Source organism: Acinetobacter sp. HY1485 (assembly GCF_027568475.1).
Lineage (GTDB): Bacteria > Pseudomonadota > Gammaproteobacteria > Pseudomonadales > Moraxellaceae > Acinetobacter.
Genome location: NZ_JANKZG010000005.1, coordinates 1 through 230,686 on the forward strand (window position 1 = coordinate 1; position 230,686 = coordinate 230,686).

236 protein-coding genes, 1 tRNA gene and 4 pseudogenes (1 of these 241 cut by a window edge) are annotated in these 230,686 nt (G+C 37.4%); 80 read left to right on the forward strand and 161 right to left on the reverse strand.

Going from position 1 to position 230,686, the window contains the following annotated elements:
* Window positions 1-309, forward strand: a 309-nt coding sequence (locus tag PCI70_RS06730; protein WP_269914565.1) for a glycoside hydrolase family protein, incomplete at its 5' end; no start/stop codon positions are given.
* Window positions 306-755 carry a hypothetical protein gene (locus tag PCI70_RS06735; protein ID WP_269914566.1) on the forward strand — a complete coding sequence of 150 codons (450 nt, stop codon included), beginning with the start codon at window positions 306-308 and terminating at the stop codon, window positions 753-755. The genes PCI70_RS06730 and PCI70_RS06735, both read left to right, overlap by 4 nt.
* A gap of 161 nt (window positions 756-916) precedes the next feature.
* Here the strand turns inward: PCI70_RS06735 and PCI70_RS06740 are convergent, their stop codons facing one another.
* Together PCI70_RS06740 and PCI70_RS06745 are read right to left on the reverse strand one after the other, a co-directional pair.
* Complete coding sequence (locus PCI70_RS06740) at window positions 917-1,747, reverse strand: hypothetical protein (RefSeq protein WP_269914567.1); 831 nt, start codon at window positions 1,745-1,747, stop codon at window positions 917-919.
* A complete protein-coding gene (locus PCI70_RS06745) occupies window positions 1,747-2,955 on the reverse strand; it encodes a tyrosine-type recombinase/integrase (RefSeq protein WP_269914568.1) in 1,209 nt (402 codons plus the stop codon). The genes PCI70_RS06740 and PCI70_RS06745 overlap by 1 nt, the downstream gene beginning before the upstream one ends.
* A gap of 156 nt (window positions 2,956-3,111) precedes the next feature.
* On the opposite strand from PCI70_RS06745, the gene PCI70_RS06750 reads away from it, so the two are divergent.
* Genes PCI70_RS06750 through PCI70_RS06770 form a run of 5 tightly spaced genes read left to right on the forward strand, consistent with a single transcriptional unit; the run spans window position 3,112 to window position 7,626 of the window.
* Window positions 3,112-3,708 (forward strand): anthranilate synthase component II, encoded by a 597-nt coding sequence (locus PCI70_RS06750; RefSeq protein WP_269914569.1) that lies wholly within the window; start codon window positions 3,112-3,114, stop codon window positions 3,706-3,708.
* Entirely contained in the window at window positions 3,708-4,160 is a 453-nt protein-coding gene (locus tag PCI70_RS06755) for a carboxymuconolactone decarboxylase family protein (protein ID WP_269914570.1), read from the forward strand. The genes PCI70_RS06750 and PCI70_RS06755 overlap by 1 nt, the downstream gene beginning before the upstream one ends.
* Window position 4,161: 1 nt before the next feature.
* Window positions 4,162-5,649, forward strand: coding sequence for a class I adenylate-forming enzyme family protein (locus tag PCI70_RS06760; RefSeq protein WP_269914571.1), 1,488 nt, complete (start codon window positions 4,162-4,164; stop codon window positions 5,647-5,649).
* A 13-nt stretch (window positions 5,650-5,662) separates the two neighbouring features.
* A complete protein-coding gene (locus PCI70_RS06765; RefSeq protein ID WP_269914572.1) occupies window positions 5,663-6,358 on the forward strand; it encodes an SDR family NAD(P)-dependent oxidoreductase in 696 nt (231 codons plus the stop codon).
* Window positions 6,359-6,363: 5 nt separating this feature from the next.
* Window positions 6,364-7,626 carry an aldehyde dehydrogenase family protein gene (locus PCI70_RS06770; RefSeq protein WP_269914573.1) on the forward strand — a complete coding sequence of 421 codons (1,263 nt, stop codon included), beginning with the start codon at window positions 6,364-6,366 and terminating at the stop codon, window positions 7,624-7,626.
* Here PCI70_RS06770 and PCI70_RS06775 read toward each other — a convergent pair.
* Window positions 7,612-8,040, reverse strand: a complete 429-nt coding sequence (locus tag PCI70_RS06775; RefSeq protein ID WP_269914574.1) for a GNAT family N-acetyltransferase — start codon at window positions 8,038-8,040, stop codon at window positions 7,612-7,614. The genes PCI70_RS06770 and PCI70_RS06775 overlap by 15 nt on opposite strands.
* 77 nt (window positions 8,041-8,117) lie before the next feature.
* Here PCI70_RS06775 and PCI70_RS06780 point away from each other — a divergent pair, with 77 nt between their 5' ends.
* The gene (locus PCI70_RS06780) at window positions 8,118-10,295 is read left to right on the forward strand and encodes an OsmC domain/YcaO domain-containing protein (RefSeq protein WP_269914575.1); all 2,178 of its coding nucleotides are present in this window, start codon (window positions 8,118-8,120) and stop codon (window positions 10,293-10,295) included.
* Between the two features lie 73 nt (window positions 10,296-10,368).
* On the opposite strand, the gene PCI70_RS06785 is transcribed toward PCI70_RS06780, so the two are convergent.
* From PCI70_RS06785 to PCI70_RS06795, 3 genes and pseudogenes are all read right to left on the reverse strand, one after another.
* Window positions 10,369-11,145 (reverse strand): sulfite exporter TauE/SafE family protein, encoded by a 777-nt coding sequence (locus tag PCI70_RS06785; RefSeq protein WP_269914576.1) that lies wholly within the window; start codon window positions 11,143-11,145, stop codon window positions 10,369-10,371.
* Window positions 11,145-12,353: pseudogene (locus PCI70_RS06790) on the reverse strand (FAD-dependent oxidoreductase); the annotation flags it as partial. The gene PCI70_RS06785 and the pseudogene PCI70_RS06790, both read right to left, overlap by 1 nt.
* Window positions 12,354-12,361: 8 nt before the next feature.
* Window positions 12,362-13,045 carry an MBL fold metallo-hydrolase gene (locus tag PCI70_RS06795; RefSeq protein ID WP_269914577.1) on the reverse strand — a complete coding sequence of 228 codons (684 nt, stop codon included), beginning with the start codon at window positions 13,043-13,045 and terminating at the stop codon, window positions 12,362-12,364.
* A 377-nt stretch (window positions 13,046-13,422) separates the two neighbouring features.
* On the opposite strand from PCI70_RS06795, the pseudogene PCI70_RS06800 reads away from it, so the two are divergent.
* A pseudogene (locus PCI70_RS06800) lies at window positions 13,423-14,280 on the forward strand (sigma-54 interaction domain-containing protein); the annotation flags it as partial.
* On the opposite strand, the gene PCI70_RS06805 reads toward PCI70_RS06800, so the two are convergent.
* The 4 genes from PCI70_RS06805 to PCI70_RS06820 all read right to left on the reverse strand — a co-directional run bounded on the left by PCI70_RS06805 (window position 14,275) and on the right by PCI70_RS06820 (window position 17,125).
* Window positions 14,275-15,648 (reverse strand): NAD-dependent succinate-semialdehyde dehydrogenase, encoded by a 1,374-nt coding sequence (locus tag PCI70_RS06805; protein ID WP_269914578.1) that lies wholly within the window; start codon window positions 15,646-15,648, stop codon window positions 14,275-14,277. The pseudogene PCI70_RS06800 and the gene PCI70_RS06805 overlap by 6 nt on opposite strands.
* A gap of 70 nt (window positions 15,649-15,718) precedes the next feature.
* On the reverse strand, window positions 15,719-15,955 hold the full coding sequence (locus tag PCI70_RS06810) for a DUF2171 domain-containing protein (RefSeq protein ID WP_269914579.1): 237 nt from the start codon (window positions 15,953-15,955) through the stop codon (window positions 15,719-15,721).
* 118 nt (window positions 15,956-16,073) lie between these two features.
* Entirely contained in the window at window positions 16,074-16,763 is a 690-nt protein-coding gene (locus tag PCI70_RS06815; RefSeq protein ID WP_269914580.1) for an LrgB family protein, read from the reverse strand.
* On the reverse strand, window positions 16,760-17,125 hold the full coding sequence (locus tag PCI70_RS06820) for a CidA/LrgA family protein (RefSeq protein ID WP_269914581.1): 366 nt from the start codon (window positions 17,123-17,125) through the stop codon (window positions 16,760-16,762). The genes PCI70_RS06815 and PCI70_RS06820 overlap by 4 nt, the downstream gene beginning before the upstream one ends.
* An 82-nt stretch (window positions 17,126-17,207) precedes the next feature.
* On the opposite strand from PCI70_RS06820, the gene PCI70_RS06825 reads away from it, so the two are divergent.
* From PCI70_RS06825 to PCI70_RS06840, 4 genes are all read left to right on the forward strand, one after another.
* Window positions 17,208-18,086, forward strand: coding sequence for a LysR family transcriptional regulator (locus PCI70_RS06825; RefSeq protein WP_269914582.1), 879 nt, complete (start codon window positions 17,208-17,210; stop codon window positions 18,084-18,086).
* Window positions 18,087-18,174: 88 nt separating this feature from the next.
* Complete coding sequence (locus PCI70_RS06830) at window positions 18,175-19,611, forward strand: SulP family inorganic anion transporter (protein ID WP_269914583.1); 1,437 nt, start codon at window positions 18,175-18,177, stop codon at window positions 19,609-19,611.
* A gap of 68 nt (window positions 19,612-19,679) precedes the next feature.
* Window positions 19,680-21,035 (forward strand): ABC1 kinase family protein, encoded by a 1,356-nt coding sequence (locus PCI70_RS06835; RefSeq protein WP_269914584.1) that lies wholly within the window; start codon window positions 19,680-19,682, stop codon window positions 21,033-21,035.
* A 235-nt stretch (window positions 21,036-21,270) separates the two neighbouring features.
* The gene (locus PCI70_RS06840) at window positions 21,271-22,554 is read left to right on the forward strand and encodes a dicarboxylate/amino acid:cation symporter (RefSeq protein WP_269914585.1); all 1,284 of its coding nucleotides are present in this window, start codon (window positions 21,271-21,273) and stop codon (window positions 22,552-22,554) included.
* Between the two features lie 27 nt (window positions 22,555-22,581).
* Here PCI70_RS06840 and PCI70_RS06845 read toward each other — a convergent pair whose 3' ends face one another.
* Complete coding sequence (locus PCI70_RS06845; RefSeq protein ID WP_269914586.1) at window positions 22,582-23,058, reverse strand: hypothetical protein; 477 nt, start codon at window positions 23,056-23,058, stop codon at window positions 22,582-22,584.
* 46 nt (window positions 23,059-23,104) lie between these two features.
* Window positions 23,105-24,499: a class II fumarate hydratase gene (gene fumC / locus PCI70_RS06850; RefSeq protein WP_269914587.1), complete on the reverse strand. Its 1,395-nt coding sequence runs from the start codon at window positions 24,497-24,499 to the stop codon at window positions 23,105-23,107.
* 90 nt (window positions 24,500-24,589) lie between these two features.
* Here fumC and tusD point away from each other — a divergent pair, with 90 nt between their 5' ends.
* Genes tusD through PCI70_RS06870 form a run of 4 tightly spaced genes read left to right on the forward strand, consistent with a single transcriptional unit; the run spans window position 24,590 to window position 25,871 of the window.
* Window positions 24,590-24,958: a sulfurtransferase complex subunit TusD gene (gene tusD / locus PCI70_RS06855; RefSeq protein ID WP_269914588.1), complete on the forward strand. Its 369-nt coding sequence runs from the start codon at window positions 24,590-24,592 to the stop codon at window positions 24,956-24,958.
* Window positions 24,959-24,969: 11 nt separating this feature from the next.
* The gene (locus PCI70_RS06860) at window positions 24,970-25,320 is read left to right on the forward strand and encodes a hypothetical protein (protein ID WP_269914589.1); all 351 of its coding nucleotides are present in this window, start codon (window positions 24,970-24,972) and stop codon (window positions 25,318-25,320) included.
* Window position 25,321: 1 nt separating this feature from the next.
* Window positions 25,322-25,558 (forward strand): hypothetical protein, encoded by a 237-nt coding sequence (locus PCI70_RS06865; RefSeq protein WP_269914590.1) that lies wholly within the window; start codon window positions 25,322-25,324, stop codon window positions 25,556-25,558.
* Window positions 25,559-25,565: 7 nt separating this feature from the next.
* Entirely contained in the window at window positions 25,566-25,871 is a 306-nt protein-coding gene (locus tag PCI70_RS06870) for a TusE/DsrC/DsvC family sulfur relay protein (protein ID WP_269914591.1), read from the forward strand.
* Here the strand turns inward: PCI70_RS06870 and PCI70_RS06875 are convergent, their stop codons facing one another.
* The gene (locus tag PCI70_RS06875) at window positions 25,872-26,309 is read right to left on the reverse strand and encodes a hypothetical protein (RefSeq protein ID WP_269914592.1); all 438 of its coding nucleotides are present in this window, start codon (window positions 26,307-26,309) and stop codon (window positions 25,872-25,874) included. It lies immediately after the preceding gene.
* Between the two features lie 317 nt (window positions 26,310-26,626).
* Between PCI70_RS06875 and aroQ the strand changes: the two genes are divergently transcribed.
* The 3 genes from aroQ to accC are packed head-to-tail and all read left to right on the forward strand — an operon-like array spanning window position 26,627 to window position 28,890.
* Window positions 26,627-27,064, forward strand: coding sequence for a type II 3-dehydroquinate dehydratase (gene aroQ, locus PCI70_RS06880; RefSeq protein ID WP_269914593.1), 438 nt, complete (start codon window positions 26,627-26,629; stop codon window positions 27,062-27,064).
* Window positions 27,065-27,085: 21 nt separating this feature from the next.
* Window positions 27,086-27,514: an acetyl-CoA carboxylase biotin carboxyl carrier protein gene (gene accB, locus PCI70_RS06885; RefSeq protein ID WP_269914594.1), complete on the forward strand. Its 429-nt coding sequence runs from the start codon at window positions 27,086-27,088 to the stop codon at window positions 27,512-27,514.
* 14 nt (window positions 27,515-27,528) lie between these two features.
* A complete protein-coding gene (accC, locus tag PCI70_RS06890; protein ID WP_269914595.1) occupies window positions 27,529-28,890 on the forward strand; it encodes an acetyl-CoA carboxylase biotin carboxylase subunit in 1,362 nt (453 codons plus the stop codon).
* A gap of 17 nt (window positions 28,891-28,907) precedes the next feature.
* Here accC and PCI70_RS06895 read toward each other — a convergent pair whose 3' ends face one another.
* The 5 genes from PCI70_RS06895 to prmB form a co-directional block, all read right to left on the reverse strand.
* A complete protein-coding gene (locus tag PCI70_RS06895; RefSeq protein WP_269914596.1) occupies window positions 28,908-30,392 on the reverse strand; it encodes a PepSY-associated TM helix domain-containing protein in 1,485 nt (494 codons plus the stop codon).
* A 231-nt stretch (window positions 30,393-30,623) separates the two neighbouring features.
* Window positions 30,624-30,890 (reverse strand): hypothetical protein, encoded by a 267-nt coding sequence (locus tag PCI70_RS06900; protein ID WP_269914597.1) that lies wholly within the window; start codon window positions 30,888-30,890, stop codon window positions 30,624-30,626.
* Window positions 30,891-30,899: 9 nt separating this feature from the next.
* Window positions 30,900-32,972 (reverse strand): TonB-dependent receptor, encoded by a 2,073-nt coding sequence (locus PCI70_RS06905; protein ID WP_269914598.1) that lies wholly within the window; start codon window positions 32,970-32,972, stop codon window positions 30,900-30,902.
* A gap of 101 nt (window positions 32,973-33,073) precedes the next feature.
* Complete coding sequence (gene aroC / locus PCI70_RS06910) at window positions 33,074-34,159, reverse strand: chorismate synthase (RefSeq protein ID WP_269914599.1); 1,086 nt, start codon at window positions 34,157-34,159, stop codon at window positions 33,074-33,076.
* 11 nt (window positions 34,160-34,170) lie between these two features.
* The gene (gene prmB / locus PCI70_RS06915) at window positions 34,171-35,181 is read right to left on the reverse strand and encodes a 50S ribosomal protein L3 N(5)-glutamine methyltransferase (RefSeq protein ID WP_269914600.1); all 1,011 of its coding nucleotides are present in this window, start codon (window positions 35,179-35,181) and stop codon (window positions 34,171-34,173) included.
* A 130-nt stretch (window positions 35,182-35,311) separates the two neighbouring features.
* On the opposite strand from prmB, the gene PCI70_RS06920 reads away from it, so the two are divergent.
* A complete protein-coding gene (locus tag PCI70_RS06920; RefSeq protein ID WP_269914601.1) occupies window positions 35,312-35,743 on the forward strand; it encodes an OsmC family protein in 432 nt (143 codons plus the stop codon).
* 22 nt (window positions 35,744-35,765) lie between these two features.
* Here the strand turns inward: PCI70_RS06920 and PCI70_RS06925 are convergent, their stop codons facing one another.
* Entirely contained in the window at window positions 35,766-36,074 is a 309-nt protein-coding gene (locus PCI70_RS06925; protein ID WP_269914602.1) for a hypothetical protein, read from the reverse strand.
* Window positions 36,075-36,165: 91 nt separating this feature from the next.
* Here PCI70_RS06925 and PCI70_RS06930 point away from each other — a divergent pair, with 91 nt between their 5' ends.
* Complete coding sequence (locus PCI70_RS06930; RefSeq protein ID WP_269914828.1) at window positions 36,166-37,071, forward strand: LysR substrate-binding domain-containing protein; 906 nt, start codon at window positions 36,166-36,168, stop codon at window positions 37,069-37,071.
* On the opposite strand, the gene PCI70_RS06935 is transcribed toward PCI70_RS06930, so the two are convergent.
* The 28 genes from PCI70_RS06935 to PCI70_RS07070 form a co-directional block, all read right to left on the reverse strand.
* Complete coding sequence (locus tag PCI70_RS06935; RefSeq protein ID WP_269914603.1) at window positions 37,035-38,693, reverse strand: ABC transporter ATP-binding protein/permease; 1,659 nt, start codon at window positions 38,691-38,693, stop codon at window positions 37,035-37,037. The genes PCI70_RS06930 and PCI70_RS06935 overlap by 37 nt on opposite strands.
* Before the next feature lie 2 nt (window positions 38,694-38,695).
* Window positions 38,696-40,774 (reverse strand): TonB-dependent siderophore receptor, encoded by a 2,079-nt coding sequence (locus PCI70_RS06940; RefSeq protein ID WP_269914604.1) that lies wholly within the window; start codon window positions 40,772-40,774, stop codon window positions 38,696-38,698.
* Between the two features lie 43 nt (window positions 40,775-40,817).
* Complete coding sequence (locus PCI70_RS06945; protein ID WP_269914605.1) at window positions 40,818-41,186, reverse strand: DUF2946 family protein; 369 nt, start codon at window positions 41,184-41,186, stop codon at window positions 40,818-40,820.
* Window positions 41,187-41,328: 142 nt separating this feature from the next.
* Complete coding sequence (locus PCI70_RS06950) at window positions 41,329-41,868, reverse strand: hemerythrin domain-containing protein (RefSeq protein ID WP_269914606.1); 540 nt, start codon at window positions 41,866-41,868, stop codon at window positions 41,329-41,331.
* A 162-nt stretch (window positions 41,869-42,030) separates the two neighbouring features.
* Complete coding sequence (gene zapE, locus PCI70_RS06955) at window positions 42,031-43,128, reverse strand: cell division protein ZapE (protein WP_269914607.1); 1,098 nt, start codon at window positions 43,126-43,128, stop codon at window positions 42,031-42,033.
* A 39-nt stretch (window positions 43,129-43,167) separates the two neighbouring features.
* A complete protein-coding gene (gene pyrF, locus PCI70_RS06960) occupies window positions 43,168-43,854 on the reverse strand; it encodes an orotidine-5'-phosphate decarboxylase (protein WP_269914829.1) in 687 nt (228 codons plus the stop codon).
* Between the two features lie 30 nt (window positions 43,855-43,884).
* Entirely contained in the window at window positions 43,885-44,244 is a 360-nt protein-coding gene (locus tag PCI70_RS06965; protein ID WP_269914608.1) for a LapA family protein, read from the reverse strand.
* A gap of 24 nt (window positions 44,245-44,268) precedes the next feature.
* Window positions 44,269-44,574 (reverse strand): integration host factor subunit beta, encoded by a 306-nt coding sequence (locus PCI70_RS06970; protein WP_269914609.1) that lies wholly within the window; start codon window positions 44,572-44,574, stop codon window positions 44,269-44,271.
* Between the two features lie 153 nt (window positions 44,575-44,727).
* Complete coding sequence (gene rpsA, locus PCI70_RS06975; RefSeq protein ID WP_269914610.1) at window positions 44,728-46,401, reverse strand: 30S ribosomal protein S1; 1,674 nt, start codon at window positions 46,399-46,401, stop codon at window positions 44,728-44,730.
* A 103-nt stretch (window positions 46,402-46,504) separates the two neighbouring features.
* A complete protein-coding gene (cmk, locus tag PCI70_RS06980) occupies window positions 46,505-47,185 on the reverse strand; it encodes a (d)CMP kinase (RefSeq protein WP_269914611.1) in 681 nt (226 codons plus the stop codon).
* Between the two features lie 44 nt (window positions 47,186-47,229).
* Window positions 47,230-47,721 carry a tRNA adenosine(34) deaminase TadA gene (gene tadA, locus PCI70_RS06985; protein ID WP_269914612.1) on the reverse strand — a complete coding sequence of 164 codons (492 nt, stop codon included), beginning with the start codon at window positions 47,719-47,721 and terminating at the stop codon, window positions 47,230-47,232.
* Entirely contained in the window at window positions 47,711-48,820 is a 1,110-nt protein-coding gene (locus PCI70_RS06990; RefSeq protein WP_269914613.1) for an enoyl-CoA hydratase/isomerase family protein, read from the reverse strand. Before PCI70_RS06990 ends, tadA begins: the two co-directional genes overlap by 11 nt.
* Window positions 48,817-49,524, reverse strand: a complete 708-nt coding sequence (gene ung / locus PCI70_RS06995) for a uracil-DNA glycosylase (RefSeq protein WP_442865165.1) — start codon at window positions 49,522-49,524, stop codon at window positions 48,817-48,819. The genes PCI70_RS06990 and ung overlap by 4 nt, the downstream gene beginning before the upstream one ends.
* A 9-nt stretch (window positions 49,525-49,533) precedes the next feature.
* Complete coding sequence (locus tag PCI70_RS07000) at window positions 49,534-50,130, reverse strand: 6-pyruvoyl trahydropterin synthase family protein (RefSeq protein ID WP_269914614.1); 597 nt, start codon at window positions 50,128-50,130, stop codon at window positions 49,534-49,536.
* A 30-nt stretch (window positions 50,131-50,160) separates the two neighbouring features.
* On the reverse strand, window positions 50,161-50,709 hold the full coding sequence (locus tag PCI70_RS07005; RefSeq protein WP_269914831.1) for a TetR/AcrR family transcriptional regulator: 549 nt from the start codon (window positions 50,707-50,709) through the stop codon (window positions 50,161-50,163).
* Window positions 50,710-50,750: 41 nt separating this feature from the next.
* Window positions 50,751-51,524 (reverse strand): TatD family hydrolase, encoded by a 774-nt coding sequence (locus PCI70_RS07010; RefSeq protein ID WP_269914615.1) that lies wholly within the window; start codon window positions 51,522-51,524, stop codon window positions 50,751-50,753.
* A gap of 11 nt (window positions 51,525-51,535) precedes the next feature.
* Entirely contained in the window at window positions 51,536-51,877 is a 342-nt protein-coding gene (locus PCI70_RS07015) for a PilZ domain-containing protein (protein ID WP_269914832.1), read from the reverse strand.
* Between the two features lie 3 nt (window positions 51,878-51,880).
* Entirely contained in the window at window positions 51,881-52,855 is a 975-nt protein-coding gene (locus tag PCI70_RS07020) for a DNA polymerase III subunit delta' (RefSeq protein ID WP_269914616.1), read from the reverse strand.
* Window positions 52,852-53,598 (reverse strand): 3-deoxy-manno-octulosonate cytidylyltransferase, encoded by a 747-nt coding sequence (gene kdsB, locus PCI70_RS07025; protein WP_269914617.1) that lies wholly within the window; start codon window positions 53,596-53,598, stop codon window positions 52,852-52,854. Before kdsB ends, PCI70_RS07020 begins: the two co-directional genes overlap by 4 nt.
* Entirely contained in the window at window positions 53,595-54,569 is a 975-nt protein-coding gene (gene lpxK / locus PCI70_RS07030) for a tetraacyldisaccharide 4'-kinase (RefSeq protein WP_269914618.1), read from the reverse strand. The genes kdsB and lpxK overlap by 4 nt, the downstream gene beginning before the upstream one ends.
* Before the next feature lie 2 nt (window positions 54,570-54,571).
* The gene (msbA, locus tag PCI70_RS07035) at window positions 54,572-56,296 is read right to left on the reverse strand and encodes a lipid A export permease/ATP-binding protein MsbA (protein ID WP_269914619.1); all 1,725 of its coding nucleotides are present in this window, start codon (window positions 56,294-56,296) and stop codon (window positions 54,572-54,574) included.
* Window positions 56,293-56,718 (reverse strand): ExbD/TolR family protein, encoded by a 426-nt coding sequence (locus PCI70_RS07040; protein ID WP_269914620.1) that lies wholly within the window; start codon window positions 56,716-56,718, stop codon window positions 56,293-56,295. The genes msbA and PCI70_RS07040 overlap by 4 nt, the downstream gene beginning before the upstream one ends.
* Before the next feature lie 3 nt (window positions 56,719-56,721).
* Window positions 56,722-57,330, reverse strand: a complete 609-nt coding sequence (locus PCI70_RS07045) for a MotA/TolQ/ExbB proton channel family protein (protein WP_269914621.1) — start codon at window positions 57,328-57,330, stop codon at window positions 56,722-56,724.
* Between the two features lie 23 nt (window positions 57,331-57,353).
* Window positions 57,354-58,244, reverse strand: a complete 891-nt coding sequence (locus PCI70_RS07050; RefSeq protein WP_269914622.1) for a ParB/RepB/Spo0J family partition protein — start codon at window positions 58,242-58,244, stop codon at window positions 57,354-57,356.
* 4 nt (window positions 58,245-58,248) lie between these two features.
* Entirely contained in the window at window positions 58,249-59,013 is a 765-nt protein-coding gene (locus PCI70_RS07055; RefSeq protein ID WP_269914623.1) for a ParA family protein, read from the reverse strand.
* A gap of 14 nt (window positions 59,014-59,027) precedes the next feature.
* The gene (rsmG, locus tag PCI70_RS07060) at window positions 59,028-59,657 is read right to left on the reverse strand and encodes a 16S rRNA (guanine(527)-N(7))-methyltransferase RsmG (protein WP_269914624.1); all 630 of its coding nucleotides are present in this window, start codon (window positions 59,655-59,657) and stop codon (window positions 59,028-59,030) included.
* A 73-nt stretch (window positions 59,658-59,730) separates the two neighbouring features.
* A complete protein-coding gene (gene murU / locus PCI70_RS07065; protein ID WP_269914625.1) occupies window positions 59,731-60,405 on the reverse strand; it encodes an N-acetylmuramate alpha-1-phosphate uridylyltransferase MurU in 675 nt (224 codons plus the stop codon).
* Window positions 60,402-61,403, reverse strand: a complete 1,002-nt coding sequence (locus tag PCI70_RS07070) for an aminoglycoside phosphotransferase family protein (RefSeq protein WP_269914626.1) — start codon at window positions 61,401-61,403, stop codon at window positions 60,402-60,404. The genes murU and PCI70_RS07070 overlap by 4 nt, the downstream gene beginning before the upstream one ends.
* 120 nt (window positions 61,404-61,523) lie before the next feature.
* Here PCI70_RS07070 and PCI70_RS07075 point away from each other — a divergent pair, with 120 nt between their 5' ends.
* Both PCI70_RS07075 and PCI70_RS07080 read left to right on the forward strand, forming a co-directional pair.
* Window positions 61,524-63,962, forward strand: coding sequence for an LPS-assembly protein LptD (locus PCI70_RS07075; protein WP_269914627.1), 2,439 nt, complete (start codon window positions 61,524-61,526; stop codon window positions 63,960-63,962).
* Window positions 63,962-65,251 (forward strand): peptidylprolyl isomerase, encoded by a 1,290-nt coding sequence (locus tag PCI70_RS07080; protein WP_269914628.1) that lies wholly within the window; start codon window positions 63,962-63,964, stop codon window positions 65,249-65,251. Before PCI70_RS07075 ends, PCI70_RS07080 begins: the two co-directional genes overlap by 1 nt.
* Before the next feature lie 37 nt (window positions 65,252-65,288).
* Here PCI70_RS07080 and hfq read toward each other — a convergent pair whose 3' ends face one another.
* The 4 genes from hfq to tsaE form a co-directional block, all read right to left on the reverse strand.
* Window positions 65,289-65,801 (reverse strand): RNA chaperone Hfq, encoded by a 513-nt coding sequence (gene hfq, locus PCI70_RS07085; RefSeq protein WP_269914629.1) that lies wholly within the window; start codon window positions 65,799-65,801, stop codon window positions 65,289-65,291.
* A 94-nt stretch (window positions 65,802-65,895) separates the two neighbouring features.
* A complete protein-coding gene (gene miaA, locus PCI70_RS07090; protein WP_269914630.1) occupies window positions 65,896-66,831 on the reverse strand; it encodes a tRNA (adenosine(37)-N6)-dimethylallyltransferase MiaA in 936 nt (311 codons plus the stop codon).
* A 6-nt stretch (window positions 66,832-66,837) separates the two neighbouring features.
* Complete coding sequence (gene mutL / locus PCI70_RS07095; RefSeq protein WP_269914631.1) at window positions 66,838-68,628, reverse strand: DNA mismatch repair endonuclease MutL; 1,791 nt, start codon at window positions 68,626-68,628, stop codon at window positions 66,838-66,840.
* Window positions 68,621-69,091 carry a tRNA (adenosine(37)-N6)-threonylcarbamoyltransferase complex ATPase subunit type 1 TsaE gene (gene tsaE, locus PCI70_RS07100; protein WP_269914632.1) on the reverse strand — a complete coding sequence of 157 codons (471 nt, stop codon included), beginning with the start codon at window positions 69,089-69,091 and terminating at the stop codon, window positions 68,621-68,623. Before tsaE ends, mutL begins: the two co-directional genes overlap by 8 nt.
* Before the next feature lie 59 nt (window positions 69,092-69,150).
* Here tsaE and PCI70_RS07105 point away from each other — a divergent pair, with 59 nt between their 5' ends.
* Window positions 69,151-70,062, forward strand: a complete 912-nt coding sequence (locus tag PCI70_RS07105; RefSeq protein ID WP_269914633.1) for an RluA family pseudouridine synthase — start codon at window positions 69,151-69,153, stop codon at window positions 70,060-70,062.
* On the opposite strand, the gene PCI70_RS07110 is transcribed toward PCI70_RS07105, so the two are convergent.
* Both PCI70_RS07110 and PCI70_RS07115 read right to left on the reverse strand, forming a co-directional pair.
* Window positions 70,038-70,739 carry a pseudouridine synthase gene (locus PCI70_RS07110; RefSeq protein WP_269914634.1) on the reverse strand — a complete coding sequence of 234 codons (702 nt, stop codon included), beginning with the start codon at window positions 70,737-70,739 and terminating at the stop codon, window positions 70,038-70,040. The two genes, PCI70_RS07105 and PCI70_RS07110, sit on opposite strands and share 25 nt — an antisense overlap.
* A gap of 11 nt (window positions 70,740-70,750) precedes the next feature.
* Entirely contained in the window at window positions 70,751-71,287 is a 537-nt protein-coding gene (locus tag PCI70_RS07115) for an FxsA family protein (RefSeq protein WP_269914635.1), read from the reverse strand.
* Between the two features lie 81 nt (window positions 71,288-71,368).
* Between PCI70_RS07115 and ruvC the strand changes: the two genes are divergently transcribed.
* Entirely contained in the window at window positions 71,369-71,908 is a 540-nt protein-coding gene (gene ruvC, locus PCI70_RS07120) for a crossover junction endodeoxyribonuclease RuvC (RefSeq protein ID WP_269914636.1), read from the forward strand.
* On the opposite strand, the gene PCI70_RS07125 is transcribed toward ruvC, so the two are convergent.
* Window positions 71,895-73,346, reverse strand: a complete 1,452-nt coding sequence (locus PCI70_RS07125) for an NAD(P)H-hydrate dehydratase (protein WP_269914637.1) — start codon at window positions 73,344-73,346, stop codon at window positions 71,895-71,897. The two genes, ruvC and PCI70_RS07125, sit on opposite strands and share 14 nt — an antisense overlap.
* 118 nt (window positions 73,347-73,464) lie before the next feature.
* On the opposite strand from PCI70_RS07125, the gene bioB reads away from it, so the two are divergent.
* Window positions 73,465-74,454 carry a biotin synthase BioB gene (gene bioB / locus PCI70_RS07130; RefSeq protein WP_269914638.1) on the forward strand — a complete coding sequence of 330 codons (990 nt, stop codon included), beginning with the start codon at window positions 73,465-73,467 and terminating at the stop codon, window positions 74,452-74,454.
* Window positions 74,455-74,480: 26 nt separating this feature from the next.
* On the opposite strand, the gene PCI70_RS07135 is transcribed toward bioB, so the two are convergent.
* The 3 genes from PCI70_RS07135 to msrB form a co-directional block, all read right to left on the reverse strand.
* Window positions 74,481-74,672, reverse strand: coding sequence for a hypothetical protein (locus PCI70_RS07135; protein WP_269914639.1), 192 nt, complete (start codon window positions 74,670-74,672; stop codon window positions 74,481-74,483).
* Window positions 74,673-74,769: 97 nt separating this feature from the next.
* Window positions 74,770-75,255: a glutathione peroxidase gene (locus tag PCI70_RS07140; protein WP_269914640.1), complete on the reverse strand. Its 486-nt coding sequence runs from the start codon at window positions 75,253-75,255 to the stop codon at window positions 74,770-74,772.
* A complete protein-coding gene (gene msrB, locus PCI70_RS07145) occupies window positions 75,252-75,671 on the reverse strand; it encodes a peptide-methionine (R)-S-oxide reductase MsrB (RefSeq protein ID WP_269914641.1) in 420 nt (139 codons plus the stop codon). Before msrB ends, PCI70_RS07140 begins: the two co-directional genes overlap by 4 nt.
* Window positions 75,672-75,817: 146 nt before the next feature.
* On the opposite strand from msrB, the gene PCI70_RS07150 reads away from it, so the two are divergent.
* The 6 genes from PCI70_RS07150 (at window position 75,818) to PCI70_RS07175 (ending at window position 85,391) form a co-directional block, all read left to right on the forward strand.
* Entirely contained in the window at window positions 75,818-77,050 is a 1,233-nt protein-coding gene (locus PCI70_RS07150) for a pyridoxal phosphate-dependent aminotransferase (RefSeq protein ID WP_269914642.1), read from the forward strand.
* 94 nt (window positions 77,051-77,144) lie between these two features.
* Window positions 77,145-80,696 (forward strand): DNA polymerase III subunit alpha, encoded by a 3,552-nt coding sequence (dnaE, locus tag PCI70_RS07155; protein ID WP_269914643.1) that lies wholly within the window; start codon window positions 77,145-77,147, stop codon window positions 80,694-80,696.
* A gap of 14 nt (window positions 80,697-80,710) precedes the next feature.
* Window positions 80,711-81,508: an RNA methyltransferase gene (locus tag PCI70_RS07160; protein ID WP_269914644.1), complete on the forward strand. Its 798-nt coding sequence runs from the start codon at window positions 80,711-80,713 to the stop codon at window positions 81,506-81,508.
* Window positions 81,501-82,292, forward strand: coding sequence for a serine O-acetyltransferase (cysE, locus tag PCI70_RS07165; protein ID WP_269914833.1), 792 nt, complete (start codon window positions 81,501-81,503; stop codon window positions 82,290-82,292). Before PCI70_RS07160 ends, cysE begins: the two co-directional genes overlap by 8 nt.
* Window positions 82,293-82,373: 81 nt before the next feature.
* Window positions 82,374-83,315, forward strand: coding sequence for an ABUW_2363 family tetratricopeptide repeat lipoprotein (locus PCI70_RS07170; RefSeq protein ID WP_269914645.1), 942 nt, complete (start codon window positions 82,374-82,376; stop codon window positions 83,313-83,315).
* A 51-nt stretch (window positions 83,316-83,366) separates the two neighbouring features.
* Entirely contained in the window at window positions 83,367-85,391 is a 2,025-nt protein-coding gene (locus PCI70_RS07175) for an esterase/lipase family protein (RefSeq protein WP_269914646.1), read from the forward strand.
* Here the strand turns inward: PCI70_RS07175 and PCI70_RS07180 are convergent.
* On the reverse strand, window positions 85,388-85,762 hold the full coding sequence (locus tag PCI70_RS07180) for a hypothetical protein (protein ID WP_269914647.1): 375 nt from the start codon (window positions 85,760-85,762) through the stop codon (window positions 85,388-85,390). The genes PCI70_RS07175 and PCI70_RS07180 overlap by 4 nt on opposite strands.
* 213 nt (window positions 85,763-85,975) lie before the next feature.
* Here PCI70_RS07180 and PCI70_RS07185 point away from each other — a divergent pair.
* Window positions 85,976-86,051: transfer RNA gene (locus PCI70_RS07185), tRNA-Asn, on the forward strand.
* Between the two features lie 59 nt (window positions 86,052-86,110).
* Here the strand turns inward: PCI70_RS07185 and PCI70_RS07190 are convergent.
* The 11 genes from PCI70_RS07190 to PCI70_RS07240 all read right to left on the reverse strand — a co-directional run bounded on the left by PCI70_RS07190 (window position 86,111) and on the right by PCI70_RS07240 (window position 94,106).
* Window positions 86,111-86,755 (reverse strand): tRNA-(ms[2]io[6]A)-hydroxylase, encoded by a 645-nt coding sequence (locus PCI70_RS07190; protein ID WP_269914648.1) that lies wholly within the window; start codon window positions 86,753-86,755, stop codon window positions 86,111-86,113.
* Window positions 86,752-87,480 (reverse strand): pyridoxine 5'-phosphate synthase, encoded by a 729-nt coding sequence (gene pdxJ / locus PCI70_RS07195; protein WP_269914649.1) that lies wholly within the window; start codon window positions 87,478-87,480, stop codon window positions 86,752-86,754. Before pdxJ ends, PCI70_RS07190 begins: the two co-directional genes overlap by 4 nt.
* 8 nt (window positions 87,481-87,488) lie before the next feature.
* The gene (gene recO / locus PCI70_RS07200) at window positions 87,489-88,178 is read right to left on the reverse strand and encodes a DNA repair protein RecO (protein ID WP_269914650.1); all 690 of its coding nucleotides are present in this window, start codon (window positions 88,176-88,178) and stop codon (window positions 87,489-87,491) included.
* Window positions 88,178-88,348 carry an NF038104 family lipoprotein gene (locus PCI70_RS07205; protein ID WP_269914651.1) on the reverse strand — a complete coding sequence of 57 codons (171 nt, stop codon included), beginning with the start codon at window positions 88,346-88,348 and terminating at the stop codon, window positions 88,178-88,180. The genes recO and PCI70_RS07205 overlap by 1 nt, the downstream gene beginning before the upstream one ends.
* 57 nt (window positions 88,349-88,405) lie before the next feature.
* Complete coding sequence (era, locus tag PCI70_RS07210; protein ID WP_269914834.1) at window positions 88,406-89,425, reverse strand: GTPase Era; 1,020 nt, start codon at window positions 89,423-89,425, stop codon at window positions 88,406-88,408.
* Between the two features lie 2 nt (window positions 89,426-89,427).
* Window positions 89,428-90,129, reverse strand: a complete 702-nt coding sequence (gene rnc, locus PCI70_RS07215) for a ribonuclease III (RefSeq protein ID WP_269914652.1) — start codon at window positions 90,127-90,129, stop codon at window positions 89,428-89,430.
* Window positions 90,101-90,448 (reverse strand): DUF4845 domain-containing protein, encoded by a 348-nt coding sequence (locus PCI70_RS07220; protein WP_269914653.1) that lies wholly within the window; start codon window positions 90,446-90,448, stop codon window positions 90,101-90,103. Before PCI70_RS07220 ends, rnc begins: the two co-directional genes overlap by 29 nt.
* Window positions 90,449-90,491: 43 nt before the next feature.
* Window positions 90,492-91,355 (reverse strand): signal peptidase I, encoded by an 864-nt coding sequence (gene lepB, locus PCI70_RS07225; protein WP_269914654.1) that lies wholly within the window; start codon window positions 91,353-91,355, stop codon window positions 90,492-90,494.
* Window positions 91,356-91,372: 17 nt separating this feature from the next.
* Window positions 91,373-93,193, reverse strand: coding sequence for a translation elongation factor 4 (lepA, locus tag PCI70_RS07230; RefSeq protein WP_269914655.1), 1,821 nt, complete (start codon window positions 93,191-93,193; stop codon window positions 91,373-91,375).
* Window positions 93,194-93,492: 299 nt separating this feature from the next.
* Window positions 93,493-93,696, reverse strand: a complete 204-nt coding sequence (locus tag PCI70_RS07235; RefSeq protein ID WP_269914656.1) for a hypothetical protein — start codon at window positions 93,694-93,696, stop codon at window positions 93,493-93,495.
* Window positions 93,693-94,106 carry an acyl-ACP thioesterase domain-containing protein gene (locus tag PCI70_RS07240; RefSeq protein WP_269914657.1) on the reverse strand — a complete coding sequence of 138 codons (414 nt, stop codon included), beginning with the start codon at window positions 94,104-94,106 and terminating at the stop codon, window positions 93,693-93,695. Before PCI70_RS07240 ends, PCI70_RS07235 begins: the two co-directional genes overlap by 4 nt.
* Window positions 94,107-94,183: 77 nt before the next feature.
* On the opposite strand from PCI70_RS07240, the gene PCI70_RS07245 reads away from it, so the two are divergent.
* Window positions 94,184-95,344 (forward strand): DUF1615 family protein, encoded by a 1,161-nt coding sequence (locus PCI70_RS07245; protein WP_269914658.1) that lies wholly within the window; start codon window positions 94,184-94,186, stop codon window positions 95,342-95,344.
* A complete protein-coding gene (locus PCI70_RS07250) occupies window positions 95,329-95,946 on the forward strand; it encodes an HAD-IB family hydrolase (RefSeq protein WP_269914659.1) in 618 nt (205 codons plus the stop codon). The genes PCI70_RS07245 and PCI70_RS07250 overlap by 16 nt, the downstream gene beginning before the upstream one ends.
* Before the next feature lie 28 nt (window positions 95,947-95,974).
* On the opposite strand, the gene proB is transcribed toward PCI70_RS07250, so the two are convergent.
* Both proB and cgtA read right to left on the reverse strand, forming a co-directional pair.
* On the reverse strand, window positions 95,975-97,108 hold the full coding sequence (gene proB / locus PCI70_RS07255) for a glutamate 5-kinase (RefSeq protein WP_269914660.1): 1,134 nt from the start codon (window positions 97,106-97,108) through the stop codon (window positions 95,975-95,977).
* Window positions 97,109-97,122: 14 nt separating this feature from the next.
* Entirely contained in the window at window positions 97,123-98,328 is a 1,206-nt protein-coding gene (gene cgtA / locus PCI70_RS07260; RefSeq protein ID WP_269914661.1) for an Obg family GTPase CgtA, read from the reverse strand.
* Between the two features lie 163 nt (window positions 98,329-98,491).
* Between cgtA and PCI70_RS07265 the strand changes: the two genes are divergently transcribed.
* The 7 genes from PCI70_RS07265 (at window position 98,492) to PCI70_RS07295 (ending at window position 106,047) form a co-directional block, all read left to right on the forward strand.
* A complete protein-coding gene (locus PCI70_RS07265; protein WP_269914662.1) occupies window positions 98,492-100,561 on the forward strand; it encodes a TonB-dependent siderophore receptor in 2,070 nt (689 codons plus the stop codon).
* A complete protein-coding gene (locus PCI70_RS07270) occupies window positions 100,518-100,808 on the forward strand; it encodes a hypothetical protein (RefSeq protein WP_269914663.1) in 291 nt (96 codons plus the stop codon). The genes PCI70_RS07265 and PCI70_RS07270 overlap by 44 nt, the downstream gene beginning before the upstream one ends.
* The gene (locus tag PCI70_RS07275; RefSeq protein WP_269914664.1) at window positions 100,801-102,306 is read left to right on the forward strand and encodes a PepSY-associated TM helix domain-containing protein; all 1,506 of its coding nucleotides are present in this window, start codon (window positions 100,801-100,803) and stop codon (window positions 102,304-102,306) included. The genes PCI70_RS07270 and PCI70_RS07275 overlap by 8 nt, the downstream gene beginning before the upstream one ends.
* Window positions 102,307-103,063: 757 nt before the next feature.
* Entirely contained in the window at window positions 103,064-104,029 is a 966-nt protein-coding gene (gene puuE, locus PCI70_RS07280) for an allantoinase PuuE (protein ID WP_269914665.1), read from the forward strand.
* Window positions 104,010-104,513, forward strand: coding sequence for a 2-oxo-4-hydroxy-4-carboxy-5-ureidoimidazoline decarboxylase (uraD, locus tag PCI70_RS07285; RefSeq protein WP_269914666.1), 504 nt, complete (start codon window positions 104,010-104,012; stop codon window positions 104,511-104,513). The genes puuE and uraD overlap by 20 nt, the downstream gene beginning before the upstream one ends.
* Window positions 104,510-104,824, forward strand: a complete 315-nt coding sequence (gene uraH, locus PCI70_RS07290; RefSeq protein ID WP_269914667.1) for a hydroxyisourate hydrolase — start codon at window positions 104,510-104,512, stop codon at window positions 104,822-104,824. The genes uraD and uraH overlap by 4 nt, the downstream gene beginning before the upstream one ends.
* 5 nt (window positions 104,825-104,829) lie before the next feature.
* Entirely contained in the window at window positions 104,830-106,047 is a 1,218-nt protein-coding gene (locus PCI70_RS07295) for a hypothetical protein (RefSeq protein WP_269914668.1), read from the forward strand.
* A gap of 20 nt (window positions 106,048-106,067) precedes the next feature.
* On the opposite strand, the gene hpxO is transcribed toward PCI70_RS07295, so the two are convergent.
* Window positions 106,068-107,219 carry an FAD-dependent urate hydroxylase HpxO gene (gene hpxO / locus PCI70_RS07300; RefSeq protein ID WP_269914669.1) on the reverse strand — a complete coding sequence of 384 codons (1,152 nt, stop codon included), beginning with the start codon at window positions 107,217-107,219 and terminating at the stop codon, window positions 106,068-106,070.
* Window positions 107,220-107,323: 104 nt separating this feature from the next.
* Here hpxO and alc point away from each other — a divergent pair, with 104 nt between their 5' ends.
* The 3 genes and pseudogenes from alc to PCI70_RS07315 all read left to right on the forward strand — a co-directional run.
* Entirely contained in the window at window positions 107,324-108,322 is a 999-nt protein-coding gene (alc, locus tag PCI70_RS07305; protein WP_269914670.1) for an allantoicase, read from the forward strand.
* Window positions 108,319-108,810 carry an ureidoglycolate lyase gene (locus PCI70_RS07310; protein ID WP_269914671.1) on the forward strand — a complete coding sequence of 164 codons (492 nt, stop codon included), beginning with the start codon at window positions 108,319-108,321 and terminating at the stop codon, window positions 108,808-108,810. Before alc ends, PCI70_RS07310 begins: the two co-directional genes overlap by 4 nt.
* A gap of 31 nt (window positions 108,811-108,841) precedes the next feature.
* Window positions 108,842-110,383: pseudogene (locus PCI70_RS07315) on the forward strand (purine-cytosine permease family protein); the annotation flags it as partial.
* A 17-nt stretch (window positions 110,384-110,400) separates the two neighbouring features.
* On the opposite strand, the gene uca reads toward PCI70_RS07315, so the two are convergent.
* From uca to PCI70_RS07340, 5 genes are all read right to left on the reverse strand, one after another.
* Entirely contained in the window at window positions 110,401-113,937 is a 3,537-nt protein-coding gene (uca, locus tag PCI70_RS07320; protein WP_269914673.1) for an urea carboxylase, read from the reverse strand.
* Window positions 113,930-115,723, reverse strand: coding sequence for an allophanate hydrolase (atzF, locus tag PCI70_RS07325; RefSeq protein ID WP_269914674.1), 1,794 nt, complete (start codon window positions 115,721-115,723; stop codon window positions 113,930-113,932). Before atzF ends, uca begins: the two co-directional genes overlap by 8 nt.
* 195 nt (window positions 115,724-115,918) lie before the next feature.
* Window positions 115,919-117,085, reverse strand: coding sequence for a sensor histidine kinase (locus PCI70_RS07330; protein WP_269914675.1), 1,167 nt, complete (start codon window positions 117,083-117,085; stop codon window positions 115,919-115,921).
* Window positions 117,078-117,656 (reverse strand): winged helix-turn-helix domain-containing protein, encoded by a 579-nt coding sequence (locus PCI70_RS07335; protein WP_269914835.1) that lies wholly within the window; start codon window positions 117,654-117,656, stop codon window positions 117,078-117,080. The genes PCI70_RS07330 and PCI70_RS07335 overlap by 8 nt, the downstream gene beginning before the upstream one ends.
* Window positions 117,657-117,675: 19 nt before the next feature.
* Complete coding sequence (locus PCI70_RS07340; RefSeq protein WP_269914676.1) at window positions 117,676-118,239, reverse strand: recombinase family protein; 564 nt, start codon at window positions 118,237-118,239, stop codon at window positions 117,676-117,678.
* Between the two features lie 216 nt (window positions 118,240-118,455).
* Between PCI70_RS07340 and PCI70_RS07345 the strand changes: the two genes are divergently transcribed.
* The gene (locus PCI70_RS07345) at window positions 118,456-119,847 is read left to right on the forward strand and encodes an NAD-dependent succinate-semialdehyde dehydrogenase (RefSeq protein ID WP_269914677.1); all 1,392 of its coding nucleotides are present in this window, start codon (window positions 118,456-118,458) and stop codon (window positions 119,845-119,847) included.
* Window positions 119,848-119,877: 30 nt separating this feature from the next.
* On the opposite strand, the gene PCI70_RS07350 is transcribed toward PCI70_RS07345, so the two are convergent.
* Genes PCI70_RS07350 through PCI70_RS07360 form a run of 3 tightly spaced genes read right to left on the reverse strand, consistent with a single transcriptional unit; the run spans window position 119,878 to window position 122,937 of the window.
* Window positions 119,878-120,930 carry a Rieske 2Fe-2S domain-containing protein gene (locus PCI70_RS07350; RefSeq protein WP_269914678.1) on the reverse strand — a complete coding sequence of 351 codons (1,053 nt, stop codon included), beginning with the start codon at window positions 120,928-120,930 and terminating at the stop codon, window positions 119,878-119,880.
* Window positions 120,931-120,939: 9 nt separating this feature from the next.
* Entirely contained in the window at window positions 120,940-121,902 is a 963-nt protein-coding gene (locus PCI70_RS07355; RefSeq protein WP_269914679.1) for a PDR/VanB family oxidoreductase, read from the reverse strand.
* Between the two features lie 15 nt (window positions 121,903-121,917).
* Window positions 121,918-122,937 carry an aromatic ring-hydroxylating oxygenase subunit alpha gene (locus PCI70_RS07360; protein WP_269914680.1) on the reverse strand — a complete coding sequence of 340 codons (1,020 nt, stop codon included), beginning with the start codon at window positions 122,935-122,937 and terminating at the stop codon, window positions 121,918-121,920.
* Window positions 122,938-123,033: 96 nt separating this feature from the next.
* Between PCI70_RS07360 and PCI70_RS07365 the strand changes: the two genes are divergently transcribed.
* Window positions 123,034-123,942, forward strand: a complete 909-nt coding sequence (locus tag PCI70_RS07365; RefSeq protein ID WP_269914681.1) for a LysR family transcriptional regulator — start codon at window positions 123,034-123,036, stop codon at window positions 123,940-123,942.
* Here the strand turns inward: PCI70_RS07365 and PCI70_RS07370 are convergent.
* The 4 genes from PCI70_RS07370 to PCI70_RS07385 all read right to left on the reverse strand — a co-directional run bounded on the left by PCI70_RS07370 (window position 123,896) and on the right by PCI70_RS07385 (window position 128,408).
* The gene (locus PCI70_RS07370) at window positions 123,896-125,224 is read right to left on the reverse strand and encodes a nucleobase:cation symporter-2 family protein (protein WP_269914682.1); all 1,329 of its coding nucleotides are present in this window, start codon (window positions 125,222-125,224) and stop codon (window positions 123,896-123,898) included. The genes PCI70_RS07365 and PCI70_RS07370 overlap by 47 nt on opposite strands.
* A 53-nt stretch (window positions 125,225-125,277) precedes the next feature.
* Complete coding sequence (locus PCI70_RS07375) at window positions 125,278-125,823, reverse strand: lipocalin family protein (protein ID WP_442865168.1); 546 nt, start codon at window positions 125,821-125,823, stop codon at window positions 125,278-125,280.
* Window positions 125,824-125,887: 64 nt separating this feature from the next.
* Window positions 125,888-127,897, reverse strand: a complete 2,010-nt coding sequence (gene uvrB / locus PCI70_RS07380) for an excinuclease ABC subunit UvrB (RefSeq protein ID WP_269914683.1) — start codon at window positions 127,895-127,897, stop codon at window positions 125,888-125,890.
* A gap of 343 nt (window positions 127,898-128,240) precedes the next feature.
* The gene (locus tag PCI70_RS07385) at window positions 128,241-128,408 is read right to left on the reverse strand and encodes a hypothetical protein (RefSeq protein ID WP_269914684.1); all 168 of its coding nucleotides are present in this window, start codon (window positions 128,406-128,408) and stop codon (window positions 128,241-128,243) included.
* A 144-nt stretch (window positions 128,409-128,552) separates the two neighbouring features.
* Between PCI70_RS07385 and PCI70_RS07390 the strand changes: the two genes are divergently transcribed.
* A complete protein-coding gene (locus PCI70_RS07390; RefSeq protein ID WP_269914685.1) occupies window positions 128,553-129,746 on the forward strand; it encodes a pyridoxal phosphate-dependent aminotransferase in 1,194 nt (397 codons plus the stop codon).
* A 230-nt stretch (window positions 129,747-129,976) separates the two neighbouring features.
* Window positions 129,977-131,287, forward strand: a complete 1,311-nt coding sequence (locus PCI70_RS07395; RefSeq protein ID WP_269914686.1) for an MFS transporter — start codon at window positions 129,977-129,979, stop codon at window positions 131,285-131,287.
* Window positions 131,288-131,320: 33 nt separating this feature from the next.
* Here the strand turns inward: PCI70_RS07395 and adhP are convergent, their stop codons facing one another.
* The 10 genes from adhP to rpiA form a co-directional block, all read right to left on the reverse strand.
* Entirely contained in the window at window positions 131,321-132,334 is a 1,014-nt protein-coding gene (gene adhP / locus PCI70_RS07400) for an alcohol dehydrogenase AdhP (RefSeq protein ID WP_269914687.1), read from the reverse strand.
* A gap of 68 nt (window positions 132,335-132,402) precedes the next feature.
* Window positions 132,403-133,068, reverse strand: a complete 666-nt coding sequence (locus PCI70_RS07405; RefSeq protein ID WP_269914688.1) for a pseudouridine synthase — start codon at window positions 133,066-133,068, stop codon at window positions 132,403-132,405.
* Window positions 133,069-133,122: 54 nt separating this feature from the next.
* On the reverse strand, window positions 133,123-133,317 hold the full coding sequence (locus PCI70_RS07410; protein WP_269914689.1) for a hypothetical protein: 195 nt from the start codon (window positions 133,315-133,317) through the stop codon (window positions 133,123-133,125).
* A gap of 22 nt (window positions 133,318-133,339) precedes the next feature.
* A complete protein-coding gene (locus PCI70_RS07415) occupies window positions 133,340-133,783 on the reverse strand; it encodes a GNAT family N-acetyltransferase (RefSeq protein ID WP_269914690.1) in 444 nt (147 codons plus the stop codon).
* Between the two features lie 48 nt (window positions 133,784-133,831).
* Window positions 133,832-136,093, reverse strand: a complete 2,262-nt coding sequence (clpA, locus tag PCI70_RS07420) for an ATP-dependent Clp protease ATP-binding subunit ClpA (RefSeq protein WP_269914691.1) — start codon at window positions 136,091-136,093, stop codon at window positions 133,832-133,834.
* A 9-nt stretch (window positions 136,094-136,102) separates the two neighbouring features.
* Window positions 136,103-136,516 carry an ATP-dependent Clp protease adapter ClpS gene (gene clpS / locus PCI70_RS07425; protein ID WP_269914692.1) on the reverse strand — a complete coding sequence of 138 codons (414 nt, stop codon included), beginning with the start codon at window positions 136,514-136,516 and terminating at the stop codon, window positions 136,103-136,105.
* 9 nt (window positions 136,517-136,525) lie between these two features.
* Window positions 136,526-137,257 carry a DUF6776 family protein gene (locus PCI70_RS07430; RefSeq protein ID WP_269914693.1) on the reverse strand — a complete coding sequence of 244 codons (732 nt, stop codon included), beginning with the start codon at window positions 137,255-137,257 and terminating at the stop codon, window positions 136,526-136,528.
* Between the two features lie 15 nt (window positions 137,258-137,272).
* Window positions 137,273-138,316, reverse strand: coding sequence for an N-acetyl-gamma-glutamyl-phosphate reductase (gene argC, locus PCI70_RS07435; RefSeq protein WP_269914694.1), 1,044 nt, complete (start codon window positions 138,314-138,316; stop codon window positions 137,273-137,275).
* Window positions 138,317-138,384: 68 nt separating this feature from the next.
* A complete protein-coding gene (locus tag PCI70_RS07440) occupies window positions 138,385-139,023 on the reverse strand; it encodes a M48 family metallopeptidase (RefSeq protein ID WP_269914695.1) in 639 nt (212 codons plus the stop codon).
* Complete coding sequence (rpiA, locus tag PCI70_RS07445; RefSeq protein WP_269914696.1) at window positions 139,013-139,684, reverse strand: ribose-5-phosphate isomerase RpiA; 672 nt, start codon at window positions 139,682-139,684, stop codon at window positions 139,013-139,015. Before rpiA ends, PCI70_RS07440 begins: the two co-directional genes overlap by 11 nt.
* Before the next feature lie 116 nt (window positions 139,685-139,800).
* On the opposite strand from rpiA, the gene ilvA reads away from it, so the two are divergent.
* The gene (ilvA, locus tag PCI70_RS07450; protein ID WP_269914697.1) at window positions 139,801-141,321 is read left to right on the forward strand and encodes a threonine ammonia-lyase, biosynthetic; all 1,521 of its coding nucleotides are present in this window, start codon (window positions 139,801-139,803) and stop codon (window positions 141,319-141,321) included.
* Window positions 141,322-141,351: 30 nt separating this feature from the next.
* Here ilvA and PCI70_RS07455 read toward each other — a convergent pair whose 3' ends face one another.
* From PCI70_RS07455 to PCI70_RS07470, 4 genes are all read right to left on the reverse strand, one after another.
* A complete protein-coding gene (locus PCI70_RS07455; protein WP_269914698.1) occupies window positions 141,352-141,855 on the reverse strand; it encodes a hypothetical protein in 504 nt (167 codons plus the stop codon).
* Between the two features lie 84 nt (window positions 141,856-141,939).
* The gene (locus PCI70_RS07460; RefSeq protein WP_269914699.1) at window positions 141,940-142,443 is read right to left on the reverse strand and encodes a hypothetical protein; all 504 of its coding nucleotides are present in this window, start codon (window positions 142,441-142,443) and stop codon (window positions 141,940-141,942) included.
* Between the two features lie 160 nt (window positions 142,444-142,603).
* The gene (locus PCI70_RS07465) at window positions 142,604-143,608 is read right to left on the reverse strand and encodes a phospholipase A (RefSeq protein WP_442865175.1); all 1,005 of its coding nucleotides are present in this window, start codon (window positions 143,606-143,608) and stop codon (window positions 142,604-142,606) included.
* A 36-nt stretch (window positions 143,609-143,644) separates the two neighbouring features.
* The gene (locus PCI70_RS07470) at window positions 143,645-146,578 is read right to left on the reverse strand and encodes an insulinase family protein (RefSeq protein WP_269914701.1); all 2,934 of its coding nucleotides are present in this window, start codon (window positions 146,576-146,578) and stop codon (window positions 143,645-143,647) included.
* 217 nt (window positions 146,579-146,795) lie between these two features.
* Between PCI70_RS07470 and PCI70_RS07475 the strand changes: the two genes are divergently transcribed.
* From PCI70_RS07475 to PCI70_RS07485, 3 genes are read left to right on the forward strand one after another with little or no spacing between them, the layout of a single operon-like run.
* On the forward strand, window positions 146,796-147,488 hold the full coding sequence (locus PCI70_RS07475; RefSeq protein ID WP_269914702.1) for an oligogalacturonate-specific porin KdgM family protein: 693 nt from the start codon (window positions 146,796-146,798) through the stop codon (window positions 147,486-147,488).
* 9 nt (window positions 147,489-147,497) lie between these two features.
* The gene (locus PCI70_RS07480) at window positions 147,498-148,712 is read left to right on the forward strand and encodes a histidine-type phosphatase (protein WP_269914703.1); all 1,215 of its coding nucleotides are present in this window, start codon (window positions 147,498-147,500) and stop codon (window positions 148,710-148,712) included.
* 39 nt (window positions 148,713-148,751) lie between these two features.
* Window positions 148,752-149,417: an O-methyltransferase gene (locus PCI70_RS07485; RefSeq protein ID WP_269914704.1), complete on the forward strand. Its 666-nt coding sequence runs from the start codon at window positions 148,752-148,754 to the stop codon at window positions 149,415-149,417.
* 87 nt (window positions 149,418-149,504) lie between these two features.
* Here the strand turns inward: PCI70_RS07485 and PCI70_RS07490 are convergent, their stop codons facing one another.
* The 3 genes from PCI70_RS07490 to PCI70_RS07500 all read right to left on the reverse strand — a co-directional run bounded on the left by PCI70_RS07490 (window position 149,505) and on the right by PCI70_RS07500 (window position 151,656).
* Window positions 149,505-150,350 (reverse strand): universal stress protein, encoded by an 846-nt coding sequence (locus PCI70_RS07490; RefSeq protein ID WP_269914705.1) that lies wholly within the window; start codon window positions 150,348-150,350, stop codon window positions 149,505-149,507.
* Window positions 150,351-150,455: 105 nt separating this feature from the next.
* Entirely contained in the window at window positions 150,456-151,067 is a 612-nt protein-coding gene (locus PCI70_RS07495; protein ID WP_269914706.1) for an acyltransferase, read from the reverse strand.
* Window positions 151,060-151,656 (reverse strand): IMPACT family protein, encoded by a 597-nt coding sequence (locus tag PCI70_RS07500; RefSeq protein ID WP_269914707.1) that lies wholly within the window; start codon window positions 151,654-151,656, stop codon window positions 151,060-151,062. The genes PCI70_RS07495 and PCI70_RS07500 overlap by 8 nt, the downstream gene beginning before the upstream one ends.
* Before the next feature lie 60 nt (window positions 151,657-151,716).
* Here PCI70_RS07500 and PCI70_RS07505 point away from each other — a divergent pair, with 60 nt between their 5' ends.
* Window positions 151,717-151,938: a DUF1653 domain-containing protein gene (locus PCI70_RS07505; RefSeq protein ID WP_269914708.1), complete on the forward strand. Its 222-nt coding sequence runs from the start codon at window positions 151,717-151,719 to the stop codon at window positions 151,936-151,938.
* A 116-nt stretch (window positions 151,939-152,054) separates the two neighbouring features.
* Here the strand turns inward: PCI70_RS07505 and PCI70_RS07510 are convergent, their stop codons facing one another.
* A complete protein-coding gene (locus tag PCI70_RS07510) occupies window positions 152,055-152,837 on the reverse strand; it encodes a sulfite exporter TauE/SafE family protein (protein WP_269914709.1) in 783 nt (260 codons plus the stop codon).
* A 47-nt stretch (window positions 152,838-152,884) separates the two neighbouring features.
* Window positions 152,885-154,468 carry a hypothetical protein gene (locus tag PCI70_RS07515; protein ID WP_269914710.1) on the reverse strand — a complete coding sequence of 528 codons (1,584 nt, stop codon included), beginning with the start codon at window positions 154,466-154,468 and terminating at the stop codon, window positions 152,885-152,887.
* A 235-nt stretch (window positions 154,469-154,703) separates the two neighbouring features.
* Here PCI70_RS07515 and PCI70_RS07520 point away from each other — a divergent pair, with 235 nt between their 5' ends.
* Window positions 154,704-155,708, forward strand: a complete 1,005-nt coding sequence (locus tag PCI70_RS07520; RefSeq protein ID WP_269914711.1) for a hypothetical protein — start codon at window positions 154,704-154,706, stop codon at window positions 155,706-155,708.
* Window positions 155,709-155,741: 33 nt separating this feature from the next.
* On the opposite strand, the gene tsaD is transcribed toward PCI70_RS07520, so the two are convergent.
* On the reverse strand, window positions 155,742-156,749 hold the full coding sequence (gene tsaD, locus PCI70_RS07525; RefSeq protein WP_269914712.1) for a tRNA (adenosine(37)-N6)-threonylcarbamoyltransferase complex transferase subunit TsaD: 1,008 nt from the start codon (window positions 156,747-156,749) through the stop codon (window positions 155,742-155,744).
* A 147-nt stretch (window positions 156,750-156,896) separates the two neighbouring features.
* Here tsaD and rpsU point away from each other — a divergent pair, with 147 nt between their 5' ends.
* The gene (gene rpsU, locus PCI70_RS07530; protein ID WP_004652785.1) at window positions 156,897-157,112 is read left to right on the forward strand and encodes a 30S ribosomal protein S21; all 216 of its coding nucleotides are present in this window, start codon (window positions 156,897-156,899) and stop codon (window positions 157,110-157,112) included.
* A gap of 28 nt (window positions 157,113-157,140) precedes the next feature.
* The gene (locus PCI70_RS07535; RefSeq protein ID WP_269914713.1) at window positions 157,141-157,587 is read left to right on the forward strand and encodes a GatB/YqeY domain-containing protein; all 447 of its coding nucleotides are present in this window, start codon (window positions 157,141-157,143) and stop codon (window positions 157,585-157,587) included.
* Here PCI70_RS07535 and PCI70_RS07540 read toward each other — a convergent pair.
* The 9 genes from PCI70_RS07540 to PCI70_RS07580 all read right to left on the reverse strand — a co-directional run bounded on the left by PCI70_RS07540 (window position 157,584) and on the right by PCI70_RS07580 (window position 166,488).
* Window positions 157,584-158,528, reverse strand: a complete 945-nt coding sequence (locus PCI70_RS07540; RefSeq protein WP_269914714.1) for a 2-hydroxyacid dehydrogenase — start codon at window positions 158,526-158,528, stop codon at window positions 157,584-157,586. The genes PCI70_RS07535 and PCI70_RS07540 overlap by 4 nt on opposite strands.
* Before the next feature lie 2 nt (window positions 158,529-158,530).
* Entirely contained in the window at window positions 158,531-159,178 is a 648-nt protein-coding gene (locus tag PCI70_RS07545) for a hypothetical protein (RefSeq protein ID WP_269914715.1), read from the reverse strand.
* A gap of 50 nt (window positions 159,179-159,228) precedes the next feature.
* Entirely contained in the window at window positions 159,229-161,109 is a 1,881-nt protein-coding gene (locus PCI70_RS07550; RefSeq protein WP_269914837.1) for a peptidase M48, read from the reverse strand.
* 13 nt (window positions 161,110-161,122) lie between these two features.
* The gene (gene purF / locus PCI70_RS07555; RefSeq protein ID WP_269914716.1) at window positions 161,123-162,664 is read right to left on the reverse strand and encodes an amidophosphoribosyltransferase; all 1,542 of its coding nucleotides are present in this window, start codon (window positions 162,662-162,664) and stop codon (window positions 161,123-161,125) included.
* A 14-nt stretch (window positions 162,665-162,678) separates the two neighbouring features.
* Window positions 162,679-163,236, reverse strand: a complete 558-nt coding sequence (locus tag PCI70_RS07560) for a CvpA family protein (protein ID WP_269914717.1) — start codon at window positions 163,234-163,236, stop codon at window positions 162,679-162,681.
* Window positions 163,236-164,240 carry a quinone-dependent dihydroorotate dehydrogenase gene (locus PCI70_RS07565; protein ID WP_269914718.1) on the reverse strand — a complete coding sequence of 335 codons (1,005 nt, stop codon included), beginning with the start codon at window positions 164,238-164,240 and terminating at the stop codon, window positions 163,236-163,238. The genes PCI70_RS07560 and PCI70_RS07565 overlap by 1 nt, the downstream gene beginning before the upstream one ends.
* 111 nt (window positions 164,241-164,351) lie before the next feature.
* Window positions 164,352-164,813: a phosphoglycerate mutase family protein gene (locus tag PCI70_RS07570; protein ID WP_269914719.1), complete on the reverse strand. Its 462-nt coding sequence runs from the start codon at window positions 164,811-164,813 to the stop codon at window positions 164,352-164,354.
* A gap of 18 nt (window positions 164,814-164,831) precedes the next feature.
* Complete coding sequence (locus PCI70_RS07575) at window positions 164,832-165,881, reverse strand: NAD(P)H-dependent glycerol-3-phosphate dehydrogenase (RefSeq protein ID WP_269914838.1); 1,050 nt, start codon at window positions 165,879-165,881, stop codon at window positions 164,832-164,834.
* A 28-nt stretch (window positions 165,882-165,909) separates the two neighbouring features.
* On the reverse strand, window positions 165,910-166,488 hold the full coding sequence (locus PCI70_RS07580) for a nitroreductase family protein (protein WP_269914720.1): 579 nt from the start codon (window positions 166,486-166,488) through the stop codon (window positions 165,910-165,912).
* A gap of 173 nt (window positions 166,489-166,661) precedes the next feature.
* Here PCI70_RS07580 and PCI70_RS07585 point away from each other — a divergent pair, with 173 nt between their 5' ends.
* Window positions 166,662-167,024, forward strand: coding sequence for a hypothetical protein (locus PCI70_RS07585; RefSeq protein ID WP_269914721.1), 363 nt, complete (start codon window positions 166,662-166,664; stop codon window positions 167,022-167,024).
* 21 nt (window positions 167,025-167,045) lie between these two features.
* Here the strand turns inward: PCI70_RS07585 and rhlB are convergent, their stop codons facing one another.
* Both rhlB and PCI70_RS07595 read right to left on the reverse strand, forming a co-directional pair.
* Entirely contained in the window at window positions 167,046-168,197 is a 1,152-nt protein-coding gene (gene rhlB / locus PCI70_RS07590) for an ATP-dependent RNA helicase RhlB (RefSeq protein ID WP_269914722.1), read from the reverse strand.
* Between the two features lie 334 nt (window positions 168,198-168,531).
* Window positions 168,532-168,744 (reverse strand): cold-shock protein, encoded by a 213-nt coding sequence (locus PCI70_RS07595; protein WP_269914723.1) that lies wholly within the window; start codon window positions 168,742-168,744, stop codon window positions 168,532-168,534.
* A gap of 318 nt (window positions 168,745-169,062) precedes the next feature.
* Between PCI70_RS07595 and PCI70_RS07600 the strand changes: the two genes are divergently transcribed.
* From PCI70_RS07600 to PCI70_RS07610, 3 genes are all read left to right on the forward strand, one after another.
* Window positions 169,063-169,299 carry a sulfurtransferase TusA family protein gene (locus PCI70_RS07600; protein WP_269914724.1) on the forward strand — a complete coding sequence of 79 codons (237 nt, stop codon included), beginning with the start codon at window positions 169,063-169,065 and terminating at the stop codon, window positions 169,297-169,299.
* Window positions 169,300-169,396: 97 nt separating this feature from the next.
* Window positions 169,397-170,266, forward strand: coding sequence for an RNA polymerase sigma factor RpoH (rpoH, locus tag PCI70_RS07605; protein WP_269914725.1), 870 nt, complete (start codon window positions 169,397-169,399; stop codon window positions 170,264-170,266).
* The gene (locus tag PCI70_RS07610; protein ID WP_269914726.1) at window positions 170,266-170,622 is read left to right on the forward strand and encodes a DUF423 domain-containing protein; all 357 of its coding nucleotides are present in this window, start codon (window positions 170,266-170,268) and stop codon (window positions 170,620-170,622) included. Before rpoH ends, PCI70_RS07610 begins: the two co-directional genes overlap by 1 nt.
* A gap of 579 nt (window positions 170,623-171,201) precedes the next feature.
* Here the strand turns inward: PCI70_RS07610 and PCI70_RS07615 are convergent.
* The 4 genes from PCI70_RS07615 to PCI70_RS07630 all read right to left on the reverse strand — a co-directional run bounded on the left by PCI70_RS07615 (window position 171,202) and on the right by PCI70_RS07630 (window position 175,030).
* Complete coding sequence (locus PCI70_RS07615) at window positions 171,202-173,841, reverse strand: bifunctional aconitate hydratase 2/2-methylisocitrate dehydratase (RefSeq protein ID WP_269914727.1); 2,640 nt, start codon at window positions 173,839-173,841, stop codon at window positions 171,202-171,204.
* Window positions 173,842-173,968: 127 nt separating this feature from the next.
* On the reverse strand, window positions 173,969-174,295 hold the full coding sequence (locus PCI70_RS07620; protein WP_269914728.1) for a hypothetical protein: 327 nt from the start codon (window positions 174,293-174,295) through the stop codon (window positions 173,969-173,971).
* A 117-nt stretch (window positions 174,296-174,412) separates the two neighbouring features.
* Complete coding sequence (locus PCI70_RS07625) at window positions 174,413-174,622, reverse strand: cold-shock protein (protein WP_269914729.1); 210 nt, start codon at window positions 174,620-174,622, stop codon at window positions 174,413-174,415.
* Window positions 174,623-174,817: 195 nt separating this feature from the next.
* Window positions 174,818-175,030 carry a hypothetical protein gene (locus PCI70_RS07630; RefSeq protein ID WP_269914730.1) on the reverse strand — a complete coding sequence of 71 codons (213 nt, stop codon included), beginning with the start codon at window positions 175,028-175,030 and terminating at the stop codon, window positions 174,818-174,820.
* A gap of 98 nt (window positions 175,031-175,128) precedes the next feature.
* Between PCI70_RS07630 and PCI70_RS12125 the strand changes: the two genes are divergently transcribed.
* Genes PCI70_RS12125 through PCI70_RS12135 form a run of 3 tightly spaced genes read left to right on the forward strand, consistent with a single transcriptional unit; the run spans window position 175,129 to window position 175,634 of the window.
* Window positions 175,129-175,239, forward strand: coding sequence for an RNA 2'-phosphotransferase (locus tag PCI70_RS12125; RefSeq protein ID WP_333473560.1), 111 nt, complete (start codon window positions 175,129-175,131; stop codon window positions 175,237-175,239).
* On the forward strand, window positions 175,205-175,480 hold the full coding sequence (locus PCI70_RS12130; RefSeq protein WP_333473561.1) for an RNA 2'-phosphotransferase: 276 nt from the start codon (window positions 175,205-175,207) through the stop codon (window positions 175,478-175,480). Before PCI70_RS12125 ends, PCI70_RS12130 begins: the two co-directional genes overlap by 35 nt.
* Window positions 175,470-175,634 carry an RNA 2'-phosphotransferase gene (locus tag PCI70_RS12135; RefSeq protein WP_333473562.1) on the forward strand — a complete coding sequence of 55 codons (165 nt, stop codon included), beginning with the start codon at window positions 175,470-175,472 and terminating at the stop codon, window positions 175,632-175,634. The genes PCI70_RS12130 and PCI70_RS12135 overlap by 11 nt, the downstream gene beginning before the upstream one ends.
* Before the next feature lie 214 nt (window positions 175,635-175,848).
* On the opposite strand, the gene PCI70_RS07640 is transcribed toward PCI70_RS12135, so the two are convergent.
* Together PCI70_RS07640 and PCI70_RS07645 are read right to left on the reverse strand one after the other, a co-directional pair.
* Window positions 175,849-180,288: a translocation/assembly module TamB domain-containing protein gene (locus PCI70_RS07640; RefSeq protein WP_269914731.1), complete on the reverse strand. Its 4,440-nt coding sequence runs from the start codon at window positions 180,286-180,288 to the stop codon at window positions 175,849-175,851.
* 14 nt (window positions 180,289-180,302) lie between these two features.
* Window positions 180,303-182,768, reverse strand: a pseudogene (locus PCI70_RS07645) (autotransporter assembly complex protein TamA); the annotation flags it as partial.
* Window positions 182,769-182,985: 217 nt separating this feature from the next.
* Between PCI70_RS07645 and PCI70_RS07650 the strand changes: the two are divergent.
* Together PCI70_RS07650 and coq7 are read left to right on the forward strand one after the other, a co-directional pair.
* Window positions 182,986-184,299 carry an MFS transporter gene (locus PCI70_RS07650; RefSeq protein WP_269914733.1) on the forward strand — a complete coding sequence of 438 codons (1,314 nt, stop codon included), beginning with the start codon at window positions 182,986-182,988 and terminating at the stop codon, window positions 184,297-184,299.
* 4 nt (window positions 184,300-184,303) lie between these two features.
* Complete coding sequence (gene coq7, locus PCI70_RS07655) at window positions 184,304-184,939, forward strand: 2-polyprenyl-3-methyl-6-methoxy-1,4-benzoquinone monooxygenase (RefSeq protein WP_269914734.1); 636 nt, start codon at window positions 184,304-184,306, stop codon at window positions 184,937-184,939.
* Here coq7 and PCI70_RS07660 read toward each other — a convergent pair.
* From PCI70_RS07660 to cysD, 10 genes are all read right to left on the reverse strand, one after another.
* On the reverse strand, window positions 184,936-185,499 hold the full coding sequence (locus tag PCI70_RS07660; RefSeq protein ID WP_269914735.1) for a superoxide dismutase family protein: 564 nt from the start codon (window positions 185,497-185,499) through the stop codon (window positions 184,936-184,938). The two genes, coq7 and PCI70_RS07660, sit on opposite strands and share 4 nt — an antisense overlap.
* A gap of 38 nt (window positions 185,500-185,537) precedes the next feature.
* Window positions 185,538-186,683 carry a DUF389 domain-containing protein gene (locus PCI70_RS07665; protein ID WP_269914736.1) on the reverse strand — a complete coding sequence of 382 codons (1,146 nt, stop codon included), beginning with the start codon at window positions 186,681-186,683 and terminating at the stop codon, window positions 185,538-185,540.
* Entirely contained in the window at window positions 186,676-187,206 is a 531-nt protein-coding gene (locus PCI70_RS07670; protein WP_269914737.1) for a DUF2799 domain-containing protein, read from the reverse strand. The genes PCI70_RS07665 and PCI70_RS07670 overlap by 8 nt, the downstream gene beginning before the upstream one ends.
* On the reverse strand, window positions 187,200-187,634 hold the full coding sequence (locus PCI70_RS07675) for a 2-amino-4-hydroxy-6-hydroxymethyldihydropteridine diphosphokinase (RefSeq protein WP_269914738.1): 435 nt from the start codon (window positions 187,632-187,634) through the stop codon (window positions 187,200-187,202). Before PCI70_RS07675 ends, PCI70_RS07670 begins: the two co-directional genes overlap by 7 nt.
* On the reverse strand, window positions 187,591-187,971 hold the full coding sequence (gene folB, locus PCI70_RS07680; protein ID WP_269914739.1) for a dihydroneopterin aldolase: 381 nt from the start codon (window positions 187,969-187,971) through the stop codon (window positions 187,591-187,593). The genes PCI70_RS07675 and folB overlap by 44 nt, the downstream gene beginning before the upstream one ends.
* Window positions 187,962-189,248, reverse strand: a complete 1,287-nt coding sequence (locus tag PCI70_RS07685) for an ABC1 kinase family protein (RefSeq protein ID WP_269914740.1) — start codon at window positions 189,246-189,248, stop codon at window positions 187,962-187,964. Before PCI70_RS07685 ends, folB begins: the two co-directional genes overlap by 10 nt.
* Before the next feature lie 86 nt (window positions 189,249-189,334).
* Window positions 189,335-189,592, reverse strand: coding sequence for a holin (locus PCI70_RS07690; protein WP_269914741.1), 258 nt, complete (start codon window positions 189,590-189,592; stop codon window positions 189,335-189,337).
* Between the two features lie 73 nt (window positions 189,593-189,665).
* Complete coding sequence (locus PCI70_RS07695; RefSeq protein WP_269914742.1) at window positions 189,666-190,016, reverse strand: 5-carboxymethyl-2-hydroxymuconate Delta-isomerase; 351 nt, start codon at window positions 190,014-190,016, stop codon at window positions 189,666-189,668.
* A 44-nt stretch (window positions 190,017-190,060) separates the two neighbouring features.
* Window positions 190,061-191,656: a sulfate adenylyltransferase subunit CysN gene (gene cysN / locus PCI70_RS07700; protein WP_269914743.1), complete on the reverse strand. Its 1,596-nt coding sequence runs from the start codon at window positions 191,654-191,656 to the stop codon at window positions 190,061-190,063.
* Between the two features lie 17 nt (window positions 191,657-191,673).
* A complete protein-coding gene (gene cysD, locus PCI70_RS07705) occupies window positions 191,674-192,582 on the reverse strand; it encodes a sulfate adenylyltransferase subunit CysD (RefSeq protein ID WP_269914744.1) in 909 nt (302 codons plus the stop codon).
* A 174-nt stretch (window positions 192,583-192,756) separates the two neighbouring features.
* Between cysD and nfsB the strand changes: the two genes are divergently transcribed.
* Window positions 192,757-193,404 carry an oxygen-insensitive NAD(P)H nitroreductase gene (gene nfsB, locus PCI70_RS07710; RefSeq protein WP_269914745.1) on the forward strand — a complete coding sequence of 216 codons (648 nt, stop codon included), beginning with the start codon at window positions 192,757-192,759 and terminating at the stop codon, window positions 193,402-193,404.
* Here nfsB and PCI70_RS07715 read toward each other — a convergent pair.
* The 9 genes from PCI70_RS07715 to PCI70_RS07755 form a co-directional block, all read right to left on the reverse strand.
* A complete protein-coding gene (locus tag PCI70_RS07715) occupies window positions 193,401-194,213 on the reverse strand; it encodes an EamA family transporter (protein ID WP_269914746.1) in 813 nt (270 codons plus the stop codon). The genes nfsB and PCI70_RS07715 overlap by 4 nt on opposite strands.
* A complete protein-coding gene (locus tag PCI70_RS07720) occupies window positions 194,214-195,218 on the reverse strand; it encodes a dipeptidase (RefSeq protein ID WP_269914747.1) in 1,005 nt (334 codons plus the stop codon).
* Entirely contained in the window at window positions 195,215-196,339 is a 1,125-nt protein-coding gene (gene pqqE / locus PCI70_RS07725; RefSeq protein WP_269914748.1) for a pyrroloquinoline quinone biosynthesis protein PqqE, read from the reverse strand. Before pqqE ends, PCI70_RS07720 begins: the two co-directional genes overlap by 4 nt.
* On the reverse strand, window positions 196,332-196,601 hold the full coding sequence (pqqD, locus tag PCI70_RS07730; protein WP_269914749.1) for a pyrroloquinoline quinone biosynthesis peptide chaperone PqqD: 270 nt from the start codon (window positions 196,599-196,601) through the stop codon (window positions 196,332-196,334). The genes pqqE and pqqD overlap by 8 nt, the downstream gene beginning before the upstream one ends.
* Window positions 196,598-197,326, reverse strand: a complete 729-nt coding sequence (pqqC, locus tag PCI70_RS07735) for a pyrroloquinoline-quinone synthase PqqC (RefSeq protein WP_269914750.1) — start codon at window positions 197,324-197,326, stop codon at window positions 196,598-196,600. Before pqqC ends, pqqD begins: the two co-directional genes overlap by 4 nt.
* 9 nt (window positions 197,327-197,335) lie before the next feature.
* On the reverse strand, window positions 197,336-198,247 hold the full coding sequence (gene pqqB, locus PCI70_RS07740; RefSeq protein ID WP_269914751.1) for a pyrroloquinoline quinone biosynthesis protein PqqB: 912 nt from the start codon (window positions 198,245-198,247) through the stop codon (window positions 197,336-197,338).
* Window positions 198,248-198,313: 66 nt separating this feature from the next.
* Entirely contained in the window at window positions 198,314-198,388 is a 75-nt protein-coding gene (gene pqqA, locus PCI70_RS07745) for a pyrroloquinoline quinone precursor peptide PqqA (RefSeq protein WP_081401732.1), read from the reverse strand.
* Window positions 198,389-198,497: 109 nt separating this feature from the next.
* Complete coding sequence (locus PCI70_RS07750) at window positions 198,498-199,436, reverse strand: nucleoside hydrolase (RefSeq protein WP_269914752.1); 939 nt, start codon at window positions 199,434-199,436, stop codon at window positions 198,498-198,500.
* Window positions 199,437-199,531: 95 nt separating this feature from the next.
* Window positions 199,532-200,782 (reverse strand): NupC/NupG family nucleoside CNT transporter, encoded by a 1,251-nt coding sequence (locus PCI70_RS07755; protein ID WP_269914753.1) that lies wholly within the window; start codon window positions 200,780-200,782, stop codon window positions 199,532-199,534.
* Between the two features lie 353 nt (window positions 200,783-201,135).
* Between PCI70_RS07755 and rbsK the strand changes: the two genes are divergently transcribed.
* A complete protein-coding gene (gene rbsK / locus PCI70_RS07760) occupies window positions 201,136-202,062 on the forward strand; it encodes a ribokinase (RefSeq protein WP_269914754.1) in 927 nt (308 codons plus the stop codon).
* 87 nt (window positions 202,063-202,149) lie between these two features.
* On the opposite strand, the gene PCI70_RS07765 is transcribed toward rbsK, so the two are convergent.
* Genes PCI70_RS07765 through cysS form a run of 5 tightly spaced genes read right to left on the reverse strand, consistent with a single transcriptional unit; the run spans window position 202,150 to window position 206,157 of the window.
* Window positions 202,150-203,070: a phosphatidate cytidylyltransferase gene (locus tag PCI70_RS07765; protein WP_269914755.1), complete on the reverse strand. Its 921-nt coding sequence runs from the start codon at window positions 203,068-203,070 to the stop codon at window positions 202,150-202,152.
* Window positions 203,067-203,696: a lysophospholipid acyltransferase family protein gene (locus tag PCI70_RS07770; RefSeq protein ID WP_269914756.1), complete on the reverse strand. Its 630-nt coding sequence runs from the start codon at window positions 203,694-203,696 to the stop codon at window positions 203,067-203,069. The genes PCI70_RS07765 and PCI70_RS07770 overlap by 4 nt, the downstream gene beginning before the upstream one ends.
* A gap of 1 nt (window position 203,697) precedes the next feature.
* Entirely contained in the window at window positions 203,698-204,339 is a 642-nt protein-coding gene (locus PCI70_RS07775; protein ID WP_269914757.1) for a CDP-alcohol phosphatidyltransferase family protein, read from the reverse strand.
* Window positions 204,329-204,685 (reverse strand): hypothetical protein, encoded by a 357-nt coding sequence (locus PCI70_RS07780; RefSeq protein ID WP_269914758.1) that lies wholly within the window; start codon window positions 204,683-204,685, stop codon window positions 204,329-204,331. The genes PCI70_RS07775 and PCI70_RS07780 overlap by 11 nt, the downstream gene beginning before the upstream one ends.
* 50 nt (window positions 204,686-204,735) lie before the next feature.
* The gene (gene cysS / locus PCI70_RS07785) at window positions 204,736-206,157 is read right to left on the reverse strand and encodes a cysteine--tRNA ligase (protein ID WP_269914839.1); all 1,422 of its coding nucleotides are present in this window, start codon (window positions 206,155-206,157) and stop codon (window positions 204,736-204,738) included.
* A 175-nt stretch (window positions 206,158-206,332) separates the two neighbouring features.
* On the opposite strand from cysS, the gene PCI70_RS07790 reads away from it, so the two are divergent.
* From PCI70_RS07790 to PCI70_RS07815, 6 genes are all read left to right on the forward strand, one after another.
* Window positions 206,333-207,325, forward strand: coding sequence for a KpsF/GutQ family sugar-phosphate isomerase (locus PCI70_RS07790; RefSeq protein WP_269914759.1), 993 nt, complete (start codon window positions 206,333-206,335; stop codon window positions 207,323-207,325).
* A complete protein-coding gene (locus PCI70_RS07795; protein WP_269914760.1) occupies window positions 207,325-207,858 on the forward strand; it encodes a KdsC family phosphatase in 534 nt (177 codons plus the stop codon). Before PCI70_RS07790 ends, PCI70_RS07795 begins: the two co-directional genes overlap by 1 nt.
* A 27-nt stretch (window positions 207,859-207,885) precedes the next feature.
* Window positions 207,886-208,434 carry an LPS export ABC transporter periplasmic protein LptC gene (gene lptC / locus PCI70_RS07800; RefSeq protein WP_269914761.1) on the forward strand — a complete coding sequence of 183 codons (549 nt, stop codon included), beginning with the start codon at window positions 207,886-207,888 and terminating at the stop codon, window positions 208,432-208,434.
* Window positions 208,418-208,993 (forward strand): lipopolysaccharide transport periplasmic protein LptA, encoded by a 576-nt coding sequence (gene lptA / locus PCI70_RS07805; RefSeq protein ID WP_269914762.1) that lies wholly within the window; start codon window positions 208,418-208,420, stop codon window positions 208,991-208,993. The genes lptC and lptA overlap by 17 nt, the downstream gene beginning before the upstream one ends.
* The gene (gene lptB / locus PCI70_RS07810; protein WP_269914763.1) at window positions 208,990-209,727 is read left to right on the forward strand and encodes an LPS export ABC transporter ATP-binding protein; all 738 of its coding nucleotides are present in this window, start codon (window positions 208,990-208,992) and stop codon (window positions 209,725-209,727) included. The genes lptA and lptB overlap by 4 nt, the downstream gene beginning before the upstream one ends.
* 75 nt (window positions 209,728-209,802) lie before the next feature.
* Window positions 209,803-210,456: an epoxyqueuosine reductase QueH gene (locus PCI70_RS07815; RefSeq protein ID WP_442865172.1), complete on the forward strand. Its 654-nt coding sequence runs from the start codon at window positions 209,803-209,805 to the stop codon at window positions 210,454-210,456.
* A 35-nt stretch (window positions 210,457-210,491) separates the two neighbouring features.
* On the opposite strand, the gene fba is transcribed toward PCI70_RS07815, so the two are convergent.
* The 3 genes from fba to PCI70_RS07830 all read right to left on the reverse strand — a co-directional run bounded on the left by fba (window position 210,492) and on the right by PCI70_RS07830 (window position 213,011).
* The gene (gene fba, locus PCI70_RS07820; RefSeq protein WP_269914764.1) at window positions 210,492-211,532 is read right to left on the reverse strand and encodes a class II fructose-bisphosphate aldolase; all 1,041 of its coding nucleotides are present in this window, start codon (window positions 211,530-211,532) and stop codon (window positions 210,492-210,494) included.
* Between the two features lie 84 nt (window positions 211,533-211,616).
* Window positions 211,617-211,814 (reverse strand): hypothetical protein, encoded by a 198-nt coding sequence (locus PCI70_RS07825; RefSeq protein WP_269914765.1) that lies wholly within the window; start codon window positions 211,812-211,814, stop codon window positions 211,617-211,619.
* 9 nt (window positions 211,815-211,823) lie between these two features.
* Window positions 211,824-213,011: a phosphoglycerate kinase gene (locus PCI70_RS07830; protein ID WP_269914766.1), complete on the reverse strand. Its 1,188-nt coding sequence runs from the start codon at window positions 213,009-213,011 to the stop codon at window positions 211,824-211,826.
* A 113-nt stretch (window positions 213,012-213,124) separates the two neighbouring features.
* On the opposite strand from PCI70_RS07830, the gene PCI70_RS07835 reads away from it, so the two are divergent.
* From PCI70_RS07835 to PCI70_RS07845, 3 genes are read left to right on the forward strand one after another with little or no spacing between them, the layout of a single operon-like run.
* Complete coding sequence (locus PCI70_RS07835) at window positions 213,125-213,511, forward strand: DUF2237 family protein (protein WP_269914841.1); 387 nt, start codon at window positions 213,125-213,127, stop codon at window positions 213,509-213,511.
* Window positions 213,508-214,095 (forward strand): Maf family protein, encoded by a 588-nt coding sequence (locus tag PCI70_RS07840; RefSeq protein WP_269914767.1) that lies wholly within the window; start codon window positions 213,508-213,510, stop codon window positions 214,093-214,095. Before PCI70_RS07835 ends, PCI70_RS07840 begins: the two co-directional genes overlap by 4 nt.
* A 14-nt stretch (window positions 214,096-214,109) precedes the next feature.
* Window positions 214,110-215,270: a ribosomal protein uL16 3-hydroxylase gene (locus tag PCI70_RS07845; protein ID WP_269914768.1), complete on the forward strand. Its 1,161-nt coding sequence runs from the start codon at window positions 214,110-214,112 to the stop codon at window positions 215,268-215,270.
* Here the strand turns inward: PCI70_RS07845 and PCI70_RS07850 are convergent.
* The 7 genes from PCI70_RS07850 to PCI70_RS07880 form a co-directional block, all read right to left on the reverse strand.
* The gene (locus PCI70_RS07850; protein WP_269914769.1) at window positions 215,261-216,295 is read right to left on the reverse strand and encodes an alpha/beta hydrolase; all 1,035 of its coding nucleotides are present in this window, start codon (window positions 216,293-216,295) and stop codon (window positions 215,261-215,263) included. The two genes, PCI70_RS07845 and PCI70_RS07850, sit on opposite strands and share 10 nt — an antisense overlap.
* A complete protein-coding gene (locus PCI70_RS07855; RefSeq protein WP_269914770.1) occupies window positions 216,296-217,381 on the reverse strand; it encodes a YdcF family protein in 1,086 nt (361 codons plus the stop codon). It abuts the gene before it with no gap.
* A 2-nt stretch (window positions 217,382-217,383) separates the two neighbouring features.
* Complete coding sequence (murB, locus tag PCI70_RS07860) at window positions 217,384-218,415, reverse strand: UDP-N-acetylmuramate dehydrogenase (RefSeq protein ID WP_269914771.1); 1,032 nt, start codon at window positions 218,413-218,415, stop codon at window positions 217,384-217,386.
* Window positions 218,412-218,879, reverse strand: a complete 468-nt coding sequence (locus tag PCI70_RS07865) for a low molecular weight protein-tyrosine-phosphatase (protein WP_269914842.1) — start codon at window positions 218,877-218,879, stop codon at window positions 218,412-218,414. Before PCI70_RS07865 ends, murB begins: the two co-directional genes overlap by 4 nt.
* Before the next feature lie 52 nt (window positions 218,880-218,931).
* Window positions 218,932-220,785, reverse strand: coding sequence for a DNA polymerase III subunit gamma/tau (gene dnaX / locus PCI70_RS07870; protein WP_269914772.1), 1,854 nt, complete (start codon window positions 220,783-220,785; stop codon window positions 218,932-218,934).
* 72 nt (window positions 220,786-220,857) lie between these two features.
* Complete coding sequence (locus PCI70_RS07875; RefSeq protein ID WP_269914773.1) at window positions 220,858-221,475, reverse strand: HAD-IB family phosphatase; 618 nt, start codon at window positions 221,473-221,475, stop codon at window positions 220,858-220,860.
* The gene (locus PCI70_RS07880) at window positions 221,472-222,311 is read right to left on the reverse strand and encodes a MaoC/PaaZ C-terminal domain-containing protein (protein ID WP_269914774.1); all 840 of its coding nucleotides are present in this window, start codon (window positions 222,309-222,311) and stop codon (window positions 221,472-221,474) included. The genes PCI70_RS07875 and PCI70_RS07880 overlap by 4 nt, the downstream gene beginning before the upstream one ends.
* 86 nt (window positions 222,312-222,397) lie before the next feature.
* Between PCI70_RS07880 and PCI70_RS07885 the strand changes: the two genes are divergently transcribed.
* Window positions 222,398-222,565 (forward strand): hypothetical protein, encoded by a 168-nt coding sequence (locus PCI70_RS07885; protein ID WP_269914775.1) that lies wholly within the window; start codon window positions 222,398-222,400, stop codon window positions 222,563-222,565.
* Here PCI70_RS07885 and dusB read toward each other — a convergent pair.
* Window positions 222,562-223,554, reverse strand: coding sequence for a tRNA dihydrouridine synthase DusB (gene dusB, locus PCI70_RS07890; protein ID WP_269914843.1), 993 nt, complete (start codon window positions 223,552-223,554; stop codon window positions 222,562-222,564). The two genes, PCI70_RS07885 and dusB, sit on opposite strands and share 4 nt — an antisense overlap.
* Before the next feature lie 131 nt (window positions 223,555-223,685).
* Here dusB and PCI70_RS07895 point away from each other — a divergent pair, with 131 nt between their 5' ends.
* Window positions 223,686-225,293, forward strand: a complete 1,608-nt coding sequence (locus PCI70_RS07895) for a site-specific integrase (protein WP_269914776.1) — start codon at window positions 223,686-223,688, stop codon at window positions 225,291-225,293.
* Window positions 225,294-225,345: 52 nt separating this feature from the next.
* Here PCI70_RS07895 and PCI70_RS07900 read toward each other — a convergent pair whose 3' ends face one another.
* The 5 genes from PCI70_RS07900 to PCI70_RS07920 all read right to left on the reverse strand — a co-directional run.
* Window positions 225,346-226,608, reverse strand: a complete 1,263-nt coding sequence (locus PCI70_RS07900; RefSeq protein ID WP_269914777.1) for a putative phage abortive infection protein — start codon at window positions 226,606-226,608, stop codon at window positions 225,346-225,348.
* Between the two features lie 67 nt (window positions 226,609-226,675).
* Window positions 226,676-227,128 (reverse strand): hypothetical protein, encoded by a 453-nt coding sequence (locus PCI70_RS07905; RefSeq protein ID WP_269914778.1) that lies wholly within the window; start codon window positions 227,126-227,128, stop codon window positions 226,676-226,678.
* The gene (locus PCI70_RS07910; protein WP_269914779.1) at window positions 227,125-227,637 is read right to left on the reverse strand and encodes a glycoside hydrolase family protein; all 513 of its coding nucleotides are present in this window, start codon (window positions 227,635-227,637) and stop codon (window positions 227,125-227,127) included. Before PCI70_RS07910 ends, PCI70_RS07905 begins: the two co-directional genes overlap by 4 nt.
* On the reverse strand, window positions 227,621-227,899 hold the full coding sequence (locus PCI70_RS07915; RefSeq protein WP_269914780.1) for a holin: 279 nt from the start codon (window positions 227,897-227,899) through the stop codon (window positions 227,621-227,623). Before PCI70_RS07915 ends, PCI70_RS07910 begins: the two co-directional genes overlap by 17 nt.
* A gap of 105 nt (window positions 227,900-228,004) precedes the next feature.
* A protein-coding gene (locus PCI70_RS07920; protein WP_269914781.1) for a hypothetical protein crosses the window boundary here: on the reverse strand, window positions 228,005-230,686 show its 3' portion. 315 nt of this gene lie beyond the right edge of the window; 2,682 of the gene's 2,997 nt are visible here — the last part of the coding sequence; the start codon falls outside the window, past its right edge; the stop codon is at window positions 228,005-228,007.

Consider the following 230,686-nt stretch of genomic DNA (forward strand, 5'->3'; position numbering starts at 1 on the left):
GATCATTACTTACGTCAGCATGTGGGTAAAACAGAACGTCAGCTTAAAAACTCAATTCCAAAAGTTGCATTGTCACAAACTGAATATGACGTGTATCTCGACTTTGTCTACCAATACGGTATTGGTGCATTTAACAAGTCGTCTATGCGTACCAATCTGTTAAATGGTCAATATGCACAGGCTTGTCGCTCACTCCTGCAATACCGCTACGTGGCGAAGCGTGACTGTAAGGTTCGCTCAAACAATTGCTATGGCGTGTATACGCGTCAATTAGAACGCTATCAGAAATGTATCGGAGAGAACCCATGAGCTTAGCACTACTCATCAAATTTTGGCGTGAGGGCATTATCGGGGTACTGGTGTTTGTGCTGATGGGCATGATCACCTTGGTCACCAATAAAGCCCACACTATTGATAACTTAAAGCAACAACATACGCTTTATGTCAAAGAGCAAAACGAGATCCAACTTAAAGCGCAAGTCGAAGCACAACAACAACTCATTCAAGCGGAGAAAACCTACAATGCTAAACTTAAACAAATCTCGCATGATGCTGATCTTGCTCACACTCGGGCTGACAGCTTGTCAAAGCAACTTACCCAAGCCAACAGTCGTATTAAAACCGCAAGACGAGAAGCGGTCGAAGAATACTCAAGAGTCCAAAGTAACGTACTCTCAAGTTGCATCACAGAATATCGAAATATGGCAAAAGTTGCTGATGAGTACCGAGCTGATGCAAGGCGAGTAAATCAATAAAATAGCCCTTTTGCTACGTAAAAAAGAGGTTAAAAAATAGTCTTTTTGTCAAAAAGATAGTAAAATATTTTGTATCATGTATATAAAATTAATTTTGTTAAAAATATTTTGACTACAAAAAAATTTAAATAAAAGAAAAATTTAATTAGAAATTTTTCTTTTTAACTTAACGTGTTTTTAATAATACTTTCATTACTTTCTAACAAATTCTCTATATCAATACGTTCTTGTTTTAAATGCAGTTTTGCATCTTCTAGAATTTGAGTACAAGACAGTAAGATGTCTTGCATATCAGGATAAGTGTTTAAGCTTGTTTCATTATGGATTAATTCACCCATATTTTTTTGATTGCTTATTACCCCCCATAATTCGATATTTTTATTTTCAAATTCTTTAATCTTATCCATAATATTTTTAGGGGTTAGTTTATGTATCTTAATATTATTTATACATTTTGTAAGTTCATTATGGTTTGCAATATAATCACTATCAATTTTCGCAAGGTCGTTATTATATTGGGTTATAAGTTGATCTCTTAAAAGTTTCGTATTTTCATTTTTGGGTATTTCAAGTACCTTAAATAATTGATAGGCCTTGTGGTGTGCCATTCCAGTTAAATTAATTGCTTTATGAGAATGAAAACCAAAGTTTGATATTTCACTTTGAAAAGTTTTAATATCTTCTTTCCTTAGTTCAATCAAGATTTCCAATTTTTCATAAGAAATTTTATAAAGTAATTCGTTTTTTTGTTGTGTAAGTTGGTTATTTTGCAAATTCTTTTGTGAATCAATCGTACGATTATTATTAGTTAATACTGCAAAAATTGTTACTACAGCTGATAAAGCGGAAATACCAGCTGCAAAAATAGCAGCATTATCGCGGTTATACTTTGGAATAAGATCCCACATAAGTAGGGCTGTATATACTATAAAAATTGCAAGCACTGCCCATAAAAGTAAATATAACACCTGTTTTAAACAACTACCTTTCATTACTGTTTCCACCCATCAACCATATCAGCCCAATCTTGTAACATTTTACGGCGATCATTTAAATACTGTGCATGGTTATAAGAAGCACGTGTTTTATTTTGGTGAGAATGAGCCAATTGTTTTTCTATCCAATCCTCACTATAGCCTTTTTCGTTTAATACTGTAGAAGCAGTTGCACGAAAATCATGAGCTGTTACGCCCTTCAAATCTATATATTCAAGCATTCTATTTAATGTAGTAGCTGACAACATAGCGTTGGATCGTTGTATTGAACAAAATACATAATCTTGATGGCCTGTTATTTCATATTGTTCTTTTAATAATTGATACAGTTGATTAGATATAGGTACAAGGTGTAGGCGGTTTTTCTTGGTTGAACGTTCTTGAGTTTTTCTACGAGACATAACAGGAAAAGTAATTAAACGCTCATCAAAATCAACAAATGACCATTTCATTCTACGAACTTCGACTGTTCTCAACATTGAATAAAGCAAAGCTAACCCAGCATTTTTTACAGTAATAGAACCCTTATAAGAATCAAGAGAAGTTCTAAGTTTAAACATTTCTTGTTTAGTTAAGACACGAGCATGTTCAATTTCAGGACGTTCTACATAATCTTTTACTGCGTACGTTGGATCATAATTTGCTCTCAAAGTTACTATTGCATAACGTATGATTGCACCAATAAACTTTCGATTAAGTATTGCAGCAACTTCACCAGTAAAACTTTTTGAACGACGTATCCGTTTTACAGTTTTTTCCATTATTTCTAAAACATCAGCAGAGGTCACTTCGGAGACTTCTTTGTCACCAATGATAGGAAAAATATCTTTTTGCATAGCTCGATCGTACTGAAGAATATATGTATGTGACTTAGTCTTTAATTTTTTTTCTTTATATTCTTGAGCAACAAATTTAAAAAGCGTTGAAGTTTTTGCTTTATTTTCTGATTTCCTTTTTTCAGCGACAGGATTCAATCCTTGTGAGAGATATTTTTGTTGAAGCTGTCTACGTTCTCTTGCTTCTTTTAATGAAATTAGCGGATATTCACCTAGACTCATCGAGGTTTCTTTGGACTCAAATGAGTATTTAAACCGCCATATTTTCTTACCACTTGGCCTTACTTCAATATATAAACGCTCAGAATCTAAAATTCGGAACATTTTTTCAGCAGGTTTTAAGTTTTTAATTTTAGTATTAGACAACATCGAAACAACATAATCATACTCAATTCGTTACCCGTTACGTTACCCGTTTTTATAGCGAATAGACAGAGACTAATACGGATTGATACGGACTAATAAAAAGAGATTGGATATAAAAAACAATGTGTTACGAACTAAAACGGATGGAAGCGGACACTCATGCACTTAATGATTGATAATTATGACAGTTTTACCTACAACGTTTATCAATACTGCAAAATGCTTAATATTGATTTAAAAGTGGTACGTAATGATGAAATCACCCTAGATGAAATAAAAAAGATGCAACCAGAATCAATTATTATTTCTCCAGGTCCTTGTACACCTCATGAAGCAGGTATATCCGTTCAAATCATTCAACAGCTTGATGTTCCTATTTTTGGAATTTGTTTGGGACATCAATGTATTGCGCATGCTTTTGGCGGTAAAGTAATTCGTGCTAAAACAGCAATACATGGTAAGCGTTCTGAAATTGTCCATCATGCCAACGAATTATTTTATGATTTTCCTGAAAAAATTATAGTAGGGCGATACCACTCTTTAGTCGTTGATGATTTACCTCAGGATTTAGTTGCAACGGCATGGGTAGATGAGCCAAACGGCGAAATTATGGCACTACAACATCGTTATAAACCGATTTGGGGCGTGCAATTTCATCCCGAGTCGATTTTAACGAAAGATGGACTTGGTTTCTTTAATAATTATTTTAAGATGGTGGAGCATTATAACGCACAGACAAATAAAAGGATTTCATAATGTCTGCTCGGCGAATTGAACCTTCATTAGTTTCTAAAACCCTCTACAACACTTTAGTACAATACGATACGCAAATTTCTACTCAAACTTCATTAGATGAGGTTTTAGTTGAGTTGATTAAAGTTAAAATTTCACAACTCAACGGCTGTGCTTATTGTATTGACTACCACGCAAAACAAGCAACAAAAATTGGTATCTCATCACAGCAACTCTTGCTACTGAATGCTTATCAGGAAACAGCATTATTTACACCAAAAGAAAAAGCGGCTTTGACTTGGGCACAAGCACTCACGTTTGTGGCAACGACACATGCTGATGATGAATATTATGAACCTTTAATTCAATACTTTACAGAAAAAGAAGTTGTTGATCTGACTTATCTTGTGGGTTTGGTCAATGTATGGAATCGCTTAGCTATTGGCATGCGTTATAACTTAGAAAAAGAGGCTTAAAATGTTAAATCAAATTTTAAAAGATGAAGCGCTAGGCGCAGGGAATTTCATTTATAAACTGAGTCAATATTTTGATACTCAACAGCCCCTTTTACATTTATTTGAACAAAAATCCCTCAGTATTGCGGATATTATCCAAATTTCGGATCGTTTAGCTTCAGCTTACGATGCACTTGGAGTAAAGCCTAAAGATGTTGTGAGTTTATATTTGCAAGACAGCTTTGATTACTTTTTGCATTTTGTTGCCCTAAATAGCATGGGTGCAATTCCATCATTGATTAATGGTGGGCTCTCAGATGATGTTTTAGCAAAATTTCTAGCCATTATTAAACCTGATTTTTTGGTCGTGAATCGACCTACATCAATCTCGCATCTTCCAGTTTTTAATTTAAATGAGATTGACAGTCATGCAACAGGTGAGCGTCCGCCGTTATTTGAACATCAACCTGATGATGTGATTATGATTGGACATACGTCAGGTACAACGGGTATTCCCAAAGGCGTAATTTTTACCCATGAATCGATGTATTATGGCGTTAAGCAGCAGATTGAAAAGCAAAAAGGTGAACACGTTTTATCTATTTTGCCACATTCACATGGTGCATCAATTTCGGTTCTTATGTCATTTTTGTTGCGTGGCACACCCATGACGCTCTTAAGCGAACGTGAGCCTGATGCAATTATTCACGCTGTTAAGAAAATTAAACCTGATGTTGTGGTAGCATTTCCTAAAGTATTTGTAGATTTATGCCGTGAACAATTTGATCCTGAAGATTTTGAATCAGTAAGTTATTGGATTGCGACAGGTGATGCTAACCATGAACCACATATCCGAAAATTGGTGTCATTGGGGCATCATCAAAAGAAAGGGCAACGTGTTGCAGGTTCTTGTTTTATTGATAACTTAGGTTCGTCTGAATTTGCTTTTGCTATTTTTAGAAATATTCATACGCCAAATACCAATAAATACCAACGCTGTATTGGACAAGCGTTTGATTGGGTAGATGTTGCCGTATTTGATGATGAAGGACAAAAGTTATCTGCAAATCAAATAGGACGCTTAGGTGTTAAGGCTAAATCTGTCACTCAAGGCTATTGGAATAACCACTCTTTAACTGAAAAAAATAAATTACAAGGTTATTGGCTAACAGGTGATTTGGTTTATTTTGATGATCAGGGTGATTTTTACCATGTAGACCGTACGAGTGATGCCATCATGATAGATGGTAAGCAAGTGTATAGCTGTCAAATGGAAGAGTTAATCTTGGCGCATATGCCTGAAATTTTTGAACTCAGCATTGTTGAACATCATAACCAATTGATTGCTTATGTTGAATTAAAAGCCGAAACATCTGATTTGTTGCCACGTATGAACGCCCACATGCAACAGCATGGTTATCCAACATTGAGTACATTGGAATTTCAGTCTGCACATGACTATACGGGTGTAACAGGTAAAAAATTAAAACGTACGCTTAGAACATTATAAAAGGGACAATACAATGAAAAAAATATGTTTAATCACAGGTGGTTCGCGTGGGATTGGTCTAGAAATTGCCAAAGGTTTAGCGGCTCAAGGGCATCAAGTTTATATTACAAGCCGTACACCTGTTGATGTGCCTCATCTAACCCATATGTTATTGGATGTAACACAACAAGTATCTATTGAACAGCTTGCACAAAATTTTCCTGAACAACGTCTTGATGTATTGGTGAATAATGCAGGCATTATGCCTGATTATGATTTAGATATTGAACATACGCCGTTTGATACCATCACACAGTTATTAGAAACCAATGTGCGTGGTCCTTTTGCAGTCACTCAAGCATTACTGCCATTTCTGAAAAAATCAGACGATGCGCGCGTGATTAATATGTCGAGTGATTTGGGCGCAATGGCACAGGTGAGCGATCCGTATTCTAAGTTTGATGCAATTGATGCGCCAAGTTACCGCGTTTCTAAAGCGGCACTGAATATGACGTCACTTGTATTTGCCAAACAATTTAGAAATACAAATATTCAAGTGTGTTCATGTAGCCCGGGTTGGTGCCGAACAGGTTTAAACGAGCATGATGACTTTACCCATAAAGCACCGAATTCTGCAACACAAGGGGCAGATACGCCAATATGGTTAGCTTTAGAAGCTGAACAGATTAATGGACAGTTTTTTTATCAACGTCAACCGATTGCGTGGTGATCAACATGATTGAACTTGCCGTTGAAGCACAAGAAAAATTAGCGCATTTTAGTGATGACCGTTTGGATACTGTTATTACTGAAATTATCAATATATTTGCATCAGACTTAACGTATTGGGCAAGTGAAGAGCTTAAACAAAGCCAAATTGGTAATGTCAAAGATAAAGTTCATAAATTAGAACTTGTGACAGACCGTGTTTACCGTGAATTATTTGGCGTTAAAACATTTGGACGTTTAAATACCCCAACGCCGTTTGTTGAGTATGCTGCACCGATTGGGTTAATTTTTGCTGTAGTGCCTTTAACTAACCCTGTACCCAATGCATTGTTTAAAACGTTGATGTGCTTAAAAACCCGTAATTCGTTGATTTTAAGCTTTCCAAGAAAAGCACAAGCCATTGGTAACTTGATGGTACAAAAAATTCAAGATGTTTTAGCTCACTACGATTTAAAAGATGCGATTCAAGCGGTAGAAACGCCGTCTAGAGAAACTACACAAGCACTCATGCAAGCGCCTGAAGTGGGGCTAATTTTGGCAACGGGTGGTAGTAGTTTAGTTAAATCTGCATATTCATCAGGTACGCCTGCCATTGGTGTTGGACCAGGTAATGTGCCTGTACTGATTGGTTGTACAGCAAATTTACAGCAAGCGGTTGAGCACATTATTCAAAGTAAAACGTATGACAATGGTATTGTGTGCGGTTCTGAAAGCAATATTGTGGTTGATGAGGATGTTTACGATGAATTTATTCGTGTACTGAAGCAAAATCAAGTGTGTGTTTTACAAGAACGTAATGATATAGACGCGTTTGTAGCCTGTAATTTTGATGGAAACACATTAAAACGCGAAAAAATTGGAGTAGAAGCAAGTCAACTTACAGAGACATCATGTTGCTTAGTTGTTGTTGAGCAAACAGAAGGTTTTGAATTTTTGACACAAGAAAAATTAACGCCGTTATTAACCATTGTGAAAGCCAAACATAAGCAAGGTATACAAGTTGCCGAAAGTTTATTGTGGCAATCAGGTACAGGGCATACTGCTGTAATCCATAGTCATGATCAATACGAAATTCAAACCTTTGCAGAACAACTGCCTGCAGGTCGTGTATTGGTTAATTTACCTGCGACACATGGTATGTTGGGCATAGATTCAGATATTCCATTGTCATTTATGCAAGGCTCAGGTACATGGGGAAGCAATGGATCGACTGCCCCTGTGACATGGCGTGATTTTGTGAATATTAAACGCTTATCATACGGGCATTAATCTTTTATGATAGAGCACAATACGATCAACTTCGGTAAAGTTCAGGGCAGTATGTACTGCTTGAGATATTGTGTTTTCCCAATCTGTTGATGAGCATAATTCTTTATAACCAAGCTGAATTAATTCTTGTTCTACTTGGTTTATAAAGAATTTTCCATACTTTTTACCTTGTTCGTTTGGCTTAATATAAAAACCTTCTAAAAAGGGAACAGGTTGAAAAAAACAGCCATTTGAATAAGAGCGTAAAGCTACTTCTGCAAAACCAATCACATTATTGTCTTTAAGTAGTAAAAATGCAGACCGTGAAATTTTTTTATTTAAAATATGATGAATATCTTCTTTATGCTCTTCTTGATTGAGCTGTGCCCAAAATTCATGCCGTAAAGCGAGCCATGGTGTTATTGTTTTAAGCATATGGTAGATCCGTTGTGTAGAAGAAGGGGGCAGAATTCTGTAAGATCAGCATCTTTATTTGACCCTAAGGTGCCAGCATGGAAATCAAAGTCAATTTTTTAGATAATCTTCGGCTTGAGGCTAAGTTTGATGACTTTACCGTAATCGCTGACCAACCCATTCGTTATAAAGGGGATGGTTCTGCACCCGGTCCTTTTGATTATTTTTTAGCATCATCTGCAATGTGTGCTGCATACTTTGTAAAAGTGTATTGTAATGCACGCGATATTCCAACAGAGAATATTCGGTTATCTCAAAATAATATTGTTGACCCTGAAAACCGTTATAACCAAATTTTTAAAATTCAAGTGGAATTACCAAGCGATATTTCAGAGAAGGATCGTAAAGGAATTTTACGTTCTATTGACCGTTGTACCGTTAAAAAAGTGGTACAAACAGGTCCTGAATTTATCATTGAAGAAGTTGAGAGTATTGATGCTGACGCACAAGCGTTGTTAATGCCAAGCTTATCATCAGATACGGCAACCACCATTTTGGGTAAAGATTTACCATTAGAAACTACGATTGCCAATATGTCTAAAATTTTGGCAGATTTAGGTATGAAAATTGAGATTGCATCGTGGCGCAATATTGTACCTAATGTGTGGTCATTGCATATCCGTGATGCCCAGTCGCCAATGTGTTTTACCAATGGTAAAGGTGCAACTAAAGAGAGTGCATTAGCTTCTGCCTTAGGCGAGTTTATTGAGCGTTTAAACTGTAACTTCTTTTATAATGACCAATTTTGGGGTGAGGAAATTGCTAATGCAGAATTTGTACATTACCCAAATGAAAAATGGTTTAAACCAGGTGAAAATGATGAGTTACCGTCTGAAATTTTAGATGAGTATTGCCTAGAAATTTATAATCCTGAAGATGAGTTATGCGGTTCTCATTTATATGACACAAATTCGGGTAATACGGCACGTGGTATTTGCTCTTTACCATTTGTTCGTCAATCTGACGGTGAAACTGTTTATTTCCCATCAAATTTAATTGAAAACTTATTTTTAAGTAATGGCATGAGTGCAGGTAATACACTTGCCGAAGCACAAGTACAATGCTTATCTGAAATTTTTGAACGTGCCGTAAAGCGTGAAATTTTAGAAGGTGAGATCACGCTCCCTGACGTACCACAAGAAGTAATTGCAAAATATCCATCTATTGTAGAAGGTATTAAAGCATTAGAAGAGCAGGGCTTTCCTGTGCTTGTAAAAGACGCATCGTTAGGCGGAAAGTTCCCTGTGATGTGTGTAACATTGATGAACCCACGTACAGGTGGTGTATTTGCATCTTTTGGTGCACATCCAAGTTTTGAAGTTGCCTTAGAGCGTAGCTTAACTGAACTTTTACAAGGTCGTAGCTTTGAAGGCTTAAACGATTTACCACAACCAACTTTTAGTAGTAACGCCGTAACAGAACCAAATAACTTTGTTGAGCATTTTATTGATTCAAGTGGTGTTGTGTCTTGGCATTTCTTTAGTGCTAAATCAGATTTTGAATTTGTGGAATGGGATTTCACAGCAAAAGGCGATAACCAAAAAGAAGCACAAACGTTGTTTGGTATTTTAGAGTCGTTGGGTAAAGAAGTTTACATGGCGGTATATGACCAATTAGGTGCAACGGCGTGTCGTATTTTAGTTCCGGGATATTCGGAAGTTTATTTGGTAGAAGACCTTGTATGGGATAATACCAACAAAGCTTTATTGTTCCGTGAAGACATTTTAAATTTACATCGTTTAGATGATGAGCAGTTACAAGCGTTGCTTGAACGTTTAGAAGACAGTGAACTAGATGACTATACTGAGATTAAAACACTGATTGGTATTGAATTTGATGATAATACCGTGTGGGGACAACTTACATTATTAGAGCTCAAGCTTCTAATTAACTTAGCATTACAAGAGTTTGAAGAAGCAAAAGATCTTGTAGAGGCATTTTTACAATACAACACTAATACCGTTGAGCGTGGCTTGTTTTATCAAGCACTTAACGTGGTACTTGAAGTTGTATTAGATGATGAGCTTGATATAGAAAATTATGTAGTGAATTTCCGCCGTATGTTTGGTAATGAACGTATGGATGCTGCGATGGGTTCAGTTGAAGGCACAGTGCGTTTTTATGGATTAACGCCAACAAGTATGAAGCTTGAGGGGATTGAACCGCATTTACGTTTAATTGAAAGTTATAAAAAACTACATACAGCGCGCCGTTAAAAAAAGCACCTTCGGGTGCTTTTTTATTACTTTATCGACAACATATTTAACATAATATGTATTATACGAAATTTCATACTGCCGTTAAAAACATATTTGTTGCAACACAAACAACGGTTAAAGCAAATATTCGCTGAACAACTTTTGGAGATATAATATTCAGAAGTTGTTTTCCAACTAACAGTCCAACTATGCATGCAATAACAAACATGATTGTAATGGTTTTTGGATAACTAAATCCTTCAAGCAAGTGAAGAATAATTGTAAAAGAACCAATCAAACCAACAATCATTAAAGAAGTTGAAATAATACTTTTCATACCAAGATTAGTAAGACGTTTAAGCACAGGTACAATGATAAAACCACCACCAACACCTAAGAGCCCAGTTAAAAACCCTGAAAAGATGCCAACACATCCTAAAATAACGGCGGTTTTTTTATTCCATAAAAAGCGTCCAGTATTTGGATTAAGTTTACATAATGGATTTGGCTGCTCTATATTTTGTTTAAAAAATAATCTATAAGCCACAAAAAACATGACACAAGAAAATAATAATGTCATATATGCTTTAGGTATAAAGTGGCTAAAAACAACTCCAAAATGAGCAAATGGAATCGCTAAAATTGCAATCCAAATTGCAGCTCGATACCTCACAACATGTTGTACAAAGCCTTGAATCGTACTAATAAATGCAGACATCGTTACGGCGATCAATCCTACAGGTGCAGCTTGGGCAACGCTCCACCCTTGAGATGCCATGAGTGCAGGCACAGCAAGAATGCCGCCCCCTGCACCTGTGAGTCCAAGTAAAGTACCAATTGCAATACCTTCAAGTACTAAAACCCACATTACTGATACTTCTTATTGGGTTTAACAAACCATTCTTGTCCTTTGAGCATACCTTCCCAATAAATATAAGGTAAAAGTTTAGCCTTTAAAAACCAAGCTAACGCTGTAGGTTGACGTCCATCTAAAAACCAAGCAGGAAACGTTGGCATTAATTTGCCACCATACCCAAATTCTGCAAGTACAATCTTGCCACGTTCAACCGTTAATGGACATGAACCATAACCATCGTAAGCATAAAAATCAGCACTTTGATTTAAAAATGCTAAAACATTCACGGCGACAACTGGAGCTTGTTTACGTGCGGCTGCAGCAGTTTTAGCATTGGTCGTATTGACCACATCACCTAAAGCAAAAATATTAGAATAAGTGGTATGTTGTAGTGTTTCAGGATGAACACTCACCCATCCTTTTTCATCAACAAGCGTACTTGTACGGATACATTCTGGTGTTTGTTGTGGTGGTACCACATGCAACATATCAAATGGTTTCTCAATAATCCCAGTTTTAGTTTTAAACCATGCTTTTTTGGCAATACCATCTACTTTGATGAGTTGCTCTTCAAAACATAAGTTTACGCCGTAGCGCTCTATATATTGCATTAACGCAGGTACATAATCCTTCACACCAAACAATGCTGCACCTGCATTACAAAAGTCGATACTAATCTGCTGTAGACATCCTTGTTTTTGCCAATGATCTGCCGATAAATACATTGCTTTTTGGGGTGCACCTGCACATTTAATTGGCATTGGTGGCTGTGTAAAAATTGCTTTACCTTGTTTTAACTGTTGAACCAACTGCCATGTATACGGCGCAAGATCATAACGATAATTTGAAGTAACGCCGTTTTTACCTAACGTGTCTTCTAATCCTTCAATCGCAGACCAATTAAGTTGTATTCCCGGACAAACCACAAGAACATCATAACCAACCTCTTCTTGGTTGCTTAAAACCACTGTATTGTGATCTGGTACAAAACGTACTACAGCGTTTTTTAACCATGTCACATTTTTAGGCATAACCGATGCCATAGGCTTTGCTGTTGAGGGTGCATCAAAAATACCGCCACCCACCATTGTCCAACCGGGTTGATAATAATTGGTATCAGCAGGATCAATAATCGCAATATTTGCTTGAGGGTCACGTTTTAAAATACTAGATGCCGTTGAAATACCAGCAGCCCCACCACCGACAATCACAATCTTAAATTTTTTCATTACTTTTGTTTTCCACATACTTGGTTAACAGGAAGTGCAATATCAATTTGCTTTGGATAAGGTAAGTCTAAATTATTCATTAATTCAATAAAATCTGCTTTTGAACGTCCTGCACCTAAACGAGAATTGGTTGTACGTTCTTTTAAAATGGTAGATGCGGTTCTACCGTTGTAATCGTGTCCTGGATACACAATCGTTTCATCAGGCAGACAAAACAGCTTATTATGAATACTGTCATACAGCATTTCAGCGCTGCCATGTTGAAAGTCTGTACGTCCACAACCATCAATCAACAGCGCATCGCCTGTAAACACCATATTACCAACCAAATAACTGGTACAAGAATTGGTATGCCCTGGGGTATACAATGTTTTTATTTCAAATTTTCCAATGCGCAAAACACACCCATCTGTTACTAGGATGTCACCACACTCCACATCAGAATAACGATTGAGTACAGACTTAGACCCACACTGCTCTCTTAATAAATTAGCTGCCGTAATATGATCTGCATGTACGTGGGTATCTAAAGTATACAATAAGGTGTAACCTTTAAGTGCTTGTAGGTATTTTTCGACTTCGCACGCCACAGGGTCAATTAAGACCGCCTGTTTGGTTGTTTCACATGCCAATAAATAAGTATAAGTTGAACTTTTTTCTTCAAAAAACTGCTTAAACAACATAAACCTATCTCTATTATTTCTTTAATTCATCTCTATTATGCATATTTAATGCCAATTTGTATTTATTGTTTAAAAACAATCGTTTATTTTATTATACTTGTATTTATATGTTTCATGAAACTACAATGAAACATTGCTTGAAACATATAAGACCCATGGAAAAACTCTATTTTAGCTCTGTCGTTAGTTTAAAAGATTTCTTAAAACAACTTCCTGTTTTAGGTCACCCATTTATTGCTTACGATATCTCTCATCAGATCATTGATCAATCGGTGGCACATGGTAAAAAATCAGATGAACCCACCTATTACCTATATGTTCAACAACAACATTACGGCGAACTTTATTTTGTAAATACAACAGTTAAAGAATATAGCTCATCTGCGATTGAAAATATGATGAGTATTATTCAAAAAGTGGCTAAAACGCCTTTTCCTGTATTGGTTAGAGGTGAATCTGGTAGTGGCAAAGAACTTGTTGCTCATGCAATTCATAAAGCAAGCGAAAGAGAACCTTTTGTTGCCGTAAATTGCGCCGCTTTAAATGCAAATCTACTTGAAAGCGAATTATTTGGACACGTTAAAGGTGCATTTACAGGGGCAATACGTGATCATAAAGGGATGTTTGAACGTGCAGCAGGCGGAACACTGTTTTTAGACGAAGTTGCGGAAATTCCCTTAGAACTACAAGCAAAGCTTTTGCGTGTACTAGAAACAGGAGAATTTATGCGTTTAGGAGGTGAACAGGTCATTCAAAGTAATGTCCGTATTATTGCTGCAACCCATCGTGCTTTACGAGAAGAAGCAAAATTAGGGCGCTTCAGGCAAGACCTACTCTATCGTTTGCGTGTTATTCCTATTTTTGTACCGCCTTTACGTGAGCGTAAAGAAGAAATTGAACAGCTCGTGGATAAGCTTTTATTAGAAAACTCTTTTGAAGATACGCCAAACCTGACACTTCGTGCGATGAATGTACTTAAACACTATGATTGGCCAGGGAACATAAGAGAGCTTAAAAATACGTTGTTATACGCTCTTACAATGGCGCAAGGTAAAACCCAAATTGATATAGAAGATTTACCACAAGATATTATTTGTGAAAATCTAACAGGAATTAATTATGAGAGCTATCAAGCACTCATGCAAAAACATCAAAATAACCTCAATGCCGTTGCAAAAGCACTTGGTATTAGCAGAAGCACCTTATGGCGCTACCGCCAAAAGTGGGAATCATGATTTGACAGCAACTAATTTTTGTTGCACAAATTCTTTAAAACCAATATCTGAAAGTTCATGTCCATAACCTGAATTCTTCACACCACCAAATGGAAGTTCAGGTGTACTTTCAGTGTACCAATTAATCCATAACATCCCCGTTTGCACGCGTGATGCCATTTTTTTAGCACGTTCAATATTGGTTGAGTGAATTGCACCACCTAGGCCATAATGTGAGTGATTGGCGATCTCAACAATTTCATCATCATCTTTTGCCACATAGATTTGTGCAACAGGCCCAAAAAATTCTTCAAACCATGCATCATTGTCAGGCGTAATTCCTTCTAAAATAGTCGGCTCAAAAAAGTTTCCTGTCGAATCAATGGCATGTCCACCTAATACAAGATGTGCCCCTGATTCTACGGCGTGTTCTACTTGTTCTTTAAGGTGTTTTACCGCACTTTCAGATGATAATGGCCCCAACGTTGTGGTTTCATCTAAAGGGTCACCTGTCTTGAGTGCTTTAAAAGCATTAATCAGGCCTGATTTAAACTGTTCTGCAATTTTTTCATGCAAAATAAAACGTTTTGCTGCCGTACACACCTGACCTGCATTATTAACACGCGCTTGACAACCAATTTTAATGGCTTTTTCTAAATCAACTTCATCTAGTACAATGAATACATCATTGCCCCCTAATTCAAGCGTTGATTTTTTAAGATATTTTCCTGCTTGGGCAGCCACCGCACGCCCTGCTTTTTCTGATCCTGTTAGTGCAACACCCTGTACGCGCTCATCCGTAATAATTTCGGCAATTTGGTCACTATCCACAAACAGATTTGTCCATACGCCTTTTGGCGCACCTGAATCTAAAATCAGTTGTTCAAAAGCTTCTGCCGATTGAGGTACAATTCCTGCATGTTTTGCCAAAACAGGATTACCAATAGCACAGTTAGGTGCAAATACACGCATTAACTGCGAAAATGGAAAATTCCACGGTTCAACGGCAACAATAATACCCAAAGGATGTTGTTCAATCCACGCTTCACCAATTGGATTTTCATAAGGAATTGGTTCTAAGTATTCATGTGCATGTTCTGCATAATAATCTGCAATTTTGGCACAAGATTCAATCTCACTACGACTTTGCTCAATGAGTTTTCCCATCTCAAGCGTCATAATTTTGGCGTATTTTTCTTCATTTTGACGTAAATTAGTTGCCACATTACGCAATACTTGTGCACGTTGCTCAATGTTTTGGTGCGATGACCATGGCGATTTTAGAAGATGTTCAGCATCATCTAAGCTTTGGTTAATTTTAGTTTGGTCATGCGGCGTATATTCTTTTAATACTTCATTATTAAAAGGATTTTTCGAGATATAAGGCATTGCTTTCTCCTTTATAGATAAAAAGCATGTCTACGACCGCAGACATGCTTTTTTTAGGAACTTTTAAAAATTAGATTGCTGTCCAACCTTGTTCTACTTCTTGTGCATTTTTATTTAAAATTACGTCATCACCTTTAATTTCTGCTACCCATGCTACAGGGATTAAATGGTGGTGACCATCTGCTGCATCATTTTTTGTCAATTTAATTTGGTCTGTCCCTTCTAAGTGATCAACAGTACCCACATGTTTGCCACAAGAAGCGATTACGTTTGCGTGTTTTTTAATTTCTTGAGTATTAATCGTCATTGTTCTTTCCTTTATTGTTGTACGTTGTGATTAACGTATGAAGCTAATGTAGCGAACTAATTTTGGTCTGACTAGCATTTGCAGTAAACAGAAACATCACAGCTGTATGCTGTTACATTTAATTGCACACTGTAATAAATAGCTGAATCAAAAATGGACCGACTACCACCATTAAGATGCCTGCAATGACCATGGTTAAACTGGCAATAACGCCTTCTTCGCTATGACGTTGATGTGCACGTGCCGTACCAAAGGCATGTGCACCGTTACCTAGCGCTGCACCATTGGCAATATTCGATTTAATTTTAGTGATGGCTAAAATCAAATCTCCAAAAATCATGCCGATAAATCCTGTGATTACCGTAAATAAAGACACCAATGCCGCAGAACCATGTAAATCTTCTGCCAAAATCATGGCAAACGGCGTTGAAATTGAACGTGCCATGAGACTGTGTGTAACTTCACTATCAAAATGAAAAAGTTGTGCAAAACCGTAGGCACTCAACACACCCACGCTCATGCCCACAAAAATAGAAACCATTAATACAGTGATATGTTCTTTAATAATGTTTCGATAACGATAAATGGGGACGGCAAATGCCACCGTAGCAGGACCAATTAGTTGGGTTAACCAATGGGTATCTTGATTATAGGTTTGATACGAAATGCCAAAAATCACCATTAACAAAATGGTAATGGTGGGTACAGTAATAGCAGGTGTTAACCAAATTTTAGGATATTTTTTATAAATTTGTTTTGCGCCAATATAAGCTAAAATAGTCCAAACTAAACACAGAAGACTCATCATATTGCACCTCGTTTTTTAAAGCGATACATCAGATGAATCGTAACACTGGTACTGATCATCACAAGCGCCGTTCCAACACCAATACTAATCAAAAGTTTCCATCCTTCTGTGATAAATAATGCTTTATATTGCATCACGGTCATCACAAGCGGTAAAAACAGCAACACTAATTCTTTTAAAACAGCACTTGCACCTTCTTCAACTTGTTCAAGTTTAATCATTTTAAAAAATAGCGCACAAAATAAAAGTAAAATACCCCAAATACTGCCAGGCATGGTGCTATGTAATAACATGGCAAGGGCGTTGCCTGATCCCCAAAATATGGCAATGAGTGCAATCTGCCAAAGAACTTTTAAAAACACGGCGCTAATCTCTTCACTTTCTTTATATTTTTAGTTTAAAGTGCAATAACACCGCAGGTTATGAATTATCACCATCATTATTATGCCAAAACGGAATATTTCGCCTAAATTACTTGAATGCTTTTGTACACTTGTACATACGCAAAGTTTTACTAAAACTGCTGAACTGCTTTGTATTACGCAGCCCACGGTCAGTAAGCACTTACAACAACTTGAAAAACAGTTGGGCGTTTCATTATTCATGTCTGATAAAACGCTGACCGAAATTGGTATGCGGATCTATCAACATGCACAGCAACTTTTACAACAGCAACATAATTTATTTCAAGACATCGAAAATTATCAAAACCTACAAATAGGTACACTCAATATGGGCGTTCCGCCATTAGGCGCGCAACTACTCACCTCGTCCTTATTTGAGTTTCATCAGCAATGTCCCAATATTCAATTGTCATTTTTAGAGGTAGGTTCTAAAGGCATTAAACAAGCCCTGATCAATAATGAACTTGATGTGGGAGTTTTGTTAGAACCGATTGAAGATTCATTCCATCGCATTGAATTGTGTGACTATCCATTAATGGTGGTGTTACGTCATGATGCAATTTGGGCAAAACGTCCAAGTATTGCCTTACAAGAGCTCTCTGAGCAGTCCTTTTTAATGTTTCAAGAAAACTTCTCACTCAACGAAGTGATTTTAAACGCCTGCCAACAACAGGGCTTTACGCCACATATTGTATGCCGAAGTAGTCAATGGAATTTACTTGCTGATATGGTCTATCAACGTATGGGCGTTGCACTGTTACCCAAGTACTATACCGATATGTTAGATCCGCAAAAATTTACCGCCGTTGAATTGGTTGAACCTCAATTACGTTGGCATTTGGCAATGGCTTGGAAAAAAAATAAAGTACCGTCACCTGCATTACAGCAATGGCTTCAAATTATCGTTAAAAACGCTTAATATGCCAAAAATCTCGGGAAAATACCCCATTTTCAAGACATAAAAACGATAACATATGCCATGTTATAATACGTTTATTTGGAAGATTATGTCGTACCAACAACAATGGTTTGGCAACATTCGTGCTGACCTGCTTTCAGGCTTAGTGGTGGGTCTTGCGCTTATTCCTGAAGCCATTGCATTTTCAATTATTGCAGGTGTTGACCCAAGTATTGGCTTATATGCTTCGTTTTCCATGGCGGTGGTGATTGCTTTTGTGGGTGGTCGCCCTGCCATGATCTCGGCAGCCACGGGGGCAATGGCACTGTTAATGGTGACCTTAGTTAAAGAACATGGACTTCAATACTTATTTGCCACCACCATTTTAACAGGTATTTTGCAAATTATTATTGGGCGTATCCAATTGGCAAAACTCATGCGGTTTGTGTCTAAATCTGTGGTCATTGGGTTTGTGAATGCCCTTGCCATTCTTATTTTTATGGCGCAACTGCCTGAACTGACAAATATGCCACTCATGGTATATATTTTTGTCGCATTGGGTTTAGCCATTATTTATTTATTTCCACGTCTTCCTAAAATTGGACAAATTCTTCCCTCGCCGTTGGTGTGTATTGTCACCATTACATTGCTTGCTGTTATATTTGGGGTTGATGTGCGCACTGTAGGCGATATGGGACAACTTCCTAACACCTTGCCTGTGTTTTTAATTCCTCAAATTCCGCTCAATTTGGAAACACTTAGTATTATTGCCCCTTACGCCGTGACAATGGCATTTGTGGGATTACTTGAATCGATGATGACTGCCACCATTATTGATGATATGACGCAAACCAAAAGTAACAAACACCAAGAATGCGTTGGACAAGGCATTGCTAATATCACCACAGGACTGATGGGCGGTATGGCAGGGTGTGCTATGATTGGTCAATCCATGATTAATGTCAAATCAGGTGGACGTGGACGCCTATCAACATGTTTTGCAGGTGTGTTTTTACTTATTTTAGTCTTGTTTTTAAGCGATTGGTTGCGCGTTATTCCAATGGCAGCATTGGTCGCTGTAATGATTATGGTATGTATCAGTACATTTAATTGGAAATCGCTTCAATTTAACCAAAATTCAACCAGTAGTAATACAGTAATGTTAGCAACGGTGGCAGTTGTCCTTGCAACACACAATTTGGCTTTAGGCGTTTTAACAGGTGTTTTACTTTCGGCTGTCTTTTTTGTCAATAAACTTGAAAAAATGCTTAGTATTACGTCAACCCTAAAAGATGGTGTTCAAACCTACTTTGTTACGGGGCAAATTTTCTTTACTTCATCAAGTCGTTTAACACAAGCATTTGATTACAACGTGAATGCTACAAAAGTCATCATTGATTTAACAGATGCCCATATTTGGGATGTAACATCAGTAGAAGCCTTGCAAAGTGTGGTAGAGAAATTTAAAGCACAACAGATTGAGTGCTGTTTAATTGGTCTAAATGAAGCTAGCTTAACCTTAATTCGTAAATACGGGGGCGTTTAATAATTGCCTATGTCCGTTTTTCCGTTACAATAAATTGTTTACTCTCCCTAAATTGAAGGACTTAATTTATGTCGGATCAGAAAGATAAATTAAAAAATCTAAAAACATCTTCTATTGATCGACGTTTATCTATCGCAAAAGCATCTTTTCTTGCAGGTACGCGTTGGGCAACTTCAAACGCAACATCTTTGTTTTCAAGTGAAGAAGAAAAAGAACGAAAACGCAAGAAAGTGCTGATGGAACAGGCGAACTACTTAGTTTCTGAAATTGGCAAACTCAAGGGCTCTATTGTCAAAATAGGGCAAATGATGGCACTGTATGGAGAGCATTTTCTTCCACAAGAAGTGACGAATGCCCTTAATACCTTAAACAACCAAACGGTTGCTTTAGAATGGGATGCGATTTTACCGCATCTTAAACAACAGCTTGGGACACGTCTTGATGATTTAGACGTGGATCCAGAACCCATTGGAACAGCTTCGTTGGCACAAGTCCATCGTGCTACACAAAAATCTGATGGACGCCAATTGGTACTTAAAATTCAGTACCCAGGGGTAGCCTCTGCCATTGATTCAGATATGAGCTTATTTAAGAATATGCTTAAACTCACACACCTTGCCCCGCAAACGCGTGAATTTGACCAATGGTTTGATGAAGTGCGTGAAATGATGCACCGTGAAGTAGATTATGCTTTAGAAGCGCAAACTACTCGCCGTTTTGCAGACTATCTTAAGGGTGATGCCCGTTATGTGGTGCCTGAAATTATAGAAGGTTATTGTACAGACCTTGTACTTTGTATGACCTATGAGCAAGGTATTCCTGTTAATAGCCCCGCTGTACAACAATTGAGTCAAGAACGCCGTAATAAAATTGGTGAAGCTTCACTTGAAATCGCCGTACGTGAGTTGTTTGAATGGGGTGAAATGCAAACAGACCCTAATTTTGGCAATTATTTGGTACGTTTAAACGAAACCCAAGACCAAATTGTACTCCTCGATTTTGGTGCAATCCGTCAGTTTGATCAAAACTTACTACGTGTGGCACATAATCTTATTCAAGCAGGTTTCCATCACAATTTAGACGAAATGGTCAATGCAATGCAGGGTTATCCATTTTTTGAGCAAATTCCTGTGAGTATAAAACCCGATATGGCACGTGTCTTTTTAGTGGCAACAGAACCATTTAGTACGGGCGAAAGTGCGCCGTATGGTGTAGTGGATGAACAGGGACTTTATCACTGGAAAAAGAGCCAACTGCACCAACGTGTAATACAGCGTGCAAGTAAATCTATGGCATCACGTTATTTTAGTGTTCCACCTAAAGAATTTATGTTTATTAGCCGTAAATTTATTGGTGCATATACTTTTATGACGGTGATTGATGCACAGACCAATTTACATCAAGCAATTCAGCGCTATATTTGATTAAAAATAGGCTATTTAACAACATATAAGACTAAAGTCTAAATAGCCTATTTCGTTTACATAACAAGCAAAAATTTTCAAAAACTAGTTATATTAAATCTAAATAATTGAATTATAAGTTTTTTATCTTATTTTTATATTTTTTATCATATTTAAAACTAAAATGAAGACATTTCGACTTAAAATCCATTTTTAAAGTAGAATTTTAGAATTAGATTTTAAAGCAGAATTTTTTATGGCTCTTGTGCATTCATCTCCTCCGCCCAAAAAACAAAAGTTTTACCAAATTTTATATGTGCAAGTTATTTTTGCGATTACGCTTGGTATTTTACTTGGACATTTTTTTCCTACAGTAGGTGAAAGCTTTAAACCACTTGGCGATGCTTTTATTAATATTGTAAAAATGATTATTGCACCTGTTATTTTTCTAACGGTTGTAACAGGTATTGCAGGTATGAACAATATTGGTAGCGTGGGACGTGTTACAGGTAAAGCCATGCTTTACTTTGTCACGTTCTCCACACTTGCATTGTTTGTTGGGATGATTGTTGCCAATGTGATTCAACCGGGGCATGGACTCAATATTGACCCTGCTTCACTGCAAGGTGATAAAGTTGCAGAATATGTAGAAAAAGCGCATGACTCAACTCTCGTTGGCTTTTTAATGGGAATTATTCCAAAAACACTGATTAGTCCATTAGTTGGTGGGGATATTCTACAAGTTCTTGTGGTTGCGGTTTTGTTTGGTATTGCACTTGCATCTACAAGTAAGCAATCACAGCCTATCATTGATTTTTTAAATACATTAACTGTGCCTATTTTTAAACTTGTGGGTATGTTGATGAAACTTGCACCTATTGGGGCATTTGGTGCAATGGCTTTTACCATTGGTAAATATGGTGTGGGTTCCATTGGAAATCTAGCATTACTGATTGCCACTTTTTATATTACTGCCATTTTATTTATCCTTGTTGTCTTAGGTGCAGTTGCAAAATATAACGGTTTTTCAATCATAAATTTAATTCGTTATATTAAAGATGAATTATGGCTTGTCTTAGGTACAAGTTCGTCTGAAGCTGCATTACCTAATTTAATGAGAAAAATGGAAAATGCAGGGTGTGAAAAGTCCGTGGTTGGTTTAGTTATTCCAACTGGCTATTCATTTAATTTAGATGGCACTAATATTTATATGACGATGGCAGCTTTATTTATTGCACAAGCATGTAATATTGATTTAACAATCACACAACAGCTTACGCTTTTATTAGTGGCAATGATCAGCTCTAAAGGTGCAGCAGGTGTGACGGGTGCAGGTTTTATTACACTTGCAGCAACACTCTCTGTTGTTCCGGATGTTCCTGTTGCAGGAATGGCACTGATTTTGGGGATTGACCGTTTTATGTCTGAATGTCGTGCTTTAACTAATATTATTGGTAATGCATGTGCAACGATTGTTGTGGCACGTTGGGACGGTGCATTAGACAAAGAACAATGTGATAAAGCTTTAAAACAACATTAATAAAAAACCGCCTGATGGCGGTTTTTTTTATCCTTGTAAAATTTTGCTTGAAACCAATGGTTTCCAAATTTGGCGAAGCGTTGGTAAATAAAAAGACTCACCCACTTCTACAAGTTCAGCATCAATAAGTGCATGGAGTTCATGTAAAAATAAATAATCATGTTCCATGGCACTTAAATTTTTATCAAAACTTTGACGTTTTTTTTGCGCCGTTTTTACTAACTGATCTGCATAAGCACGTTCTTTAAATTTAGATAATGCAGTAAGGCGTAACTCAACGATGCCCCATCCGCTTAAAAATGCTTTAAATACATTAAAGTCATGTGTAGTTGATTCCCATGACATTTCCTCTAAGTTATTATCCTCAGGTAGTACAGGAAGTAATAACTCCATCACACTTGGAAAAATTTTCTTAAAATTTAAAATAAATTTAACCGGATGATCTCCTGGATAATCGTTAAATTGAACGTGTTGTTGCGTATCTGTTAAATAAATATTAAGCATGTACAAATAAAATCAATAAATTTGATGCATTGTAAGACACAATGATTTATTTTGCATTAGGTGCAACCATGTTTTCAGGTTTTACAACTTCATCAAACTCTTCATTGGTTACAAGTCCAAGTGTAACAGCGACCTCTTTTAGCGTTTTTCCTTCTTTATAGGCTGTTTTTGCAACTTTAGCGGCATTTTCATAACCAATCACAGGATTTAATGCCGTAACCAACATTAATGAATTTTGTAAAAAATATTCGATTTTTTCACGATTAGGTTCAATACCAACAGCACAATGATCATTAAAACTATTACACGCATCGCCTAATAATTGAATAGATTGTAAAAGATTATAGGCAATTACAGGCATATAAACATTAAGTTCAAAATTACCCGATGCACCTGCAAAATTAATAGTGGTATCATTACCAAATACCTGTGCAACCACCATTGTCATTGCTTCACTTTGTGTTGGATTCACCTTGCCAGGCATAATGCTAGAACCTGGTTCATTTTCTGGAATACGAAGTTCACCCAAACCACATCGTGGACCACTTGCAAGCCAGCGTACATCATTCGCAATTTTATTTAGACTTGTAGCAAGCGTCTTTAATGCGCCAGATGCAAAAACTGCTGCATCACGTCCTGCAAGCGCTTCAAATTTATTGGGTGCTGTTATAAAAGGTAAATTAGTTTGCTTAGCAATTTGTTGAGCAGCTTGTTCAGCATAATTTGGATGTGCATTAAGTCCTGTCCCTACTGCTGTACCACCAAGTGGTAATTCATATAAACCATCTAAAGCATAGTCTAAACGTTTAAGCGCATGGTCAAGTTGGCTTACATAGCCACTAAATTCTTGTCCTAAAGTGAGTGGTGTTGCATCTTGGAGATGAGTACGACCAATTTTCACAATATTTTTAAATTTTTCGGACTTTTCTGCAAGCGTATTACGTAATCGTGTTACAGCAGGAATAAGTAACCGAGTTATTTGCAAACTGGCTGCAACATGAATCGCTGTTGGAAATGAATCATTGGTGGATTGTGCACGATTTACATGATCATTTGGATGTACAGGATATTGTGAACCTAGTGCCTGCCCCTGTTTTTGATTGGCAATATTTGCAATAACTTCATTACAATTCATATTACTTTGAGTACCAGAACCTGTTTGCCAAATAACCAAAGGAAATTCACTATCCCATTTTCCCTTAATAACTTCTTGAGCAGCATCCACAATCGCATTGGTAATATCTTCAGAAATTTGATTGAGTTGATAGTTTGTTATGGCGGCTGATTTTTTCACAATTCCCATTGCTTCAATAAGTGCACGGGGTAAATGCTCGCTACCAATTTTAAAATTTTGTAAACTACGTTGTGTTTGAGCACCCCACATTGCATTTGATGGTACGGCAACATCGCCCATAGTATCGTGTTCTATACGTGTTTTCATATTTGTCTCGCTGTATTTTTAGTTTATATTACTATGAATATTTTGAGACTTTAATTGATAATTGTTATCATTATTATAGGTGGTTAGTATATGAGTACGCTTTTATTAATTACAGCATCCCCTTTATCTGTTGTTGCATGGCATGCTTTAGAAACAGCACAAGCATTAAAACAAAAACAAGCGCCGTTTCAAGTATTTTTTTATCAAGATGCTGTTTATGTTGCTAATCAGCTTAATTGGGTACCCGATGATCAGAAAAATTTAACTCAAGAATGGCAAAAATTAGGCGTTCGTTTACCTGTTTGTGTAAGTGCTGCACTTAATCGTGGTATTACAGATCAAGAAAATTCAAAACGTCATCAATTAAGTCAGTATAATTTAGCAAAAGGGTTTGAGCTTGTTGGACTTGGTCAACTTGCTGATGCCGTGGAAACAGCAGAACGTGTAATTCAATTTTAATTAGGTTTTTTGTGAAAAATATTCTTGTTATTTTAAATCATGCCAATGTAACTCAATTACAAACGGTAGAAGCAGTATCTGCCACAATGGTTTTGGCAACGTTTGGTTCTAACGTAAAAGTGTTATTACAAGATCAAGCTTTAACGCTACTTCAAAATAATATGATATTTGATACTCAAAAAAATGCTTTTAAACTTGCTTCTAATCTCGTTGATGGGTTTGAATTTTATGATATAGAAACACTTTATATTTTAAATAAAGATGTGAATCATCCATATGTTTTAGCAACCTCGCATCATTTAGATGTTATACAACTTAATCCTGAATTTTTACAGCAATTTGATCATATCTTATATTGGTAATATGCATACTTTATTTTTATTACAAAATCCTTTAAAGGTACAAGAACTTTTAACACTTAAGACAGATGCAGACATGGTGGTATTACTTGCCGATGCAGTGACTTTACAAGATTTAGATATGCCCAATATTTTTGTTTTAGAAAAAGATATGCTTTTGAATCAAACTCATACTGTACTTACCTATCTACAATTTGTAGAAATTCTTTTACAATATAAAAGATGTATTACGATTAAGTAAAAAATATATGAGTTTAGAATTAGATCAAGATGGACATTTAGTCGATTATCAAATTTGGGACAAAAATATTGCTCAAACTATAGCAGCTGATTTACAACTAACGGAATGGCATATTGAAATTCTTTTAGCTGTACGCCAATTTTACCAACAGTTTGGGCACTCACCTGCGACACGACCTTTAATTAAGTATTTAATTAAAACGGTCAGTCCTGATATTAATAACGCCGTATTACAAGAAAAGTTTCAAACTGGTTTGGTTGCTCGGCACTTAAGCAAACTTGCAGGTGTGCCGAAACCACCAAATTGTTTATAGTTAAGGTAAAACACGTTTTAAGTCAGCAAAACATTTGGTTCCTTTTGCAGAATCACAAAATTGGATATTATTATCATCTTTCCAATGGATAAAATATTGTGATACCTCCCCTGTTTGGTTAATTTGCTGATTTGAACAATCTTTTTCATTATTATCATATTTAATCTGTAATGCTAATGCTCCAATTTCATTGTTTTCATCTGATGGTTGATATTCATAAATACCTGTTGACCATTCTTTTGCACTATGAATAATGGCTTGTCCATTGTTTTTAAAGTTATAATATTCTATACATTGGTTTTCAGGAATTTTCATACCCCATAGTCCGTAAATTGCAGGACGTATCATGATATTGATATCATTTTCTTGGTTTGGTGATGCTGCTAATATTGACGTATAACCTAACAAACATACGCTAAATAGTATTAATTTCTTCATATATTTTACTTCTATTACAGATTTTTTTTAATTTATCATTTTTCTTTTCATTTTTTGTTACTTTTTTTAGTTTTAACTAATAACTTTACTTAGGCTATTTTTTGATTTACATATTTACCAAATAAAAATTAAAAAATGGCATTTTTTAACATTGCTAAATTCTCTAAAAATTAACAATATATGCAAAATTTTGAGTTGTATTGTATTTTAATTTTATGAGTAGCTTTTTTAAAAGCTGTAACTAAAATGTAGGCTAAAAGCAGTTTTTGTTTGTATCTTACAAAAATATAGTGCAAGTTTTCTTTAGGAGGGAAAACATGTCTTCACGTATTTTGGTCATTCATGGACCAAATTTAAATTTGCTTGGTAAACGAGAACCTGAAGTTTACGGCAATAAAACTCTAGAAGATATAAATACTGCCCTATTAAAAGATGCACAACAATATGGTTGTAAATTAGAAACCTTTCAAAGTAATTGGGAAGGGGCCATTGTTGATCGAATTCATCAGGCTCAAGATGACAATATACAATTTATAATTATAAATCCTGCTGCTTTAACACATACTTCTGTTGCACTACGTGATGCTTTATTAGGCGTTGCTATCCCCTTTATTGAAGTACACTTATCTAATGTACATGCTCGCGAAACATTTAGGCATCATTCTTATCTAAGTGATAAAGCGATTGGTGTTATTTGTGGTTTAGGCGCAAAAGGCTATCATTTTGCACTACATCATGCCCTTTCTTCTATTTAATGAGTCCTTGTAAGGAATATTATGGATATTCGTAAAATCAAAAAATTGATTGACCTAATGATTGAATCAGATCTTCAAGCAATTGAAGTTAAAGAAGGCGATCAATCTATTGCTTTAACTCGTCCTGCCCCTGCTCCTGTTCAAATGGGTATGGCTGCAATGCCAGCTGCAACACCTGCATCATCAGGTACCCCTAAAGCGAAAACACCTCGTGGCGTTGTAGAAACTGCGCCAATGGTTGGTGTTTTTTATGCTGCACCAAACCCAGGTGAGGCACCGTTTGTAGAAGTTGGACAAACAATTTCTGCAGGTGAAACATTAGGCATCATCGAAGCAATGAAAATTATGAACCCAATTGAGGCAACTCAAAGTGGTGTAATTGAAGAAATTTTAGTAAAAAATGGCGATGTGATTGAATTTGGTCAAGCATTGTTCCGCTACCGCGCATAATCACGGGGTTTAATATGTTGCAAAAAGTATTAATTGCAAACCGTGGCGAAATTGCATTGCGTATTACACGTGCGTGTAAATCGTTAGGCATTAAAACTGTTGGTGTGTATTCAGATGCTGATAAAGATTTAATGCATTTACGTTTTGTAGATGAAGCTGTTTGTATTGGACCAGGTGCAACAAGTGAAAGTTACTTGAACATCCCTGCTCTACTTACAGCTGCTGAAGTAACAGGCGCAGATGCAATTCATCCAGGTTATGGTTTTTTATCTGAAAATGCTGAATTTGCAGAAATGGTAGAAAGCTCAGGTTATATTTTCATTGGTCCTCGACCTGAACATATTCGCCTTATGGGTAATAAAGTATCTGCAATTACAGCAATGCGTAAAGCAGGTGTTCCAACTGTCCCTGGTTCACAGCATGCCGTTACACCTGCTAATGCAAAAGAAGAAGCTGCAAAGATTGGCTTCCCACTTATTGTTAAAGCAGCATCTGGTGGTGGTGGTCGTGGTATGCGTATTGTAGAACGCATTGATACATTACTTGAATCTGTACAAGCTGCACAGCGTGATGCTGAAATGTGGTTTGGTGATGATACTGTTTATATGGAACGTTTCTTACAGAAACCGCGCCATGTAGAAGTACAAATCCTAGCAGATGGTAATGGACATGCCGTTCATTTGTACGATCGTGATTGTTCTTTACAACGTCGTCATCAGAAAGTACTTGAAGAAGCCCCTGCTCCTAATTTACCAGAACAAGCACGCGAAGATATTTTACAAGCATGTGTACATGCATGTGAATTAATGCAATATCGTGGCGCAGGTACATTCGAGTTTTTATTTGAAGATGATGAGTTCTTCTTTATTGAGATGAATACACGTGTTCAAGTAGAACATCCTGTAACTGAACAAGTCACAGGTATTGATATTATCGAACAACAGTTACGTGTTGCAGCAGGACTTGGCTTAAGTATTGAACAAAAAGATGTTGAAGTAAAAGGCCATGCTATTGAATGTCGTATTAATGCTGAAGATCCAACGACTTTCATGCCATCGCCAGGTAAAATTGAAACATTTTATGCACCAGGCGGTGCAGGTATTCGTCTAGATTCACATATTTATCAAGGATATCGTATTCCACCTTACTATGATTCAATGATTGCTAAACTCATTTCTCATGGTAAAGATCGTGAAACGGCAATTGCGCGTATGCGTCAGGCTTTAGATGAAATGATTCTAACAGGTGTGAAAACAAATATTCCTTTACATAAAGATCTGATCTTACAAGATAAAGATTTCTGTGAAAAAGCAATGGATATCCATTATTTGGAAAAACATTTGCTTAAACAACTTGAAGAAAAACCAGCAAAATAAAAGATAAAAAGAAGTGGTTAACCACTTCTTTTTTTATAAATATACCAAAAACAAATGGCTAAAAAAAATGCTGTAATATCAACACTTAAAATATTTACCCATAAACCAAATGTTGGAACACAAAAAGCAATGATAGATGTAAATATAAAACTAAAAAGACTTAGAGCTGTTAAAAATAATAAATGTTTCAAAGATTTTTTGGAATCTGTTATTAAACAGTAAAAAATACTAAGCGTAAAAATAAAATAATAACCATATATAAAATAGAGATTAAGTAAATTTTTTGGAAAACCTAAAATAACTACCCATTTGGTTGTTGCCATAACTAGACTTATCGCCAATACACTACCAATCATTGCACCTATAGTAATTTTTTCTAAAACTCTTACACTTAAGTTATTTTTATTTTTGCGACTTTGAATCCAAAGCAAGTTTCCAGTATAAAATAAAAAAGCCCCACCTATCCCTAAAATAAAGTATAACCAACGTGTCCAGATTCCATTAAAACTACCAAAATGTAGCGCAAACATAGATTGGATAAATTGTTCTATTCCATTTGCATTTAGAAAAAATTTATTTGTAACTTCTAATGTATAGGGATTCATTATTACAAAATTATGATTAGCACCTCGGAGCATGTTATCGCTGTTATATATTGCAATTCTAACCACTGCTTGTGATTGATTTTGAAGATGATTAAAATCCATATAATCAACTTGATAGTTAGGAGCAATATGATTTGTTTTCAGTAAAATTTGCTTGATATCTAATGGTTTTTTTTGAATATATTGTTCAGATATAATAGGTTTATTGAAAATAGTTTGCCCTGTTAAATTCGATAAAATTGTGAAAAATACATCATGAAAAGCAAATACAATAACGGTTAAACTAATAATAATATGAAAAGGTAGATTAGTAATACCAACGACATTATGCATATCTAATAAAAATCTTTTTTTGTTTTTTGTTTTTCGAATTACTAAATAGTCTTTTACTAATGTTGGCAAGTGTAAAATTAGCCCTGAAATTATTGCAATAAAATAAAGCAATGAGATAAATCCCATTAAAATTACACCTGTTTTTTCGTGCCCAATATGTGTGGGTATACCTGCTGTTTCGTGCAGAAGCTCAATTAAATGACCTAGTTCTGAAGGCTGTTGTTGCTCAACTTTAAGATGATTATTTTGTATATTAGCTATCCATGTTGAGTGCCCTTCTTGCCATATCATAGGAATTTTATGGGAAACATTATTACTTAGATTTAAAGTAAAATGATCTTGAGTAATAGGTACTTGTTTCTGAACAGCTTGAATAAATTGATTAATATTTTGAGGTGTATAATTTACGACTTGTTGTGGTGGAGTTGACCATTGTGTTATTTGATATTGGAAAACAGATAATCCACCTGCGATAAAACAAATAAAAAGAAAAATTCCAGAAATAATTCCTGTCCACGTATGTAAAGTTTTACTTAATTTTAAAAATTCTGTTTTAATTTTCATTATTTAATCCAAAGTAAAACACATGCACTCATAACATTGAGTATAAGTAAACAATACCAACTATATTTAAAATATAAACAGCTCATCATTAGAGGAAGCCATATCCATACTATTAACCAGATGACATATTGAGCTAAAATTATTTTAGAAAAATAAGGTTGCATGAAGATAAATAGAATACTTACTAACATCATAGAGAATGTAAAAGTGAATACACTTGCTATAAAAACTCTAATCCACAATAGATTTATCATTTTTAAAGATCACTTGAATAAAAGGTATAAATGACAAAATGACACTTAGACAAATAAGCCACATAAATACGCCGATAATAATTTGATTTGAGCATAAGAATTTCAGTCCTATTAATAATGTGATAATTCCTAAATATTTCCATCTAGGTTTTAAAGCTATTTTTAATAAATTTTGATTGTTGTGAGATAAATAGATAAAAATAGCGCCTAAAATTGTGATTAATATGCCAATTTGCTTAAACATGATAATTTCCTAAAAATTAAAAGTTAGCCCTAATTTATAATTTCGATCTGCACCAATAATGGCGTAGTTACTATTAAATATGCCTGCCCAATATTTTTTATTTGTAATATTATCGATGTTTAAATTTATTGTTGTTGGAACTTTAAACATTGTTACTTTATAACTAATCCCTGAATTCATTATAAAGTAACTTTTCAGGCTTAGGCTATTTTGATTATTTAAGTATTGCTTTCCAACATATTGGGTACCAAAATTAATTACTGCTCTGTCAAATAGTGAATATTCTAAATTCAAACTACTTGTCAGTTTGGGTACACCATATACGTTATTCCCTTGATTCTCCGAAGCTTTTATTATTTTTGTATGGGTATAAGCTGCATTTCCTGATAAATTTATTTTTTCAGATAATTTGCCATTAAACTGCCATTCTAGCCCTCTGGAACGAGTGTTTGCCCCATCAGTTGTAAGTTGAGTATATTGGGAGTCCGTATAGGCTGTTGTCATAGTAGAAGGTTTTTCAATTTGAAATACCGCAAATGTATTAAACCAATCTACTGTTTTATATTTTAATCCAAGCTCGTATTGTTTTGTTTGAAATGGTTTAAACGTTTTTCCGTAATTTACGTCTAATATATTGTCTACGGTTACACCTTGTGATAGCCCTTCTACATAACTTGCATAAATTGAGGTTAGATCATTCGCTTTAAATGTAATACCTAGAGTTGGTGAAAGTTTATTCGCTTTATATTGAGTGTCAGAATATGTATTCTTGATATTCATCTCTTGATATCGAGCACCTAAAATAAAATTGATTTGGTCTTGTAAAAACGAAATTTGGTCTGTGAAGGTATAACTTGTAAAAGAATGATTTCCATAAGGCAATAAAGTTGGATATGTAGTAGGCATCGTACCTATCGTTGTAGGATTATATAAATTTGTGGTAAATGCTGAAGATGTTGCTTTTGCATGTTGCCAATAATTTCTATTTAAATAATCGACACGAAATTCAATAACATGATGTGATTTACTTAAATTAGACTCTGTCGTTATACCCGCGTTGAATGTGGTGTTATGTTCATTAAGAGCAGTACGATAATATTGTGAAGTTGCATCACCTAAAGTATTCTTCAAAATCATACGCGTGCCAAAAATATGTCCTTCGTACTCTTTTTCAGCATAACCTATTCCACCAAAAATTTTAGTTATGGGTGTAATTTTGTAAATGGTTGATAACCCAATAAAATCGCTACTTGTTTTACCATCTAAATGTGGAAAATAATTTTTGTCACCACTGGGTGCATCAATTACCTCTGTAAGTTTCTCCATAGAAACCATAGCAGGAGATCCATTTTTACGATGCTCTCTAATGCTGTATGCATCTAAATTTATTTTTATTTTATCTGTTGTATAATCTGTCGCAATAGATCCTAATTTTAACTGATCTTTCATACTTTTAATTGTGTGTTCACCCTCACCATATGTACTATTAACACGTATACCAAATTGATTTTCTGCACCAAAACGTCTAGAGATATCTATACCTGTTTTTGTATATCCACTTTTTTCTATACTTGTATTCAGTTGCGTTAAATTTTTATCTGCACGTTTCGTATTTGCAATAATTACACCCCCTACACTTCCCGTGGGTGCTATACCTCCCACCAAGGCATTTGGCCCTTTGAGTACGGTAATAGAGTCTAAAATATCCGTTGGTATACGACTAATAGGTGCCATACCATACATTCCATTCAGCGCAATATCATCAGATGCAACACTAAAGCCACGTATTTGGAAGTTTTCGTTCAAATGCCCTTCGTTTGTGGTTGTACGAATACTAGGATCATTTTTTAATGCTTGTGCTAAAGTAGTAATTTGCTGTTTTTGGATTAAATCATGTGTGTAGTTATTTATCGAAAAAGGTATATCACTAATTTCTAAATTACCTAATGTATTTAGATTAATTGTATTTTTAGTTTGGGCTTTTAATGTAATAGTCGGTAATTGTTCCTCTGCATGGCTATAATTGAATAGAATTGTAAATAAATACGAGCTCCAGAATATTTTTTTATACACATCTTCCATAATAATGATTCTTAAGATACAAACAATAATTATTATCATTAATATGGATACATTTTTCAATAGTTTTACTACAAAAAAGCCCCTGCTAAGAGGGGCTTTTTTTAAATAGGTTCAATCGGTTGAATAACATCTGCATTTTGTGCACGATGTCTTAAAAAATGATCCATTAAAACAATTGCCATCATTGCTTCTGCAATAGGTGTTGCACGAACACCTACACATGGATCATGACGCCCTTTTGTTAGAACGTCTGTATTCTCTCTTTGCAAATTTATCGTTTTACCGGATGTCGTAATACTTGCAGTTGGTTTTAGAGCAATAGCTGTACGAATTGTTTGACCTGATGAAATACCGCCTAAAACTCCACCTGCATGATTTGCTAAAAAACCATCTGTTGTGAGTTCATCACGTGTTTGGTGTCCAAACTGTTCTGCTACGCCAAAACCATCGCCAATTTCAACACCTTTAACAGCATTGATACTCATCATAGCATGAGCAATATCAGCATCTAAGCGGTCAAAAACAGGCTCACCCCATCCTACAGGTACATTCTCAGCTAAAATTTCTAGCTTAGCACCACAGCTTGTACCTTGTTCTCGTAGTGAGGTGACCAACTGTTCAAAACGTGGTACGGCATCTATATCGCCACAAAAAAACGGATTGTTTGGAACTTCATTCCAATCAAGTTTTTCTGCTTTTTCAGTACCAATTTGCGTGACATGACCACGAATTAAGATATTAAACTTCTCGGCAAGATACTTTTTAGCAATTGCCCCTGCTGCAACACGCATTGCAGTTTCACGGGCACTTGAACGCCCACCACCACGATAATCTCGAAAACCATATTTTTGGGTATATGTATAATCGGCATGCCCAGGACGAAAAGTCTGCGCAATGTTACCGTAATCTTTTGATTTTTGATCTGTGTTTTCAATTAATAAACCAATTGATGTTCCTGTGGTTTTACCTTCAAATACACCAGAAATAATCTTAACTTGATCAGGCTCTTTACGCTGTGTTGCAAATTTAGATGTTCCCGGTTTACGGCGATCTAAATCTTTTTGTAAATCTGCTTCACACAATTCAATGCCGGGTGGCACGCCATCTACAATTGCCATAAGCCCAACCCCATGCGACTCACCGCATGTAGTCACTTTAAATAACTGCCCAATTGAATTTCCTGCCATTTTTTATTCCTTTAAGCTGTCACAGAATCTAAAAATAATTGTCTATATTCACGGCATTGTGCGGCAGTTAAAGCAAAAATACCTGAGCCACCTTTTTGGAATTTTAACCAATGAAAATCAACAGTATTGAAGTTTTGACGCATTGCCCATTCAGAATTACCCACTTCAATCACAATTAAACCATCTTCTGTAAGGTAATCGGCAGCTTGTGCAAGCATTTTACGAACAAGGTCTAAACCATCTTGACCTGCTGCAAGTGCAAGTTCGGGTTCGTGTAAGAATTCTTCAGGTAAATCTGCCATATCTTCAGCATCTACATACGGTGGATTCGTTACAATTAAATCATATTGATTTTCGGCAGGAATTTTTGCAAATAAATCAGATTCTAATAGTGCAACTTGATACTGCATATTATGATGTTCAGTATTTAACGCAGCGACTTCTAATGCATCGCGTGAAATGTCGGTTGCATCGACCTCTGCTTCAGGAAATGCATACGCAAGCGCAATAGCAATACAACCTGATCCTGTACACATATCTAAAATACGGCGAGGTGTTTTTGGTTCTTTATTTTTAGGTAGATTATTTAACGCTTCATGCATATGCCCTTGTGCATCTAAACAATATGGCGAAAAACGTTGCTCAATGAGTTCTGCAATTGGCGAACGAGGAATAAGTACACGTTCGTCTACATAAAACGGTTTATTACAAAAATATGCGAGGTTTAATAAATAAGATGTTGGAATACGATCATTAATACGACGTTCAAGTAATGCTAAAAATTCAGCTTTTTCACTTGGTAATAATTTTGCCTCTAAAATTTCGTTATCTGCCGACCAATCTAAAGCTAAAGTTTGTAATACTAATGCAGAACTTTCAGCAAAAAAATCTTCTGTGCCCTGTCCTAAGTGTGCATCGTGTTGACGTAAAGCAGTCACCCCAAAGCGAATAAAATCACGAATTGTTGTTAAATTTTCAGCAGCTTCATTTAGACTTTCAGGGCTAATAGTCAATCGCTCCACGCAGAACTCCAAGCATTATCATTTAAAAACACTATTCTACCTTGTTTTAAATTAACCTTACAGAGCTATAACATTTTAATCCCCAAGACATGGTAGATTAAAAACTCAATTAAACTAAATGGATAACAACATGGCTGATATTATAAAAAAAGGTTCTGCACACTGGGAAGGCAACATTAAACAAGGTAAAGGGACGCTTTCTACAGAAAGTGGCGCACTTAATCAACAACCTTATGGCTTTAATACACGTTTTGAAGGTAAACCAGGTACAAATCCAGAAGAAATTTTAGGTGCAGCACATGCCGCTTGTTTTTCGATGGCACTATCGCTACAACTTGGCGAACAGAATTATACAGCTGATCATATTGATACAGAAGCCTTTGTAACCCTTGCAAAAGATGACCAAGGTTTTGTAATTAATCACATCAAACTACAAAGTCGTGTCAAAGTACCCAATCTAGACAATGACACCTTTCAAAAAATTGCTGAAGCAACAAAACAAGGTTGCCCAGTTTCTCGATTGTTTAATGCAGAAATTGAGTTGGATGCACAACTTGTCTAACACATAAAAAAGGTTGAGCTAATCAACCTTTTTTAAACCCAATGTAACGGCTATATTCAAGTACACCTAATGGCATTTGATACACGTCTAAATCCTGAATTACATCTTTAAGATTATCCCAAACATTCAGCTCTTGTGCATGAATCACATCGACGGGATTAGGTAAGCAATCTTCAAAATCATCTAATATATATTCAAATCCTAAATCTAAGGCAATAAACTGTGTATGCTGACAAGGCTGTATATACTGTTCTTGTGTCCAATCTAATACAGTGTGTTGACATACCGGACAATTAATTGATGCGGTTGCACTTTGTATTTGGTGATACATTGAAATACCTCAAAATAAGTATTCTATCAGATATTGTTTTATGTTCTCTAAACATTTAAGGTGAGCACAGCAACATAATATGGTTAACACAATGCTCAATGATTTAGATGATTTTTATTGCTTTGCTCTTGTAGTAGAACATGGTGGCTTTAGTGCAGCCGAGCGTGTAACAGATATTCCAAAATCAAAATTGAGTCGTCGTGTATATAATTTAGAAGAGCGTTTGGGCGTCCGTCTTATTCAAAGAAGCTCTCGTCATTTTTCAGTGACCGATATTGGTATGAATGTTTACCGTCATGCTCAAGTAATGATGAATGCAGCACAAGCAGCACATGACTTGGTTGATCATCTGAGTGTAGAACCGCGTGGTGTGATTCGTGTCAGTATTCCTGTTTCTGTGGCGCAAAATGAATTCACAAAAATTTTACCTGATTTTATTAAAAAATATCCCGAAATTCGTTTACAACTCATCGTGACTAACAGACGTGTAGATGTAATTAATGAAAATGTGGATATTGCATTACGTGTACGTTATAAAATTGATGATGATCCAAATTTAATCGTGCGACAATTTGAGCGTATAGAACAGCATTTATTTGCAAGCCAAGCCTATCTAAATGAATATGGACATTTAAAATGTCCTGAAGATTTAACCCATCATAAAGTGCTGAGTATGGCAGATGGTAATCCAGATCAATACATGATTTTGAATCATCTAGAACATGGCACAAGTAAAGTTAAAATTAATCCAACGGTTATGGGTTCAGATTTAATTATGCTTGCACAACTTGCAAGACAAAACTGCGGTATTGCCTTACTCCCCGATTCTTTAACCCATGATTACATACAAAGTGGCGAGCTTGTTCAAGTATTACCTGAGTGGAAGGCTCCTCATGGTATCCTACATGCAGTTTATCCATCCCGCAGAGGTATGCTCCCTGCGGTACGGGTATTTATTGACTACTTAGTAGAAACTCTCAGTACAACTGTTTCGTGATGGAATTGTTGTACATTATCTCGATGCGCCACACTAATCACGGTAAGTTGTGGCAAATCATCTAATAGGGTATACAAACGTGTTTCGTTTTTAGTGTCTAATGCTGATGTTGCCTCATCTAAGAAAACATATTTAGGTTGTTGCAAAACAATTTTGGCAAAAGCTAAACGTTGTTGCTCACCTAAAGATAGAATATTCTCCCAATCATCTGCATCGTGTAAATCTAAAGCCAAATTGACTTGAGTAAGTGCAGCGTTACACGCTTCATCACTAAAATCTTGCGCATGTTTTGGATAGCATAAAATTTCTTTGATTGTGCCATAAGGCAAATAGCTTTTTTGAGGTAAAAATAAAATATCCTCAGGAATCGGACGTTCAACTGTACCTACACCGTGTTTCCATAACCCTGCTAAAGCACGCAACAATGTACTTTTACCTACGCCAGATTCACCCTGAATCAGAACACGGTTGCCAGAAGTAATCTGTAAATTGGGTACATCAACTAAAATATTTCCATTTGGACGATTTAAACGTAAATTGTGCGTTGCAATCACCTCAGATTTTTTACACTCAATCGTTGATAAATCATCGTCATAAAGTGCAGATTGAAACTCAGTTAAACGTTTAAGTGCTGCACGTAAAGCTGAAAGTTCTTGATAGTTAAAAATAAACCAAGATAAAGACGCTCGTACTCGCATAAAACTAGAGGTAAGTTGCATCATACCGCCCAGCGTGACTTTTTTTGCTAAATACTGTGGTACCACAAGTAAATATGGAATATATGCACCTGCTTCAATATATACAGACTCTGTCACTGCAATTCGTTTGGTATATGTCATAATGCCACGCCAGTTTTGACGAATGGCAACAAACGAATTAACTAACCGATTTTTTTCTGCCTCTTGTCCCTTATATAACGCAATTTGTTCCGCATTACTGCGAATATTAATTAAAAGCGCACGAAAATCTGCTTCATATTGCTGTTGTTTATAATTCAAGGATACCATTGGGCGCCCTATTTTCTCCATAATGTATGAACCTAAAAAGGCATAAATAATGGCAACCCATAACATTGCACCGGGAATAATATAATCTGCACCTTGTATATTAAATACCCATGTATTGGATACACTCCAAATCAGTGCACCATAAGACACTAAATTCACACAGTTTTTAAGTAAGCCTGTTGAAAGAGATAAACTCTTTTTAGCCATATCTCCCAAATCTTCTGCAATACGTTGATCGGGGTTATCTGCTCGTTTTTCTTTTTCAATATGATAAAACTTATCACCTTTTAACCAATCACTAATATAATGATGTGTAAGCCATGTCCGCCAACGAATCTCTAACATTTGCTCAAAATAGGTACTAAATGTTCTAGCGGTAATATTTGCAGTTACTAAACCTAGCAATGTAATCAGTAATGGTTTTATTAAATCAACTTTATAGTCTGTAAGTGCATCATAAAAATCTTTTTGCCAATGTGTAATTTGCAAAATCACATAGATATTACTCATATCTAATGTAATAACAAGCGCTAATAGACCAAAAGCAAACCATTTTTCATCTGATACCCAATAAGGCTTTAGAACTTGCCAAGCCGAAATATTTTTTTTCATCATCATTAGTGCTTAAAGTTAAAAGAGAGCATGAAATTACGAGGATCACCGTAGATATTATAAACGCTGTTTGTACCTACAGAGCTATAGTAACGCTTATCTGTTAGATTATTTCCAACTAAACTGACTGTTATATTCGGATTAATTGGATAACTCACTACCGTATTAATCAACACATAACCCCCTTGTTTTCGTGTTAACTGTGTTCCACGGCTACCATAATATTCACTTACAGCAGTTGCGCCTAAACCAAGTTTTAACCCATTTTCAAGTGTGTACATATTCCACAATTTAAAACTATGCTTTGGTTCTGCTGTACTCATTGTTAAGCCTTGGTTACGGCTATCTTTTAAGTATGTATTAGTCGCATACGTATACCCTAAAGAGATGTTCCAATTGTCTTTTAAACTTCCTACAAGCTCTGTTTCTATACCCTCACTTTGTACCTTACCCGATGCAATATATGCCTTTGGGTCACTCGGATCACTCATAGGACGATTTTCATCGTTTAATCTAAACAAAGCAATTGACGTATTTAAATGATCATTAATAAAACTATGTTTAGCACCAATCTCGTATTGATTACCTTGTCTAGGCGCTAATACGTTACCCTGTATATCTAAAGCTGTTTGTGGTACAAAAATATTGGAATAACTGCCATATACTGTGAGCTGAGGTGTGATGTTATATAAAAGTCCTGCATAAGGTGTAAATTCACCATCTTCTTCACCTTGAGTTTTCCAATTTGTTACAGTAGATGGTGCAATATCACGACTTTTATTTTTATAATTTGATACTCGTCCACCTAATACTAATGTCATTGGATCTGTTAACTTAAAACGAATTTGGGAGTACAAACCCGTTTGAGTTGTTTTCTTCTGAGAAGCATTATCATAATCTAAATTTGGCTGTTTTAATTGATGGGTAAATAAATCTATATTTTGATATGTCGTGCCATCATCTGCCCACCAATTTTTATAACTTAGGTTATCATAATTATAACCAATAACCATTTGATGTTCATGATTAAACAAATCAAATGAACCACTCAAATAAAGATCAACCGCTTTGCGTGTATAGTGATATTTATTATTTTCAAGAGGTGCATAACTTACTAACCCTGTGTTTGTATCTACAGCACTTGTTACATAACTATCTAAAGCATGCTCAGTTCTTGTGTAATAACGAACGCGTGTATTTAATTTCCATCTTGTATTAAATAAATGCTCATAGCCCAATACAGTATCATTCATTGTGCTATTACTATATGCCCAATCTGGCGTTGCATTTGTAGCACGTTTAATATTTAGCAATTTTCCGGTTTTACTTGCAGGCAAACCAAAAGATGGTGAATCAGTTTTAGTGGTTTGTAAAGCATTTGAAATTAAAAAAGAATCTGAATCAGTTGGTCTATACTCTAGTACCCCATACAATAGCCCTTTTTTTTGATGTGTTTGATCAGTATCAAAATCTTTATCTTGACCAACTGCAACCATTCGTCCATTTATTTTATCTGTTATAGGTTGTGAAATATCTATTGTTGCTCTTTTATTATTCCAACTACCATAACTCAAATTACTTAATATCTCGGGGGCATCTTTAGGTTTTTTAGTCACAAAATTTACAGTACCGCCTAAGTTTCCTGTTCCTGTTAAAATTCCTGATGCTCCACGTAAAATTTCTATTTGCTGATAAAGTGCTAAATCAAATTGTTGGTTACCGCTTAGGCTATTATAGCTTGGAATACCATCAACAGATGAATTAAGAGCATATCCACGGGTTTTATATTGACTTTGTGTAGAATCATTTGGAATAACAGTGAGTCCAGCAACTTGTTCTAAAGCATCCTCTACGGAAGTTAAATGTTGATCCTCTATTCTTTGCTCTGTTAATACAGAAACAGATTGTGGAGTTTCTTTTAAAATTACGGGCAACTTAGAGGCTACCGTATTTGTATTTGCAATATAGCGGTTTTGACTTTTAAACGATAATGTATCTAATACATGATCGTCTGCATGTACAAAATTACAGATGAGCAAGATTGAGATACTTAGTGCGCATCGGATAAATTTATTTTGAGTCATATCTTTCTCTTAACTTAATCAAAATTTAAATAAAATGAAAAAATTAAGAGATGGGTGGGGCTCGCCCTTGTGGATTAAGGAAAAGACGTTGTAATGCAAAATAGATATGTTTAAACGCATGCTGAAAAGCCAATAAACGAATTTGCATTCGCTCAAAAACTTCTTGAATACTTTTCTCTATATAAAATGCCACACTACTATAAACATGACAATACAAACACTCATGTTCGAGAGCTTTCTTTTTTTGATGTGTTGGCAAAGATTGATGATGGTGACGCATAGTCATCTGATGATGAGGCGAATGCATAACTTCAGAGACAGTCTCACACACCAAGCTCGTTTGAAACGGCTTTGGAAGTAGTGGCTGTAAAAACACAGCAAGTTGTAAAAAGATTGCAAGAAATGCAATCATCACACCAAACTTAAACAAATAAAAAGCTCATACATCCGATAGACGAAAGTATAATAAAGAATAAGTTTTTTTTAAAGTTTATAATAAAAAACCATATAAAAGAATTCTGTTATGTCTTCATAAAATAACCACTAGCATTATCTCATGCAGCTTTAGCATAAATTGGATAAAGAAGATTTTCTTCGCTTTCGATACGCTTAACTAATACTTGTCCTATCTCTCTAAGATCTGCTGAGAATTCTTGAATATTATGTGAACTTAAATCAATGTCTATCCATGTGTTCAAAAATTTATTGATTTCTGTCTCCAAATTACGCATTTCTCGTCGGAATATTCTGATTTTTTTGAACTCTTCTATTTCTTCTTTCAAACTTTGCTCTAAATAAGCATATAACTTTACATTTTTACTATAAAGTTGGATATTAAACGTCTTTTTAAATTGTTGTAGTTTTTCTAATATTTGAGCGTATTGGAATTTACTCCCACTTTCTACAATTGAACCATATAAAAACAATAATTTCTGATGATCTTCTTTTAAATTGTTAACTAGATTTTCATTATAATGAATTTGTTCAGCTTGCGTGTTCTTATCGATTGTTCGTTCATGTTCAGATAAGTTTAAATTATTTTCTGATGTATTTTGAGAGCCAAAAAAAGATTTCAACCAAATAGAAACGCTCATGAAATAGCCATAACTTAATATTCTTAATTAATTCATCATACTAAAATTTCAAATAAATCTATCCATACTTTTTTTGACAGCCTTTGTAAGCTATATCTTCTTTTTTAAAGAAAAAAGAAGATATATTTATTAGTATATATTAATAATGAGAATGATATCACATTAATCTAACCGATGTGCTGAATTTAAATATTCATCAGATTGCATCTCTAATAAGCGTGACTGTGTTCTCTGAATTTCGAATGCAAGTCTCTTTCCTTGATATAAATCTAAAATAGTATTTTCAGAAGTAATAATTAATTTTACTTTTCGGTCATAAAACTCATCGACCAAATAAATAAAACGACGTGTAATATCATTAATTTGATCATTTAAATGTGGAATATCACTGACCAATACTGTCGTGTATTTATTTGCAATTTCAATAAAGTCAGATGGACTTCTTGGCTCTCTACACAAACTATTAAACGAACACCATAAAATATCATTAGTTTTTTTTACAACATTAATATTTCTATGATTGATTACGATAGGTTCTTGATCTATTTTTTGACCTATCGTAAGTACTTCAAAACGTTGCTCTAACCATTTTGTAGTTTCTATAGATAAAGGGAATTTAAACAACTCAGCTTGTTTTAAAATACGTAATCGATAATCGATACCCGCATCTACGTTTAGAATTGTACAATTTTTTTCTAGAAGCCCAATCGTAGGCAAAAAACGATCACGGTGAATACCATCTTTATATAAACTGCTTGGTTCAATATTTGATGTTGCAATCAATGTAATGCCTTGAGTAAATAATTTTTGAAATAAATCACTTAAAATCATGGCATCAGTTACATTTGTTACAAAAAATTCATCAAAACAAATTACTGTTGTTTTAGAAAGAATAATTTTTGCAACTTCATCTAAAGGATTCTGCTGTCCTGATAATCTATTAAGCTCCTTATGAACATACTGCATAAAATGATGGAAATGCATTCTCATTTTTTCTTTAATAGGCAAAGAATCGAAAAATGTGTCCATAAGCCAAGTCTTTCCTCTGCCTACTCCACCCCACATATATATGCCTTTAGGGGTTACTTTTTTCTTAAAAAAGCTAAAAAAAGATTTTTTTTGTTTATCTTGATCAACTAGGTCATACCAAATTTTATCCAATAATATTACCGCTTTTTCTTGTACTTTATCTTCAACAAAATGCCCTGAAGATATTGCTTGTTGGTAATGTTGTAATGGTGTTTTAACTTGAACTTCCATATTAGTTATAAAAATAGCCTCAGTTGAGGCTATTTTAATTTATTTTAGAGTTTGAAGAATATCAAATAACATTTTTTTAGGATTTTCTGCTTTTGTAATTGGTCGCCCTATTACCAAATGAGTAGAGCCATTTTTGATTGCCTGAGCAGGTGTAACTATTCTTTTTTGATCATCTAGATTTGAGCCTATAGGACGTATTCCTGGCGTTATAAGACTAAAATTTTGACCTAATTCTTGACGTAATACCTTAGCTTCTTGTGCAGAACAAACTATACCATCTAAACCGCAGTCTTGCGTTAACTTAGCTAAGCGCAAAACTTGTTCTTCAGGATTGTAATTTAATCCAACTTCTTGTAAATCGCTTTGTTCCATAGATGTTAAAACAGTAACTGCTATAAGCTGTGTATTATAGTTGCCTAATTTTAAACGTTCTGCACACGTCTCCATCATTTTACAACCACCTGATGCATGCACATTAACCATCCATACCCCTAGGTCAGCTGCCGCACACACAGCTTGAGCTGTTGTATTGGGTATATCGTGAAATTTTAAGTCTAAAAAAACCTCAAAGCCTTCTTGATGCAATTTTTTTACAATCTGTGGTCCTTCGTAGGTAAATAGTTCTTTACCTACTTTTACTCGACATAACTTAGGATCAAGAGATGCAGTTAAATTAAGGGCATCTTTTTCACTTTTTGCATCTAAAGCAACGATAATACTCAAAATATCACTTCCAGTTGATAAAAAGAAAGCCCATTATAATGGGCTTTTATCATTAGCGTTAATGTCTAACACTGTTTTTTCGTGTCTAACATTTGCAGCTGCCTCAGCTGCTGCAAGTTGAGCAGTCTGAATTTGTTCTTGTCTTAAACGTTCAATTTCTTTGTTTAAACGTTTAATTTCCCAATGATTTTGAAATACACGGAAAATTTGAACGCCAAGTAATAAACCTAATACAACTCCAAGCGCTAGAGTAATTAATACCAATAATCCTACACGCATTTCTGGTATATGTGTAAACCATAAATCTACAGATACAGGTGGTGCATTTAATAGAACTAATGCAAGCGCGTATATAAATAAAACAATTAGTAAAATAATTAATATAAAACGCATAATTCCCCCAAAAAATCTTTGATTTTATTTATTAGCTGATTTATTTACTGCATCTCTTAATGCTTTACCAGGCTTAAAATGAGGAACAGCTTTTGCAGAAACATCAACTGATTTACCAGTTTTGGGATTTCTTCCTACTCTTGGCTCACGGTGGTGTAATGAAAAACTACCAAACCCACGAATTTCAATTCGATCATTTGATGATAATGCATCGACCATTTGATCAATCATAATTTTTACCGCATCTTCAACTAAAGGTTCTGCAAGATGTGGATTTTTTAAAGCAATTCGCTGTATCAAATCAGACTTGTTAAGTGCTTCTTTAGTCATAACGACCTCATTAATTTTAGCAACTTTATTAGTATATTAATAATAACCTGTTTAAATACAAAAAGGTAGCGCAGTATGTCTATACCACGCTACCTTTTACAGTAATTAAATAAAAAGTATCAATTAGTTACACTAATATCAACTTTTACTTTATTACTTCATTTGCGCTTTAATCAAATCACCAATAGTCTTAGGACCATTTTCTTGTGATGTAGATGTTTGGCGTAAGTTTGCTACAGCTTCGCGCTCTTCAGCTTCGTCTTTTGCTTTAACAGACAAGTTGATTGAACGTGATTTACGGTCAACATTGATGATTTTAGCTTCAATTTCTTGACCAACTTCCAAGAATTTAGTTGCATCTTCAACGCGATCACGGTTGATTTCAGAAGCTTTTAATTGAGCTTCTACTTCGTCAGCTAATTTAACAGTAGCACCACGAGCATCAACTGCAGTTACAGTACCTTTAACTAAAGCACCGCGTTCATTCGTTGCTAAGAAATCATTAAACGGATCGTTGTTTAATTGCTTAATACCTAAGCTGATACGGTTACCTTCAGCGTCAACAGATAAAATAACTGCTTCTACTGTATCACCTTTCTTGTAACGACGAATAGCTTCTTCGCCTTGTTCGTTCCAAGAAATATCAGATAAGTGAACTAAACCATCAATACCACCTGGTAAACCGATGAAGATACCAAAGTCAGTGATCGATTTAATCGTACCAGAAACTTTTTCACCTTTGTCATGGTTTTTAGCAAACTCTTCCCATGGGTTAGCACGAGTTTGTTTGATACCAAGAGAAATACGACGACGCTCTTCGTCTACTTCAAGAACCATAACATCAACTTCATCACCAATCTGAACTACTTTAGATGGGTGGATGTTTTTATTTGTGTGGTCCATTTCAGAAACGTGTACAAGACCTTCTACGCCTTCAGCAATTTCTGCGAAGCAACCGTAATCAGTTAAGTTAGTCACACGTGCTTTAACGATAGAACCTTTAGGGTAACGGCTCATGATCGCTAACCATGGATCTTCACCAAGTTGTTTAAGACCTAGTGATACACGATTACGTTCACGATCAAATTTAAGTACTTTAACAGTAACTTCTTGACCTACTTCTACAACTTCAGATGGATGCTTGATGCGTTTCCAAGCCATATCTGTGATGTGTAAAAGACCATCAATACCACCAAGATCAACGAATGCGCCGTAATCAGTAAGGTTCTTAATTGTACCTGTAACTGTTTGACCTTCTTCTAGTTGAGCAAGTAATGCTTCACGATCAGCTGAAGATTCAGCTTCCATTACAGCACGACGAGATACAACAACGTTATTACGTTTAGCATCAAGTTTGATTACTTTGAACTCTAACTCTTTACCTTCTAAGTGAGTTGTATCACGAATAGGACGAGTATCAACTAAAGAACCTGGTAAGAACGCACGAACTGGACCGATGTCAACAGTGAAACCGCCTTTAACTTTACCAGAGATAACACCAGTAACGATTTCGCCGTCTTCAAAGATTTTTTCAAGTTTAGTCCAAGTTTCAGCACGTTTTGCTTTTTCACGTGATAAAACAGTTTGACCCATGCCGTTGTCAAGTGCTTCAACAACAACGTCAACATTATCGCCAACTTGAACTTCTAATTCGCGTTGGTCGTTTAAGAATTCTGCACGGTTAACAACGCCTTCAGATTTAAGGCCAGTGTCAACAGTTACCCAGTCGTCATCGATGCTAACTACAACACCTTGGATGACTGCACCCTTTTCAACGTTTAAATTTAATTCGCTTTCTTCAAATAGGGCTGCAAAAGATTCGGTCATGTTATACCTGATAAAGTCAGCGGTCTTGGATCAGACAAGGCCGGTTTAGTTACACATAAGTACTGTCCCTTATTTCTGATCTGGCAGTACTTACGCAAAATTCTTATGCCAATTTACTATTGATATACGTGACCATTTTAGAAAAAACTTCATCAATAGAAAGTAATGAACTATCTATGATATAAGCATTTTCTGCTGGCTTTAACGGAGCAACTGTGCGCTCTGTATCACGCTTATCTCTAGCTTCTATATTAGCTAAAATGGCTTCTATTTTAACATCTTGCCCTAAACCCTGCAACTGTTTAAACCGTCTTTGAGCACGAGAGCCTGCAGATGCCGTTAGATATATTTTAGCTTCTGCTTGAGGAAAAATTATTGTTCCCATATCTCGTCCATCTGCAACCAACCCTGGAGTTTGTGCAAACTTTTTCTGACGCTCTAATAAAGCTTGACGTAGTTCTACAATAGTCGCAACTTTAGAAGCATACTCGCCTACTTGCTCTGTACGAATAACTTCAGTTACATCTTTTTTATCTAGAAAAATAGATAATTTTTGATTGTTTGGTTTAAAAGAAATATCTAGACTCTCAGCAATTTTAATTGCTTTAGGTAAGTTTTCTTGTAGTTTATCAATTAAGTCTAGTTGTGCTAAAGACAGTCCTAATAAACGATAAATCGCACCTGAATCTAATAAATGGAACCCATAATGTTGTGCTATTTTACTTGCTAATGTTCCCTTTCCTGATCCACTTGGTCCATCTATCGTAATAATCGGTGTCGTCATTTAACTCACTCATTCATATTTCAATTATTGCTATATTAACAAAATTATTGTAGTTGCTTGAGTGCTTTTTTTTGTTCACGGCGTTTTTTAAAAAATTGACTCAATTGTGCTGCACATTGTTGCTGTAAGCACCCATGTTCAAATATGAATTTATGGTTAAAATAACCATTGTCTAAAAGCTGACGTGCACTCACTAATGCGCCTGCTTTTGGCTCTGTCGTTGCAAACACAACCCGGTTTATCCGAGCATGCACCAAAGCACCAACACACATGGTGCAAGGTTCTAAGGTAACATATAAAGTTGTATCTTCAGGTAGTCTGTAGTTTTTAAGCGTTTGACAAGCAGACTGAATAGCTAAAATTTCTGCATGTGCAGTAGGATTATGTGTTGCAATAGGTGCATTGCAAGCTTGAGCAATGATTTGGTTATTACTCACTAAAACAGCGCCAACTGGCACTTCATTATTTAAAGCTGCAATTTCAGCTTGTTCAAATGCATATTGCATCCACTTTTCATCATTTTCACTAAATAACATGGTACTGCTTTAAAATATTATTCCAACTTTCAATATGGGTAATTGGTGGTGTATCACCCAAAATAGTAGTGAGCGTTAATTTAGCAGGGGCTTTCCACACAGGAAGTAAATCTTTATCAACTAAACGAGCGCGTACACCTTCGACAAAGTCAGCTTGTTTGAGTTTCCAAACCGAAATTTGTGTTTCAAGCTCAAAAACTTCTTGCCATGTACGTGTGGTTTTTCCCCATTGCCACAATAACCAAGTCAATGCAGCTGTCATTGGCGAACCTTTTTTTAAGCTTTCACTCGCTTGGCGCAACCAATCACTTCTTGCATCGATCAAACTTAATATACCACAATAGTCTTGCTCAAAATTATCCCCTTTACATACTTGACTAAGGATATCTAAGGAGTTTTGTAATGGACCTGCGGGTAAGGGACGATGGATTGTATTTAAAGCATCATCTATGGCTCTAAAGGAGCGCGCAGGATAATGTTCCCAATTTACATTTAGAACTTTATCTAAAACTGTTTGTCGATCTACCTCACAAACATGCGTTGCCCAACCTATCGCATATGCACCTGCCGAAGTCATGATTGAGCCTGTTAAACCTGTAAAAAGTCCAATTGTACCCCGATCTGCCAAGAAACGAGTGCCACCTACATCAGGATAAAGCCCAATGTGAATTTCTGGCATTGCTAAACGTGAATATTGTGTGACTAGTCGAAATGGTGCTGCCATAAATAACCCTAACCCACCTCCCATCACATAACCTTCACCCCATACAACAATCGGTTTACTGTACTGATGAAGCAATAAATCTAATGCATATTCTTGTTTAAAAAACTCGTTTGCTTCCTCTTGCCTACCCTCTAGTACTAACTCACGTAGTTTACGCACATCCCCACCCACACAAAATGCTTTTGGGGTTGTAGAATCTAACCAAATTGCTCTTACAGTTTCATCATACTCAAATTCTTTAAAAACACGAATTAATGTATTTACAAGCTTACTATTTAAAGCATGAAGTGCATTTGGCCGATTTAAACGAATAATACGCCAACCATTTTTTGCTTCTTCTACGATAAGATCTTGATTAGATTCTAATAATGTCATGCGTCCAATTGCCAATTTATAGGTTCTATACCATGCTTCTGCAGGTAGTGATTTGTTTTTGAAAAGACTTTACATCCAAAAAAACCGCCACGATTCGCTGCTAAAGGTGATGGGTGCGCAGCGGTCAGTACAAGATGTTTATCTCTATTAATTCTTTGTCCCTTACGCTGAGCATACGCTCCCCATAAAATAAATACAATATTTTCACGCTGTTCATTTAAGACATCAATGACATGATCTGTAAAAATTTCCCAACCTTGTTTTTGATGTGAAGTTGGTTGAGCGGCTTCTACTGTTAAAACGCTATTAAGCAATAAAACACCTTGTTGTGCCCACTGTGTCAGATCACCATGTCTAGGAATAGCAACACCTATATCGCTATGTAATTCATGATAAATATTACGTAAAGAAGGTGGAATAGCCACACCACGATTAACAGAAAAACTTAACCCTTGGGCTTGATTAGGACCATGATAAGGATCTTGTCCTAAAATAACGACTTTAACCTGAGGTAGCGGTGTAGTATTAAATGCGTTAAAAATTAATTGATTAGGTGGATAAACAACTTTTTGAGCCTGCTTTTGTTCACGTAAAAACTGACGTAAATTATCCATTTGTGGACTGACCAGAAAAGGTGCTAAAGCATTTTTCCACGTTGTTTCTAATTGTACTTTTTCTAACTTTTGCTCTTGTTCAGGTGTCATTTGTATTCTCTATAATTTAACTTGAAGTTCAACAGATGGATTTTGGAACATTTTCCCTTCTTTTAAATATTCATACATCTGTGGATTGCTCCATTCCGATTGAATTTGCTCTGAAAACACAATGCTATCTAAACTTAACTCACCCATTTGTAAATTTTCAATATCCTCCACAAAACTTTGGGCATAACCTGTTTCTGTTTCATGCACAATCACAGAGTACACCTCAACATCACCTTCGCCATTTTGTGTTTGAGTTGAATGTAATACCTGTTGTGCTAGGAAAAAGAAAATACGCGAGAATTGCTCAGCAGATGGAGAAACAGGCAAACTTATCCAACGTGCGCTAAATTTTTGACATGCTTTTGTATAGTCGGCGCTATCTTGATTCCAAAAACAAATCGCATGATCAAAACTATCAAATAAGTCTTTGATTACCCCTTTGAGTAATCCAAAATCATAAACCATCTGTCCATGATCTAATTTATTTGCTTTGAGTAATAATTCAATTTTATAGCTATGCCCATGAATAGAACGCTTACAACGATCTGACGTACAATTACGTACAATATGTGCATTTTCAAACTTAAATAGCTTACGAATTAACATATGCTTGTCATAATTTAGGAGATGCCTTTATTATAAAGCAAGTGAAGGAATTTGTAAGGCTTGTTGGATATAACGCTGTTTAAGCGTATGACGAGAGCCTAAATAACGTTGATAAAAACTTGAGTTAAGCAAAAGTGCAGCACCATAAGTCAATGCCCAAAGCGATGCTAAATAATCGCGAGGCGTAAGTTTGCTATTGGCATAGTGTAAATGCGCTTCAGCTATTGGAATTAAAACTTTTAAACTTTTTCTTCTAATTTGATACAACGTTGCAAATTGTTGCTGTAATCCATTTTGTTGTGATAATTTTTCTTCTAAAAAATGAAATAAAACAGTACGTTCGGGTTGATCCAAATGATAACCGACGAAATAACTGACATATTGGTCAAACGGCGTATTGGATTGTGCTTCAAGTAAAGCTAAAAAATGCAATTGGTTTTTAATCAATAGATTAAGATAAAGTTCATTTTTACTTTTGAAATGCTTATAGATGGTACCTTTTGCAATATCTAACGCCTGTGCAACCATATCTAAAGTTAACTCAGTTTCACCATGTTCTAACAATAAACATGCAGTCATATCTAAAATTTGTTGTTCACGCTGATGAAACTGATTCAAAGTTAAGCCTCTTTTAATAAGCGCTCAAAATTTTCTGATGTTATTTTACCTAGTTTTTCTACACTACAGCCATATAAAGCTGCTAAAGCTGCAGCAACATGAGGAACATATTTTGGCTCATTAGACTTACCACGATAAGGTACAGGCGCCAAATACGGACTATCTGTTTCGATAAGAAGTCGATCTAATGGAACTTGTTTTGCTACATCACGAAGATCTTGCGCATTCTTAAATGAGACAATACCTGAAAAAGAAATATAGTAACCACAATCAAGTACGGCTTTCGCTGTATCTAGATCTTCTGTAAAACAATGCAAAATACCATGTGTTGATTTTTCTGCACGAATAATCTCAAGTGTATCTTGCTTAGCTGAACGTGTATGTACCACAACAGGTTTCTTTACTTGCTTTGAAGCATGAATATGCCGTGCAAAACAGTCCTTTTGTTCTTTTACAAAATCTTGGCTATGGTAATAATCTAAGCCCGTTTCACCAAGCGCCCACACTTTATCAGACTGTGCAAGTTCAACTAAATATTCCGTTGTTGCACGTGCCATAACACTTGGGTCTTCACAAGGATGAACGCCTACACTATATCCAACATCATGATGTAGTGATGCAATTTTTGATAAAGCAAGATAGTCATCTAAATCTACAGAAATTCCCATAAATTTAGTTACACCTGCTTTACGTGCCTCATCTAATGCTTTATTTAAACATCCATCATATGGTGTTAAATCAAGCATTGTTAAATGGCAATGAGTATCTGTAAACACAACTACCTCAATTAAATGGTATAACGTGGACGCGTAGAAGACATACTTCCTGCAAGCAATTTTTCAGCCTCTGCACGATAATATGCACCTTTTTCACCTGTAAGTTGAATGGCAAAACCTTGTGGCTTTGTTCCCGTTGCACGTGCATTAATCCAAATTACTTTTCCTGTCAGTGGAATTTTTTGTGCTTGCTCAGGCAAGGTTGCAATCACAAAACGCTCCTCACCTAACTTGACATCAAGTTTAGATGGAATAAACAAACCACCACCTGTAACAAAGGGCATATAACTTGCTTGTAGCACATTACGATCTGGAATATTAAGTTGGATAATTCCGCCCATTTGTGGTTGCATCACTTACTCTCCGTTAATATTCATAAACAAAGTAAACAACTGATCAAGCATTAAATTGGTTTGGACATTCTGTCTATTTAATTGCTTATTTTTTTGTACCTGTTCATGAAGATGAAATAGTTGTTCTAAAGAATAAAAACGAACAATTTCTGAAAAATCTAAATCTGTGTTTTTGATATGCTGTTGTAGTTTGACACAAATAATATCTGCTAACAAATATTCAAGCATCGTTTGAAAATCATAAAAACTCAGTGTTTTTGTCCATTTAGTGGCATACTTCATGGGCGTATCTTTGTGCTTTACAATTTTTATCCAATCTTCTAAAAATTCTTGCCGATGCGTCAACCATACATGCTCTTTAAGTGCCTGTAATGGCATACCATTACCCAATGCAAGTTTTAAATCTACTTGCGCATCATCAGACAATTGTTTTTTTACATATGAATAGGCTTGCTGATAAGTCATGCGATCTAACGCATAACGCTGTAGTCGGCTACGAATTGTGGCTGGTAGTTTTAAAAAATGCTCCGTCACTAAAATTAAAATAGTACGATCACCTGGCTCTTCAAGTGTTTTAAGCAGTGCATTTGCTGCTGCCGTATTTAAACGATCGGCAGGTTCTATCACAACAACGCGCCAACCCTCGCCTGTTTGTTGAATAAAAGGTTGTAACTCTCTAATTTTATCAATTTTGATGCTAGGTTGAGTTTTCTTTTCTTCATCAACTGTAATGTGTAAATAATTAGGATGTGTATTAGATTTTAACCATAAACAGCTTGAGCATTGCCCACATGCTTGCTGAGGTTGTTTATCTAAACATAAAACCCAAGCAACAAAATGGGAAGTAAAATCTAATTTACCGCAGCCGTTTTTACCAAAAAATAATAATCCATGCGCTATATCAGGAAAACGATTTGTAAGTTGTTGCCAAGGTGTTTTTTGCCAAGGATAGACGTCATTCAGTTTGAAAAATGTCATTCAAATACCGATTTATCCAATGCATTTAAACGATCTAAATCTTGTTGAGTATCAACACCCGGTGGCAAACTTACCACTGCAACATCAATTGCAATTCGGTGCCCATTTTCTAACACACGCAATTGCTCTAAAGATTCAAGTTGTTCTAAATGCCCCTGTTGCCATGTCACGTATTCTTGTAGCAGTTGTACTCGATACGCATAAAGCCCTAAATGACGAAATGCTTGATGATGCTGATTTTGACAATCACGCGCGTAAGGAATACTCGCACGGCTAAAATATAAAGCTTCATTATGTTGTGACATCACGACTTTCACAATGCTATCACGCTTAAACTCATCTATTGTATGAATGGGCTCGCATAGTGTTGCCATAGAACATTGCTGTTTCTGCTCTAACAAAGATGCAACTTGTTTAACTAATTGGGCAGGAAGTAATGGCTCATCACCTTGTACATTTACAATAATATCTTGTGCAGACCAACCTTTAATTTTTGCAACTTCACTTAGTCGATCTGTACCTGATGGATGATCATCACGCGTTAACACCACATCAATGTTTTCATTATGGCAAATTTGAGCAATTTGCTCATTATCCGTTGCAACACATAAACTATCGAATCCATCAACTTTTTTTGCTTGATCAACCACACGTAAAATCATTTCACGCTCATGAATTTTAAGTAGTGGTTTACCTGGCAATCTCGAACTTGCAAAACGAGCAGGAATAACGATGTGTTTCATACTAAAAACCTAGATAATTGTTGTTGTAGATGCGTATAACAAGCATCTGACAAAATTGCATCAACGGGTAAGACCCAAACTTTATGCTTACAGTGTAAATCTTTTAACTTCACTGCATCTTTTTCAGTCGTAATAATAGGCAAGTCATCATTAAAAGAAATATCTTGAGACGTATAAGTATGATGATCTTCAAATTCATGCTTGATCAAATTTTTTAAACCCAAAATATTCAAACTTTTATAAAAACGTTCAGGGTAACCAATGCCAACGACCACATGGAAATATTCAAGTGGATTAAACTTATCTGTACCTTGATGCAATAAATACGGTTGACCTAAAGCCAAATGCATATTTAAGGATGCTGTACTCTTTGGATTATGCTCAATTACAGTACTGTTTTTAAGCTTACTGATAGGTTCTCTTAAAAAACCTTCAGGAAGTAAGCGCTGATTTCCCAAACCACGCTGTGTATCTAATACAATCCATTCTATTTGGCGTGCTAATGCCCAATGTTGTAAACCATCATCACTTAAAATTAAATCTAGTTGATAATGATTGAGTAATAATTCAATAGCTTCTTGACGATTTGCCCCAACCGCCATTGGCACTTGTGTCTTTTGTACAATCAGCGCAGGCTCATCACCGACTTGTAAAACGGTTTTACCTGCTACCAATGTAGGAAATGGACCTTTACCACCGTAACCACGGCTAATTACACCCACTTTAATCTTGTGCATTTGAAGATACTTAACAAGCGCAATTAATAAAGGGGTTTTACCACTTCCCCCAATCGTAATATTACCCACCACCATAACAGGAATCGGAGCAGTATAAATTGGTTTCTTGCCTGATAAATATTGTTGCTTCTTGTAGTTAAAAGCTACACCATACAAAAATGATAAAGGACGTAATAATTTTAGCCACTTTGCCTGTGAATTCCACGCATTTTGTATGATGTGTGCAAGATCCATTATTATTCCTCAAAATTACGTTGGTGTAATTGATAATAAGCACCTTGTAACGCAATTAGTTCTTGATGCGTACCTTGCTCTACAATACGTCCCCGATCCATTACGACAATAATATCGGCATTTTCAATGGTTGATAAACGGTGCGCAATCACAATAGTCGTACGTTCTTGCATTGCTTGTTCAAATGCTTTTTGAATGAAATGTTCTGATTCGTTATCCAAAGCACTTGTTGCTTCATCTAAAATCAAAATTGGCGCATTTTTTAATATAGCACGTGCAATTGCAATACGTTGGCGCTGTCCACCTGATAGGTTTAAACCTTGTGCACCTAATACAGTGTCATAACCTTGTGGTAAAGCCATAATAAAGTCATGCGCGTAAGCTGCTTTTGCTGCTGCAATAATGTCTTGATCTGATGCCCCTTGGAGTAAACCATATGCAATATTATCTTTAACTGTACGGTCAAATAAAAAGACCTGCTGATTGACCATCGCAATTTGACCACGCAAATTGTTAAGCTCTATATCAGAAATATTGTGCTGATCTAACTCAATAGTACCCGAGTGAATTTCTTGGAAACGTACTAATAAGTTAACAAGTGAGGTTTTTCCTGCCCCCGAACGCCCTACAAGTGCAACCGTTTGCCCTGCCTTAATATTTAAATTAAAGTCATGAATGGCATGTGAACCATCGGGATAAACCAAATTCACATTATCAAACCTCACATTACCATGAAGTGTTGGTTTTAATGTACCTGTATTTTTTTCTTCTGGTAAATCTAATAACTCAAATACGGAATGTGCTGCTGCTAGCCCACGCTGTAATTTTTCATTAACAGTCGTTAAGTTTTTAATAGGCTTACTTAACATACCTGCAGCAGTAATAAAAGCAATAAACTCAGCGGCAGATGTACCTCCTAAAACTTTCGGTTGTAATGCAATCCACATAATAATTGCCATTGCAATCGCCATAATCAGCTGTACCACAGGCGTATTTAATACATTTACAACTAAAAGCTTTAAACCACGTTTTAAATTTTCTTGTGAATAGCGATACAAGCGCTCTTCTTCAAGTTTTTGACCACCAAAGCCTTTAACAACGGTTTGCCCTAAAATAGACTCTTGTACAACATGATTGACATCTCCCATAGTATCTTGTACTTGTGTAGAAAGCTTACGCATACGCTTTGCCGCTTTACGTACAACAAATCCAATTAAAGGGCCAAATACCAAAATAATAAGACTTAAACGCCAGTTTTGATAAACCAAATAGCTCAACAAACCTAGCGTAATCAAACCTTCTTTAACAATAATTTGTACAGACTCGGATGATGCTGCTGTCAGCTGTTGAATATTAAACAATACTTTAGAGGTAATATGTCCACTTGAATTTTCTAAATAATAGTTTGGTGGTAAACGCAATAATTTAGAAAATACTTGTTCACGAATACTAAAAATTAAATTTCGTGAAATCACAGCTGAATAATAATCACCTAAAAATGAACCAACACCACGTACTAAAATTAGTAGCACAACCAAAAAAGGAAACAAAGAAGTTTCGCTATGGTTTTGATGTTGAATCGCATTAATAATAAATTCGAGAAGTTTTGCAATAGAGACTTCGGTACTCGCGCTTAGTGCAAAACCAATGAATACGAGTACAGCATACCCCCAATACGGTTTTAAATAAGCCAATAAGCGAAAATAAATCTGAAAGTCTTGTTTCACGAATAACCTCGGGTTGGTACTTTAGTACTAATATTGATATTCACAAAGCCAAGTTGCCCTGCAATATCCATCACACGGATAACATTTTGATGTGTTGCTTTAGCATCGGCAGCAATTACAAACATTAAATCATGGCGACCATTCGATGCTTGCTTGATTGCCGTAGATAAATCAGCAGCATCTTGTGTTGAAAGTGCCTGCCCATTTACCAAATAATGCCCACCTGAGTCTATCATAACCTCAATTTTTTGATCGTATTGTTTCGGTGGTACCCCTTGTGCATCAGGCAAGGTTAAGTTGATTCGGCTTTGCTGATAAAAGGTGGTAGATAACAATAAAAAAACTAAGACAAACAATAAACAATCAATGAGAGGCGTTAAATTAATATGAATATCTTCGACTTGAGTCCTTCTGAATTTCATACATTATCCTTTACGTTTGTAAAAGAGTTGTGCATGAAACAAGGTTGCTTGCTGCTCAAGTTCCCCAATATATTCTTGTACCAACCGTTGAAAATAGCGATATGCGACTAATGCTGGGATTGCGACTACCATTCCCATAGCAGTTGCAATTAATGCTTTAGAAATACCTGGAATCATCAAAGTTGGGCTTGCAGCAGACCCCATATCTACCATCAAAAATGATTCAATAATACCAACGACCGTACCAAGCAGCCCTAATAAAGGCGAAACTGCACTCATTGTTCCTAAGAAATTGATATAACGCTCTAGCTCTTTAATTTCTATAGTTGCAGTAGCTTCCATTTGTGCACGTGCAAATTGATCTGATTCGTGACGATTCTCTAAGCCTGTTGTCAGAATTTGCCCAAGCGGACTTTGTGCTAATTTAGCATCTGCTTGTAAACTTTTCTGAATCATTTCAGGTGTACTTTTAGAGGTTACTTTTAGTTTTTTTGGAAAAATTAACGGATGTCTAAGGCGTATAAAACGCTCAATCATAATTGCAACTGTTAAAATAGAACATAAAAACAAAGGTAGCATTAACCAGCCACCTGCTTTAAACAGTTCCCACATACTCTACTACCCCAAATACGGTATTAATCCGCTAAACAAATATCTAAAATGCCATCTAGTTCATCTAAAGAGTGATAGTGAATCACTAATTTACCTTTGCCTTGCGCATTATAATCAATCTTTACATCTGCATTAAAGCGTTCAGAGAGCCTTTGGGTAAGCTGTTGCACATCAGGTGCAGGTTGTATTTTTACTTTTTCTGATTTTGGCGTATTTAAGTCTCTGACTAATTGCTCTGTTTGACGTACAGATAAACTTTTTTCAACCACTAAGTTTGCAATGGTTTGCTGTTCTTTAGTTTTTAAAGTGAGTATGGCACGGGCATGCCCCATGTCTAATACACCCTCTTGCATCAGATCTTTAACAGCATCATCTAATGTTAACAAACGTAATAAATTACTAATTGTAGTGCGCGCTTTACCCACCGTATCTGCAATTTCTTGATGGCTCAAACCAAATTCTTCATTAAAACGCTGTAAAGCAAGTGCCTGATCAATTGGGTTTAAATCTTGACGTTGAATGTTCTCAATTAAAGCTAAAGCAATTGCAACTTGATCATTTAATGAGCGCACAATCGCAGGAATTTGAGTCAAGCCTGCTAATTGTGCTGCTCGCCAACGACGCTCACCTGCAATAATTTCATAAGGATGTGCTTCGTCATTTGTAACAGGACGAATCACAATAGGCTGCATTACCCCATGTTTTTTAATAGATGCCGACAGGTCTTTTAAATCTTCTTCACGGATAACACGGCGCGGCTGATATGTTCCACGCTTTAAAAGCTGAACATCAATATTTTTAAGTTGACCTTGATCCTGTGCTTGTTCTTCTATTTTTAATTTTTCTTTTTGAATTGAACCCAATAGTGCATCTAAACCACGCCCTTTTGCCAATCCACGCTTTTTTACTGCCATGATGTTACCCTTTATTTTTTTGAATAATTTCTTGTGCAAGCTCAATATATGCTTTTGCACCTTTTGATCTTTTTTCAAAATACAACACAGGGACACCATGGGCTGGTGCTTCTGCAAGACGTACATTTCTTGGAATGAACGTATTATAAAGTTTTGATCCAAAGTATTCTTGTAATTCAGCCGAAACATCACGTGTAAGCGCATTACGTCCGTCATACATTGTACGAAGTACACCAATAATGCTGAGGTTTGGATTAAGCCCTTCTTGTATACGGTCAATGGTTTGTGTTAAATCTGCCAACCCTTCAAGTGCATAATATTCACATTGCATTGGAATAATTACACCATCAACTGCTGTCATTGCATTAACAGTAATCAAACTTAAACTAGGTGCACAATCGACAATAATATAATCAAATTGGTGACTTACAGCCTGTAACGCATTTTTTAAAATAAATTCACGTTTTTCTTGCTCTGCAATCGCAAGTTCAACGCCTGCTAGGTCACGGTTAGCACCTAATACGCTATAACCCACTTCTGTTTGCATCAATGCAGTTTCAATCGGTGCTTCACCTAGAAGTACGTCTGTTACAGAATAAAGCAAATCATTCTTTTGAACACCCGAACCCATGGTTGCATTACCTTGTGGATCCATATCAATAAGTAAAACACGTTGCTCTAGATGAGCTAAAGATGCTGCAAGATTAACAGCGGTTGTTGTTTTACCTACACCACCTTTTTGATTTGCAACTGCAATAATATGAGCCATGATTTAATCCTATTTTATTTATTTTTAAGCATAATTAAATGGCGTTGTTCATCTAATCTTGGTACACGTAATGCAATCGTTTGTTGGTCAAACTGTGAAAGTGTTGCCATTTCTTCTTCAGGCACAACACCCTTCATGGCACAAATAATACTAGAGTCATGCATATACGGTTGTGATGCATCAACAAAATCAATAAGTGAAGCAAATGCACGACTGGTAATCACATCAAATTTACCGAGTTTTTCAATGGCATCAGTATCTTCAACGCGTGTCTGAACGGCAACTACATTTTTAAGTTTCAGATCTGCAATAAACTGTTTTAAGAATCGAATTTTTTTACCATTAGAATCCAAAAGAACACATTCACGTTCAGGTTGGCACAAAGCAATGATCATACCTGGCATGCCACCGCCTGTTCCAATATCAAGTAACCGCCCTTTTGGTAGGTCATTTAAAATACTAAGGCTATCTAGTAAATGTTTAACTAACATTTCTTTAGGATCACGGATTGCAGTAAGGTTATATGCTTTATTCCAAAGCACTAATGCATCTTGATATTTCAATAATAAATTAAGTGACTCATCACTGAGTTGAAGTCCCAGCGCTTGAGCGCCTTTTTTTAATTCCTGAAAAAAAAGATGCATATAATTAAACTCATTTTTGCAATTTAAAGCGAAGTATAACCATTTATATTCAAAAGCGCAGTATTTTATCTACTCATTTAAGCATTTGATCTAACGCTTGTAATCGTTCAGGTGTACCAACATCTACCCAAGATGCTGTCATTTTTTCACCACTGATTTTTCCCTGTTGCATTGCTTGTTTGAGTAACGGAGCAAGTGGTTGTTTGCCGTGTGATAAACCTTTAAACATTTGAGGCGAAATGAGCGCAATACCACTATAAGTTAATGCCTCACCTGTTTGTTGTTGCTCAAAAGTACTAAGGCGACCACCATTAAGCGTAAAATCACCTTGAGTATGCTGAGGTGGGTTTTGCACTAAAATCAAATGCGCTAAATCATCGTTAAGCTGATGCGTGAGCAAAGGTTCAAAATTGTATGTTGTCCATACATCACCATTCACCAAAATAAAAGGAGCAGTTCCTAATAACGGCAATGCATTAATAATTCCACCTGCCGTTTCTAATCCCTCCTTTTCATGCGACCATAAAATTTCGACACCCCACTGCTTGCCATTACCCAAATAATCCACAAGCTTTTCTGCAAGCCAAGCCGTATTAATTACAATTTGGGTAACACCAATTCTTTTCAGGTTTTCAATATGCCATACAATAAGCGGTTTATTTCCCACTTCTAGCAATGGTTTAGGGGTATGTAGCGTTAACGGACGCATACGATTTCCTAGCCCTGCTGCCAAAATCATCGCTTTCATACAGCATAGCTCCCATACTTTTGTGTAAAGTTTGGCATCACTCGTGCTTGCATAAACTCAATAAATGGTTGAAGTTCTGTATAATCTTTTGCTTGATTGAGCACATACCACATCACACGTGGTAAATCTTTTAAATAACCATCTTTTCCATCGCGCTCAAATAAACGTACAAAAATGCCTAAAATTTTAATGTGACGTTGCATTGCCATGAAATCAGCATCACGTTTAAACTGCTCAAATGTACGATCTTTTTGTGGTGGTAACAGTGCATAAAATTCTTTAAACCAAGCTTCTACTTGTGTTGGTTCCCACTGCACATAAGCATCACGCGTAATTGAAATTAAATCGTATGTATCTGCACCAATGACGGCATCTTGAAAATCAATGATACCTAACTGTTTTTCATTTTTTAGTTGCATCAAATTACGACTATGAAAATCACGATGTACAATTACTTGCGGTTGTTGAACTGCATTAGCTGCTAAAATCTCAAACGTTTTTTGCACTACAGCCTGTTCATTTTGTGCTAAGTCAATATTCAATGATGGGAAAAACCACTGTGTGAGCAATTCCATCTCTGATATTAATTTTTCATACGAATAAATAGGAAGTTGTTGACCGCCATCAATGTTTTGTAATTGGATTAATTGGTTAAATGCTTGGGTATAGTATTCATCCACCGTGTCTGTTGTTAGTAAATGGCTTAGCATTACATCACCAAAATCTTCAAGCAACAAAAAGCCAAGCGCTAAATCTTTTGCCACAATATGTGGAACACGTACGCCTTTTTGGTCTAAAAACTCATCAATACTCACAAAAGGCACACAATCTTCTTGTTCAGGAGGTGCATCCATGAGCATAAATGATTTATTATTTTGAGTAACGCGCGCATAGCGGCGGAAGCTTGCATCTCCTGCTAAATAGTTGATTTCAAATTGGTCTGAACGAAGCACGGCTTCTAACCATGCTTGTATTAATTGTGCACGTTGTGTATTCATTTGCAAAATATTCTAATACAGGCTGAATTTTTAAAGGGCTAAGTGTAGCCACTTATCGACTTTTTCTCTATGATGCAATAATAATTAATTGCAAAAAAGCATACTTGGTTAATGAGACAAATGAAGCAACAGTTTAAATTTAATCCTTTAGCAACTGCGATTTTGACACTTTTATGCGGTGGCTCCTTACAATCAAGCTATGCTGCTGATTCAGTTTCAGACGTGACAAATGAACAGCTTAAGCAAAAATTGAATGAAACCTACGCAGGACAGTCATTTTTTGATGAGTACTATGTAGATAGCCAAAGCGAACAAGCACAAGTTCGCCCTCAAAATAAACAATTTTCTCCTTACTGTAAGGGGGCTTGGGTCACACCTCTTCCACCAACAAAAGAAAAAACGACAACCCCTAATGACTCACCGACACATGCTGTCGCAGATTATGCACATTACAACCCAAATGGTGAGTCTTTATTAAAAGGTAATGTGATTCTAGATCAAGAAGGTCGCCAAGTTCGTGCTAATGAACTCACAATTGATCAAACACAAACCTATGCACATGCACAAGGTGACGTACAACTTGCTCAAAATGGATTAGTGTCGCAAAGTCAAAATATTGATTACAACTTAAAAGATCAAACAGGAAATTTAAAAGACAGTTTTTATATTTCTGAAGAAAACCATGCACATGGACACGCAGATTATATTGACCGTACTTCGGCAAATCGCATTATTTTAGAAAATGCAACCTATACAACATGTGCACCAGAAAAAGCACCCGATTGGAAGTTAACGGCTAAAAAGATTGAACTTAATCAAGAGACAGGACGAGGTATTACACGCAATACCAAACTTTATATAAAAGATGTGCCTGTGATGGCACTTCCTTACTATAATTTTCCAATTGATGATCGCCGTACAACAGGGTTACTTACACCGAGTTTTGGCTGGACAAGCGATGGTGGTCTACAACTTTCACTGCCTATTTATTTAAATCTTGCACCAAATTATGATGCAACTGTGACGCCACGTTACTTAAATAACCATGGTGCAATGATTGAAGGAAATCTTCGATACAAAACACAAAATTTTGGTGAAGGTACAATTTCAGGCGGTTACCTGCCTGATGATAAAGACTATAATAAGCAAGATCGTAAAGCGCTCAAAATTTTACATAACTGGACATTAGATAAGTACTTATCTGCAAACTTAGAATATAACTACGTTTCAGATATTGATTATTTATATGATCTCAACAATGATCCAAATATTTCAACCGATTTAAATCAGAAACGTCTGCTTCAACTGAATTTTGCAAATGCAATTCCAGGTTTAGATGCTTCTCTTAAAGTTGAACAATATCAAACACTAGACAAAACGCTTGCAGATAAAGATAAACCTTACGCACGCCTGCCTCAATTTTTGCTCAATTACAAATCAACCAATCCCGAAGGTTGGCAAGTTGAATATCATAATGATACTGCTTATTTCAAAAAGAGTATTGATGACAATAGTTCACTAGAGGATAGTGGAACACGTTTTTATAACTCACTTGCTACACGCTACAATTTTAGAACACCATGGGCATTTGTTATTCCTGAAGCATCTATACGTAGTTTAAACTACTACTATGATCAAGATGCTAGTACTGCACGTGGTCTATCAGGTGGAACAAAAACAAAAACCGCTATCGTACCGCAGTTTACTTTAGATAGTGGTTTAAACTTTGAAAAACAGGGAATAAATTATTTACAAACGCTAACACCACGTTTGTTTTATGCTTATTCACCTTACGAAGAACAAAATAATTATCCTAATTTTGACACGACAACATCATCTATCAGTTACGATCAACTTTTCAGTCCTTATCGCTTCTATGGACATGATCGTTTAGATGATAATAACTTTATGTCATTAGGCATTAGTTACAGTCTATTTAATAACCAAGGATTAGAGCGTTTAAAAGCAGCGGTTGGTCAAAGTATTTATTTTTCTGATCGTCGTGTAATTTTAGATAGTTCAGATAATATTCAAACAGAACGTACTTCCGACCCAGTTTTTGCTCTTTCTAGTCAAATTTCTGATCATTTTACTCTTGCATCAAATGCTGCATTTGATGGACATACCTTATCACAAGGTAATTTTCAAGCTTACTATTCCGGTAATGACGGAAAGATCTACAACTTAGGCTATTATAAACGAAAACAAGTGAATAATACCCAACTTACCTATGATCAAGTCGTTGCATCTTTTATACAACCTGTACAAGATAATTGGCGTATTATCGGGCACGTTCAATACGATATTGATCACCATCTTGCCCGCGAGTATTTACTTGGTGTGAATTACGAGTCTTGCTGTTGGGCAGTTTCTGTCTATGGACGTTCTTACTTTAATGATCTTGATGATGTAACACAATCAGGTGTAAAACGAAAAAATGCAGTGATGGCAGAATTTACACTCAAAGGATTAGGCGCATTTAATAACCGCCTTGCTTCGTTACTTGAACAAAGAATTACTGGTTTTAATAAATCTAATCAAACTTGGACACAACCTTAATGATGAAACAACAACTTAAACGATTTTTTAAAGCAACAACAATAGCACTTTGTATTTCAGCTGCTACCCCTGTTTTTGCGGCAACAAGCGATGAAGTTGTTGCTGTAGTGGGCGATAACGCTGTGCTAAAAAGTGATTTAGATCAGATGACAATAAATCTAGGTCAACAATTACAAGCACAAAAACAACCTATTCCATCTGATAAGGCACTACGACAACAAGCGCTCAACACCATTGTTTTACAACAAGCACAACTAGATATGGTTAAACGTTATGGTATCAAACCAAGTGATGCCGAGATAGATGCTGCTGTGCTTAAATACGCACAACAAACAGGTGCAAATTCATTACAAGAATTTCAAACCCGATTAAAATCAGCAAATGCTTATGCACTTGTTCGCAATCGTATTGCTCAAGAACTTGCAGTAAACGTGCTACGTCAACAAATGGTGATGTCGCGTATCAAAATTACCGATCAAGACGTGAATAATTTTTTGAATACACCTCAAGGACAAGCTGCTATTGGTAGCCAAGCACATATTTTACATATGCGTGTCTCTGGAGCAGATTCACAGCAAGTACAAGAAATCGCAAATCAAGTTAAATTAGCTTTAGATAAAACTGATAATATTATTGAACTCAATAAAGAGTTTTCGCAAGGTACTGTAAAAGTAGATGGTGCAGACATGGGGTATCGTAGTTTATCTGATATTCCTGCAGAACTTGCTGCACGTGTTACAACCTTGCAAAATGGGCAAACCTCAGAGCTTATCCCTGCTGCTGATGGTATTCATATACTTAAATTACTTGATCGCAAAACAAGTGACAAAAAGATGATGGTTACGCAATATCATACACGCCATATTTTAGTTCAAACCTCAGAAGTCGTAAGTCCAGAACAAGCTAAACATAAAATTGGTAGTATATATAAGCGCTTACAAGCAGGTGGTGACTTTAGCAAATTTGCTGAAACTTACTCAAACGATCCTGGCTCTGCGGCTGCAGGCGGTGATTTAGGTTGGGTTAATTTAGGTATGATGGTTCCCAAGTTTGAAGAAGAAATGCAAAAAACAGCTGTTGGTCAACTTAGTCAGCCTTTCCAAACACAATTTGGCTGGCATATCTTACAAGTGTTAGATACACGCCAACAAGACATGACAAAAGAATACCAACAACGCCTTGCTCGTCAATTCTTAGGTGAACAACAATTTACACCAGAACTTAATAACTGGTTACGCGAACTACGTGCCAATACTTACGTTGATATTAAAGACCCGTCTTTAAAATAAAAAAAAGCCCCAAATTTGGGGCTTTTTTTTCAATTAATTAACGATTGTTTGTATCTTCGTCTTGGTTTTCTTCGAACTTAGATTCATTTTCAAAGTTTGAACCTTGTTGGAAACCACCTTGGTTACCAAAACCACTTTGGCTACCAAAATTGCTTTGACCACCAAAACCACTTTGGTTATTAAAACCACCTTGGTTACCAAAACCACCTTGGCTACCAAAATTGTTTTGACCACCAAAACCACCTTGGCTACCAAAATTGTTTTGACCACCAAAGCCACTTTGTTGGCTACCACTAAAACCAGCAGATTGAGTAGTACCACCAGTTGTAGGCGCGCCAGCAGGACGTGGGTTACGTGCAGGTACAACAGTTGAAATTGCATGTTTGTAAACCATTTGGCTTACTGTATTTTTTAGTAGAACTACATACTGATCAAAAGATTCAATGTGACCTTGTAATTTAATCCCATTCACTAAAAAAATAGATACAGGAATACGCTCTTTGCGTAGTGAATTTAAAAAAGGATCTTGTAAAGTTTGGCCTTTAGACATGTTATTACTCCAAAAAAATTTAAAATGTAATCAGCGCAAAAACTATCTTTAGTTTTTTAAAAATTTATAAAAAAGACAGCACGCAAATTTTGCTTTATCTGTAACAGTTTCGCAAGTGTTCTTGCGCTTCTTTTATAGATAAAAAAGTAGTAAAACTGTGTTTTTCTCTTAATGATCGTAACCAAGTATATTGGCGTTTAGCGAGTTGTCTGGTTGCAAACAAAGCTTTATCCTCCATTGTACTTGCATTAATGTGATCTTTGTCACAATTTATTAAATATTCTAAAGCTTGGCGATAACCAACCGAGCGCATAGAGGGTGTTTCTGTTGTTAAATCGTATTTAGCTATTAAATGTTTAACTTCATTTAAAAAACCAATATCCCACATTATTTTGAGACGCTGTTCGATTCTTTGGTGTAATTCTAACCGATCTGGCATTAGAGCGTAATTATGAAAAGTGTAACGGTATGGTAAGTTTTTGGGTTGTTCTGCCTGTAATTGTGTAATTGGCTTACCTGTCAATCGAAATACTTCTAATGCTCGAATAATTCGTTGTTTATCACTTACTTTAAACTTTTGAGCAGCTTGTAAATCTACACGAAGTAGTTCTGCATACACTGTCTCCCAACCATATAGATCTCCTTGTCTAATAATTTCATCACGAACAGTTTGATCTGCACTTGGTAAATTATCAGATAAGCCTTCTAATAGTGCTTTAAAATATAACATTGTTCCCCCCACTAAAATCGGGGTTTTGTTTCTTGCATGAATTTCATCAATTAAACGTATCGCATCTTCAACAAATTCAGCAGCAGAATACACTTCCAACGGTGTAATTAAATCAATTAAATGATGTGGATATTTTTCTTGTTCTAGCTTGGAAGGCTTTGCTGTACCAATATCCATATCTTTATAAACAAGTGCCGAGTCTACAGAGATAAGTTCAAAACCACCTTGCTCATAAAGTTCACATGCCAACGCAGTCTTACCACTTGCTGTAGGTCCCATTAAATTGATGACGGGTAACATAAATTGTTACTCTCCTCGTGCAAATAATTTATCAAGTTGAGACAAAGGAAACTCACGCCATGTTGGGCGTCCGTGATTACATTGACTTGCAAAGGCAGTTTGTTCCATTTGTCTCAGTAAAGTATTCATTTCAGATAGACCCAATTGTCGGTTGGCGCGTACAGCACCATGACACGCAATACCTGCAAGAATTTGATCTCGCTGTTTAGTTAATTCTTCAGCTTGATCATTTGGGTCTAAATCTGACACTAACGTTAAAATAATGGCGTTAATATCTGCCTTTTGAAGTACAGCAGGTACACCACGCACAATCACTTGGTTATCACCATAAAGCTCTACTTCTAGCCCTAAACGCTTAAACTGTGATTGTAATTCATTAATACGTTCTTGTTGATGTGTTTGAATAGACACAATTTTTGGAATTAATAACTGCTGACAACTCCAAAAGTCGGGCTTGTCCCAGCTGTCTTTCATTTGTTGCAATAAAATTCGTTCATGTGCGGCATGCATGTCCACAATAACCAAACCTTTAGTATTTTGCGCTAAAATGTAAATGCCATGTAATTGTGCAATGGCATGCCCAAGTGGATAATCTTTTATCGGCTCTTCTTGGTGTAAGGGCGCTAAATATGTTTTAAGTGTGTTTTCAACTTGGCGTGGTTGTGGCTCATAATTCTGATAATGAGTTTCAACAGGTGTAGAAGAAAGATCAAACTGTGCTTGTATTGGTTTTGGAAAAATAGGACGAGGTACAACTGCCTCAGATAAATTTGCTGTTGCAGTTTGAAATTGAGCCAAAATATCTTTTGCTGAATGTCTTACAAACTCATGAATTTCACGCTGATTTAAAAACCGTACTTCATGTTTTGTCGGATGCACATTCACATCTACATTTTCAGGTTCAACTTCTAAAAACAATAAATAACCTGCGTATTGATGTCCATGTAAAATTCCTTCATATGCAACACGTAACGCATGGGAAATCGTTTTATCTTTAACAATCCGACCATTAACATAAACATACTGTAAATCTGCTTGTCCACGCGCATCGGATGGATGTCCTAACCATCCCCATAAACGCATTCCTTGCATGTTTACATCAATCCAATAAGCATTGTCTGTAAAAGCACGCCCTAAGAGTTGTTGTACACGTTGAAAACGTAATGCACCACTGTCTGCTTTGGGCAAATTTAACCGTACATTGTCGTTATGCTCTAATACAAAACGTACATCAAAATAAGTTAAGGCTAAACGGCGAACCACTTCTTCAATATGACCATATTCGGTGGTTTGTCTTTTTAAAAATTTACGGCGCGCAGGCACATTAAAGAACAAGTCTTGTACACGCACATGGGTACCCTGATTACTTGCAACTGTACGTACGTGTTGTTCATCAAATGCCGTCCCATTAATATTCACCTCATAACCAATACCTGTTTGGTCTTGGCTACTGGTGAGTGTTAAACGCGATACAGCCGCAATAGATGCGAGTGCCTCACCACGAAACCCTAAACTTACAATCGCATGCAGATCATCAGAAGTTTGTATTTTACTGGTTGCATGACGCATCACTGCAAGTGCCAAATCATCTTGATGAATACCCCCACCATTATCTAGCACCTCAATTAACGTACTACCCCCTTGAGCAATACGAATAATGAGTGAGTTTGCACCTGCATCAATAGCATTTTCTAATAACTCTTTTACTACCGATGCAGGACGTTCAATCACCTCACCTGCCGAAATTTGATTGGCAAGTGCAGGATGTAACGTATGAATGCGTTTTTGTTCAGCCATAAATTTCCTGTAAATGTTTGATCAACTCTTGATCTTGCGTCGAGATTTGTACAGTCCGCGTTGCTTCATCATCCGATTTAACCAATTCTAGTGTTAGATCAGGCTGTGGGATTTCGTCCTCGCCTTTAGATGGCCATTCAAAAATAAAGAGTGCCTGAGGTGTTTCCAAATAATCACGAATACCCATCAATTCTAATTCGTACGGATCATTTAAACGGTATAAATCAAAGTGGAAAACTGCTTTTGACCCTAATTGATACGGTTCTACCAACGTATAGGTTGGGCTTTTTACTGCGCCATTATGTCCTAATGCTTGTAAAAAATAACGTGTAAAAGTGGTTTTACCTGCCCCTAAATCACCAATGAGGTAAAGCACACCGTCATTAAAAAACCGCGCAAGGGTTTGAGCAAATTTTTGCGTATCATGTTCAGATAAAAGTGTAATATGCATAAAAGACAGCATTAGAAGAAAACACAAGGCTTATGATAGCATTGCTATGTCTTGAAAACCTAGTTATGCGCATGTCAAAGCTTCAAATTAAACCACCCATGATTAATGGTGTATCAGCAAGCCAAGTTTATCTACCTAAAAGCGATTGCTACACTACGTATTTTCATTTTTTTTGCGAAAACTTTGAACATATTTCTAAACAAGAATGGCAACAGCGTTTTCAAGATCAACTTATTTTGAATGAACAATTACAACCTGTCATGCTTGATACACCGTATTGTGGTGATCAGCACTTTTTTTATTATCGTTTTTTAGCCAATGAAATTTCTGTACCTTTTGAGCATACCATTTTATTTGAAAATGACGCTTTACTTGTGGTGGATAAACCACACTTTTTAACAATTAGTCCAACGGGACAATATTTACAAGAAACACTTTTGGTACGCTTAAAACATCAAACCCAAAACCCTGACTTAACACCTATTCATCGTTTAGACAGAGAAACCGCAGGCGTGGTTTTGTTTTGTAAGCAACCTAAATACCGTGCAATCTATCAAGCCTTATTTTCAGAGCGTCAAGTTAAAAAAACGTACCATGCCATAGCGCCTTACAACCCTAACATTCAGTTTCCGTTAGTATGTCAGCATCATATGCAAAAAGGTGACCCGTTTTACACCATGCAAATTGTTGAAGGTTTATCCGCTAATAGCGAAACCAAAATAGATTTAATTGAACATAACGAACGATTTGCAAAATATGTATTGTATCCACATACAGGTAAACAGCATCAATTACGTGTTCATCTTAATGCGTTGGGTTTACCTATTGTAAATGATCCTTTTTACCCTACTGTTGTACATAAGGCACCAAATGACTTTGATGCCCCATTACAGCTTTTAGCAAAAGCCATTGAGTTTACAGATCCGCTCACACATCAACAGATGTATTTTGAATCAAATTACTGCTTAGTTAATGCCACTTGATCTTCTGTAAGGTAAATCCAATCACCTTCCTTTAAATCTTGCGGTAATTCAAACCCACCCACGCGATGACGATGTAAAGTTGCAACTTTATTACCAACAGCCGCCACCATACGTTTAACTTGGTGATACACACCCTGATGAATCGTCATTTTAAATGCATGTGTATCTGTTTTAATTAGATCAGTTGCAGTATAAATACCCTTTTCGTTACGCAATTCTACCCCTTGAGCCAGGCGATCAAGTTGATCTTGAGTGATTGGGTCAACTGTTGTGATCCAATACTCTTTAGCCACATGCTTTTTAGGATGTGTAAGTGCCTGTAATAGCTGACCATCATCTGTGAGCAATAATAAGCCCGTTGTATCTTGGTCTAAACGCCCAATCGTTTGAATTTGACGCAATAATAACGGTTCAGGAAATTGCTCATATACACTAAAGTGATATTGCGCTTGATGCGAACACTCATAACCCACCGCTTTATTGAGTGCAATGTACACCTTTTCACGGTAAGTATACGGCATATCATTTACACTAAACTCTAAATCAGTGGTTTTTACTTCTTGCTTAGGGTCTTGGCACAGTACACCATCAATTTTGACATAACCTTTTTTAATTAAAAAGTTACATTCACGGCGTGAACCAAACCCTTGAGATTGCAATATCTTTTCTAAACGCACGTACAGTGTTCCTATTTTTTAGTATCAATTTTTTTACGATCAGGCTGTACTTCATGCGCTTCGCCATCAATCACATTTGAACCACCACGTGATGATGGTTGTTGATTTTGCATCTGACGCATCATGTCTGCAAACGGATTTTCTGCTCCACCTGCGCCCATACCACCCATCATTTTTTCCATCATCGCCTGTTGGCGTTTTGCCATCGCACCCATCAGTGCAGTAGTTAATAATTTTTGCACAGGTGGCAATAAAACCAAAACTGCCACTACATCCGAAACTAGCCCCGGAATAATCAATAAAATACCTGCCACCGCCACTGCAATTTTTTGTGTTACTGCAGGGTCATTGCCTAGCTGGCCTGTCATTTGCATTTGTTGCAGTTGAGGCATAATGGTCGATGTGCTTGAACGCAGTAATTTAAACCCAATAATGGCAGCAAGGATAAACCAAAAAAACACATACCATCCGCTAATGAATTGTGCGACACCAATCCATACCGCAATCTCAATAATTGCCCCGATGATGATCATAAAAATTAAGTTCATGAAATTTCGTTTATCCTTTGAATACAAAACTAACGTGCTTATGTAACAATAAGGGCATTATTTTATTTTTAAACCCCTTTTATGTCACTCATTATTGGAATTGATCCTGGTTCACGTTTAACAGGTTACGGCATCATCGAAAGACAAGGTAACGAGTTACGTTTTGTTGATGCAGGTACAATTCGGACTGAAACGCAAGAAATGCCTGAACGTTTAAAACGTATTTTTGCAGGTGTCGAGCGCATTGTAAAATTTCACGAACCAACCGAAGCTGCCGTTGAGCAAGTTTTTATGGCACAAAACCCCGACTCTGCGCTTAAACTTGGGCAAGCGCGTGGTGCTGCCATTGCCGCTTTGGTTAATTTAGACTTACAAGTAGCCGAATACACCGCACGTCAAATTAAACAATCTGTTGTAGGTTACGGCGCTGCCGATAAGAAGCAAGTACAAATGATGGTAATGCAAATTTTAAAGCTTCAAATTTGCCCCCAAGAAGATGCAGCAGATGGTTTAGCAGCAGCCATTTGTCATGCCCACGCATCAGGTAGCATGAGCAAAATGGCTGTTTTAAATGCGTTAGGCGGTATGACGCGTGGACGTAGCCGTGTTAGACGGCGTTAAGAACTTTGTATATGGCTTCAGGCATTTGATATGCCTGTATGCCTTGTTGACCACTTTGTGCTAATAAATCACCTGCTTGAGCATGTAACGTTACAATATCGTGTAAAGCAATATCAGTCTGACCTTTTAACCCCGAAATCATCCCTGCCAATACATCCCCCATGCCTGCCGTTGCCATACCCGCATTACCTGCCGTACATACCCAAAGCGCATCTTCTAAAACTAAACTGCCTGCCCCTTTAAGTACCCAACTGCCCCCATATTTTTGTTTAAGTTGATGGATCGCTTTATAACGGTTTTGCTCAATTATTTGTACCGTACAATCAAGTAAGCGCGCTGCCTCACCTGAATGTGGCGTTAAATAATAATGTGTATTCAATTGCTGGTTACTATTAGCTAAAAACCATAACGCATCAGCATCAAGGGTAATATGCAAATGTGGACAGCGTTTAAAGCTATGTAACCAAAAATCATAATAGTGCTCACCCCACTCATCTCGCCCAAGCCCCATTCCAAAACTGACCGTATCCACTTGATGTAGTAATTCTTCTACAGCTTCTTGGGTTAGCGTTTCAATATCTTGCACCATCACATTTGGCGAGCGCGCTAAAATGGCTTGGTGATGCTGTGCATGACACACCACAGTGACTTTACCTGCACCTGTTGCATAAGCAGCTTCTGCTGCCATCATCACCGCACCACCCAATGAAGCATGTCCACCCACAATAAGCACATGCCCATTACTCCCTTTATGTGCAGTTTGCATACGTTGTGGTCGTCTCATTTGAGCGGGTGCAAGTTGTGCTTGAGGAATAAGTAGCTCATCTTCGGGAATAAGCACTGTCAGGTGTAATTTACCAATATAGTCTTTGGCTTGTCCTGTAAATAAACCTGTTTTATAAGCAATAGACGTTAATGTTAAATCAGCATGAATGGCACATGGCATCACTGCGCCTGTATTGGCATTTAAACCCGTAGGAATATCTAAGGCAATTTTAAAACCTTTTTGCTGATTAAATTTTTCAACTAACTGTTGGGAGGTTTGATCAAGCGGACGATTTAGCCCTAATCCAAACAATGCATCTATATACACATCATAATCACGTAGCACATCAAAATGATGATAGACACAAAGCGTTTTTTGAACATGACCTTGAATAGGTACTAAATGCGATGTTTCATGCAATGGGACTGCATAAATATCAACATCATGCCCTTTTTGTTTTAAGTAAAGCGCGGTATAGTAGCCATCGCCTGCATTATTTCCTTTACCACACCATACCGCAATTTTTTGCTTATTTTCAAAAATTTGGTCATCTAAATAATTTGCAAAGCTCCACGCTACTTGTTTAATCAGCCCTTCCACATCGCCATGTTGCGAGACCCAACGTTGTTCCCATGCATGCATTTGGTCTGTGTCATATAAATACTGGGGCATTTTATTATCCTAATTCTTTTTAGATTCAAATCACCGTAACATTTTTTTGGAGTATTTTGCCCTGTGGGTTTGTAAATTTTTCTGTATGATAACTACAAAATGCAATACGGAAACGACAATGACTGTTAGAAATGATTGGCGTCGCGAGGAAATCCAAGCGCTATATGATCAGCCTTTTTTAGATCTCGTCTTTGAAGCTCAACGCGTACACCGCACACACTTTCAAGCGAATACCATTCAAGTCAGCACACTGTTGTCGATCAAAACAGGGAAATGCCCTGAAGATTGCAAATACTGCTCACAATCTGCACGTTACGATTCTAAACTAGAAGCCGAAAAACGTATTGCAGTTGAAAAAGTTATTTCTGAAGCGAAAGAAGCAAAAGAATCAGGTTCATCTCGTTTTTGTATGGGTGCTGCATGGCGTAACCCCCACGAGCGTGATATGCCCTATGTTTTAGAAATGGTAAAAGAAGTTAAAGCACTTGGTTTAGAAACGTGTATGACACTTGGTATGCTCAATGCCGATCAAGCTTCTCGTTTAAGTGATGCAGGTTTAGATTACTACAACCATAACCTTGATACCTCACGCGAATACTACGATAACATTATTACAACACGTACTTTTGATGATCGCTTAGACACACTTGACCATGTGCGTAATGCAGGTATGAAAGTATGTAGTGGTGGTATTGTTGGGCTTGGCGAAGAACGTGGCGATCGTATTGGATTACTTCACGAACTTGCAACTTTACCTATTCACCCTGAATCTGTGCCAATCAATATGCTTGTGCCTATTGAAGGTACACCGCTTGCAAATGTAGAAAAATTAGATGTAACTGAATGGATTCGTACGATTGCCGTTGCACGTATTATCATGCCACATAGTTACATTCGTTTATCTGCAGGACGTGAAGCTTTGAGTGACTCTGACCAAGCACTGGCATTTATGGCAGGTGCAAACTCATTATTCTCAGGTGAAAAACTGCTAACTACGCCAAATGCAGGCGAAGGTAAAGACCGTGCTTTATTTAATAAACTCGGTTTAACCGCAGAAAAACCAAGACCAAGTGCAAAAGAATTATCTGTCGATGCAATGACAGCTTAAATAAAAGCCCTCATGTGAGGGCTTTTTTATGAAGTAACTAAAATACCGTATTGTGCTGTTAAATACATATTTGGGCGGATCACATCAACGCCTGCTGCGTGATAAACTATTAACTCTTGTTGTTCTACATCAAATTGTAAGCGATCAAAACAATCTTGATGTTGCAGTAACCACGTTACCGTATCAATAATATTTTCTGTTGTGATATAGTTTTGCATAATAAAAAAAGACCATCTTAAAATAAGATGGTTTTGGAAAATGAATTAACGCAAGCACTATAACACACTTTTCCTAAATGAAAACTATTTTCATTTGCTAAGCAGAAAGTGCTGTTTCAATTTCTGGACTAAGCGCTTCAGGTTTTGTGGTTGGTGCAAAACGTGCCAATACTTTACCGTCTTTACCTACTAAAAATTTAGTAAAGTTCCATTTGATGGACTGAGATCCTAAAACACCCTTAGCTTCACGCGTTAAAAAACGAAAAACAGGATGCGCTTCAGGACCTTTGACATCTACTTTTGAAAACATTGGAAAACTTACGCCGTAGTTTTTCTGACAAAATGCACCAATTTCATTGTTATTTGCAGGATCTTGCCCACCAAACTGATTACATGGAAAACCCAAAACCTCAAAACCTTGCGCATGGTATTGCTGATATAAACGCTCTAAACCTGCAAATTGGGGAGTGAATCCACACTTACTTGCGGTATTTACAATCAGTAAAACTTTACCTTCATAGTCAGATAAAAACTTCTCTGTACCATCTAATAGATCTGCTTCGAGTTGATAAATTGTAGTCATGGATAATTTTCCTCATCTTGTTGTTCTGATGTTTTTAGATTAAGTGAAGCAGAATTTACACAGTAACGTAACCCTGTTGGCTGTGGTCCATCATCAAAAACATGCCCTAAATGCGCACCACAATGATGGCAAATAATTTCTGTACGGCTCATACCGTGGCTTAGATCATCATGTTCTTCTATGACAGTATGATTAACAGGCTGATAAAAACTTGGCCAACCACAACCGCTATCGTATTTTGTTTGTGAGGTAAACAACGGTTCACCACAACAACGGCAAACATATGTTCCTTCTTTTTTTGTATTCCAATATTTACCTGTAAACGGTGCTTCTGTGCCTTTTTGACGGGTTACTCGGTATTCTTCAGGCGAAAGTTCGCGTTGCCATTCCCGTTCTGTTTTATTGACTTTTCCCATGATCAACTCCTTTGCATCTATAATATTCGATGTCATGCTTAATCATCTTTATATTTACGCTAGAGCAGAATAAAATGCTAGCGAAATTTGAGATAGATCGTACTACAATCTATTTTTCCTTAACATACATATAATTGGACAACATTATGTCGGTTTTCGGTAACACACCACGCGAAATAAAAAAGTCATCTAAACTTGAGCATGTATGCTATGACATTCGTGGACCAGTGTTACGCGCCGCCAATGAAATGGAGGAACAGGGACACAAAATCATTAAATTGAACATTGGCAACCCTGCTCCTTTTGGTTTTGAAGCGCCACAAGAAATTATTAACGATGTTGCATTGAACCTTCCAAATGCAATTGGCTATTCAGACTCTAAAGGTATCTTTCAAGCCCGTAAGGCAATTTGCCAATATTACCAACAAAAAGGTATTTTAGACCTTAATGTTAAAGATGTGTATGTGGGTAACGGCGTATCTGAACTCATTGTGATGGCAATGCAAGGTTTACTCAATGATGGCGACGAAATGCTTGTACCGATGCCTGATTATCCACTTTGGACAGCGGCAACCAATCTTGCAGGTGGTACAGCCATTCATTACAAATGTGATGAGGAAAATCACTGGTATCCTGATATCGCTGATATGGAAGCCAAAATTACGCCAAATACACGCGGTATTGTGGTGATTAATCCCAATAATCCAACAGGATCAGTTTATCCACGCCATGTACTTGAGCAAATTGTAAAACTCGCTAAAAAACACGATCTTATTTTATTTGCTGACGAAATTTACGACAAAATTATTTACGATGGGATTGAACACGTCAGCCTTGCCTCATTAGCAGGTTCACAGTTATGTATCTCGTTTAATGGCTTATCAAAAGCGTATCGTATTGCAGGCTACCGTGCAGGATGGATGGTCATCACAGGTGATAAATCACATGCAGGTGACTTTATTGAAGGCTTAGATATGTTGGCATCAATGCGTTTATGTGCCAACGTACAAGCACAATTTGCCATTCAAACAGCACTTGGCGGTTATCAATCTATTTACGACTTAACTCGTCCGGGTGGACGCTTATACGAACAACGCAATATTGCATGGGAAATGCTCAATGAAATTCCGGGCGTAAGCTGTGTCAAACCAGAAGGTGCAATGTACTGCTTCCCTAAACTTGATCCAAACATTTATCCAATTCAAGATGATGAAAAATTGATGCTCGATCTGTTACGTGCAGAAAAAGTGCTTCTTGTTCAAGGTACAGGGTTCAATTGGCCAACACCCGACCATTTCCGTGTGGTGTTCTTACCCGCAGAAAATGAGCTTAAAGAAGCCATCTCACGTATTGGACGCTATTTAGCCACACGCCGATAAATTTGAATGCCAACCTCGTGTTGGCATTTTTTTTATGCGCTCATCTTTTTAAGAGCATGCTAAAATACGTATTCGTTTGGGAAAGGAAAACTTTATGCAGCAATTTGTTCATCTTGGTATACATACAGAATTTTCGATTACAGAATCAATTGTACGCATACCTGAGCTTATGAAAGCTGCTGTAAAGCATAATATTCCCGCTTTAGGCATGACAGATTTATCTAATATTCATGCGGCAGTTAAATTTTATCGATCTTGTTTAAGTAAGGGCATTAAACCTTTACTAGGGGCAACAGTTCGCCTAAACGACGAAAAGCATCGTGTTCAAATGCTAGCGATGAGTAATAAAGGTTGGCGTAACCTGACCGAAATTGTATCGCGTGGCTTTATTGAAGGACAACAACTTGATATTCCATGTATCCACAAAGATTGGATTTTAGAGCAAAACCAAGACATTATTTTAATGTTAGGCTTACATAGCGATGTAGGACAAATGCTATGCTCTTCTAACCCACAAAAAGCCGAACCTTTATTTGAAGCATGGCATCAAAAATTTGGTAACCGTGTTTATTTAAGCCTCACACGCACAGGACGCCCAAACGAAGAAAACTTTATTGCCGAAGCAGTCAAACTTGCATCTAAATACAATGTCGGTGTGGTGGCAAATAATGATGTGCATTTTATTCATTCAGAAGATTTTGATGCCCACGAAGCACGCGTGTGTATTGCCGATGGTTATGTTTTAGCAGATCAACGTCGTCCACGCACATACAGCGATCAGCAGTATTTTAAAACCACCCAAGAAATGACGGCACTATTTTCCGATATTCCAAGTGCCATTGAAAATACTGTTCATATTGCCAAACGCTGTAACGTTACATTGCGTTTAGGCGAATACTTTTTACCTGACTACCCAATTCCTGATGGTTTTACCATTGATACTTACTTCGCTCATTTATCAAAAGAAGGCTTAGAAGAACGGTTAAATCTGCTATATCCGCCTGAGCAACGTGGGGATGATTGGGCAGAAATTCGTAAACCTTATGACGAACGTATTGAGTACGAAATCAATATTATTTTAGGCATGGGGTTTCCAGGCTATTTTTTAATTGTCATGGACTTTATTAATTGGGCAAAAAATAATGAAGTACCTGTAGGACCCGGGCGTGGTTCCGGTGCAGGCTCACTCGTTGCTTATAGTTTAAAAATTACCGATTTAGACCCATTACGTTATGACCTACTCTTTGAACGGTTCTTAAACCCAGAACGTGTGTCCATGCCCGACTTTGACGTCGATTTTTGTATTGCAGGTCGTGACCGTGTGATTGACTATGTGTCACGTCATTATGGACGTGAAGCGGTGTCCCAAATTGCAACCTTTGGTACCATGGCAGCAAAAGGTGCAATTCGAGATGTTGCACGTGTACTTGGTAAATCGTATGGTTTAGCAGACCGTATTTCTAAAATGGTGCCGACTAAACCACTTGGCGTAGATTTAGCCACCGCCATTGATATGGAACCACAACTTAAAGATATTGTGACCAATCCATCTAACCCAGATAACGACGATGCGAGCGAAATTTGGGAAATGGCACTTAAATTAGAAGGTATTACCCGTAATACAGGTAAACATGCAGGTGGTGTGGTGATTGCACCGGGTAAAATTACCGATTTTTCTGCTATTTTGTGCGATGCAGATGGCACAAACCGTGTTGCGCAATACGATAAAGACGATGTTGAATCTGCAGGTTTAGTTAAATTTGACTTTTTAGGCTTACGTAACTTAACCGTTATTGAAGATGCCGTTAAAAATATTAATGCAAACTTATCAGAAAAAGAACAAATTTTAATTTCGCATGTCCCTTTAGACGATGCAAAAGCCTATAAAATCTTTGCTGATGCCAATACAACAGCGGTCTTTCAGTTTGAATCCGTTGGTATGAAACGCATGCTGAAAGAAGCACGCCCAAGCAAATTTGAAGAAATTATTGCCTTTGTATCGCTTTATCGCCCCGGTCCAATGGATCTAATCCCTGACTTTATTCACCGTATGCATGGGGGAGATTTTGAGTACTTACACCCTTTATTAGAAGGTGTACTTGAACCTACTTACGGTATTATGGTGTATCAAGAACAGGTGATGCAGGCGGCACAGCTATGTGCAGGATACACGCTTGGCGGTGCAGATTTACTACGCCGTGCGATGGGTAAGAAAAAACCCGAAGAAATGGTAAAACAACGCCAGATCTTTATTGAAGGTGCTGCAAAAAAAGACATTGATGAAGCCACAGCCAACCATATTTTTGACTTTATGGAAAAGTTTGCAGGCTATGGTTTTAACAAATCGCATGCTGCTGCTTATGCCCTTGTGGCGTACCACACCGCATGGTTAAAAGCACATTACCCTGCTGAATTTTTAGCTGCGGTCATGTCTTCAGAAATGACCGATACCGATAGCGTGGTCTTTTTAATTGATGACTGCCGTAATAACGGACTTACCGTCATGCCACCATCGGTCAATATGTCGACTTATCGTTTCCATGCAAGCGATGAGAAAACCGTGGTTTATGGTTTAGGTGCGCTCAAAGGCGTAGGTGAGCAAGCTATGCAATCGGTGATTGATGCACGCCAAAAAGAGGGTGATTTTGTTGATTTATTTGATTTTTGCCATCGTATTGATCTTAAAAAAATTAATAAACGTACATTAGAAGCCTTGGTTCGTGGTGGTGCATTAGATTGTTTAGGTATGGAACGTGCCACACTGATGGCACAACTGCCTGAAGCGGTACAAGCTGCCGAGCAAGCCCGTCAAAACCGCGAAACAGGGATTATGGACTTGTTTGGCGAAGTGGCTGAGGTGCAACGTAAGCCCATCAAACCTGTTAAACCGTGGTCTGATGAAGTACGTCTTAAAGGTGAAAAAGATACCTTAGGACTATACCTTACAGGTCATCCTATCAATACATATAAGTCTGAATTAAAGCACTTTGTTAAATGTAAACTTAATGAATTAAGCCCAACGCGTCGTGGTCAAACCGTCATTTTTTCAGGTTTAGTATTGGATGTGGCTAACTTCCCTAACCGTGTACTCATTACTTTAGATGATGGTACAGCGCGTTTTGAAGTAAGCTGTAACCACGAGCGTTTTCAACGTTTCAAAGAAATCGTACAAATTGATGAAATTATTGTAATGGAAGGTGAAGTATACGAACGTGAGGGCTTTGACCGACCAATGGGACGTTTAAGCAAAGCATTTAGTTTAAATGAAATTCGACAAAAACGTGCACAAAATATTCAAATTAAGCTGACTGAAACGCAACTGACCTCCGAACTTATTAAAGACCTTCCTGCACTATTACAGCCATTTAAAGATGTTGATATGTGCCAACATATTCCATTGATTTTAAAGCTTGATTTTAGTTTTGCAGCATCTGAGATGCACTTGTGTCAAAGTTGGTGTGTTGCCCCACTAAATGAGCTACTTGCCAAACTCCGTGACTATTTTGGTAAGGAGAATGTAATGGTTGAATATCAAGTTAAATCTAAAGCTGCAAAAATTGTTGCTCCTACTCCTCCCCCTGTGTCTAACATGAGTATGGACGAAGCTATGGATCAATATGAAGCAGAAGTCAGTCAATATTCATAATGATGGAAAAGAAAATGAAATCAGTTCAACAGACGCTTAATCATGTTCGTATTGTCATGGTCAATACAACGCTTCCTGCAAATATTGGAAGTGCTTTGCGTGCTATGAAAACGATGGGACTATCTAAACTTATTCTTGTTGCACCTAAAACTTATCCACATCCTGATATTGACGCACTTGCAGCAGGTGCAACAGATTTAATCGAACAAATTCAAATTGTAGACACACTAGAGCAAGCCATTCAAGATTGCCATATTGTGTTTGGTACAAGTGCCCGTAGCCGTACCGTACCTTGGCCAATTCTTGATGCACGTCCTGCTTGTGAACTTGCGGTTGAGAAAATTAACCAAGAACAAGAAATTGCAATTGTGTTTGGTCGTGAAGATCGTGGCTTAACCAATGAAGAGCTTGCTTTAGCAAACTATCATTTAACTATTCCTGTTAATCCTGATTATGGGGTGTTAAATGTTGCGCAAGCAATTCAAGTGATTAGTTATGAGCTTCGTATGGCTGCTAGTGTAGAAGAAAGCCCAGCAGAAGCCGCGAAAATGCCTGTGTATCATACTCAAAAAATGCAATGGGATGAGCCACTTGTCACACATGAGCAAATGGAACAATTTTATCCACATATGGAAAAAATGCTCGAAAAAATCGAATTTCTAGATCCAAATAATAAACGATTACTTCCAATGCGTTTACGCCGTTTGTTTGGGCGTATTCAGCTTGACCGTATGGAATATAATTTATTACGCGGTGTCTTTAGCCGTGTAGAAGCATTAACCGAACGAGATAAAAAGAATGAAGATGCTTAAACAACTAAAAGAAGATGTACAAGCGGTTTTTGCCAGAGACCCTTCAGCACGTAATACATTAGAAGTCTTAACCACTTATCCCGGTGTACATGCCATTGCAATGCACCGTGTCGCACATCATCTGTGGGAAAAAGACTGCAAAACAACAGCTCGCTTACTTTCTTCTTTTAGCCGTTTTGCAACAGGTATTGAGATTCACCCCGGTGCTAAAATAGGTCAACGTTTTTTTATTGACCATGGTATGGGGGTTGTGATTGGTGAAACAGCTGAAATCGGCAATGATGTTACGTTATACCATGGTGTTACCTTAGGTGGTACAACGTGGCAAAAAGGTAAACGACATCCCACTTTAGAAGATGGGGTCATTGTAGGTGCAGGGGCTAAAATTTTAGGTCCTTTCACTGTTGGTAAGAATGCAAAAGTGGGCTCTAATACCGTTGTCACGAAAGCTGTACCAAGTAGTGTTACAGCTGTAGGCTCACCTGCTCGCTATATCTACAAAGAACATAAAGAACAAGAACAAAAACGCCGTAATTATGCACAAAATATTGGCTTTCAAGCCTATGCAGCTTCTCAAGATATCTCTGACCCTATTTTAGAAGGAATGAAAGTTTTATTAGATCGTCTAGAACATACTGAAAAACGCATGAATACCTTGTGTCAGCGTTTATCTTTACTTGATCCAACATTTAATCAAAAACAAAACCAGCAACCCTACACAAATGAAGAACTGAAAGTTTTAGCAGAAATGCGTCGCGAATGTGAGTCACAAACAAAAACCTAATTTTGTTACATGCTTTACATTGCATCACAGAATTGTTTTTCATAGACTGCTTGATATTCAACAACAATATTGGAAAAAATGATGACATTAAAACCATTACTGACTGTACTTGCAACTGCAGGTCTTTTAACAGCATGTAATACACCGCTTGTAAAACATCCATTGTCACAAAAAAAAGAAATGGCTTCACAAGAACCTATAATTTTTCAAGAGCCTAGCCTATCTGCACCATTTTATGCACTCAATCCATTTGATTATGATGCTCCACCAGCTTTTGAAATAGATCTTAAAAAAGCTGCAGCACAACCTGTCACTAAAATGATTGCAACTAGCCAAACAGACCCCTCTAAAACAGCAACTTTTGATGTTAATCGCCTTATTATTCCAACAATCAATAGCACAAAATCAAATGTAAAATATGTACCATTAGCAGGACAAGACCAGCTTGATGTGACAGATTTAGATGACTTTTTAGAGCTTGTTGAAGGTAAAGCACGTCATTATCCGCCACATTTTGATAACAAAATGATGCGTCGTGGTTTTGAAAGCAAGTTACGCCAAACGACGCAAATTTTAGATACTTACGCAGAAAAAGATAATGCATCTTATGATGTACTTATTCGTGCACTAAAAGCATCTATCATGGCGCGTAATTTAGATTTAGGACAACAATACACCACTAAATCTTTGAAATATGCACAACGATTGCTTAAAATGAACCCAAATGATGCAATGACAAACTTTTGGTTTGGTTTTAGTCTATCTGAAGGCGGTGGTCAACGCGAAGCTGTCGCTTATCTAAATAAAGCAATGAAAGATGGTGTACAAGAAGCTTACTTATCTGCTGCAAATAACTATTTGTATTTAGAGCAAACAAAAAATGCTTTAACAACACTCAACAACTATAAAATTAAATATCCTGAAGAAGCAGCGGTTGTAGACCGTCTCATTAAGGAAATTAAAACCAAAGGTCGTACAAATGTTTGGGAAGACTTAGCTGCAATGAAGCAAGGTCGCTACTAAAACTCTAAAGACCGCTCATTTGGCGGTCTTTTTTTTCTTTAAATAGGTTCTATGTTGTTTACAAAATACTCTTTTGCCACACTCTCCCTGCTAATTGGCACAATGATGATGACAGGTTGTCAAGTTGTCAGTGTAAAACAGCAAGCCTTAAATATCACTATTGCCAATGAACGTGATAGTATCTTAACGCGTGATAAACTTAGTGAGGCAAGTTTAAATGTCTTGTCAATGACGGGACGTGAATCTAAGTCTTGTACAGATACACCTGAGTCTTGCTTGACAGATATAAAACAAATTCCTCAAGTCCCTGATGAACAATTTTTTTCAACAGCCAGTGAACTTTATTTAGCTAAAGCAAAATTACTAGAAAAATCTGCAAGCTGTAAAGCAAAAATTAAAGGAGATACTGACAATCTAAGTCCTGAACAACTTGCAAAAAGAAAACTACAAGATGATTGTATTGATCAAGAACTTGATATGCTTGATCAGAGTATTCGTTACAGCTATGCCTATCTGTTCAAAACAGAACGTCACCCCGATCAACGTATTTTTGATAACCGCCAAGTGCAGGTACGTGACTTTTATAACCAAGCAAGTGCTAAATTATTGATGTTGTATTCAACACGCCATGAATACGCATCACAAAAATCAGCTTCATTTATGATTGGCAATAAGGAATACATTAAAGATTTTAGTGACTATCCACAATTACAAAACACAAAAATTGAAGACTTTTTATCTACTTATAATTTAAACTTTTTAGGCTTACGCTCTATTAACCGTCGTGATGGTTTTGGTTCAGAGTTTGTAACTGTTTTACCTGAAGAAAAACGTCCTGAAGAGAATAAATATATTTTAGACCCATTACATCATAAGTTTGAAAATGGGCGTAACCCAAACATACATTCGCCTCGGTATTTAGCAACTACTATTGCCATTACTCCTAAACCTAATACAAGTTTACAAGACTTATTTAATGGTGCGCCGTTACTTATAAAAATTATTGATCCTTACCAAAATGATCAAATGAAAGTTGAAGATAAGTCATACCCTTTGGCTGCTAACTTCTCGGCACCCTATGGTTTATGGCTTGCAAAAAATAATTTGGGGCGCGCAGCTTATTTGTCATTGATTGACCGTGATCAACAGTTGATTATGCCTCATTTATATATGTTAGAGCCTTATAACCCAAATAAAAAAGTAATTGTTTTGGTGCATGGTTTGGCAAGTAGTCCAGAGGCTTGGATTCGCTTAACCAACGATATTATGGGTGATAAGGTTTTAAGAGAACATTATCAGGTTTGGCAAGTATTTTACTCTACTAATATGCCAATGCTTGAAAGTCGATTTCAAATTTATGCCATTATTAACCAATCTTTTGATCAGTTAGGTAAGAATGACCCTGCACGCGAAGATTCTGTCCTAATTGGGCATAGTATGGGAGGCGTAATTGGGCGTTTGCTTGTGAGTGATGCAGATATATCACAACAGGCATTTAAAATTATTAAATCGCGCCAAATCCAAAGTCATCGTAATGACCCTGTTCTGTATCAACGCCTTCAAATTAATTCTATTCCAAATTTTGACCGTGCTATTTTCCTAGCCTCACCTCATCGTGGTACTGCTTTTGCAGACTTATGGTTTACTAAAGTGGCACGTAGAATTATTAAACTTCCAAATGCTTTTATTGGTGCCCTTGCAGATTCAATACAAGGGGATATTCCTGTTAAAAATATTGTTAAGCAAATTGATAATGGATTAATCCAAAATGGCCCAAGCGATTTAAGCTATAAATCGAACTTTATGAAAATCACAAAAGATGTAATGCCAAAAGCAGGTTTACCTTATCACTCTATTATTGGTAATAATACCAATAGTACTGATCCAAATATTATAACAGATGGAATTGTACCTTATAAAAGTGCCCATTTAAACCATGCTATTTCCGAGAAAATTGTTCATGGTGGCCACTCTATTCAAGAAACACCTGAGGCTGTTTTGGAATTACGTCGTATATTACGCCAACATTTGATTGAACATCATTTATATACGCCTAAAAATACGGCTGAAGATTAGGGACGCTGCAACTGTATAAATGCTAAGTAAAAATCAAAGGCATGTTTTATTTGATATGAAACATGTCTTTTTTCTTGACTATGCCAAGCTTTAACAATTGTTGTTTGATTTAAATAATCAAAATAAATTGCATAAGGATATGCGCAAAATGGACAAGAGGTATGTTCAGAAAATAAAGTTAACCATTTTTTTTGTTGCCAAAGCTGTAATAAATCACCTAGATATAATTTTTGTTGGCTAACACAAGAAAACGATAATACAGCACAATCTATAGGTTGATAATATAAGTGTGGTTTTTTAATAATACACTCTAAATTATCTTGATAATTTTTTAGATTTGAAAAAATTTGATCAATTTCAAGTACAGACACAGTACCCTCCATTTTAGCCATTTAGTGCTGGCAAGTTAGGTTAAATCCACACCGTTTAGCATAAAGCTAAACCCTTAAGATCAGATTATTTAACCTTATAAATTCTATTAATGCAATATTTTTCATATTCTTATCTTTATTTGTATAATAAAAAACCATTTACACTCAATAATATTGACCCATCAATTTTAATCTATATAATGGGCTTCAGATTCTCCAATAGCTCAGTCGGTAGAGCGACGGACTGTTAATCCGCAGGTCCCTGGTTCGAGCCCAGGTTGGAGAGCCAAATATTAAAAAGCCCACAGCATAAAAGTGGGCTTTTTTTTATTCATAGAAAAGGCATCTTTAAGATGCCTTTATTGGTATTCCACTATGAAATCTAAATGTGTCATCAGAACTTAAAATAAGCTCTTTTTCGACACCACGAATATGCTCAATTCTTTGTTGTATAGTTTCTTTAGCATTTTTTAATTTTGATGTATTTGCCACCTCTAATGCTAAAGATAAATAATCTTCATAATGACGTGATTCTGATTTAAGTAAATAGCCATAATATCGGCCTAACTCTTCATCAACATGAGGTGCTAGTGCATAAAATCTCTCGCAAGAACGCGCTTCTACAAAAGCACCAATAATCAGGATATCAATTAAGGCTTCTGGTTCATATGTACGTACTTCTTTGCGTAGTCCAGTTGCATAGCGCCCTGCACTTAATGCTTGCCATGTTTGCCCACGTTTTTTCATTAACTCTAACACTTGCTCGTAGTGCAACATTTCTTCGCGAACAAGCTGAGCAAGCTTAACCTGTAAATCTGCAAAAAAACTATAACGAAACATTAAGTTCATTGCAGTACTTGCTGCTTTTTTTTCACAATTTGCATGATCTTGCATCAAGATATCTAGATTATTAAGTGCCTCATCAATCCATACTTTAGGCGTTTCACAACCTAAAAACTCAATAACAGGTTGCATTAAGACATCGTACTTCATGCTTGTGCAACCTCAATAGCATGTTTTATATCTTTTACTGCTTGTGATAAGCCTACAAAAACACTCGCAGCAATAATTGAATGTCCAATATTTAACTCATTAATATGAGGAATTTTGGCAATTGGCATAACATTGTCTAAATTTAAGCCATGTCCTGCATTGACCATTAGCCCTAAATTATGTGCATATTGTGTTGCTTTAATAATACGTACCAATTCTACTTCTTGTAATTCAGGTGTTAGTGCATCTGCATAAGCCCCTGTATGAAGTTCAATTGTCGGCGCACCACATGCAACAGCAGCATCTATTTGCTCATAATCTGCGTCGATAAATAACGACACATCACAACCTAAATCCATTAATTGTTGCGTTGCTTTTTTGATATTTTCAAAATTACCCAATACATCTAAGCCACCTTCTGTAGTTAACTCTTCGCGACGTTCTGGCACAAAACAGATATGATGAGGTTTAATTTCTGTTGCAAACTCCACCATTTCTGATGTTACCGCAATTTCTAAGTTCATACGTGTTTTTAATACAGAACGCATACGACGTACATCATCATCTTGAATATGACGACGGTCTTCTCGTAAATGTAATGTAATGCCCTGTGCACCTGCTTGCTCACATAGCAAAGCGGCTTGTACAGGATCAGGATACTGTGTTCCTCTTGCTTGTCTTAAAGTAGCAACATGGTCAATATTCACACCTAATAAAACTGCCATAATTTTTCCTATCTTTGCTGTACCCAAAGTTGTCGGCTTTTTAATGGACGATCACCAAGTAAGGCACTAATAATTTGGCGATACAATCGACTTAACAACGTGAGCTGTTGGGAGTTAAATTCCTGTAAATTATAAGATGACATAGACAAAATATCCTCACCTTTTAAGCCTGCTTTTTGTGCAAGTGGAACAAAACCCTCATTTAAATGAAAAGAATAAAATTGCTCGGCTACAATTGGTGCTTGTTTATGATCGACTGTGTAATCAAGTGAATAACCAAGTTCACTTAAAATTACAAGTTCAAATTTTCTAAGTAATTGCTTTAAATATAGTGTCTTATGTTCTTGATATTCAATCTTTTGTAAATGCTGAAGCGTTTTAGTATATTGAGCAAATGTCTGTGGCATCGGTTCTTCTAACGCACACAAACGTAGAATAAGTTCATTTAAGTAAAAGCCACAAAAAAATGCATCGCCATGAAAAAAAATAGGCTGATGCTGAATTTCTAACTTACTAAAATTTTTAAGTTCAGATCGTCCAGAAGCTAATAGCTGAATAGGCTGAAATTGTGGAGGGGGTGTTTGTCTAAGCACACCATCTATACGCCCATATTCTTGTGTAAATAAATGAACAATATGACTTCGTTCTCTATATTTACGATGATGGATTAAATATCCTTGTAATAATTCATTTCTCATTAATCTTTCTTGTCATCACCATCAGGAATGACTGCACCAACAACAGCTGTTGTCCCTTTTACAACGCCTTTTGTGGTCTTATATGCTACTTTTACAGGTAAAGTGACTACTTTAGTAATACAGCCCTGTAGTAATAAAGTCACAGCAAGAATACATAATACTTTGTTCATTAATCTTACCTTTTAAAAACTAAGCCAACTGTTTTGTTGGCTTAATTGTATTTTTAATTATATATCGCTATACCCTAAACTTTTTAAAGCACGCTCGTCATCAGACCAACCGCCTTTTACCTTCACCCAAAGTGTTAGCATGATTTTTTGCTCAAACATTTTTTCCATGTCTACACGAGCGTCCATGCCAATCTTTTTGAGTTTAGAACCTTTATCACCAATTACAATTGCTTTTTGACCTTGACGATCAACAAAAATTGTAGCATCAATGTAGGTACATGCAGGTTTAGTGCGTCCTGTTTTTGGATTTACAGTCGCATCTTCTGTTTTATATGACTCAATTTGTACTGTTAAATCATAAGGAAGTTCTTCGCCTAACTGACGCATAATTTTTTCACGAATAATTTCGCTTGCTAAAAAACGCTCAGAACGGTCTGTCACTTGATCAAATGCATATAAAGGTTGTGAGAATGGTAAATATTTCTCAATCACATCACGTAAATGGTCTAAATTTGCACCACGTAATGCAGATACAGGAACAATTTCTACAAAATTCATGAGTTTTGTACGTTCTTGAATAAGCGGCAGTACCATTCTTCTATCTTCAAGTGTATCAATTTTATTGATCACTAAAATAACAGGCATTTCAGCATTTTGTAATTTTTCAAGTACAAGTTCATCGTTTTGTGTCCACTTATGGGCATCAACAACAAATAATACTAAATTTACATCACGCAGTGCAGAGTGTGCAGCACGATTCATCATTTTATTGATGGCACGTACTTCTTTTTTGTGCATCCCTGGGGTATCTACATAAACCGCTTGAGATTTCTCACGGCTATCAATACCCACAATTTTATGACGCGTTGTTTGGGGCTTACGGGAGGTGATCGAGAGCTTTTGTCCCAACAAATGATTCATCAACGTAGATTTACCTACGTTTGGACGACCCACAATTGCTACAAATCCACTTTTAAAGTCGGCAGGAATTGTAATATTCTGCGAACTAAAGAATTGATCAACTAAATCGTTGCTCTCTTGTGAATTTTGATCGTCTTGGGGTTGATCAGATGACATTGTCATGCAGTTTTTTGCTCCAATAATTTTAAAATTTCCGCGGCTGCTGTTTGCTCAGCAAAACGACGGCTACTACCTTGACCAACAACCGTTGGCAAATCTTTAACCTGACAAGTTACTTTAAAGTGCTGATTAGGTGCATCACCTTGAATATCAGTGACCTCATAAATTGGCAATGGTTTTTTACGCGCTTGCAAATATTCTTGTAAGCGTGATTTTGGATCTTTTAGCTGATCAGTTGGTTCAATATGCCCTAAGTATGGAACATACCAATTGAGTACAATTTTTTTAAGATGCTCTAAATCTGCACAATCTAAATAAATTGCACCAATAATTGCTTCTACTGTATCAGCTAAAATAGACTCGCGATGATGCCCACCTGATTTTAATTCACCTGTACTCATAATCATATACTGACTAAAGTTAAGGTCATTGGCAATTTTACCTAATGCCTCTTGGCGAACTAAACTGGCACGCATACGCGTTAAACGTCCCTCATTTTCATGAGGATAAGCATGGTATAAGTAATTGGCAATAATCATGCCCAATAAAGAATCTCCAAGAAATTCTAGGCGTTCATAATTAGATTTATGGCTTACTGAGCGATGAGTAAGTGCCAATTGTAACAGTTCAGGCTGTTTAAATTGATACCCAATCTGCTGTGCTAAACGTTGGTTATTTAACTTGGATTGTCCTTTGATCAAAATTTTTCTCGAAGGTTAAAACTAAATCAATATTAGAAAGCAAATGCTTCCGAACTTCGTAGTGTGTAGAAACTTTAACCTGATCTTGTAAGTTTGAAATTTTTGCAATATCTTCAAATTTTAGATCACGGATATCATTCATTTCTAAACGTTCATTCATTTTTTGCGTAAGTTGAGAAACTGAAGTATTTTGAGCAAGCAACTCAGTAAGTTGCTTATTAATAATATGATTATCCCAATACGCAGGTATAAGAGAAAAAGAAAGTTTTAATATCAAAGTAAATAAAAAAATACCTACTATAAGATTAATTATGGACATGCCCCGTTGTGACCGTATCATTTTCTTTCTCTCTTATTAAATTTTAATCGATTTTACCATTTCGATTAAAACTTGGAAAATGTAAACCTGGTTCTTTATGCATCCAAATATAAAAAGCACGTCCTGTTAGATTTTCTTCAGGTACAAAACCCCAGAAACGACTATCTGCACTTTCATCACGGTTATCACCCATTGCAAAATACTGTCCCTTTGGTACAGTGACTTCCCAATTTTGTCCTTCACTTTGAACAAATACTTGGCTATCTTTTGCAACAAATGGAATATAACTTTGATTATTGGCTTGCATGGCATAGTTATATTGTTCAACAAGTGGATTTCTACCCTCTAAATGACGAACAAGATGCTTATGCTCACCTAATGTTTCTAAATGATAGTTTACATTAAAAGAAGAGAGTTTATCTTTTTCTCGTTGAAATTGTGTAGGCTGATAATCAACTTGTTTACCATTAATAGATAACAAACCATCACGAAACTCTAAATGATCGCCAGGCAAGCCAACTACACGTTTAATATAACTAATACCAGGATTGAGCGGATAACGAAAAACAATCACTTCACCACGTTGTGGTTCGCCAACATCGATAACTTTTTTGTTTACAATGGGTAAACGCACACCATAGTCAAATTTGTTTACAAGAATAAAATCACCCGTTTCTAACGTCGGTACCATAGAGTCTGATGGAATATTAAACGGCTCATATAAAAATGAACGTAAAATAAGAACGATTGCTAATACTGGCCAGAAATCATACGCCCATGAAACAATGAAATTTTCATTCCCCTTACCCAGCTTTTCACGCTGTTTAAACTTGAGTTTATCTAACAGCCATACAATAAAAAGTATAATTGTGACTGGCACGAGGATTAAATTAAAATCAAAATCCATGAGCTTTTCCTAAGACCTTATTTTTTGTCGACTTGTAATACAGCTAAAAATGCTTCTTGTGGAATTTCTACACTACCCACCTGTTTCATACGCTTTTTACCTTCTTTTTGTTTAGAAAGAAGCTTTTTCTTACGAGAAACATCACCACCGTAACATTTTGCTAACACGTTTTTACGCATTGCCTTTACAGTCGAACGTGCAATAATTTGCGCACCAATTGCCGCTTGAATTGCCACATCAAACATCTGACGCGGAATCAAATCCTTCATTTTGTCAGCAAGTGAGTTACCACGATGACGCGCATCATCACGATGACAAATCATTGCAAGAGCATCTACTTTTTCGCCATTAATCAGCACATCAACTTTTACTAAATTTGCTGCCTCAAAACGCACAAAGTTGTAGTCAAGTGATGCAAAACCACGTGAACATGATTTTAATCGGTCAAAGAAATCCATTACTACTTCTGCCATTGGAATATCAAATGTAATAGATACTTGATTTCCTAAGAATTTCATATCTTTTTGAATACCACGGCGTTCAATACATAAGGTCATTACACTGCCTAAATATTCTTGTGGCACTAAAATATGACATTCTGCAATTGGCTCACGAAGCTCTTCTACTGTACTGCCATCTGGCATTTTTGATGGACTATCAATATAAATCGTTTCGCCTGCTTTAGTTACTGCTTCATAGATTACAGTTGGTGCAGATGTAATGAGGTCTAAATTGTACTCACGCTCTAAACGCTCTTGCACAATTTCCATATGTAGCATTCCTAAGAAGCCACAACGGAAACCAAAACCTAGTGCATCTGAACTTTCAGGTTCAAAGAACAAAGCTGAATCGTTGATTTGAAGTTTGTGTAATGCTTCACGAAATGGTTCGAAATCGCTTGAATCAATTGGAAATAGACCTGCATACACCTGTGGTTTTACCTTTTTAAAACCTGGTAATGAAACAACATCTGGTGTATTGATATGTGTAATGGTATCGCCAACAGGCGCACCAAAAATATCTTTAATCCCTGCAATAACAAAACCAACCTCACCTGCTTCAAGCATGTCAGTTTCGGTATGTTTTGGATTAAAAATACCCACAGAAGTTACAATATGCGTTTGCCCTGTTGATTTAACCAACATTTTTTCACCCTTACGGATACGACCTTGTTTGATACGAACGAGCGAAACTACGCCCAAATAGTTATCAAACCAAGAATCCACAATTAGCGCTTGTAATGGTGCTTCACGTTCACCTTGTGGTGCAGGGATAATATTTACAAGTGTTTCTAATACACCTTCAACACCCATACCTGTTTTTGCAGAACATGTTGGTGCTTCTGTTGCTTCAATACCAATAATTTCTTCAATTTCGTGAATAACACGTTCAGGTTCTGCCTGTGGCAAATCAATTTTGTTTAATACAGGTAAAACTTCTAAGCCTTGTTCAATTGCTGTATAACAGTTTGCAACTGATTGGGCCTCAACACCTTGAGCAGCATCTACAACTAAAAGTGCACCTTCACATGCTGCTAAAGAACGTGAAACTTCATAAGAAAAGTCTACGTGCCCTGGAGTATCAATAAAGTTTAGCTGATATTCTTCGCCATTTGGGTGAGTATAATATAATGTAACAGAAGCCGCTTTAATGGTAATGCCACGCTCACGCTCTAACTCCATTGAGTCTAAAACCTGTGCTTGCATTTCACGTGCTTGTAATCCACCACACATTTGAATAAAACGGTCTGCAAGTGTTGATTTACCGTGGTCAATATGTGCAATAATAGAAAAATTACGTATGTTACTGATATTTACAGACTTTTTTTTAGCTGCCATGAATTACTCAAAAATGTAGATACACCGTCACGTACTCTTTTTAAAAGGCTCTCATGACGTGTAAAAAATAAAATATCTTAATATGGGTACAGTATAAAACAGCTAAGGTTTAAAAATATAGACCTATTAAAAAAATTGTTCTATTTGTGATAGTTATTTCAATTTATATGTTACGTTTTGTGGTGAGGGTTTACCTATTAGGAAATGATACTAGTTCGGTCATTTCCTAACTAAGAAAGTTGGTTTTTAATCTTTAAACTATAATAATTAAGCCATTTTTTAACAAAACTAATGTTTATTTAGCGCTTTTGTTTTTGGTGATACTGTACCGTCATATCAAAAATAGGTTCACCATCTTGCCCCACAACCGTAATTGCTCCCTCATGATACATCGCTACTAGTGCCCCTGTTAGTAAGACTGAGTCATAGGTAATATCTTTTTGAATTCCTGATGCATCTGTTAATGTAATTTTAGGTTCATTTTCTGCTAAATCTAATTTCATATACACTCATTTGCTTTGTAAATCTGAAACACTGTAGGTGGTAATCGATTTAAACGCTTTGTCTTTAAATCAAGACATCCCCATTTAGATTGATTGATCCATATGGTGTTTTGCTGTTTCTGACAATAAATAATAGTTATTCTAACAACATAAAGCTCATGCGTCTGCTTAACCCATGTTCGTATTTTTAGCGCTTCACCATAAAATGATTTACGCTCTGTTTGGATTTCTTTAATCACAAGTTGATGTTGAATCTGATCAAAATATTCAGGCGTTAATCCGAGATGTAGATTATGAGCATTTACACATTTTTCCATTTGTTGAATCAAATCACTTGCCAAAAATAAATGGTAGTTTTCAAGTCGTAGTTCTTGTTCAAAAAACCGATTTTCTTGATGGCTGTTTTCCATTAAAACCTCTTTAAATAGCAATATACAATCTAAAAAAAACCATCTACAATTCGGCAAAATTCACATGCGGGTTGTATATGAATAAACTTCTCATCCTTGGCGTTTGTTTTGCACTTACTGCGTGTGGTCAGTCAGAGCAACAAGAAGAACAAGACACGCCTATATTAACGCAAAAATCAATTAAACGTTTAGTTCCAACACGCACAGTTCATCGAGAGGCATGGGCAGAAGACATTTATAACATCATGGATGAGCTTAAAATTGAGCGGAACAAACAAAATGTTTGTAGCATCATTGCAATTGTAGATCAAGAATCGAACTTTGTTGCAAACCCACAAGTGCCAGGTTTAGGTGCAAAAGCCGTTAAAGAAGTAAACACTCGCTTAGAAGAAAAATTTACAGATAAGTTAGGTGATCGTTTTGGAAAACCTATTGCCCAGTATTTTAATAATGTTTTAAAAAATCAGCCGAGTGTGAGTAATAGTTATCTAAAACAAATGCATCAGGTTAAAACAGAAAAAGACCTAGACGTCCTTTATCGTCAGATTTTTGATGACATGACAAAACGCTATCATGTTAGTTTATTTACAAATACAGCTAAATTTGTTGGACAAGATATTGCAGAAAAAATGAACCCAATTACTACCCTAGGTTCTATGCAAGTGCAAGTACGCTATGCACAAGACCACCTTAAACAAAGCATGAACACCAACCAATTACGTGATTATTTATATACGCAATACGGTGGATTATATTATGGCATACACCGTTTAATGATGTATGACGCGAGTTATAACAAACCGATTTATCGTTTTGCAGACTATAACTCAGGCATTTACTCAAGCCGTAATGCCTCTTTTCAAAAAGTTCTAAATCAACTCACTCAACAGAACCTTGCACTTGATGGTGATCTACTTGTGTATGATAAAAATGAAAAGCCACTCTCACAAAACAGTGATACAGAAATTGCATTACTCAAGTTATTTTCGCGAAATAATATTGTGCTTACGCCAAGAAAAATTCGAAATGATTTAGAGACTGAAAAAGAACAGAGTTTTGAAAGTACAGATACCTATCTCACTGTACAAAAACTTTATAAGCAAAAAACAGGCAAATCTGCACCTTATGCTATTATGCCGCAAGTAATTATTTCGGGTCCTAAGCTTAGCCGAGAATACAATACCAATTGGTATGCTACCCGAGTAAATGGACGATATGAAACATGCATGCACCGCTAAAAAGTTTAGCGCTTTTTGATTTTGATGGCACGTTATACCTAGGCGACAGCTTTACAGGCTTTATTTTTTATGCACTCGATAAACAACATATTTTAATTAATGGACTCAAAATTGTTCCGTGGATTAAAGGTTATTTTCTCAACTTATACACTGCCCCTGCTATGCGTAAGCGTTTATTTGCCTCTATGTTTACCCAAAAAGAGGTTATACCTATTGCACAGTATGGACAAGAATATGCACAAAATTTGAGTCAACAACTTAATCCAATATTACTTGCTCAACTTAAACAACATCAATCGTTAGGGCACGAGGTAGTGTTAGTTTCTGCTTCACTCAATATTTATTTACAACCGCTATGTGAATTATTAAACATCAAACTTATTTGTTCTGAACCTGAAATACAAGATGGCAAATATACAGGGCAATACTATATTGACGACTGTAGCAGTGAACGTAAAAAGAGCCGAATTTTAGAACAATACAATTTAGATGATTACCATGCCATTTATGCGTACGGCAATAGTTATGAAGATAACGAAATGCTATCGCTGGCACAACATCCTTATATGATGGCTCAAACTCAAACACTTCCTCGCTTATAAAAAAAGGCTTCATTAAGAAGCCTTTTTATTAATAAATTGCCATATGATTACGATGAACCATCTCAGGTGAACGTGCCTCACCTAAAACCTGATACACCTTATCTGAGCTTAAACCTTTTACCATCTCGGCAGAACGAGAGCTAAAATTCACACGCCCAACCGCAATACGTTGACCTTGTAAATCGACACATTCGACCACTTCACCACGTTCAAAATGTCCCTCTACGGCTTTCACGCCAATCGGTAACAAACTACAATGCTGTTGCTTAATGGCATCAACCGCACCATCATCAATAATCAAACGACCTGCCATTTGTAAATGAGCTGCAAGCCATTGTTGGCGCGCTGTAATACGGTCGTTATCTGCAACAAATAACGTACCTAACAGTTCACCACTCATTAAACGCGATAAAACGTAATCACGGTCTCCACTTGCAATTAATGTTGGACAACCTGATTTAGCCGCAAGACGTGCTGCACGCACTTTAGTGACCATACCACCTCGCCCTAATGCACCACCATCACCTGCCATTTCAAACAATTCTTCATCTAATGCACGTACTGTAGATAACAATTTTGCATCAGGATTAGAACGTGGGTCTGCATCAAACATCCCTTGCTGATCAGTTAAAATAATCAGTAAATCGGCATGTACTTGCCCTGCAACCATGGCAGCAAGCGTATCATTATCACCAAAACGAATTTCATCGGTTGATACCGTATCATTTTCATTAATGACAGGAATAACACGCCAATCTATCAAATATTGTAAAGCATCACAGGAATTTAAATAACGGCGACGATCCGCTAAATCATCATGGGTAAGTAATACCTGCGCAGATTGTATATTTTGTTGCTCAAAAACACTTGACCATGTTTGAATAAGCCCCATTTGTCCAATGGCTGCACAGGCTTGTAGACTTGGTAAATCTGTGGGTCGAGCATCCATCTTCATGCGCACCATCCCTTCTGCCACAGCACCTGAAGACACTAAAATAATTTCGTGTCCTGCTTGATGTAATTTTGCAATTTGGTCTGCCCAATGCGAAATTGCGGTTAAATCTAACCCCTGACCATGTGCTGTGAGTAAAGATGAGCCGATCTTAACAACAATGCGTTTACATCCTGTTAGTTGACGTTGCCCGTTCACCACTTCAATCATACTGTCCTCTACAATTATGGTGCGTAAATTATTTCCATATCATCGTCTTCATCGTCAAAGTCATCATCATCGTGATCACCTAAACGTTGTGCTTTACGCATTTCTCGATATGCTTCTTTTGCTGCAAGCGTTTGTTCGCGTGTTTCCGCCTCTAACTGATTACGGAAATCCTTCATTTGCTGTGCATATTCAGGATCTTCAGCTTCGCGTTCTTGCTGCTGTTCAATCTGATCCATTAGGTAGTAAACTACTTCTTTGGTACCCGACTGCATTAAACCTGCTGTTTTGAAAACAGGTCCTGTCCAATTGATTTCTTTAAGAATATGGTCACACCATTCTTCTTGAGTTTCATCATCCAATTGGTCTAATTTATTTAATACCAATACGACAGGTAACTGAGATAACGTTGGAGAAAATTTCTCTAACTCACCCAAAATTGCTTTTGCGTTATGTGCAGGGTCTGAACCATCAATCGGTTGAACATCCACAATGTGAAGCAAAATACGAGTACGTGCAAGATGTTTTAAGAAACGAATTCCTAAACCTGCGCCTTCTGCCGCTCCTTCAATTAGTCCAGGAATATCTGCCATAACAAAAGAACGATGACGGTCTGCATCTACCACACCAAGGTTAGGTACCATAGTGGTAAACGGATAATCTGCTACTTTTGGTTTTGCAGCTGAAACAGCACGAATAAACGTCGATTTACCTGCATTTGGCATGCCCAATAAACCAACATCTGCAAGTACTTTTAGTTCTAAACGAATTTCACGGAATTCGCCTTTAATCCCTGTCGTAAATTTACGAGGTGCGCGGTTAGTTGACGATTTAAAGTGAGTATTACCTAAACCACCATCACCACCTTGTGCTACAAGTACGCGCTGACCACTTTCTACGAGGTCGCCAATAATATCGCCAGAATCTGTATCTACAATAGTTGTTCCAACAGGAACATATAACGTTACATCTGGTGCACCACGCCCAGCACAGTTTGCGCCTGCACCATTTTTTCCGCGTTCTGCACGGAACCTACGAGTATATCGGTAATCGACTAAGGTACTGGTATTGTCATCTGCTTGAATATAGACACTACCACCACGTCCACCATCACCGCCATCTGGTCCACCAAATGGTACAAATTTTTCACGGCGAAAACTGGCTACGCCATTGCCACCGTCGCCAGCCTCTACGGTAATGACTGCTTCATCAACAAAGCGCATCTGCCAATCCTCTGAATCTATAAAAGCCTGCTATTTTGCCACATTTTACAAAAATGCACGACTGATTTTTTAACGTAAAATATTTTACCTAAAGGGATTGTACTTTTTAAAAATATTGATAATCTTAGTGATAATTATTATCGTTTAATTTTACGAGTCTGCTATGCAGTTCCAATTCTCCTTGTTAACGCTTGCTATTTTTTCAATTACCCATGTTTATGCAGATACTGAGGTTTTACCTGAAATTACCATCAAGTCATCAGCAGAAAACAAACATGCTTACAATGTAAAGCAGTCAAGCAGTGCCACCAAACTCAATATTTCAACTCAAGAAACACCGCAAACTGTCAATGTGGTAACTCGACAACAATTAGATGATTTTCATCTTACCTCTACCCGAGATGTTTTAAACAATACTCCTGGCGTTACCGTAACAGGGTTAGAAACTAACCGTACCACATATACCTCACGCGGTTTTGATATTTCCAATATTATGGTGGATGGCTTAGGCATCCCACAAATTGACAGCTATAATTACAACGGCGCTGATCCTGATAGTTATTTTTATGATCGCATTGAGGTTGTTAAAGGTGCAGATGCTTTAACCAATGCTTTGGGTGATCCTGGGGCAACCATCAATTACGTACGTAAACGCCCAACCCAAGATTTTCAAGCCGAAGGTGGTATCAGTTATGGTTCTTGGGATACCAAACGTTACGAAGCTGATATTTCAGGGTCTTTAACGCAAGATGGACGAGTTCGTGGACGCCTCACCGCTTTTGAAAAAACAGGTAACTCGTACTTAGACCATTACTCAGAAGAAAAAAATGGTATTCAAGGAATTATTGAAGCAGATCTAACGAATTCAACAACCGCATCTGTGGGATATGCAAAAACGCATCAACTCACTAATGGCGCACAATGGGGTGCTTTACCTCTCATCAATGATGCAGGGCAACAACTAAGTTACGATCGCAATTATAATTATGCACCTTCTTGGACATATTATGATTGGGATATTGATAACTACTTTGCCAATATACAACAAAAATTAGGCGATAATTGGACAGCAAAATTAAGCTTTGATGAAAAAGATGCAACGCTTACCGATAAAATGCTGTACTTATCAGGTGTACCAAGTTCAACAAATAATACAGCAGGTGTCACACTTTACCCCGAAATTTATAATCAAAAATTTAAAGACCGTACAGTTGATTTAAATCTTAATGGCAGTTACCCATTATTTGGAAAAACGCATCAAGCCAATTTTGGTTACTCTTGGTCGCAACATCAAGTGAATAGCGTTTATGCTTATGGCGATAACTTGGGTGAAACCACCACAGATTTAGCAAGTTGGAGCCCACAAGAACCAACTTGGGGTGAGTTAAATGCTGTTGCAAAAGAAATGTTTATTACCAAGTCTGTTTATGGTGCAACACGCCTTACACTCACAGATCAATTAAAACTTTTGTTGGGTGCAAACTATACGCAAATTAATAACAAAAACACTTATATTAAAAATAAAACCTCACCTTATGCAGGTATTACCTATAACTTCACACCTAACTATACAGGATACGCAAGTTATACCTCTATTTTTAGACCACAAACTGTACTTGATAGTGCAACCAATCAAGTGGCTGTGCCTGTAGAGGGTAAAAGTTATGAAGTTGGCTTAAAGGGTGCTTGGTTAAATCAGCGCTTAACTGGTTCTTTTGCAGTTTTCCGTACAGAACAGGACAACTTCCCACTTGACCCTGTATATAACCCGATTGATTTTAAATCTTATTCGTATTTGGGTACAGTACGCTCACAAGGTATAGAACTTGGGCTAAGTGGTGCAGTAACAGACAACTTAAATGTATCAATGGGCTATACCAAATTTAGCCTTAAAAATACTCAAACAGGTGAAAACCCACGCCCGTATAATCCCACTCAATCATTTAACGTTTTAGCCAACTATATAGTACCGCTGTTGCCACAACTTAAAGTTGGAACAAGTCTAAAATGGCAAGACCGCATTTATGACACTTCGAACGGTTATGGCTTAATTCAACAAAGTAGCTATTTGTTAGTGGGCTTAATGGCTAAATATGACCTTAACCCACATGTAGCAATACAACTTAATGGAGATAATCTCACGAATAAAAAATATTTAACAGGATTAAAAGACGGACAAGGTTACTACGGTGCGTCTGCAAACTATACCGTTGCTGTTAAATTTAAATATTAAGATGGGTTGGCGTGCTTTACTTGCGTGTGTAGGTGGCTACTTAAGTACCGTATGTTTTACATCGGTACTTACAGATCTTCTGACTTACCAACTTCCCCACGCACAGGCCATTTTCTTGGCATCGTTTGTGGGAATTTTCTTTTTTGTTCTATTTTTTTTAGCAAGTTTTGCTTTAAAAAGAGCGTGGGTACTTTTAGTCGTGCTGGTGTTGTTTTACTTACTTTCTTTGGTGATGTGCCATGCATAAATCTTTACGGCAATCTATGGCAAACCTACATAGTTGGGTTGGGCTTTTAGTTGGATGGCTACTGTTCAGTATTTTTTTACTTGGCTCTATCTCCTATTACCGTGAAGATATCACCGCATGGATGCAACCTGATTATCAACATATCAAAGTAGACCCATCTCAAACGGTGAGTTCTGCACTTGTTTATTTGCAACAAAACGCACCTACGGCAAAGTATTGGTATATACAACCTGCCTCTCAAAATACGCCAATTAATACTATTTATTGGCAACAAACAGATGGCACATTTAACAGCAAACAACTTCATCCTAATACAGGAAAAGAACTCAATTTACTGCCCACTCAAGGAGGTGATTTTTTATATTATTTACATTTTCAGCTTTTCGGAATCCCTGTTTTAATTGGACGATTAATTGTCAGCGCTTTAGCTATCATTATGCTAGTTGCACTCATTTCAGGCATCATCACCCATAAAAAAATATTTATTGATTTTTTTACGCTACGTGCATTTAAAGGACAACGTTCTTGGTTAGATTTTCATAATGTAGTGTCTGTCATTGCCTTACCCTTTTTCTTAACCATTACTTTTACAGGGCTTGCTATTCTTTTTTATGTCTACTTTCCAAGTAATATTCAAAAGTATTATCCCAATAATATATACGATATTTTTGATGAGCTTAGAAATAAACCTGCACTTGTTCAAAAGCCAATACAACCTCAAAAAATGCTCACAGCACAAGCCATTCAACAGCATATTACACAACAATGGCAACATGCAGAATTAGATAGCCTTGAGATAAAAGCACCCAATACCAATAATGCGATTGTGACGGTAAAACAAAAGCTAGATCATTCCATTACGTTAGCCCCTGCACAACTTACGTTTTCTGCTGTAACAGGGCAAACGTTAACAGATTTGCAAAACCCAAGCGCTGTAACCACCTTATATAACAGTATGTATGGCTTACATATGGCACCTTTTGCACAGCCTATTATCCGACTTGGGTTATTTTTCTCAGGAATATTAGGCTGTTTGATGATTGCTTCAGGCTTATTATTATGGAGTTTAAAGCGTCAAATACAAAAGAGTACATATAGCTTAGGCTATTATATAGTTGATCGATTGAACGTGAGTACGTTTGTTGGCTTACCTATTGCCATTTTAGGATATTTTTATACAAACCGACTTTTTACTGTGTTTTATCCTCATTTACCCAATTATGAAATTCACGTATTTTTTATTATTTGGTTGAGCTGTTTATTTGGTTCTTTAGTGGTTAAAAAAGAGAATTTATGGCTTGTATTTCTAAGCATATTTTTCAGTTTCGCTTTATTACTGCCTTTAGTGAGTGGATATGTGATACATCGTATTGGACTGTTTGAACTGTTTGTGTGGTGCTTCGCGGGATTTTCTTGGTTCATGTTAAAGAACATTCAACCCATCCAAAAAAATGCTTATCAAAAACTTACACGGCGCAAAAAACATGCTCATTCTTAGTTTAGTCTTAATCTATATTGGTTTTTATCTGCTATATGGTATAAAGCAAAAAAAATTTAAAGCGTGGCAATTTAAAATTGTGGTAGGTATTTTATTTATGAGTGCATGTCTTTTGCTCATGCACTATTATGGTATAGGTGTTGGATTTGTGAGTACTTGGATTTTTGCTAGCCCGATTGTATTTGGTCTTATTTTAAAACAAAACAATATATCCCATAAAAAAAATAACGCTCACAATGTTCATTATTGAACTACAAAAATATTTGATAGGTGTTGGAGATGCTTGTTTTATCTTCTTTATACGTAAAAATAAAATAAGCGGAACAATCAAAATACAAAAAATTATTGTATTTACAACGCTTTGTAAAACATAGGGTGAATGACTGTACTTAATTGGACTAGTAAGAATGTAGTAAAGAAACGGTAAAAAACCAACGCAGAGGCTCAGCCAAATATTTTTGTAAGAGACATTGCCCGTAATTAGCCCAGCAGACAAAAGTAAAATTGGGATAAATACAAAAAATTTAAACTCAAATCTAGGTTTTGAAAGCGTCCTGATAATATTAAAGCATGTACTTTAATTTTTTATCACGCAACGCACTACCATAAAGCTCATAACCAAAATGCATAAATACTCAAAATCCCAAAAAGAAAAAATTGATTAGATATTGCTGAAATAAAAAAATCAAAGGTATTCCAAATAATCGGCATAGTTTGTGCTTTTTCTTATTCAATATATAAAATGAAATCTAGATGTATGCCAAATTACCTGACAGGACAAGCTTTAGTTGATGCGATTCAACATCAATCTAGCTGTCGGCAACTCATTGGTTATTCCAATCAACCCCCTAAAATTACATGGAAAAATAACGCCAAAGTTGCCATACAGTTTGTACTCAACTACGAAGAAGGTGCAGAAAACCATGTTGAACATGGTGATTTAGGCTCTGAGCAATTCTTATCTGAGATTATTGGCGCAAATAGCTACCCTGCCATCCATCGTTCTATGGATTCGTTGTACGAATATGGATCACGCGCAGGTTTTTGGCGTATCCATCATGAATTTCAAAAACGTGACTTACCACTCACCATTTTTGGTGTAGCAATGGCATTGGCGCGTAATCCTCAAGTGGTACAAGCCATCAAAGATGCAAAATACGATGTGGTATCGCATGGTTATCGTTGGTTGCATTATCAAAACACCGATATTTCTATTGAACGCCAACATATGCACCAAGCTATTTCTATTCTTGAAACTTTGTTTGGGCAGGCACCGACAGGTTGGTACACAGGCAGAGACAGCCCTAACACACGTGCCCTTTTAGCCGAGTTTGATCATATCCGTTATGACAGCGATTATTACGGCGATGACCTACCTTTTTGGGTAGAGCAAAACCAACGCCCTCATCTAATTATTCCATATACTTTAGATACCAACGATATGAAGTTTTGTGCCTTAAATGGCTTTAACCATGCCGATGAGTTTTATCAGTATCTTAAAGATGCGTTTGATGTGCTGTACCAAGAACAAACACCCAAAATGCTATCAGTGGGTATGCATTGCCGTATTTTAGGGCGTCCTGCACGTTTTAAAGCCTTACAGCGTTTTTTAGATTATTTACAAACCTTTGATGATGTGTGGATTTGCACACGAGAAGAAATTGCCCAACATTGGTACACACACCATTACCCAAAGGATCACTATGCAACTACAAACATTTAATCAGCTCGATGACCAAGACGCCCACGCTATATTAAATCATTGCGTTACCATTGAAAGTTGGATCAATGCTTTGATTAAAGCGCGCCCATACACTACTAAGCAAGACCTATTACAGCAAGCAGAACAATACGCCACAAATTGGCAATGGCAAGAGATCAAACAAGCGTTAGATCAACACCCTAAAATTGGTGAACAAAAAGCAAAAACTGAATTATCTGAGCAAGCGCAACGCTACTCTAATCGTGAACAAGCCAATATACAGCTCACACCAACACAGCAGAAACAACTGCAACTTGATAACCTGACCTATCAACAAAAATTTGGCTTTATTTTTTTAATTAAAGCATTTGGATTATCACAACAAGAAGTTTTTCAACAGCTTCAACAACGCCTTACACATAACCTCAATACTGAAAAACAGATTGTGCATCAACAATTACAAGGTATTGCACTACTACGTTTAGATCAGGAAATACAAGAATGATTAGCAGCCATATTTTAGACACACATCTTGGTAAACCTGCGCCCAATGTTACGGTACGGCTCATCTATCAAGATCAGCTAATAAGTGAAGGATTTACCAATCAAGATGGGCGCATATCTTTTAACGTGCAAACTTTACAAGCAGGGCATTACAAACTCATTTATGATATAGCCCCATATTTTTCGCAACATCAACTGAATACATTTTTTCCAGAAGTTTGTATTCAGTTTTATCTTGACTATTTGCAAGAGCATTACCATATACCCTTGCTCATTAGTCCATACGCCTACTCTACCTATCGAGGAAGTTAAATAACATGAAAGTTACATTTGCAATTTTAGGGGGATTACTGAGCGCATCAGCGTTTGCAAACGACTGTGCGGTAAGTAATGTTGCAGACATGCTAACTTGTGGCAAAGTAGAGGGCAGTTTACGCATTAACTCTTACTCACTTAATAATGCATATTTTGCAAGTACTAGCCAAGACACCACCACAGCGGGCGGTTATGCCACTTATAAAACAGCACCATTTTATGGCGTAACAGCAGGTGTAGGAATTGAGGGACAACGTCGACTCGCCCAAGGTGCACATAACGTAAGCGAGTTGTCACAACATACGTTTGGTTTAGGTGAAGCTTACATCAATTGGATGCATGACTTATTTTCGATTACTGCCGGAAATCAAAAGCTTAATTTACCTTTTGTAGGCGATTATTCAATTTATCGTGTTCAACCATGGTTATATCAGGGTGTTGATGCAAAATATGGCGATACTGATAACTTTGTACGTTTAACAAAAGTAAATAAATACAAAAGTTACGGCGATGATGATTTTTCTAAAAGTAATCGTTTAAATGATGATCCATACTCAGGTTATTCTAGCCGTACCGACGGATTAACTGCACTTGGTTTAGGTAAAAAATTTGATCTACCCAACCAATATATTAAAGGACAATTTTGGGTAGAACATTACTCAGATTTGCTTAATTTGTACTATGGCGAGGTTAATATTGGTTTTAAACAAACCCCTTGGCAACCTGAGATCAGCCTACAAAGTATTTATGGTACAGATACTCAAGACGCTAAACTTGGCAATATCAACAGTAAATCTTTTGGTGCACAGGTTAAAGTAAAACCAACACCCACGCTTACATGGCGCGTTGGCTATGACCATGTTGTAAAAGATACCAACAGTGCATGGCTAGAAGGTAGCTTACCAACGCCTTACGCACACAATACCTCATCAGACCCCTATTTTGCGCAACCATTTTTTACAAGTACGCAAGATTTGGGCGCAGGTAATTTCTATACCACCGAAGTCACCTCACCTTTAGGCGAGCATTTATTTGCAGGGAGTCGCTTAACCTATGCAGACACCAATAAAGATATGTACGAGCTGATGTTTTATGGGTTCTATAACTTTTCGGGACGCTTCAAAGGTTTAAGTCTATCTGAATTTGTTGGCGCACAAAAACAGCAAAGTAATGGACATCCATTTTTACAAAACCGCCTTGCTCTTAGCTATAACTTCTAAAAATAAGGGGCTTTTTCCCCTTAGTCTAAAACATTATCTACAATATTACTGATAATTCCTTGCATGATATGCTCCCCACTTTCATACTTTAAGGATGTATACCACTCTTGTGTCGTTTGTTCATTCTTATTATGGGTAATATCACAGCGTTTACGGGCACGAAGCACCATCATTTTAGTGCGTTCATTTCGCTTATCTTGATAACGCTGTAACGCATCTTGCAAACCAAGGGTATTCACTTGTAAGGCACGAGCCAAATAAATCGCATCTTCCATTGCCTGACACCCGCCCTGCCCAATATCAGGCGTTGTACTGTGTGCCGCATCGCCCACCAATACCACACGATTTTTATAGAATTTTAAAAATGGCTCTATATCATGAATTTCTACTCGATTTGTGGTTTTTGGGTCTAACTCATCAATAAGTGTTTGTACTTGCGGACACCACCCTGCAAAATATTCTTTTAATTGTTGTTTGTATTTGTCACGGTTATTTTCAAGCCCTGCGGGTAAAGGTACATCTAAAAAAAAGTAAAAACGATTGTCTGCCACAGGCATTAAAGATGCACGTTTTCCATCTGCCACGTAAGTTGTCCATTGCGTTGGTGGTGCAATTTTGTCTGAGCATTTCACTAAACCATTCCAATTCACGTAGCCTGCATAACGGCGTTTAACTTGCTCACCAAGTACATATTGCCGTGTTAACGAGTGCGTGCCATCTGCCCCAATCAACAAATCGGCTTGTACGGTTGTACCATCTTCAAAACTAACCGTAACTTGATCTGCACTTTCTCTAAGCGCAATCATTTTTTTACCCAAATGAATATGCCCAAATTCCTCCATAAGCATATTTTGTAATTCTGCACGTGCAATAGGGTATGGACGTTGCCCTACGGCTTTGACCAATGGCTCTAAACTAAACTGCGTCAGGTTCTGTGCTGTTTTTCCATCCACATATGCTAGGGTATCCATATGCCCACCCAAACGGGCTACTTGCTGATGTAACCCCAAATAATTAAGGCATTTCACCCCATTTGACCATAATGAAATTGCTGCACCCACAGGTAAAATCTTTTCTGCTTGCTCGTAAATTTCAACATCAAACCCAAATTTTTTAAGTGCAATCCCTGTGGTTAACCCTCCCATCCCTGCACCAATAATGACGATTTTCATATTATTTACCTGTTCAATTCTTCTTATTGTTATAAGCCAAAACTGTGCCACATCGGCATAGTTTATGCATATCTAAAAATAATCTTATTTATTTGTATATCAATATGGCAACTTTACATGCTCCACTTTTTGAACTTCCAGCTACGTTTAGCACACTCACTAATTTAGCAGACGCACGCATAGGTACGGTTATTGTGGAATGTTCCGATGAGTTTTTTGCCCCTGCTGAACGTATGTTGCAACATACCTCCCCTATCTTTATAGAGGATAAATTTGATGATAATGGTAAATGGATGGACGGATGGGAAACACGCCGCAAACGTATAGAAGGATTTGATTGGTGCATTATCCAACTTGGTGTTGCAGGCATTATTCAGGGCTTTGACCTTGATACCACCTTTTTTACAGGGAACTATCCTGCATCCGCCTCAATTGAGGGCTGTTACGCACCTGACAATAATCTAAAAGATGCCGTTTGGGAGTCACTATTACCCAATCAGTGTTTGAGTGCCAGTACACATCATTTTTTTGAAAGTCATCACCAAGGGTTATACAGCCATATCCGTTTAAATATTTTTCCTGATGGTGGGATTGCACGTCTTAAGGTTTACGGTACAGTGCAACCCATTGTTTGTAGTACGCCTATTGATTTAGTGGGCTTAAAACAAGGGGGGCGTGTTGTGGCATATAGCGATGCCCATTATGGACATCCAAGTAATCTGATTAACCCGCATACTGCTGCCAATATGGGCGATGGTTGGGAAACAAAACGACGCCGTGCACCAGGCTTTGATTGGTGTATTTTAGCATTGGGGCAAAAAGGTAAAATCGAAAAAATAGAAATCGATACAGCTCACTTTAAAGGCAACTATCCTGCCAAAGTGTCTATTCAAGGCACATATGTAGAAGCGGCAACAGATGCACAGCTTATCCCTCAAAGTATGTTTTGGGACTATTTACTTTTTGAACAACCCATGCAAATGGATCATTTACATCAATATATCCAAGACATTCAACAGCACACCTTAGTGTCTCATATTCGCATCAATATGATTCCCGATGGAGGCATAAGCCGTATTCGTTTGTGGGGTACACCTGTATGATTAAAATACAACCGCTTACACAAACCGCATTTGCACTATTTGGAGATGTGATTGAAACCCAAGCATCAGATTTTTTTTATATCAACGACCATCAAACCAAACGGCATCATGCTTTAAGTCATGTGACGGCTTTAGGAGAGGTTGGCATTAGTTTATTTCAGCATCTTCAAAAAACGTGTGTTCCTTTTTTAATCAAAATGCTAGAACGCCACCCAAAAGGCTCACAAGCATTTATTCCCATGCATAACCAACCATTTTTGGTGGTGGTTGCCCCTGCTTTAAACAAAGATACGCCAAATTTAAACCAAATCTGTGCCTTTATAACCAATGGCAAACAAGGCGTTAACTACCATCAGGGGACATGGCATCATCCTCTTTTAACCCTTAATGCACCTAGTTTGTTTGCGGTGGTTGATCGTATTACGCCTGACCCAAACTGTGATGTCTATAAATTTAACGATGGCATAATTATTGCTCAAACTCCTTAAAACACTTAAGGAGTAAAGCATGGGAAAATCTAACGAAACTTTAGAAGACTACACCTTAAGATACGCCCCTCATAGCTTTAGACGTTGGAGCCCACAAGTAGTTGCCATTACTGCTTTGGGTGGGATTGCGTATTTAGCAGATTTTTCGATTGGAGCAAGTATTGGTTTAACCTATGGCACAACCAATGCTATTTTTTCAATTTTAATTGCGGCAATTATTATATTTTTAACAGGGATTCCGTTGGCATATTATGCCGCACGCTACAACATAGATTTAGACTTAATTACCCGTGGGGCAGGTTTTGGTTATTTAGGGTCTGTCATTACAAGTATTATTTTTGCAAGTTTTACCTTTATCTTTTTTGCCTTAGAAGGCTCGATTATGGCACAAGGGCTACAGCTTGGTTTAGGTATACCGCTGTGGCTTGGCTATCTTATTTCCACATTTATGGTAATTCCTCTTGTTATTTATGGGATGAAAGCCCTAAGTAAATTGCAAGTTTGGACAACCCCCATTTGGCTTATTTTGATGGTGGCACCTGTGGCATTCTTGGTTTATCAAGACCCTACTTTACCTAGTCAATTTTTTGATTTTACAGGTAAACAAAACGGCGTAGATCTTGCAGCTATTATGCTTGGTGCAGGAGTCTGTTTATCGCTGATTATGCAAATTGGCGAACAAATTGATTATTTACGCTTTATGCCTGCTAAAACCAAAGAAAATAGCAAAGCATGGTGGACAGCGGTTATTTGTGCAGGACCAGGTTGGGTTATTCTTGGTGCAATTAAACAAATTATTGGTGCATTTTTAGGGTTCTATCTGCTAACCAAACTTCCGCTTGTTAATGGTACAGAACCTGTTCAGCAGTTTAATGCTGCATTTCATGCCATGTTGCCCGATTGGCTTGCCTTGTTGTTAGCTGTAGTTTTAGTGGTTATTTCACAAATTAAAATCAATGTGACCAATGCGTATTCAGGATCTTTAGCATGGACAAGTGCTTATACTCGCATCAAAAAACATTATCCCGGACGTCTTATTTTTGTGATGGTTAACCTTGCCATTGCACTTGCCTTAATGGAAGGCAATATGTTTGCCGTTTTGGGTAAAATTTTAGGCTTTTATTCTAACTTTGCCATTGCGTGGGTGGTCGTGGTTGCAACTGATATTGCACTCAATAAATATCTTTTTAAACTCTCTCCCAAACACCCTGAATACCGTAAGGATATGCTGTACAACTATAATCCCGTAGGTTTAATTGCATTTTTAAGTGCAGCAGGATTGTCTATTTGTGCTTTCTTTGGATTATTTGGTACATTTTTAGCAGCATATTCTCCTATTATTGCACTTGTTGTCGGCTTTGTTTTAACACCTGTTTTGGGGCTGATTACAAAAGGGAAGTTTTATATTCAACACCATCACGATGGAATTGATGAACACCGCTTTACCTCTGATGGTACACCCACAGCTACGGTATATACCTGTGAGCGTTGCGTGCAAACATACGAACGCCCCGATGTGATGCACTCTCAGGGCGTAATCGTTTGTTCTTTATGTAAATCAACCGAACAGTAAAGCAGGGGTCTCCTGCTTTATTCTAAAAATAAAATTGCATCTCCTGCATATACAGTTTGCCCTGTATGTGCCACCACTGCATGCACTTTACCGCTTTGCGTCGCAATAACAGGCATTTCCATTTTCATGGCTTCAATAATCGCAACTGTTTGTCCTTGCTCAACAGATTGCCCTACCTCAACTAAAATTTTCCAAATATTACCTGTCATAGATGCACTCACGGGCATATAAGCACTGTAATCATGTTCATCTTTTGGTGTTTCAATAGCTTGAGGTTGAATATCTTTCCAACGGCTCACCTCTTGTTTAAACGCAGTTTGTTGCGTTTGTTTAAACGCCTCAATACTTTGAGTATTGTCTGCTAAAAAGGTGTTGTATTGTGCAAAATCAAATGTAGTTTCTTCAATTTTAAGCTGTCCTTGCCCATGCTTAAAATCCAAACGAATTTGATCTAATTCTTGTTCAGAAACAGGATAAAATTTAATTTGATCAAAAAAGCGTAAAAACCATGGTTGAGTTGAATTAAACTTATCCCAAATTGGCAGTGTGCGTCCAACAAGTTGGTAACCACCCGGTGAGTCCATGCCATAAATACACATATACATGCCACCAATACCCACCGTACCCTCTGCGGTAAATGTACGCGCAGGGTTATATTTAGAGCTGAGTAAACGATGGCGAGGGTCAATCGGCACAGCACATGGTGCACTTAAATACACATCGCCTAAACCCAGCACTAAATAGTTCGCATCAAATAAAATTTCTTTCACTTCTTCGCGTGTTTTTAAACCATTAATCCGCTGAATAAAATCGACATTATTGGGTAACCATGGTGCTTGAGCACAAACACTGTCTTGATAACGCTCTACTGCACCTAAAGTAGCACTGTCTTCAAATGCCATCGGTAAATGAATAATACGGGAAGGAATTTTAAGCGTACTTAAATCGCCCATTTGACTTTCTAGTGCCAACAAATGGTGCATTAATTCTGCTTGAGGCAAAATTAAACTGTCATAGCGAATTTGTAGTGAACGTACGCCCGGTGAAAGTTCTTTGATACCGTCTAAAGTTAACATTTGCATGAGTTGATACACACGTAAACGCAAGCCCAAATCCAATACATTTTCGCCATATTCTAATAAAATATGCTGATCACCCGCTTGGCGATAGACCACTTGTGGCGTATGTTCGGTTGCACCAATGGTATGCAAAACACTATTACCTAAACCCTGTACAGTTGGCTGTGGCAATATAGTGGTCAGATTTTCAAGGTTTTGATTCTGTTGTTTTTCTAAAGTATTGGCTTGCTCAATGGTGAGTGGATAAAATTGAATTTTGTCATCTGCTTTAAGCTGTCCCATTTTCCAAAGTTCGGCTTTGGCAATGGTTACAGGGCAAACAAACCCACCTAAACTTGGTCCATCTTTACCAATAATCACAGGAAAATCACCTGTAAAATTAATCGCACCGATTGCATATTCACAATCATGTACATTAGATGGATGCAGTCCTGCTTCTCCACCGTTTTCACGTGCCCAGTCAGGTTTGGGTCCCACCAAACGCACACCTAAACGGTTAGAGTTGAAGTGTACCGTCCATTCTTGTGCAAAAAATTCTTCTATATATTCAGGTTTAAAAAAGTCAGGTGCACCATGTGGACCATAAAGCACTCCTATTTTCCATTCATTACCATAATTTGGTACAAGTTCGGTGGGTACCGTTTGAGGAGGATCAATGGTTTGGTCTTGTGAAAGTGCAATAACATCGCCTGCACGTAATGTCCGCCCTGCATGTCCACCAAATTGCCCAAGTGCAAAAGTAGAGCGGCTGCCTATATAAAGTGGTACATCTAACCCGTGTTGTACTGCTAAATATGTGCGACAACCTTGTGTGACTTGTCCTAATGTGAGCGTTTGCCCTGCTTTTATATGGATTGGTTGCCAAAACGCAATAGGCTGATCATCTAATAATGCTTTACACGGTGCACCTGTGAGTGCCACTACGGTATCAGCATAAAACTTAAGTGTTGGACCCATTAAGGTAAATTCAAAACCTGCCGCATGTGTGGGATTTCCCACAATTTTATTGGCAAATCTAAAGGCATAATCGTCCATCGGACCAGAAGGGGGTACGCCAATATGCCAATACCCTTCACGTCCGGGATAGTCTTGAATAGAACTTAATGTACCCGGTGTAAGCACCTCTATGGCTTTAGGCGTATAGCTAAAGTCATCTAACATGCGTGTCCAAATTTGCATATCAGCAAAACGTGGGTCTGCAACCACATGTGCCACATAGTCTAAATTGGTGCTAATGCCATAGAGTTTGGTTTGTTGTAGTGCCTGTTTTAGTTTTGCAATGGCTTGAGGACGATCATCAGCATGCACAATAATTTTGGCAATCATGGGATCAAAATATTGCGATACCTCAGTGCCTGTTTTTACCCACGTATCTACACGTATTCCCTCAGGAAAACTGGCTTGTGTTAATAATCCCGGGCTAGGTTGAAAATTTTGGATTGGATTCTCTGCATAAATACGCACCTCAATGGCTGCACCTTTAGGCTGAATTGCTTTAAGAGTTTGCCAATCTATTTCATCTTGAGATGCCACTTTAAGCATACATTCAATTAAGTCTAAACCTGTTACCATTTCTGTGACAGGATGTTCAACCTGTAAGCGTGTATTCACTTCTAAAAAATAAAACTCATCACGTGTAGGGTCATAAATAAATTCAACCGTGCCTGCACTCCGGTAGCAAATCGACTCACCCAACCCAACAGCTGCTTGATGAATTTTTTGACGTGTCGCTTCAGGTAAATGAGCAGCGGGTGTTTCTTCCACTACTTTTTGGTTACGGCGTTGCAATGAACAATCACGCTCACCAAAGGCAACCACTTGCCCTTCTCCATCTCCAAAAATTTGCACCTCAATATGGCGTGCTTTATCAATAAAACGCTCTAAAAACACACCTGCATCTTTAAAAAATTGCTCACCTAAACGCTTTACACTTTCATATGCTTGTATAAGGTCTTGTTCTGTATCACAACGCGTTAAGCCAATACCTCCACCGCCTGCGGTACTTTTGAGCATAATTGGATAACCAATCCGACTCGCTTGCATTTTTGCTTCGTCTAAACTTTCAAGCAAACCTGTACCAGGCGTCATAGGTACGTTGGCTTGTGCTGCAAGTTCACGCGCACGGTGTTTTAATCCAAATTCTAAGATTTGTTCGGGTGTTGGTCCCATAAATGCAATATTATTTGCTTCACATGCATGGGCAAACTCAGCACTTTCAGACAAAAAACCATAACCCGGAAATACCGCTTCTGCACCTGTTTGTTTAGCAATCTCAATTAATTTTTCTATATTTAGATACGTGTCGCTTGGTTTAACCCCTTGTAAAGAAACACTCACATCTGCGTCTAATACGTGTTGTGCAAATTGATCAGTTTCGGAATATACCGCAACACTTTTAATCCCTAATTTTTTAAGTGTACGAATAGCACGTACAGCAATTTCACCACGATTGGCAACAAGTACAGTTTTAAACATTTTCTTTTCCTTTTGTTGCACTTAAATAAGCTTTCCAGCCCCCAAACTCGCTAATATCAGTCGCTTTTTGTATGGCATACGGTTCACAAATAAAGCCTTTTACCCATTCACCACTTTGTAATTCAATCATTCCTATTCCTAACGGCGATGGAATTTCGGTAACAAACTCGCCAAAACGTGCTATCGGCATTCGCCAAATTTCTAGCAAAATGGATGTTCCTTGGGTTTGACGCACTAGTCCCGGTTTAGGCGGATGACCCAAATTTAAATCATATAATGCGTAATGGTCTGATGTGGTTGCTGTGCTTATCAAAACTGCATTTCTTTGCGTAAGCTGATGGTTTAATGGCATTTGAGTTAAATGTGCCCCCACTACCGCCACATCAACAAACCCTTTAACAGGAACACTCACAATTGTAGTCGGCAAATTTTTATGTAATGCCCCTAGTGAAATATTGATAAATTTTTGCCATTTTTCGCCAAAATTAACTAACGCTTGGTCATGCCATTTTGGTGCAATCAGTGTGATACCAAACGGTAATCCATCTGCTCTAAAGGTAGCAGGCAGTGCCAATGCACTTAAATCGGCTAAATTGGTAAAGTTGGTATAAGTACCAAATTGGGAGTTATATGCAATCGGCTCTTGTTGCATTTCTTCTAGGGTATGTATGGTAGGCGATGTAGGTACAATTAATGCATCAAACTGAGCAAGTTGGTTTTGAATCACACGAGTAAGCGAAGCACGTAAGTATTCGGCTTGATAAGCATCTATTGCACTAAATTTTTCGCCTTGTTGCACAATTTTGAGCACCGTCGGGTCAAAGTCATCTAGATGATGGGTTAAAAATTCTTGTAACACCGCTGTGCGTTCGGCAACCCAAGAACCTTGATAAAGCTGTAGAGCAAGTTGTTCAAATGCGGAAAAATCAATTTCAATTAATGTTGCACCAAAATCTTTAAGTTGTTTTAAGCTCTGTTTGAATGCCTGTTCCGATTGTGTATCTCCAAAAAACTCAAGCGTTTTAGGTACAGCAAATTGAGGAGAAGATGCAAATTGAGCAGGTGAAGTATGTGGATTTTGTTGTGAATAACTGTCTGTTGGGTCGTATCGCTCCATTATATGTGCTACAAACCCTGCATCTGAAGCAGTAAGTGCAAAAATAGAAATACAATCTAATGTTTTACATGCGGGGACTAAACCTGTGTTGGAAAAACGTCCCTTACTTGGTTTTAACCCCACAATATTGTTAAACCCAGCAGGTACACGCCCTGACCCTGCGGTATCTGTACCTAATGCAAATGGCACTAAACCGCGTGCAACCACACTTGCAGAACCAGAGCTTGAACCACCACTCACATAGTGAGCGTCAAAAGAATTTGGTACAGCCCCAAATGGTGAGCGTGTCCCTACAAGCCCCGTTGCAAATTGGTCAAGATTAGTTTTGCCAACCACCACAGCACCCGCCTGTTTTAACAACCCAACTACATAGGCATCATTTTGTTTAATTTGCTGAAGTGCTTTACATGCTGCCGTTGTGGCAAAACCCGCGACATCAATATTGTCTTTTACTGCAAAGGGTATGCCATATAACGGTAAATACTCTTGCCCTTGTAAGGCATCTAATTGTTGGCTTAATGTTGCCGAATCTACAACCGAAATCCAAGCAGGATCATTTGGGTCAAACTGTGCTACAAGCTCATTTAAAATGGATAAATCTATTTTTTTTGATCGGTAGGCATCTTGCCACTGAGCTATGGTTAAGCCTTTAAGGTCATTTACTTTCATCTTTTATCCATGCATCTGTTTCATTTACTACAATGCATGAACTATGCCAACCTCTAAGTGTCCTTAAGCGTTAAAATGACCCACGATACCCAACTATATAAAGCAAGATATATCCCACATACAATCAAAATAAAATAAAATAAAGCATCTGACGCTTCCATTTCGTTTATTTTGATTGATTAAAGCAAACTTATATCAAGATCGTATCAAGATTGAGGCAAACTCAAAATAATCTCTAGCCCCCCCTTCAGGATGATTACGTGCCACTAAGCATCCGTTATGTGCATGAGCAATTGCCGTTGCAATAGATAAACCCAAACCTGTTCCACCTAAATGACGTGCCCGAGAGGCTTCGGCTCGTGTAAATTTTTGGAAAATTGTATCTAAAAATTCGTTAGGAACACCTTGTCCATTATCTTTAAAACTGACATAGATATAGTGCTGTTCACTCCAAGAGGTAATTGTCATTTTTTTACCTTCTTTGGCATAACGTAATGCATTTTCTAAAATAATAGTAATCAATTGACCTAAACGTAAAGGATCAACACATAACACCGTTTTAGCAACCTGATTATCAATTTCAAAATGAATGAGCTGAGGGCTTAACCATTGGATTTTTTGTTGTATCAATTCAGCTAAACATATGGGTTGTTTATTTAAGTTTAATTGTTGAGCTGTCATTAAAGACAAAAAGTGTAAATCCCTCACCAACTGATTTAAGTGCTGCAACTGTGCCATTACCATATTTAATTGTTTTGGATTAGGCTCAAAAACACCATCAAGCATACCCTGTAAGCGTCCAATAGCAGCCGTTAAAGGTGAGCGTAATTCATGAGCTAATGCCACATGAGAAGCTTTTAGTTCTCTATCATATTGCTGTAACTGCCGTGTCATGGTATTAAAATCGTCAGTTAACTGTAATAGCTCTTGAGGCACATGTTGTTCTTTAGAGGCAGTCACATTAAATTGACCACGAGTCACTGCTTTTGCCGTTTGGGCGAGTTCACTAAATTGTGTAGATAATGGTTTTGCTGCTCTTAAACCTAATGTAATCATAATAGGAACAATGACAACCACAAGTACACCCAATAAGCCCCAATCAGTTGAGGTGATAGACGGATCTGAATAAGATTGTCCGAACCATGTATCTACTAATTGATTAAACCTTGCTGTATTGGCAGATGGGTATGCCCTTAAATACAAAAATTCTTGTTGTACTACTAATGGCATTTGATGCAATACCCACCAGTTTAAAATTGCATAACGCAACCACATACATAAAGCAATTAAAACAATACTACCAACCGCTAAAGAAAAAATCCGTAGGCAAAACCACCGCCATAAGCTATGTGACTCATACATGAGCAAACCGATACCCAATGCCACGTACATTAATTAAAATTTGACAAACCCCATATACCTCAAGCTTTTTTCGTAAATTATAAATATGTGTATCTACAACCCTTTCTAAGGCATTGCTTTCGGGCAAGCAAATTTCTAATAATTCAAAACGTGTAAAAACACGTAACGGAGAACATAACAGTGTTGCTAACACATTAAACTCTGTAAGTGTTAATTCGAGGGTCTGTGCATCTACCCTTGCGGTCATTGCCGTACAATCAACGATTAAGTTTTTATATATAAGCAGTTTGGTATTTTCTTGAGTTTGTTGTGTACGGCGTAATACAGATTGAATTCGTCCCATCACCTCACCACGGTGATAAGGCTTTACAATATAGTCATCTGCCCCATAACGTAAAGCACCTATTTTTTCACTTGGTTCGCCAATGGCAGTTAACATAATAATAGGCGTATTTTGCTTTTTACGAATTTGCGTTAAAACTTCATGCCCATCGTATTTTACAATTACATTAAAATTTTCTCTTTGTAAGTATGCTTCTAAAACACTTGCGGCATCTTGGTCATCCTCAATGCTGTTTTTTGCTTCATTTTTACAACTTTGTTAAATACTTATAAACCGTTTGTCTAGTAATGCCAAATGCTTTTCCTAATGCAGCTTTAGATGTGTATTCTTTATTTTTCCATGCTAAATTTAAGGCTTCGACTTGAGCAGGTTTTAGTGCTTTAACACGCCCTTTATATTTTCCTTTTGCTGCTGCAAGTTTAATTCCTTCTCTTTGACGCTCCAAAATTAAAGACCGTTCAAATTCGGCAAATGCTCCCATCAATTGCAACATTAAATTATCCATGGCTGTGGATTGTGCAGTAAACGTAATTTTTTCTTTTAAAAATTCAATTGCTATTCCCTTTTTAATCATGTCATCCACAATACCCACTAAATCTTTTAAGCTACGTGCTAAACGATCCATAGAATGTACAACAATGACATCGCCTTCTCGGACATAGTTCATCATATTTTTAAATTCTGGACGTTCTATATTTTTACCTGAAGCATAATCAATAAAACGCTTATCACAATGTACACCTTCTAATTGACGTCCTACATTTTGATCTGCTGTACTTACACGAATATAGCCAACACGCTGTCCCGTCATAACACTCTTTTCTAATTTGTTTAATATGGCTCTATAATATCAGAATTACATGTAATTTTGTCTAAAAAATAACAACAAGCTCTTATTTTTAAACAATAAGTCTAATATGTTCATTTAGAAAAATATGTTTACCTATTTACTTATATTTGTATCACAACATCACGATATTGTTCGTATAAGATGTAAAGGTGAACTTAAAAATAAGGATAGATCGTCATGGCATTTGCAACTATTAATCCCTATACAGGCGAAACACTCAAAACTTTCCCAGATGCAACTGATGAACAAATTGCTCAAGCAATTGAAGATGCAGACAACACATTTAAAACATGGAAAACAACGGCTTTTTCACAACGTGCCGCAATTTTACAAAAAGCTGCCGATCTGCTACGCACCCAAAAAGACCATTATGCACAATTTCTAACCTTAGAAATGGGTAAAATTATTGGTGAAGCACAAGCAGAAGTTGAACTCTCTGCTCAAATTTTTGAATACTATGCAAAACATGCAGAAAAATTGCTTGAACCTGAAAAATTACCTGTTCTTGATCCTGCCGAGGGCGAAGCAGTTGTTGTGCATGAACCATTAGGTGTATTACTTGCTGTAGAACCTTGGAATTTTCCGTACTATCAAATTGCACGCATTATTGCCCCGCAACTTTCTGCAGGAAATACAATTTTATTAAAACATGCGTCTAATGTTCCGCAATGTGCTTTAGCCTTTGAACAGCTCATGCAAGATGCAGGCTTACCAAAAGGTGCATTTATTAATTTATTTGTAACGCATCACAAAATTGAAGATATTTTAAAAGATCCACGCGTACATGGCGTTGCACTCACAGGTTCAGAACTTGCAGGTGCAAGTGTGGCTCAATTGGCGGCAAAATATCTTAAAAAATCAACCTTAGAACTCGGCGGTGCAGATGCATTTGTTGTACTTGCCGATGCAGACCTAGAAAAAACCGTAAAATGGGCAGTGTTTGGACGTCACTGGAATGCAGGACAAGTTTGTGTCTCTTCTAAACGCATGATTATTGATGAAAAAATCTATGATCAATTTTTAGAACAATACACAAAAGGTGTGGCAGCACTTAAAGCAGGTGACCCAATGGACCCAAGTACACAACTTGCTCCTCTGTCCTCGCAACGTGCCGCAGACCAAGTCAAAGAACAAATTAAAAAAGCTGTGAAACATGGTGCAACTGCCGTAGAAGTAGGCGAAAAAGTTCCCGCTCAAGGTGCATTTGTTCAACCCACTATTTTAACCAATGTAACACCAGATAACCCTGCCTATTACGAAGAGTTTTTTGGTCCTGTCTCAATGATTTTAAAAGCCAAAGACGAACAAGATGCCATTGCAATTGCCAATGACTCCCACTTTGGTTTAGGGGGTTCTGTATTTACTTCTAACCCAAAACATGGCTTTGAGGTAGCAAAACAAATCACAACAGGCATGGTTTTTGTCAACCATCCTACAATGGTAAAAGCAGATTTACCTTTTGGCGGTGTAAAACGCTCAGGCTATGGACGTGAACTTATTGGACTTGGCTTAAAAGAGTTTGTAAACCATAAACTCATTGATGTTGTGGATATTGACGCACCATTTTAAAACAAAATAGCCTCATTGATGAGGCTCTTTTTAAATTACGTAACGTTTACTTAAGCCCCAGTCTGCCAAAATACGGCGATACATCGTCGATGACCGATCTGCCTCAAAATGTACCTCAGCCGTTAAATCGAGTGGTAATTCTTCAGGTTTTTGCGACTCAATCATATCTTGATCTTCGGCAAAAATTTGTGCATTAAAATCATACACTGCCTGTAAGTCGCCTGTGGTATCAAAATTACGCGTTAATGGCACAAATAACCGTGTTTTGTTATGTGATACAGGACAACACGCATTTAAAATTTTAAGTACCCCTTGATTTGGAAAATCCACAGTGAGTACAGCACTAAACGGCGGATACACCTCAAATGTACGTTTCCATAAAAAACCTTCAGGTGCTAAATGTTGCATACCATGCGGATAATTACTTACATCACTAATATATTCAGCTTTTAACCCATATTCTGTTTTTTCAGTATTGTATTTAGGTACAACAGGGTTTTTACGGTCTGCAAATGCATTGTGATGCACCCACGCAAAATGTGCCACATCAATAAATCCTTCAAGCTGTCGTCCACTTGAACCACCAATATCAACAAACGGCGGTAAAATCGCTTGATGTCCGTTTTGCTCCCATGTATCTAGTTCAGGGAAATTAGCACTTGTTGCATCTTGTGATAATAAACTTGTCCATACCAAACCATACTTTAATACCACAGGAAATTCAGTGAGGGTAAAACGTTCTGGAATACGGGTCAAATCGGGCTGTGCAGGAATTTTGGTACACTTACCATCTTCCCCAAAACTCAACCCATGATAAGGACAAACAATTTCATTGCCCTCTACCCAGCCCTTACTTAAAGGCACACCCCGATGCGGACAAATATCACGCACCAATTGAATATTGCCATTTTCTAATTGATAAAGTGCCATTTTAATATCAAGCAGCATCACTTGTTGCGGTTGAGTAGACACATCTTGTATACGAGCAATAGGGTACCAATGCTGTGCTAAAATTTCCCAATCATTGCCATCAAATTGGCTATAACATGGTTTGGTCGGTAAAGTTGTGGTTTGAATTTTCATAATACCGCCCTATAAGTTAATTTCAATTAAGCTCGACTTTGCGCGAGAACAGCACAAGGCAATATGCTGTGGCATGGCTTGTTTTTCTTGTTCAGACTGCACCGTATCTTGATGATCTACTTCTCCTGAGCAAACCTCGGTCAAACATGCGCCGCACATTCCCATTTCACACGAAAGCGGTACAGCAATGTCATTCTCTATTAAAACCGTGGCGATGGTTTTATCTTGCGGTACATCAAAAACTTGCCCTGTCGATTTTAGTTTCACCTGAAAACAATCTGTTGGAGCATCACTTGCCACCACAACAGGTGCAAAGGCTTCTTTATAAATACAACTTTCGTGCCAACCCAAACGTGTGAGTTGTTCTTCGCAATAATTCATAAAGCCTGCGGGTCCACACATATACACATGATGCTGTTGATGTGGCACATTAAAAGCGTCAGGCAACTGTGAAATAATACTGTGTCCTTCGTCATCGCATAAAATTTCGCAAGTGCCGTAAATAAATTGTTTACTTAAATAATGAAGCAACGCCACATCTTGTTTGGTCTGCACATAATAAAACAGTGTAAAAGCCTTACGTTGTTGCTCTAGCGTTTCTGTCATTGCCAAAATGGGGGTAATACCAATTCCTGCTCCTAACAGCGTATAACGCTCGGCATCTTGCAGTTTAAATACATTGCGTGGTGCAGAAATTTGTAAGGTATCGCCTACCCGTAATTGTTGATGAATATAACGTGACCCACCACGTGACTGTGGTTCTTTTTTAACACACAACGTATAAAACTGAGTCTGTTGTGGGTTCCCTGTTAATGAATACTGACGGCATATTTTGTTAGGCAAAAACACATCAATATGTGCCCCCGCTTCCCATTGTGGCAAAGGTTCACCATTGGTTTGCATCAAGGTAATGGCAATATTGTGTGTGCCTTGTCGCGACATACTGTCTACAATAACATCAATTTTTTCCATGATTTTTTCTCCTTGTTACACCAAAAAGAATTCACTAAACCCTGCTTTTTTTAAACAGCGTCTAAACATAATTGAGCTTCGGTCAGCAGGAATATGCGCTTCTAAAGATAAATCTAATGGCAAACATTCGGGTTTTTGCGTTTCAACCATCAAACGATCTTCTTCAAAAATTTTGATGTTGTAGTCAATAATGTCTTGCTCACTATCATCTAAATCGAAGTTTTTGACCACAGGAGCAAAAAGACGTGTTTGCTTAGCAGACACAGGACAAGCGGCATTCATAATCACCATTTTGCCTTGGTTACGAAAATGAATGGTGAGCGTGGCAGTAAACGGCACGTGTAATTCAAAATGGCGTAACCATTTAAAATCAGGTGTGCCTTTAAAATTTTCACTTGCAGGATAATTGCCTACCGTACTCCAATAGTCTGCCTCAAACCCATACGGTGTTTCTTTAGGCGTATAATCTGCCACAAACTGATTATCAGGGTCTGCAAACGTACCGCTATGTATCCATGCAAAATGAGCAACATCTAAAAAGCCTTCAACTTGTCTACCTGCAAACCCTGCAATATCAACAGGTGGACAGGTAATTTTTTGAGTATCTGCTTGATCCCACATCGGCATATGTGGCACATCTTGCGTGGTATCTTGTGCTAAACACGTCCAAACTAGCCCATATTTTTGAATTGTTGGGTAAGTAAACAAATTAAGTTTACTGGCAATCGGTTGCTCTGGGCTTGATGGCACACGGTTACATTTTCCTTGTTGCCCAAAACGCAAACCATGATAAGGGCAAATCACGCCTTGTTTATCACAAGTTCCTAAACTTAACGGCACACCACGATGTGGACAAACATCTTTTGCAACTACAATTTGCCCTTCAGCTTGATAGACCACAAGCTGTTCATCTAACAATACAGCTTTTAATGGTTTTTCTACAATGTCTTGCACGCGTGCAATTGGATACCAATACTGTGCAAGGCGTGTCCAATCTTCAGAAGTAAAAGTACAATTTTTAGGAAGATACGTCATTTTTTGCGTCTATCTTGATGTTTTTTTAATCTTGCTATCAAAATTACATTCTGTCTATTATAATGATTTTAACAAAGTGTTCTAATTTTTAGTACGATGAGCCTACCTTTTTCACGTTTTTCTGAATATTTTTTGATGGTTGCTAAAACAGGAAATTTACGCAAAGCTGCAGACCAACTGTTTATTTCAGTTTCTGCGGTACATCGTCAAATTGCCTTAGCCGAAGAACAACTCGGCGTACAATTATTTGAGAGGATGCCCACAGGGCTTAAAATGACGCTTGCAGGTGAATTGCTATATGCGGACTTGCTTAAATGGCAAAAAGAATTTCAACAAACGCGTGTTCGATTTGATGAGATACAAGGCTTACAACGTGGCACCATTAAATTTGGACTCATTACTGCTTTAAACCAAGACCTCATCGTAGAAGAAATCAATCAATTTCAGCAAGAATATCCGTGGATTACCCTAGAAATTGTAATTGATACAAGCGATGCCATTACACAAAAAATTACGGCGTTAGATCTCGATTTTGGCATTGTGCTTGACCCGTCCGAGCACCGTCAATTGAGTGTTTTATCTTTTGTAGAAGTGCCTTTAGGCTTTGCGTATTCACCACAACATGCACTTGCAAATACAACCATTAGCCTTTCTCAAACTCAAGAAACACGGCATTTAATTGGTATAGCCCCACTTGTGATTGCAGATCGTGTTGCTTCATTTTATAAAAAACGTGATTTTGTTCCGCAATATAAAACGTATTGCTCAGACATCAACCTCATGACCAATCTATTAAAACGCCAAACTGATATTGCGATTTTAAGTTATTTAGATGTTTATACCGCCCATAAAAAAGGGAAACTTTTATTTTCCCCTCTTAAAGATCAGGCTATTCGCCCACTTGTTTTAGCACTATGTACGGCCCCTAAAAGACAACTTTCTAGAGCAGCACAACTACTTATGCAACGCCTTTTGACACAGCTTGAGACTTACCAATATGATTAAAAAAGATATTTAAAACCAATGCCGTAATACATGTGGTACTAATCCCTGAATGACATAAAATTTGTACCCATTTTGGGAATTCGGTAAAAAATTCAGGGCTGACCATAGGAATGATTCCTGCGGTTAAAGATAACGCAATAATAATCAAATTATTCTGATTTTGATAATCCACTTGGCTCAGTGTACGAATACCACTGGCTGCCACAGAACCAAATAAAATCAGCCCTGCACCCCCTAATACCGCAGATGGAATTGCCGCAACAAAACGCCCCATAATTGGAAACATACCAAGTATCACCAAAATGATGCCACCTGCTGCCACCACATAACGACTTTTAATGCCTGTAATCGCCACAAGTCCTACATTTTGTGCAAATGCACTTTGCATAAACGTGCCAAAAAATGGTGCAACTGTAGACGACAACATATCTGCACGTAAGCCATTTGCAATACGTTGCGGGGTTATTTCTGTACCTACAATTTCACCAACTGCCAAAATATCGGCTGTGGTTTCTGTTAGCGTTACAATGGTTACAACCAACATCACCACAATTGCGGGGAGGCTAAAAATAGGTGCTCCAAAGGCTAAAATACTTGGCAATGCCAAAATATCGCCCTGTGCGACCTTTGAGAAATCACACCACCCTAGAAAGTAAGCAAGCAATGTCCCTACGATAATAGACATTAATACGGCTAAACGCTTACAGCTCTCTACTTTCAGTTTGCTTAAAAAAAGTAAAACCACAAGCGTAAAGCTGGCAAGAATTAAATTATGCTGACTTGGTGCACCTGTTTGCCCACCAATAATCCAATGTAATGCAACAGGTAACAAAGACACCCCAATAATGGTAATAATACAGCCTGTTACCACAGGCGGAAAAAACCGCAGAATTTTAGAAAATAACGGTGCAATCAATAATCCAATAACTGCACTGCCAATCACAGCACCTAAAATCGTCTGAAAACCAACTGTACCACCGCCCACACCTGTGCCAATGGCAATCATACTACTAACACCTGCAAAGGAAACGCCCTGCACCAATGGCAATTTTGCACCAAAAAAGCGAATTCCGAGTGTTTGTAATAATGTTGCAAGCCCACCTACAAATAAAGATGCTGTAATTAACAATCCAATTTGTGGCGTAGACAAATGAATAGCAGCCCCCACAATCAATGGCGGTGCAACAATACCCCCGTACATGGTTAAAACATGCTGTAACCCATAGGCAAAACTACGCGTTGTTCCTAAAAATTCATCTTCTGGTAATACACTGCTTTTCATACTTCAACTCGTTTTACCTGTTGTTTTTGTATAAAAAGCAATGCTTATGCCAATTAGTCTTGTGGGGTTAAATTTAAATCAGAGATGTCATAGCCAATTTGTTTGGCATAATTGCGATACTCTTGCCATGTATCTGCCGAGATATGTGGGGTGCGTGATAAAACCCACAAATATTTACGCTTTGGATCACCTACCAATGCCACCTGATAATTGGTATCTAACTTTAAAATCCAATAATCACCACGCCCAACAGGTAACCAACGTATGGCTTGTGGTAAAAAACTCACTTTAAGTTGACTATTTTGAGGCGGATTTGTCGAAAATGCCTGCCCATGTGCAGTATCTTCTTTGCCTTCATGTGTTATACAGCGGTTAGTAACAGCAATTGTGCCATCTTTATTTAAAGCATAGTTTGCCGTTACATTTTTGGCACATTTCTTTTGAAAGTACATGGGTTTACGTGCAATTTCGTACCATGTACCTAAATATCGATCTAACTGTACTTGCGGTACAGCACTGACTGTTGAGGTGGTTTTAGCCATGCAACCCACCAACGGTACAACAGCAAGTGCTGCAAGTAAAAGCGTGCGTTTACGCATCGTTTTTTTCCTATTTTATTGTATAGGTCTAACTTAACGATGCGCTCTACAAAAGACAATTACGTTATGTAATTAAATACGATTTAAAACGTAATACCTCATCACGTAACTGTGCCGCCTGTTCAAATTGGAGTTCTTTTGAAGCTTTCATCATTTCTTTTTCAAGCTTAGCAATATGTTTCACCAATAATTTAGGATTTGCCACCAAATGCTGATCATCTGCACTCAGTTTAGTCACGCTTTCCTCTACAATTGGCGTGTCTTCAATCACCTCACCTGTATCAATTTCTTTGATGGTTTTACGTACTGCACTTCTTGGTGTAATACCATGCTTTTGGTTAAATTCAATTTGCTTTTCACGGCGACGATCCGTTTCATCAATCGCTTTACGCATTGAGTCGGTAATGGTATCGCCATACAAAATCGCTTTACCTTTTACATTACGTGCTGCACGTCCAATAGTCTGAATAAGTGAACGCTCAGAACGTAAAAAGCCTTCTTTATCTGCATCTAAAATAGCAACCAAAGATACCTCAGGCATATCTAGACCTTCACGCAGTAAGTTAATCCCGACTAATACGTCATAAATACCTGTACGCAAATCGTGAATGATTTTTACACGTTCAACCGTATCAATATCCGAATGCAGATAAGCCACTTTGATACCGTACTCTTTAAGATATGACGTTAAATCCTCTGCCATACGTTTGGTTAATGTAGTCACCAAAACACGTTCGTTGATGTCTTTACGTAAATTAATTTCAGACAGCACATCATCTACTTGTGTGAGTACAGGACGTACCTCAATTTCAGGATCAATCAACCCTGTTGGACGTACCACCTGCTCTACCACTTGCTCGGCATGCTCAAGTTCATAACGTGCAGGTGTTGCACTCACATAAAGGGTAGTTGGAATAATGCGTTCCCATTCTTCAAACTTCATTGGGCGGTTATCTAACGCACTTGGTAAACGAAAACCATAATTAACTAAGTTTTCTTTACGCGAACGGTCACCCTTATACATTGCACCAATTTGCGGTACAGTCACATGTGACTCATCCAAAATTAACAACGCATCATCAGGAATATAATCAAATAACGTTGGTGGTGCTGCACCAGGTTCACGCCCCGATAAATGACGCGAATAGTTTTCAATACCGTTGGTATAACCCAATTGTTGCATCATTTCCAAATCATAACGGGTGCGTTGTTCGATACGCTGTGCTTCTAACAGTTTATTCTCTGTTTTAAAATGATCAACCTGCGTTACCAGTTCTTCACGAATGGTTCCTATCGCACGCTGTAAACTGTCTTTTGGCGTTACATAGTGGCTTTTTGGATAAATCGTCACACGAGGTGCTTTGCGTAACATTTTACCTGTGAGCGGGTCAAACCAACGAATGGAATCGACCTCATCATCAAACAATTCAATACGAATGGCTTGTTGTTCAGATTCAGCAGGGTAAATATCAATAATTTCACCACGAATACGATAAGTACCACGCGCAAATTCTAAATCATTGCGGACATATTGCATTTCTACCAAACGGCGAATTAAATCATCACGGCTAACACGGTCGCCCTCAACCACATGTAAGAGCATTTTCATATATGACTCGGGATCACCCAAACCATAAATTGCCGATACAGACGCAATAATAATGGCATCACGGCGTTCTAATAATGAACGCGTTGCCGATAATCGCATTTGGTCAATATGGTCATTAATTGCTGAATCTTTTTCAATGAACGTATCAGACGATGGTACATAAGCTTCTGGCTGATAGTAATCGTAATAACTGACAAAATATTCAACGGCATTATTGGGAAAAAAGGATTTAAACTCGCCATAGAGCTGTGCAGCAAGGGTTTTATTATGTGCCATAATCACAGTTGGACGTTGTAACTTGGCAATCACATTTGCCATGGTATAGGTTTTACCCGAGCCTGTTACGCCTAATAACAACTGATTTTTTAAGCCCTTTTCAACACCTGTCACAAGCTTATCAATCGCTTGTGGCTGATCTCCCGCTGGCTGATAATCGGTAACAAGGTCAAAAGGTTGTTCGCTCACTCGGCTCTCACTATTTATGATTATTTAAGTTATTTATATTGGTCTTTTTTTAAATTATTCAAGCGACGTTTACTTGCAAATAGACTCAATCTTGCTTAAAAAAGCAAAATTTTGTCTGGCTCTACTTCATTATAAATAACAGGCTTCAACCTAAAAATTAATTTTAGAATCAAAATTTGAAGCAGGGTATAAAAATATGATTAAACTTGGTAATAATAGAATTGTTTGTCTTAACAATCATTTAATATTTGAGAGAGGAAATAGCCTTATGTTTTGTTAATTCAAAAAATTAATCGGGATGGTTGATGAATTTTAATCCATAAAAAACGCCTCCAAAGAGACGTTAGCGTTTACCCATCGAACGGCGTGTACCACGAGGTGGCATCCATGTACGATCTGCATACTGCTGTGGTTTCGGGCGTACTTGATTGTGTGCAGTATCCTCTTCACCTTGTGCTTGAGTAGAAGCAACAGGAAAAGGAAGCTTGACAGAAACTTTAGCTTTGCTCATAAAAAATATCTAACTGACCACGTTTAACGTATTTTAAGCGTTTTACACAAGAATAACGAGTTTTTTCTTACATAGCATCTTACATGGTGAATTTTTTCAGGCTAAGATAAACGCACATGTAACCCACTAAAAAGGAATCATATCGTGGATGTACGTCTTTCAGATCGTGTAAATGCAATCAAACCATCTCCTACTCTTGCTGTTACCAATAAAGCTGCAGAACTTAAAGCTGCAGGCAAAAATGTAATTGGTTTAGGTGCAGGTGAACCAGATTTTGATACCCCACAACACATTAAAGATGCTGCGATTGATGCCATTAATAAAGGCTTTACCAAATACACGGCAGTAGATGGTACACCAAGTCTTAAAAAAGCAATTATTGCAAAATTAAAACGTGATAACAATTTAGACTACCAACCTAACCAAATTTTAGTTTCATGTGGTGGTAAGCAATCATTTTTTAACCTTGCACTTGCTTTACTTAATAAAGGCGATGAAGTGATTATTCCTGCACCGTATTGGGTAAGTTATCCAGATATGGTGATTATTGCTGAAGGTCAACCTGTCATTGTTGAATGTGGCGAAGAACAACGCTTCAAAATTACACCAGAACAACTAGAAGCAGCTATTACAGAAAAAACTCGTTTAGTTGTACTGAATAGTCCATCAAACCCAACAGGAATGATTTACTCTAAAGCTGAGCTTGAAGCATTAGCAGAGGTGTTACGTCGTCATCCAAATGTATTTGTTGCATCAGATGATATGTACGAACCAATTCGTTGGGATGATGAGTTTTACAATATTGCAACCGTTGCACCTGATTTATATGACCGTACCATTGTGTTAAATGGCGTTTCAAAAGCATATGCAATGACAGGCTGGCGTATAGGTTATGCAGCAGGTCCTGCAAAATTGATTGGTGCAATGAAAAAAATTCAATCACAATCAACATCTAACCCGACGTCAATCTCACAAGTTGCTGCTGAAGCTGCACTTAATGGCTCACAAGATGTACTAAAACCAATGATTGAAGCGTTTGAACGCCGTCATGACCTTGTAGTTGCGGGCTTAAACGACATTAAAGGAATTAGCTGCTTACCTGCTGATGGTGCATTTTATGCTTATGCCAATATTCGTCCTGTCATTCGTGCCAAAGGTTTAAACTCTTGCACAGAATTTTCTGCATGGTTACTTGAAGAAACAGGTGTTGCCGTTGTACCAGGCGATGCATTTGGTTTAGGCGGTTATATGCGTATTTCTTATGCAACAGCAGATGATGTATTAGTTGATGCACTTGCTCGTATTAAGAAGGCAGTAGAAGCCATTCCTGGTCTTTAATTATTATTAAACATATACACGCCAACGTTGGCGTGTATTTTTTTGCCTAATTTCTCTTGCTTCTTCCATTTAAAATTGTTATTAATTGTTAACCCCTCTCCTTAAATTGAGTTTTGGCTTTTTTATCCCTTTAAGCCTCATCTTCAATACACACTGCGACTTGTGAAACGACTACCCAAAGTGAAACAACAGCAATACCTCTAACAGTTCAAAAAAGTGTATGGTCTATCATGGAGTATTCAGCCGCTTCAACAGAAGCACAAGCCCCAACCAATTCAAAAGTGCGCGTATTACTTGCAAGTCTAGTGGGTACAACAATCGAGTTTTTTGATTTTTATATTTATGCAACTGCTGCCGTCTTAGTTTTTCCACACTTGTTTTTCCCTGCAAGCAGTAGTGGTGCAGCAACATTGCAATCACTTGCAACGTTTGCCATTGCGTTTATTGCCCGCCCTGTAGGCGCTGCCGTTTTTGGACACTTAGGCGACCGTGTAGGACGTAAAACCACACTTGTTGCAGCATTACTTTTGATGGGCATTTCAACTGTATGTATTGGTTTATTGCCTAGTTATGCCCAAATTGGTATTTTTGCACCACTATTGCTTGCATTATGCCGTTTAGGTCAAGGCTTAGGTTTAGGTGGCGAATGGAGTGGCGCTGTATTACTTGCAACTGAAAATGCTCCCGAAGGAAAACGTGCTTGGTATGGTATGTTTCCACAACTTGGTGCGCCAATTGGCTTTATCTTTGCCTCTAGCATTTTTTTAGGCTTAGGTGCAGTCATGTCTAATGAAGACTTTTTAGCATGGGGATGGCGCATTCCTTTTATTGCAAGTTCTTTATTAGTCATTTTAGGGCTTTATATCCGTTTAAAACTACATGAAACGCCTGCATTTAAACGTGTACTCAACAAACAAAAAGAAGCCAATGTACCCCTTAAAGAAGTGGTAACAAAACATGTTAGCGCATTAGTTTTGGGCACATTAGGTGCAGTATGTACGTTTGTATTATTTTACTTGGTGACTGTATTTGCACTTAATTGGGGAACAACATCTTTAGGATATTCACGTACTGAATTTTTACAGATGCAACTGATTGCAACCGTTTGTTTTGGTATTTTCATTCCTGTTTCCGCTTTACTTGCAGAAAAGTTTGGACGCAAGATTACCTCTATTGCTATTTGCTTAATCATTATTGTATTTGGTTTATTTTTCGGACAATTTTTTGTTGCAGACAATCCAATTTCAGTTACGTTATTTTTATGTCTTGGTATGTCTGTAATGGGGTTATCTTATGGTCCTATTGGTACTATTTTATCTGAAATTTTCCCAACTTCAGTACGTTACACAGGTTCTGCACTTACATTTAACTTAGCAGGTATTATAGGGGCTTCTTTTGCTCCTTTAATCGCAACTAAACTTGCTACCAATTATGGGATTGGCGCAGTCGGTTATTACTTAATTGTTGCTTCCTTCATTAGTTTAATTGCTTTTATTTGTATTAAAGAAACAAAAAATATAGATTCAAATCACCAAATTTAAATAAATATGCCTCTTTAATCAGAGGCATATTTTTTATGCATTAAAATCAATAACCATTCTGCCTTTAATTTTTCCTTGCTCCATTTCAGAAAAAATTGAGTTAATCTCTTTTAAAGAACGTTTTTTGACAGTTGGTACTACTTTACCTTCAAGCGCGAACTGAAATGCTTCTTGTAAATCTTTGCGTGTACCAACCAAAGAACCTACCACTTCAATACCATCAAGTACTAAACGCGGGATATTTAAACTCATCGCTTCAGGTGGTAAACCAACCGCAACAACACGCGCACCAGCTCTTACACAGTCAACAGCTGAGTTAAAAGCTGCTTTTGCTACAGCAGTCACAACTGCGGCATGTGCACCATTTTTAGTATGTTGCATAATAAGTTGCTGTGTATCTTGTGTTGAAGGATTAATTACAACATCAGCGCCAAGCTCTTTGGCAAAATCAAGCTGAGCATCGTTCACATCAATCGCAATTACTTTGGCATTAAAAACATTTTTGGCATATTGCAACGCAAGGTTACCTAAACCGCCCATCCCATAAATTGCAACCCATTGTCCTGCTTGTACATTTGAGACCTTAATCGCCTTATAAGTAGTTACACCTGCACAAGTAATACTACTTGCAGCCGCAGGGTCTAACCCCTCGGGCACTTTTACAGCATAATCTGCAACCACAATACATTCTTCTGCCATACCACCATCTACAGTGTAGCCAGCATTTTTCACTTCACGACAAAATGTTTCTCTACCTGTAATACAATATTCACAGTGTCCACATCCTTCAAAAAACCAAGCAACACTTGCTCGATCACCCACTTTTAAAGAAGAAACACCTTCGCCTACTTGTGTAACAACTCCAATTCCTTCATGCCCAAGCGTTACACCAGTTTTATCGCCATAATGTCCGTTCTTAACATGCAAGTCTGTATGGCAAACACCACAGTATTCCATTTTAAGGAGTGCTTCACCATACTTTAATTCTCTTATATTTTTATCAACAATATCAACAATATGCTCTTTGTTTACAACAGCCGCTTTCATATCTTTCTCCTTTTTTTTAATTTATATACTTATCATAAGCCATAAAATATGAAGCGACAATCCACTATTTAAAATAAAGGCATACTTTTTATATGTATTTCTTTTTTGGTGAAAGGATGAACAAATTCTAATTGATTTGCATGTAATGCCATACGGTCAAGTGAGAACTTTTGTGGGTGTGGATGATACAACTTATCCCCCATAATTGGATGACCAATATGCATAAGGTGTACACGTAATTGATGCGATCTACCTGTAATTGGTTCTAAGCTTACACGCGAGATATTCAGTTGCGCATCAAACTCTAATAAAGACAAATTTGTTTGCGCTTTTTTCCCTTCTTCAAAATCCACTTTTTGTTTGGGGCGATTTGGCCAATCTGTAATCAAGGGTACATCTATATGAGTTTGCATTGGAGATTTTCCATCTACCAGTGCAATATATTGTTTTTTGACTGTACGAGCCTGAAAAATTTTGCTCATTGCCACTTCTGCATCTCGGTGTTTGGCAAACAGTAAAATGCCTGATGTTGCCATATCTAAACGATGCGTTACTTTTGCTTGAGGATATTGTTTTAAAATTCTTAAATAAGCACTGTCTTGGTGTTGTGGTAAACGCCCCGGAACAGACAGTAAACCTGCTGTTTTATCAACTACAATAAAATCATCATCTTCGTATAATACATTCAATGGGCTTACAGGTGGACAGTAAACAAAACTCTCTGCCATGATCATCGTTTCTTTACAAAAAGATGGCTAACATAGAGTTTCGTTAAAATGATGTCAAGATCAAAGCTTTTTCCAACGTATGCCTTCATCTTTTTTAGCTAAGGTAAAGGTAAAATTTGCATCAGTACTGACTAAAATTCTATCGTGATATTCTTCTAAAACTTTGAGTACATCACCACTTTCGAATGTAATTGGTGTACATTCTTTTTTTTCTAAAACAATAGTTTCTAAGAGTTCAATAACATCATGAATCATACTTTTTCCAAATAACTGACGCTTATAAAGTTAAACTTAAAAATAACATATCTGTAGACGCAACAAAGCCTAGTTTTTTGTATAAAGCTTGTGCTTTTAGATTCGTCTTACAGGTTTCTAACGCGATATAAGCCGCTTTTGTATGTTGTGCAAATTCGATGGCATGTTGCATCAATGCTTCTGCAATACCCTGTTGACGATGCTGTTCATCTACATATAAATCATTTAAAATCCACGCATGTTTCATAGAAATAGATGAATACGTCGGATATAACTGCGTAAATCCAAAAATTTGATTATCTTTTTTATAAATAAAAATTTTGGAATCTTGTTGGTGCAAACGATTTTGAATAAATTGTGTTGCAGCATCAAGATCAGAAGGCTGTTTGTAAAAAATACGATATGCATTAAATAATTGTGCAACTGGCTCTAAGTCCTCTGGCTGCGCCAAAACAACATAATTCATTTTATATCCTTATAAAACACGTCCGTATAGTATACGGACGTTGATCGATTAAACAGGTTCTGCTGTTTGATCTTCAAAAACAGATAACAACAACCCTGTTGTTTTATCCTGCTCTTTTTTCACGGTTACTGCCACATTACCACCATGCACAAGATCACCAAATAAAATCATCTCAGCAAGTGGTTTTTTTAGATGTTCTTGAATGAGACGTTGCATTGGACGTGCGCCCATCAAACGATCATAGCCATTTGTTGCAAGCCAATCACGCGCATCTTGGTCTACGTCTAATACCACTTTCTTATCATCAAGTTGGGCTTGTAATTCTGTTAAGAATTTATCCACAACCGAATCAATCACTGTAGTTGGTAGGGCTTTAAACTGAATGGTACTGTCTAAGCGATTACGAAACTCTGGTGAAAAGGCTTTTTTCATCGCATCTTGATTATCATTACTGTTATCTTGCTCGGTAAACCCAATACTGGTACGTGAGATACTTTCTGCGCCAATATTGGTTGTTAAAACCAAAATAACATTACGAAAATCTGATTTACGTCCGTTATTATCTGTTAAAGCACCATGATCCATAATCTGTAAAAGTAAATTAAAAACATCAGGATGTGCTTTTTCAATTTCATCTAATAACAAAACACAATGCGGATTTTTGTGAACAGCATCGGTTAACAAACCACCTTGATCAAATCCAACATAACCTGGAGGTGCACCAATTAAACGTGATACAGCATGACGCTCCATATATTCAGACATATCAAAACGTAAAAGCTCAACACCCAACAATTTAGCAAGCTGTTTAGTGACTTCTGTTTTACCTACCCCTGTTGGTCCTGCAAATACAAAGCTCCCCACAGGTTTATCAGGCGACTTAAGCCCTGCTCGAGACAATTTAATGGCAGAAGCAAGCGCAGTAATCGCTTCGTCTTGACCAAAAACCACACGTTTTAAATCCCGCTCTAAATACTGCAACACAGATTTATCATCTTTAGATACAGTTTTAGGTGGAATGCGTGCAATTTTTGACACAATATCTTCAATATTTTCAACCGTAATCTGAGGATCATCTGAGGCTTTTAAACGGCGTTGTGCACCTGCCTCATCAATCACATCAATGGCTTTGTCTGGTAAAAAGCGATCATTTATATATTTCGCAGATAATTCAACTGCAGAAATCAATGCTTGATCATCATATTTAACATGATGGAATTCTTCAAACTTTGATTTTAAACCACGCAAAATATCAATTGTTTCACTTAAACTTGGTTCATTAACGTCAATTTTTTGGAAACGTCGCGAAAGTGCATGATCTTTTTCAAACACTTGGCGATATTCTTGGAATGTGGTAGAACCAATACAACGTAACGTACCATTTGCAAGCGCAGGCTTAATTAAATTTGACGCATCCATTGTACTGCCCATACTGGAACCTGCCCCAATAATCATATGAATTTCATCAATGAATAAAATGGCATTCGGGTTCTTTTTAAGTGCATTCAATAATTGTTTGAGACGCTTTTCAAAATCGCCACGATATTTTGTACCTGCAACTAAAGCACCAATGTCAAGGCTATAAATTTCTGCATCAGCCAATGGCTCAGGTGCTTTGTTGTTGACAATTAACCATGCCAAACCTTCAGCAATTGATGTTTTTCCCACACCAGGGTCACCCACTAAAAGTGGATTATTCTTGCGTCGACGACATAAAATTTGCGCGGCACGTTCGATTTCTTTTTCACGCCCAATTAGCGGATCAGTTTTACCTTTTGCCGCTTGCTGGTTTAAATTCAGTGTATAAAGCTCAAAGGGACTGTCAGAACGTGGCGTATCAGCATCGACCTCTTCACTATCTTCACTGATCGTTTCTTCATTACGCCCACCATGCGATAAATACTGTGTCAACGTTAAACGGTTAATTTGATGACGTTTAAGTACATATACCGCAAACGCGTCACGCTCTGAATACATTGCCACTAATACATCTGCACCTTCAACAGGGCGATCTCCACCGCTTGATTGCACATGGAAAATGGCACGCTGTAAAATCCGATCAAAACTTTCTGTTGGATGTGGTGCTTGTTCGCTGTTTTCACCAAGTTTTGGTGTATGTTGCTCAACATATTCCTCAAGCTCTTGACGTAGAACAGTCACATTTGCGCCACACGCTTTTAATGCGTTTACGGCTGAGTCATTATCAAGCAACGCAAGGAGTAAATGTTCAACCGTCAAAAACTCATGTCTCTTTTGTCGAGCCATGCTAACAGCCAAGCGTAACGATACTTCTAATTGGCGACTGAGCATACAACCCCCTTATTGTTTTGGCTCAATCTGACAAAGTAACGGATGACCTTGTGAGCGAGCAAAATTATTAATTTGGTTTGCTTTGGTTTCTGCAATGTCTCGCGGATAGACCCCAGCAATTCCTTTTCCTTCATAATGTACTGTTAGCATTACTTCAGTTGCTTGGTCAAGGTTCATTGCAAAGTATTGTTGTAAAATTTCGATAACAAAGTCCATTGGGGTATAGTCATCGTTCATTAAAAATACAATATACATGGGTGGACGTTGCAGTTGAGGGGGAGCTGTTTGTACTGCCAAATCCCCTTCTGGCTCTTTTGTTGTAGTGGCATAAACTGATGTCTCTAAATGCCAATCGACTAAGCCTGTTTTTTCAAACGAGGCTTTAATATCATTTAACGCTAATTTTTTCTTTAGACCACGCATACTTTACTTTCACTGAGTTTTTGGGGTTGCTTGCGGAACTTCCGAAGCATAACGTGCAGAACTTTCAATTTCTTTACCACGTAGCCAACTAAAACGTTTTGTTTCAGACACGCCACCGCTTAAACGTACTTCTATAAACTGTGGGACAAAACCTTTTGGCATTGTCCAACGCCCTGTTAAGCGTTCAAAGTTATCAAAACTAAAGGCTTTGGTTTCCATAGGAACCACTAAAATATCTTCACCACGGATTAAACGAAGCTCTACATTGCCTGAAACACGGCGTTGCGATGGGCTTACTTGCAATAAATCAATTTGATATTCATACGCATTTTCAGGCAATGGACGAATACCTAGATTTTGTACAGTTAAGCTCACGCCCCCACGTTGACGTAAAATTTCTCGATAAATCAAACTTTGGGTTTGTACAATACCTAAATCTGCTTTCGTTTCAGTTAAACTGCGGTTCAAGTTATTGACATTACTGATGGAAATATCACGCTCTTGAATTGCCATATTCAGATTTTTATTGAGTGTCGCAAGGGTATCTTTTTGCGTTTGTACCACTTCCATCAACTCTGCTGCATCGGCTGCATAGCCTGCTGCAGTTAAACCTTGGCGATGTCCCACTGAATAACCTAAAAACATACCACCACAAAGCAAAACAGTGCTACCAAGTAATAAATATTTACTTGCACCAAACTTTTTAGATTTTGGCGCATTGTCTTTTTTCTTATCTGTCATCTTTTGTGCTCAAATTTAAGGCAATAATGCAATTCCTGTGAGTCCTGCATGCTCCTCACACCCAAACATAATATTCATATTCTGAACGGCTTGTCCTGCGGCACCTTTCACTAAATTATCTTGTACCACCACAATCACTAATTTTTTCGGCTGTGGTTTATACAGTGCAATTCGTAAATGATTTGCGCCACGTACACTACGCGTTTCTGGCAAGCTATTTTCAGGCATCACATCAACAAAGTATTCATTTTCATAAAACTGCTCATAGAGCGCTTGTAAATCTACTTCATCACCTGCAGCGTTTAAATCAACATAAATGGTACTTAGCATCCCGCGAATCATGGGTACTAAATGAGGTACAAATACCAAATGATCAAAAACCTCTTTTTTCCCCGAAATGTGCTCTAAAGCCTCTACAATTTCAGGTTGATGGCGATGACCATTTACCCCATATGCTTTAAAATTGTCTGAGTTTTCACTAAACAACAACCCCATACTGGCTTTTTTACCTGCACCAGATACACCAGATTTTGCATCTACAATAATGCTTTGCGGTACAATCAATTTATTTTTAAGTACAGGTGCTAAACCTAATTGCACGGTGGTTGGATAGCAACCAGGATTCCCTACAACCTGTGCTTGTTTAATCTGTTCGCGATTTAACTCAGATAAACCATAAATCGCTTTTGTAAGTATGTCAGGACACGTATGTGCCATGCCATACCATTTTTCAAACTGTTGAAGGTTTTGTAAACGAAAATCAGCAGCAAGATCAATTACTTTTGTCCCTGCTTGCGTTAGTTCTGATGCGTACTTCATCGCAACGCCATGAGGTGTTGCAAAAAACACCACATCACACTGTTTTAATTCATCAATATTTAAATCTGAAAATTTAAGATCGGTTTGCCCACGCAAACTTGGAAACATCTGTGCCACAGGCTTGCCTGCTTCTGTTCGTGACGTTAATACACGCACTTGAGCACGAGGATGTTGCAATAAAATTCTAAGAAGCTCTACCCCTGTGTAGCCTGTACCACCGACAATTGCAACAGAAATCACTTTTGTTACCTCAATTTAAATTTAAGTTACTTAGTATGACGATGAAGTCACACTTTTCCAAATAATTTTTAATAAAACCACATCGGATACAAATACCCCTTAAGGTATTGCCGTTCTTTTTTCCATTGTGGGTGATACTGTTCTACAAGATGCCAAAATTCAACACTATGGTTAAAATGTACTGTATGGGCAAGCTCATGCACACATACATAACGCACGACTTCAGGTGGTAATGTCACTAATAATGCATTGAGCATAATTTTATGCTGTTGGTTACAACTCCCCCAACGGCTTTTAACATAACGTATTTGAAGATGTGTATAACTCAATTGTGTTTGCTGTGCCACTTGTGCAAAAAAAGATGGAAGCTTGTCTTTGGCATAAGTAAGTACAAATGCTTTAAGCGCTATTTCAGGACACTGTTCATTTAAAAAGAGTTGATTATCTTGCAAATCAAACTGTTTTTTTTGCTGAACTAGCCGAATGCTTAATGGCACATCAACATCAAATAAAGTGAGATGTGTCGGAAAACCATGTTGAGGAAACGTCTGACACATTTGCTCAAGCCACGGCGTACTTTCTTTTAAAAATGCATCAATTTGGGCTTTACCACACCCTTTTGGTACAGTTAAACGTGCATTCGATGCGGAGATCACACGCAAGCGCAATCGTTTAGCGCGTGCGTGTTCTATAATTTTAATCTGCAAAACGTGTTTCAATACCATTATTTGTCGCAACCACTGCAATATCTGCTTTATTGATTGCAAAGATACCGTTGGTTACAACACCTGGAATATCGTTAATTATACGTTCAAGTTCTAACGCATCTAAAATATTAAGATTATGTACATCTAAAATCACATTACCATTATCGGTTACAACACCTTCACGGTAAGCAGGATCGCCACCTAGTGCCACAATTTTACGTGCCACAGCAGAGCGTGCCATTGGAATTACTTCAATTGGAAGTGGAAAATCGTGTCCAAGTTGATCTACCCATTTTGAGTCATCCACAATACACACAAATTTTTGCGCAATTGACGCCACAATTTTTTCACGCGTCAGTGCAGCACCGCCGCCCTTAATCATATGTAAATGACGATCAATTTCATCTGCACCATCAACGTAAGCATCTAAACCACCAACATGGTTCATATCAATCACATCAATGCCTAGCTTTTTTAAACGCTGCGCCGTTGCTTCAGAGCTTGCCACAGCACCCTCTAACTGTAATTGAGGCAATAAGTCAATTAAGAAATTAACCGTACTGCCTGTGCCTACACCTAATATACCGCCTTTAGGTAAATGTGCTAACGCTGCTTGGGCTGCAGCTTGTTTTTTTTCGTCTTGGCTTGCATATAAGCTCATAAAAAATTACTCGTTTTTACAGTTTTACTTGATTTTAGGCAAGCTTTGAGCCTAAATTGAGAAATCGAGGGTACGATCTCGTTTTATTTTAAACTGTTAAATGGAAGATAACCATCATGTTGTTTCGCTTGGTCAGACAAATTTTACAAGCAACGGTCTACGACGTTGCCATAGAATCTCCTCTCGAAGCAGCACCACGAATTAGTCAAAGAATTCATAATAACATTCGTTTTAAACGCGAAGACTTACAACCTGTCTTTTCTTTTAAATTGCGCGGGGCTTACAACCGAATTAGTCAATTGTCTAAAGAGAAGTTAGCTCGTGGTGTCATTTGTGCATCGGCAGGTAACCACGCACAAGGTGTTGCACTTTCAGGACAAAAACTTGGTATTCCTGCCATTATTGTTATGCCAACGACAACACCAGACATTAAAGTTCAAGCGGTTAAACGCCTAGGTGGGCAAGTCGTATTACATGGCGATTCTTTTGATATAACCAATCAATACGCACAAAAGCGCGCCCAAGAAGACGGTCTAACGTTTGTTCCCCCTTTTGATGATGAGCTTGTAATTGCAGGACAAGGAACAATTGCCAACGAAATTCATCGTCAATGGCGTGAGGTCGACTACATCTTTGTAGCTGTTGGTGGCGGTGGTTTAATTTCGGGTATTGCGGCGTATTTTGCTGAAGTTGCGCCCCACGTTAAAATTGTTGCTGTTGAGTATGATGAATCTGCTTGTCTTAAAGCCGCATTAGAAGCCAATGAGCGTGTTAAATTGTCTCATGTGGGGCTATTTGCAGATGGTACGGCGGTTGCGCAAATTGGTGAACTACCATTTAAGATTCTAACGCACCCAAAATCAGATGGTTCAAAGCTGTTGATTGAACCCGAAGTGGTTTTAGTGAATACAGATGAAATCTGTGCAGCTGTCAAAGATACCTTTGACGAAACACGTAGTATTGTAGAGCCATCGGGCGCAATGGCATTGGCAGGCATTAAAAAGTTTGTGCAACAACACGGTATCAAAGATAAAAATATTGTGTCTATTGTGTGTGGTGCCAACATGAATTTTGATCGTTTACGCTATATTGCCGAACGTACAGAATTAGGCGAACGTCGTGAAGCAATTTATGCAGTGACGATTCCTGAACAAAAAGGCGCATTTTTGAATTTCTGCCGTGCATTACAAGGACGTAATATCACCGAATTTAACTATCGTTATAGTACAAACAGTGCAGCACAAGTCTTTGTAGGGATTAGCTTAAAAGGTGGTGAAGCTGAGCGCCAAGAAATTTACGATATTTTAAAACATAATTATGATGTAGATGATTTATCTGACGATGAGGTAGCGAAGTTACATATTCGTTATTTGATTGGTGGTCATGCATCTTTAGAAGATGAGCGTTTATTCCGTGTAGAGTTTCCAGAACGCCCGGGGGCACTTTTAACTTTCTTGGAAAATTTGGGTCACGAACACAATATTAGCCTATTCCATTATCGTAACCATGGTGCTGCCGAAGGACGTGTGTTGGTTGGTTTACAATCTACACACTCGCCAACTAATACTTTAGATGGTATTAATTATCCTTATGAGGAAATTACCAATAACTTAGGTTATCACCGTTTCTTAAGATAAACTAAAAAGCAGGCTTAATGCCTGCTTTTTTTATTCTACTTCACTGAGTTCTAAACTTGAGTCTTTAAAGTTTTCATTAAATGCATCAATTAAATTTACAACGGCTTCTTGGTCATCTTTGACCACCATCCAATGTGGATTTTCACCCGAAACAACCAATGTCGTTAGCTCTTTTTCTTCTGCGGCACGTTGAATTTGGTCAAAAAATGCATCATAGTGGCGATCCTCAATATCTAAAATATCACCTTCATAATCGTCCATATTATCTGCACTTGAATACTCACTATTGATGCGTTCAATTGTTTGATCAATTTGATTTTGCAACGCAACAACATCAATTCCTGCATCTACTAATGTCGTGCATTGGTCAATTTTATTTTCATAGAACTCTTCAAAAACCAATGCTTGTAAATTAGCATTATTGGTATTCATCCAATCAAAAAACGTATCAAATTCTGTTAAGTCACTTGGAAGTGGCACATCTTTTAAATTAGGAAAAAAGTATTTTGCTTGTTCGTATAGCTTACTAGACATTAGTTTCCCTTGTTTTTATATCTTTATTTTAATATAACCAAAAAAAAACGAGCAAATGCTCGTTTTTGTAACTATTTGGTATATTTACAGTTGGTCGTAAATCGATTTCATTTTTTCAAATCGTTCTGTAAAACCATCTAAACTAATTTCGTCATCTTTATTATTTTCTTTGTTTAACTCATAAAAACGTGTATATACCGTGCGTCCTTTTTTCATTTGATAAATAATTTGAGTCGCATCCGAGAAAACACCCTCTGCACCATATAAAGTTTTATTGTTATCAATTTTAATGGCACTTTTAGAATTAGAAGCATGACGACGTCCTACCAATACACCTAATTGTCCTTGTATCAAACTCACTTGTAGTTCTTTAGAAATCATTTTACAAATTTTAGTATCATCAAAACGATCACGTTTACATGCAATTTTCCAATGACTCCCTGCTGGAGTAATAATTTTTTCTATCGTTTTTGCCGTCCTTTGGTTAGATTCATAACCCACATCACGGATTAAATCATCAATGTTATTATTTTTGGCAGTTACTAAAGCTGGGGAGATCAACAACACTACTAACAAAATATATTTCATTTGTCGCTCTTGAATTGTAGAAAAATTAAAAAAACAAGCGCGGATTCTAAATAAATTTACACAAAATTACAAAACTAAATCGGATTTAATTATTTATTTTTTCTTAATTGTTTATTTTTTAATCTATAAAAAAGCCACATATATGTGGCTTCATTCATTTTTAGAACCAATCCATCAAAGAGATTCCTAATCCCACATAATTTGCACGATGGTTATAATCAATTAAACTTTCACCATAGCCATTAAAGTACTGGAACTGCCCACGAAGTTTTTGTGTAATTGGGAATGTCCAATCAAACTGTACTGCACCATGTGATTTATCACCAGAACGTAATGAATGACGTAACATCAATGAGAAATCTTGATTATTCCACCGATAAAATGCCGTTAAATCACCACGTCCAATATAATTTTCAATATCAGGGTTATTGTCATTTTTATCAGACTCAGGAATACGATACCAAGGTCTGAGCATAATCGCGAAATTATCACGCTCTAAACCAACATTAAGCATCACACGGTTCCAACTCCGCGAAAACGGATCAGATCGTCCATTAGATTGATGATTTAGCGTTACACCTAACATACGTCCATCTAAACCCAACAAATTATAGTTTGTTCTAAACACCAAGCTAGCTTCTGGTTCATAATTTGTTTCACGGAATGGTCGTGACTCTTCAGAGTTCAATACTTGCCAACGCGAGGATTGTGTATATCCCAACCACAAATCACCATTGTCACCAAAAATGTTTTCCCAAGCTTTTGTTTTGAGCGAAAGTTGGAATTTAAATTCTGTTGAATCTAAATTTTGATCTTCAGTCACTGTATTCTGTGGATTTGGACTACTCGGACGTTCATTCTTTTTACTTGTCCAAAACGCAGGAAACATATAAATCGGTTTGTAACTGCGAACATTCCATGTGCCTAACTTACTGTTTTCTGAGAGTTCCCAACGGCTATCAAGCAGAGACTCTGCTATAGGTTTCTCGCTTGAGTAAAGTAAATCTTCTTTAGGCGTTGCTTTTTTTACATGAAAATATTCATCATAACAGCGTAAACGATCTGCATCATTTTCAACCCCTAAACATGCTTGTGCACTACTTGGATTAAACACTGTTGTGCTTTCTGCAAATGCAGAAGAACACAACAACACACATCCAAGCATAGGTAAATATTTTACATATACCATTAATTTTACCAACTAATTTAACTGCTGAATTTTAAAACTAAGTTCTTGTAACTGTTCACGTTTACTAAACGGTGCAACCACCGCTTTTACAGCATGTTCAGGGACTAAATATTGTGCTGCAACACGTCTTAAATCATCAAAGGTGACCGCTAAAATACGAGCACGTAACGTTGCACGAAATTCTGCAGTACGTTCGTGTAACTTACTATAACATGCTGTAATCGCTTCTCCTGCTGGCGAACCTGGTTTATCCATAGAGGCAATTAAACCTAAAATTGCTTCTTCAAGCTGATATTCTTGGTGAATATCTTGATTCAACCACACTAAACTCGCTTCGAAATCTGCAAAGGTTTCTGTTAAACGTGGATCTCGGTAGCTAAAGAACTTAAAGGCACAGGCATTACCATCGTAAGTTGCACCACCGCCATAAGCACCACCCTTTTCACGCAAGGCACTATGTAAAAAGCCATTGCGTAAGTAACCTGCAAGTACCATCAAAGGTGCAGCATCGGGATGACTTGACTCTACAGCAGGATAAGCCGTTGCACAAAATTGTACGTTGGTTTGTGCAAGCCATGCTTCATTGCCTGTACTTTGTATACGTTCAAAAGTTTGAAGTTGTGGTTGATGAGTTGATACTTCAATGTTTTGCCACACTTGTGCAACGGCTTGCGTTAATACTTGCGTTTGTTGCTCTTCACATACCAATAAAAATTGTTTTGGTGCCTGTAATAGAAGCTGATGAATGGCTTGTAACTCATCAATAAAAGCTTGATATTCGCCCTCATCTTTTTCAATTTTGGTAATCAATTCAGATAACCAATTTAATGCACCTAAACCTGTATTAAAGTAATCGCGGGTTGCAAGTGCACTCATGTTACGTGTTGCAGTTTGCATGGCATAACTATGCCCTGCACCTGTTACGCGCGCTTGCCAAGCTGTTTTACGTTGTTGTAATAACTCAATAATACGGCTTTTTTCATCAAAGCGAAGTTGTTCAAATGCCAACTTTAATAATTCAATAGCATCTTTTTTATCAACCAAGGCTTTGGTGGTTAAAGTTAGAAATGCACTAATTTGGTTTTTATCATTGAGTGCACTACGTAATGATGCGCCCATGCCTAAACCACCGCTTACCGCAGTTTGGATTTGTTGTAACTCTAAATAATCGTATTGACCCGCGCCCACTTCACCCATTAAAACACTGAGTAAATTAAAATACGGCGACTGCACCACTTGATTTGGAATTTCAACAATCACCTGTTGGTAATACAACCCATTTGTGCCTGCATGATAGACATGAAATGGATGGGCTTGCTGGTTAATATGAAGTGTCGTCTCTTCACCATTTACAATATGGATATCAGCAGGAATATCTTCTAAACCTACTTTAGGCAGTAAACTTAAATCATCGGCAGTTTCTTGGCGTTGTTGTAATGCTTTGGTTTGCTCTACAATCTGCACACGCTGTTCAGCTGTGAGTGTTTTATCCAACTCATCCAAACGCGCTTGCTCTAATGCCTGATCCTGTTCTGACTTTTGCGCATCGGGTACAAGGGTCAATAACACACGATGTGGATTATCAATTAAATAAGTTTGAATTAAAGATGGCAGCCACATTGGGTCTTTTAGCTCTTCTTTAACTAAATTAATTGCAGCATCTACATCCCATACATCAACAGGGTCACTATGATGGATTGCACTGCCCATACCGCTTAAAATTAAACTTAAACCGTACGGCGTGCCATCACCATTTACTTCCCGCTGATGCAATTCAATTTGATGTAAAATTGAATCAACAAGTTGTGGATCGGCAGGTTTAGATGCCACATCTTTTAAAACATCCATCACACCTGTTTTAAAGATTTCAGCATGCTCAAGGTCAGAACCTTGAATACCACAGAAGAATGACATCTCAAAATTACTGTCATCTACACCCATAAATGGACCTGTGGAATCTGCATAACCACAGGTTTCTAAATAATGGCGTAATGGCGATGATGAATCTTCAAGTAAAATTCCTTCTGCTAAACGCATGCCCAAACGCAATTTAATATCACTCGATTGTGGCAATAACCAAGAAAGCACATGATACGTTTTATTTTTGAGTTCTTGACTATCCACTGCATAAGACTCAACCACATCAACAGGTGCAGTTAAACGTTTTTCTGGTTTTGAATAAATAGTCGTTCCTTTTTCAAAACCGCTGAGAGCTTGAGTTTCAAATTGCTCATGCAAATTATATACAAGCTCATTACCAAATGTCATAAAGACCGCATTACTTGGGTGGTAATGTGTTTTATAAAATTCTGTCAGTTGTTCGTAAGTTAAATCAGGAATATCTTTGGGATCACCACCTGAATTATAGTGATATGTGGTTTCTGGAAATAAATGCGTTGCAAGTTGATGGTATAACTGATCTGATGGCGAACTCATCGCTCCTTTCATCTCATTAAAAACCACGCCTTTAAATACAGGCTTGTTATTTTCTAACTCAACCCGAATCCCTTCTTGTGCAAAATCAAGTGGATTTAAGTTAGCTGCAAACGCAGCATCTAAATAAACAGAAAGAAGATTTTGGAAGTCTTTTTTATTTTGAGTTGCAAATGGATAGGCTGTCCAATCTGCTGCCGTAAATGCATTCATAAACGTATTTAATGAACGGCGGATCATTAAAAAGAACGGATCACGCACAGGAAAACGCTTAGAACCACATAAAGCCGTATGCTCTAAAATATGGGCAGCACCTTTAGAATCCATAGGTTGTGTACGAAAAGCCACTAAAAATACATTTTCGTCATGTTCACTGGCTAAATGATAGTGCATTGCACCTGTTACATGATGACGATATTCAAAAACATTGATATCCAAAGCATCTACATGATGCTGACGGATCAGCTGAAACGCAGGATGTGTAGATTGAGATTCAGCAACATTGACCGTCATATGGTCTCCTAAAAGATTATTTTGTTTCATGTTTTATATTATAGCGAGTTTATAAAACTTTGCTGTGAATACCTTTATTTTTTGACATTTCTATGACAAAAAAATGAAATAAAAATGAAGGTTTAATGAAATAAAAATGACAATTACACAAAAACATAAAACTGTAATAAATGACCAACATACTGCGCCGTAACCTTAATTACAGCTAGTTTTTGTGATGCGTCATTTATTATTTTGTTTGCTTGGGGCAACATGTTTAATTTCTAATGCACATGCATTAGATGCCACTTACTACCATATCTATGAAGATGTAAGTAAAAAAAATATCGACCAATTTGGACTAGGTCATACCTTTAAAAATAATATTACCATTGGATGGGGTGTAAAAGCTCAAGCTAATGAACGTGCCGATGGCAAGCCAGGAACAGCTTTTTCTAATGATAAGATTTATGAACGTATTTATAAAATAAAATACAAATATCCTGTTACAACGCGCTATGAAATAGCACCTGAATTTGAAATCGCTGATAAAAATGAATCAAATAAATATAAAACTAAAATTACGAACTCATTTAAGTTTAATGATAAGCAAAAAATCTTTTTAAAATATCGCTACGAAATTGTAAAATACGATGATACAAAAAAAGAAGACAAACACGTTCACCTCACCGAATTAGGCGCAACACAAAGTGTTGATCGTTTTAAATTTACCTATGCTTATGGTTACTACCATGCCGATGCGCCTATTTACAACAATAAAGACAGCGACTACAAACATCAGTTTACAGTAGATTATAAACTTACAAAGAAAATTGCGCCGTATATTGAGATTCGCAACGAATCATTAAGCAGTAAATCAAAGCAAAGACAGACCGTATTTGAAACAGGCGTTCAATACACTTTTTTTTAAAGGATGATCATGAAAAAGTTTTTACCTCTTGCCTTACTTAGCACACTCCCACTTGCACATGCCTCTGATTACCAACTTGAACAGGTGGTATCACTTACTCGTCATGGCGTGCGCCCACAAACAGACATTGCCGAACTCAATGAAGTGACAGGCAAACAATGGGCAACATGGCAAGTACCTGATGGGCATCTTACTCAACATGGCTACGATGGCATGGTATCGCAAGCCCAATATCAATTGGCAACATGGCAAAAGGCTGGACTTAATATTCATGGGTGTCCCTCTCAAAATGATGTGCTTATTTGGGCATCGCCTGCTCAGCGGACTAAAAAAACTGCCGATGCAATTGCCGAGGGAATGTTTAAAAATTGTCAAATTAAAGTAGGCTCAACGCAATATGAAAAAGATCCACTGTTTAACGCGGTAAAGATGGGAACCGTTGCCAATTCATTTGAGCAAATTCATGCAGATTACCAAAAAAGAATTGGCTCACCCGAGCAAGTGGCAAGAAAATACCAATCAAATGTTAATTTCTTAAAAAATACTGTCTGTGCACCCGATAGTTGTACCTTCTTAAACAAACCATGGGAATTAAAAACGAATAAAGAAGGACAACCTAAACTCAAAGGACCTGTAGAGAACGGCGCAAATATTGGCGAAACTATTCGTTTACAATATAGCGAAAATTTACCGCTCGACCAAGTTGCATTTGGGCATGTTAAAAATGCCCGTGATGTCAAAAAATTTATGACGTTACATCAAGCCAAATACCATTATGTGAATGAAATTCCTGTGCTTGCACAACAAGGTGGATCAATCTTAATGGATCAAATGCTCAATGCATTACAAAGCCCACGTCCACTTACTTTATTTGTAGGACACGATACCAATATTTCACAAATCCAAACCATGTTGGGTTTTAATTGGCAACTTCCACAGTACCCTGCCAATGACATTCCACCTGGAGGTACACTTGCATTTGAAAAATATAAAAACACCAAAACAGGTAAAGAATATGTCAAAGTATCTTTTTCTGCCCGCACACTCGATCAATGGCGCAATCTCACGCCACTTAATAGCAAACAGCCGCTTGCAAGCGCACAACTCAAATATAGTTATTGTAAAAAAACAGCCGTTGGCGTCTTGTGTCCACTTAATGAATTTGTAAAAAATACACGTCAACGCGTGCTTCCTATACAAATTGATCAGCCACTGTTTCAATAATTCGATATAATCCGCCTCATTCAACATTGAGGTACGATCATGCAACAGCTGTGGACAGATTTAGATGACTACATTGAAGACCACTTACTTCCAAAAGATGAACGCTTGGATAAAGTGATCCAAAATACGGTAGAACATGGCTTCTCAAATCATTTAGCTGTTGCACCCAATCAAGGCATGTTTTTACAAATGCTCATTCAAATGAACAACTGTAAACGTGTTTTAGAACTCGGGACATTTGCAGCATACAGCACTGTTTGGCTTGCGCGTGCGTTACCTCAAGATGGCTACTTACTCACCATTGAAGGGCGCGAAAGCCATGCACAAATGGCACAAAAAAATTTAGACGAAGCCAATATGCCCACCCATATTGAGGTTAAAGCAGGTAAAGCAGCAGATGTACTGAATGACTTACCCCAAGATACGGCGCCGTTTGATTTTATTTTTATTGATGCAGATAAAGGCAGTTACCCTGACTATTTAGAACTGAGTCTTAAATTTTCTCGCTCAGGAACTATTATTGTATTAGACAATGTGATACGTGCGGGCGATATTCTTAATTTAGACAATCACAAACCAAGTATTACAGGTTTACGAGATACGTTTAAAGCATTACAAGATCATCCAAAGCTGTTATCTTGCACTGCATTACAAACTGTAGGCAGTAAAGGACATGATGGTTTTGCGATAGCGATTGTAAAATAACCAATCATTTTTTATTTTTATAAAACATAGAGATAGATAAGCTATCCATAAAGTTATCCACAGTTTATGCGGATAACTTTATTATAATTAACGTACAACAATCAGTGGTACATCAACTTCACGGAATACTTTAGTGGTAATGCTACCCAAAAAGAATTGCTGAATACGATTTGTACTAAACGCACCCAATACTACAAATTGAATTTGATGCTGACGTTGATAATCTACAATATTTTCAGCCACATCACCTTCACGATATTCAGTGATCACATCAATGCCATGTTCCTGAAAATATTGTGCAGGCTCATCAAGCACATGCTCTTTCGCTTCGCCCACATGTAATAAATGCGCTTGAAGTTGACGGAACAAATCGGTCTGTGCGATGTGCTTCATCATGTTGGTACATACTTCAGAATCTTCATATGCAAAAATAAAGCGTGTTGGTGGCTTAAATTGCTCACCTACCGTCATTACCGTACATTTAGCACCACGAATAAAATTTTCTACATTACTGCCTAAATCTTTATTTTTTTCAGCAGCGGTATCACCTACACGCCCAATAATTGCAATATCATCAGGCTTTAAAAATTCGAGAGTTTGTTCAACAAAATCGCCTTTTTCTTGTACCACAGTGGCACTAATATCATGCTCGTTTTTTAAACGTTGATTAATGTGTGCAAGTAAATTACTGCTCACATCTACCGCAAGCTCACTTTGTTTTTGCTCAAGTTCTGCAAGCTCTTTAAGTAACATCGCATTACTTTCAAAGCCAATTACACCACTTAATTCCCCTAAATGATAACTTGCAGGGTAATAGTCTAAAACTTGTAAAAGGATGAGTTCACGCTTTGTTTTCTTTGCCACCCATGCCGCTGCTTCTGCAATGGCATTTGCACACGGTGACGAATCAATACACGCAACAATACGTTTCATTTTCGCCTCTCTTTGAGTGATTCACTCTAGGTCTAATTGTCAATCAAAGTTAACATAAGTCCCAAAAATATGTCATCTATTTATGGTTTAAACTTGTTACACAACTTACTCGCGCATCCGAATAAGTTGAGCAGGATTACCTGCAACAACTTGTTTTTCTGCAACATTTTTAGTTACCATACTTTGCATACCTACAATAGCATGATTACCAACGTGTATGCCATCTTTTACCCCCACATGCGCCCCTAGCCATACATCTTGACCAATTTCTATCCCTAATGAGCGAACAGGTTGCTGATAAATAGGCTGTGATATATCCATACCATGATCAAATGCATATAAATGGCAATATGCCGCAATGCGTACTTGATCATGCAACGTAATACCTGCTCGTCCGCCATCTAAAGTGCAATGATGATTGATCGCTACTTCATTCCCAATATTGATGGGTCCATGTAACGTACAATCGGCAGCAATAAAAGTGTTATCACCAATGATAATTTCGCGTCCGGGTTCTGCAAAAATATGCGCAAGTGGTGAAATAAAACAATTTTTACCAATTTTAACCGTTTCCATTTCTTGTAAATAAGCTTGATATTCTTCTTGCCATGCCTGTGCCCACTGCAAATGTTTGGGTTTTAATGTCCAATATAACCAAGGCATATAATTTAAACGGTGTTTATGCTGTTCACGGTACTTTAATAATGGATCAGACATCAGATACTTCCTCAATTTTAAGTGCTTCACGTCCTCTTGTGATGTCTTGAATTTTTTGTGCTAAGGTTTGAATTTGAGGAAGCTGTAATTTTGCCAAAACTTCCACCCCATCTGCGGTATATTGCTCTTGAAACTCAATTTTTTGATGGGTGAGTTCATATTGTAAAATTGCCCATTCATTAAAATAACACTTAAATTGAACCTCTTTTTTTTCAATTAATTCAATTTTAGTGGCTTGTTGTAGACACTGTCCTGCGCATCCGCCGTAAGCTCTGACTAAACCGCCTGTGCCTAATTTGACACCTCCAAACCAACGGTTCACTAACACTAAAACATTGGTTAAGTCATTGCCTTCTATAGTCGCTAAAATGGGACGTCCTGCCGTACCTGATGGCTCACCGTCATCATTAAAACGAACATCATGCCCCAATTTCCAAGCCCAACATTGATGGGTAGTCGAGATATCTTTATGTTTATCTAAAAAGTCTTTAACGTCCTGTTCATTTTCAATTGGTGTAGCAAGCGCTTGGAAACGGCTTTTTTTAATTTCTTCTTCAAAAGTGGTTAAGGCTTCAAGAGTAAATGGCATATCCAACACAAATTTAATACTATACGCATAGTATAACGTGATTTTGGTTAAGGTACATTTATGGCACTTACAAGCGGTATTTATCAGCATTACAAAGGGCAGCTTTACCAAGTTTTTTCGGTTGCAACACACAGCGAAACACAAGAGCAATTGGTCGTATATCAATGTCTATACGGCGATTATTCTATATGGGTGCGCCCACTCAGTATGTTTACCCAAGATGTTGTTTTAGAAGATAGTACTTGCGTACCTCGATTTAAATTCTTACATACAAGTCTCTAATTTTAGGTATAAAAAAACGCCCTAATGGGCGTTTGATTGAGAACTTTATTTTTGGTGTTCTCTATGGTGTCTATTATATAATTTTGTGTGATTTTCATTAGGCGGAAATATCCCCATCAAATAAAAAACATGCTTACGCCAATAACGTACAGTAAACCTGTAAATGCCCACTTTAATTGATGTTCAGGCAAATAATGGGCAAGTTTTGTTCCTAATAATGCCCCTGGAATAGTCGGAAGCACAAACAACCACAGGTATTTATAATTTAAAAAACCAACACTTCCTATCGCTAAATTTGTGGCACCTTTACCCAAATACATCATAAAACCCAATACAAATAATGAGTATAGCCAAACAACCACGGTGGTCGTACCAATAGCATTTTTTATTCCTAAGCCAACTGCTTCATAGTAAGGCACCATAAAAGAAGCTGATCCCGATAAACTTGAAATAAAGCCTAAACCTAAGCCACCACCGTAGCGAAACATGTTTGATGAGTGTGTTTTTTTAGCCAATTTGGCACGTAAAATAAGTGTAGAACGGAGTGCAAGGGCTAACGTAGAAACAGCAAAAATAGACTTTAGCCATGTATTACTGATCATTTGCATGACCCAACAACCCAAAATTGTGCCTAGTACAATAATTGGGGCAGACCATTTTACAGTTTGCCAATGAATATGCTGATAACGATGATGTTTTATAATGCTTAAAGCACCCGAAAGCATTAAAGAGGCAATCATTGTGGTAATACTGGTTTGCATTAAATGCGAGGCATGGGGATTTAAATACAACAAAAATAAATAAATGGTGGGTGTAAAAATAAGTCCTGCACCCCCACCAAAAAGCCCTGCTAAAACGCTCCCTAAAAAAGCAGCACAGATGACAATAAGTTCAATCATATATCCCTATGTTGATATTTACATATTGTCACCATCATAACGGAAATCTACTGATTAATAATATAACTTCCTAGATTTTGTGGCTCCGCAGATGTATCTTGTACCTGTGCAGGGTTGGCAAATACGGTATTACCGACACCGCCTAGATTTGGTGCAAAAATATGCCCACATACTTTGGCATAAAAACCATTTATACTACTGTTATTTGCTACAGGTGAGTCTAAATGCATGATTCCGTGATGTTCAGCCACGAAACCTTGTTTATTTCGGTTTGCAATGCATCCTCCACCATTAATAACACCACTATTTAGGGCATAAAAACCATTTTCTTGACAATCTTCTACATTTACAGCTGTTGCATCAATACGCGCCTGATAAGTTGCGATCACGCCATTGACGTTATTGCTACAGGTTGCGCCATTGGCACCGACAAATCCGCCATAAGTTGCGTAAATTCCTGCTTGTGAGTTGTTCGTTAAAGTCGTTTTATATATACCCAACGTATTACATTCAACTGTACCACCCCATGCAAGTACACCATACATATTGCCGCTTGCACTTACACCATGCGACCATGTTGTTCCATTGCTTAATGCATAATGTCCTGCTTTTAAATTATTATCAGATTTAGAATATTCATTAATCAAAAAGCCACCCGATTCTGAACAAAAGCCAAACCCTAAGCCTTCTTCATTATGTGCTGTATCATAAACTTCTGCACCATTTGCTTGTATTTGTGAAGCATAGGCATGAATTCCAACATCACCTGCATTAGTTACTTTAAACCCACCACCATATCCACCCTCTTGAGGTGTATAATCTGCATCAATTTTAGCATGATACATTGCACGTAAACCGTAATACATTTGATCTACCCACATTTGCGAGCCAAAATGTAAAATCCCACCATTGACAGCACGGCCACCTGCCCCAAAGCACTGATCATTCCATTCACCTTTAGAAATCCAACCCTTTGTACCTACCACCTTAAAGCCATTAATAAATCCAAAAGAATGACTATCACTAATAAAAAAACAATCTTGATTATTACTATTATCTACCTCAAGGATACATTTCGTACAATCTGCTTCGTTACCAATCAATTTTATTTTTGTACCATCAATATGATTTAAATTAATAGTAGTATTTTGCTGATAAGTGCCATCGGCTACATCTATTAAAACTTCGCCTGTCCCCAAAATACGTTTATTTTCAAGCCAGCTTAAACAATCCACAATATTTGAAAAATCTGCTGGTACATTAAGGCGAACGGTTACATTTTCGATATTGCCAAATGAATATAGATTACCGTAGTAACTCAGCAGTGCATTTCCTTTCGTTTGTTTAGCATAACTAAGTAAAAAGTTAGATTGTATTAAATAGGTACCTGACTGAAAATTACGAAAACCTTGTTTGAGTGCTACTTCTACATATTTCTCATCATTAACGATTCCATCACCAGTTGCTCCAAACAAACGCAAATCTAATGGATAATTTTCAATAATTTGTTTTTGTTGTATATCTAAAGGTAAGATTGTAAAGTTTTCAGCACTCTCAATAGAATTAATTCCAACGGTGATATAGCTGAATAAATTTTCTAGAAACTGCTCATTTTGTGTCATTTGTTTCATTTTTTAAAACTCATTTTTAATTAGAAAATCTAAATTATCACAAGATTTACGTTTATTTTTTATTCAATGTTGTGTGGAATGTCTTACATTTTTGGTTAAAAAACTTAAATATTACATTTTTATAAATAAATCTAACAAAAATAATGCGTTGATGTAGATACAATGGAGAAACCAAATAAATATAACTTGGCTAAATAAATTAATAACTTTTCGATTTAGCCAATATGGAGTAACTATGAATACAATTGATACGAGTTTTAAAAAACGAATTTCGTGGGCAAGCATTTTTGCAGGTGTGTTAACAACGCTTGCTATTTCGTTTTTACTGTCGTTATTAGGCATGGCGCTAGGCTTCTCAATGTTAGATCCTATGTCAAATACTGATATTACCAATGGTTCAGGTACTGCCGTAAGTATTTGGGCAGGACTTTCTTTACTGGTAAGTTTAGGGTTAGGTGGATATATTGCAGGACGCCTAGCGGGTTTAGATGGTGCTATTCATGGATTTTTAACATGGGCGCTTTCACTTATTATTGGTCTGTTTATTAGTGTGTCTACCTTAAGTGGTGCACTGAGCATGACAGGTAGTGCGCTTGGTTCTATTGGTTCTGCAACAGGCAGTTTAGCCTCTAGTGTTGGTAAAGGTAGTGCGGATTTAGTTAAAAGCATTGACTTTGATAGTATTATACCAAACACAGACAATCTTGCAGATTCAACCAATAAAAATGTGATTGATGCACTGAAAAAAAGTAATATTCCACAATTACAACCTAACTATTTAAATTCGCAACTCGATTGGGCAAAACAGCAAACACAACAAGCTGTCAAAGATATCGCAATGGATCCACAACAGGGTGACCAAATTATTGATCAACTTGTGAAAAAACTAAAGGATCGTGCTCAAACAATCAATAACTCAATTGGACGCGATGAAATTAAAACAGCCATTGTTAAAAACAGTAATTTATCAAATGCAGAAGCAGACCGCGCTGTAGATAATTTTATTAAGGAACGTGATCAAGCAGTTGCTAAAGCAAATCAATTCTTTGAACAAGCTCAAATGAATATTGATCAAGCAAAAGTACGCTATCAAGAATTAAAAGCCGAAGCACGCCAAAAAGCTGCCATTGCAACTCAAGCTGCTGCTAAAGCTGCACTTTGGTCATTTATTGGTTTATTAATTGGTATGGTTATTAGTATTTTCTGTGGTCGTATTGGTTCAAAATCACTTAAAAAATAATATAAAAAAAGCCTGCTTTAAAGCAGGCTTTTTTTATGGTTGTTCAAGTTCTGTCATTGGCCAACGAGGTGTTGTTGTGACTGCCAACCCATCACATGCGCCATTTTTTAAACGTTGATAACCAGCAAAAGCAATCATTGCCCCATTATCTGTACACAGTGCAGGTTCTGCGTAATACACACTTGCTTTAATTTTTGATAAATCGTTTTCCAACTTTTCACGTAATCGCACATTAGCACTTACACCACCTGCAATGACAAGACGTTTTAAACCGGTTTGTTTGAGTGCTTTAACTGATTTTTTGGCAAGTGTTTCTACAATTGCTTCTTGAAAAGACGCTGCAATATCTGCTTCTCGTCCCTCGCCTTGTACCTTTTTAAGTTGAACAGAAACTGCTGTTTTAAGTCCACTAAATGAAAATACTAAATCTTTATGTAACATTGGGCGTGGGAACTCAAATGCTTGTGCATCACCATTTAATGCAAGTTTTGCAATATTCGGGCCACCTGGATATGGTAAATCCATCATTTTAGCAACCTTATCAAATGCTTCACCTGCAGCATCATCAATAGATTCACCTAAAATTTCGTATTTTCCAATATCATATGCTGCCATCAGTTGCGTATGCCCACCCGAAACCAATAAAGCAACAAATGGAAATTGTGGCGGTGTATCAGATAACAATGGCGCAAGCATATGTCCTTCCATATGATGTACACCAATAGCAGGTTTATTGAGTGCAAATGCTAAGGCACGCCCAAACAATGCACCTGTCATTAATGCTCCCATTAATCCTGGGCCACGTGTATATGCAATTGCATCAATCTGTTTTTTTGTGATACCACTTTGTGACAAAAGTTCTTCTAATAAAGGAATAAGTTTTCGCACATGATCGCGTGATGCCAATTCAGGTACGACACCACCATATTCAGCATGTAATTGTATTTGACTATATAGAACTTGTCCAAGTAGCCCTTTTTCGCTGTCGTACAACGCTAAGCCCGTTTCATCACAGGACGTTTCTAAGCCTAAAACAATCATTTAAATGCCTATTTTCAATGTTCAATTTACAGCAAATGCTATTATAGACTTGTGATATGAGAAGTAAATGCGTAAAATAGCGCACTTCACTTGTTACCTAAAGCATTTCGTTTTAGGTATTATCCATTAAATATTTGAGGATTCTTCATGCCACAAGTTAAATTGAAAGAAGGCGAACCAGTAGACGTAGCTATCCGTCGTTTTAAACGTTCTTGCGAAAAAGCAGGTGTTTTAGCAGATGTTCGTAAGCGCGAATTCTACGAAAAACCAACTCAAGAGCGTAAGCGTAAAAAAGCTGCTGCAGTTAAACGCTACCAAAAGAAATTAACTCGCGAATCTGTACGTACTACTCGCCTTTACTAATTAATTTGTGATTGAAGCTTAAAAGACTATGAATAATTTAAAAAATCAAATTACTGATACATTAAAAACTGCAATGCGTGCTAAAGATATGGCAACGCTTACGGTTCTTCGTAGTCTACAAGCGGCAATTAAGCAAATTGAAGTCGATGATCGCATTGAGCTTGATGATAATCAGGTTCTTGCGGTTGTTGAAAAGCAAGTCAAACAACGTAAAGAATCTGTCAAAGCTTTCACAGCTGCTGACCGAGAAGATTTAGCTAGTAAAGAGCAAGCCGAAATTGAAGTACTCTCTCAATTTCTACCAGAAGCTATGACTGAGGAAGAACTTGACTCTCTCATTGAGCAAACTATCAGTGCTCAAGGTGCAACTAGCATGAAAGATATGGGTAAGGTGATGAATTCTCTACGTCCGATCATAGCCGGGCGTGCCGATCCTTCTCTTGCTTCTGCCAAAATTAAAGCAAAACTCGGCTAAACCTCATTACGGCAAGGCAAATCATTTAAAATTTTTTCTAAATTTTGATAAGCCAATAACGCCATTTTATTGCGTGTATTTTGAGTTGCAGAACCAATATGTGGTAATGTCACAACATTATCAAGCTCAAATAATTCAGAGCAACTTAATGGTTCTTCTTCGTATACATCCAAACCAGCTGCAAAAATTTCTTTATTTTTAAGTACTTCATATAATGCATGCTGATCTACCACAGACCCGCGTGCCGTATTAATCAAAATAGCATGTTTTTGCATTTTACTTAGTTCGTGTTTACCAATAAGTGCCTTAGATGCAGCATTTAAGCTCACAGCAACAACAATAAAATCTGATGTTTTTAAAAGCTGATCTAAACTACAATATTCAGCATTTAATGGTTCTGCCAATTCAGGTTTTGGACTTCTATTGTGGTACACAATATTCATATTAAAACCATAAAAACCACGGCGAGCAATAGCACTGCCAATATTTCCCAAACCAATAATCCCGAGTGTTTTTCCAAAAACATCTTGTCCAAAATAGTCTGGCTCTACTGCTTTTTTCCACTGCCCTGTTTTTGTCCACTGATCCAATTCAGGAATTCTTCTTGCTGTACTCATCAATAAGCCAAATGCCAAGTCCGCCGTTGTCTCTGTAAGAACATGAGGTGTATGAGTTAAGCGGATTTTTCTTTCACGCAAATAATTAATAGCGTAGTTATCATAACCTGCACTAATGGTTGAAATACCTTTTAGTTGTTTTGCAGATTTTAAATTCTGCTCATTCAATACAACGCTTGCACCAATCAATGCATCTGCATTTTCTATTTCTTGTAAAAACTTTTCTTTATCTTTTTGCGCGTGTGCAACAACGGTATGATATGTCTTTTGTAATTTTGCTAAAATTTCAGGGGCGATAGAACTAAATACAACAACTTTTTTCATTTTTACTCCTGTAGGCGTTTCATATGCTCCCATAATTTTGCTTTAAGCTGAGGTTGTTTAATCATCTGTTGAAGTGATGGTAGTTCTGTTACATTCAAATGAACAAAATCAATTTTACCTAGCGTTATAAGTGTTTTTTTAGGTGCGTGTACCGCCATAAAACCTTCTATGTAGTATTTTAAGTTCTCATATTCTTGAAAATTGTGTAAGAGGCACGGCCACTGAAGTTGTACAGTATGTGTAAACACAGTATTTTGAATTGCAGACAATAACTGCTCTTCTTGTAGATCTTGGTTAGAACTTTCAACCAATACAACCATATTGGGCGAGATATAAGCCTGTAACTTAAATGCAAAATTACTTACAGGTTCTACAGGTTCTACAGGTTCTACAGGTTCTACAGGTTCTACAGGTTCTACAGGTTCTACAGGTTCTACAGGTTCTACAGGTTCTACAGGTTCTACAGGTTCTACAGGTTCTACAGGTTCTACAGGTTCTATTAAAACATCATTTTGTATAGATACAACCTGATCGCGCCAAACTTGATGCGTTGAACACGGACGTACAATAGCACTACGAGCTGTCCATACATCGACCCCCATCTGTGCTAATATATTTCGTTGATGTTCAAACATGCTGTTCTGCGTCATATAATCAATCACGTATTTTAACACTGCTTACGTGCTTGTCAGTAGAAAAGCTAGGCAATTACAACATTATTTCTCTTTTGTATTTGTGCTACTGTTTCTTTACTTTCAAAACCTAAACGCCAATATAATAATTCTAATACATCTAATTCGTCTTGTGTGATTACATGGTCTGTCCATAAACACTGCTCTGCAATGCCTAACACTTTAAGTCGATCGCGTAATAAAAGCCCTGACAAATGATGTAAAATACAACTCAAATCAATAGGTTCATCTGATAATTTTAAATATTTCCCCCAATCCTGTGCAGGTACCAATTCTTGAATAACTTTTTGGCGCATTTTTAATTGTGTTGCACTATTAAATTGTTGCACATGTAATAATGCGTCAATTAAGCGGATTGTATCGGGTAATGCCTCATCGTAAGCATTAGGCATATGTGGTGGTAATAAATTAAGTTTTGCCCGTACATATTCTAATAATAAATGATCGAGTAAGCCTATTTCTCCATCTGCCTGAATAATACATGCAATCCGTGTTAAAAACTGTCGTGCTGTACTAACAGGCATATACGATAAACGATGGCATGCATCATAAAAAATTTGAATATATAAACGTTCGTCTATTGTGAGTAACGTATCAATAATTGCATGGCTGACCAAAGCATCTTTGGGAATAAATTCGCGATACTGCCGTATCATAAAGATTGCAATCAAAACTTCTTTTGCACCTGTGCTTGTCTGTAAAGCACGATTTAAAAGTTCTGGGCGTTGCATATTCTGACGAATTTCAGCACTTAAAGGCTTAATTTCATCTTTTGAAGTTGTACCAATAGGCGATAAACGTAATAAAGGTAATGGCTTAGGTGGGATCCAAATTGGTTTAACCTCTAGTGAAGTTTCCGAAAAAGGACGAAATAAACTAAAAAAAGGTTGCGTTTTAAGGCGCTTAAGATTTTCTAGTTGTAATTCTTTTAACGCACTTGGACTTAATGAGTAGATACGGCGTTCTATACTCGGATGAATATTCAACCAACTTTGTGGACTAAGGGAATTGGCAAAACACATATGTGCAATTGATTCAGAATACGCACTATGAATTTGCGACCCTGCATGATGCACATAAATTCTTAACAACGTTTGTAGGTTAGTATCGTTTGCAATCAATTCATGAGTACGATAATCGTTTTTAAGCGTACGACCCGATAACGTCATAAATTTAATTAAACGAGAGATAAGCAATCCTAAACTACCCATCAACCAAATAAAGCCACCTGTAGCAACCAATACAGTTTCTAATTTATAGGGCTTACGCTGTCCATATGGACGAAACCCATAACGCGCGATACGGCTTCCAATTTGATTAAATGCAGTCAGTGCGCTAAACAAAATCTTTAAACGGATATTTTGTTGCATTTCACCTGTCAAAATTTGATTAAATGCATAGCTCAATAAACCATAAAGTTCAAGTTCATCTAAATTCTGTAAAGCACCCCATGTCAAAATAATAACCGTATCTTGAGGATGATGCCCTGCAGTTAATGCATTTACACCAACTTCATGCGGTAATACATATACCGTTGGAACATCAATATTAAAGCGACAAGCTAATTTTTTTGTTAGCTCTAATGCTGCAACTTCTTCAGGAGCACATTCATCATATTTTAAGTAACGCGCCCCCATTTGTTTTGCAAGTGAATGACCACCTTTACGAAATACATATAAGTCGTAAATCACAGAGCTCAACATAATAGTAGAAACAAAGCCCAAAAAAATTGGGCTATAGTCATTCCATCCTACATTTTGCGACGGTTTTAAATAGTGTACGACCAACCCAAACGAAAAATTGAGTACCACTAAAGTCAATGCAACTGCAAATAAACAAATAATCGTTGCTATCAATAAATTTCGTTGATGATGTTGCGCCGTAAACACAATTTCTGCTCGTCTAGTCTTCACGTACACCTGTTAAATCAACAGAAGCAGCATCAATATTGGTATCCACATAACCATCTTTTTGCTTCTTCGCTAAATCACTGCGATGTTTTTGCAAGCTATCTAAATATTCATCATTGATGTCACCTGTGACATACACACCATCAAATACAGAACAATCAAATTCTTTAACTGCAGGTACTTTTGGTATACGAATGGCATCTTTTAAATCTTCCAAATCTTGGAAAATTAAGCGATCAGCACCAATGATTTTTTGTATCTCATTAAGCTCACGTTCAGAAGCAATCAATTCAGATTTTGCAGGCATATCAATCCCGTACACATTTGGATATTTCACCATAGGTGCAGCTGATGCAAAAAATACTTTCTTTGCACCTGCATCACGTGCCATTTGAATAATCTCATTACACGTTGTACCACGTACAATTGAATCATCTACCAACAGTACGTTTTTACCTTTGAACTCAAGCTCTACAGGGTTTAACTTTTGACGTACTGATTTTTCGCGTTGTTGTTGCCCTGGCATAATGAATGTTCGTCCAATATAACGATTTTTCATAAAGCCTTCACGGAATTTAATTCCAAGCGTATTGGCAAGCTCAAGCGCAGATGTACGGCTTGTATCAGGAATTGGAATCACCACATCAATATCGTGCTCTTCACCCCATTCTTTTAAAATACGATTTGCAAGTTTCTCACCCATACGTAAACGTGCTTTATAGACAGAAATACCATCTAACACCGCATCAGGACGAGCAAAATAAACATATTCAAAAATACATGGATGATATTGTGGATGGGTTGCACATTGCTTTGTGAATAACTCGCCTTGTGCATCAATATAAATTGCTTCGCCTGGTTCAATATCACGTTCTACTTTAAAGCCTAACGCTGTAATTGCTACTGACTCAGATGCCACAATATATTCAGTCTTACCGTTTTGGGCTGGACGAGAACCATAAATTAAAGGACGGATACCATGCGGATCGCGAAATGCAACCAAGCCTTGACCTGTGATCATGGCAATCACACCATAAGCACCACGACAACGCTGATGAACACGGTGAACAGAATAAAAAATATCTTCTGGTGTTGGATGGAGTGTTCTAAGTTTTTCTAGCTCGTGTGCAAATACATTTAACAAAACCTCTGAATCAGAGTCTGTATTCATGTGTCTTAAATCTGTTTCAAACAAATCTTGGCGAATTTCATCAGCATTGGTTAAATTACCATTATGCGCTAATGTCACACCATACGGCGAGTTTACATAAAAAGGTTGTGCCTCTGCACTACTTGATGAGCCTGCTGTTGGGTAACGAACGTGTCCAACGCCATAATTTCCTTTCAATGCGCGCATATGGCGAGTATGGAATACATCACGTACTAACCCATTGTCTTTACGTAAAAACAAACGATTATTATCGCATGTCACAATTCCTGCGGCATCCTGCCCTCGATGTTGTAGCATCGTTAAAGCATCAAACAACAACTGATTTACTGGCGCTTGCCCAGCAATCCCAACAACTCCACACATAGTAACCTCGCGGACTAATGAAAAGGGTTTTCCGTAACATGTGCTGATGACTCAGCGGCGCGTGAAATTCGTTCACGCTTTTCACTTTGATGAAAATGTTGTAACGCTTCATTTGCAATTTTTTTAGATGCACTCATCACCAACGGTGCATACGGCATTAGCACAACCACCATTTTAGATTCTTTCCAAAATGATGCTTTGTATGCCCATGGAGCAATACTTTGTAATGCAATTAAAATAACAAACAAGCTTTTGAGTATACCAAATACCCCACCTAAAACGTGGTCTAGCATACCCAATTTAAGTTGAGTTAAAAGAGAATTAAAACGATGTGCAACCCACCATGTAAAGCCTAAAATACTAAAACATGAAAGTAAAAATGCACATACTTTTTGAATATAAAGATCTTGGCTGATGAAGCTCATCCATGGTGCAAGGGCATCATTATACTGAACAGAAATCACCAAAGCGATGATCCAACCAACGAGATTAAAAAATGCTTTTGAAAAACCTTGGCGTACACCTTTGACGACGCCAAGCGTTAAAACCACACCAATAATCAGATCTAACATTAGGTCATAGCTTCAACACAGTCATTTACAAGTTTAGGACCTGTATAAATTAAACCACTATAAATTTGCACTAAATTTGCCCCTGCTTGCTGTTTTGCCATCGCCTGTTCGCCTGACAAAATACCACCAACACCAATCAATGGAACTTTATGTTTTAACACAGCTGCAAAACTACGTAAACACTTGGTACTTTTATCAAATACAGGTGCACCTGATAATCCGCCCATTTCATCACCAAAAGGAAGATTTTCTACGCCATCTCTTGCCAATGTTGTATTGGTTACAATCAAGCCATCAATTTTAAATTTAAGCAATTGCTTAGAAATAAACGAAATATCGTCTGCTGTTAAATCAGGTGCAACTTTAAGCACTAATGGCACATAATGTTGATAGTGCACTGCAAGCTCAGCTTGTTTTTCTTTTAATGCTTCTAAAAGTGTTGGTAACGCGTCACCACTTTGCAAACTTCTTAAATTTTTAGTATTAGGCGATGAAATATTGACTGTTACATAAGAAGCATAGTGATAAACTTTCTCTAAACAGATCAAATAATCATCTACAGCCTGCTCAATAGGTGTATCTGCATTTTTACCAATATTAATGCCAAGAACACCTTTAAATTTAGCTGCTTTTACATTTTCAACTAATTGATCCACACCATCATTATTAAACCCCATACGGTTAATAATGGCTTGCGCTTCAGGAATTCTAAATAAACGTGGTTGAGGGTTGCCCTCTTGTGGGCGCGGTGTCACTGTTCCAATTTCAATGAACCCAAAACCTAACGATGCCAAAGCATCAATGTATTCTCCATTTTTATCTAACCCTGCTGCCAATCCCACAGAATTTGGAAACTCAATCCCCATACACGTTACAGGCTTGTGTATAAAAGGCTGACTTGCTAAACCAAAACTGTGTGCTGTTTTAAGCCAAGATAATGTAAGTTCATGGGCACGCTCTGGTGCTAAACGAAATAACAAAGGACGAGCGAGTGAATACATCATAGATCAAATCTGTTATTTTTAAATCAGTTTATTATAGGATAAAATAGACGCAAAAATCTATGTTTAATTTTTTGCGCTATTAAAATTAAATCTTTAAAAACCTTATAGTTTTTAAATTTTTGGGATAAATGTTTTTTGTAAAGTTGAAAGCCCATTGGCAATCACATTTTGTTGATAAATTCGAGCTTCAGCAAGTGAAAAACCATTAAAACCCGATAATGTAAGTTCATGTTCAATATGTGCGACTACATTCATATGACAAACAACTACAATATTCTCGTAAGGCAGTTGCGATAACCATTCTACCGCAACGTCTGCTTCATCATCCGGCTTAATTTTATTACAAACCAATGTAGGAACATCGGGGAAAAAGCGTTGAATATGAACCAAGGTCTCTTGTGCGCGTAATAATGGACTCACAATAAACACATCAGGCGTTAAATTTTCGGCGATAAAATGTGCCGTTTGCTCTGCTTGTTGATGTCCTTGTGACGTCAATGGACGTTTTTCATCTGTGCCATATTTTTGTGCAGGTAAACTCGCTTCGCCATGGCGCACAAGAGTTAAGTACATAATCGTTCCTTTTTATTTTTAGGCATCTTCGTGTGGTAGAACAAACTCTACATCACTACGATAACCATTCTTCATGAGTGATAATGCAATATTTAGTGGAGGTGCTTGCTCAAAAATAACATCATATAATGCATTTGTAATTGGCATATAAACACCCAAATCAAGCGCACGTTGACGCACTTGTAAAATAGTATTAATCCCTTCTGCTGTTTGCCCTAATTCTTGCGTAGCTTGCTCTAAAGTTTTTCCTTCACCAAGCGCATACCCTACGCGGTAATTACGGCTTAATGGACTTGTACAAGTTGCAAATAAATCCCCTACACCCGATAACCCTAAAAATGTGAGTGGATTTGCACCCAGTGTTACTGCAAAACGGCTCATCTCTGCAAGCGCACGGGTTAAAATCATACTTCTGGTATTTTCGCCAATATGATGTGCAGCTGCCATACCCATTGCTACAGCGTAAATATTTTTTAACGCACCACCAAGCTCTACACCATGTACATCATCACTAGAAAAAATTCTGAACAAGGCACTGTGTAATGCTTTTTGTACGGCAAAGCGAACTAATTCAGAATGACTTGCAATAACACTTCCTGCGGGCATACCTGCTATAATTTCTTTGGCAAGATTAGGACCAGACAATACACCATAAGCGACTTCAGGTAATTCCTCACGAATAATTTCACTCATGAGTTTAAACGTCTTAGCTTCAATCCCTTTTGTTAAAGAAACAACTGCTTGACCCGAAATGAACGGTTTAACCTGTTGTAATACACCTCTAAATGCTTGGCTTGGAATCGTGACTAAAATTAAATCACAATGTTTCACCGAAGCCTCTAAATCTGACGATATTTTTAAGCGCTCATCCAACTTAAAATCAGGCAAATAACGTTCATTAATATGTGTTTGGTTCATTTGAACAGCAGTATCATGATCGCGTATCCATAATACAGTATTACAACCATTACGAGCAGCTGTATGTGCTATGGCAGTACCAAAACTGCCACCACCTAATACAGTGATACGTAACTTAGGCTCATCCGTTTCGCACTGATGCTGTTCCATAAAAGCAGCTAATTGATTTTCTAACATGTTATTGATCACTTTCTTGCCAATAAGACACATGATCAGCGACAGAAATTTCAGCACGTTTTGGAATTTCACGCGCAGCTGTACCAATATAAATAATGCCCGAAATTAAGTCCCGCTCTTGTAAACCTAACGCACATTTGAGCGTACTTGACTCAACCACTGCACCTGTACGCCAAATGGTCGAAAAGCCTTGTGCTTGTACTGACAATAAGAAGTTTTGTACCGCAGCACCTGTACTCAAGATTTGTTCGTAATGGGGTACTTTAGGATGGTCTTGTAATTCTGTAAGCGCAAGTACCAACAAAGGTGCACGTAATGGCTGGCTACGCGCACGTTCAATTTGCACAGGATCAATATCAAAATCATTCATTGACTGTGAAAGTAATTCACCAAAATAAACGCGCTTTTCTTCAGGTACAATCACAAAACGGGTTGGTTTTAAACGGTGATGATCTGGCGCTGTGAGTGCAGCCTCAAATGCTAAATTTAACTGTTGTGTAGTTGGTGCAGGATCAACCAATTGTCCAACAGATTGACGTTGATGCATATTTTCGTGAATTAGCTCAATAGATGAAATCATTCAGTTTTTCTTTTAAAAATAAATTCGAGATTATCATAAAATAAATTTAGAAATGCAGTACAGAAAAGAAAAAAAACAGTCTATTGATTTTGTGTTCATAAATCCTGCAATTTTATACAGATTGTTACGATGTCTATCGTTACAATAACTTAATCTTTTGTGGAATAACTAAAATGAAAAAATACTTTATTCTTTTGAGTTTAGCATTTGTTGGATGTGCAACAACAAGCCCAAACGCCACAGTTGCCTTACGCAAAGTAGATAATCAATATGAAATTTCAGGGTTAGGGAAAACCGAAGTACTTGCTAAGAATAACGCAGCACTTGCAGCAAATAAAACGTGTGGACGTAGTACAACAATTATCACTCAAGAAAACACACAATATAACGGCGTACTTAAAGGTGTTGTTACAGACCAAACAGGTAAATTGGTACAATCAGCCGCCGATATTATTAATTCTGTTACAGGTAAAAAAAATAATATACAGCGCGATGACGACTATCAAACCACGCTGAACTTTTACTGTAAGTCATAAAAAAGCCCCTTAGGGCTTTTCTTAACAATAACCATCCAAACGCGTCAATGGTAGTTTTTCACCAATGGCTTTTTCAATTTCGGGTAAATAAAATGCATCATCTTCAGACAAAAAGCTAATACTTACGCCGCGCGCACCTGCACGTCCCGTACGCCCAATACGGTGTACGTAATCTTCAGATTGCTCAGGTAACGTATAGTTAATCACGTGCGATACACCGTCCACATGAATACCACGCCCTGCCACATCGGTTGCAATCATAATATTATGATTACCATGTTTAAACTGCTCAAGCATTTTTAAACGCTTATCTTGCGCAATTTCGCCCGATAACATCACAACTTGATAATTATCTTTTTTAAGCTGATCATAAATCTTACGTACTTGATCACGGCGATTGGCAAAAATCATTACCTTTTCAATTGGATCTTTGTCTAAAATTTCTTTCAACAGCTTAAATTTATCCTGTTTTGCAACTAAATACATACGTTGCTCTACATCAGCATTGGTTTTCTTTTCAGGTTCAATTTCAATGGTCACAGGTTCAAATAACCACTGACGTGCCAAATTAAGCACATCATAATTAAATGTTGCCGAAAACATTAAAGTTTGACGCTGTTCTTTGCGCGGCGAAAAACGTACAATGCGTTTAACGGCGGGAATAAAGCCCATATCTAGCAAACGATCAGCTTCATCAATTACTAAAAATTCGATCTGATCCAACCAAATTTCTTTTTGTTCACTAAAATCAATTAAACGACCTGGCGTTGCAACCATGATATCAATAAAATTTTGATCTAACTCTTTGCGTTGTTTATCAAAATCTACCCCACCTAATAATGTCATCAAATTTAGATTAGTAAATTTTGTCAGTTCTTTAGCATCTTGAGCAATTTGAAGTGCCAATTCTCGCGTTGGTGCCAAAATTAAAGCACGTGGCTCCCCACGATAACGCTGTTCTTTAATTGGATTTAATAATAAATCATTAATTACACTAATTAAAAATGCTGCTGTTTTCCCTGTGCCAGTTTGTGCACGTCCAATAGCGTCGTGCCCTGCAAGGGTAAATTTTAAAACCTTCTCTTGAATGGGCGTCATAGATTTAAAACCAAGCGCATCAATGGCTTGCTTTAATTGAGGATGCAATTTTAAGGTTTCAAAACCAGATGACATATATAAACTAATCCCTAGGTTAGGTTTAAAGTGGCAGTATTATAAACAAAAAATACCAAACCGTAAGCTATTTTCTAACCGTGTCTACATTTAAAAATGATTTGGTGATTTGGTGATTTGGTGATTTGATGATTTGATGATTTGATGATTTGATGATTTGATGATTTGATGATTTGATGATTTGATGATTTGATGATTTGATGATTTGATGATTTGATGATTTGATGATTTGATGATTTGATGATTTGATCAAAATACCAAACTTTCATAATAATGCAAATTTCTGAATAAAAAAGCCAATACAAGTGTACTGGCTTTTTTTAAAACTTGTTTATTAGTCTAAAGGCTGTACTTCTTCAGCCTGAAAACCTTTTTGACCTTGTACAACGGTAAATTCAACACGCTGACCATCACGTAAAGAACGGTGACCATCGCCTTGAATTGCACGGAAATGAACAAATACGTCATCACCGCTATTACGTTGAATAAAACCAAAACCTTTTGTGTCGTTAAACCATTTAACGATACCTTGTTCGCGAACTGTCATTTAAGTTAATCCTCAGTTACTAATAAAAGGACCACCCGGTGTTGCAAACAGCAGAGCAAACAAGGATTAAAATTATTTTTTTTCATTTTAAAACTTGTGATCATTCTGTGAAACTATTAACAAAATCCCGGTTACATCCAAATTATAAGTGAGCGTTAGTTGCTCAATTACAATATGAGATTAACACGCATTTTAACTAAATCATAGCCTCTTTTTGACAAAGATTATTTCTGCAAAAAACACCCTATAGATACTTTTTTCGCTTTAATCATTTTGCTATAATAAGCAGATACTTAGGAAATTTTTATATTGTGCTGTATGTGTCATACCCACAGAGATATTTTTCATATAAATGCAATGGGAAAACCCTGCCCAACGCCATTGCTTATGCTTAAACGTGTAATAAAAACACACCCTCAAATTCAACATATTTGTCTTGCTTCGTCAGACCCACATAGCGAAATAGACATCATGCGTTATTGTCAGATTCAACAGCTTAAATGTACGTTCAATCAACACTCTGATACACACTTTGAATTTATGATCGAACGTTAATTTACATTTTACTACCCTTTTTACCTTAATTCTGTCATCAATTAGAATTAAGATTGTACCCATATTGGTTCATACCACATCCTCATAAGGAGCGTTCATGGCTGACAGCAGCAATCAGTTGATGCCTCTGTCTTTGTCTGCACCCGGTGTTAATTTAGGTGCATACATTAGTACGGTTAATCAAATTCCAATTCTTACTGCCGAACAAGAAAAAAACCTCGCAGAGCGTTATTATTATAATGAAGATTTAGACGCTGCAAAAATGTTAGTAATGTCGCACTTACGTTTTGTAGTGCATATTGCCCGTACCTACGCAGGTTATGGTTTACCACAAGGCGATTTAATTCAAGAAGGTAACCTAGGCTTAATGAAAGCCGTTAAACGTTTTGACCCAACTATGGGTGTGCGTTTGGTTTCGTTTGCAGTACATTGGATTAAAGCCGAAATTCACGAATATGTAATTCGTAATTGGCGTATCGTAAAAATTGCTACTACTAAAGCACAACGTAAACTCTTTTTTAATTTGCGCAGTTTAAAAAAGTCGAGCAAAAAACTGACTTTAGATGAGGCGCAAGCAATTGCAAACGATTTAAACGTTACCTCTGAACAAGTATTAGAAATGGAAGGGCGTTTAACCGCATATGATGCAGCATTTGAATCGCAAAATGATGATGACGATGACAATAATGCCCCTGTCGCCCCCGCACTTTATTTAGAAGATAACCGTTACGATCCTGCACGTTTAGTAGAAGATGAAGATTGGGAAGAACAAAGCACATCAGCTTTACACAATGCCATGGGTGCGCTTGATGACCGTTCACGCAATATTTTACAACGTCGTTGGTTAGATGACGATAAATCAACGTTACACGAGCTTGCTGCTGAATATAACGTGTCTGCTGAGCGTATCCGTCAACTTGAAAAAAATGCAATGGAAAAAATTAAAGTTGCAATGGCATCTAACTAATGTGGTTGGGTATTGCAACATTTAATCTAGCATGTGTTGTCATGCTAGGTGCATTTGGGGCACACGGTTTACATGGCTCCTTAGAACAAATGGCTTGGTGGCATACGGCAACTGATTACTTCTTCTATCATGCTCTAGGCTTATTTGGTCTTGCTATCTTAGTCAGAATAGATGACTTTCCAATTAAATTACCTTTTATTTTGCTACAAATGGGTATTTTAATTTTTTGTGGTTCTTTGTACCTTATGGCACTTGGCGCACCGCATATTTTAGGTGCTATTACGCCTATTGGTGGTTTACTGTTTATTTTGGGTTGGCTTATAACAGCTTATTACGCTATAAAAAAAGGAGCTTAGCTCCTTTTTTTATAACTCAGATGTAAGTGAATCACTTGAGGATGCGCCTACAATCGCTTGCGGATCACGGTATCTTGCTACAATACACGTTTTGCAGTCGCAACACCAAGTTTACGCGCTTCACGTGCCCGAGCAGCAGACAATAATCATAAACAGTATAAAATTTTTAATAATCTATTACAGGCTTAGACACTGGACTATTATCCGTATGCCCTTTTACAAAAATTCCTAAGTATTTAAAAAAGCTGCTACCTGTAGCTAAGTATTCTTAGATGTAAGTCATTCATATCTCTAGTCCTACTTCTAAACGATTAAAATCTCGGAAAATAGTTCGCGTATGCGTATTCTTCTGCCAAGACAAACACTTTTTTTGATTAGATGTAAGCCAAGCGATAAGCTAATTTTTCATTTTTTTGATCGGTTTCTTTCATCTACCTTTTGTAATTGTATCTTTACCGACACAAATACAGCTCCATTTGCAAACTTGATATTCTTTTTTTCATTATGCAAATGGGATGGACAGGTTATGTCACTTCAAAAAAAAAGCCTCCTAATTGGAGGCTTTTTAATCACAAATAATTATGTAAGCTGTGCTGCTGCAATTTTTTTAGTATCTATACTTGATGCGGCATGCGTATAGTCTGCCATTTGATCAAAATTTAAATACTTATAAACGTCTGCACTCATGCTATCAATTTGCGATGCATATTGTGCATACTCTGCTGGCGTTGGTAATTTACCCAAAACAGATGCAACGGCTGCAAGCTCAGCAGAGGCAAGGTAAACGTTTGCACCTTGACCTAAACGGTTAGGGAAATTACGCGTAGACGTTGAAACTACCGTTGAGTTTGGCGTTACACGCGCTTGGTTACCCATACATAACGAACAACCTGGCATTTCTGTACGAGCCCCTGCACGTCCGTAGGTATTATAAAAACCTTCTTCCATCAGTTGATGCTCATCCATACGGGTTGGCGGTGCAATCCATAAACGTGTTGCCAAAGAACCACTTGGCACTTGATCAAGCAATTTACCTGCCGCACGGAAATGCCCAATATTGGTCATACAAGAACCAATAAACACTTCATCAATTTTATTGCCTTGTACCGCAGAAAGTAAACGCGCATCATCAGGGTCATTTGGACAACATAAAATTGGCTCTTTAATTTCACTAAGATCAATTTCATACACTTTCGTATATTCAGCGTCCGCATCTGCTTGTAACAAACTCGGATTTTCAAGCCATTTTTCCATGTTTTCAACACGACGTGCCATTGTACGTGCATCGCCATAACCTTGCGAAATCATCCACTTTAACATCGTAATGTTTGAACGTAGATACTCAGCAACCTTCTCTTCTGACAGCGTAATTGAACAGCCTGCTGCCGAACGTTCAGCAGATGCATCTGATAATTCAAATGCTTGCTCAACTGTAAGCGCTGTTTCCATTTCACGAAGGTCAATTTCTAAAATACGACCCGAGAAAATATTTTTCTTACCGCGTTTTTCAACTGTTAAATCGCCTTCTTGGATAGCATAGTAAGGAATTGCATGCACAAGATCACGCAATGTGATACCAGGCTGCATTTTACCTTTAAATTTAACCAATACAGATTCAGGCATATCCAATGGCATTACCCCTGTTGCAGCAGCAAAAGCAACTAGGCCAGAACCCGCTGGAAAAGAAATACCGATTGGGAAACGAGTATGCGAATCACCACCTGTCCCTACAGTATCAGGCAATAACATACGGTTTAACCATGAATGGATAATTCCATCACCCGGACGTAAAGAGACACCACCACGATTCATAATAAAGTCAGGCAATGTATGCTGTGTTTGAACATCAATTGGTTTTGGATAAGCTGCCGTATGGCAAAATGACTGCATTACTAAATCGGCAGAAAAACCTAAACATGCAAGGTCTTTCAACTCATCACGTGTCATTGGCCCTGTCGTATCTTGAGAACCTACAGTTGTCATTTTTGGTTCGCAATATGTACCTGGGCGTACACCTTGCCCTTCAGGTAAACCACATGCACGCCCCACCATTTTTTGTGCTTGTGTAAAACCTGTGCCTGTATCTACAGGTTGTTTTGGCAAACGGAACAATGTTGATGGTTCTAAGCCAAGAGTCTCACGCGCTTTAGAAGTTAAACCACGACCAATAATTAAATTAATACGTCCACCTGCACGCACTTCATCTAACAATACAGGTGTTTTAAGTTCAGACGTTGCAATTTCTTGATCGTTTTTGTAAGCAGTAACTGTTGCTTGTTCTTTATTAACTCTAAGAACAACCTCATCACCCATGTTCATATCAGATACATCAATCTCAACAGGGAGTGCACCTGCATCTTCCATGGTATTAAAAAAGATTGGAGCAATTTTACTACCTAAACATACGCCACCATCTTTTTTATTTGGAATGAACGGAATATCTTCACCAAAGAACCACAGCACTGAGTTAGTTGCAGATTTACGAGATGAACCTGTACCTACCACATCACCCACATAAGCAACATGGTTGCCTTTTGCAAGCAAGTCTTTAATTTGCGTCATTGGACCAACTTCACCCGGTTTTTCTGGATGAATACCTTCACGCTCATTTTTTAGCATTGCATTGGCATGAAGTGGAATATCAGGACGACTCCACGCATCTTGTGCAGGTGATAAGTCATCCGTATTGGTTTCGCCTGTTACCTTAAATACAGTAATTTTAATTTCTTCGGGAACATCAGGACGTGATGTAAACCACTCTGCATCTGCCCAAGATTGTAACACTGCTTTTGCGTTTGAATTTCCTGCTTTCGCTTTTTCTGCCACATCATGAAACGCATCAAACACTAACAATGTTTTTTTAAGTGCTTCACTTGCGAGTGTGCCAAGCTGAGCATCATCAAGTAAATCTACCAATGGCGCAACATTGTAACCACCAAGCATTGTGCCTAGTAAAAATACAGCACGTTCTTTACTAATAAGTGACGAAGTTGCCTCACCTTTGGTTAGTGCTGCTAAAAAAGCTGCTTTTACATAGGCTGCTTGGTCAACACCCGCGGGTACACGGTTTTCAATTAAATGAACTAAAAATTCTTCTTCACCTTGTGGTGGATTTTTTAATAATTCAACAAGAGCAGCTGTTTGGGCTTCATCTAATGGTTGTGGTGGGATTCCAAGTGCGGCACGTTCAGCGACGTGTTGGCGGTAAGCTTCTAGCACGATATTTTCCTCTTTTTAATCCTTTATACAGCTTGTTATAAAATTCTACTAAACTTTATGCGTGCGGTTAAGAGAACTTCTGTGATACTCAGTATTTCTTAAATAAATAAAGCGGTCAAATGCCACTTTATTGTTTTAAACAACTTTCGTAACGATTTTTAATAAAATCATTCATTGCTTTTTCTTTATCATTCATTTGTTCATATAGTGGTACTTTATATGCCTCTTCAATCAAAGAGACAACATACTGTTGGGCTTTTGGTTCTTGTAATTTTTTAGCGTGCTCAAGGGCTTTTTCTTTTTCAATCCCTTGTTGGCGATCTGTCATAATATTAAAAGATGCACTTGGAATACTTTTACAAAAACTTTGCCATGCTTCTTGTGGTGTCACAGGCTTTTGCTCACCACATCCAACCAACACCAGACCACTCAATAAAAGTACGATAAGTTTCATGTATTACTCCAAAATATCATTCATTTTAACGAGATCATCTTCAGGTGGGTAGTCATTTGGCATAAAAAAATCGCTCACGATTAAGTGAACGATTTTTTTATCAGCTTCAAGCTTAAATTAAAGAGGACGAATCTCTTCAGCTTGTAAACCTTTTTGACCTTGAGTCATGATGAACTGTACACGTTGACCTTCAGCTAAAGTTTTGAAACCGTCGCTTTTGATTTGTTTAAAGTGTGCAAATACGTCTTGACCGTTTTCTGCTTGAATGAAACCAAAACCTTTTGTATCGTTAAACCATTTAACAACACCAGTAGTAACGTTAGACATGAATATAATCCTATCATTTCTAAATTTATCAAAATCGACTGGAAAAAAGGAGATGAAACTTAAAATCTGGCACTTCGAAGCATTATTATAATAAAACAACGGAATAAAAGACTTACTGCTACACAACTGTTTTTCTAGTTAAGATGCACTATACAGGAGTTTCATAACTAAACAATCTTTATTTTCAAAAAATAGTTAAAAATAGACCAACTCTTTTAATTTAAACCATTTATTTTTGATCCAAAGTACTTTATTGATGGATATTTCATCAAGTGCCTTCCAATACTCAAATGGAAAAAATTCGCCTGTATCACTAAATAGCCAAAAAAACTGATGTGGATGTTCGTAAACTTTTTTAATTGTAAGATCACGACCAAACTGATCAACTAAAGTGAGTTGTGCAACCATCACTTAGAATCTCCTACATTAAAGTTGAATATATAACATAGGGAGGTTCAGTAGTAACTTCAACTTGTCGTTACATAAAGATGATATACTTTACTAGTATGAACGAAAGAATTATCAGTAAACACTTAAGCTACATCTTAAGACATCATCGGCAAAGTATACAGTTGAAATTAGATGCTCAAGGTTGGGCAGATAAACTCCTCATCTGATATCAAGCTAAACCGTAAAAAGCTTGAATACATTATTCGTACAAACGATAAAAAACGTTTTCAAATTTCAGAAGATGGGCTAAAAATCAAAGCAGTTCAAAGACATTCTACGCCTCAAGTCGATATTTCATTTAAAGCAACAATACAACCTGACGTTCTTTATCACGGAACAGCAGAACGATTTTTAGGTTCTATTTTAGATCGAGGGTTATTAAGGCAGAATAGGCAATATGTACACTGAACAGTATGACACAGCGTATACCGTTGGTAAACGTTATGGTAAACCACATATTTTTAAAGTAGATGCCAAGCTTATGCACCAAGAGGGTTTTAAATTTTTACAAGCCGAAAATGGTGTGTGGCTGATTAAGCATGTACCACCAATTTTTTTATAGATTACGTTTTACTATCCTCCTCTCACGCTTAAGCTTTTAATTTAAAATTAAGGCTTTAAAGCATTTAATTTTTAGATTTTCTTTCTAGTTAAATTAGGTCAAGAAAATTTCAATCTTTTATAAAAAAAACCGTGTATCAAGGCTTTGTCTATGACCTGTGGTTAGATAAGACATTTTGACCGAAATATGAGTCAAAATGTCTCATGACAATCGGCTAAAATCGCCAGTTGTAAAACACATCTACAGCACGCTCGACGGATTGGCTTGCCTCTAAATACAAACGTTTATTCATTTGATAACGTAACGTCAGTTTATTTACAGGCGTAAATACACCTACCCCATAACGTAAATATAGATCAGGCGTAATATAACCTGTCACACTCACTTGCGTGTCATCGCCTGTTCCTTGTGCATCTAAAGCCAAACCATTTAAGCCAAATGTACGACCTAGCTGATTAGTAAAGGCACGCGTACCACCCAAGCCTAAACTTAAGCCTGCAGCAGCAAGTGTATTATTCACATCCGACTTAAAGCCTTCTGTTTGGCTCAAACTACTACTGCCTTCATTAATACGACCTGTTAACAGGGCATTTAGGGCTTCTTGTTCAGATAATCCACCATCATTATAAATTTGAATTTGTGGAGATGATGCTGTACCAACGACACGCACGCCAACCAAGGTACTTGAAATCTTTTTATTGGTGTCAATATCAAGCGTTGGATTTGCCAATGCTCCATCGAAACGTGCAATTGCACGATTAAGATCTAAACTTTGTCCATATGCCTCAATTTTAACTTTTTGACTTACTCCAATTGCACCATTTGCACTCATTGCAGTTTCCAAACCACGTTGAGATAGATACAAACGTCCTGTTAAAGGAATACGACTATTAAAGCCTTGGAATAAAACCTTTTTACCTAATTGTAAGTCAATATCTGCATTAATATTCCAAGGTTTTGCCGCTCTTAGAATCGCAAGCGGATCATCCCCTGTATGCACTATACGCACATCAGGCGATAACGCCACCACATTCGGGCTTGTTTCAGGCATATTAATAATGGCACGAGGAATTTCGATATTTCCTTTTACACTTACACGGCGTTGCATTGGTAATACATCCACATTCATTTGTGTATTCACCACAGCAGTCACCAACGGCGCCTGTCTAATGAGTAGCTCATCACCTTGTAGTTTTAACTGAATACGTGGCTCACCACCCCATGATGCCGTACCATCAATTTTACCCTTACCTTGTCCACTGTTAAAAATACCCATCAGTGTCGCTTGGTCTTGGCGAATTGCGGTATACATCTGAATGTTAGTTAAATTAACAGGCAACGAAATCATACTGATTGCGCCATCTTTTAAGCGCAAATCACCCGTCATCAGCGGTTTACTTACTGTCCCGTTAATTTTCCCTGCAAAATCTAACGTACCACTAATGTTACGCACACCTTGAATAAACGGCTTTAAAAACTGTAAATTCACTTGTGAAAATGCTACATCGCCTTTCATTGGTAATGCGTCATTGTATGGATTAATTGTCACATTGGCATAACCTGTACCAATACTTGCTGTTTTAAGATCAGTACGGATTTGCAAACCATCTGCCACACTTTTTGCCATCAAACTAATTTGTTCATAGCTTGTGGTCGTAGATGGATCATCGGGATCATCTGATGCAATGCCGATTTTACCATTTTGTGTAATCAGCTTTGCATCAATATTCGGTTTTTGCCCTTGCGCCCACGATGCTTTTGCATAGCCATTTAACTGACCTGTAATTGCAAAACCTTCAGGTATAAAGGCCGCAAAATCATTTAAGTTAAGATTATTTGCTAAAAATGAGACATCGCCCTTTGTTGGACTCACTTGAATTGGCTTATCAAAACATAAACGACTTTGATTACTTGCCCAACAGTGTTCGCCCACATAGAGCGACTTATCTTTTGTACGATAAATCACATTGGCATTTTGTTGTTGATTCAGTACTGCACGTACAGAGTCAAACGTTCCTTTTTGGATTTGTCCAACCCAATCATTTTGTGGGTTAAAACCACCTGCCAATTGCACATAAAATTTAGATGAGTTATTCCACCCCTGCAATGCGACTAAGTGCGCATTACGTGTACCCGATACACGTACAGCACCATACTGTATTTGACGGTTACCACTACGCAGATTATTGATCTCTGCTTTTAACATGGTTGGTGTTGTTTCAGAGGTTGGCAATTCACCCTGAATACGCATTTTTTCAATACTTACCGTATTATTATAACCAAAGCCATCTACTGCTAAATTGGCAGTGGCTTTAATTTTTGGTTGTGTTTGTAAGTTTACATAACCATATACACGCCCACGTAAGCCTGCATATAAATTATATAACGAGGGTGCATTTACCTTAACATTCAGATTTTGTGCATTACCTGTGGCTTGAATTTGATTACCTGCATACGCCAAAAACAAATTATTGGCATCAAATTGTTGTGGCACAAAAGTATTGCCTTGTGCTTTTAAACTTAACGCTAAATTACCTGTACCACGTAATGTATGATTATTAATCACACCTGCAAGATTTAAGTTATTAATATTTATTTTTTTAGCATGATCTGCCCAAAGCCCTGTCGACTTAACAACACCCGACACTTCACCTTTTACACTTGACGTAAAGTATTGCGGTTTAAAACGCACAAGTGACGCATTTACATTCCAATCAATTCCATTTTTTAAGTTAATTACACCATCAGCAAGAATTTTACCTGCAACCCCTTCGTGTCTAAATTCAGAAATTTTGACACTATCAGGTGTACCTGCCACTTTAATTTTAAGTAGCCCGTTACCGTTTTTAAATTGGCTTGACGTTAATCCGCCGTCATACACCACGCCGTAACCTTTTAAGCCACCTTCTTTTTTAAGTAAAATTGAGGCAGTCGAGTCACCTGTTAAATGCACTGTTTCATTTTGTTGAGCAAGGCGTCCTGTTAAATCAATGCCTTTTAGCGCAATAATTTGTTTATCAGGTTCTGCATAGCCATTGGCTTTAACATGACCATTAATTAAATCAACAGGTGCGGCAGTGGCAAGGGTTTGTGGGTTAAAGTTTTTCGCTGTTAAATCGGCATCCCATTTCAGTTGGCGCTTTTGGGTTGGCAAATACACCATTGCATGCCCATTTAAACCACCTTGTGGGGTAATATATTTAAAATCGGGAATGTTTAAATCGTTATCTTTAATATTAAGCTGAGCAATATACTGCCCTGTTGGCAATGTCCCTTGTTCGTGCTGTTGAATTTGGGTATTTACTTTAATATCTTGCTGATTATCTTTTAGTGTAATATCTGCTTGACCTGTTGGACTATTTAACCAACCAATATATGGCATTGCACGGTTCATATTTTGCCATGCAACATTCATCACTAACGGTTTATTCGTTTGATTTAACTTAAACTTCCAACTTTCGTACTTATCAAAATCTAAAGATGCCTCTAAATGTGTGCCTTTATCTAAATTGCCTGTTACGCCAAATTTACCTGTTAAATCTTTGGGTAGAAATTCACGTACCATTTCAGGTGTTTGGTCTGCTTTTAGATGGTTAAGTCGCCCTTGTGCTTCCCAACGCAAGGCTTTTTCCCAATTTAAGATACCTTGTAAATTAAGATCACCATCTAATAAATGCCCTGTAAACTGTTTAATCTGTAATTCATGTGCATAGTCTACATACAGTTCAGACTGATAGTTTCCATATGGAACATCTTTACCTTTAAGGTCTGTTCTTAAATTCACATGCATATCTGAGGCAGAGCCATTTAAATATGCTGTGCCTTGTTGTACAAAAAGCTCTTGCTCTTGTGCAAATGGTAAATGATAGTTTTTAAAATTCACCTGACCACGCATCGGTACATTATCGCGTACGGGGTGCATAATCACACGCCCTGTAACTAAGTCAGGCGTATGTGTAGCAAAACCACCTGTAAGGGTATCTAAACTACCAGTTGCAACTAAAGTAATATCTTGAACATTAATACTGTGTAATGCAGGAATATTTACTTTTGCTGTTGCATTAAGTGGATATTTGTTTTGTGAAAAATCAATCTGACCTTTAGCTTGTTTAACAAGCACATAATCCATAATATTTAAACGAGCATCTTTAAATGACAACTTCGTCCCTTGCCACAGTGCATCTTTTAAATAAATTTGATTAAAATCAACTGATGATGTCTGTGTTTTTAAAATAAGTTTATCTAAATTTGCCTCATCAATTCGCAATGTCACAGGCATTTTAATATCGCTAAACTCAAACGGCGTATTGCTTGATGGTTTTTTATTTATAATTTCAAGTTGTTGAATATCTGCACGATGTAAATGAACTTCTTTATTTAAAATAGCACGCCAGCCAAGAACCACATCAGCATGCTTTAATTTCACTTCAAGATCATCTAAATTAATATCAATGTCGCTTAAAATAATTCCACGCAACAAACTACCACCTTCATAATGGTAACGAATCATTTTTTGACTTTCTAACACACGACCAAGTAAGAACTTACTGCCTTTGTCGGTTGAGAACATGGCAACCAATGCCCCAACAAATACAATTAAAATCAATAAGCTCCAAACAATGAGACGTTTCCATAATTTTTTTTGTGTAGCCATTGTGTGCCCCAAAATTAAAGCTGTGAGCCAATAAAGAAATGTAACCGGATTGGATGCCCCTCGTCAGAAATACCTGATGCTACATCTAAACGAATAGGACCAATAGGAGATTGCCAACGCACACCTAAACCAACACTATATGCTGTGGGTGTTTTAAAATTTTCATCGTAGGCGTTACCCACATCGGTAAAAATTGCACCACGCCAACCTGGATGAAATTGATAATTATATTCTAACGATCCAACGGCAAGGGCTTGACCGCCAATTTTATAACCGTTTTCACGCGGCCCAAGTGCTTTATAGTCAAACCCACGAATACTCTGATCGCCACCGGCAAAGAAACGTAAGTTATACGGCACATTATTAAAATCATCAGTAAAAATATAACCAAATTGTGCACTACCTACAAATTGATGATTATAGTTTTCACCAATTGAGTAAATAAAACCATAGTTAATATTGGCAATCGCCATATTGGCATCAGATAGTGCAGATTTAGAGCCAAGTTGTAATTTATATTCTTGTTTAAAACCTTTTACAGGGTTAACAGGGTCATTACCGTCTTTACGTGAAAGTTGATATCCAACTAAAAGGGAGGTTTGTTGCGGATTAGAGCCTGGGCGTAAAAAAGCATCGGGTACATTAACGTTACTTACATCACCTGTTTGGTCAATTTTATCTAGGCGATAACGTACCCCATAGGTATGTTGCCAATTACCTAATGGGTTACGAATAATATGATCTGCACCTAAAATTGCAGATTGTGTGGTGAGGTTTGTCCCCGGTCCAACACCATCTGTTTTTTCACGTTCATAACCTGAAATTAAATTAAAATAATTGGTCAATGGGTTTTTATATGGAATACTATAATGCGCATCAATCGCTTGGCGAATTTGTGAGACTTCCATATTGGCATCAAATGAATGCCCTAAGCTATTCACAATGGCACGGCGATATTGTGTACGCAAACGTACGCCTGTATCAGTACCGTAACCAATACCCACTTCAGAGCTATTTAGCTTGTCTGCATTGAGCGTTACAATTACAGGAATCTTTTTCTCTGCACGTGCTTGCGCTTTTAAACGTGCATGTTCGTTGTCTTGATCATCTGTTGTATCTGCATCTATACGTTTGTCTTGCGATCCTGCAAATTGATCTTCATCCACCACATTTTGGGTTACTTCTTCACTTGATTGTGCTGTTTTTTTCTTATCACCCACATTGGTTAATGCTTCTGCTTCAGTTAGTTTTTGCTGATCGACCAAAGTTTGAATATCAGGTGGTAATTCTAATTTTGCAGAAATTGGGTTTGGTTTAACTGTATCTACTAAGCTCCAATTAAAATAACGACTATTGGTTAAATTATTTGCCAATGTATTCACACGCCAAAATGTATAGTCATCACCATCTTTCCACGGCACCATACTTTCTAATACCTTTTGACGTAAAGGTAATGGCTTACTGGCATCACTCATTTTAAATTGTACGGCTGCCAATTTATAACGCTCGCCTGTTTCGTAGCGTAAATTAATATTTGCCTCATCTTCGGGCAACTGTACTTTTACATCATGCAAACGCCAATACGCATCAAAATATCCATTATCACTTGCGGCATCACTAATACGTGTTTTTGTTTTTTCATATAAGCCATGGTTTAAGATTGCACCCACATCTAATTCAGGTACTAAACGAATCACCTGAAATTGTGGAGAGCGTGCGCCTGCACCAAAAAACTCAATATTTTGTTCATTGACCTTCACAGGCGTATTGGCAGTAACTTGTATATGTAAACGTTTAGCATCTAATTTTTTAAATTTAAACGTTGCATCGTAATAACCCACTGCCTGCGCTGCTTGCGTTGTTAACGTTTTAATTTGAGGCAAAGAAGCACTGTAATCTTGAAACTCTTCTTGAGTGAATGTTGCAAGGGCATTTTTTATATTAGTCTGAAGTTCAGCAGGTGCGCCCTCAACTTGTGTTGTAATTTTGGGCATTACAATTGCTGTTAAATCTTTTTTAGGTTTAAAACGATATACTAAACGCTTAAAAAAGCCTTTTGGTTCTTCCTGATCAGATGTTAAATCAAACGTAGAATCTTTAAAAATGGCATTATTATTTTGGCTATTATCTTGCTGTGCTTGGTTTAAATCCGATGCATGCGCTTGCTGAATAGAATTCACCAATTGATCAACATTAATATCAGGCTCTGGTTGCTCTACGGCTTCAATGGTTTTTTCAGGTAACTGTGCATCTATAGGTTGTTGGCGTTTTTGCTGTGCTTGTTGCTTAGCTTGTTCTGCTTCTTGATTAATTTCATTTGCCAATGCCTGATCAATCACAGGCGTGGTACTTTCTTCTAATTCTTTTAAATCTATGGGTTGAAATGCCGTAATCTTGGTATTTTGTTGCTGTTCATTTAGCATCTGCAAACTATCAGGTTCAACCTGAGCCATTGCATAAGGCGTAAATAAACTCACGACCATACCCGTATAGATGACATGAGATTGTACAAACGTTGATTTTTTAAAATGTTTTTTCAGCAACATAGAACACAATAACCAGTTTTTTTATTTTGAAAATAACGTCATAATCAAGATAACGTTATGATGAAGATACGCCCGCGCCTATCATACATCATTTTAATAATGAGATACTTGATCTCGTACAATTATGCAGTATTTTTGAGCGGACAATACGATGGAAAAAAAACAAAATTTACTTTTCTCACGTCGCTTTCTGCCCATGTTCTTAACGCAATTTTTTGGTGCGTTAAACGATAATGTCTATAAACAATCTTTACTGTTAGTCATTACCTATGGGCTGATTCAGCAAAGCACCAATGTCAGTATGCTCAACAACGTTGCGGCACTGCTTTTTATTTTGCCTTATTTTATTTTATCTGCAACAGCAGGACAAATTGCAGATAAATTTGAACGCGCAAAGCTCGTTCAGGGCATTAAGATTCTTGAAATCATCATTATGCTTATTGGTAGTGCAGGTTTTTTACTTGGACAAATTAGCCTTTTATTATTTGCTTTATTTTTGATGGGCGTTCATTCAACATTTTTTGGTCCTATCAAATATGCCATTTTACCCGAAATTCTTAAACCTGATGAGCTCATGTCAGGCAATGCACTATTTCAAACAGGTACATCGCTTGCCATTTTAATTGGTATGATTTTAGGTGGGACTATTCTTTCTATTTCAGGTCATAATCTTTCTTGGATTTGTGCCACTGTTTTAATCATTGCGGTTTTAGGCTTTATCTCTAGCCGTTTTATTCTCAAACAAAACGTCAGTGAACCTAACTTAAAAATTGATTGGAACTTTTTTCGTACCAGTTGGCAGACTATTCAATATACCAAAAATATTCCGATTATTTTTCTCATTTTAATGGGGAACTCTTGGTATTGGTTTTACGGAGCATCTTACCTGACCCAAATTCCAGAACTTACCCATCATTACTTACACGCTGCAGAAAACGTAGTGAGTCTTTTACTGACGCTGTTTTCAGTTGGGATTGGTGTGGGTTCTATGCTATGTAAAAAAATTGGTGGCTCAGACGTTAATATAAAAATGGTACCTATTGGTGCATTTGGTTTAACTATATTTGCTTTTTATTTATCTTGGGCAATGGCATGTGTGCCTTTACACGAAGCCACATTACAACTTAGTGATATGTTTAATCATGGTGCCGTTTATTACCATGTTATGTTTGCTATTTTATTGTTAGGTATGAGTGGTGGTTTTTATATCGTACCGCTTTATGCACTGATGCAAGCTTATTCGCCACGCTCGCACCGTGCTCGAATAGTCGCAGCTAATAACATTTTTAATGCTATTTTCATGGTGGCATCAGCCATATTTTCTATTTTAATCTTGAGTGTTTTGCACTTAGATATGAAGTTTTTATTTTGCATGACCGCCATTTTTAGTGCTATTTTTTGTTATGTACTGTTACGCAAAATCAACCCATTACTTCAACAAACACCAAATGCTTTAGAGGACTAATTTTATGCGTCATTATTCAAGCATTGATCGTCTTATTCAATCTTTTGACCAAGGTTTAAGAAGTCTTGTTCCGGGTGCAACAAGTGCTCATCGTCAAAATCCTGCACAAGACAGCCAATCTGATCTATCCGTTAAAGAAGCACGCCACGTTGCAGGACTAATGCGTGTGAACCACAGTGGTGAAGTTTGTGCGCAAGCGTTATATCACGGGCAAGCATCAACAGCAAAACTCCCGAATGTGCGCAAAGAAATGGAACAAGCAGCGGTAGAAGAACAAGACCATTTAGCATGGTGCGAAGACCGTTTAAAAGAACTTGACAGTATTCCAAGTTTACTCAATCCAATGTGGTATGGATTATCTTATGTGATGGGTGCAGCAGCAGGCATTGCAGGCGACAAATACAGTTTAGGCTTTGTGGCAGAAACTGAGCGCCAAGTCAGTGCTCATTTAGAAGACCATTTACGTCAATTACCTCAAAAAGATGAGCGATCACGTAAAATTTTAGAGCAAATGAATGAAGATGAATTACACCACCGTGACACTGCTATTGGTGCAGGTGGTGTAGATTTGCCTTTGCCTGTTCGTTTAACCATGACAGGTATTTCTAAACTGATGACAAAGACAAGTTATTACATTTAATAAATCAAACCACATGCCACACGTTCACCGCCACCACCAACAGGAAGTGGCTCATCAGCGTAGTTATCGCCACCTGCATGGATGACAATAGCACGCTGATGAATATCAGCTAATTTTAAACGCGGTGCAATTAATGTTTCTGACGAACGACCCTTCGCATCAATGGTTAAAACAGGTAAATCACCTAAATGTCCTGTGGTTGGTGAACCGTGATGTGCCACTTGCGTTGGATTAAAATGTCCACCTGCGGCTAATGCAGGCACAAGTTGCCCATCTTTCACTGCCGATGAGCACGAATATTTCTCATGAATATGCCATCCATGTACACCTGGCAATAAACCATACAAATGTGTTTTGATACGCAACCCTTCAGGGCTGTCTGATAATCGTAATGTCCCTACACGAACGCCAATCCCATGTGCACTGACAAAGTTTTGACGATCTACAGCATACACGTTTACTGTTTCAGTTTTAGCTTGTTTTGCGGTATATGATGCACACCCTGTGAGTGCTGATGCACCTAAAGTTGTACAAGCTAAAAGTGTTAATATTTTTTTCATATTTTATTTTCCTAAACACGCTTAATTATTGTGCCTGATTAACTCACTTTGTCAAACTTTAATCCTTTCACTTCTTCAGGCTGAATTTGATTACCAAAATCACCATTTTGAATAATACTTACAGGAATAAAGCGGACTTGTATACGTGTTTTATGATGCGCTACGTCTTCTGGCATGCTCGCTTCTAACGCCTGAATATCATTATTATTAGGTTTATGATTGCCCATCACCACCACCCGAATCAGTGTAAAATCAGGGCGTGAATTATACTGAATCGTACTAATCACATTATCACGCTGTTCAAATACTTTACGAATATTGCTTTCTACTTGATAGTTATACACTTGTTGATGCACAGAAGTTGAAAAATTAAACGATAAATACACACCTAAAACTGTCAGAAAAACCAAACTCACCATATTACGTTTTACAAATGTTGCAAATCCATTTGAAAGTTCATGCCCTGTACCACGGCGAAACCCCGATAACCATAATACAAGCGATGCACTCACTTGAATTGCCACCATATTGGTGAACGCAAGTATCAATGCCGAAAATGCTTGTTGCCATTGTAGATGTGCAAATAGAATTGCACTGGCAACCACAGGGGGAATAATGGCATTGGCAACTGCCGTTTCCACCACAGGAATAGATAACCGTGGGGATACACATGCAAATGCACCTGCCGCACCTGCTGCAAGTGCAATCATTAAGTCCATTAAATTAGGTTGTGTACGCGCTAAAATTTCACGGCTCATCGGTAAATTGTAGTGAAATAACCCAAGTACCACACCAATAGCAAACATGAGCAATAACCCAAGCATCAGCGTTTTAAGCGAGGTACGAAACATAATCCAACGATTATCAATTAACGCCAATGAAATGCCTGCCACAGGACCAAGCATCATGGTAATTAACATTGCGCCAATAATAACTGCAGAAGAGTTAGACAATAAGCCATACGCTGCAATCACTGCTGCTAGCCCTGTCATAATGTAATAAGTAGGTGTGGGCAATGCCCCTGCTTGAATATTTAAACGTACCTGTTTATGGTCTATTTTTTTTGCATTTTCACGTAATGCTTGTTGGTAGCGTAATTTTTCTTTTAGCTTTTCATACTTATGATAATCGGGATCTTTGGTATCTACTAAGATTGTGGCAGATTTGGTGTTTTTCTTACGCATAACCGTGTTCAGCTTTAAAACGTGCTAACGCAGATTTAGTATTTTCATATTTTCGTTTCACACGTTCTGCATCGCCCTCAATATCACTGAGTTGTTTTTGATAACGCATCTTATCTTGTTCGGGTGTCTTACTGTTTCCAATCAGTTGCATATAATTTGCATATTGCGTTTGGGCATTATGATAGTCTTGCTTTGCCACATAATACTGATGGGCAATATCAAAACTTTCTTTAAGCGATAACGCATTATCACAGTGAGTATATGCACCTTGTCCCTGTAACGCATGCTTAAAAATTTGCTGTGGTTGGCAATACGTCGTTAGCCCCTGCTTAAACCCTAAAAGATAAGGTTGCTCAATTGAGTTTTGGCACATTTTACTGTACTTTAATACTTGCGAAGCCTTGCCTTGAATGGCATCTTGATAGCCCAGATCTTGCCAATTTTGTGTTGCACATTGCTGTGGCGACATGGTGGTACAACCACTAGTTAAAATTGTGCTCAAAAAAATGATTTGCTTTAACATAATTCTATCGTTTTATAGCCATGATTTTGTTGTACTTGAAAGATGGATAATGCAACTAACTGACTCATGGGTACTTTGACATCAAGTGCAAATGGCATTTTCTTTTTATTCATATACCATTTTTCATCTTCTTGCCATGCAATCAAATCAATATCCAAAGAAATTTGATGAGACGGGCGCACACGTCCTGCCTGCTGTTCAAGCTGCTTTAAATACTGTTCCACTTGCTGTAACGATTTTGATGTATTGAGTAAGCATGCCATATTTAAATAATCTGTCCCCACACCATCACGGCATGGAATTTCAAATACTTGCGACACATCTAAGTGACCCAAGCATTCAAGTTGCTCCACTGCCCATGTTAAATGAGTATAAGCATTAAAATTACTCGCTAGTGCGAGTGCAAAAGTCGTCACGTTGGCGCTCAAAACACACCCCTACCGATTGAGCCTGCGGAATAATGGCAGGTTTTCTTATCGTAATCTTAATTTTTTCAATTGCCGTAAATGTGGTAAATAATGTTTCCATTACCAATTTTGCTGCATGTTCAATCAGCTTTGGTTTTGCTTGCTGAATAGTTTGACTACTCAGCTCACAAATTTGTGCATAGTTTAAAGTATCTTCAAGTTCATCAGATTGTGATGCTTTTTCCAAACTACAATACACTTCCAAATCTAACATTAAAGGCTGTAAAATTTCTCGCTCCCAAGAAAAACACCCAACTACCGTATTTACTTGCAAACCCTCAATCAAAATTACATCCATACGGTATCACTCTGCGTCTGAAGCATTTTAATACGTTGATCGGCATAAATATCTGTATATGGCGCAAGTACACGCATAAAACGATCAAAATACATCATCTGTTTAAATAATAAGGCAAAATCGCGTGGAAAATGAATGCCATGACGCTCACCAACTCCAACAACATCTAGCATAATATCGTTTAAATCAGCAGGACTACTTGATAGTAGCGCCTGTGGGTCACTCATCGAAACACCATTAAACAAACGTTCAATGTCTTGTGCTAAACGTGCTAAATCTACTTTTTGATGTGTCATTCCCATACCCAACATACTTTGTGCCATTACGTTGTAGTTGGTATGTTGCAAGGCTTCCATAAAAGTAATACATGCTTGCCATACTTCAGGTTTGAGTTGTCCCACAATCCCAAAATCAATAAAGCCAATGCGCCCATCTTCAAGCAACATCAAATTACCTGCATGTAAGTCTGCATGAAAACTTTTACACATCATTAAACTACCAAACCATGTGTTCATAGCAGTAATCAACACTTGGGATGGGTCGCTACAGTATTGTTTCACCACATCAAAGTCTGTTAATGGTACGCCATACAACCGTTGCATCGTTAAGACACGGCGTGTGGAATATTGTGGATAGACCTTAGGTGCTGTGGCAGCCTGATTATTTGAAGCTTTTAAGTAATCTACAAAGTCTTCTAGGTTTTGTGCTTCTTCAATAAAATCAACTTCACGTACCATGCGTGTTTTGATTTCATCTACAATATCGGCAAGTGAAGCAAATTTAACTTTTGGTACTGCTTTTTCGATCAGTTTAGTTGCCCAATGCAGTACATTTAAATCGGTGTATAAAATGGTTTCTACATTTGGTTTTTGAACTTTAATAACAACATCTTCGCCTGTTTTAAGCTTTGCTGCATGAACTTGAGCAATAGAGGCGGAAGCTAATGGAATTTCCTCAATAGACTCAAAAATTTGATCCATATCATCAAATTCTGCTTGTAGCACTTCTAAAATATAACTAAATGGGAGTTTTGGTGTTTGATCTAAACACCCTTGAAATTCTTCGACGTATTCGCGGGGAAATAATGAGGGTGTGCTGGCAATAAACTGCCCAAGTTTAATATATGTTGAACCGAGTTCTTCAAAAGTTTCGCGCATAAGTTTAGCATTGCTTGGTTTTTCTGTTGCATACTTTACGCCTGCTTTTGCAGCTACAAATGCGGTCTCACCCATACGGGCAACTGAGCGCAATCCATCAAATACAATATTCTTTTTCATACACTTTTATATAACATTAAACTGTACTTAGTTTAACATGTTCTGTTTGTTTAAAGATGCTATCTAAAAATCAGATAGCATCTTATTTATTGCATGAGCTTCTCTACTTCAAGTTTATGCAGTTTTTCGGCACGCAAATCCTCTTTACGCTTATAATGAAAATTTACACAAAAACCTGCAAAACTGATTAGAAAACTACCCAAACCCAAGCATACACCAATGGCAGCAATCAGATCTAAGTTGGCAAACCACCCTAAAATGCTTGCCCCTGATGCACCAAGAGTCGTTCGTGTAGAAGTTGAAATCACATTGGATGCAGTTTCAATAATTTTTTGATTTGTCACGTGTCTAATACCTTTAAGAAATTTTAAATTATTAGACCATTTTATAAATACCTAGGCTATTTACACCTGTTTGCTACAAGCTTGCACAACAACTTTTAAAGTAAAGGTCACGCTGAATTTCTTTTATTTCAATACATAACTGTACAGGTAAATCATAAGTAAGAACTGCTAAATTTTCTTGTAAAGTTTGTCCAAGTACATATTTTTGTTCATGTGTCCGTCCTGATAACAATGATACTGTGACCACGATATATGCTTCGTCTTGATGCTCCCCAACCAAAAAATGCGCATTGCGATAAGCTCTCGATTTTATTTCTTCTTTTGTGGCCAATAACTTAGACTGAATGAGTGTTTGACTTGCAATCCTTAATAATTCTTGCGTATTAGAAATATTGTCTGAATGTTCAATCACAATATGTGGCATGGTATTTCCCTATAAAAAAACCCGAACAATGTCGGGTTTTAATTTTAAAGTTGAACAAAGTCTTTTATTTTTACAACCACTTCATCCACTTGTGTTTCTTTGATACTTAGATCTGCTTGGTCGTCCAATGGTACTAAAATGACAAGCCCTGTTGGTTTAAGCACATCAACTGTTTGAGCATCTGCTGTAATTGCAACAATTCCTTGCGAAATTAATGCACGTTCAACTTGTTCAAACAGTGTAGGTTCAATTGCAACAACCGCAGGTTTTTGACCTAAACGTGCTGCACGCTCTTCACTTGTAACCGCTTGCTTTGTTTCTACAAATTGCGCTGTATCTTCAATCATTGCCGCACCAACAGTCACATTGGTTAAACGGTCAATAAAAATAAAGCTACCTGTATAACGGCTGTCTTTGTAACGATCAAATACAACTGGACGGTCAAACTCAATCGTCACGTCTGCAATACCATTTAGCTCTAATGCATCTACTTCAGAATATTCTAACGTATTTACATCAATACGGGCATTAATACGGCTAACTTTTGCAGGCACATTTTGCGTACCGACTTTTACGTTATATAATTTGCCAACAACCAATGGCTGTTCTGCCATCCACACCACGGTTGAACGTACTGCACGAGAGGCCAAAGGTTTAGACTGTGGATGTGTAATTAAATCACCACGACTAATATCAATTTCATCATTGAGCGTTAATGTAACTGCTTGCCCTGCTTTGGCTTCTGTCAAGTTGCCATCATAAGTTACAATTTCTTTAATATGACTGCGCTTACCTGATGGTAGTGCAATAATTTCATCACCAACTTTTACAGAACCTAATGCAATTGTGCCTGCAAACCCACGAAAATCTAAATGTGGACGGTTGACATATTGCACAGGAAAACGGAAATCTTGCTGTGCAGTATCATGGGCTATTTGTACGGTTTCTAAAATACGCATCAAGGTTTCACCTTGATACCACGGCGTACTTTCCGATACGTTAACCACGTTATCGCCATTAAGTGCAGAAATTGGCACAAAACGAATATCAGATGGGATACGGTTACCTAAGTGACCGACAAAATCTAAATAATCTTGCTGAATTTGATTAAATTTTTCTTCTGAAAATTCAACTAAATCCATTTTGTTGATTGCCACAACAATATTACGAATACCCAACAAAGCTGCAATAAAAGTATGACGACGCGTTTGCGTTTGAACACCAAAGCGTGCATCAATTAAAATCACCGCTAAATCACACGTAGATGCGCCTGTTGCCATATTACGTGTGTATTGCTCATGCCCTGGTGTATCAGCAATAATAAATTTACGCTTATCTGTAGAAAAATAACGATACGCAACATCAATGGTAATGCCTTGTTCACGCTCTGCTTGCAGACCATCTACCAATAAGGCTAAATCGACTTTTTCGCCTTGTGTGCCAGCTTTTTTACTGTCACGCTTTACTGCTTCTAATTGATCTTCATAGATCATTTTTGAGTCGTGTAATAAACGCCCGATTAATGTACTTTTACCATCGTCAACGTTACCGCATGTTAAAAAGCGGAGTAGATCTTTTTGCTCATGCTGTTTTAAATACGCCAAAATATCCTGGCTGATGAGCTCGGATTGATGAGACATGTTTTTACTCCACTAAATTAGAAATAACCTTCTTGCTTTTTCTTTTCCATTGACCCTGCTTCATCATGGTCAATCATACGTCCTTGGCGTTCTGAACTGGTGGTCAGTAACATTTCTTGAATAATATCAGGTAATGTATCTGCCGTAGATTCAACTGCTCCAGTTAGTGGGTAGCAACCGAGTGTACGGAAACGCACTGAACGCATTTGTGGTGTTTCACCTGCACGTAGTGGGAAACGCTCATCATCAATCATAATTAATGTACCATCACGCTCAACCACAGGGCGTTCTGCCGAATAGTAAAGCGGTACAATTGGAATTTGCTCTAAATAAATGTATTGCCAAATATCTAGCTCTGTCCAATTAGATAATGGAAATACACGAATACTTTCGTCTTTGTTTACCTTGCCGTTATATAAATTCCACAGTTCAGGACGTTGATTTTTTGGATCCCAACGATGTTTACTATCACGGAATGAATACACACGTTCTTTCGCACGAGATTTTTCTTCATCACGGCGCGCGCCACCAAATGCAGCATCAAATTTGTATTTATCTAGTGCTTGCTTTAAGGCTTGCGTTTTCATGATATCTGTATATTTTGAGCTACCATGATCAAATGGATTAATATTTTGCTCCATTCCTTCTAGGTTTTTATGCTCAATCAGTTCTAAACCAAGACGCTTTACCATATCGTCTCTAAACTGAATCATGTCTTTAAATTTCCATCCCGTATTTACATGTAACAACGGAAATGGCAATTTTGCAGGGTAAAAGGCTTTCATTGCCAAATGCAACATCACCGCAGAATCTTTACCAATCGAATACAGCATAACAGGGTTATCAAACTCTGCTGCTACTTCTCGAATAATATGAATACTCTCAGCTTCTAGCTGTTTAAGGTGAGTTAATCGTTCCTCAGTCATTGATATACCCAGCGCTATTTTTTCATTATGTTAGCACGCTTGCACAAGGTTCTTTTGTTACTGATTAATGATGTTTTTGCATAACTAAATCATTTTTTCTGCTTTAGTCGTTACAACTTTTCACCTACATCTACTCAATTTTTTGTTATAACGAGGTACTTTAAAGGAGTTTGTATGGATATTTTAGAAACTGCACAACAACGATATACGACCAAAGCGTTTAATACAGAGAAAAAAATCCCTCAAGCACAATTTAAAAAATTGCTAGAGGTACTTCGTCTGTCACCTTCTTCTGTCAATATTCAGCCTTGGCATTTTTTTGTTGCACATACGACCGAAGCAAAACAAAAAATTGCTCAATCTATGCAGGGGCAATATAGCTATAACGCCACAAAAGTAATGGATGCCTCACATGTTGTGGTATTTTGTACGCGTAAAAATGTAGATGATGCGTATTTAGAACAATTGCTAGAACAAGACGAAAAAGCAGGACGTATTAAAGACGAAAAAGCCAAACAAACCCAACATGCTACACGTGCAGGTTATGTCGAGTATTATCGTAATACGCGTAAAAATTTACCTGAATGGCTTAAAAATCAAACTTATCTTGCGCTTGGTCAGTTCTTATTTGCAGCCTATGCTGATGGTATTGATGCAACCCCGATGGAAGGTTTTGATTATCAACAGCTCGACCAAGATTTAAACCTAACTGATTATACCAGTGTGGTTGTTGTTGCTTTAGGTTACCATGATGAAAAAGACTTTAATGCGCAACTTCCGAAGTCTCGCTTAGAAACCGACGTTATATTTACCGAACTTTAAACCAAAAAACCAATTGCTCCTAATGCAATCACTAAGCTCACACCCATAATCGGTGTGAGCTTTTCTTTGAAGTAAAAAATACCCACTACTGTACCTAATAAAACAACACTTAAATTCATCGTTAAAAATACGGTTGATGGTGCATTAAAACGATGTGCCATTACATAAAGTGCAATATTCAAAAAATTGAGTGTTCCTATACCCAACCCTAAACCTACTGTTTTTTGATTAAGCAAAGGCTGTTTCTTAATCATTGTACTAATGAGTGTAACAATACATGCACCCAAAAATATAAGGTTTAGGCTTGTAGCAAAATTTTGCCCGAGGCTACTGTTATATTTTAATAAAACATCAACTGTAGCATAACCCACCCAAACACATAACAGCGATAACATACCTTGCGTTGTAATTGAAGATTTATCTTTTTTAAAGACAAGCCCTCCAATGGCAACCATACCTAAGCCTATACCTAATAACTTAGTACCTGCAAAATGATCATTAAAGATAAAATATGCAGCACACAGTGACAGTACGACTGATAAACGCTGTGCAATTTCAGTTTTGACTAACCCTGCATGTTTTAAAGATTGGGCAAGCAAATAAAAAATAGTGGGTAATAAAGTAGAACAAACTACAATTAACCACCACACAATAGATTGATTAAATTGCGGTTTAAACCATAAAAAACACAATATGGTTGCTATAAAATAATTCCATACCAACACAGGTAAAATATAAGTAGGCGCATAGCGTTTAAGTAAAACAGACACACCTACACTGCTTAATGCTGCAAATAAAATAAAAAACATTTAAGCAATTCCTATTCGCTCTAAAACACCTAACCAATTTTTATAACAAATTTTTTCAATCAGGTCTTGCGAATATCCTGCTTCTTTTAAAGCGCTGATAATATTGGGAAGCTGTGCCACTGTTGCCCAATGTTCTGACATAAAACCGCCATCATAATCCGAGCCAAAACCAACCCCATCTTCACCCAATATATTCAGTAAATAATCAATATGATTTATAATTGTGCTTATAGGTGTATCTGTATTTCTTTTACCATCGCTACGCAAAAATGCAGTATCAAAATTAACCCCCACAAAACCTTGTGTGTTTTTAATCTCAATAAGCTGTTGGTCTGTTAAGTTACGTGCTTGAGGGCATAGCTTGTGCACATTAGAGTGAGTTGCCACAATGGGCTGTTGCAAGATTTTTGCTGTATCCCAAAATGCTTTTTCATTCATATGAGATACATCAACCACCATATTTTTTTCTGCACAACGGCGTATAAATTTTTTCCCAAGTAATGTTAGACCCTCTCCTGTATCAGGCGAATGTGGAAAATCCGCTTGTAGTCCATGTCCAAACTGATTGGGGTTATTCCATAGTGCCCCTACACTACGTAATCCTGTCACATACAATATTTCTAATAGATCAAAACGCTCATCTATAACGTCTGCACCTTCAAAATGCATCACCATTGCCAATATGTTGTGGTCTATACAATGCTGTATATCTGCCACACTTGTACATAACTTTGCCTGTTGTTGATTGGCAATTTTAAGTAAGGTTGCAACTTGCGAAAATACAATATCATGCAGGGTTTGTTCTAATTTTTTTGGGTAATTTTTTTCTAAATAACTGATGGGTGGAACAAATACAGCAAATAGCCCACCTGCAAAACCACCTTGACGACAACGTGCAAAATCCATTTGCCCTTCAAGCGTGGTATTTAGAAAATCATCGGCAGTATGGTCGTTTAACCATAAACGTGCCAATACATCATTATGCCCATCAAAAATTGGTATCATAGTTGTTCTATAAAAATGCGTTTAGAGTTTTTACTATTTCTAAAAGTTAAATCTTCTAATGCCACCGCCTGCTCACTGTCTATACGTGCTTGTGTAATCAAATGGTGATGGTCTGATTTAGAACATACAGGATCAGGCTGTGACGCATCACCTGTGAGCATAAACGCTTGGCAACGACACCCACCAAAATCCTTTTTCTTTTCAGGGCAACTTTGACACGGTTCAGGCATCCACGCATCGCCTCGAAAATGATTAAATCCTGTTGATTTATACCAAATTTCAGATAAAGAACTTTCTTGTACTTTTGGAAATTTAAGCGGTAATTGCCGTGCTGCATGACACGGTAATGCTGTTCCATCAGGTGCAACAGTTAAAAAGATACTACCCCATCCATTCATACAAGCTTTTGGGCGTTCTTCGTAATAATCAGGCACCACAAAAATAAGTTTGCATGGATTATTTTGTGCTTTTAACTTTTCACGATATTCATTGGTAATACGTTCTGCTCGTTCAAGCTGTGCTTTAGTTGGCAATAGTCCTTTGCGGTTAAGATATGCCCAACCATAAAATTGACAAATTGCAAGTTCAACTGTATCAGCTTTTAACTCAATACACAGTTTAATAATGTCTTCAATTTGGTCAATATTATGCCGATGGATCACAAAATTGAGTACCATCGGATAATCGTATTGTTTTACTAGCCGTGCGATGTTTTGCTTTTTCTCAAACGCGTCACGCGACCCTGCCAACATATCATTGATGATAGGGTCACTTGCTTGAAAGCTCACTTGAATATGGTCTAAGCCTGCTTGCTTAAAATCTGCAATTTTCTGTTCGGTTAAACCAATTCCCGATGTAATTAAGTTGGTATAAAACCCCAATTGATGTGCATAACCAATCAGTTCGGGCAGGTCTTGCCGTACTAACGGTTCACCACCTGAAAACCCAAGCTGTACCGCACCCATATCGCGTGCCTGCTTAAATACATCACACCATTGCTCGGTGGTCAGTTCATTTTTCATTGAGGCAAATTCTAATGGATTAGAACAATACGGACACTGTAACGGACAGCGATACGTTAACTCTGCCAATAACCAAAGGGGTAAACCAACATCACTCATCGTTTAATTGAATCCAATTTTCACGTTCTGCAACGTGCATATAGTCAATCACGTCACCTTCAATTTGCTCAAAATCACCAAACTGTGCTTTTAGCTTTACAATAATTTGCGTTACGGTGTTGTGTCCATCAATATGTTGGGCAATTGCCGCTGCCGTATCATTCAGCTTAATCATACCCTCAGGATACAAAATCACATGGGCTTGTTGTGATGGTTCAAATTGCAAACGGTAACCACGTTGCCATACAGGAATTTTTTTCATTTAAATAAGCCTTTATGCCATACATTTTGATCAGTCACACTATGATAAGGTGCTTCGTTATGCACATATGCGAGTGTAAGCGCATCTAAAATCGTCCATAAAATATCAAGTTTAAACTGCAAAATCTCTAACATACGTTGTTGAGATTCTTCAGTTTTAAACGATTCAAGTGTAATGCTCATGCCATGTTCAACATCACGGCGTGCTTGGCTTAAACGAGACCTAAAATAATCATAACCTTGCGTGTTAATCCAAGGGTAATGTTCTGGCCAAGACTCTAAACGCGACTTATGAATTTGTGGTGCAAATAATTCTGTCAGTGAACTACTCGCTGCTTCACGCCATGGAGCACGGCGCGCAAAATTCACATAAGCATCTACGGCAAAACGTACACTTGGCAGCACAAGCTCTTCAGAAATCACTTGTTCACGCGTTAAACCGACTGCTTCTGCCAAACGCAACCACGCTTCACGCCCACCACCATCTTGATCCATTAAACGTTGAATCCATTCTTGACGAAAGGCCTGATCAGGACAGTTTGCCATAATCGCTGCATCTTTAAGCGGAATATTAATTTGATAATAGTAGCGGTTTGCAACCCATGCCTGAATTTGTTTTTGTGTGGCACGCCCTTCATGCATCATGACATGAAAAGGATGATAAATATGATAATACTGACCTTTATCTAAAATGGCTTGTTTAAATTCTTCTGTACTTAACAACATAATATGTCCTCAAAGTTGAATTTGCATGCCATCGTACGCCACTTCTACTTGATGGGCTTTTAATGTTGCATACTCGCTTGAGTCTTCATTGAGTATTGGATTGGTATTATTAATATGAATATAAACTTTACGTGGACGCTCTAATTGATCTAAATATGACAATGAACCACCTTCACCATTGATGTAAAGATGCCCCATATCACGCCCTGTTTTTGTACCAACGCCACATTGTTGCATTTCATCATCTACCCACAATGTACCATCAATCATGACACAGTCAGAGTCTGCCATAATATGCATAATCTGGTCATCGACTTTACCTAGACCTGGGGCATAGAACAGTTGTTTATTTGTTTTATGGTCTTTAATAATCATGGCAATATTATCCCCATCATGCGGGTTATTGCGATGTGGTGAATATGGCGGTGCAGCACTGCGAATAATCAGTGGAATAAATTCTAAGTTATCAAAATCTTTAATTTTAAAAGCTTGTGTCGGATCAATTAAATGATGCTGTAAACCACCATTCCAATGTTTGAGCATATTAAACAGTGGAAAACCTGTACTTAAATCTTGATGCACCATTTCTGTACAATACACATCAACAGGGCAACCTTCTCTTAACGTAAGTAAACCCGTGGTATGGTCAAGTTGACTATCCATCAGTACCACGCTATGAATGCCTGTATCGCGCAATGCTCGTGCAGGTTGTCCTGCTTTAAAATCAAATAGTTGCTGACGAATATCGGGAGAAGCATTAAACAGTACCCAATCTGTACCATTTTCTGATACAGCAATAGAAGATTGTGTACGAGGTTTAGCATTTAGTGTTCCACTACGAACGCCTGAACAATTTTGGCAATTACAATTCCATTGTGGGAAGCCACCCCCTGCTGCAGAACCTAAGACGTGTATGTACATATTTTTCTCCTGTAGAAAAAATATAAGCCCTAGAACATCTAGGGCTTATGGGCTTATCTTAAAAAATTAACGGTGCTCAAAATACATCGTTACTTCAAAGCCAATACGTAAGTCGGTGTAAGCAGGTTTAGTCCATTGCATGTTTATTCTCCAGTTGCAATATAGAAAGATCTATATAATTTACAGATGTATTGTACCTAAATTTTCAAATAAGTGACATATCGCGTAAGCACGATATATCACCAATTGATTAAGAATAAGTACTTAAACGCTCTGTAAGTAAGTCAAAGAAAGCATCACGGTCAATTGTATTCATAAAGTATGCATTTGCAGGGCGGTTTGTAACTTTCCACCAGTCAGCAACTGTTGCGCCTTCTGTCAACTCACTTTGTGTTTCAATTTCAACATTGATGTGACGACCTGTAAACAATTCAGGTTTGACCACATAGCCAATCACACACGGGTCATGTAAAGGTGCACCCTCAGAGCCGTACTTTTCCATATCGTAACGTTCAAAAAAGTCTGTCCATGCAGCAACGGCTTCACCTACTTTATTGTTAAACGCACGTAAGCCTGCAACCCATTCAGGGCTTGTGAGCGCCGTATGCGTCACATCTAAAGGAATTGCAGTTAAGTCAATGCCTGCGCCAAATACAATTTTTGCAGCATCAGGGTCAACGTACATATTAAATTCTGCTGATGGTGTGATATTGCCTCCTTCAAAGAAGCCACCGCCCATCAACACAATATTTTTGATACGTGATGCAATGTCAGGTGCTTTAATAAGCGCCTGTGCAACATTGGTCATTGGTCCTAATGTACATAAAGTAATGGTCTTTTCAGGCGCATTACGAAATGTCTCAATTAAAAAATCAACTGAATGTTGTTCTTGTAGTGGCATGGTTGGTTCTGGTAGTTCAATACCATCTAACCCTGTTTTACCATGTACATTTTCTGCTGTAACCAATGGTTTTTTAAGTGGGCGGTCACATCCTGCAAATACTTTAATATCAGGACGACCTGCAAGCTCACATACTTTACGTGCATTATTGCTGGTCAGTGCAAGTGGTACGTTACCTGCCACTGTTGTGATACCTAAAACTTCAACTTCTGGACTTGCAAGCGCTAATAAAATTGCAACGCCATCATCTTGACCTGGATCGGTATCAATAATAATTTTTTGAGGCACGAGAGAAATTACCTGTATAAGATGCAAACGACGGCACTATACAGCGAACAGAAATTTTAGGCAAAAAAAAGTAGGCATATTGCCTACTTTTAAAACTACATTGAGAAGCTTAAACAAATGCCTGCAATGGTGGCACTCATTAAATTAGACAGTGTCGCTGCCAATAATGCCCGTACAGCAAGTTTCGATAGAACTGGCGTCAGTTTTGGTTCAACAGCACTAAATGCGCCAATCACCACACCAATAGAACTAAAGTTTGCAAAGCCACATAAACCAAAGGAAATAATCGCTGCTGTTTGTGGTGAGATACTGTGGTCTGCCAAATGCGGTGCAAGCCCTAAGTAAGCCACAAACTCATTAATTGCAAGTTTTTGTCCTAATAGTGCACCTGCTAATTGTGCATCATTCCAATCTACGCCCATCATATAAGCCAATGGCGCTAAAATATAACCAAAAATAGAATTAATGGATAAGTCAGTAAAACCAAATAAACTACCAAGCCCACCAATCATACCGTTTAATAGTGCAAGTAAGCCTACAAACACCATAATGACTGTACCAACACCTGCCGCAATTTTTAGACCCAACATCGCACCGCTTGCGGCAGCTTCAATAATATTGGTTGGTTTATGCTCGCCAAACGTAATATCTTGTACTTCTACAGTCGATTTTTCAGTGGCAGGGCTTAATAAGCGTGCAAATAAAATACCACCAGGAATTGCCATAAGCGATGCGGCTAATAAGTACTCCATAGGTACGCCTAAACCTGCATAACCTACCAATACAGAACCTGATACGGCAGCCATACCACTACACATCACCGTAAAAAGCTCATTCTTATTCATTTTTAATAAGAATGGACGCAATGCAGCAGGTAATTCATTTTGACCAATAAAAATAGTCGTTACCGCAGCAAATGACTCAATTTTGCTAATACCCAATAAACGCTGAAAAATACCGCCTAAGAACTTTACTAAGAAGCCCATAATTTTGAGGTAATATAAAAGCGAAATAAGTGCAGTCACATAAATAATTGCAGTCAGTACCTTAAATGCAAAAATGAACCCAGCTCCATCAAAGAGTGAGTTCATTTTTTCACCAACTAGTGCACCAAAAATAAAGGAACTACCAACGTCGGAATAACCAATAACTTTGTTTACGCCACTTGCGAGGTGTTCAAATAAAACCTTCCCTGCTGGGATATATAAAATAATAATGCCGAGTAAAAATTGAAGTCCTAAAGCAGATAGAATAGTTCGTAAGTTGATCATTTTTTTATTATTGGAAAAAATATAGCCAATAAGTAAAAGAATGAGGATCCCGATCAAGCCGCGGTAATCAAACATACAGGTCTCCGTAAAACCACATCAACAGGTTTTACAAATTTTTGAAACGATGGTGTAAAAGGAGAACTCACTAAGAGTAAGCACAAAAAAGAAGCAGTTAAAATTAAACCCTTGTTTAATAACAAAAATTTAATTTTTACTACTTCTTGGGTGCTAAATTTAACAAATTTTTACGAAGATTTCGAATACTTTTTTCTTTGATGTAGAAATTATCGCCAAATTGCCGTGTATTTTAATGTGTTTGTGCATAAAAAATATGAAACTAATATGATCAATCAGCCATATAAATTCATCAAAACCCTATTCAAACACGTTATCATTTACCTATAGAACCGTTTTAACTTGAGTTACCCATGAGTACTAAACAAAAATTAGTCGTTTTAGGCAGTATTAATGCCGATCATATTTTAACACTTGAACATTTTCCCCACCCAGGTCAAACACTAAATGGACAAAAATACCAAGTCGCTTTTGGTGGTAAAGGTGCCAATCAAGCAGTTGCAGCAGGTCGCAGTGGTGCAAATACAGCATTTATTGCATGCGTTGGTGATGATGCATTAGGGTACGAGATTAAAGCGCAACTTGCTAATGATCATGTTCAAACAGATGCTGTTTCAGTCGTTAAAAACGAATCGACAGGCGTTGCGCTTATTTTTGTAAATCAAGTCGCAGAAAATTGTATTGGTATTCATGCAGGGGCAAATGCATGTTTGACACCTGAGTATGTAAAACAACACGAAGCGTTAATTGCTTCGGCAGATGCATTGCTTTTACAACTTGAAACGCCATTACAAAGCATTATTGATGCCGCACAAATTGCAACAGATGCAGGTGTAAAAGTGATTTTAAACCCTGCTCCTGCGCGTGAATTACCTGAAGATTTATTACGCTTGGTTGATGTGATTACTCCTAACGAAACAGAAGCACTCAGCCTTACAGGCATTATTATTCATAACGAATCAGATGCAGCCAATGCCGCATGTGTACTTCATACAAAAGGCATTAAAACCGTAGTGATTACCATGGGTGCACGCGGTGTTTGGTTAAGTGAAAGTGGCGAAGGTCAACTTGTATCAGGCTTTAAAGTTAATGCCGTAGACACTATTGCAGCAGGCGATACGTTTAATGGTGCATTTGTAACAGCATTATTAGAGGGTAAGACACCATCAGAAGCAGCACAGTTTGGTAATGCCGCAGCAGCAATTGCTGTGACTCGTTCTGGTGCACAACCTTCTGTGCCTTGGCGTCAAGAAATTGATGAATTTTTACAAAAAGTATGATTTAATACACTCAGTTTGAGATGAGCCTCTTATGAGTATATCTAACAATGATATACGACTAAGCCCCTATTTATAGGGGCTTTTTTATTATCCCCACCAATAACGCAAAATATGAAAATAAATTGGTGCGGCAAAACAGATAGAATCCATACGATCCAACATACCACCGTGTCCTTGAATAAGATGTCCCCAATCTTTTACGCCACGATCTCGCTTAATGGCAGACATCACTAAGCCACCAAAAAAGCCAAACATACATACAGCTAAGCCAATCCCTGCCGATTGCATCAAACTAAATGGCGTTAGCCAACGCATGCTGATGCCTAACAATACAGCTAAAAACACGCCACCCAACAATCCTTCTATAGTCTTTGATGGGCTTAAATTTGGTGCAACTTTATGTTTTCCTAATAATTTACCACACACATACTGCAATACATCTGACGCTTGTACTACTAAAATTAGCCAAATAATGAGCCAAATTTTCTCGCCTGTAAAACCTTGCACATTTAAATTTAATAATGCAGGTACATGTGAGATTGAAAATACAGAGACCATTAGTCCCCATTGTACTTTGGCATTACGCTCCAAAAAGTGTGTAGTATCTTCATGTTTTAACGTAGCAATCGGTAAAATTAAAAAAGCATAAAATGGAATAAAAATAGAATATAGTTCATACCACCCCATATACACCAAATAATACTGATAAGGTAAAACAAAATAGAAAGAAATCAGTAGAGCAAAATAATCGCCACGGCGTGTAGGCAATAACGAAATAAATTCACGCAATGCAAACAAAGAAATTAAAGCAAATAAAACCACAATCCCAATTTTGCCCATACAAAATGCCACAAACAAAATCAGTAGCATGACCCACCATGCGTTAATTCGTGCATTCAAATTATCAACAACCGCACTTGGACGCGTGTGCTTTAACCAAAACCCAATACTTGAAGCAAATACCAAAATTCCTGTCATACAGACCACAAATAACTGCGTATCACTCATTGATATTCTCTTTCATTTAATGCCAAAAGTTGCGCATGGGCATCTTGTAAAAATTCTTGTTTTTCTTCAAAGTCACTTTTTAAAGGCGCACCAAAACTCACAATAGATAAAATAGGTAGCGGTAAAAATGCACCTTTTGGCATCACTCGATTTAAATTTGAAATCCAAACAGGAATACACTCTACATGGGGTTGATTTTTTGCTAAATGATAAATCCCGCTTTTAAAAGGCAGTAAATCGCAATCTTCTTTTAAATTACGTGTTCCTTCAGGAAATAAAATAACTGAATGCCCGCGTCTTAAAATTTTTTCAACCTGATGCAATGGATTTTTTTGCTTTTGATTCCGCTGAATTACAATACCGTTAAAAACACGATAAATAAGAAAACGACGAATAAAATTTTTATCCCAATAATCAGATGCTGCAATGGGGTGTGTTTTACGTCTTATATCGCGTGGCAATGATGACCACAACAAAATAAAATCAATATGACTACGATGATTTGCATAATAAATGCGTGGTTTATGTTCAGATTCACACCCCACCCATAAGCTACGTGCACCTGTCACAAAACGTACAATTCTTCTAATTAAAAAGGCAACAACTCTGCCTAATATATGATACATTTTAATTTTCCAAAAAGCGGTAGCCTGCCCGTACACGGCGATACAGCGTCACCACACATCCTACATTAAGTATAATCAATGCAATTAACATGGTGTAATCAGTATGAAAAAAATAGCTTTCACCTGCTGATATTGTACATGCACCTGTAATGAGTGCCATGCGATGTTGTTTTGCCATAGGTCCTTCAAAATTAGTCGGCGCGCCCATCGAACTTATCAGTGTACGTACATACGCTGTTAGCACAGCAAGTAATGCACCTAGCCAACCCAACGTACTGCCAAAACCTACACAGGTAATGGCATAGCCCATAGCAACAATAATAATCGGGTCAGAAATACGGTCGGGAATATCGTTAAATAATTCACCTGATGGCGTGGATTTTCCACCCTCTACTGCCACTAATCCATCAAATAAATTACACAGCAAGCGTAATTGGATAAATATAATGGTAAAGATATACAGTACAACTTTGTTTTCTTGCACAAAACTAGGCACAAGTACCAAAGTTAACCCTGCAAATACAGCACAAAATATACTCGCAATTGAAATTTGATTGGGTGTAATATTTTTTTGGCTTAACCAACGCGCAATATTTTTAACAAATTGATTGCCACGCACTTTAAGTGGTCGTCTATTTTCCATGTGAAGCCTTATGAATTTTGTACGTTGTCAAACAAGCAAATAAAAATGCAACCGTTGATGCAGGTAGGATTGTTTTTAAGATTTGAGGTGTATGTATAAGATGATGAATGACGATTAAACAGGTAGTGGTAAATAAAATCGTAAGTACAGGTGGACAAATTAGCTTTAAAACAGGAGATTTAAAAAAACGGTATTGTTTTTCAACTGCAATGGCAATCAACAACGTAATTAAAAAACTTGCAACTCCCTGTGCAATCCCCGATATCACTTGAGCAGAATTAATATAAAGTGCCCAACCGCCCCACAACACAAATGCAAAAAATGCAGATAAAAAATTATATTTCATAGTTTTAAATTAAAAAGTCCTTATCATTTAAGATAAGGACTTATTGTTAATTAATCGGCACGGCGCCAAACAGTACCTTGACGTGTATCTTCAAGTACAACACCTTGATCTAACAAATTCTGACGAATGGCATCAGCACCTGCATAATCTTTTGCTTTTTTCGCATCTACACGCTGTTGAATTAAATCTTCAATTTGTGTATCAGATAAACCTAATGCCTCTTGTCCAACATCAGACTTTAAAAACTCATCAACAGGATATTGGACTAAGCCTAAAATATTAGTTAGCTCACGCAACGTATTGTAATACGCATGTGCTGTATCCTCTTGCTCTTTGACCGCACGGTTAAGCTCTTTAGCAAGTTCAAATAATACCGCGAGTGCTTCTGCTGTATTAAAATCGTCACACATGGCTTTATTAAAACGCTCAACATACGCATCATTTAACTCTGTTGTTTTTTGCTCAACACCAAATACTTGTTGATACGTTTTAAACGCATTATAAAAACGTGTAAGTGATGTTTTTGCTTCTTTTAATGCCGTATCCGAAAAATTAATTGGGCTACGATAATGCGATGACACAATAAAGTAACGGATCACCTCTGCGTGAAATTTTTCCATCACATCACGAATGGTAAAGAAATTGCCTAACGATTTTGACATTTTCTCGCCATCAACATTTACAAAGCCAACATGCATCCAATAGTTAACGTATTGCTCACCTGTTGCACCTTCACTTTGCGCAATCTCATTTTCATGATGTGGAAATAGTAAATCGCCACCACCACCATGAATATCAAAATGATTACCTAAACAGCAAGTCGACATAGCAGAACATTCGATGTGCCATCCCGGACGCCCCTTACCCCAAGGTGATGCCCAAGCAGGCTCATTTTCTTTTGCACGCTTCCATAATACAAAATCAAATGGATGTTTCTTTTGAACCTCTACATCAACACGGTCACTTGCTCCAGCTTGCATATCTTCAAGTTTACGACCTGATAAACGTCCGTATTTTTCAAATTGATTGACTTCAAAGTACACATCACCATTTTGCGCTGCATATGCTTTGCCATTATCTACAAGCTGACCAATCATATTTTGCATTTGGTCAATAAAATTTGTGGCACGCGGTGACTCATCAGGTGCTAAACAACCTAAACGTGTCGCATCTTCATTCATGGCATCAATAAAGCGTTGTGTTAACTCGCCAATGGTTTCTTTATTTTCTGAGGCACGCTTAATAATTTTGTCGTCAATATCCGTAATATTACGCACATATTTGACGCTCCAACCTTGGCTACGCAAAAAGCGAATAATATAGTCAAATGCAACCATGACCCGAGCATGTCCAATATGACAATAGTCATATACGGTCATACCGCAAACATACATATCAATATGACCCGCTTGACGGGGCACAAATTCTACTTTTTTACGCTGCTCTGAGTTATAAAGAACAAATGGTTGCATAGATAAATCTTCAAAAATTTGAACAAAATGATGCCTCATCATAACGGATCGCTACACTAAAAAACACTTTAGATTGCGAAAAGATATACATTTAAAAACATGACGTTGTCTGTTCTATGCTAATATGCAACAAAATTTAGGGTATGTTTACTCGTTGTTGAAAAGGTATTTTGCTTTGACTGCTCACTCTCAATCACCATCTGTTAATTTTAAAAAAATTGCATTAGATACATTAAAAATTGAACAACAAGCACTTGATGTTTTAGCAGCACAAATTGATGAGCGTTTTAAGCATGCTTGTGAGATTATGCTGAACTGTCAAGGGCGTGTTGTCATTACAGGGATGGGAAAATCGGGTCATATTGGACGCAAAATGGCAGCCACGTTTGCCTCAACAGGAACACCTTCATTTTTTGTACACCCTGGTGAAGCAGGTCACGGCGATTTAGGTATGATTGTCAAAGGGGACGTGGTCATTGCCATTTCCAATTCGGGTAAAAGCGATGAAATTATGATGCTTATGCCAATTATTAAGCATCTTAATGTACCGTTAATTACCATTAGTGCCACAGACCGTGGACCTATGCCACAAAATGCAGATATTGCCTTAACGCTAGGTGAAGCAACAGAAGCATGCCCACTTGGACTTGCACCCACCTCAAGTACAACAGCCACACTTGCCTTAGGCGATGCCCTTGCCGTTGCACTGTTAGAAGCACGCGGTTTTACTTCTGATGATTTTGCACGCTCTCATCCTGCAGGTGCATTAGGAAAACGCTTACTTTTGCATGTAAAACACCTTATGCATACTGATAAAAACTTACCTAAAGTGTCACCTGATACGCCAATGAGCAAAGTCCTCTATGAAATTAGCGATAAACGCCTTGGCTTAACCACTGTGGTTGACAACGACGATACGCTATTGGGTATTTTTACTGATGGTGATTTACGTCGTTTAATTGATAAACAACAAGGCTTTGATGTAAATCGTGCTGTAAGTGACGTGATGACAAAAAATCCTGCCACTATTTCTGCAGAATTACGTGCAGTTGATGCACTTGAGCGACTACACGATAAAAAAATTAATCAATTTGTAGTCGTGAATAAAAATAATCAAGTCATTGGTGTAATTAGCATGCATGACCTCATTCAAGCAGGAGTTGCATAATGTCGTCAATTTTACAAAAACTTAAAAATATTAAAGCACTTGTTTTAGACGTAGATGGTATTTTAAGCGATGGTTTTGTAACACTCACAAATACAGGCGATGAACTTAAATCATTTGATATCCGCGATGGTTTGGGTATGAAACTTGCTCAACAAGCAGGGCTTAAAGTTATTATTATTACAGGTCGTCAAAGCAAAATTGTTGAAAAAAGAATGTCTGATCTTGGTGTAGACTTGGTTTATCAAGGGCGTGAAGATAAAGGCACTGCATTACTACAAGCGTGTAAGCAACTCAACCTTACCCCTCAAGATTGCTTATACATGGGTGATGATTGGCCAGACTTATCTGCTTTTGCCATTGCAGGGGCTAAAATTACTGTTCCAAACGGACACACCGAAGTACGTCGCCGTGCAGACCTCATCACGCACGCAATGGGTGGACGTGGTGCAGTACGTGAAGTCTGTGATTTACTGTTACAATCAAATGGCGTTTACGATGAATTGCTTGAAAAATATCTTGCAAGCCCTTATTAATATAACTTTGTTTGATTTAGTACGCTTATGGAAACAAAAAATTTATATGTGATTGCACTGATAATTGCGACCGTAAGCGGTGGTTATTACTATTTCAGTGGCAGCAGTAAAAAGTTAAATAACGATGCGGCACGTAATACCACTTATGCAGCACAAGATGTGCATTTAACACAAACAGATGCAACAGGTTTAGTGTCTGTACGCGCTTCAATAAAAGACGCAAGCCAAGACCAGACCAATGGCACATCATTACTCAATCAACTTAATGCGACCACATATATTCAAGGGCAACCTGATACAACTTATTTTGCAACACGTGCAACAGGTTATGATGACAATCAAAAAATTATTTTAAGTGGCGATGTCACTGCAAATAAAAACACACCTCAAGGTGTCATGGTATTTAAAACAGATCAACTGACAGGCTACCCAAAAACAAAACAGGTCGAAACTGATCATTTGGTTCATGTAGATTCAGCTCAAAGTACGTTTGTTAGTCATGGACTTAAAGCAGATTTAAATTCAGGACAATACGAATTCTTTAATATTCGAGGAAATTATGCTCCTAAATCCTAAATGTAAAACCCTCCTTAAAGTTGCAGTGTTAGGAGCGTGTTCATTCACAGCAATGGCAACTTTTGCATTACCTGATGACCGTACCAAACCAATTTCTTTGGTGGCAGATAAAGCAACGTATAACGATAAAACAGGTTATACCACCTATACAGGCAATGTCATTATCGAACAAGGGTCGATGAAATTACAAGCTGATGCCGTAAATGCTCAACTCAACAAAGATCGTCAAATTAGTATGGTAACAGCAACAGGTCGCCCTGCTCGCTTCCAACAAAAAACAGACCCTAACAAAGGCTTTGCCAAAGGTGAAGGTCAAAAAATTGTTTACAACGCCGATACAGGAATTTTGACATTACTTGGTAATGCTTATGTAAATCAAGATGGTGCAAGTGTACGTGGTGCAACCTTGCGCTATAGCATGAACAAAGGCGATATTGAGGCAGTGGGCAGTAGTAACAGCAAAGCAGATTCAACAAGCCCAACTCAAAATCAAGGTCGTGTACAAATTGTCATTCCACCAAACAGTTCAAAATCTTTACCGGGGGCAACTGGTAAATGAATATGACAAAGCAAACACTTTGTATTAAACACTTAGCTAAAAACTATAGTAAACGTTGGGTGGTAAAAGACGTTTCCTTTAAAATGCAAAGTGGACAAATTGTTGGATTACTTGGACCTAATGGTGCAGGTAAAACCACAAGTTTTTATATGGTGGTCGGGCTAGTTCGAATGGATAAAGGTGAAATTCATCTAGATGATGAAGACTTATCCCACTTTGCAATGCATGAGCGTGCACGTAAAGGCATTGGTTATCTTCCGCAAGAAGCCTCTATTTTTCGCAAACTCACGATTGGCGAAAATATTATGGCAATCTTAGAAACAAGAAAAGACCTCACTAAAGCACAACGTGAAAAACGCCTGCATGAGCTTCTAGAAGACTTTAAAATTACCCACATTAAAGACTCTTTAGGGATGAGTGTCTCGGGTGGTGAACGTCGTCGTGCCGAAATTGCGCGCGCACTTGCTGCAGATCCGAAATTTATGTTGCTTGATGAGCCATTTGCAGGTGTTGACCCTATTTCTGTCGGCGATATTAAAGACATCATTCAAAACTTAAAAGATCGCGGTATTGGCGTTTTAATTACCGATCATAACGTACGTGAAACACTTGCTATTTGCGAAAAAGCGTATATTGTGAGTGAAGGCGCTGTTATTGCAGAAGGTACAGCAGAAGAAGTATTAGCAAATGCCACCGTACGTCAAGTTTATTTAGGTGATGACTTTACTGTATAAAAAAGGCGAGATTCTCTCGCCTTTGGCTTGGATTTTTTGCGTATAATATTGCCATCTTAGATTTTGTTGATATTTATGGAACGCCCTAAGTTAAAGCTCCCAAATAACGAAGACAAATTATTGCTTCACTCTTGCTGTGCACCTTGTTCAGGCGAAGTAATGGAAGCCCTTATTGCTTCTGATATTGATTTTTCTATTTTCTTCTATAACCCCAATATTCACCCTGTTAAAGAATATTTAATTCGTAAAGAAGAAAACATCCGTTTTGCCGAAAAACATAACATTCCTTTTATTGACTGTGATTACGATACAGACAATTGGTTTGAGCGTGCAAAAGGGATGGAAGACGAACCTGAACGTGGAATTCGCTGTACGATGTGTTTCGATATGCGTTTTGAACGGACTGCACTCTATGCGCACGAACATGGTTTTAATGTTATCTCAAGTTCGCTTGGTATTTCACGTTGGAAAGACATGAAACAAATCAATGGCTGTGGTGAACGTGCTGCGTCACATTATCCTGATATGGTGTATTGGGATTATAACTGGCGTAAAGCAGGTGGTTCTAGCCGTATGATTGAAATTAGTAAGCGTGAAGAATTTTACCAGCAAGAATATTGTGGTTGTGTATATTCATTACGTGATACCAATCGTTTTCGTATGGGTCAAGGACGTGACCGTATCAAACTAGGCGTAAAGTTTTACTCTGCCACAAGTTCAGACGAATAAAAAAAGGAGTTCAATTGAACTCCTTTTTTTATGAATTACTTAGTATAGTAATCAACCATTTGTTCTAAAGAAATTGGACGAATTTTGTCTGCATTTCCTGCTGTACCAAATGCTTCATAACGATCAATACAAACTTGTTTCATTGCATCAACAGTTTTTAAGAAGTATTTACGCGGGTCAAATTCAGCTGGTTTCTCAGACATAAACTGGCGAATTGCACCTGTAGATGCTAAACGTAAATCTGTATCAATATTGATTTTACGTACACCGTGTTTAATTGCTTCAACCAATTGCTCAACAGGCACACCATACGTTTCTTTGATATCACCACCATTTTCATTGATGATTTTTAACCATTCTTGTGGTACAGAGCTCGAACCGTGCATTACAAGATGCGTATTTGGTAACGCTTCATGAATTTCTTTAATACGGTCAACCGCTAAAATGTCACCTGTAGGTGGACGCGTAAATTTGTAAGCACCATGTGATGTACCCACCGCAATTGCAAGCGCATCAACATTTGTATCAGCAACAAACTGTTTTGCCTCATCAACAGAAGTTAAAAGTTGAGAGTGGTCAAGTACACCTTCTGCACCTACACCATCTTCCTCGCCTGCCATACCTGTTTCTAAGCTACCTAAACAACCAATCTCACCTTCTACAGAAACACCACACGCATGTGCCATTTGTACAGTACGGCGTGTTACTTCTACATTGTAGTCGTAAGATGTTGGTGTTTTACCATCGGTACCCAAAGAACCATCCATCATCACTGAGCTAAAGCCAAGCTGAATAGAACGTTGGCAAATTTCTGGGCTAGTGCCATGATCTTGGTGCATTACAACAGGAATGTGTGGCCATTCTTCAATTGCAGCTAAAATAAGATGACGTAAAAACGGCGCACCTGCATACTTACGTGCACCTGCTGATGCTTGTACAATTACAGGTGAATTCGTTGCATCTGCTGCCATCATAATTGCACGCATTTGCTCTAAGTTATTCACGTTAAAAGCAGGTACGCCATAGTTATGCTCTGCGGCATGGTCTAATAATTGGCGCAATGAAATAAGAGCCATAATTTCCTCCTAGGATGGTGCCTTTTAAAGAAGGCTACCGTTTTGTAATAAAAAAAAGTCCCCATTGTCATGAGGAACTTAGAATTAAGGTGCTTTTGCTTCCGATGCAGTTACATCTGTATTTTTCTCATCAAGTACGGGCTTATCTACCGCACTTACTTCGCTAGAAGGTTGCGCTGTTTCTTGAGAAGCAGATGCTTGTGTGTCCGTATGTTCTGATTTTTTTGCACATGCCACTAAAGCAAGTGATAAAATGCAAACACCAAATACTAATTTTTTCATTTCTTTGTCCTATGCGTGACGTGCTTCTAAAGCTGCAACCGCAGGTAATACTTTACCTTCTACAAACTCTAAAAATGCACCACCACCTGTAGAAATATAACTGACTTGTGACGTTACGCCGTATTTATCAATTGCAGCCAATGTATCACCACCACCTGCAATAGAAAATGCATCACTTTGTGCAATCGCTTGAGCAAGAGCTTGTGTGCCTTTGCCAAATTGATCAACTTCAAATACACCAACAGGTCCATTCCATAAAATCGTCTTAGACTGTTGAAGCAAAGATGCAAAATGTTGTGCTGTTTGAGGTCCAACATCTAAAATCATATCATTTTCAGTGATATCTTCGACATTTTTTACCACAGCTTCACTATTTTTTACAAATTCAAAAAAATCACTGCCCATATTGCTTGCATCTGCAACCACAACATCTGTTGGCAATGGAATATTAACTTCTTTTGCAATCTTTTTAGCAGTATCAATTAAATCTGCTTCATACAATGATTTACCAACACAATAACCTGCTGCTGCTAAGAATGTATTTGCAATACCACCACCTACAATGATTTGATCACAAATACCAGAAAGTGAGGTAAGAACATCTAATTTTGTAGAAACTTTAGAGCCTGCAACAATTGCTGTCATTGGCTTTTGTGGTGTTTTAAGTGCTTGTGCTAATGCATCTAGCTCTTTACATAATAACGGACCTGCAACGGCTTGTGGTGCAAACTTAACCACACCTGCAGTTGAAGCTTCTGCACGATGCGCCGTACCAAATGCATCCATCACAAATACATCGCATAAGTTTGCGTATTGCTGTGCAAGTTCAGTCTTATTTTTCTTCTCGCCTACGTTAAAGCGTACATTCTCTAAAAGAACAACCTCACCCGCTTTAATATCGACCCCATTTAAATAGTCTGTTACTAAACGTACATTTTGACCTAAAATTTCAGATAAATAATCTGCAACAACAGCCAATGATTGCTCAGCTTTTGGCTCGCCTTCTACAGGACGCCCTAAATGTGAACACACCATTACAGCAGCGCCTTGCTCTAAAGCTGCTTGAATTGTTGGAAGTGCCGCACGTAAACGTGCATCGCTTGTAATTTTTCCATCTTGTACAGGAACATTCAAATCTTCACGGATTAACACACGTTTATTTTTAAGATCAATGTTACTCATACGTTCAAAAGACATTTTATTGCTCCATGCAAAAAATTATTCTTAGTGCTATTGTAACGATAAAGACTTACAAAGAAAGCCTATCTTTAGTATAAGAGATATAGCATTTAGAAAACAGATTTACAATGATGTCTATTCACCCAAATCCTAAAATAAATCGTCTTAATGTATTTGGCGAACCGTTAGCAAGCTGTTGCTTTGACCCTATTACAGGTTACTTTAGAAATGGCTTTTGTCATATCAGTCCGCAAGATATTGGACAGCATACCGTATGTGCACGTATGACCTCAGAATTTCTAAATTTTTCACAAAGTGTAGGAAATGACTTAATTACTCCATTGCCTGAAGTGGGCTTTGTGGGTTTAAAACCTGGCGATTATTGGTGCTTATGTATGATGCGTTGGGTTGAAGCCTATGAAGCAGGCTATGCACCACAACTGAAACTCAATGCATGTCATCAAGCTGTTTTAAGTTGTGTGCCTTTAGATTTGCTTATGGAATTTTCTGACTCATGAAAACGCTCATTTTGGCATCAAGCAGTGTAACGCGTAAAGAACTAATGAATCGTTTACAGCTTCCGTATTTGTGTGTTAGTCCTGATATTGATGAAGCACCAAAGCAAGAACAACACGCCGATGATTTAGCACGTCGATTAGCCTATCAAAAAGCATCTGAGATTGCTCAACATTACCCAAATGCCATTGTGATTGGCTCAGATCAAGTGGCATGGCGTGAAGAAAACCCCTGCGATTTTTTGGGTAAACCGCTAAGTATAGAAAAAGCGATTCAACAGCTACAGCAAAATTCGGGAAAAACAGTTTATTTTAGCACCGCTTTGAGTGTTCAATGCCTAAATGACCAAATCGAACATACGCTTGTTGAGCATTATCAAGTAAAATTTAGAGTATTAACGCATGACGAAATTGTTCGTTATGTTGAAAAAGATCAGCCATTGCACTGTGCAGGCAGTTTTAAATGCGAGTCTCTTGGCATTAGCTTGTTTGAATCTATGCAAGGTCAAGACCAAACCACACTAATGGGATTACCCATGATTCAACTTTGCCATATTTTAAGACAGCTCAACATTCAAATTCCGTAAATATTAGGTTTAATATGTCAACACCTCTCACCATTTTAGGCGGACTGACCGCAGAACAATTTTTAAGCGAATATTGGCAAAAAAAACCACTTCTTGTAAAAAATGCGCTTCCTGAAATTGCTAATTTATTTATTCCAGAAGAAATTCAAGATTTAGCATTAGAAGGCGCAAGTGCACGTTTACTCACTCAACATGGCGATGATTGGAAAGTAAAATCATCACCTCTTGATGAAGAAGACTTTGAAAACTTGCCTGAACTGTGGACACTTTTAGTTCAGGCAGTCGATCATCACTCGGTAGACCTTGCCGATTTTTGGAAAGAATTTGACTTCTTACCCCAATGGCGCCGTGACGATATTATGGTGTCTTATGCACCTAAAGGTGGTTCTGTTGGTAAACATTTCGATTTTTATGATGTCTTTTTAGTACAAGGTTACGGGCAACGCCGTTGGCAACTTGGACAAACATGTGATGAACACACAGCTTTTGTTCCCGACCAACCTCTTAAACTTTTACAAGAGATGGATGTTCATTTTGATGAGGTATTAGAACCAGGCGATCTGCTTTATGTACCACCAAAACTTTCGCATTATGGCGTTGCACAAAACGACTGCCTAACCTTCTCTTTTGGTTTCCGCATGCCAAACAGTGCCGAAATGTTAGACCGTTTGGGCGATAAATTTGCTGATAATCTAGTACGTAAAAACCCACTTATTGATATTGCACGTCAGCTCCCTCAACCTGCAGGCGAAATTACACGTCAAGAACTTGATTACCTTAAAGCAGAACTTCTTGAGCGTTTACAAAACTGTAGCGAATTTGATGATGCACTCATGACGCTGATGTCTGAACCAAAATATCCAGACAATGTCCCTGCACCAGATGCTATTGAAGATATTGCAGACCTCAAAGCTGTGTTTGAGCATAACTATTTATTACAAGTAGAACCTGCATCACGCTTGCTTTACCAACATAATAAGTTTTGGGGAAATGGCGAACAGATCTGTGTAAGTGAATCAAGTATCAACATGCTTAAACGCTTAGCAAATGGCGAAAGCATCATCTTTAATGCAGAACATTTTGATGATGACTGCCTATTACAAGACCTCATTCAATTACTCAACGACTCTATTTTGATGATTTTACCGTCTGAAACAGAAGAAGATCATTCATAAAAGTCACTTTTAATTGAACGTGCATGTAAAAAGGCAGGAATTAAACCTGTAAGGGCTGCCCGAATATCTGCACGTTCATTAATTAATTGATGCGAACCTTCTTCTAAAATGAGGAGGGTTTGTAACCTAAATTTTTTGCGAATAAAATCAACGTTATATTTCCAATCTACGGTTTGATCTAACGCCCCTTGTGCGAGCCAAACAGGAATACGGCACGCAGGACGTGCCTCCATTTGCTCCATCCATTTAGACATCGCTAAAATCCAATCCATACCCATCATTTTAGGCTGTAATGGATCTGTTAAACGTACAAAACGTAAGAACTCAGGATTATGGTTATTTCGTCTAAAATGGCGTGGTACTTGTTTTTTGATACGGCGAATAATACCAAGTCCAACCGGGTTGTGCCACCAAGCAGATTTTGCAGGACGTATAAGTGGCGAAAGCAATAGTACTCGATCAATAAATGGATTTCTTCGCTGTTCTGCATAATCTAAAATATGATGCATCAAGATTGCACCGCCTGTACTTTGCCCAATTCCAACCCATGGTTTTGGTAACTGTTTGGCTTTGTGCACATAACGATACACAGCATGCAATACGGTTTGGTAATGATCAAAATTTTTAATATTGGCGGGAGAACCACTGCTTAACCCATGTCCAGGTAAGTCAAAAGTCACAACACTAAACCCTTCAAGCAATAACTCTTCAATCATGGGTTGATAGATGCCACTATGCTCTAAATAACCATGCATTAACAACACTGTACCTTTTACTTTGCCTTGCTTAGGTTCAAACACTTGCGTATGTAAACGAAACAATGGAATATCAATAAAACCTTGCCAATAATGACAATCTAACAAATCCAAGCCATACAGTTTTAGATATGCCTCAAGTTGCGTATTAGGATGATAAGGTTTAAACAAATTGAGTGGTTTTAAATATTGTGGCGTTTGTTCTGGACTTGGTACAGGCAGTTCAAGTTCTTTTAAAATAGATGGCGTTAAAAATGGGATATCAGGCATTTAAGGTACTTCTCGACAATCGCTCGTACCAAAGACAATATCTCGAATACTTGCAAGTAATTCATAATTGGCACGACGACTATGGTCATAATTTTGACGTGCAGGCTTCCATGCTGTCAAAGGTGTAGGAATAGGGGCATCAACAGGAATGGTTTCAATACCATTCATTGCAAACAAACGGCGTGTACGTGGCATATGATATTCATCGGTAATTAAAATTACCTTAGGTGCACCACCTTTCTTTTGTAAAAGTAATGAACTAAAACGGGAGTTTTCGCAAGTGTTCATGCTTCTATTTTCAAGCAATTTTGCATCTACACCATATTGTTTTAACCACGTTTGCATGTAAGGAGCTTCTACACCACTTAACACAATCGGAAGCGTGTTTTCTTTTTCAATTTCTAAGGTTTTTTCTAAACGGAGTCGAGTGTAGTTGTTTACAACAATATCTTTACCCAATTTAGTGAGTCCACCGCCTAATACTACAATTGCAGAAGGCTCATTGATTTTATCCGTTGGTATCGCATTGACTTGTGCCAAATCTTGAGAAACGGCAGCACTCATCGGCTCACTTGCTATTTTTTTTACAGGGGAATGTAATAAAAATTGCGTATATTTATCCATTAATCGCTTTGCATCAACTGTTTTTAAATGCTCAAGCTGTTGATTCACTTTAGACTCATGAGGATGCTCTAAACCTACTTTAGGCTCATCATCATCTTCTATAAAGGAAGGAGGCGTTGTACGCTCAATTTCTGCTTCTAATAGTTTATATCGGGTTTGGATTACATTTAAACTTGCGGCATCTTCTCTTTGCGCAGCATCTTGTAAAACTTTTAAATAAGCTTGACGTGCAATCCATAAGTCAGAACCAGGTTCTAAGTCATCATGTTCACTTAATGCCGCCATTTGCTGACTTTTTGCAGCAACCTGATTAACATCAATAGGCACTATATGATTCAGTACAAACAGAACACCTTTAGAGTAAAAAGGAGTAAATAACAAAATACCGAAACAGGTTACAAGCATACCAAAAATTAAAATAATACGGAGTAATCTTGCGACTAAATGTGTTGTTTTTGCCATAGTTATGCCGTATGCAAACAAATATGCCCTGTTTCATCAAACAATACAGGTTCAGGCTCTAAATGAATAGAAAATTTTTGTTGTACATCAAACTGTACCGTTTGATAGGTTTTTTGCACATCCTTTAAGTTTGCATCTTCGTAGTTCACTAACACCAAAGCTTGTTTTGCAAACATGCCTACTTTTTCCAAGCGTTTCCCTTTCCATCCTACCTGATCAATCAACCACCCTGCAGCAACTTTCACTCGCCCATCTGCTTGTGGATACTTAGGCATGGTTGGATAGTTGTGATTCAATAAATCATACTCTGATTGAGTAATAATCGGATTTTTAAAAAAACTACCCGCATTTGGATATTCTTTAGGATTAGGTAATTTACTTTGACGAATAGCGATTACTTGTGTTTGTAAATTTTCAGGTGTTTTTTGCTCACCCACTGCTTGTGTTAAATCACCATAAGCTAAGCGTAGATCAGGTTGTTTTTTAAGTTTAAATGTCACGCTTGTAATAATGTAGCGCGCTGGATCTTCTTTAAAAATACTATGGCGGTAAGCAAAATGACATTGGAATGCTTTTAGTACACTAAATTGTTTCTTCTGGCGGTCATACACTTCTACCGCATCAATAAACTCTCCAACCTCTACGCCATATGCACCAATGTTCTGCACAGGTGAAGCGCCCACAAGCCCAGGAATTAAAGCAAGATTTTGTAATCCGTACCATTTTTTTTCGGTACTATATAAAACAAATTCATGCCAATTTTGCCCTGCACCTACACAAATAACAACCTCATCGCTACTCTCATCTATTACATCGATACCCTGTATTGCCATTTTAATGACTAAGGTATTAAGTTTAGATGGTAACAAAACATTGCTACCCCCTGATAAAATTACAGGTTTTAAATTATGTTGATGACAAAAATCTAGCGCCTGCAAAAGCTCTGTACTATTGGTGATTTCTGCATAGTACTGTGCAATACAAGGTAATTTTAATGTATTCAATGTTTGAAGCTGGATATTATTTTGAATCACTTTTTCATTACCTTATTTTGCTTAATTAATTTTGCCAACCATTGATCAGCTGCAACTTCACATTGTTTAAGCACTTGTGTAAAACCCTGAGCACCACCGTAATAAGGGTCTGCAACAGATTGGCTATCTAACATTGCAATATGGGCTCGACAAGATAATGGCTTTAATTTTTGGATGTTCTCTAAATTTTGCTGATCCATTGCTAATATCAAGTCAAACTTCTCAAAATCCTGTGAGGTAATTTGTCTTGCCCTTAAATTAGATAAGTCATATCCGTATTTTTTAGCTTCAGTCTGACTGCGTAAGTCAGGTGATGACCCTATGTGATATGCAGCTGTTCCTGCTGAATCTACCTCAACATTAAAATCCTTTATTTTTGCCTTAAAAATGGCTTCAGCAGTAGGTGATCGGCAAATATTACCCAAACATACGCATAAAATTCGATACGGTGTAACCAAGGTGATATCCTTTTTTATCAGACAAATGATGCTATACGATTTGCCTGTAACAGATTGTTTAATCTTGTTTTAATTTAACATTTCTCAACTCACCATCAAACAAATCAAGTAATTGTTTAACCGTATCGTGGTTTTTGATTAACTGTACTGCTTGATCATGTGCTTTTTCTTTACGTTGTTGTTGCATTATAAACGGCGTAATCGTTTCAACCTGTTTGTACTGAACTACAAACTGCGTATTTACCCACTGTGCTTTAAGTGCTTTTTCCAAATTGTGCTGCTGTTGTGTGAGAAGCTGCTCATATTCTTCAGGAATTGTGAAAATACTCTTTGCATTTATTTGCCCTGTCATGATGCCATATTGTGCAAGTTCTTGTACCGCAGGCGAAAGTGAGCTATTTCTAAACCAATATTCCCATTTTTCCACCGTCCAATCACCCGTCATTTCTTGATGGGCTAATTGTAAGATTTCTTGTGGTAGATTGGCTTGTCCTGCGCATTGTTGTGCATCACCATCTAAAGAAAATGGAAATGTTGCCGTATCTTCATCAACTACCTTTTGTGATAAATGATAAGACGGTATGTCTACTTCAACTAAACCATCAGCCGAGAAATGTACCATTGATGATGGCTTAGGCTCAGGCTCAGGCTCAGGCTCAGGCTCAGGCTCAGGCTCAGGCTCAGGCTCAGGCTCAGGCTCAGGCTCAGGCTCAGGCTCAGGCTCAGGCTCAGGCTCAGGCTCAGGCTCAGGCTCAGGCTCAAATAGTGTCGCTTCTACAGAAGTAGTGTCAAGTGGTTTTTGCTCTAAAACTAATCGCTCAGTGGGCTGTAATGGTCTAAACGCTAACAAACGTAAAATACACATTTCAAAGCCTTGCTCTTGCGTTACTGCCCACGCAAGCTCACTACGTCCTTTACATGCAATTTGATAGTAAAGTTGTAGGTCTTGTGGCGATATCAACTGTGCAATTTTCTGAATTTTTTGATTAATTTCTTGGCTATAATTTAAAGCTAAATCAGGTAAATATTGTAAAAGTGCGAGTTCATGTAGGGTCGAAATAAGCTGGTCAAGCACTAACGATACATCAAGCGCTTGTTGTCTAAATTTTAGAAGGAGTTGGCTTACATATTGTGTTTGGTTTTGATGAATCGCTAAAATTAAGTCGTACACTAAAGTACGATCAATTAGCCCTAACATATCTTTCACATCTTGATGATGGATTTCACCTTGACCATAAACAATCGCTTGGTCAGTCAAAGATAAAGCATCACGTATAGAACCTTGGGCAGCTTCTGCAATTTGCCACACCGCTTGCTCATCATAACCAATGTGTTCTTTACCTAACGTATTTACAAGATGTTCACTGATTTCTTGAATATCAAGTGGTCGTAATGTGAATTGTAGACAGCGAGAAACGACTGTAATTGGCAGTTTTTGCGGATCTGTGGTTGCAAATAAAAATTTGACATGTTCAGGTGGTTCTTCTAGCGTTTTAAGGAGCGCATTGAAAGAATGTGTTGAGAGCATATGTACTTCATCAATTAAGTACACTTTAAAACGTCCTTGCGTAGGTGCATAAGGAACATTGTCTAAAAGTTCGCGTGTATCTTCTACTTTAGTCCGTGATGCCGCATCAATTTCAATTAAATCAATAAAACGACCATCATTAACAGCTTTACATGTTGGACATACTTCACATGGCGTAGAAGTAACGCCTGTTTCGCAGTTTAAGCATTTGGCTAAAATTCGGGCAATCGTGGTTTTACCCACACCACGCGTTCCTGTAAATAAATAAGCATGGTGCAAACGTCCACGTTCCAAAGCACTGGTTAATGCTCGAGAAACATGGGTTTGCCCAACTAATTCATTAAAATTACGTGGACGATATTTTCTTGCCAGAACCTGATACATGTATGCTCCTTTTTAGAGTGCTAAGCATACTGTTTTTTGCATCAATAGTGAATGTATCAATCGCTCAACTGATTAATTGACGAGTGTTATTTTACCGTTCTCATTCACTAAATATGCCCACTTACATCGTTTAAGAACAGGTAGGTCGGCTAAGCTATCTGTATACCCCACTTCAAACTTAATTTTTTCTGGTGAAAATTGTTCATCTAACAGTCTTAATTTATTACGCCCCGAACAACGAGACGTTAGAATAGTTGACCCTAAAAAAGGTTGAGTTTGCGAGCCAATGACTTTTATTTTTTTATGTTTTGTGAGTTGCGGGTAAACCGTTTCAATTAAACTCTGTAAACTCCCTGAGATAATAACGACATAGTCCCCTGCTTGGATATGCTGTTTCATTTGTTTTAGCATACTGTTGACAGGTTGAACTTCATCCAAAAATTCAGTTTTAAATGCTTGAATCAGGCGTATTTGTTTTTTTCTAAAAAGTCCAAAATGGATCATAAAAAATAATGGATTTAACCCCCATGTTTTTTTAGAAAATAGAAGATAAAATAGAAAACAGCCCAACAAAATTGGAAAGCTTAACACTGTCCAAACTGGTCGAATCCGAATCATAAATTTTAAATATGCCTCTAGCATATCCTGTTGATGTAATGTGCCATCTAAATCAAAAAAGATATAATTCATATCTGTATCCGACCCAACATATGTGTTTTATTTCCTACCACACTCAAATGAATAATATTTTCATCTTCAACTAAATTTAATTTTATAGAAGAAGGCAATAATATAGGTGCTTTAAATTCAACATAGGCATCATATTTTTCTGGCAAGTCTAATTCTGCCAATACTTGTGCGTTTGACCACATACCATGAGCAATTGCTTGTTTAAATCCAAATATTTTTGCACTTAAAGCATGTAGATGAATAAAGTTAAAATCTCCCGAAATTAAAGCATAACGACGTCCTATATTTTCTTCTAAATGCCATACTTTTTGTAATTTTAGATCATCAACACGTTGCAATGGTTCAGAGAACTCCCCTGTATTTGTTTTTTGTCGATAAAAATAGGTACTTACTCCTTTAACAACTACTTTTTCATCTAGATAAACTGTAGTAATAAACTCAATTTCATAACCATTAGGTCGAGTTTTTACTTCACCAAAACAACAAGATAAGCGGTATTGTAAATTTGCAGGTAAATATTGATATTGCGCTACTTGGTTTGATAAATGTATAAGACCTAAGACAGGAAATATAAAATCCTCTTGAGTCATCATATACATTTGTAGCCGTTGTGACAGCATCAAAAAATAAATAGCAGGAATATATCCTGTGTTTTTAAAATTACAGATTTGATTATAACGTTGTAAATGCGATGGCTGTATATAAAAAGGCTCTACAACATAATCTACTTTAGGTAAAAATGGGCTTGTAATTTTCTTATTCTTTAATACACCTAAAGCAATTTTTGGATATGCCCAATAAGGCTGTGGTAAATGGGTAAAATAACGGGTTTTCATGACAAATCAGTCTATTTTTCTTGACTTATAGTGTACTGCTGAATCATGATAGAAAACAAATAATAGAATAAAAATGAGGTATAAAAATGAAAGCATTTAGTTTCGTGATGATCTGCATGTTTATTGTTGGCTGTGAGGATAAAGCTGTAACTCAAATTGAAAAACAGCCAGATCTACAAACCACGATCGATCAACTTAAAGACAAAACAGAAAAGAAATCAGATGAAATTGCTCAACAATATAAATCGCCTTAAAGTTGAACATCGCTCATTAAGCTTCCTTCTGTAAGAAGTTCGTTAAAATACTGTTCTACCACATGTGCTTGTTGTGCAGTGGTATCTACTTGATACATTTGTTGACGAAACTCATTGCTTGATCTTAGCCCTTTGGTATACCAAGCAATATGTTTACGTGCTATGCGACATCCCGAATATTCACCGTAAAATTGATAAAGTTCGTTTAGATGCCCCAATAAAACCTCTTTTACCTCTTGAATTTGAGGTGCTTCTAAGTATTCATTGGTTTTTAAATAGTGTGCAATCTCTCTAAATATCCAAGGTCTTCCTTGTGCTGCACGCCCAATCATTAAGGCATCTGCATGAGTATGTTCTAGCACATATTTGGCTTTTTCAGGACTATTAATGTCGCCATTAGCAATTACTGGAATTTTAATTTCTTGTTTTACATCTTTAATAAGGTCATAACGTGCAGTATTTAAATACATATCTTCACGAGTTCTACCATGTAAAGCCAACGCAGCAATACCTGCTTGCTCAGCTCTTTTAGCCACACGTATAATATTTTCTTGTCCATTTAAAAACCCCAAACGCGTCTTTAAAGTAACAGGTACATCTACTGCTTCTACTACGGTATCTAAAATACGTGCAACCAAATCTTCGTCTTGTAACAACGCAGAGCCTGCTAATTTTGAACATACTTTTTTAGCAGGACATCCCATATTTATATCAACAATCTGAGCACCATTAGCCACTTGATAACGTGCAGCTTCTGCAAGCTGTTCAGGGTCTGAACCTGCAATTTGAGCAGAGATTGGGGCTATTTCCCCATCAAAATTCGCTCGATACAAACTTTTTTTAGTCATACGAAGTGTCTGATCTGAGGTCATCATCTCACTTACTGCATGACCTGCACCAAAATATTTACAGAGTGTTCGAAATGGACGATCTGTCACACCTGCCATCGGTGCGACCCAAAGTTTCTTATCTATTGATTTATCGAACAATTCTGTAATTACTTTGTTTTTACTCAATTTCTTTAATCTCCTATTGTGGCGTATTCTCGCCTATTGTTGACTTTTCTCGCCCATTCAATGCACCATAGTTGCACCAAGAAATAATTATGGTGCAATTTTGCATGGGTACTATCTCAAAACGACAACAAAAAGACAAAACCATTCGTTATAGAGCACAGGTCCGGTTTAAATATGAGGGCAAGCCCCCTATCTCGTTATCTAAAACCTTTAGCAAAAAATCGTTAGCTGAGGAATGGATAAAACGAACAGAGTCTGACTTTGAGAGAAACCCACAGAATTTTTTTAATCCAAATGAAACCAAGCAGAAATCTTTACGAGATCTAATCAATAGATATTTAGAAGAAGCTGATACGTTTGCTCGCTCTAAAACACATGCTCTAAAAACGATTGCTAGTTTAGAGCTATCTGAAAAGAATATCTATTCTTTAAAGCGACAAGACTTTTCAGAGTTCGCTATTTATAGAAAAAATGGTGATCCAATTACAGGAAGTTTAGGCGTTGCACCCTCTACAATTTTAAAAGATCTTAGCCATATTAAAGCCGTACTGGTACATGCTGAGTACGTATGGGGTGAGCAGCTTGAAGATGTTATTGTTGAATATGAGAAAGCTCTTATTGGTCTAAGAAAATCTCGTATTGTTACAAGATCAAAAACGCGAGATCGTGTACCAACTGCAGAAGAATTGCAAACACTGACTAATTATTTTTACAAGCAATGGCGTAGAGTTAAAGCTGCTACCCCTATGCATCTTATTATGTGGTTTGCGATCTATACAGCACGCCGTGAAAATGAATTATGTAATATGCGGTTGAGTGATTACGACAAACAAAATACGCAGTGGCTTATTCGTGATGTTAAAAATCCTGATGGTTCTGCAGGTAATCATAAGTATGCTCATTTAGAACCGAAAGCAATTGAAGTTATGCAGGAGTTTTTAGATCCTGACACACGCCATAGAATTTTAAATTTAGGGTATGACGAAAATTTACTAATCCCTGTAAATGCTAAAACAGTTTCCACCTACTTCACTCGTGCTTGTCAGGCGTGTGGTATTGAAGATTTACGCTTTCATGACCTTAGACATGAGGGTGCAACACGTTATGCTGAACAAGGCCTAAGTGTTCCCCAACTTCAAACCATTACGTTGCATGAGTCGTGGAATACCCTTAAGCGATATGTGAACTTGAAAAAGCGTGGGATAGTTCTTGAATATACGGATGCAATTAAAATTGCTGAGCAAGAATATAATAGCTTTTATAAAGATTGGAGTAAGACACAGCGTTATATTGCAAAAATGGATGAAAATTTAATACCTGATGTTTCACCTGAGAAGATCAAGTTACCATTTGAATGCTTAGAGCCAGTCATTGAAAAGTTTATAAGTGTGTATAAAGACAATAAATACTTCAAACGTATGCATATCAAGAAACTCAATAGCCAAAATCCTTTTGCATTTAACAATGAAAAAGCACAATTTTATGCTCATGATATTCAAATAATGTGGCAAGATTGGCTTATTCAGCAGGCCGACTTATATATTTCTGAACTGCCCAAAGGTATAAGTCATTTTTCGGTTAAGGAGTTAGTTGCAGTTAAACAAACAGAAAATAAAACGTATGTTTGGGATTGCGAACATGAGTTGTGGATAGATACTTTTGATGAGTATCATATTGATCATTATAACTGTGCATGCATACTTATAAAATAAATGCGAAGTAGCGTACCAGTGAAGGTACGCTCTTTGAATACTAAATTTATAATTATTTGTCTTTGTCAGGGAACGTTATATACTCCAGTGTTGCATCTTCGTTAATTTCAATTAAACCTAACCTACTAAAGCTAAATCTATAATCAACTACAGCTATAGCATTTTTTTCAATATTAAAACTAATATCAAACTCAGTTTTAGGCTTATTATTATTTTTCATCTCTGGATAAATTAATCGCCCACCTTTAGGAATGCTTTCATGAAGAACTAATAGAATATCCACGTTACCAGTCTTAGTCTTAAATCCTACGATAGGATCATCAGGAAAGATTGATTGAACAATATCAGGGTACTCCTTAAGTACATTTTGATCATTTATTGTTTCTAAAACAACTTCTATCAGCTTTTTATTATTTACAATATCTTTATACTTGTTTTGCTTAAAAAAACTTCCAAAAACCGTATCTTCGTTTAATTCTTTCCAATAAATACTAGAGCCAAAAACTTTTTCATCATATGTGTAAGCTGCATTTAATAAATTGAAATTATAGTGGTCATATGTAGCCCCATCATTATTAAGATTATCAAAGGAAACATGCTCAAAGAAATTGGATTGTTCTAAATACTTTTTATATTCTGAAAAATCGTTATGTAAGGCATTTATCATTAATAATCGTGCTGCTTTTTCTGAAATGGATGCTCTTAAAATATTTGTATAAACCTTGCGATTCTTATTGCAACTTAACTTATCATTGATCAATTTAAGAGCCTGATAAACCATCATAAAATATCTAGATACTTCACGATCTCTGATAAGTTTGTTTGGTAATTCTTGAAACTTTTCTATGGAAGCTAATGCTATTTTGTCATAAGATCTATCTAATTGAGAGTCTTTTCCATTCGAGGAATTTTGGAGACTTTCCAATACCCTGTTTAGCTCACTCAGCAATGCAAAGAAAGTACTATCAAACTGCTGCATATATTGTAACCGAGCAAGCTTTTGTCCATCTTTCCTTTGTAAATTGATTGTGTATAGAAGTGTTACAAAACTTAAAAAAGCTAAAAATGGATTTAAAAGACCTCCAAAAAAATCACCTACTTGACCAAGTTCAGCCATCCGAGTTGAGCCTGATTTTGATAATCTTGGTATGTCATATCCATATTTATTGATATATATAGCACTGCTTTTTCCTAATGGTGGAATTTGGCGAGATACTCCGCATATGAAAATATATAATGTAGCAAGACACCCTGCAAAGAATAAAATTATTAAACATAAACTAAGCCAACTTCGCTCTTTCTTCAGTTGATCCATACAAAAACATCATTTTATAAAAATTGGTACATATTATAATTTCATTAAACAATATTAAAGATATAGATCACTGAATTAATATTTTCCCCGCATCAGCTCGGTACTCATCAGCAATTTTTGCCATGTTTCGATATTCTGTGATGCAACCTGAGAGTACGTTACTTTGGACTCTTGAGTATTCTTCAACTGCTTCTCGTCTTGCGGTTTTAACACGGCTGTTGGCTTGGGTAAGTTGCTTTGACAAGCTGTCAGCCCGAGTGTGAGCGAGATCAGCATCGCGCGAGATTTGTTTGAGTTTAGCATTGTAGGTTTGCTCCGCTTGAATGAGTTGCTGTTGTGCTTCAACTTGTGCCTTGAGTTGGATCTCGCTTTGTTCTTTGACATAAAGTGTGTGCTGTTGCTTCAAGTTATCAATGGTGTGGGTTTTATTAGTAACCAAGATAATCATGCCCATTAGCACCAACACCAATATTCCGATAATTCCCTCACGCCAAAATTTGAGTAGTAGGACCATATTCATTGATTCTCTCCGATACATTTCTTATAGCGTTCTACTTGACGTGTATACACGCCATAGCAATTGTTAGAACGGATTGAGCAATCACGCTTTGCCACATAGCGGTATTGCAGGAGTGAGCGACAGGCTTGTGCATATTGCCCTTGCAACAGATTGGTACGCATGGAGGACTTATTAAATGCACCAATGCCGTACTGGTAAACAAAATCTAGATATACGTCATATTCAGTTTGTGACAATCCAACCTGAGGAATGGAGTTTTTAAGCTCACGTTCTGTTTTGTTCACATGGTGGCGTAAATAATATTCTGCGGTTTGCCGGGTGATTGGTTTATCAGTCATTTCGACTTTTGTGCCATTGGGATATACCGTGGTCCCATGTCCAATAGTCGGCACATCACCTTTGGTTGGAACGATAGGTTTTGAAGTAAAGCCCTCATTTAGCTTAATACCTCCAATCAAGCCAAGGGATGCGGTGAGTAAGCCCACCACTATTTTATTTTTGTTCGACATGTGATTGTTCCTTTAATTTTTTAAGTGTGGCTTGATGTAATTCTTGAGCACGTTGATTTTCTTTTGCCTTGTAATACCAATTGACAAAAAAACCGCCTAAGCTAATTAAAAATCCCCCAAAGCCAATACAAAGACCAATTTGGGCAACAAGGTCTAAGTTGGCAAAGTAGGCAACCAAGCTTGCACCTGATGCTCCTACGGTTGTTTTAGTTGATACAGAAGCGACACTAGATGCCGTTTCGATGATGCGTTGATCTGTCATTGGGGTTCCTAAATTTGGGCAATAAAAAACCCTACGTTGATTAAAACGCAGGGTACTTATGAGTTGAATTTATTTGAGTTGTATCATCAGTGATACACAAGAATACTATTGGGTTAGAGAAGCTACTTTATGATCTGAAATAGCACAAGCCTGATACATATCAAAACCGCTTCCCCCTTGACGGCACATCATATAGAGTGCAAGTCCACGTAAAATCTCACCCGTATAAAACCCAAAATACATCCCATTATCTGAGCTTTCACGCGGTGCAGGTGACCACGAACCATTAATATTATGATCAGGTACATCTGTGATGGTAAAACTTTCTATCAGTTCTTTCACAGCAGTATCAATAACTTCTCTTAAGCCATCGACTGTTGAACCTGCAAGTTGTGCATAACAACACCCGGCAAGCCATAACCCGATCATGTGCCCTGTCCAATCATCCTCAATCCAAGTAGGTTTATCTGATACAGGAAAGTCATTCGGGGTATGCCGGCCAAACTCAGCAGAAAACTTCACAAGATACTTAATCCAATTTTCAACATATACTTGAAGTTTTATTGGGATCTGTTCACCACGCATTGCGAGTTCATACCAAGTACGTGCCGCTGCATTAAATGCACGGGGTTGATAACCTGACCAAGGTTTACCATCACCCCAATGGTTATTGGTCCACGTATCTGCCGTACCATATTTGAAATTATCCCAACGATTCCAAACATAAGCGGCACATCCAGGCCCACTGATACCTACTTTTTCTTTATATGCCACTTGGCTATCATATAAAAATTCAATCTGATTATTGAGCCAAGTTTGATATTTTGATTTATCCTGGTGAATGGTATACATCATTGGATATTGGTAACCTGGATACGGCATACCGTGCCACGCTCCAATTTGATCTGTACCTTCAGCATAAATATTTGAAAATGGAATAACACCAGGACAATATGCCAATGAATCTAGGCGATAATCCATAATCTGACAGTCACCAAGGGTTGCCTTCCAACTATCATCTCCCTTGAAAGCAACACGAAACGTTAATGTCCATCCATCATCTTCTTTAAAAAGTGGTGGTACATCATTTATACAATAATAGTCAAAGTGGGCATTGGCCACACTGCCATCTTGAATGATTTGGATCTGTGTTTGCTCAGCATAATTAGGGCTTGTAGGCTTTGTCGTAGCATCTTTGTGATTGGGTTGATAAGAAGAAAGTGTTGCTTTGGTCTTATCAAAAAATACACGCCCCCAATCTGTACCTGTCTTAGGAATCATCCACCACCAATTCCAACCATCATTATCTGTGATACGCAGATTAAAATCAGCATCAGCACGATAGACTATCGACTCAGGAAGTACTTTCTTAGTGGTAGTAAGCCAAAATCCAATAATAAGGCCGCCATCATCATCAACAAATGTTGAACGTACAACGTTACTTGCACGTCCGTCATAAATATTATCTTCAAAGGCTTCTACAAAAGAGCAATTACCATAATCTGTTACAGCACGAGCATCGGCAATCAAATAATCATCATTCGTTTTGGGATTTGTTAATTGTGCTAAATGGCCAAGCTCAACATCGCGTGTAATAGGTTCCATTGACGTACTTTGAGGTAATGAAACACCCCACCAATTAGGGCTATCGTTCTCTGCTTTAACCTGATTAATATCAAGCATCGCTTTCACGACTAACGGTTGACCTGTATCTGTTAAACCACCCACTGTGACACGTAATTTAGAGTTTTTATTAATGCGGTACCAGACAGATTGTTGCTCCATAAAGTGCTGTGACGCAGATTTAGAAACTATCTGTATATAACCTTTTGCATCACGGCTATAACTGATTTCAGTCAGTTCAGGATAGCTAAAGTCATAACTGATTGCATCAGTAAAAGGAGTATTGGCCACGGTAGATTGTCGAAAGAATTTATCTGCAGCATCAATATAAGTGTATTCATGTGCAGTATAAAAACAGCAATCTAACGCTTTTTTAAAGCGATCCTCACCTGTAATACGCCAAAGCAAATAACATGCATCAATAAACCAAACTTCTGCATCTGCAGCATTTCCCAATTGGTTTTTAGATCCTAAAAATGGTGTATGAACAGGGCGGTTATGCCAAGGTTCATTACGAGAAAATTGATAGCCACCTTTGTCTACTGGATTTTTAGTCGCATAATTAAATAAGTACACACCATTAATTGAAGTATCTTCAAGCTGTACGATTCCAATATCAGCATCAGGAATATTGGTGGCAATAATGTCACCTGACCACAATTGATCATTAGGCCCTTTACCCATCCCAATGCGGTTCTTGGTACGCACGTTGATCCAACTTACCCCAAACGTACTATCTTTACTGCTAGCACCACCCCACTGTACTTTATAAGATGGTTGACCTAAATAACGTGGCCAATCAATCCAAGCCAACGATGACCAAGGTTCTGTTTGTTCAGTGGTTCTATAATTGTCATAAATATCTTGCCAATCAATTTTACCATCTACATTTTCTTGTATTTTTTGTACTGAAGCATTGATGGAATCCCATGTCATATGCCCTCGATGAGCATAGGTTGCACTATCTAAGTATTCACCCCAATACGGTGCACCATGAGGTATCTTAGCTTGACCATTCTTAAAGACTAAAGGTACGCATTTAAAACCACCCTGAGTCGGTTCTTTAGGATTAATTGGATAGTTGGCCAATACAGGTTCTTTGGAGTTCACTAACCAATTACAGATATAACGCTGCGGTGTATTGGGAATAGGTTGACCAGCATA

What these genes read in the sequence shown, in the direction of transcription:
- PCI70_RS06735 (WP_269914566.1), top strand. Translation starts at nt 306, where the DNA reads ATGAGCTTAGCACTACTCATCAAATTTTGGCGTGAGGGCATTATCGGG.
- PCI70_RS06740 (WP_269914567.1), bottom strand. Translation starts at nt 1,747, where the DNA reads ATGAAAGGTAGTTGTTTAAAACAGGTGTTATATTTACTTTTATGGGCA.
- PCI70_RS06745 (WP_269914568.1), bottom strand. Translation starts at nt 2,955, where the DNA reads ATGTTGTCTAATACTAAAATTAAAAACTTAAAACCTGCTGAAAAAATG.
- PCI70_RS06750 (WP_269914569.1), top strand. Translation starts at nt 3,112, where the DNA reads ATGCACTTAATGATTGATAATTATGACAGTTTTACCTACAACGTTTAT.
- PCI70_RS06755 (WP_269914570.1), top strand. Translation starts at nt 3,708, where the DNA reads ATGTCTGCTCGGCGAATTGAACCTTCATTAGTTTCTAAAACCCTCTAC.
- PCI70_RS06760 (WP_269914571.1), top strand. Translation starts at nt 4,162, where the DNA reads ATGTTAAATCAAATTTTAAAAGATGAAGCGCTAGGCGCAGGGAATTTC.
- PCI70_RS06765 (WP_269914572.1), top strand. Translation starts at nt 5,663, where the DNA reads ATGAAAAAAATATGTTTAATCACAGGTGGTTCGCGTGGGATTGGTCTA.
- PCI70_RS06770 (WP_269914573.1), top strand. Translation starts at nt 6,364, where the DNA reads ATGATTGAACTTGCCGTTGAAGCACAAGAAAAATTAGCGCATTTTAGT.
- PCI70_RS06775 (WP_269914574.1), bottom strand. Translation starts at nt 8,040, where the DNA reads ATGCTTAAAACAATAACACCATGGCTCGCTTTACGGCATGAATTTTGG.
- PCI70_RS06780 (WP_269914575.1), top strand. Translation starts at nt 8,118, where the DNA reads ATGGAAATCAAAGTCAATTTTTTAGATAATCTTCGGCTTGAGGCTAAG.
- PCI70_RS06785 (WP_269914576.1), bottom strand. Translation starts at nt 11,145, where the DNA reads ATGTGGGTTTTAGTACTTGAAGGTATTGCAATTGGTACTTTACTTGGA.
- PCI70_RS06795 (WP_269914577.1), bottom strand. Translation starts at nt 13,045, where the DNA reads ATGTTGTTTAAGCAGTTTTTTGAAGAAAAAAGTTCAACTTATACTTAT.
- PCI70_RS06805 (WP_269914578.1), bottom strand. Translation starts at nt 15,648, where the DNA reads ATGCCTTATATCTCGAAAAATCCTTTTAATAATGAAGTATTAAAAGAA.
- PCI70_RS06810 (WP_269914579.1), bottom strand. Translation starts at nt 15,955, where the DNA reads ATGACGATTAATACTCAAGAAATTAAAAAACACGCAAACGTAATCGCT.
- PCI70_RS06815 (WP_269914580.1), bottom strand. Translation starts at nt 16,763, where the DNA reads ATGATGAGTCTTCTGTGTTTAGTTTGGACTATTTTAGCTTATATTGGC.
- PCI70_RS06825 (WP_269914582.1), top strand. Translation starts at nt 17,208, where the DNA reads ATGCCAAAACGGAATATTTCGCCTAAATTACTTGAATGCTTTTGTACA.
- PCI70_RS06830 (WP_269914583.1), top strand. Translation starts at nt 18,175, where the DNA reads ATGTCGTACCAACAACAATGGTTTGGCAACATTCGTGCTGACCTGCTT.
- PCI70_RS06835 (WP_269914584.1), top strand. Translation starts at nt 19,680, where the DNA reads ATGTCGGATCAGAAAGATAAATTAAAAAATCTAAAAACATCTTCTATT.
- PCI70_RS06840 (WP_269914585.1), top strand. Translation starts at nt 21,271, where the DNA reads ATGGCTCTTGTGCATTCATCTCCTCCGCCCAAAAAACAAAAGTTTTAC.
- PCI70_RS06845 (WP_269914586.1), bottom strand. Translation starts at nt 23,058, where the DNA reads ATGCTTAATATTTATTTAACAGATACGCAACAACACGTTCAATTTAAC.
- fumC (WP_269914587.1), bottom strand. Translation starts at nt 24,499, where the DNA reads ATGAAAACACGTATAGAACACGATACTATGGGCGATGTTGCCGTACCA.
- tusD (WP_269914588.1), top strand. Translation starts at nt 24,590, where the DNA reads ATGAGTACGCTTTTATTAATTACAGCATCCCCTTTATCTGTTGTTGCA.
- PCI70_RS06865 (WP_269914590.1), top strand. Translation starts at nt 25,322, where the DNA reads ATGCATACTTTATTTTTATTACAAAATCCTTTAAAGGTACAAGAACTT.
- PCI70_RS06870 (WP_269914591.1), top strand. Translation starts at nt 25,566, where the DNA reads ATGAGTTTAGAATTAGATCAAGATGGACATTTAGTCGATTATCAAATT.
- PCI70_RS06875 (WP_269914592.1), bottom strand. Translation starts at nt 26,309, where the DNA reads ATGAAGAAATTAATACTATTTAGCGTATGTTTGTTAGGTTATACGTCA.
- aroQ (WP_269914593.1), top strand. Translation starts at nt 26,627, where the DNA reads ATGTCTTCACGTATTTTGGTCATTCATGGACCAAATTTAAATTTGCTT.
- accB (WP_269914594.1), top strand. Translation starts at nt 27,086, where the DNA reads ATGGATATTCGTAAAATCAAAAAATTGATTGACCTAATGATTGAATCA.
- accC (WP_269914595.1), top strand. Translation starts at nt 27,529, where the DNA reads ATGTTGCAAAAAGTATTAATTGCAAACCGTGGCGAAATTGCATTGCGT.
- PCI70_RS06895 (WP_269914596.1), bottom strand. Translation starts at nt 30,392, where the DNA reads ATGAAAATTAAAACAGAATTTTTAAAATTAAGTAAAACTTTACATACG.
- PCI70_RS06900 (WP_269914597.1), bottom strand. Translation starts at nt 30,890, where the DNA reads ATGTTTAAGCAAATTGGCATATTAATCACAATTTTAGGCGCTATTTTT.
- PCI70_RS06905 (WP_269914598.1), bottom strand. Translation starts at nt 32,972, where the DNA reads ATGGAAGATGTGTATAAAAAAATATTCTGGAGCTCGTATTTATTTACA.
- aroC (WP_269914599.1), bottom strand. Translation starts at nt 34,159, where the DNA reads ATGGCAGGAAATTCAATTGGGCAGTTATTTAAAGTGACTACATGCGGT.
- PCI70_RS06920 (WP_269914601.1), top strand. Translation starts at nt 35,312, where the DNA reads ATGGCTGATATTATAAAAAAAGGTTCTGCACACTGGGAAGGCAACATT.
- PCI70_RS06925 (WP_269914602.1), bottom strand. Translation starts at nt 36,074, where the DNA reads ATGTATCACCAAATACAAAGTGCAACCGCATCAATTAATTGTCCGGTA.
- PCI70_RS06930 (WP_269914828.1), top strand. Translation starts at nt 36,166, where the DNA reads ATGCTCAATGATTTAGATGATTTTTATTGCTTTGCTCTTGTAGTAGAA.
- PCI70_RS06935 (WP_269914603.1), bottom strand. Translation starts at nt 38,693, where the DNA reads ATGATGAAAAAAAATATTTCGGCTTGGCAAGTTCTAAAGCCTTATTGG.
- PCI70_RS06940 (WP_269914604.1), bottom strand. Translation starts at nt 40,774, where the DNA reads ATGACTCAAAATAAATTTATCCGATGCGCACTAAGTATCTCAATCTTG.
- PCI70_RS06945 (WP_269914605.1), bottom strand. Translation starts at nt 41,186, where the DNA reads ATGATTGCATTTCTTGCAATCTTTTTACAACTTGCTGTGTTTTTACAG.
- PCI70_RS06950 (WP_269914606.1), bottom strand. Translation starts at nt 41,868, where the DNA reads ATGAGCGTTTCTATTTGGTTGAAATCTTTTTTTGGCTCTCAAAATACA.
- zapE (WP_269914607.1), bottom strand. Translation starts at nt 43,128, where the DNA reads ATGGAAGTTCAAGTTAAAACACCATTACAACATTACCAACAAGCAATA.
- PCI70_RS06965 (WP_269914608.1), bottom strand. Translation starts at nt 44,244, where the DNA reads ATGCGTTTTATATTAATTATTTTACTAATTGTTTTATTTATATACGCG.
- PCI70_RS06970 (WP_269914609.1), bottom strand. Translation starts at nt 44,574, where the DNA reads ATGACTAAAGAAGCACTTAACAAGTCTGATTTGATACAGCGAATTGCT.
- rpsA (WP_269914610.1), bottom strand. Translation starts at nt 46,401, where the DNA reads ATGACCGAATCTTTTGCAGCCCTATTTGAAGAAAGCGAATTAAATTTA.
- cmk (WP_269914611.1), bottom strand. Translation starts at nt 47,185, where the DNA reads ATGACGACACCGATTATTACGATAGATGGACCAAGTGGATCAGGAAAG.
- tadA (WP_269914612.1), bottom strand. Translation starts at nt 47,721, where the DNA reads ATGTTATTTAGTGAAAATGATGAAAAGTGGATGCAATATGCATTTGAA.
- PCI70_RS06990 (WP_269914613.1), bottom strand. Translation starts at nt 48,820, where the DNA reads ATGACATTATTAGAATCTAATCAAGATCTTATCGTAGAAGAAGCAAAA.
- ung (WP_442865165.1), bottom strand. Translation starts at nt 49,524, where the DNA reads ATGACACCTGAACAAGAGCAAAAGTTAGAAAAAGTACAATTAGAAACA.
- PCI70_RS07000 (WP_269914614.1), bottom strand. Translation starts at nt 50,130, where the DNA reads ATGTTAATTCGTAAGCTATTTAAGTTTGAAAATGCACATATTGTACGT.
- PCI70_RS07005 (WP_269914831.1), bottom strand. Translation starts at nt 50,709, where the DNA reads ATGACTGCATGTTTATTGTTAGAACATGGTGAAACTGAGTTAACTTTA.
- PCI70_RS07015 (WP_269914832.1), bottom strand. Translation starts at nt 51,877, where the DNA reads ATGCAACCACAAATGGGCGGAATTATCCAACTTAATATTCCAGATCGT.
- PCI70_RS07020 (WP_269914616.1), bottom strand. Translation starts at nt 52,855, where the DNA reads ATGACATTTTTCAAACTGAATGACGTCTATCCTTGGCAAAAAACACCT.
- kdsB (WP_269914617.1), bottom strand. Translation starts at nt 53,598, where the DNA reads ATGAAACACATCGTTATTCCTGCTCGTTTTGCAAGTTCGAGATTGCCA.
- lpxK (WP_269914618.1), bottom strand. Translation starts at nt 54,569, where the DNA reads ATGGATCTTGCACACATCATACAAAATGCGTGGAATTCACAGGCAAAG.
- PCI70_RS07040 (WP_269914620.1), bottom strand. Translation starts at nt 56,718, where the DNA reads ATGAAATTCAGAAGGACTCAAGTCGAAGATATTCATATTAATTTAACG.
- PCI70_RS07045 (WP_269914621.1), bottom strand. Translation starts at nt 57,330, where the DNA reads ATGTGGGAACTGTTTAAAGCAGGTGGCTGGTTAATGCTACCTTTGTTT.
- PCI70_RS07050 (WP_269914622.1), bottom strand. Translation starts at nt 58,244, where the DNA reads ATGGCAGTAAAAAAGCGTGGATTGGCAAAAGGGCGTGGTTTAGATGCA.
- PCI70_RS07055 (WP_269914623.1), bottom strand. Translation starts at nt 59,013, where the DNA reads ATGGCTCATATTATTGCAGTTGCAAATCAAAAAGGTGGTGTAGGTAAA.
- rsmG (WP_269914624.1), bottom strand. Translation starts at nt 59,657, where the DNA reads ATGCATCTTTTTTTTCAGGAATTAAAAAAAGGCGCTCAAGCGCTGGGA.
- murU (WP_269914625.1), bottom strand. Translation starts at nt 60,405, where the DNA reads ATGAAAGCGATGATTTTGGCAGCAGGGCTAGGAAATCGTATGCGTCCG.
- PCI70_RS07070 (WP_269914626.1), bottom strand. Translation starts at nt 61,403, where the DNA reads ATGAATACACAACGTGCACAATTAATACAAGCATGGTTAGAAGCCGTG.
- PCI70_RS07075 (WP_269914627.1), top strand. Translation starts at nt 61,524, where the DNA reads ATGAAGCAACAGTTTAAATTTAATCCTTTAGCAACTGCGATTTTGACA.
- PCI70_RS07080 (WP_269914628.1), top strand. Translation starts at nt 63,962, where the DNA reads ATGATGAAACAACAACTTAAACGATTTTTTAAAGCAACAACAATAGCA.
- hfq (WP_269914629.1), bottom strand. Translation starts at nt 65,801, where the DNA reads ATGTCTAAAGGCCAAACTTTACAAGATCCTTTTTTAAATTCACTACGC.
- miaA (WP_269914630.1), bottom strand. Translation starts at nt 66,831, where the DNA reads ATGTTACCCGTCATCAATTTAATGGGACCTACAGCAAGTGGTAAGACT.
- mutL (WP_269914631.1), bottom strand. Translation starts at nt 68,628, where the DNA reads ATGGCTGAACAAAAACGCATTCATACGTTACATCCTGCACTTGCCAAT.
- tsaE (WP_269914632.1), bottom strand. Translation starts at nt 69,091, where the DNA reads ATGCTGTCTTTTATGCATATTACACTTTTATCTGAACATGATACGCAA.
- PCI70_RS07105 (WP_269914633.1), top strand. Translation starts at nt 69,151, where the DNA reads ATGTCAAAGCTTCAAATTAAACCACCCATGATTAATGGTGTATCAGCA.
- PCI70_RS07115 (WP_269914635.1), bottom strand. Translation starts at nt 71,287, where the DNA reads ATGAACTTAATTTTTATGATCATCATCGGGGCAATTATTGAGATTGCG.
- ruvC (WP_269914636.1), top strand. Translation starts at nt 71,369, where the DNA reads ATGTCACTCATTATTGGAATTGATCCTGGTTCACGTTTAACAGGTTAC.
- PCI70_RS07125 (WP_269914637.1), bottom strand. Translation starts at nt 73,346, where the DNA reads ATGCCCCAGTATTTATATGACACAGACCAAATGCATGCATGGGAACAA.
- bioB (WP_269914638.1), top strand. Translation starts at nt 73,465, where the DNA reads ATGACTGTTAGAAATGATTGGCGTCGCGAGGAAATCCAAGCGCTATAT.
- PCI70_RS07135 (WP_269914639.1), bottom strand. Translation starts at nt 74,672, where the DNA reads ATGCAAAACTATATCACAACAGAAAATATTATTGATACGGTAACGTGG.
- PCI70_RS07140 (WP_269914640.1), bottom strand. Translation starts at nt 75,255, where the DNA reads ATGACTACAATTTATCAACTCGAAGCAGATCTATTAGATGGTACAGAG.
- msrB (WP_269914641.1), bottom strand. Translation starts at nt 75,671, where the DNA reads ATGGGAAAAGTCAATAAAACAGAACGGGAATGGCAACGCGAACTTTCG.
- PCI70_RS07150 (WP_269914642.1), top strand. Translation starts at nt 75,818, where the DNA reads ATGTCGGTTTTCGGTAACACACCACGCGAAATAAAAAAGTCATCTAAA.
- dnaE (WP_269914643.1), top strand. Translation starts at nt 77,145, where the DNA reads ATGCAGCAATTTGTTCATCTTGGTATACATACAGAATTTTCGATTACA.
- PCI70_RS07160 (WP_269914644.1), top strand. Translation starts at nt 80,711, where the DNA reads ATGAAATCAGTTCAACAGACGCTTAATCATGTTCGTATTGTCATGGTC.
- cysE (WP_269914833.1), top strand. Translation starts at nt 81,501, where the DNA reads ATGCTTAAACAACTAAAAGAAGATGTACAAGCGGTTTTTGCCAGAGAC.
- PCI70_RS07170 (WP_269914645.1), top strand. Translation starts at nt 82,374, where the DNA reads ATGACATTAAAACCATTACTGACTGTACTTGCAACTGCAGGTCTTTTA.
- PCI70_RS07175 (WP_269914646.1), top strand. Translation starts at nt 83,367, where the DNA reads ATGTTGTTTACAAAATACTCTTTTGCCACACTCTCCCTGCTAATTGGC.
- PCI70_RS07190 (WP_269914648.1), bottom strand. Translation starts at nt 86,755, where the DNA reads ATGAAGTACGATGTCTTAATGCAACCTGTTATTGAGTTTTTAGGTTGT.
- pdxJ (WP_269914649.1), bottom strand. Translation starts at nt 87,480, where the DNA reads ATGGCAGTTTTATTAGGTGTGAATATTGACCATGTTGCTACTTTAAGA.
- recO (WP_269914650.1), bottom strand. Translation starts at nt 88,178, where the DNA reads ATGAGAAATGAATTATTACAAGGATATTTAATCCATCATCGTAAATAT.
- PCI70_RS07205 (WP_269914651.1), bottom strand. Translation starts at nt 88,348, where the DNA reads ATGAACAAAGTATTATGTATTCTTGCTGTGACTTTATTACTACAGGGC.
- era (WP_269914834.1), bottom strand. Translation starts at nt 89,425, where the DNA reads ATGTCATCTGATCAACCCCAAGACGATCAAAATTCACAAGAGAGCAAC.
- PCI70_RS07220 (WP_269914653.1), bottom strand. Translation starts at nt 90,448, where the DNA reads ATGTCCATAATTAATCTTATAGTAGGTATTTTTTTATTTACTTTGATA.
- lepB (WP_269914654.1), bottom strand. Translation starts at nt 91,355, where the DNA reads ATGGATTTTGATTTTAATTTAATCCTCGTGCCAGTCACAATTATACTT.
- lepA (WP_269914655.1), bottom strand. Translation starts at nt 93,193, where the DNA reads ATGGCAGCTAAAAAAAAGTCTGTAAATATCAGTAACATACGTAATTTT.
- PCI70_RS07235 (WP_269914656.1), bottom strand. Translation starts at nt 93,696, where the DNA reads ATGAAATTAGATTTAGCAGAAAATGAACCTAAAATTACATTAACAGAT.
- PCI70_RS07240 (WP_269914657.1), bottom strand. Translation starts at nt 94,106, where the DNA reads ATGGAAAACAGCCATCAAGAAAATCGGTTTTTTGAACAAGAACTACGA.
- PCI70_RS07245 (WP_269914658.1), top strand. Translation starts at nt 94,184, where the DNA reads ATGAATAAACTTCTCATCCTTGGCGTTTGTTTTGCACTTACTGCGTGT.
- PCI70_RS07250 (WP_269914659.1), top strand. Translation starts at nt 95,329, where the DNA reads ATGCATGCACCGCTAAAAAGTTTAGCGCTTTTTGATTTTGATGGCACG.
- proB (WP_269914660.1), bottom strand. Translation starts at nt 97,108, where the DNA reads ATGATTGAAGTGGTGAACGGGCAACGTCAACTAACAGGATGTAAACGC.
- cgtA (WP_269914661.1), bottom strand. Translation starts at nt 98,328, where the DNA reads ATGCGCTTTGTTGATGAAGCAGTCATTACCGTAGAGGCTGGCGACGGT.
- PCI70_RS07265 (WP_269914662.1), top strand. Translation starts at nt 98,492, where the DNA reads ATGCAGTTCCAATTCTCCTTGTTAACGCTTGCTATTTTTTCAATTACC.
- PCI70_RS07275 (WP_269914664.1), top strand. Translation starts at nt 100,801, where the DNA reads ATGCATAAATCTTTACGGCAATCTATGGCAAACCTACATAGTTGGGTT.
- puuE (WP_269914665.1), top strand. Translation starts at nt 103,064, where the DNA reads ATGCCAAATTACCTGACAGGACAAGCTTTAGTTGATGCGATTCAACAT.
- uraD (WP_269914666.1), top strand. Translation starts at nt 104,010, where the DNA reads ATGCAACTACAAACATTTAATCAGCTCGATGACCAAGACGCCCACGCT.
- uraH (WP_269914667.1), top strand. Translation starts at nt 104,510, where the DNA reads ATGATTAGCAGCCATATTTTAGACACACATCTTGGTAAACCTGCGCCC.
- PCI70_RS07295 (WP_269914668.1), top strand. Translation starts at nt 104,830, where the DNA reads ATGAAAGTTACATTTGCAATTTTAGGGGGATTACTGAGCGCATCAGCG.
- hpxO (WP_269914669.1), bottom strand. Translation starts at nt 107,219, where the DNA reads ATGAAAATCGTCATTATTGGTGCAGGGATGGGAGGGTTAACCACAGGG.
- alc (WP_269914670.1), top strand. Translation starts at nt 107,324, where the DNA reads ATGGCAACTTTACATGCTCCACTTTTTGAACTTCCAGCTACGTTTAGC.
- PCI70_RS07310 (WP_269914671.1), top strand. Translation starts at nt 108,319, where the DNA reads ATGATTAAAATACAACCGCTTACACAAACCGCATTTGCACTATTTGGA.
- uca (WP_269914673.1), bottom strand. Translation starts at nt 113,937, where the DNA reads ATGTTTAAAACTGTACTTGTTGCCAATCGTGGTGAAATTGCTGTACGT.
- atzF (WP_269914674.1), bottom strand. Translation starts at nt 115,723, where the DNA reads ATGAAAGTAAATGACCTTAAAGGCTTAACCATAGCTCAGTGGCAAGAT.
- PCI70_RS07330 (WP_269914675.1), bottom strand. Translation starts at nt 117,085, where the DNA reads ATGTATGAGTCACATAGCTTATGGCGGTGGTTTTGCCTACGGATTTTT.
- PCI70_RS07340 (WP_269914676.1), bottom strand. Translation starts at nt 118,239, where the DNA reads ATGACGGGACAGCGTGTTGGCTATATTCGTGTAAGTACAGCAGATCAA.
- PCI70_RS07345 (WP_269914677.1), top strand. Translation starts at nt 118,456, where the DNA reads ATGGCATTTGCAACTATTAATCCCTATACAGGCGAAACACTCAAAACT.
- PCI70_RS07350 (WP_269914678.1), bottom strand. Translation starts at nt 120,930, where the DNA reads ATGAAAATTCAAACCACAACTTTACCGACCAAACCATGTTATAGCCAA.
- PCI70_RS07355 (WP_269914679.1), bottom strand. Translation starts at nt 121,902, where the DNA reads ATGGAAAAAATTGATGTTATTGTAGACAGTATGTCGCGACAAGGCACA.
- PCI70_RS07360 (WP_269914680.1), bottom strand. Translation starts at nt 122,937, where the DNA reads ATGACGTATCTTCCTAAAAATTGTACTTTTACTTCTGAAGATTGGACA.
- PCI70_RS07365 (WP_269914681.1), top strand. Translation starts at nt 123,034, where the DNA reads ATGAGCCTACCTTTTTCACGTTTTTCTGAATATTTTTTGATGGTTGCT.
- PCI70_RS07370 (WP_269914682.1), bottom strand. Translation starts at nt 125,224, where the DNA reads ATGAAAAGCAGTGTATTACCAGAAGATGAATTTTTAGGAACAACGCGT.
- PCI70_RS07375 (WP_442865168.1), bottom strand. Translation starts at nt 125,823, where the DNA reads ATGCGTAAACGCACGCTTTTACTTGCAGCACTTGCTGTTGTACCGTTG.
- PCI70_RS07385 (WP_269914684.1), bottom strand. Translation starts at nt 128,408, where the DNA reads ATGAGCAAAGCTAAAGTTTCTGTCAAGCTTCCTTTTCCTGTTGCTTCT.
- PCI70_RS07395 (WP_269914686.1), top strand. Translation starts at nt 129,977, where the DNA reads ATGGAGTATTCAGCCGCTTCAACAGAAGCACAAGCCCCAACCAATTCA.
- adhP (WP_269914687.1), bottom strand. Translation starts at nt 132,334, where the DNA reads ATGAAAGCGGCTGTTGTAAACAAAGAGCATATTGTTGATATTGTTGAT.
- PCI70_RS07405 (WP_269914688.1), bottom strand. Translation starts at nt 133,068, where the DNA reads ATGATCATGGCAGAGAGTTTTGTTTACTGTCCACCTGTAAGCCCATTG.
- PCI70_RS07410 (WP_269914689.1), bottom strand. Translation starts at nt 133,317, where the DNA reads ATGATTCATGATGTTATTGAACTCTTAGAAACTATTGTTTTAGAAAAA.
- PCI70_RS07415 (WP_269914690.1), bottom strand. Translation starts at nt 133,783, where the DNA reads ATGAATTATGTTGTTTTGGCGCAGCCAGAGGACTTAGAGCCAGTTGCA.
- clpA (WP_269914691.1), bottom strand. Translation starts at nt 136,093, where the DNA reads ATGCTCAGTCGCCAATTAGAAGTATCGTTACGCTTGGCTGTTAGCATG.
- clpS (WP_269914692.1), bottom strand. Translation starts at nt 136,516, where the DNA reads ATGCGTGGTCTAAAGAAAAAATTAGCGTTAAATGATATTAAAGCCTCG.
- PCI70_RS07430 (WP_269914693.1), bottom strand. Translation starts at nt 137,257, where the DNA reads ATGACAGATAAGAAAAAAGACAATGCGCCAAAATCTAAAAAGTTTGGT.
- rpiA (WP_269914696.1), bottom strand. Translation starts at nt 139,684, where the DNA reads ATGAGCTTATATGCAAGCCAAGACGAAAAAAAACAAGCTGCAGCCCAA.
- ilvA (WP_269914697.1), top strand. Translation starts at nt 139,801, where the DNA reads ATGTTGTTTCGCTTGGTCAGACAAATTTTACAAGCAACGGTCTACGAC.
- PCI70_RS07455 (WP_269914698.1), bottom strand. Translation starts at nt 141,855, where the DNA reads ATGTCTAGTAAGCTATACGAACAAGCAAAATACTTTTTTCCTAATTTA.
- PCI70_RS07460 (WP_269914699.1), bottom strand. Translation starts at nt 142,443, where the DNA reads ATGAAATATATTTTGTTAGTAGTGTTGTTGATCTCCCCAGCTTTAGTA.
- PCI70_RS07465 (WP_442865175.1), bottom strand. Translation starts at nt 143,608, where the DNA reads ATGCTTGGATGTGTGTTGTTGTGTTCTTCTGCATTTGCAGAAAGCACA.
- PCI70_RS07470 (WP_269914701.1), bottom strand. Translation starts at nt 146,578, where the DNA reads ATGACGGTCAATGTTGCTGAATCTCAATCTACACATCCTGCGTTTCAG.
- PCI70_RS07475 (WP_269914702.1), top strand. Translation starts at nt 146,796, where the DNA reads ATGCGTCATTTATTATTTTGTTTGCTTGGGGCAACATGTTTAATTTCT.
- PCI70_RS07480 (WP_269914703.1), top strand. Translation starts at nt 147,498, where the DNA reads ATGAAAAAGTTTTTACCTCTTGCCTTACTTAGCACACTCCCACTTGCA.
- PCI70_RS07485 (WP_269914704.1), top strand. Translation starts at nt 148,752, where the DNA reads ATGCAACAGCTGTGGACAGATTTAGATGACTACATTGAAGACCACTTA.
- PCI70_RS07490 (WP_269914705.1), bottom strand. Translation starts at nt 150,350, where the DNA reads ATGAAACGTATTGTTGCGTGTATTGATTCGTCACCGTGTGCAAATGCC.
- PCI70_RS07495 (WP_269914706.1), bottom strand. Translation starts at nt 151,067, where the DNA reads ATGTCTGATCCATTATTAAAGTACCGTGAACAGCATAAACACCGTTTA.
- PCI70_RS07500 (WP_269914707.1), bottom strand. Translation starts at nt 151,656, where the DNA reads ATGCCATTTACTCTTGAAGCCTTAACCACTTTTGAAGAAGAAATTAAA.
- PCI70_RS07505 (WP_269914708.1), top strand. Translation starts at nt 151,717, where the DNA reads ATGGCACTTACAAGCGGTATTTATCAGCATTACAAAGGGCAGCTTTAC.
- PCI70_RS07510 (WP_269914709.1), bottom strand. Translation starts at nt 152,837, where the DNA reads ATGATTGAACTTATTGTCATCTGTGCTGCTTTTTTAGGGAGCGTTTTA.
- PCI70_RS07515 (WP_269914710.1), bottom strand. Translation starts at nt 154,468, where the DNA reads ATGAAACAAATGACACAAAATGAGCAGTTTCTAGAAAATTTATTCAGC.
- PCI70_RS07520 (WP_269914711.1), top strand. Translation starts at nt 154,704, where the DNA reads ATGAATACAATTGATACGAGTTTTAAAAAACGAATTTCGTGGGCAAGC.
- tsaD (WP_269914712.1), bottom strand. Translation starts at nt 156,749, where the DNA reads ATGATTGTTTTAGGCTTAGAAACGTCCTGTGATGAAACGGGCTTAGCG.
- rpsU (WP_004652785.1), top strand. Translation starts at nt 156,897, where the DNA reads ATGCCACAAGTTAAATTGAAAGAAGGCGAACCAGTAGACGTAGCTATC.
- PCI70_RS07535 (WP_269914713.1), top strand. Translation starts at nt 157,141, where the DNA reads ATGAATAATTTAAAAAATCAAATTACTGATACATTAAAAACTGCAATG.
- PCI70_RS07540 (WP_269914714.1), bottom strand. Translation starts at nt 158,528, where the DNA reads ATGAAAAAAGTTGTTGTATTTAGTTCTATCGCCCCTGAAATTTTAGCA.
- PCI70_RS07545 (WP_269914715.1), bottom strand. Translation starts at nt 159,178, where the DNA reads ATGACGCAGAACAGCATGTTTGAACATCAACGAAATATATTAGCACAG.
- purF (WP_269914716.1), bottom strand. Translation starts at nt 162,664, where the DNA reads ATGTGTGGAGTTGTTGGGATTGCTGGGCAAGCGCCAGTAAATCAGTTG.
- PCI70_RS07560 (WP_269914717.1), bottom strand. Translation starts at nt 163,236, where the DNA reads ATGTTAGATCTGATTATTGGTGTGGTTTTAACGCTTGGCGTCGTCAAA.
- PCI70_RS07565 (WP_269914718.1), bottom strand. Translation starts at nt 164,240, where the DNA reads ATGATGTATTCACTCGCTCGTCCTTTGTTATTTCGTTTAGCACCAGAG.
- PCI70_RS07570 (WP_269914719.1), bottom strand. Translation starts at nt 164,813, where the DNA reads ATGTACTTAACTCTTGTGCGCCATGGCGAAGCGAGTTTACCTGCACAA.
- PCI70_RS07575 (WP_269914838.1), bottom strand. Translation starts at nt 165,881, where the DNA reads ATGGAACAGCATCAGTGCGAAACGGATGAGCCTAAGTTACGTATCACT.
- PCI70_RS07580 (WP_269914720.1), bottom strand. Translation starts at nt 166,488, where the DNA reads ATGATTTCATCTATTGAGCTAATTCACGAAAATATGCATCAACGTCAA.
- PCI70_RS07585 (WP_269914721.1), top strand. Translation starts at nt 166,662, where the DNA reads ATGAAAAAATACTTTATTCTTTTGAGTTTAGCATTTGTTGGATGTGCA.
- rhlB (WP_269914722.1), bottom strand. Translation starts at nt 168,197, where the DNA reads ATGTCATCTGGTTTTGAAACCTTAAAATTGCATCCTCAATTAAAGCAA.
- PCI70_RS07595 (WP_269914723.1), bottom strand. Translation starts at nt 168,744, where the DNA reads ATGACAGTTCGCGAACAAGGTATCGTTAAATGGTTTAACGACACAAAA.
- PCI70_RS07600 (WP_269914724.1), top strand. Translation starts at nt 169,063, where the DNA reads ATGTGTCATACCCACAGAGATATTTTTCATATAAATGCAATGGGAAAA.
- rpoH (WP_269914725.1), top strand. Translation starts at nt 169,397, where the DNA reads ATGGCTGACAGCAGCAATCAGTTGATGCCTCTGTCTTTGTCTGCACCC.
- PCI70_RS07610 (WP_269914726.1), top strand. Translation starts at nt 170,266, where the DNA reads ATGTGGTTGGGTATTGCAACATTTAATCTAGCATGTGTTGTCATGCTA.
- PCI70_RS07620 (WP_269914728.1), bottom strand. Translation starts at nt 174,295, where the DNA reads ATGAAACTTATCGTACTTTTATTGAGTGGTCTGGTGTTGGTTGGATGT.
- PCI70_RS07625 (WP_269914729.1), bottom strand. Translation starts at nt 174,622, where the DNA reads ATGTCTAACGTTACTACTGGTGTTGTTAAATGGTTTAACGATACAAAA.
- PCI70_RS07630 (WP_269914730.1), bottom strand. Translation starts at nt 175,030, where the DNA reads ATGGTTGCACAACTCACTTTAGTTGATCAGTTTGGTCGTGATCTTACA.
- PCI70_RS12125 (WP_333473560.1), top strand. Translation starts at nt 175,129, where the DNA reads ATGAACGAAAGAATTATCAGTAAACACTTAAGCTACATCTTAAGACAT.
- PCI70_RS12130 (WP_333473561.1), top strand. Translation starts at nt 175,205, where the DNA reads ATGCTCAAGGTTGGGCAGATAAACTCCTCATCTGATATCAAGCTAAAC.
- PCI70_RS12135 (WP_333473562.1), top strand. Translation starts at nt 175,470, where the DNA reads ATGTACACTGAACAGTATGACACAGCGTATACCGTTGGTAAACGTTAT.
- PCI70_RS07640 (WP_269914731.1), bottom strand. Translation starts at nt 180,288, where the DNA reads ATGGCTACACAAAAAAAATTATGGAAACGTCTCATTGTTTGGAGCTTA.
- PCI70_RS07650 (WP_269914733.1), top strand. Translation starts at nt 182,986, where the DNA reads ATGGAAAAAAAACAAAATTTACTTTTCTCACGTCGCTTTCTGCCCATG.
- coq7 (WP_269914734.1), top strand. Translation starts at nt 184,304, where the DNA reads ATGCGTCATTATTCAAGCATTGATCGTCTTATTCAATCTTTTGACCAA.
- PCI70_RS07660 (WP_269914735.1), bottom strand. Translation starts at nt 185,499, where the DNA reads ATGAAAAAAATATTAACACTTTTAGCTTGTACAACTTTAGGTGCATCA.
- PCI70_RS07665 (WP_269914736.1), bottom strand. Translation starts at nt 186,683, where the DNA reads ATGCGTAAGAAAAACACCAAATCTGCCACAATCTTAGTAGATACCAAA.
- PCI70_RS07670 (WP_269914737.1), bottom strand. Translation starts at nt 187,206, where the DNA reads ATGTTAAAGCAAATCATTTTTTTGAGCACAATTTTAACTAGTGGTTGT.
- folB (WP_269914739.1), bottom strand. Translation starts at nt 187,971, where the DNA reads ATGGATGTAATTTTGATTGAGGGTTTGCAAGTAAATACGGTAGTTGGG.
- PCI70_RS07685 (WP_269914740.1), bottom strand. Translation starts at nt 189,248, where the DNA reads ATGAAAAAGAATATTGTATTTGATGGATTGCGCTCAGTTGCCCGTATG.
- PCI70_RS07695 (WP_269914742.1), bottom strand. Translation starts at nt 190,016, where the DNA reads ATGCCACATATTGTGATTGAACATTCAGACAATATTTCTAATACGCAA.
- cysN (WP_269914743.1), bottom strand. Translation starts at nt 191,656, where the DNA reads ATGTCTCATCAATCCGAGCTCATCAGCCAGGATATTTTGGCGTATTTA.
- cysD (WP_269914744.1), bottom strand. Translation starts at nt 192,582, where the DNA reads ATGACTGAGGAACGATTAACTCACCTTAAACAGCTAGAAGCTGAGAGT.
- nfsB (WP_269914745.1), top strand. Translation starts at nt 192,757, where the DNA reads ATGGATATTTTAGAAACTGCACAACAACGATATACGACCAAAGCGTTT.
- PCI70_RS07715 (WP_269914746.1), bottom strand. Translation starts at nt 194,213, where the DNA reads ATGTTTTTTATTTTATTTGCAGCATTAAGCAGTGTAGGTGTGTCTGTT.
- PCI70_RS07720 (WP_269914747.1), bottom strand. Translation starts at nt 195,218, where the DNA reads ATGATACCAATTTTTGATGGGCATAATGATGTATTGGCACGTTTATGG.
- pqqE (WP_269914748.1), bottom strand. Translation starts at nt 196,339, where the DNA reads ATGAGTGATGTTGGTTTACCCCTTTGGTTATTGGCAGAGTTAACGTAT.
- pqqD (WP_269914749.1), bottom strand. Translation starts at nt 196,601, where the DNA reads ATGAAAAAAATTCCTGTATGGCAACGTGGTTACCGTTTGCAATTTGAA.
- pqqC (WP_269914750.1), bottom strand. Translation starts at nt 197,326, where the DNA reads ATGTTGTTAAGTACAGAAGAATTTAAACAAGCCATTTTAGATAAAGGT.
- pqqB (WP_269914751.1), bottom strand. Translation starts at nt 198,247, where the DNA reads ATGTACATACACGTCTTAGGTTCTGCAGCAGGGGGTGGCTTCCCACAA.
- PCI70_RS07755 (WP_269914753.1), bottom strand. Translation starts at nt 200,782, where the DNA reads ATGTTTGATTACCGCGGCTTGATCGGGATCCTCATTCTTTTACTTATT.
- rbsK (WP_269914754.1), top strand. Translation starts at nt 201,136, where the DNA reads ATGAGTACTAAACAAAAATTAGTCGTTTTAGGCAGTATTAATGCCGAT.
- PCI70_RS07765 (WP_269914755.1), bottom strand. Translation starts at nt 203,070, where the DNA reads ATGAGTGATACGCAGTTATTTGTGGTCTGTATGACAGGAATTTTGGTA.
- PCI70_RS07770 (WP_269914756.1), bottom strand. Translation starts at nt 203,696, where the DNA reads ATGTATCATATATTAGGCAGAGTTGTTGCCTTTTTAATTAGAAGAATT.
- PCI70_RS07775 (WP_269914757.1), bottom strand. Translation starts at nt 204,339, where the DNA reads ATGGAAAATAGACGACCACTTAAAGTGCGTGGCAATCAATTTGTTAAA.
- PCI70_RS07780 (WP_269914758.1), bottom strand. Translation starts at nt 204,685, where the DNA reads ATGAAATATAATTTTTTATCTGCATTTTTTGCATTTGTGTTGTGGGGC.
- cysS (WP_269914839.1), bottom strand. Translation starts at nt 206,157, where the DNA reads ATGCAACCATTTGTTCTTTATAACTCAGAGCAGCGTAAAAAAGTAGAA.
- PCI70_RS07795 (WP_269914760.1), top strand. Translation starts at nt 207,325, where the DNA reads ATGTCGTCAATTTTACAAAAACTTAAAAATATTAAAGCACTTGTTTTA.
- lptC (WP_269914761.1), top strand. Translation starts at nt 207,886, where the DNA reads ATGGAAACAAAAAATTTATATGTGATTGCACTGATAATTGCGACCGTA.
- lptA (WP_269914762.1), top strand. Translation starts at nt 208,418, where the DNA reads ATGCTCCTAAATCCTAAATGTAAAACCCTCCTTAAAGTTGCAGTGTTA.
- lptB (WP_269914763.1), top strand. Translation starts at nt 208,990, where the DNA reads ATGAATATGACAAAGCAAACACTTTGTATTAAACACTTAGCTAAAAAC.
- PCI70_RS07815 (WP_442865172.1), top strand. Translation starts at nt 209,803, where the DNA reads ATGGAACGCCCTAAGTTAAAGCTCCCAAATAACGAAGACAAATTATTG.
- fba (WP_269914764.1), bottom strand. Translation starts at nt 211,532, where the DNA reads ATGGCTCTTATTTCATTGCGCCAATTATTAGACCATGCCGCAGAGCAT.
- PCI70_RS07825 (WP_269914765.1), bottom strand. Translation starts at nt 211,814, where the DNA reads ATGAAAAAATTAGTATTTGGTGTTTGCATTTTATCACTTGCTTTAGTG.
- PCI70_RS07830 (WP_269914766.1), bottom strand. Translation starts at nt 213,011, where the DNA reads ATGTCTTTTGAACGTATGAGTAACATTGATCTTAAAAATAAACGTGTG.
- PCI70_RS07835 (WP_269914841.1), top strand. Translation starts at nt 213,125, where the DNA reads ATGTCTATTCACCCAAATCCTAAAATAAATCGTCTTAATGTATTTGGC.
- PCI70_RS07840 (WP_269914767.1), top strand. Translation starts at nt 213,508, where the DNA reads ATGAAAACGCTCATTTTGGCATCAAGCAGTGTAACGCGTAAAGAACTA.
- PCI70_RS07845 (WP_269914768.1), top strand. Translation starts at nt 214,110, where the DNA reads ATGTCAACACCTCTCACCATTTTAGGCGGACTGACCGCAGAACAATTT.
- PCI70_RS07850 (WP_269914769.1), bottom strand. Translation starts at nt 216,295, where the DNA reads ATGCCTGATATCCCATTTTTAACGCCATCTATTTTAAAAGAACTTGAA.
- PCI70_RS07855 (WP_269914770.1), bottom strand. Translation starts at nt 217,381, where the DNA reads ATGGCAAAAACAACACATTTAGTCGCAAGATTACTCCGTATTATTTTA.
- dnaX (WP_269914772.1), bottom strand. Translation starts at nt 220,785, where the DNA reads ATGTATCAGGTTCTGGCAAGAAAATATCGTCCACGTAATTTTAATGAA.
- PCI70_RS07875 (WP_269914773.1), bottom strand. Translation starts at nt 221,475, where the DNA reads ATGAATTATATCTTTTTTGATTTAGATGGCACATTACATCAACAGGAT.
- PCI70_RS07880 (WP_269914774.1), bottom strand. Translation starts at nt 222,311, where the DNA reads ATGAAAACCCGTTATTTTACCCATTTACCACAGCCTTATTGGGCATAT.
- PCI70_RS07885 (WP_269914775.1), top strand. Translation starts at nt 222,398, where the DNA reads ATGAAAGCATTTAGTTTCGTGATGATCTGCATGTTTATTGTTGGCTGT.
- PCI70_RS07895 (WP_269914776.1), top strand. Translation starts at nt 223,686, where the DNA reads ATGGGTACTATCTCAAAACGACAACAAAAAGACAAAACCATTCGTTAT.
- PCI70_RS07900 (WP_269914777.1), bottom strand. Translation starts at nt 226,608, where the DNA reads ATGGATCAACTGAAGAAAGAGCGAAGTTGGCTTAGTTTATGTTTAATA.
- PCI70_RS07905 (WP_269914778.1), bottom strand. Translation starts at nt 227,128, where the DNA reads ATGAATATGGTCCTACTACTCAAATTTTGGCGTGAGGGAATTATCGGA.
- PCI70_RS07910 (WP_269914779.1), bottom strand. Translation starts at nt 227,637, where the DNA reads ATGTCGAACAAAAATAAAATAGTGGTGGGCTTACTCACCGCATCCCTT.
- PCI70_RS07915 (WP_269914780.1), bottom strand. Translation starts at nt 227,899, where the DNA reads ATGACAGATCAACGCATCATCGAAACGGCATCTAGTGTCGCTTCTGTA.